Here is a 206,764-nt window from a genome sequence, read left to right as displayed (position 1 = left end):
CCGGCTGACCGTCCTCGGCCGCGAGCGGCCGGCGGTCCGCGCGCTCAGCCGGACGCCCCGCGCTGCCGCAGCACCGACCCCTGGCGGCCCTTGACCACCTCGAGCTGGGCGTGGACGCGGCGCTTGAGGTCGGCGACGTGGCTGACGATGCCCACTCTGCGGTCCCGTTCGCGCAGGGAGTCCAGGACGTCGAGGACCTCGTCGAGGGTCTGGTCGTCGAGGCTTCCGAAGCCCTCGTCGATGAAGAGGGTGTCGAGCCGGACGCCGCCCGCCTCGTCGGTGACCACGTCGGCGAGGCCGAGGGCCAGGGCGAGGGAGGCGAAGAAGGTCTCGCCGCCGGAGAGGGTGGCGGTGTCCCGCTCCCGTCCCGTCCAGGCGTCGACCACGTGCAGCCCGAGGCCGCTGCGGCCGCGGCCGGAGCGGTCGTCGGAGTGGACCAGCGTGTAGCGGCCGGAGGACATCCGCAGCAGCCGGGCGGTGGCCGCCGCCGCGACCTGTTCGAGGCGGGCGGCGAGCACGTAGGACTCCAGGCGCATCCTGCGCTCGTTGTCCGCGGAGGTGCCCGCGGCGAGGCCGGCCATCCGGGCGACCTTGTCGTGCCGGCCGCGCAGGGGGGCCAGGGCGCGGGCGGCGCGGGCGGCCTCCTCGGAGAGCCGGTCGAGGTCGGCGCAGCGCCGCTCGGCGGCGTCGTGGGCGGAGGCGGCCTCGCGGGCCCGCCGGGCGGCCGCGGCGAGCGCGGCCTCGGCGGCGCCGGCGTCGGCGGGCGGCAGCTGGGCCGCCGCTGCGGTGTCCTCCTCCTCGAGCACGGCGCGGACCGCGGCGTGCTCGTGCTGCCAGGCGTCGAGGCGGTGCTGCAGGGCGCGGTGGTCGGCGGCGTCGAGCAGCGCGTCGGCGGCGGCCTGCGGGGTGTCGAACCCGGCCCGGTAGGCGGCGTCGGACAGCCGGGCGTCGGCGTCCTTGAGCCGGCGGGCCGCGTCCTCGGCGGCGCGGGCGGCGTCGGCGGCCTCGTCGAGGAGGGTGACGGCCCGCTCGAGCTGGAGGGCGCGGGCGGTGACGCTGGCGGCGGTGCCGCGCGCCTCGGCGAGCTCCCGCTCGAGGGTGACGCGTTCCTGGTCGAGGCGTTCGCGGTGCCCGACGCGGGCGGCGGCGCGGACGGCGGCCTCCTGCCGGGCCGCGGTACGGCGGGCGTGTTCCTGCTCGGCGCGGCGCAGCTCCTCGCGGGCGGGGTGCAGGTCGCCCGCATCGAGGTGTTCCCGGCGGTGCCGCTCGGTCAGCTCGGCGAGCTCGCGGGCCAGTTCGTCGGCGGGGTCCTCGCCGGCTTCGGCGACGGCGGCGGCCAGCGCCTCGCGGAGACGCGCGTGGCGCCGCTGCGCGTCGTCGGCCGCCTCCTGGAGGCGGCGGTGCCCGGCGCGGGCGGCCTCCTCGGTGGCCCGGTCGACATGGCCGACGTCCTTGCCGGCCGGTGCCGGGTGGTCCGGGGAGCCGCAGACGGCGCAGGGCTCGCCGTCGCGCAGGGCGGCGGCGAGTTCGGCGGCGATGCCGTCCAGCCGCTGTTCGCGCAGCGTGTTCCAGTGTTCGTGGGCTGCCGCGGCGCTCAGCCGGGCGGCCGCCGCGTCCTGCCCGGCGGTCGCGGTCCCGGCGGCCAGCCGGTCCCGCTCGCGGGCGGCGTCGAGCCGCCGCCGGGCGGGTTCCTGCCGGGCGGCGAGCTGCTCGGCGCGGGTGGCCGCCGCCTGGGCCGCCTCGAGGCGGTCCTGGAGGGCGGTGCGCGTCTCCTCCCAGCCGGCCAGCCATTCCTCGGCCTCCTGGAGCGCCTCCTCGTCCGCCCGCTCCTGCCGGTCCAGCCGGTCCCGCTCGGCGGCCAGGGCGCGCAGGCGGGTCTCGGCACGGCGCGCGGACTCCAGGCCGCCCAGTTCCTCGGCGGCCCGGCGGGCGGCGGCGGCCAGTCCGGCCGCGCCGTCGCCGGCGAGCCGGGCGGGGAGCAGGCCGCGGGCGCGCTGCTCGGCGGCGGCCGCCCGCCGGTGCTCGGCCTCGGCGGAGCGCCGCAGGTCCAGGGTGGGTGCCACCGCCTCCGCCTTGCGGGAGCGCTCCATCACGCGCTGGGCCTCGTGGTGGGCGGCGGAGGCCTCCTCGAGGCGTGCGGCGCGTTCCTCGGCGTCACCGAACCGCTTCTGCAGGCGCGCCAGTTCGCGCGCTTCGACGGTGTCGCGTTCGGCCCGCGCCCGGGCCGTCTCGGCGGCGTCCAGCGCGCAGCGCGTGACGGCGAGCTGTTCGCGGGCGGTGCTGCGGGCGACCGCGGCCGCGGTGAGCACGGCCTCGGCGAGGCCGGGGTCGCCCGGCGCGAGGCCGGGCAGTTCCATGGCCTCGCCGGCGGCCTGCCGCATGCGGTGGGCGCGGTTGAGGAGGTCGGTGTCGGCGTCCTTGACCTGCGCCTCGGTGGCGCGGCGGCGCTCGGCGAGGCGCTTCTCGACCTCGCCGAACCGCTCGGTGGCGAAGAGCCGGCCGAGCAGCTTGCCGCGGGCCTCGGCGTCGGCGCGCAGGAACCGGGCGAAGTCGCCCTGCGGGAGCAGCACGACCTGGCAGAACTGTTCCCGGCTCATGCCGAGGAGCTGGGTGATCTCCTCGCCGATCTCCTGGTGGGAGCGGCTGCCGGTGCTCTTCCAGGCGCCGGCGGCGGGGTCGTACTCGCGCAGCAGGCTCTGTGCCTTCTCGGGGGTCGTTCCGGTGCCGCGCTTCTTGGGGCGGAGCCGGGCGGGCTGCCGGGTGACCTCCAGGCGGCGGCCGGCGACGGTCAGCTCCAGGGTGACCTTGGTGCTGACGGCGGGGTCGGCGTGGTCGCTGCGCAGGGCGGAGCCCTGGCCGCCGCTGTGTCCGCTCTCCCTGGCGCCGGGCACCTTGCCGTAGAGCGCGTAGCAGACGGCGTCCAGCACGGAGGTCTTGCCCGCGCCGGTGGGACCGTGCAGGAGGAACAGGCCGGCTCCGGCCAGCTCGTCGAAGTCGACGCTCTGGGTGGAGCCGAACGGGCCGAAGGCCGTCATCTCGAGCCGGTGCAGCCTCATCGGGCGGCCTCCTTGGCGAAGGCGTCGGCGCGCACGGCGTCGAAGGCCTCGCGGAGCACGGCGCGCTCCTCCTCGTCGGGCGCGGCGCCCCGGACATGGGCCACGAAGTCCTCCGCGACCTGCTGGTCGTCGCGTCCGGCGAGACGGCGCGCGTAGGAGACGCCTGCCTCGCCGGGGGCCCGCTCGGGGTCGAAGGTGAGGCTGAGGGTGTGCGGGAACCGTTCGCAGAGCCGGGCCATGGGGTCGGCCGGCCGCACCGGGTCGGTGAGGGTGGCCTCGACCCAGGCGTCCTCGTGCCGGGTGAGGTGCGGGTCGGCGAGGAGCTGTTCCAGCGGGCCGCGTATCCGGGCCAGCGCGCGGGGCACCGGGCAGTCGATCCGCTCGGCGGCCACGCCGCCCCGGGCGTCGAGCTCCACCAGCCACATGGTCTTGCGGTGGTCGGCCTCGGAGAAGGAGTAGGGCAGCGGGGAGCCGCTGTAGCGGACGCGCTCGGTGATCGTCTGGCAGCCGTGCAGGTGTCCGAGGGCGACGTAGTCGACGCCGTCGAAGACGGCGGCGGGTACCGAGGCGACGCCGCCGACGGTGATGTCGCGCTCACTGTCGCTGACCCGGCCGCCGGTGACGAAGGCGTGGGCGAGCACCACCGAGCGGGTGCCGGCGGGACGCGTCGCGAGGTCGGCCCGCACCCGGTCCATGGCGGCGCCGAGCACCGCCTCGTGGGCCGCCTTGTCGACCCCGAACTCGTCCTTGACCAGGGCGGGTTCGAGGTAGGGCAGGCCGTAGAAGGCGACCTCGCCGAAGGCGTCGGCGAGCACCACCGGGGTGCCGGCCGAGGCGGCGTCGGTGCGCAGGTGGATCCCGGCCCGGCCGATCAGCCCGGCGCCGACGCCGAGCCGGCGGGCCGAGTCGTGGTTGCCGGAGATCATGACCGTCGGCACGCCGAGGCCGGCGAGCCGGTGCAGGACGTCGTCGAACAGCTCCACGGCGGCCAGCGGCGGAACCGCCCGGTCGTACACGTCGCCCGACACCACCACCGCGTCGACCCGGTGCTCGCGCACGGCGACGAGCAGGTGGTCGACGAACGCGGCCTGGGCCCCGAGCATGTTCACCCGGTGGAACGACCGGCCCAGGTGCCAGTCCGACGTGTGCAGCAGCCTCATGCCCACCGACCTTAACGGTGGCCACCGACAGCGACGCCGTGGGCCGAATTTTGTCCGGAATGCCCCGCCTTGCTGGCGGAGGCGGCTTTGCGTGCCGCCCCCGCCCGCGCGCGGGGAACCCCGACGGCCCGTCAGGGCTGGAGCGGCATGCTCCAGCAGTTGGAGACCGCGGACCTGCCCTCCAGCCGGTCCTTCAGCCAGTCGATGGCCGCGCCCTGGTCGGTGAGGAGCGGCACCATGTGGTTGGTGACGATCTTGTCGCCGAGGTTCGGCAGCGCGATCGCCTCGTAGGTGACGTTCGCGCCCTTGCGGCACCAGTCGACCGCCATCTGCCGCGACTGCCGGTGCGGCACGATGTCGTCCTGGACCCCGGTGGCCACCCGCACCGGCCCGGAGGGCTTGAGGTTGCCGATGCGCTGGTCGTCCAGCACCTCCTGGATGCGCGGCTCGCTCTCCACGATCTGCGAGAGGGACTTCCCGTCCGTCGTCCAGGAGCTGCTGCGCCGGAACCCGTAGGCGAGGAGCGAGTCGCCGATGCACATGCCCGACAGGTCCTCCAGTGCGGCCCGGCCCTTGTCGCTGAGGTGGGCGTCGGCGATGGGCCGCAGGCCGGGGTCGGCCTGGAGGAATCCGTTGAGCGACCAGCCCAGGGCCCCGGTGAGGGCGCTGCCGTCGATGCCCTTGATCGTCTCGGTCAGGTCGGCGGGCGGCGCGCCGGAGTACGTCCCGGCCAGCTGGACGTCGGGGGCGTAGGACGCCGCCAGCTCGGCCGCGGCCGCGGTGGCGCCGCCGCCCTGGCTGTAGCCGTAGAGGCCGACCCGCGACTCGGGCCGCAGCGACGTCCCCGGCAGCGAGCGGGCGGCCCGGACCGCGTCCAGCACGGCGTGTCCGCCGTCGACACGGTTGACGTAGGTGTGCAGCCTGTCGGTGGTGCCCAGGCCGACGTAGTCGGTGACCACCACGGCGACGCCCGAGGCGAGCAGCCGGTAGATCGACAGGTCCTCGTAGCCGACCGAGACCGAGTCGCCCTCCAGCAGGATGGGGTGCTCCAGCCCCTTGGAGGCGGCGCACTCGTCGCCCTGCCCCATGGTGCCCGGCGCCACGGCCACCAGCGGGCGGGCGCCGCCGCCGCGCCACGCGGCGGAGGGCTCGATGTAGGCGCCGGTGACCGCCACGGGCTCGCCGTTGGAGTCGGTGGACCGGTACATCAGCCGGGTGGCCTTGCCGGGGAAGGGGCCGCCGAGACTCGGCAGGCTGATGGCGAGCGGCAGCGGCTCGGTGCGGACCAGGGCGCCGTTCTGCGCGGGGAGGCTCGCGGGCGGCGTGTAGAAGCCGGCGGCCGTCGCGGCCGGGGCGGCCGGGGCGGCGGGCGCGGCCTGGGCGACCGCGGTCTGCGCGCCGACGCAGGCCAGGGCGACCAGCGCGGCGGACAGCAGCAGGCGGGTGGAGCTTCGGCTGGAGCTGCGGGTCGGGGAGGCGGTTCGCGGCCGGTCGGTGGCCCTTGATCTCTCCACGCGGCTCACTCCTGTCATCGTCGGAGGGCGGGCAGGACTGCGCGTCGCCGTGTTACCGGCGGTTACCTACTGGAGAGTAAGGGGGTGCCACATGTGGTGACAAGACATGTGCGTGGACCCTATGAACGCCACGCCCACGGGGCCGGAACGGCCCTTCGAGGCGAGCGTGGGTGCGTGCGCGAGTGCGGGCGTGGGTGCAGGCGCGGCTACGCGTCCCCGTACGCCTCTCCCCCGAGCGCGAAGCCCGCCGAGCCGGCCGTGCTGTCCGCGAGCCATGCCCGGAACGCCGGCACGTCCGCGTCGGGGAGGCCGATCTCGATCTCCACCTGCTCGCCGTACCGCACGTCGCGCACCTCGCGCCCGGTGGACCGCAGGTCGTTCTGCACCTTCCCGGCCCGCTGGTGGTCCACGGTCACCGTGGCCACCCGGAACCGCCGCCGGGTGCGGGTCCCCAGGACGTCCAGGGCCTCCCCGACCGCTCCTCCGTAGGCACGGATGAGCCCGCCGGCCCCCAGCTTCACGCCGCCGTAGTACCGGGTCACCACGGCCACCACGTACCGCATGTCACGCCGCATCAGCATCTGCAGCATCGGCACGCCCGCGGTGCCGCCCGGTTCGCCGTCGTCGCCGGCCTTCTGCACGGAGGCGTCGGCGCCGATCACATAGGCGTAGCAGTTGTGCGTGGCGTCCGCGTGTTCCTTGCGGACGGCGGCGAGGAAGGCCTGGGCCTCCTCCTCGGTGGCCGCCGGGGCGAGGCTGCACAGGAAGCGGGAGCGGTTGACCTCGGTCTCGTGCACGCCCGCGCGGGCCACTGTGCGGTACTCGTCCTGCATCCGCCCAGCCTATGCGGTCGCCCGCGGGCCGCCGACGGCGCGTGCGCGGCGAAGGGCCACGGCAGGGGTCGTCGCCGACCACCGCCGTGGCCCTTCGGGCCCGCCCGGTCTACGCGCCGTTCTCCTGCCGCGGGGCGCCGTCGAAGGCGGGGAGCAGGGACGCCTGGTGCTCGATCGTCTCCTCCCCGCTTCCCTGCCCGGCGTCGGGGTTCGCCGGGGCCACCTGGTCCGGTTCCGGCAGGGCGGGCTCCCCGGTGCCGTCCTGCGTTCCGGGCTCCGTCTGCTCCGTCTGCTCGGCCGGCCACTCGGGGACGTCCTGGCCGGCCGGCGACCCGGACGGCACGGACTCCTCCGCGGCCGCGTCCGGTGCCGGCGCGGACGCCGGGCCGGCGCCCTCCTCCGGGGCTGCGGGGTCGGGAGTGACGCCCGGCTCCAGCTCCGCCGCGAACTGCGAGCCCATCGGGTCCGCGGTCGCGGTGTCCGCGCCCATGGGGTCGGCACCCATGGGGTCCGCGCCCATGAGGTTGGCGCCCATGGGGTCGGCACCCGCGAAGTCCCCGTCCGGAGACCCGACGGCCGTGGGGTCCGCGCCCATGGGGTCGGTCACCCCCGGGTCGGTCACCCCCGGGTCGGTCACCCCCGGGTCGGTGACCGCGGAGCCGGAGTCACCGGCGGCCGGGCCGGGGGCCGTGTGGTCGGCGCCCTCGGGGCCGGCGGCGGGCTCCGGCGTCCCGGGGCCGGCAGCCTGCCCGGGGTCAGCGGCGTCCTCGCCGGGGAGCGGGCCCGGTTCCGGCGAGCCGGGCGGCGCGAGCACGCCGGGCGTGCCGCTCGTACACCGGTCGTGCTCGCACCGCTCCGTGCCCCCGGAAGGCCCGGCGGCCTGGGCGAGGGGCGCCGCGACGGCGGCGACCAGGGCGGCGCTCACCACGGACAGGGCCACGCGGACACGTCGGCGTCGTACGGATCGGGTCATCTTCGTCCTCCTGGGAAGTCGGCCCCGTCCGCGGGCGCCGGGGACGTCCGCGAAGGCCTGGGCATCCGCGGACGCCGGCGGTCACCGCGTTCCACGCGCACCGCGACGGCGCCGCCCCGGACGGGGGCAGTGACCTCCACCCCAGCACGGCCCCGCCCGGCCCGCCTCGCCCATGCGCCGGGGCAGGGCCCTCCGGGGGACCCACGCACCCCGCACGGCTCAGCGCGACTGCGCCGACCGGACGGACGGTGCGGGCCCCCCGCCCGGCGGGTCAGGCCGAGACGTCTGCGGCCGGCACGTCGGCGGCCCGGACCCCGGCGACCGGTGACGCCTCCGTCGCGTCCCGCGCGATCCGGCGGCGCCGTACGGGCATCCTGAAGAGCGGGTTGGCGACGCCCCAGGCCGCGCCCTTGCAGACCAGCTCCTTGTAGAGCGCGGCGAACCGGCCGGTCAGGGCGGCGTTCACGGACCGGTCGTCCGCGGTGACGTACTGGATGAGCCCTTCCTTGCGCCCCAGCGAGACGCACTGGTTGAAGTAGCGCATCGGCGTCCTCGGGAGCTTCCCGCCGGTGAGGCGCGCCGCGAGGGAGTCGGCGGCCTGCCAGGCGGTGGGAACCCCGCTGGCGCAGGACATCCGCAGCGGCTTGTCGCCCGGGCCCATGACCAGGGCCGCGTCACCGACGGCGTAGACGTCGGGGTGGGACACGGAGCGCATCGTCGCGTCGACCACGATCTGGCCCGTCGCGCCGGTCTCGAGGCCGGTGGCCCCCGCGAGCGGATGCACGGCGAAGCCCGCCGTCCACACGGTCACCGCGGCCGGGACCTCCCGGCCGTCGGCCGTCGTGACCCGGTCGGCCGCGACGCCGGTGACGTCGGCGTGCTCGTGCACGGCGATGCCGAGCCCGTCGACGACCTTCCGCAGATGCCCGCGCCCCTTCACCGACAGCCAGTCGCCCAGTTCGCCGCGGACGGCGAGGGAGACGGAGAGGTGCGGGTGGGACTCGGCGATCTCGGTGGCGGCCTCCAGACCGGTGAGGCCGCCTCCGACGACCACCACGGACCGCCCGGCCTCCAGCCCGGCCAGCCGCTCGCGGAGCCGGAGGGCGCCGGCGCGGCTCGCGACCTCGTGGGCGTGCTCCGCGACGCCGGGGACGCCGTGGTCGTCCCATCCGCTGCCGAGGGCGTACACGAGCGTGTCGTACTCCAGTTCCTCGCCGCCGCCGTCGGCCGCGGCGCCCTTGACCTTGACGGTCCTGCGGCCGACGTCGATCCCGGTGACCTCCGCCGTCCTCAGCCGGACCCCGGTGCCCTGGAACATCTCGCTCAAGGGCCGGTGCCGGAGGTTCTGACCGGCGGCGAGCTGGTGCAGCCGGACCCGCTCGACGAAGTCGGGCGCGGCGTTGACGAGGGTGATCCGTACATCCGCCGGGTCCAGCCTCCTGGCGAGGCGGCCGGCCGCGACGGCTCCGCTGTAGCCGCCGCCGAGGACGATGACGCGGTGCTGCATTTTCCTGCTCCTGTCTGTGCGGTCGGTCGCCCGTCGCGCGGGCTGTCACGCCTCTTGAACCGGACAGCCCGCCGTTTCCTGACAGGAAGCGAATGTGACCTGAGTCACATCTGACCCCGGGAGGTCAGAACGCGTGGAACAGGGGCTCCCCGCGCTCGTCCGACGCCCACCGCTCGGTGGCCCGCCGGAGCTTGTCCGGGTTGACCTGGCTGCGGAAGCCGGCGATGCCCTCGGGGGTGAGCTCGAGGCACACGACGCCGACGACCCTCCCGTCCACGACCGCCACCACGGCGGGCTCCCCGTTGGCCGTCGTGGCGTAGACACCGGGCGAGCCGCCGACCAGGTCGCGCTTGGCCTTGGCGGGCCGGAAGAGGCCCCACATGAACTTGGCGACCGCGAGCGCGCCCTCGAACGCCTTGGCCCGGGCCGGGACCTTGCCCCCGCCGTCGCCGATCGCGACGGCGTCGTCGGTGAGCAGGCGCAGCAGCCCGTCGTACCTGCCGCTGGTGGCGGCGGCCAGGAACTCCTCGGCGATCCGCCGGGCGGCGCCCGCGTCGACCTCGGTCCGGGCCTTGCCCTGTGCCAGGTGCCGCTTGGCGCGGTGGTAGATCTGCTGGCTGGCGGCCTCGCCGATGTCGAGGACGTCGGCGATCTCCCGGTGCGCGTGCCCGAACGCCTCCCTGAGCACGTACACCGCGCGCTCGTTGGGCGACAGCCGCTCCATCAGGGTCAGCACCGCGTACGACACCGACTCCCGCTGCTCCGCCGTCTCGGCCGGGCCGAGCATCGGGTCCCCCTCGAGCAGGGGCTCGGGGAGCCACTGGCCCACGTAGGTCTCACGACGCGCCCGGGCGGAGGTCAGCTGGTTGAGGCACAGCCGGGTGAGCACCTTGGTCAGCCACGCCTCGGGGACCTCGATGCGTTCCGGATCGGCGGCGTGCCAGCGCAGGTACGTCTCCTGGACGGCGTCCTCGGCGTCGCTCGCGGACCCGAGCAGCCGGTAGGCGATCGCCCCCAGCCGGGGCCGGGCGACCTCGAACCTGTCCACGTCCTCGGCGGTCAGCGGCATGCCCCGATGCTATCCGCCGTCCCCCCGCACCGCCCCCCGCCCGGGGGCCCGTGCTTTCCACGGACGCGCGGCCGCTGACCCCGAGCTGCCGCTGCCACCCGACGGACCGGCCGACCCGCCTTCCCCGGCCTGCCCACGCCGCAGGCGGGTCGGGACCACAGCGCGACGCGACCGACGGCCGGACCACCCCGCGACGCGACGCGACCGTCGGCCGGACGGGCGCCGCGGCGCCGACATGCCCCGCGGCGCGGCAGCGCACCGGCACCGGCACCGGCACCGGCACCCGAGCAAGTCCCGCAGCAGGGCAGGACCGCCCCCGCCGGTCCCGCAGCACAGCCGGACCGCCGGCCCCGACAAGCACCGCCGCACAACAGAACCAGCACCCGACAAGCCCCGCGGCGCGGACCGTCCCAGGTGGCAGGGTGAGGGCGGGGGGCCTCTACTGATCGCAAGGCACGGACGGCACGGACTACCCGGAGGGACGGTGCCATGACCCCCGCCTTCGACCCGACCCGCGTCGCCCACCTCACCGGCCGCTTCGCCCCGGTGACCGCGGAGGTCGACGCGACGGATCTCGAGGTCACCGGCGAACTCCCCCACGACCTGGACGGCGTCTACCTGCGCAACGGCCCCAATCCCCGGTTCACCCCCATCGGCAGCTACCTGTACCCGCTGGACGGCGACGGCATGGTCCACGGGGTGTGGCTGTCGGAGGGCCGCGCCCGTTACCGCAACCGCTTCGTCCGCACGCCGGCCATGATCGCCGAGGAGAAGGCCGGGCACGCCCTGTGGGGCGGGCTCGAGTCGATGATCCTCCCCGGCCCCGACGAGGTGGGGAAGTCGCTGGCGAACACCTTCAAGCCCCTGCCCGACATCAACGTCGTCCGGCATGCCGGCCGCCTGCTCGCCCTCGCCGAGTCCGACCGCCCGTTCCGCCTCGGCGCGGAGCTCGACACGCTGGGCGAGGAGACCTTCGACGGGCGGCTGCCCGCCGGCATCACCGCCCACCCCCGGATCGATCCGGTCACCGGCGAGATGGCCGTCTTCTGCTACGCCCTCGAACCGCCCTTCCTCACCTGGTCGGTCATCGGACCGGACGGCGCCGTACGGCGGGGCCCGACTCCCGTGGAGGGCGTCGACGAGCCGCAGATGATCCACGACATGGCCCTCACCGACCGCTTCCTGGTCCTGACCCTGGCGCCCGCGTACTTCGACATCGCCGCCGCGATGAACGGCGGTTCCTTCCTGGCCTGGCGTCCCGAACGGGGCACCCGCGTCGCCCTGGTCCCGCGGGACGGCGGCCCCGTGCGCTGGGCCGCCGACGAGGCGTACTGGCTGTGGCACACGGTCAACGCCTACGACGACCCGGCCGACGGCCGGGTCGTCCTCGACTACGTGCAGTGGCCCGCCCTCTCCCTCGGTCCCGGGCCCGGCTCCCCCGACCAGCACCGGGCCGGGGACGTGGACCGGCACGGCCTGACCCGTGCCGTCGTCGATCCCGCGGCCGGCACCATGACGCGCACCCGGCTCGACGACGCACGCGTGGAGCTGCCCCGGATCGACGACCGCCGCGTGGGCCGCCCGCACCGGTGGCTGGCCGTCGCGGCGGACAGCGGCCGCATCCGGGGCCTGCTGCCCGGCGAGTACGACGCGCTGCGCTGGTACGCCACCGGGAACGGCGGAGTCACCGGCGGCTGGACGTGGGACGCCGGCGACCTCTCCGTCGGCGAACCCGTCTTCGCTCCGGTGCCCGGCACGCGCGACGGCTCCCGCGGCCACTGGCTGACGTTCGCCACCGACCGCACGGACAACAGCAGTTGGCTGCTGGTACTGCCCGCGGAGGACCCGTCCGCCGGGCCGGTCGCCCGCGTGCGCATCCCCGTCCGGGTGCCCCTGGGCCTGCACGGCTGCTGGCTGCCCACCGAGGAGTGACGGCCGCGCCGAGGGGCCCGGGAGCACCTCGGCGCGGCCGCGGGGCGGGCCCGGGCGGAACGGGCCCGCCGGTCAGGGCGTGCGCACGGGCTCCACCCGGTCCTTCGGCGGGGCGGCCGCCGCCTGCCGGGTCCGGGGCCCGAAGACCGCCAGGACGATCGCGCCGAGCAGCCACGCCCCGGCGATGAGGTAGAAGACGCTTCGGTACCCGCTGCCCTGGTAGACGGCGGCGACGATCAGCGGCCCGGCCGCGTTGGACAGCCGGCCGAGGCCGTAGGAGACGCCGGTTCCCAGCGAGCGCCCGCGGGTGTCGAAGAGCTCCGGGGAGTAGGCGTAGGCGAGCGCCGTGTACCCGCGTTCGAACATGTTGACGAGGAAGCCGAAGACGATGATCAGGACCGGGTTGAAGGTGAGTCCGTACAGCAGCCCGCACAGGGCGATGACGGTGCCGAACGCCGCGAGGGACCACTTGCGTTCGAACCGGTCGGTGACCAGGGAGGCCAGGTACGAACCCAGCGGCGCGCCGACCGTGGTGAGGGCCACGTAGAAGACGGACTTCTCGACGCTGAACCCCTCGTTGGCCAGCAGCGTGGGCGCCCAGCTGGAGAAGCCGAAGAAGCCGATGGTCTGCGTCACCCACAGCACGGTGAGCAGCAGCGTCGGGTACAGGTACTTCTTCTGGAGCAGCAGGCGCAGCGGCGCACGGGTCACCGGGGGCTCCTCCACGGGCGGCAGCGGCTCGGGGAGCGGGCCCTTCTCGGCGGCGACGCTCTCCTCGATCTCCCGGAGGATCCGGTCCGCCTCGGCGTGGTCGCCCCGGCTCTCGTGCCAGCGCGGGGACTCCTTCAGCCGCTTGCCGAAGAGGACGAGCAGGATGCCGAGCGAGCCCCAGAGGTAGACCAGGCGCCACGACCAGTCGTTGAGCGGCACGACGGCACTGGCGATGAGGTTGGTGGCCGGGGTGCCGCAGATGCCGATGACGATGGCGTACGCCTGGAACTTGCCGCGCACGGCGGCCGGGTACATCTCGTTGACGTAGATCACCGCGACGACGGTCATCGCCGCGAGGCCCGCCGAGGTCAGCACGCGGAAGACGCCCAGGGACACGATGTCCCAGGCGAACACCGAGACGAACGAGAAGAAGCCGAACCACAGGGTGGTCACCATCAGGGTCCGCCTGCGGCCCCACCGGTCGGCCATGGCCCCGGCGCCGATCGAGCCGAGGAACATGCCGACGAACGACAGGGAGGTGACGTAGGCGACCTGGTCGATGGTCACGCCCCACAGGCCGATCAGCTTGGGCGCGGTCGTCGCGAAGGTGTTGATGTCCGCGAACTCGAAGAAGTAGGCGAAGGAGATGGCCAGGAGGGTGACCTTGTGGAACCGGCCGACGGGCAGCCTGTTGATCCGGTTCAGCGCGTTGGCGTGCGGTACCGCCTGCGGGTGTGTCATGGGAGGTGCCTTCTCGGGGGTGTCTGCGAGGGGTGGGGGCGGGCGAGGCGGGTCCGGCGGGCGGGGCGGGCCCCGGCGGCGGACGGTCAGGGGGTCTCGCCGGGCCAGTACAGGCGCATCGGGTTGTCGACGAGCAGCCGGCGCCGCTGGTCGGCGGTGACCGCGAAGAGCGGGATGTGGTCGACGAGGAGTCCGTCGTCGGGCATGTGGCCGGTGAGGTTGGGGTGCGGCCAGTCGGTGCCCCACAGCACGCGGTCGCAGAACTCCTCGACCACGCGGCGGGCGAAGGGGACGACGTCGGTGTAGGCGTGCCGTTCGCCGTCCACGGCCCAGGGCCCGCTCGCGCTCAGGCGCTCGGGGCAGGTGACCTTCACCCACACGTCGTTGGCCTCGACGAAGCGCAGGAACCGGCGGAATTCGGGCCCGTCGACGGGGCGGGTCACGTCGGGCCGGCCCATGTGGTCGATCACCAGCGGGGCGGGCAGGGCGGCGAAGAAGTCCTCGAGGTCCGGCAGGTCCGCGCTCTCGAAGTAGAGGACGATGTGCCAGCCGAGCGGGGCGATCTTCTTCGCGATCACGGCGAGGTCGTCCCGCGGCGAGGCGTCGACCAGGCGGCGTACGAAGTTGAACCGCACGCCGCGCACACCGGCCGCGTCCAGTTCCCGCAGTTCCCGCTCGGTGATGTCCGGGCGCACCGTGGCCACGCCGCGGGCCCGGCCGCCGGACGCCCGGACGGCGTCGACCATGGCGGAGTTGTCGGCGCCGTGACAGGTGGCCTGCACGACGACGCTGCGGGCGAAGCCCAGGCGGTCGTGGAGGGCGGACAGTTGCCGCCTGCCGGCGTCGCAGGGGGTGTACTTGCGCTCCGGAGCGAAGGGGAAGTCGGCCTGCGGGCCGAAGACGTGGCAGTGCGCGTCCACGGCGCCCGGGGGCGGCCGGAAGGCGGGCACGGACGGGTTCGGGCACCAGTCGAGCCAGCCCGGGGTCTTGGCGGCGAGGGGGTGCGGGTCGCTCATGGTTCTCCTGGTCCTGCGCGTCTTCATGGACGGCTGGAGCCTGGCCCGGCCCTGGGGCCCGAAGCAGGTGTCGCGACAGGGATCTAACCTCGCCTTAACATTCCGGCTGCCTCTCTGACGTGCGGCGATGTGCCGTACGCCACAGGTCGGCGGCGCCTTCGTGGTCTACATTCGGGGCCCCGGGTCACGTCCGGTTCCGGGGCGCCGAGGGCGACGAGGGAGGTGTGGGCACGGATGCGGATACTGCTGGCCGAGGACGACGACGGCGTGGCCGCGGCTCTCGTGGAGGTGCTGTACGACCACGGCCACGACACGCGGCGGGTCCGTCTCGGCAGGGACGTCCTGACCTACCACCGCAGCGCCGATCTGCTGATCCTCGATCTCGGACTGCCCGACGTCGACGGCCTGGAGGTGCTGCGCGGGCTGCGCGCGGTGAGCGACCTGGCGGTGGTGGTCCTGACCGCCCGCGGGGACGAGCGGTCCGTGGTGCGCGGGCTGCGTCTGGGGGCCGACGACTACCTGGTCAAGCCGGTGCGTCTCGCCGAACTGCTCGCCCGTATCGAGGCGGTGACCCGGCGGGCCGCGGCGCGCACGGCGGCGGCTCCCGCGGGCCCGCGCACGGTGTGCGCCGGTGACGTCGAGGTCGACCTCGAGGCCCGTCGGGTCCGGGTGGCGGGGGTGGCGGTCGAGCTGACCGCCAAGGAGTTCGACGTCCTGGCGGTGCTGGCGGGGCGGGCGGGCACGGCGGTCAGCCGTGAGCAGGTCCTGGACGAGGTGTGGGGCGACGCCCACCGCGCGGTCTCCCGCTCCCTGGACGTGCACCTCGCCCAGGTGCGCGCCAAGCTCGGACGGCCCGGACTGGTCACCACCATCCGGGGCTTCGGCTTCCGTTTCGGGAACTGAGGCGGGCGCGTGCGCTCCCGGGTCCAGACCGTGCTGCTGCTCTTCGTGGTCCTCACGGTGGCCGCGTTCGCCGTTCCGCTGCTGCTGTTCACCGCCTCCGACCGCACCCAGCAGCTGATCCTCGCCCGCGGTGCGGACCTCGACCGTTTCGGGTCGCTGATGGACCAGGCGGCCACGACCGGCGACTTCTCGGTCGTCGCCGCGGAGGCGCGCCGGCACACGCAGCTGTACGGGGAGCCCATCGTCATCACCGACGTCGGCCGTGCCCCGGTCGTCCAGACCGGCGGGATGCGGGCCTCGGACCCGGCGGTCGCCGGGCTGGTCGACGCGGCCCTGCGCAACCAGACGACGCACCCCACCCACGCGCTGCACCCCTGGTCGCACGGACACCGGATGTTCGCCGAGCCGGCGGGCACCGGGACCAGGGTCACGGGTGCGGTCGTGCTGCGGGCGTCGGTGGGCGCCGCGGCGCACGACGTCGGCACCCGCTGGGCCGCCGTGCTGGCCGGGACGGCGCTGGTCGCCCTCGCCTGCACCGTCCTGGCCCGCGCCGCCACCCGCTGGGTGGTGCGGCCGCTGCGCCGGCTGGACCACGCCGTCGGCAGGCTCGCCGCGGGGCTGCCGCCGGGGCCGGCCAGGGCCCAGGGCCCGCCCGAACTGCGCCAGCTGGCCGTCGGTTTCCACCGGATGGCGCGGAGCGTGACGACCGCCCTGGATCAGCAGCGGCGGCTCGTCGCGGACACCTCCCACCAGATGCGCAATCCGATGGCCGCCCTGCGGTTGCGGGTGGACGCCCTGCACACCCATCTGCCGCCGGCCGCCGACCGTACGTACACCGGCGTCACCACGGAACTCGACCGCCTGGAGACGCTGCTCGACGACATGCTGGCGCTGGCCGCCGCGGAGCACCGGGCCGGAGAGCTGACCGCGGGCACCGGCGAGGAGGCCCGCTGCGACGCGGAGGAGGTCGCCCTGACCCAGCACCGGCTGTGGGAGCCGGTCGCCCGGCGCGCCGGCGCGCGGCTCACCACCGGGGCCGGGACGGGGCCGGCCACCGCCCCGGTGGTGGCCGCCTGCTCGGACCACGAGCTGGCCCAGATAACCGGCATCCTGCTGGACAACGCCATCAAGTACGCGGGCCAGGGCGCCGTGATCACCCTCCGCTGCGCCGCCGAGGGGCCGTTCGCGGTGGTCGCCGTACGCGACGACGGTCCGGGGCTGAGCACCGGCGAACTGGCCCTGGCGAGTACGAGGTTCTGGCGCTCGTCCCGCCACGCCGGCACGTCGGGCACCGGCCTGGGCCTGGCCATCGCGCGGCAGCTCCTGTCGGGCAGGGAGGGCCGGCTGGAGCTGCGCCAGGTCCGGCCGCGGGGGCTGGAGGCCCGGGCGCTGGTGCCGCTGTCGTCGGGCGCGACGGAACGGGGGGCCGGGTGACGTCCCGTTCCGTCGACCGCCGCACGCTGCTGCGCGCCGGTGCCGGAGCCGCCGCCCTGGCCGCGGGCGGGCTCGCCGGCGACACTCCGCGGCGGCGCCCGGGCCCCAGTGGCCTCCTGCGCATCGCGACCGGTGAACCCACGGCGTTCTACGCGGCGTTCGGCCGGCTCCTCGCCGCCGAGATCACCCGGGAGTGTCCGCGTCTGCGCTGCCGTATCCGCACCACCGCGGGCGGCATCACCAACATCGGCCTGCTGCGCGACGGCGAGGTGGACCTCGCGCTCGTCATGACGGACACGGCGCTGGCCGCACGGGGCTCCGCCCTGTTCCCCGAGCCGGTGCCGCTGCGCGCGATCGGCAGGGTCTACGAGACGTACCTGCAGTTCGCGGTGCGCGCCGACTCCCCCGTGCGCGCGGTGTCCGACCTGGCCGGGCACCCGGTCTCGCTCGGAGCCGTCGGCTCGGGAGCGGCCGACCTGGGCGAACGGCTGCTGCGCGCCGCGGGTCTGGCGCCCGGCTCCGACGTGCCGGTACGGCATCTGCGGCTGGCGGAGGCGGCCGCCGCCATGCGGGAGGAGAGCGTCGACGGTCTGCTGGTGGCGGGCGGTGTGCCGCTGCCCGCGCTGTCGGCCCTGGACGCCGACCCCGGTCTGCGGTTCCTTCCGCTGGCGGGTCTGCTGCCGGGCCTCGGCCCGCACGCGGGCACCGCGGACGGCGGTGACGGCGGTGACGGCACCGCGACGACCGGTGCGGGCGGCGACCGCGCCGGTTCGGCGGTGACCGGGTCCCAGCTGACCGACATGGGGCTGGAGCAGGTGCTCTTCCCCCCGAGGGCCTACCGGGCGGCCGGCGGGGTCGCCACCGTCGGGGTGTCCAACCTGCTGGTGTGCCGCCCGGATCTCGACCCGGCCGTCGCCGGCCTGCTCACCCGCCTGTTGGTCCTCCGCGCAGCCTCGCTGGTCCCCGACCGGGCCGTCGGCGCCCAGTTCCTCGACATCCGCAGCCTGATCAGCACCGGCGCGACCCCGCTGCACCCCGGGGCCGTCACGGCGTACCGCGCGTTGCACGGGTGAGGAGGCGGGCTCCGCGCGCCCCGCCACCCCGCCCGAACGGCCACCCGCGTGCCCACCCGTACACCCACGCACCCGCACACCCGCCCGCCCGCCCGAAACATTCGGAAAGTTTCGCTCTTGTCCCGGAAGTGGCCGAATGATTCCAGTCGATGACGGCGGGGGTGGGTCTCCCGGCACCGGTTTCCCCCGATCCGTCCCACCGGGACGCCCGGTACGCCGGTGGCCAGGAGGGGCAGAACGGCCAATCTGAGACGGGTGCCGCCGGAGCGTTGTCACGCCCTCGCGCCGTTCCTAACCTGGGAGCGCTCCCGGCCCTCCCGTCCGCACCGGCGGTCGCGCGCCCGCCGCGCCGGGAGGCTCCGCCTGACCGAGGACAGCCCCACCCCGTCAGGCCGGCAGCACCGTCCCCCCACACGGCGCGGCCCCGGGCGGCTCCGGCCCGGCCGCGCCCCTCCCCCTGGAGGTCCCATGCGCTTACCCCTGCAACGGCCTTGGGCCTGGGCCCTGGCCTCGCTCGCGGCGACCGCGAGCCTGGTGTTCACCACCCTGGATCCGCGGGCCGACGCCGCGACCGCCACCCTCCCGGCCGCCGCCGCCCAGGCCGTGGCCGCCTCCACCGTCGAGGACGAGGGGGCCGACTGCCCCGTCGGGAGCACCCCGTCCGGCTCGGGTTCCCTGCTCCCCGACCCGTTCAAGCGGATCGACGGCACCCGCATCACCAGCAAGGCCGACTGGCGCTGCCGCCGGGCGGAGATCAGGGAGCTGGCCGAGCGCACCGTCTACGGCCAGAAGCCCGCGAAGCCGACCGTGACCGGCACGGTGTCCAGCGGCAACATCACGGTGAACGTCTCCGACCAGGGCCGCAGCGCCAGTTTCTCGGCGAAGGTGGAACTGCCGAGCGGCACCGGCCCGTTCCCGGCCGTGATCGTCATCGGCGGCCTGGGCGCGGACACCGCGACCATCAAGGCGGCCGGCGCCGCCGTCATCAGCTACGACCCCCTCGCCGTCGGCCGCGAGGGCACCGCCCGCACCAACAAGCAGGGCGCCTTCTACACCCTTTACGGCAACACGAGTTCCACCGGCCTGCTGATGGCCTGGTCCTGGGGCGTCAGCCGGATCATCGACGTCGTCCAGCAGTCGGGCGGCACCGTCCTGCGGGGTGACTCGCTGGGCGTCACCGGCTGCTCCCGTTACGGCAAGGGCGCGTTCGTGGCCGGTGCGTTCGACCAGCGGATCGCGCTGACCATGCCGGTCGAGTCGGGCACCGGCGGCGCGCCGATCCTCCGCGGGGTCAACGGCGAGAGCGGGGCCCAGCCCTTGAGCAGCGCCTACGGCGAACAGCCGTGGCTCGGCGACGCGTTCAGCTCCTACACCTCCTCGCCCAACAACCTGCCGGTGGACACCCACCAGATGATCGGCATGATCGCGCCGCGCGGCCTGTTCGTCATGGAGAACCCGCACGTCGACTGGCTGGCCGCCAAGTCCGGCAGCGTGGCCGCGCTCGGCGGCGCGGAGGTCTACAAGGCGCTCGGCGCGCAGAGCGCGATCTCGTACTGGTCCGACGTGCAGGACGGCACCCACTGCGCCTCGCGTTCGGAGTGGCGCACGCCGATGCAGCAGAGCATCAACGCCTTCCTGAAGAACTCGGGCAGCGGGCCCGGCGTCTTCCGCGTCGCCTCCGCCAAGGCGGGCAGCCTGTCGGGGTGGCGGGACTGGACGACCCCCGCCCTCGCCGACGGCGGGACCTCCGGTGGCACGACCAGCGGCACCACCTCGGGCACGTCGGCGGGCACCACAACCGGCACCACGTCCGGCACGTCGGCGGGCACCACCTCCGGCACGTCGGCGGGCACCACGTCCGGCACCACCTCCGGCACGTCGGCGGGCACCACGACCGGCACCACCTCCGGCACGTCGGCGGGCAGCACGACCGGCACGACCAGCGGCACCACCTCGGGCACGACGTCCGGCTCCACCGGGGGCACCCCGGGCGCCGGCTGCTCCGCGACGCACCGCACGGTCAACTCCTGGCCCGGCGGCCACCAGGGCGAGGTGACGGTCCGCAACGAGGGCACGAGCTCCGTCAGCGGCTGGTCCGTCGGCATGACCCTGGCCTCCGGCCAGACCGTCACCAGCCTCTGGAACGGCGTGCACACCGGCACCAGCGGCTCCGTCACGGTCCGCAACAACCAGTGGAACGGCACCCTGGCCGCCGGTGCCACCGTCACCTTCGGCTACACGGCCAACGGCGGCTCCACCGCTCCGGCCAACCTCACCTGCACCGCGTCCTGACCACCGGACCCCTGGTCCCCCACCGCACCGCTCTCCGGCACGCCCATGCCGGAGGGCGGTGCGGCCAGCATTCTGAACGTGTTCAATAATGGGGTCGGTGAGCGCGCGTCCCTCCGGGGCGCGACATCCACCCGGGACGCACGCCCGTCGCGCCCCGCCACTGAACCGACCTCGCGGGACGGAACGCCGATGAGACGGACCAGCACTCCACGCCGCCCGGGATGGGGCACCCTGGCGGCGACGGGCTACGTCGGCGCCGCCGCCGTGGCCGCCGTCGCCCACGGCGCCGCCGGGGCGCCCGACGACTGGGGCGCGTACCTGACCCTGGCGACCTTCCCGGGCTCCACCGTGGTCACCGTCGCCGCCCTGTGCCTGGCCGGCGGAGCAGGGGAGACCTGGGACTCCTCGGACCCCTCGGACCCCGAATTCGGCCCGTTCTCCTTCCTGGTCCCCTACGCGGCGGGCGCCTCGGCGAACGTGCTGCTGCTGTGGGGCGCCCTCACCTTCGGACGGCACTTCGTCCGCGAGGCGCGGCGCAGCCGCGGGAGCTGACGCCGCGCACCCCGCCCGTCAGGCGGCGACGGCCTCGCCCACCTCCTCCTCCGCGTCCCGCTCCTCGGCCGTGGGCAGCGCTGCGGGGGCGGCGGCCCGCCGCGCCCGCCGCTCGGTCCGGTCCGCCGCGGCGAGCACGAGGAGGCCGACGCCCAGCCAGGCGACGAGCGAGGCGAGGCGGCCGCCGAAGCCCGCGCCGGAGTGGAAGTACAGGAGGTCGCGGACGCCCTCGACGAAGCCCGCGCCGTTCCAGAAGGCGTGCAGTGCCCCGAAGAAGCCGTGCTGCAGTTCGGGGCGGAAGATGCCGCCCGAGGAGGTGAAGTTGAGCATCACGAAGAGCGTCATCATCGCCAGCGTGGTCCACCGCTTGAGGAACGTGTGCAGGCCGACGCCGATCGCGACGATGCCCGCCGAGTAGAGCCAGGCCATGGCCCACACGGCGGTGAGGCCGTGGTCGACGACGTGGAACACGGGGCCCGCCAGGACGGCGCCGATGACGCTGACCACCAGCGAGGTCACCAGGCCGATGGCGGCCCGGGTCCACAGCCTGAGGGCGGCGCCGGCGGCGCCGATGGCGGCGACACTGGCGTAGGAGCCGATGCTGATCGTGACCAGCACGAAGAAGAGTCCCTGTCCGGTGGGATCCCCGTCGGCGGTCGGCGCCACGTCCGTCACCGTCAGGACGGCGTCCCGCCCGGCCGCGACGGTCCGGAAGACACCCTCGGCGACAGTGGCCGTGGTGTCGGAGTTGCCCTTGGCGACGAGCAGCTTCGGGTGGTCCGCGGACGGCACGTACGCGGCCGCCAGGTCGCGGTCCATCAGGCGGTCCACGGCGGCGTCACGGGTGGCGACGGTCGTGACGTCGAGGGCGTCACCGGCCTCGTCCTTCAGGGTCTGGGCCAGCACCTGCACCCGCGCACCCGTCCCGACGACAGCCACCTTCATCCCGTTCGGCTCGGGCGCGTGGAAGGCGCTCAGGTAGGCGAGCCCCATCCCCAGACACATCAGCAGCGGGGTCAGCAGGTGGAGGGCGACGTGGCCGAGGACCCGGCCCGTACGGGGAGCCGCGTGCGCGGGAGCCCCGTCCGGAACGGCGGCGGCCGGGGAAGCGGTCATGGCGAGCGGTCCCTTCGATGGTCGGCGGAATTAATTGGTAAATGCAACTACTTTCATTGCATAGTACACCTATTTTCGGAGGATCCCCTGACCCGCATCCCTGGACCCGCCCCGGACGCTCGCCGGCGAGCGTTCACTCCCTTGCACGCCAGACAGCCAGCTGAACACCAACCCTTGTCAGCCCCCGGAGGGATCCCTATCGTCACGAGGAGAAAGCGCTTTCTCAACCCCTGTTGTCATGATCACGACAGACATCACGACGGGCAGTCCGTTCCGGCACCTGAACCTGGAAAGAGAGAACGAGGATGGGACGAGCAGTCGGCTTACGACTCTTCAAGACCTTGGCCATCGGGGCGGTGGCGGCAGCGACCGCAGGCGTCCTGTCGCTGCCCCTGGCAGCGACGCCCACGGCGTCGGCGGCCGCCACGGGCGCCACCGGCTTCGCCACCCAGAACGGCGGGACGACCGGAGGCGCCGGCGGACAGACCGTCCGGGCCACGACGGGCACCGCGATCCACACGGCCCTGTGCAACCGGGCCAGCAGCAGCACCCCGATCGTCATCCAGGTCGAGGGGACGATCAACCACGCCAACACCGCCAAGGTGTCGGGGAACAGCTGCAGCACCGCCGACGGGGTGATCGAGCTCAAGCAGATCAGCAACGTCACGATCGTGGGCGTCGGCGGCGGCGCCGTCTTCGACCAACTGGGCATCCACATCCGGGAGTCCAGCAACATCATCATCCAGAACGTGACCGTCCGGAACGTGAAGAAGTCGGGCTCGCCCACCTCCAACGGCGGTGACGCCATCGGCATGGAGAGCGACGTCCGCAACGTCTGGGTCGACCACACCACACTGGAGGCCTCCGGCGGCGAGTCGGAGGGCTACGACGGCCTGTTCGACATGAAGGACAACACCCAGTACGTGACGCTCTCCTACAGCATCCTGCGCAACTCGGGCCGCGGCGGCCTCATCGGGTCCAGCGAGAGCGACGTGTCGAACGGGTTCGTCACCTTCCACCACAACCTGTACCAGAACATCGACTCCCGGACGCCGCTGCTGCGGGGCGGCGTGGCCCACATCTACAACAACCACTACGTGGGCCTGAACGAGTCCGGCATCAACTCCCGTGCCGGCGCCCGCGCCAAGGTCGACAACAACTACTTCGAGGACTCCAAGGACGTCCTGGGCACCTTCTACACGGACGCGGCCGGCTACTGGCAGGTCAGCGGCAACATCTTCGACAACGTGACGTGGTCGAGCCGCAGCGGCGACAACAACCCCGCGGGGCCGAACCCGACGTCGAACACCACGGTCAGCATCCCGTACGGCTTCAGCCCCGACGCGGCGAGCTGCGTGCCCGGCGTGGTGAGCCAGACGGCGGGCGCCAACAAGGGCCTGCGCGTCTCGGACGGCAACTGCACGCCGCAGACCCCCGGCCCGACGCCCACGACGCCGGCCCCCACCACGCCCGCCCCCACGACGACGCCGTCCCAGCCCACCGGGACCAACCTCAGCCTCGGCGCCGGCGCCGACGGATCCAGCAAGGCCGACGGCACCAGCTACGGCAACGTGCGGGACGGCAGCCTGACGACCTACTGGTCGCCGGCCGGCACCACCGGCTCGGTCTCGGTCAAGTGGGGCTCGGCCACGACAGTCGCCAAGGTCGGCATCCGTGAGGCGGCGGGGGCGGTGGGCGCCGTCCGGTCCTGGAGGCTCCTCAACCACGACACCGGAGCCGTGCTCGCCACCGGCACCACCGCGGGCGTCGTCGACATCCCGCGCACCTCGCTGAGCAAGATCACCTTCGAGATCACCAGCGCCCAGGGCACCCCCCGGATCGCCGAGTTCGAGACCTACTCCGGCTAGTTCCGGCGTCCGCCCCGGCCGGTCCGCGGACCCGCTCCGGCCCGGGAGCGCCGGGACCTCCACAGGACCTCGGCCGGTGGCGGACGGTGTGCCGGCCGTGCCCCTCGCGGGGCGCGGCCGGCACATCGCGTATTCCGGGCGGGCGTTGGCCCCGGCGGGCGTCACCCGCCACCGTGACCGGACCGCAGGAACGCCAGGTGCCCGTGGACCGCGGCCGTCGGTCTGCGCTCGCCGTCGGTGGCGAGCAGGTCGAGCAGGTCGAGCAGGTCGAGCAACGCTCCCCGCAGCACGGCCGGTGTGAGCGTCCGCCGGACGGCGCCGGACGCAGCCGGCCCACGGGGAGCTCCACACGCGGCAGTTCGGCCGGAACTCCGCCCTTGAGAACCCCGCCGTCGAGACCCGGGTCGCCACGGTCGTCGCCGCACACGCCGCGAAGCACTCCCCCGCCGTGGACGCCCCCGCCGTGGACGCCGCCTGGATCGCCGAGGTCGACGGTGAGCGCGCGGGGTGAGCGCACGGGCTCGTGCCCCCGTGCCAGCGCGCGCAGCCGCCGTTGAGGCGCCCGCCGGTATCGGCCGCACCTCCGGCGGTGGCCGCCCGTGCACGCCTCCCCCCGTACAGCACCATGCCCGCCGAAACCAAATCCGTGACCGGGGCCGGTGACGGCCGGACGTACGGCGGTCCCGGCTGCGGCGGCTTTCGCGGCGGGAGGGTGACCGACTCGGACAGCACCGCCCGGACCTGCGGCTTCCGCCACGGGTACGGCGGCGACGGCCACGGGCGCGGCACGTCCTGCCGTCCTCGGCGGCCGGGTGCGGACGGGCGGCTCGAGGGGAACGCGGCGGAGACTCGAGAGGAACGCAATCGAGATTCCAGCGCGGCAGGTGAGGGTGTGGAGTGTTTCCCGTGCGATCCCACAGCTTCCCTTGCCTACATCGATGAGATGAGAGGTCGCTATGCATGTGATCGACCTGCCGCGCGCCGCATCGGGCCACGCGGCACCCCTCACCCATGTCGCCTTACGGGACGACGCCCGTCTCCTCGCCAGTTGCTCCTACGACGGGACCGTCATCGTCTGGGACGTCTCCGACCCCGCCCGTCCCACTCCCACGGCCACCCTGAAGCACCGGCGCCTGGTCAACGCCTCGGCGTGGAACCCCGCCGTCCCCCAGCTCCTCGCCACCGCCTCGGCCGACAAGACCGTCTCGGTCTGGCGCCTGTCCGAGGAGGGACCCGCGTCCCTCGTCAACGTCATGGCCCGGCACACCGACGACATCAACTCCGTCGCCTGGATGCCCGACGGGGAGCGCATCATCTGCGTCTCCGAGGACGGCCGCGCCACCCTGTGGGACGCCGTCGCCGGCCGCTTCATGAGCGAGGTCGGGTCCCACGAGGCGCACTGCATGATGGTGTCGGTGAGCTCGCAGGGCCTGGTCGCCACCGTGGGCGAGGACGGTCTCGTCGCCGTCACCGACCCGGACTTCGGCACCGCGCCCTCCTCTCGGAAGTACGAGTCCTCCATCGAGGGCTGTGCCTGGTCGGGGGACGGCGAGGTCCTGGCCGTGACCCGCGACGACGGTGCCGTCGACCTGCTCACCAAGAAGCTCGACCACCTGCGCACCGTCGAGGTGTCCACCTCGGCCGCCCGGTGCGTGGCCTGGTCGCAGGACGACGAGCGGTTCGTCGTCGGCGCCTACGACGGGGCCCTGCACTTCTTCGACGCCGAGGGCGAGCGCCTCCAGCGGGTGGACGACGCCCGCATCTGGCCGCGCTCGGTCTCCGCCGCCGGCGGGCTGCTGGCCGCCGGCAGCTTCTGGAACAGCCCTCACCTCCTCGACTTCGCCTCCACCGCCGAGATCGCCGGTCCGCTGGCGGCCACCCACGGGCCCAACGCCATGGCCGCCGACGGCGACGAGCTGTACATCGGCTGCGACTCCGGCACCGTGGTCGTCGTGTCGTCGGCCGGCGTCCCGCCGGAGCCGCGCGTCCGCCTCCTCGACCTCACCGACGGGCCGATCCTCTCCCTCGTCGTCCGCGACGGCGTCGTCCACGCGGGCACCTACTCCGGCCAGGTGATCCGGTACGACGGCGCCGCCGTGACCGTGAGCGAAGGGCTCGGCGCCCCTCTTCCGTCGCTCTGCTTCGACGACGGCTCCCTGCTCGCGGGCACGTACAACGGTGAGCTGATCGCTCTGGATCCCGTCACCCTGGCGGTGCGGGCGCGGTCGCAGGCACACGGCGGGTCGGTGAAGTCCCTGACCGCGCTGCCCGGTCCCGGGTTCCTCTCCGCCGCGACCGACCGGACCGTCGCGGTCGGCACCTTCGCCTCCCGCAGCACCCTGTGGGAGCACGGCAACCTGGTCAACGCGGTGGCCGTGCTGGACGAGGCGGTGGCCGCGAGCGCGTCCCGTGACCACACGGTCAAGGTCGGCAGACTGGCGCGCACGACGGGCGGGGAGGTGCAGGTACAGACCCTGCAGACCCTCCTGGGCCCCGACGAGTCGGTCAAGTGCGTGGCCGTCCTGGGGACCGCCGACGCGCCCTTCGTCCTGGCGGGTTCCTACGACTTCGGGCTGTACGTCTGGCCGGTCCGCTGGACCGACGGCGCCGCCGCCCTCAGCACCGGGCACCTCCTCGACGTCTTCGGGCAGGGCCTCTCCTGCATGGTGCAGCTCGACGGCTCCACGGTCGCGGTCGCCGGCTGGGACGGCCGGATCAGCATCGTCGCGTGTTCCGCCGACGGCGGACTCCCGCGGATCCGCTCCTCGTGGAGCCTTCAGGACCTGGTGCGCGGCGCCCGCGGTGCCGCCGAGACGGAAGGGCGGGACAAGTGATGGGGTACGCGAAGGCGGTACCGGCCGGCACGGAGGCCACCGCGACGGTCAGGGCACGGGTGCGGGTGACGATGGCCCGGGTGGGCGGCAGGTCGACGGAACTGGTCACCTTCTCCGGCCTTCCGGACGACGGCGAGCACGTGGCGTGCGTCCTGCCCGCCCTGCCCGGCGCCGCTCCCCTGGTCCGGCTGCACAGCGAGTGCCTCACCGGTGACCTCTTCGGGTCGGAGCGCTGCGACTGCGGCCCTCAGCTCGACGAGGCGCTGACCCACATGGAGAAGGAGGGGGGCACGGTCCTCTACCTGCGGCAGGAGGGGCGGGGCATCGGCCTGTACAACAAGCTCGACGCCTACGTGCTGCAGGACCAGGGGCTGGACACCTTCGAGGCCAACCGGTTCCTGGGGCGCGGCACCGACGAGCGGGACTACGGCGTCGCGGCGGCGATGCTGCACGCGCTCGGCCAGACCCGGATCCGCCTGCTGACCAACAACCCCGACAAGGCGTCCCAGCTGCGCGAACACGGCATCGATGTCGTCGAGGTCCTGCCGACCGGGGTGTACCTGACCGACGAGAACGCCCGGTACCTGTCCGCCAAGGCGCGGATCGGCGGCCACACGCTCGACAGCGTGGCGGAGACGTTGTCATGAGGCTCAGCGAGGTGGCGGACTCCCCCCACTTCAAGGAACAGGACGCGCTGGCGGCCCTCCCCCGGTTCCATCCGTCACCGGAGCAGGCCGAGGCCCTCCTGGCGACGGCCTGTCCCGCGCGGTTGGCCGCCCAGGTCGAGGACCCCGCCCTGCCCCTCCCGGTGCGGCTGGCGGCCGGCGCGATCCTGGCGGTCACCGGGGATCCCCGGCTGACCGGGCCGTCGCCCGCGACGCGCCTCGTCCCGGGCGGCGAGACCTCCGTGGGGCTGGCCCCCGACGAGGTCGACGGCGTGGTGGAGCGGTGGCGGCACGTCGGCGTGGTCGGCTCCTGGATCGAGAAGGAGACTCCGCGGCACACCGTGGTGCTGCGGGACTTCTGGATGGCCGCCTACCCGGTCACCAACGGCGAGTACCGGAGCTTCCTGGCCGACACGGGCCACCCGGCGCGTCCGACGACGTGGTACCTCGGCGCCTATCCCTGGGAACGCTCGAACCACCCGGTCGCCGGCGTCCGGGCCGAGGACGCCGACCTGTACGCGCGATGGCTCTCCGAACGGACCGGGCACCCCTGGCGGCTGCCCACCGAGGCCGAATGGGAGCGTGCCGCCAAGGGCGACGACGGCAGGGAGTACCCCTGGGGGCAGCTCTTCGACGGCGATGCCTGCAACACCCGGGAGGCGGGCCTCCACACCACCAGCCCGGTGGGGGCCTTCCCGGCCGGCGTCTCGCCGTACGGGGTCCACGACATGGGCGGCAACGTCGAGGAGTTCGTGGCCGACGACTACGCCCCGTACCCCGCGGGGCCGTTCGTCGAGGACCACCTGGTCGAGACCATGGACCGCTACCGCGTCGCCCGCGGCGGCAGCTTCTCGAGATACGGGGACCTGACACGCACCCGGCGCCGTCACGGGGCCTTCCCCGGCCCCCTCTACCCGGTCGGCTTCCGTGTGGCCACCGGTCAGCGGCCGTCCTGAGCGCGGCGTCCGCGCCGTCCGGGCGTTGTCGCGGTCCACGCGGTCCACGTGGTCCACGCCGTCCACGCCCGGACAGCTCCCACCTAAGCCAGAGTTGAGGAGATCGGATGAGCATTCCCGGCATCACCGACGTCGGCGACCCCGAGGAACCGGCGGGAGCCTGCCGTGCTGCGTGAGATAAGCCTCGGCGGACGGCCGGACGGCGCCACGGTGCGCGGCGCGCTGCGCGACGGCTTCTTCCTGGTGCGCAACTCCGTCCCGGAGAGCCTGCTCGACGAGTGCTACGGCTTGCTCGAGGAGTTCTTCTCGCTGCCCCTGGAGGCGAAGCTGGGCGCCCGGGTGACGGGCACCAACGGGCAGTCGGGGTACACGCCGCCGCTCGTGGAGACGGCCGAGAAGTCCGACCGCACCCCCGACTGGAAGGAACTCTTCCACTGGGGCGCGCCCCTGCCCGCGGGCCACCCGCTGCGCACCCGCTTCCCCGCCCGCTACCCGGACCCCCGCATGCCCGACGAGCTGGTTCCGGGCATCGGCCGGGCGCTGACCGAACTCCACACCCGCATGCGGGAGTTCCAGGTCCGGGTGGTCGGTGTCCTCGGCGAGGCCCTGAACGTCCACCCGGGCTACTTCGAGGAGATGCTCGAGGACGGGCCGGTGGTCAACCGCGCCGCCTGGTACCCGCCGATGCGCGACGCGCCCTCGCGGGCGCACACCTGGGCCGTGGAGCACAAGGATTTCGACCTCGTCACGGCGCTGCCCCGGGCGACCTCCCCCGGCCTGCAGGTCCTCGGGCGGGACGGCGAGTGGTTGCCGGTGCACGCCCCGGAGGGCTACGCGATCGTCAACGTCGGCATGGTCCTGGAGCGGCTCACCGACGGTCTGGCACGCGCCGCGGTGCACCGGGTGGTGGCCGATCCCCAGCAGACGGGGCCCCGGCTGTCCATCGTCCAGTTCTGTCATCCGACCCCCTGGACGGTGCTGACGCCGCTGCGGCCGCCCGGCTCGCCGGACGCACCCCGGCGCTTCCCCACACTGACCGCCGACGCGCTCTTCGAGCGCACCATGTACCGCATCAACCGGCTCGACACACGGACCGGCCCCGGTGCGGGAGAGGACGGGTGACGTCGTGCCCGCCGTGTGCGAGCCCCCGCTCGGGGCGGGGAGCGCGGGGTGTCGCCGTACGGGCTGGAAGGGCCTCGCGGTGGGCCAGGGGGCCCGGGATCAGAGGGCCCGCGGTGGGCCGGCGGGCCCTCGGTGGGCCGGCGGGCCGAACAGTTTCCGCTCCGTACCGGGAAGGACCGATGACCGATGACCACGCACACTCCGACCGACGTCCCCGTCGCCCCGCTCAGGCTCGCCGTCCTCCAGGCGGAGGCGACCCCGGCCGACGTGGCCGGCAACTCCCGGCTGGCGGCCCGCATGGTCACCGAGGCGGCCTGGCTGGGCGCGCGCGTGGCCGTCCTGCCGGAGCTCCACCTCTGCGGGTACGACCTCCCGACCCTGATGGCCGACGCGTCGCGCTGTGAGGTGGCGGCCGACGCGACCGGCACCGTCACCGACGGGCGTCTGGACGCCCTGGCCGAGGCGGCCGTGCGGACGGGGACGCTGGTACTGGCCGGTGCGGCGGTCCGGCGTGCCGACGGCCGGCTCGCCAACGGCCTGCTGGAGTTCACCCCGTCCGGCTCGGTCCGCCTCGGCTACGCGAAGCAGCACCTCTGGCACGCGGACGAGGCCAGGATCTTCACCGCCGGCACGGGCGGGGACGGTTTCTGGGAGGTCGACGGCTGGCGGCTCGGCGGAGCCGTCTGCTACGACATGTCCTTCGCCGCGCATGCCGGAGCCGCCGCCCTCTCCGGTGCGCACGTCTACGTGTGCGCCAGCGCGTTCGTCGTCGGAGCCGAGCGCCGAGCCGCTGTGTACATGCCTGCCCGCGCGCTGGAGAACACCTTCTACAGCGTCTTCGCCAACGCGATCGGCGGCCCCGCCGACCGCCGGGCGGGAGGGGCGAGCGCCGTGTACGCCCCGGACGGCGCCTTGGTCGGCGTCGCGCGGACGGACCGCGCCCAGGTTCTGGTCGGCGAACTGGAACCCGGCCGGATCACGTCCGTGCGCACGCTGTTGCGCATGCTCGCGGAGCGCGCGGAAGCCGCGCGCTCCGCGAGCAGGAGGGCGGTGCCGGCCGTGTCGGGCGGTCGTCCGTGACCCGCCCGGAACCCGGCGCCCGCCGCCCGGTCAGCCGGCGGCGAGCAGCTCGAGCGTGTCGATCACCCGGTTCGAGAAGCCCCACTCGTTGTCGTACCAGGCGACCACCTTGACGTGGCGGCCGTCGACGCGGGTGAGCTCCGAGTCGAAGATCGACGAGGCCGGGTTGCCCGTGATGTCGGAGGACACCAGCGGGTCGTCCGAGTACTCCAGGACGCCGGCGAGCGGCCCCTCGGCGGCGGCACGGTACGCGGCCAGGATCTCGTCCCGCGTCACGTCACGGGCGACGGTCGTGTTGAGCTCGACGATCGAGCCCACCGGCACCGGTACGCGGATCGAGTCGCCGGACAGCTTGCCGTCGAGGTTCGGCAGCACCAGGCCGATCGCCTTGGCCGCGCCGGTCGTGGTCGGCACGATGTTGACGCCGGCGGCGCGGGCCCGGCGGGGGTCGCGGTGCGGGCCGTCCTGCAGGTTCTGCTCCTGCGTGTAGGCGTGCACCGTCGTCATGAACCCGTGCTCGATGCCGGCGAGTTCGTCGAGGACCGCGGCCAGCGGCGCGAGCGCGTTGGTGGTGCAGGAGGCGTTCGAGACGATGGTGTGCACCGCCGGGTCGTAGGCGTCGGTGTTCACCCCGAACGCCAGCGTGACGTCCGCGCCGTCGGCGGGCGCGCTGACGAGCACCTTCTTCGCACCCGCGTCGAGGTGGGCGCCGGCGGCCTTGGCCGAGGTGAAGCGGCCGGTGGCCTCCAGGACGATGTCGACGCCGAGTTCCGCCCACGGCAGCTGCGCCGGCTCGCGCTCGGCCAGCACCTTGATCCGGCGGCCGTCGACCACGAGGACGTCACCGTCGACGGTCACCGGGCGGCCGAGCCGTCCGGAGGTGCTGTCGTAGGCGAGCAGCCGGGCGAGCGCGGTGGGCTCCGTCAGGTCGTTGACGGCGACGATCTCGAGGGTGGTGTCACGCTCGAGCAGCGCGCGCAGCACGTTGCGTCCGATGCGGCCGAATCCGTTGATGGCGATGCGAGTCATGGGTGATGTCCTTCCTTTCGCCATCAGTCTCGCCAGCCGCCCGGGCCGCTGACAGTGGCGAGATCGCCACAGTTCGAAAGGATCGTGCCACCGGTCGCCCGCCCGGCCGGTCGCCCCGTCGCCCGCCCCGTCGCCCGCCCGGTCACGCGCCCGGTCACTCGCCCGGTCACTCGCCCAGGGTGAAGGTGCGCCGGTACTCGCTCGGCGTGGTGCCGAGGATGCGCTGGAAGTGAAGACGCAGGTTGGCGCCGGTGCCCAGGCCGACGTCGGCGGCGATCTGTTCGACGCTGCGCTGCGACCGCTCGAGCAGTTCGCGGGCCAGGTCGATCCGGGCGCGCATCACCCACTGCATCGGCGTGTAGCCGGTCTCCTCGACGAAACGCCGGGAGAAGGTACGCGGCGAGACCTCGGCCTGCCGCGCCAGGACGTCGAGTGTGAGGGGTTCGCCCAGCCGGTGCAGCGCCCACTCCCGGGTGGCGCCGAAGCGCTCCCCCGTGGGCTCGGGCACGCTGCGCGGCACGTACTGGCCCTGTCCGCCGCTGCGGTAGGGGGCAGCGACCAGGCGGCGGGCCGCGTGGTTGGACGCGGCCACCCCGAGGTCGCCGCGCAGGATGTGCAGGCACAGGTCGATGCCGGAGGCGGCGCCGGCCGAGGTGAGCACGCTGCCCTCGTCGACGAACAGCACGTTCTCGTCGACCTGGACCAGCGGGTGCCTGGCCTGCAGCGCCCGCGCGTAGTGCCAGTGGGTCGTGGCACGCCTGCCGTCGAGCAGGCCCGTGGCGGCGAGGGCGAAGGCGCCGGTGGAGATGGCGGCCAGCCGCGCGCCCCGGGCGTGGGCGGCGATCAGCGCGTCGACGACGGCCCGAGGCGGGTCGTCGCGGTCCGGGAACCGATAGCCGGGGACGAAGACGATGTCGGCCCACCCGAGCGCCTCCAGCCCGTGGGCGACGTCGTACGACAGGCCGTCGCCGCCGGTCACGGGACCGGGCGCCGCCCCGCACACGCGCACCTCGTAGGGCATGCTCGCGCGGGTCGTGAAGACCTGCGCGGGGATGCCGACGTCGAGCGGCTTGGCGCCCTCGAGCACGAGCACGGCGACACGGTGGAGTCGGGAGGCTGGCATGCGACGAGGCTACGTGCGACCTGCTCCCGCCCCGCCGGGCCCTCCCCCGACGCGCTCACCGGGTCGTCAGGAACCTCTCGACCGATGTGGCCAGTGCGACGGGCGTCTCGTCGATCGCGTAGTGGCCCGCGTTGGACAGCACCTCCAGCTCGCAGCGCGGATACCACTGCCGGAAGGTGGCCTCCATGACGTCCGCGCCCAGCGCGGGGTCGTGCTCGCCGACGATCACCTTCACCTCGACCGGGTTGCCCTTGATCTCGGCGTGGAAGTCGGTCCTCGCCCACGCCTGGAGGAAGCCCGCGACGGCGGCGGGCGTGGAGTGACGCCGCGAATGGGCGACGACGGCGTCCAGCCAGACCCCGCTCAGCCGGTTGCCGGTGGTCATGTCGACGATGACCCGCCGGTTGGCGGGCTCGTCGGCCGCTCCGGAGAAGAGCGCCCAGGCCTGGTCGTCGAAGGGGACACCGCCGGCCGGCACCGGGGAGATGCCGACCATGGCGCGCACCCGGTGCGGCGCGTCGGCCAGCACCCGCTGCATGACCGCGCCGCCCATCGAATGCCCGACGAGCGAGAACCGCTCCAGGCCGAGGCGGTCGGCCAGCGCGAGGACGTCCGCCGCGGCTTCCTTCAGCGTGTGGTCACCGGTCTCGTGCAGACGGGACCCGTAGCCGCGGTAGTCGGGGAACACGTACCGGAACTCGGCGCCGTTCAGATGCGGACGGACCGTCCGCCAGGCCGCCGCCGAACCGAACCAGCCGTGCAGCGCGATGACCGCGTGCGGTCCCTCGCCGTATTCCTCGTGTGTCACGCCGCGTGTCCTTCCCCTGAACGATGACCGGTGACCGATGGCCGGTGACCGGTGACCGGTGACCGACTGAGCCGATACGGCCCCATTGTCCGGTCCTGGCCCCCCGAAGAGAAGAGCCTCGCCCGGGCGGTGGGCCGGAAGGTCCGTCGGTTCCTACTGGTACACCTTGCCCTCCTGGGGAGAGCCCTCGTACTTCGCCTGGGCCTTCGCCAGCGCGTCGGTCGCGGAAAGCCCTTCCTTCTGCATCAGTTCCTGCTGCAGGCGTGCCTTGAGTGTGCCGCTGCCTTCGACCGCCGCGGACACGGACCACGGTGTCCGGCAGGCATAGATCAGCAGCGACTTGTACCTGCTGAACGCCGGCGCGTTCTCGATGATGACGGGCAGTGGCGGCGTCTCGGCCTTCCTCGCTTCGGCGAACTCCTCGGCGACCTTGCCGGACCACTGGAAATCCAGCATGACCGCCACGTCGCAGTGGTCGACCAGCCCGGTCACGCGGTCGATCTCCAGCGAGAGTTCGGTGGCGTGGTGGGGCTGGACGTACTCACCCGGTGCGCTCGTGGTGGGTTCCCACCCGGCGTTCGCGAGGGCCTCGGGCAGTGACGCGAAGACTTGGGCATTGGCCCCGATCCGGTTCAGGCTCTGCTCCCCCTGAACGGCGAAGCCGTACTGCCGTGGCGTACCGACGGTGATGGGGTGCTTGTCCTCGTAACCGTGCGAGAACCACGCCAGCATGTCGGGGCGCTTGGGAGCGGAGGCGCTCCTGAGCATCGCGACGGTTCCCCGGCCCAGGCCCTCGATGTCGAAGGTCCGTGTCTCCAGCCTGGGCATGTCGGGCTGCCGCTCGCGCCAGACGCGGTCGGCCTCGGAAACCGTGCCCCCGGCCCGCTCCTGGTACTGCTCCATGGACTCCGGAGCGTCGCTCTGCTGCGCCGGCGACGCGACGGCGCCGATCTCCGCGTCCATCGCGGCCCTGGTCACGTTGTTGTCGAGCAGTTGCTGCAGGGCCTGCTTCTCCGGCAGTTTCGTCAACCGCGCGGGCGCGTTCCCATTGAGACCGAGGAGCTTCTGCCACACCCAGTTCTTCTGCGCAGGGGTCAGTTGAGGGCCTTCCCCGGCCCACGCCTGGAAGAAGGATCGCGAGGTCTTCGACACCCGCTGCACGACGTTGGCGTGGGCCGGGGCCGACACCGGTGAGGGGCTGTGCTCCGGAGCCACCGAACGCTGCACGCCCTTCGTCTGCCGTCCCAGTTCGGAGGCCGTGTTCTCGGCGTCGCGTTCCAGGGCGTCGGTAGGGTGGCTCACCCCCGTGGGCACGCCTCCGGCCCGCTGCTGGCGGACGTGCTGCAACTCGTGTCGCACCGTGTGGTCGTCCATGTCGGCCGCGGTGCGGAAGACGATCCGGTTGGTCTTCGTGGTGTAGGCCTTGGCCCCGAGGGCGTCGGCCGATCCGCGGTCGACGTGGACACGGACGTCGCTGAAGTCCTCGCCGCCGAAATCGCCTTCCATCTTGCGCTGGAGGTCCGCCCGCAGCGGGCTGCCCGAGGTCCGTGTCACGGCGTCCGCCTGGGCCATCGCGTCGGGCTCCACCGCCCCGTCCTCGACGAGGCGCTGAGTGGCGTTGGCGTGGCCGCAGTGCGCGTCGTGCTGGTGGCGTTCCTGTTCCATCAGACGGACGACCGCGGCGTTGCCGATCGTCCGCTGGAGGGAGCGCGCGGCCTCGGGAGACATCCCGCCGGTACGCCCGGCGGCGGCAGGCCCCGGGCCGAGGAGAGCCGGGGCCTGGCCGGCCTGCCGAGGAAGCGCCCGCTTGTCGTTGCCCTGCTCGGCGAGGCGCTGCTCTCTGTCGGCACGCATGGCCGCTTCCTCTCGTTCAGGCACACACGGATCAACGACCCATGCTGCCGCGCCGCCCGGCCGGGGAGAAGGGGAAAGAGGGCAGGGCCGGAGGAACGAGGACTGCCCGAACGTACGCACCGCTCACCGCAGCCCGGGGGCCGTGACCGCGGGGTTCGCCGGGTGCGCCAGGTGCGCCGGGGTGGGCCGTCCCGCGCGGGTCAGCGCTGGGCAGCCGGCTGCCGCAGGCCGTTCTCCAGCAGCGCGAACGCGTGCCGCGCGTCCGCCACCGCCCCCTCGAAACGCGCGTCGGCCGGCTCCCCGCCGGCCAGACGCCGGGCGTTGTCCTGCGCCAGCGCCCACTGGACCGCGACGATCTGGACGGCGGCCAGGCGTGCCGTGAGCTCCGGCGTGTCCGCCGTTTCCTCCAAGGCCAGGGCGAGTTCGCGTTCGGCGCCCGCTTTGAAGCCCTCCATCCGCGCCACCAGCGAGGGCGCGTCGTAGATCATCCGGGTGAGCCGCAGCACCTGCGGGTGGTCGTTCAGCCCGCTGATCGGGTCGCGCTCACGCAGTCCGCGCAGGAAGTGCTCGCGCACGGCGGCCAGCGGATCCGTGCCGGGCTCGCGGGCCCGCACCACGCGTGCCGCCTCGGTCTCGTGGTCGGCGAGCCGGTGCACCACGAGGTCTTCCTTGGTCGGGAAGTACGCGAACAGCGTGCGCTTGGACACCTCCGCCGCCTCGGCGACCTGTGCGACCGAGACGCGCTGGAAGCCGTGCTCGAGGAAGAGCGCGATCGCCGCGTCGGAGATCGTCGCGCGGGTCCGTCGTTTCTTGCGTTCCCGCAGCCCTGCCTTGGCGTCCTCCATGTTTCCCACGCTAGCAGTCCGCTCCCCCCAGGCTATTTTTGCACTCGGTATACTTTTGCCCTCGGGCGAGTGAATGTGAGGGGCTGGACATGGACGACGCCGGGACCGCGGGGACCGTCGAGACCGATGTGGTCGTGGTGGGCGCCGGGCCCACCGGGCTGATGCTGGCGTGCGAGTTGACGCTGGCAGGCGTCAGGACGCTGGTGCTGGAGAAATCACCCCACCGGATCGAGCAGGTCAAGGGCGGGGGGATCCAGCCGCGCTCGGCCGAGCTGCTGGAGTCGCGCGGCCTGCTCGAACCACTGCTGACGTCCTCCGCCTCGAGTGTGCCGACGGGCGGGCACTTCGCCGGCCTCCCGGTGCCCCTGGACTGTTCTCCCTGGCGGACCAGGCACCCGTTTCCCCTCTCCTGCCCGCAGTGGAGGGTCGAGGAGGTGCTCGAGGAGCGGGCCGTCGCCGGGGGCGCGCGGGTTCTCCGCGGCTCCGCGGTCCGCGCGGTCGAGCAGGACGGCGGCGAGCGGGAGGGCGGTGAGCGGCAGGGCGGCGTGCGGGACGGCGGCGTCACCGTCGTGTCGGCGGACGGGCTGCGGGTGCGGGCGCGCTACATGGTGGCCTGCGACGGCGCGCACAGCACGGTACGCAAGCTGCTGGGCCTGCCGTTCCCCGGCAGGCCGGGCACCCGGCGGGCGGTGCTCGCCGACATCCGCCTGGCCACCGCCTCGGATTCGGTGCCGCGGGAGCTGGGGCACATGAGCACGCTGACCCGCCGGGCGGGAGGCTACTGGGCCATGCTGGTGCCGCTCGGCGAAGGCCGGTACCGGCTCACCTACGGCCGCACGGACACGACGGACCGGACCGGCTCGGACGACGCCGACCTCGGCGGTGCCGGCGACGGCGACGCGCCGGTCACCCGGGAGGAGATCGGTACGGCGCTGCGGGCGGTGTACGGCGACGGGACCACCCTCGGCGAGGTCCACAACCCGTCCCGGTTCACGGACGCCACCCGGCAGCTGGAGCACTACCGGGCCGGCCGCGTCCTCTTCGCCGGCGACGCCGCGCACATCCACCCTCCGCTGGGCGGCCAAGGCCTCAACCTCGGCCTCCAGGACGCGTTCAACCTCGGCTGGAAACTGGCCGCCGAGGTCCAGGGCCGGGCACCGCACGGCCTGCTGGACAGCTACCACCACGAACGCCACCCCGTGGCGGCCGGGGTCCTGCACCACACGTCGGCACAGCGCCTCCTCGCGGATCCGGACCCGAGCGGGGACGTGGCGGCGCTGCGGGACATCGTCGTCGACCTGCTGCGCCTGCCCGACGCCAACCGCCACATCGCCGGTCTGGTGTCCGGCCTCTCCCTGCGCTACCCGCTGCCGGGCGACCACCCGCTCACCGGCCACCGGGTACCGGACGCCGGCCTCGTCACCGGCACGGGACCCACCCGCCTGTCCTCACTCCTCGGCTCCGGTCACGCCGTCCTGCTCGACCTGGCCGGCACCCTGCCGGACGGCCTCCGCCTCCCGCCCCGTGTCGACCTCGTCCGCGCCACCTGCCCGGACGGCCTCGGCGCGGCCGTCCTGCTCGTCCGGCCCGACGGCTACGTCTCCTGGGCCTCGGACCGTGCGCCCGTCGCCGGGGACACCCTGCTCTCCGCGATCGGCAGGCTGGCGCGGACCGGCTGAACCGGGACCGCCGGACGCCCCACCGCGTGGCGGAGGGGGTCGGCGCCGGTTCGGAGAGCCGGCCCCTCTCCCACCCACCCTCACGGGTACGTCAATGGGGCCCGGTGGGCCGCCTCTCCGCTCAAGGAGGCGTCCCACCGGGCCCCGGTCGCGTGCCACGCCGTCCCCACGTGCGGCACGCTCAGGCCGTCCGCCTCATCCCGCGGGCGGCCGGCCTGGGTCTTCGTCAAGTCCGAGCGAGGGCAGTACGGCGGATTCCACGAACCGCACCATGTGGCCGGCGTCGGCATAGCGGGCGGAGAGCACCGGCCTGATGCGCATCACGCCGAACAGCATGTCCGGCACGAACGGCAGCGCCGGATGGTCCGCGGGAACCTCGCCCCGGTCGACCCCCCTGCGCAGGATCGCGCGCAGAGCGGCCACCTCGGGGTCGACCAAGGCCTCGCGCAGTGCGTCGCGGAGGTCACTGTCCGCCGTGATGGCATGCCCCAGGGCCTGGGACAGCCGGGTGTCCCCGTGCGACACCTCCCCCAGGCTGGCGGCCACCTGCCGGAGGTCCCCGGCGAGCGATCCGGTGTCGATCGCGGCGAACCCTCCTCGGCGGCTGGCGCGCAGCGCGGCGGCCACGAACTGGGTCTTCGTCTTCCACTGCCGGTAGAGCGTCGACTTGCTGCACCGGGTGGCGGCCGCCACACCGTCCATGGTGACGGCCTCGTAGCCGTGCTCACGGATCAGCTCCAGCACGGCGTCGAAGAACTCCCGCTCACGCTCCGGGGTGATCTTGGAACGCCGCGAGGAGGCTTCCGGCCGGACTCCGTCCTCGGCACGCAACGCCATGCCCACTTCCTTCCTCCGCCGCTGCACCGCGGCTTCGGGGCTTGCCCACCCCTACCGATACTCGATCGTATCGATACTTGCCAGTACCGGAACTCTACCGTATCGACACGGGAACGTGTCGATAAAGCTCCGCGGCCGCCTCTGGGCGCAGGTGGGGTGAGGTGGGCGTCGGCCCGCGAGGTGCCCGGCGCCGGACCGGCCGGCCGGGCGGCCGGGCGGCCGCAGGGCCTTCCCCGGACGGGTGAGGGCGGCGGCGGGCGCGCTCGGTCGCGTCGTGGGCGCGGAGGCACGGGCACGCGGGAGGAACCGGGCGACGCGGCGGCGCCGCCCTGGCGTCACGTCGTCCGTGACGTGGACGGCGGTGCGGGTCTCAGCGGGCCCCGGCCGGGTTGGCGTCCTCCCCGAGGTAGGTGCCGTATCCCTCGACGACCAGCGGGCCGTCGAAGATCAGCACCTCGTTGACCAGACCGCCCTTCTGGTTGCGGTAGTTGATGACCAGGCAGTCCACGCCCAGGTAGCTGCCGACCACCTCGAACCGCAGGTCGGGGATGCGGCGCAGTCCCTCGGCCCAGTAGTCGCGCAGGGCCTCCTTGCCGCGGATGACCCCGTCGCCGCCGAGGAGTTGCGCGGCCACCGGCGACCGGAACGTCACGTGGTCGCTGAAGTGCGCCAGCAGGGCGTCCAGGTCGTGGGCGTTCCACGCCGTCACCCAGGAGTCGACCCACGTCCGCGCGCTGCCATGATCCATGGGCGCATTGTGCCATCGCCGAGGCGACGACCATCCCGCGATCAGAAACACCGCGGAACACGAAGGTGAGCCCAAGACCACGCGGCGCCCCGGCAGGCCCGGGGCCCGGAAACCCAGCAGCCCGGCAGCCGGAAGGCCCGGCAGCGGGCCCGGGAGGCCGGGAGGCCGGGTCCCCGGGCAGGGGGTGGGCCGTCCCGGCCGGCCGGGGCCGGTCAGGGGCAGGTGCTGCGTACCGTCCTGCCCACCCGGTGCGCCTCGTCGAGGATCAGCTTGCCGTACGGTTCCCAGACCCCCCGCAGGCGGCTGGTGACCACCACCAGGTCGACCGACTGCTCCGGCAGACAGGTACGCACCCCGAGCCCGTGCCGGACGCGGTGCGACGAGCCCCCGGCGGCCGCGCCGGCCACCACGCGTTCGTCGAAGTCGAGGAGGACGGCGTCGTCCGGCAAGGACGGCGGCAGCGACCCGCCGCAGCCGAAGACGGCGACACGCGATCCGGCCGGCACGTCCTGGATCAGGGTCTCGATCTCCTGGCGGACGCTCAGACCGCCCGCCTCCCGCGTCCAGTCGAGCAGTGACGCGTACCGGCCGTGCAGGGTCGCGGAGTTGTCCTGCACCAGCCAGTCCCCGGTGGCGAACCAGGCCCAGTTCAGCTCCACCGCCGGCTCCGGGAACTTCCTCAGCAGATGCAGGGCGTTGTGGACGACGCTCTCCGCGTTGCCCGCCGGATCGCGTTCGTGGGGTGTCTCGATGGCCCACGCCTCGCGGCCCACCCGGAACCCGGCTCCGGCCTTGTACAGCCGCAGGCCGAGGTCCAGGTCCTCCACGCCCCAGCCCTCGAAGGTCTCGTCGAACCCGCCGACCCGCCAGAAGTCCTCGGTGGTGACGGACAGGTTCACCGTCCAGGACATGATCCAGGGCATCGGGAGCGCGTCCGCGTCGAAGTCCACCGACGCGAACTCCGGGTGACGGCAGTCCTGGAAGGAGGGGTCCTCGCCGTAACGCCGGTGCACGTCCTCCGGGGAGAGCTCCGCCACGGCCTCCGCGAGACCCGGCGTGGGGTCGAACGGCCGGTAGCCGTACGTGTAGCCGATCACGACCTTCGGCCCGGCCTCGCCGTCCCGCCCGGTGTGGTGCGCGAGGTGCCCCTGGAGGAAGCCGGGGCCGGCGAGCGTCCCGGTGTCCAGGAAGACCAGGACCGGCGCTCCGGCCAGGCGCGCACCGGCGTTGCGCGCCGCGGCGGCGCGCGCGCCCCGGTCCTCCTGGAAGAAGTACCGCAACGTCAGCCGGGACGCGAAGGACCGCACCAGCTCGGCGGTCGCGTCGCTCGAACCGTCGTCGGCGACGATCACCTCGAACTCGTCGGCCGGCAGGCTCTGCCCGGCGAGCGACTCCAGGGTCGCCCGGAGTTCCTCGGCGCGGTTGTACGTGGGTATGACCACCGACGCCCGAGGGCTCGTCGAACTCATGTCTCTCCATCTTCCGGTAGGGGTTCACGCCGACGGGTCACCGCGGCGGACGGGTCCGTCACAGGCGCCCGTCGGCGACGGCCTTGGTCACCCAGGGGATCACCTCGTCGAGCATGTCCTCCAGGCTCGTCGTCGCCTCGAAGCCGAGAACCTCACGGGCCTTCGTGACGTCGGGGACGCGCCGTTGCACGTCGTGCGGGAAGGACTGCTCGCTGACGTGCCGGAAGGGCACGCCGGGCCCCTTGATCCTGTCCCAGATCAGCCGGGCCAGCTCCATGACCGTCGTCGACCGCTCGGTGGACAGGTTGAAGTCCTCGTCGAGCGCGCCGGGGTGCTCGAGCGTGTCGACGATGCCGCGGGCGAGGTCGCCCCCGTACGTGTAGTGGCGGACCTGGTTGCCGTCGCCGTGGATGTGCAGGGGGTCCTGCCCCTTGACGATCTTCTGCACCAGGTCGGGCACGACGTGGGACATGGCCAGGGTGACGTTGCCCGACAGGATCTCGGCCTGTCCCGCCGCCCGGCCCTCCCCCACGCCGACGCAGTTGAACGGCCGGACGATCGTGTACGGCAGCCCGTACTGGTCCCGGGCGGCCCTCGCGTAGTACTCGACGGCCAGCTTCTGGAAGCCGTAGCTCGACGCCGGGGGCGGTACGCGCCGCTCGTCGCCCTCCGTCGAGGGCCACCGGTCCGTCGACTCGTACACCATCGAGGACGACACGTACGTCATCTTGCGGAGGGTGCCGGCCCGGTGCGCCTCGATGGCCGCGTCGCAGGAGGCCGCCATGATCCGCTCGTTGGTGGCCAGCAGGTCGTAGGCGTAGGTGTGGAAGTAGGAGATGCCGCCGATCATCGCGGCGCCCGCGATGAAGTGGTCGCAGTCGGCGAGGAGCGACCGCACCAGCTCCACGTCCCGCGCGTCACCCTCGACCAGGCGGTACCGGGGGTGGGTGTCGTGGGCGTGGCTCACCGGCCCGTACTTGGAGTAGTCGTCCAGGCCGACCACCTCGTGGCCGCGTCCGAGCAGTTCCTGCACGACGTAGCCGCCGATGAAGCCTGCCGACCCGGTGACGAGTACCTTCACCATTTCGCGTCCGCCCCTTGAGGGTGTCGAGCGCCGGTCACCGGCGCGTCCGATGCCGGGGCCGCGGTCGTGGCGGCCCTCGGAGCCGTCATACGAGCGTCCCGCGGCCGTTGATGCCCCAGATGTCGACGACGGGTGTCCCGGTCGGCAGGTCGCGGTACTCCGGATGCGGCGCGCCGATCACCAGCAGGTCGGCGCGCTCGAGCACTTCGTCCAGCGGCAGGAACCGGTCGTCGACGACGTAGGGGTCGCTGCACAAGGTCTCGCGCGCCTTGAGCGCGAGGATCTTGCGGAGTTTGAACGACAGGCTCGCCCGCGTGTCGTCGCTGCCGGCCTTGAAGGCCATGCCGAGGATGCCGACGGTGAGCCGGGAGAGGTCGTAGCGGGCCTCGAGGCGGGCCGCCAGGTAGAGCGGCAGTCCCTCGTTGACCAGCATCGCCGAATGGCCGAGCGCGAAGTTGTTCCGGCTGAACGCCGCGAGCTGCATCGTGTCCTTGAAGAGGCACGGTCCCGCCGCGAAGCCCGGGCCCGGCAGGTCGGCCGCGCGCGGATAGTCGTGGGTGATCGCCCCGCGGATGCGGTCGAAGTCGAGGCCGGCGTCGTTCGCCATCATCCAGAACTGGTTGGCCGCGGCGAATTTGATGTAGCGCCAGGTGTTGGTGAACAGCTTCGCCAGTTCCGCCTCCTCCGGGGCCAGCCGCACGGTCTGGTCGGTGAGGTGGCGGAAGAACGCCTCCGACCGCCGGTAGGCGCGTTCGGTGCGGGCCGCGACGAGCTGCGGTAAGGAGAACAGTTCGGTCATGGCCCGGCCCTCGGCGATGCGCTCCGGGCAGAAGGCCACGTCGATGTCGAGGCCGTGTCCGGCGAGGGTCTTCTCGGTGAGCGCGGTCACGCCCGGGTGGACGGTGCTGCGCAGGACCAGCAGTTGTCCGTCGCGGAGGTGGTCGGCGCACGCCTCGACGGCCCGCGGGACCGCGCCGACGTCCGGGTTGAGGTGCTCGTCCACCGGGGTGCCGACGATCACGACGACCGTCTCGGCCTCGGCGATGCGGGACGGGTCGGTCACGGCCACCAGGCGTCCGTCACGGACCGCGGCGGCGAGCGGCTCGGCCGCGCCCGGCTCGTCGAAGGGCAGCACGCCGCTGTTGACCGTGGCGACGGCCGCCTCGTTGATGTCGTACAGGACGACCGGTAACCCCCGTGCGGCGAGGGCGATCCCCAGCGGCAGTCCGACCCTTCCGCAGCCACCGATGATCACGGTGGGGAGGAGATCCCCGTCCGCCCGGCCCAACGCGCTCAACGGCCCACCCCGATTGCCTCGTACCACACACGTCAGCCGTGGAAGATCAGGAAAGTATTCGTACGCTAGCACGACTCATCTGTACGCTGGGAGCGCTCCCGTCACATGTGTCCGGTTCCTTCCCGCCCCCGCATGCGAGAGGTGTGTTCATTGCTCAGGCAAGAGGTGTCGCTCGACGGCAAGGACGTCCCGTACCTGTACGGCGTCGACGTCACGGAGGAACTGGTCGGCGCGCTGGCCGACCTGGCCGCGACCGCGGATCTCGTGCTCCTGGTGACGGACCGTGCGGTCGCCGTCCACGCGGAGCCCGTCGCCCGCGGTCTGGCGGAGGCCGTGCGGGTGGCCCTGTTCACCGTGGACGCCGGTGAACAGCGCAAGACGCTGTCACTCGTCGAGGACATCGTCGAGTTCGCCGTCCGTCAGGGCGCCAGCCGCAGCACGGTGGTCGTCGCCATGGGCGGAGGCATGGTCGGCAACGTCGCCGGACTCGCGGCGGGGCTGCTCTTCAGGGGCGTCCGGCTGGTGCACCTGCCGACCACGCCGATCGCCGCGTTCGACTCGGTGCTGTCGGTCAAGCAGGCGGTCAACCTGAGCGGCGGCAAGAACCTCTGCGGCACCTACCACGTGCCCTCGCTCATCGCCTGCGACCTGCGCTGGCTCACCTCGGTGCCCCGCGGCCTCATGCTCACCGGTCTGGCCGAGATGGCGAAGAACGTGCTGGCGGTGGTACCGGACCGACGGCACGCGCTGGAGCAGGCCCTCGGCCGGCTGGCCGACGAACCGGCCGCCGCGTTGCTCGAACTGCTGGACATCGGCCGCGACGCCAAGGCGCCCTATCTGCGCTCCGATCCACGGGAGCGCCGCGAGGCGTTGGTGTTCGAGTACGGACACACGATGGGGCACGCGCTGGAGTTCGTCTCCCGGGGCGGGATCGGCCACGGCGAGGCGATCGCCTGGGGCATGCTGGTCGCCGCCGAGGTCAGTCACGACCTCGGGCACCTCGGCCACGACGGCCTCGCCCTGCACCGTCAGGTGGTGGGACGGCTGCGGCTGCCCCCGGCCGCCGCCGGGCCCGGCGGGCTCGACCGGGAGCGGATACGCGCGGTGCTGGCCCGGGACAACAAGCGCGGCTACCTGCCCTGCGCGCCCGACGAGGTTCCCATGGTGCTGCTGGAGTCGGCGGGACGCGTCGTCACCGGTGACCGCGGATTACCCCTGGTCCCGGTTCCCGTGGACCTCGTGATGTCCGCGCTCGGCACGGTCGTCGGGGCCGCGCCCGGGCCCACGCTCGTGGAGGCCGGGCCCGCCCGGGAGAGGCTGGGTGCCGTATGACCGGGGTGGCGCTCTTCGACGACTTCACCGACACCGTCCTGGGCCACCACCCGGACTACGTCGTCGGCCTGGCCAACGCCGCGGCGACGGTCGCCGCGCCGGGGCCGGTCCGCATGTACTGCCCGCCCGCGTACCTGACCCACCACCGGCTGGACCCGGCGGTCACCCACCGGGCCACGACCGGCGCCTCGCCCGGATCGGGCGCGGTGAAGCTGCCCTACTCCCGGGCCGTCGACCCGGGCAGGCTCGCCGAAGCCTGCCGGGACGCGCACGACCACGGGGCCACGGTCTTCCTCAACTGCTATTTCGACGAGAACTACCCGGCCTGGCCCGCCCCCGGGACCGGGCTGAGGTTCGCTCACTCCCTGCACCGGCCCGGCTATTTCGCCGCCGACGCCATGCGGCGCCTGGGCGAGGGCGGGCGGCTGGCGGATCTGGTGCGCGGGCAGGCCCCCGACGCCCTGTTCGTGGTGAACACCGCCGTCGGCGAGCGACAGGCGCGGCAGTTCGTCGACGCGCGCAACCTGCTGCGGGCCGGCTGGCCGACCGCCACCCGCGCCGAGGTCGCCGCCGCCTTCGCCCGCGGCGCGGCGCCGGCCGACGAGGAGCCCTACGTCCTGTCCATCGGCAGCGCGCGGTCCGACAAGGGCGTCCGCGTGCTGCTGTCGGCGCTGGCCGGCGGTCCCCTGCTCCGCATCCTCGGCCAGCAGTACGACGGCGTGGAGAAGCAACTGAGCGCCGAGTACCCGCACACCCGTGTCGACTGGGAGAGCGGCTGGATCTCCAGGGAACGGCTGGGTGAGGTGATCGGCCGGGCCTCCGTGATCGTCTTCCCCTACCAGCAGGAGTTCGCCGGCTACGGCGGGGCGTCCGGAGCGCTCGCGCAGGCGATCAGCGCCGGCAAGCCGGTGATCGTCTCCGAGGTGCTGGCCGAGCAGGTGCCCGACTCGCCGGCCTGCCGGGTCGTTCCCGCGGCCGACGAGCGCGCGCTGCGACGCGCGGTCGACGACGCGCTGCGCCACCTGCCCGAGCTGCGGGAGGCCGCCGCCGGTCTGCGTGCGTACGTCGAGGAGAACCACACCTACGAGGGACACGTCGAACGCGTCCTGGACCGGTGCGGCTGATGCCGGGCATCGCTCCGCAGGCGCGCCCGCACGCGCGGGTGGCCGCTCTCGTCGCGCTGGTCGTCGCCACCTTCTGCTTCGTGGCGACGGAGAACCTGCCGGGGGGCCTGCTGTCGTCGATGGCCGGAGACCTGGACACCTCCCTGTCGGCGGTGGGTCTGCTCGTCACCGGGTACGGCCTGACCGTCGCGGTGGTGTCGGTGCCCCTGGTCAGGGCGACCCGCGACGTCCCACGACGCCGTCTGCTCTCCTGGGTGCTGGCCGTGTTCGTTGCCGCGAGCTGCGTCACGGCGTTCGCTCCCGGCTACCCGTCCCTGCTGGCCGGCCGGGTGGTCACCGCGTTGGCCCACGCGGTCTTCTGGTCGGTGGTGGTCGTCACGGCGGTGGGTCTGTTCCCGCCGCGGCTGCGGGGCCGGATCGTCACGGTGGTGTTCACCGGGAGTTCGGTCGCGACGGTGATGGGGGTGCCCGCCGGCACCTGGATCGGCCAGCAGTGGGGGTGGCGGGCGCCGTTCCTGATGCTCACCGGCCTGGGCCTGGCCGCGCTGGTCACCATGGTCGTCTTCCTGCCGAACACCCGCGCCGACGAGGAGCACGTCTCCGCCACGGCACCGGACGGACGGCGGTTCGCCGTGCTGCTGGCCGCCACCGCGCTGTCGGTCACCGGCCTGTCCGCCGCCACCACGTACACCGTGCCCTTCCTCGGCGAGGTCGGCGGTTTCCCGGACTCGGCGATGGGCCCGCTGCTGTTCGTGCGGGGCGCGGCGGGCGTGGTGGTCATGGCCGTCGGCGGGATGGTGCTGGACCGCTGGCCACGGGGCGCGGTGATCGTTTCCACCGGGCTGCTCGCGTGCGCGCTGTTCGGGCTCCACGGTCTCGGCGCCTTCCGGCTCGTCACCATCGGCCTGCTCGCCCTGTTCGGTGCCGCCATGTTCCTGATGATCAGCGCGACGGCGAACCGGATCCTGTACGTGGCGCCCGGCCGCACGGAGGACGCCACCGCCGCCCACAGCGCGGTCTTCAACGCCAGCGTCGCGGCGGGCGCACTGGTCGGGGCGCTGCTGCTGCCTTCCTGGGGGGTGCGCAGCACCGCCCTGGTGGCCGCCGTCCTGGTGGCCGCCGCAGCCGTCTGCCTCGCCCTCGAGCCGAGGATCGCCGGCCGTGGGCGGGGCCCTTCCAAGCAGCCGGGGCACGACCGGCCGGTGGCCGCCGGCGGTTCCTGAGCCGGGGCCCGCGCCGGGGGCTTTGGGCGGCCGGTGGGAGCCCACCCGGCCGCCCGCCCCTCGCTATCCGACGGGCGAGGCGCCGCGCACGGGTTCACCGGGGACGGCGGCCTCCGCCGCGCTCCAGCGGGACCAGAAGCGGGCGAGGCACAGCAGCGACAGGCTCGACGTCAGGCCGAGGAACACGAGCACCGCGGTGCCTCCCCAGGCCCGTTGCACCACGGGGATCAGCAGCGGGGCGATCAGGATCGGCGCGCCGCCCATGAGGTTGAACAGGCCCTCCGCCCTGCCGATGACCTCGGGCGGCAGGTACTTGACGTTGATCAGGGCGGTGACGGCGGTCAGGGCGGAGCGCATGGTGAAGAAGACCACCATGCAGATCACGAAGAGGGTGGTCGACGGCAGCGACATGGCGAACAGGGCCAGGGTCATGGCCGTGGCGGAGGCGGCCAGGACCATGCGGGGCCGGGTGCGGGCCCGGGCGGCGATGTAGACGCTCCCCGCCAGCGCGCCGAGGTTGGCGACGGCCTGGGCGGTGCTGACGCCGCTGGCGGGCATGTGCCACTCGTCGCGCAGGTACCAGACCATGAAGGAGAGCACGCCGATGCCGCTGGCGAAGTGCAGCGGCAGTGCCATCGCCTCCGCGTAGAGGACCCGCTTCTCGGCCTTCACCACCCGCCAGCCGTCGAGGATGTCACGGCCCAGGCCGGAGACGAGCCGTCCTCCGGCCCGGGCCGGGGGCCGTTCCTTCGCGGGCGGGTGGACGCCGAGCAGCCAGACGACGACCGGGGCGAGGAAGGTGGCGGCGTTGAACCAGAGCAGCCCGAGGTAACCGACGAGGCCGAGGCCCACCGCGACGAGGAGCGGGCCGGCGATGTTGGAGGTGACGAACAGGCTGCTGAGCACCGCCCGGGACCGGGCGGCGTTGCGCGGGAACATGCCGGGGACGCCGGTGATCCATCCTGTCCGGTACATCTCGCCCCCGAGCTGCACCAGGGCGGCCATGCAGAAGAGGACCGGGGTGGAGGGGTGTCCGGCCAGCACGCTCAGGTTGAGCGCCACCGCGCCGGCGAGCTGGACCACCAGGCCGGGGACGACGAAGACGCGGGGGCCCCAGCGGTCCACGACCGCGCCCAGCCAGGGGCTGAGCAGCAGCATGGCCGGGGCCAGGGCCGCGAGGAGGGACATCGTCACCAGGGACCCGGTGAGGTCGTAGACGAACAGCGGGAGACAGACCTTGTAGGCGGCTTCTCCCAGGTTGTTGACGAAGTTCCCGGTGGCGAAGACGAGGAAGCGTCGGTCGTGCCAGGGGGCGAGTTCCTCGTCGGGCGCGGTCTGCTGGGGCATCGTCGGCTCTTTCACTCGGCCGCGGACGGCCGGCTCCGCAGCGTGTAGCGGGCCGGGCGGCGGGGCAGCCAGTGGTCCTCGAGCTTGGCGAACGTACCGTCCTCGGGTGACTTGTCCAGGCGGTAGAGGGACAGCAGGCCGGTGCGGCAGCCGAGGAGGAGGTGCGGTCGTCCGCTGTCGTCGCGCACGACGGTGAGGGCCTTGGGGTAGTCGGGGAGGTCTTCCATGAAGCCGACGAACTCGTCGTTCTCATAGGTGTAGGCGGCGACCTGCATGCCGTAGGAGCTCACGCAGACCAGGCCGTCGGCGACGGTCGCGTTCTCGGCGGTGTTGGACAGCAGGTCCTTCCAGGTGCGGGTGACGCCGTGACCGACGGCGATCTCCTTGAGTCCTCCGTCGCCGACGACGTAGAGGAAGTCGCCCTGCGCCCACATGCGCTTGGGGTACTCACCCTGGTCGAGGCGCCACGTCGGCCGGTCGTGGCCGGCCCCGAAGACGGCGATGACGCCGTTGCGGGTGGCCAGTACCCGGCTCCCGTCCGGCAGGTAGGCGCACGCCCACACCGGCAGCCCGTCCACGGAGAGGGAGGCGAGGGTCTCTCCGGTCGCGGTGTCGAGCTCCAGGGCGCCGGCGTTGCTCGCGACGAGGGCGCGGGCGTGGTCCGGCGAGGCGGTGACGGTGTGCAGCAGCCCTTCCGGGAGGGAGCGGCTCCACAGGACCTCTCCGCCACGGCGGGCGCGGAAGACCTGGCGGTCGCGGCTGACGCCGATCCAGCCGCCGTCCACCGGCGTGAGGCGCCGTGTGAAGCCGTGGCCGGTCTCGTGGTCCTCCAGGATGTGCAGGGTCGGTCCGCTGGGGACCTGACGGACCTCCGCGACCGCGACGCCGGAGTCGGTGGCGCAGTACAGCACGGACGGGTCCTCGGCCGAGGGCTGGATGTCCCAGACCGCCTGCCGCCTGAAGCCCAGCCCCTGGACGAAGGAGCCGTCGGGGGCGAGGCGCACGATCTCCCCGTCCTGGCACAGGACGTAGACGTCGCCGGCCGGGCTCACGGTGATGTCGGCGAGCTGGTGGGAGAAGCCCGTCACCACGCGCTCGACGCGGAGTTCCCGGTCGGTGTTGTCGAACACGTACAGCTCGCCGTCGAATCCGCCGGAGTAGGCCCGCGTGAAGTCGGGAGAGAAGGCGACGAATTCCACGTCGTCGCGGGCGAAGAGCAGTTCGCTCTCCTTGACGCCCTCCGGGCTCACCGTCACCACGCCGTTGGCGATGTCCGCGGTCTCGCCCTCGCCGAAGTCCTGGGTGCACCAGAAACGATCGTGCCGGGCGTCGTAGCGGACCCGGTGGATATTCCCGTCGTCGAGCTTCACATGAGCAGGGAATTCCAGGTCCGAGAAACTCCCGAGCCGGAGATTCCCCTTCTTGTCCGATATCGCGTGCAGGGCCGGATGCTCGGTGCACGCCCATTCCATGGGACTGGAGCCGCATATGTTGGGACGGATTTCCAGGACGTCGAAGGTGTCCAGGTCGAGGACCAGCATCTGGTGGTGGTAGCCGGCGGTCACGAAGACGCGGCCTTCCCACACCCCGATGCCCCGCGAGCTGACCGGGGAGGGCTCCTCACCCTCGATCAGGGTCGACGTGTCGCAGACGGTGGCGGGGTCGAGGCGGTTGACGAGGTCGAGGGTCTCGAGCGACCAGCGCAGCACCGCGCCCATGCGGTCCTTGCCGATGATCCAGCCGTCGGCGACCGTGAGGCCGTAGAGCGGCCGGCCCTGCCGGAGACGGGGGGAGGAGCGGACGAGCCGCAGCTCCTCGTCGAGGACGTGGACCCGGCCGAAGGAGTCCGACACGACAAGGCCCGTGCCCTCCACGTGGAGAATTCTCATGACGCGGTCTGTCAGTTCCACAGCAACCGTCCCCTTGTTCGTCGCTTGCAGAAGAGTAGGAGAGTAGGAGAAGCCGGCCGGCCGGAATGGTAATCCCGGCCGGCCGGACTCGGAGCCCGCATCGATCGCGGGTCGGACGACCATCTGGTCACTTCGCGGCGACGATGTTACGACGGACCGGCTTCTTCATGGGAGAGCACCCCCTTTCCGAATTTCGAATCCATGCGGCGGTTCGATTGAACAAGGATCCGTCGAATTGCAGCAAGAGAACCTTGCGTGACCTGGATCACACGGCCGTCGTGTTTCACGCCGGACGGTCGCGGGCAACCCCGGCCATTCGCCTCGCGATAAACGAGATGGCTCGAATCCGCCTGTTCCCCGTGGGGCCCAAGGGATTGGATGGGCGATCCGCATCGGCTACCGCACGCGCGGGCCGACCCGACGCAGGCAAGGTGGCACGTGTCCCGCGAAATCCCCGGCCAACTGTGGAAGAAGGCCACGAGCACCGTAGGTCTCGTGGCCGTGCGCCACGAGGACGGCGTGAACGTGATGTCCGCGGAGTGGTCCTACTTCGTGAACAAGGATCCCCTGTACGCCGCCGTGGTGCTGAGTCCACGCGCGCGGACCCGCGAACTCCTGCCCGTGAGCGGCGAGTTCAGCCTCACGTTGTGCTCCGAGGAGCAGGCGGAACTCGCCGACTTCGCCGGCAGCTTCTCCATCGGGGACATCGACAAGGCCGGAGCCGAACTCCTCGGTTTCGGCGCGCCGGAGGCCACCGGCACCCCGTGGGTCGACGGCGGCCTGGTGGCCCTCGAGTGCGTCCTGCGTGACACCGTCCCCTTCCCCGTGCACACGATGTTCGTGGGCGAGGTCGTGGCCGTGCACCTTCCCGACACGGACCGCAGGCCGCTGGTCAAGCACGGCGCGATGCACTCCCTCGGCGAGCCCGTGCGGCGTACCGCCGTGGTGGCCACCGCCCAGATACTCGCGGACCGCACCCTGCGGGTGGCCGCGACGGGCCCCTCGGCCCAGGGCGCCGACGTCTGGCGGGTGTTCCTGCTGAACGGCGACGGGACCAAGGTGGAACTGGGAGAGCACCCGTCCCACGAGTACGGGGACTTCCTGGTGGACCTCCCGCTGCCCGAGGCCCTCCTCTCCACGGCCGACGCACGGATCATGGTGGAGCGCGAGGGGGCACGTCCGGGCTACGCCCGCGTCCTCGGCGCCTGACGTCGCCATGGGGTGACACCCCCCTGTGGACCTCGGGCCGCGCGCTGCGGCTCCGCACGGCCGCGGCCCGCGGTCCAGGCCCTCCACGCCCTGGCCCTCGAGGCCCTCGACGGCCCCGCCGGCCTGCCGGAATTCCACGGTGGCCGCGCCGGACGCGTGCACCGCCCGATGCGCGGGCCGAGGCATCGGCAGCGCCTCCTCGGTGAGGCCCGTCGGCGCCGCGTGACGGCGACAACCCCGCGCGGGACCGGCCGCCCCCCGCAGGCCCTGGTGCCGGCTCAACGGCCACCGGCCTCCCCGTACCCGGTCATGCCCCGCCGCCCCGGCGTCTCCGTCCCGAGCGGCGCGCTGCCTCGCGGCGTGCGCGCTCCCTGGCCGTGCAGCGCGAATGCCCTGCGGGCGGCCGTGACCGGCGATCCTCCCGGTGTCCGGGGCGGGCACGAGCAGCTTTTCGGCCACCGGCGCACCGGCATCGAGTGCCGTCGCGGCCCAGACATCACGGCCCTTCGGAGGAGGAACCGTGCCCTCGACCGGGGCTCGGAACACCGCCCCACCTGGGCCGATCCCCCGGAACCCACCACGGTGGCGATCACATCGGGCTCGTCGGCGGCAGGCACGGCCCGGCGAACGCCGACGGGGCGGCCCTGAGTTCCTCTGCGCGGTGGAACGCCGTTCGCTCCACCGGTATTTGAGTTTCCGTGGATTCCCACTCCCTCGAAATTCCAGCGAAATTGCTGAATTTCACGGATCCCGCACCGGGGAAGTCCGCCCTGAGCGCCGTCGCCCGGGTCCGCGGCTTCGTCAGCAGCCCTGCTGGGGCTCGGGCGCCGCGCAGCAGCCGGAGTCACCCGACGGTGCGGAGAGGTCTTCGAAGACTCCCGCGCCGCCGCAGACCCCTGTCTCGGGCAAAACGAGTTCGACACGGTCGGCGGCCTCGGCGTCTCCGGCGAGTGCGGCGACGACGGACCTGGCCTGCTCGTAGCCGGTGAGGGCGAGAAAGGTGGGCGCGCGGCCGTAGGACTTGGCGCCCACGAGGTAGAAGCCCTTCTCGGGATGGGAGAGTTCACGGTGGCCGTGCGGATAGACGGTGCCGCAGGAGTGCTGGTTGGGGTCGATCAGCGGTGCCAGCTCGAGGGGAGCCTGGAGTCGCTCGTCGAGTCGGAGGCGGACCTCGGAGAGGAAGGACAGGTCGGGGCGGAGGCCGGTGAGGACGACCACCTCGTCGACCGGGTCGAGTCGGCGGCCGTCGTCGGCGATCAGGACGATCCGGCCGTCGGCGTCGCGTTCCATCGCTCCGGTACGGAAGCCGGTCACGGCGTCGGCGTGCCCCTGGTCCACCGCGGCCTTGGCCGCGAGGCCGAGCGCGCCGCGGGCCGGGAGCTGGTCGGCGGTTCCGCCGCCGAACGTGGAGCCGGAGATCCCCCGGCGCAGGATCCACGCCGCGTGCGTGCCGGCGCCGTCGGCCGCCCGGGCGAGCTCCGCGAGTTCCGCGAGGGCCGTGAACGCCGAGGCGCCGGAGCCGATCACCGCCGTGCGCCGACCGGCGTGGCGAGCGCGGACGGCCGGGTCGCGCAGGTCGGGCACACGGTAGGTGACGCGATCGGCGACGGCGTGTTCCCCGAGTGCCCGCAGACCGTTGCCGCCCGCCGGACCCGGAAGCGACCAGCTGCCCGAGGCATCGATGACGGCCCGGGCCAGGACCCGCTCCTCCCGGCCGTCCGGGTACGCGACCTCCACCGTGAACGGCTGCGCTTCACGGTCGGTGTCGACCACGCGGTCCCGCCCCATCCGGGACACGCCCGTGACCCGGGCGCCCCACCGGACCCGGTCGCCGAGGGCGTCCGCGAGCGGCTGGAGGTACTCCGCCACCCAGTCTGCACCGGTCGGATACGCCCCGGGATCCGGCCGCACCCAGCCGGTCGGAGCGAGCAGCTTCTCCGCGACCGGATCCACCAGCTCGCTCCAGGTCGAGAACAGGCGCACATGCGCCCATTCCCGCACCGCCGCGCCCGCCGCGGGTCCGGCCTCGAACACCACCGCGGCCATGCCACGATCCGCCAGCTGCGCGGCGGCGGCCAGCCCGACGGGCCCTGCTCCGATGACGACGACGGGATACTGCTGCTCACTCATGACCGTAAACTCCTGTAAACGAAGAGGCAATTGACAGGCAAAGCAGCCAATGACCCCTGATGGCCTCCGCGGCGCACAGGGCCCTTGCACCACCCACCATGCCAGATTGATTCGACAGACGTCAACATAGACGATTGTCGAACAATTATCGGACGGGTGCCGTTCGGGCCGAACCCTGGCCAAGCTGTTTCGAAATATGCCAACATAGACATGTGTCGAATCTCGAAATGCCCTCACCCGCCGGCCCCCCTGTCGAGGCCGGGACGCTGTGCTGCCCACCGCTCACCGAGCGCCCGCTGAGCGCACAGGAGGCGGAGACAGCCGCTCGCGTGTTCAAGGCACTCGGCGACCCGGTGCGGCTGCGCCTGTTCTCGGCGGTCGCCTCGCACCCGGGGGGCGAAGCCTGCGTGTGCGACATCTCCGACGTCGGCGTCTCCCAGCCGACCGTCTCGCACCACCTGAAGCGCCTCAAGGAGGCCGGGCTCCTCGCTTCGGAGCGGCGCGGCACCTGGGTCTACTACCGCCTCGAGCCCGGCGTACTGGCAGAGATCGGCCGCCTCCTCGCTTCAGGCGGCGCCGCCTGAGACGGGGCCCATTGCGCTACTGGTTCGACACCTGCCAATATCGAATCATGTCGAACTCATCAGCGACGTCCACAGTCGCCAGTCAGCCCAGGCAGTCCGCTGTTCCTTGCTGTCCGCCGATCGCGGCGGCCTGCCCTTCGGAACTCGACGCCGAGCGGCTGGCCGCCGTGTTCAAGGCGCTGTCCGATCCGGTTCGGCTCCGGCTGCTCTCACTGATCGCCTCCCACCCGGCGGGGGAGGCCTGCGTGTGCGACGTCTCGGACGTGGGCGTCTCCCAGCCGACCGTCTCCCACCACCTGAAGAAGCTGCGTGAGGCGGGGCTTCTGACCGCCGAGCGGCGCAGCACCTGGATCTACCACCGGATCGACCGCGACGTGTTCCAGGCGCTGTCGACCCTGCTGCGGGTGCCGTCGCGGCTCTGAGGGCGCTCCACCCGTCGGCGTGGCTGCGCGCGGCCCCCGCGGCCACGGCCTCCGAGGGGCGGCAAGGAGCCGACGGCACACGGCGGGCGGACCGCGCGGAGGTCGATCGCGCGGTCCGCCCGCCCTTCAGGCCGGAGCGATTCTGTGCACCGTCGTCCCGGCGAGGCCGACGCCGCGGAAGGGGCGCGGATCGGTCTCCTGGCCGGTGTACAGGTGCAGCCGCAAGGGGCCGGTCACGGCCGCCTCCTCGCTCTCGGCCGGCTCGTAGGACAGCAGCAGCGCCGGGTCCGACAGGGCGCCGAAGCCCACCACCCGGTCGGCCTGGTGGGAACCGCTGCCCGGCTCGATCCGCTGCCCGGGCAGGGCCGCGAAGCCGAGTCTGGACTTGAAGCTGAACAGTCCCGCGTTGCCCAGGTGGCCGTAGAGATTGATGTCCCGCCCGAGGGTGGCCCACCGTCGTCCCCGCAGGCGGGCCTCACGCAGCGTCTCCCAGTACAGGACCCTGGAGAGACTGTCGCCGCGCTGCCCCGGGGTCACGGCCGAGAAGCGGGCCCGGGTCTCGTCGCGGTCGGGCAGGTCCTGGTTGAGGCAGACGCCCACCAGTTCGTCGCGCGAGCGGACGGTGACGGCCCGGAAGGTACCGGCCTGGGCCAGGATGTGGGCCCGCTGCTCCTCCGCGACCGCCCAGCCGTGCCGCATGCCGGAGATCTGCCGCCGGTACAGGGCGAGGAACTCGTCCAGCAACTCGGGCGTCAGCGCCTCGGTGCCGACCCGCAGTCCCGCCTGCCCGGCCTTGCGGTAGGCGGCCCGGACGTCGTAGCGGTCCTTGCCGGACAGGCCCGCCAGGTACTTCTCCTCGGAGTCGAGCGCCTCGGACCGCCACATGACCACCTGCGGCTTGGGCTGGAACCCGGCCCGCCGCAGAGCGGGCCAGGACTCGGCGGGCGGGTCCTGGACCCGCACGACGTCCGCGCCGGCCGCGTGGTCGCGCCACAGGCCGCTGAGCGCGAGGTCCAGGCCGACGAGGGCCACGGGCAGGCCCCTGATGTCGACGATCACGCGGCGACCGCCGGGGAGCGCGGCTCGGCGGGCAGCCCCTCGACGTCCAGGCCGGGTACGGACGCCGCGTCCCGGGGCGCCGACGGCCGGAACCGTCGCAGCCGGAGGCTGTTTGTCACCACGAAGATGCTGGAGAGCGCCATGGCGGCACCCGCGATCATCGGGTTCAGGACCCCGGAGGCGGCCAGCGGAATGCCCGCCAGGTTGTAGACGAACGCCCAGAACAGGTTGCCCTTGATGGTGCCCAGGGTCCGCCGGGACAGCCGCACGGCGTCGGCCGCGTCCCGCAGGTCTCCGCGGACCAGCGTGATGTCGCTCGCCTCGATGGCTGCGTCGGTGCCTCCCCCGATGGCGATGCCCAGATCGGCCTGGGCCAGGGCCGCGGCGTCGTTGATGCCGTCGCCGACCATGGCCACGTTGCGGCCTTCCTCCTGGAGCCGCCGCACCACCGCCGCCTTGTCCTCGGGGAGGACCTCGGCCTCGACCTCGCCGATGCCCATCTCGTCGGCGATGCGGCGGGCCGCGCCCTCGGTGTCTCCGGTGAGGAGAAGGGGTGTGAGGCCGAGGCGGCGCATCTCGTCGACGGCCTGACGGCTGGTCGGCTTGGCCTCGTCGGCGACGAGGAGCAGACCGCGCACCGTGCCCTCCCAGCCGACGGCCACCACGGTCCGGCCGCCCGCCTGGGCCTCGAGCCGTTCCCGCAGACCGTCGGAGAGGGCCATGCGTTCCTCGACCCAGCGGAGGCGGCCCACCATCACCTCGCGGTCGAGGACCCGTCCGACGACGCCGAAGCCCGCGCTGGCCCGGAAGTCCGTGACCGGTGGCAGCTCCTGACCGAGCTCGGCGGCCGCGTCGGTCACCGCGGCGGCGATCGGGTGCTCGGACGCACGCTCCAAGGCACCTGCCATGAGCAGCAGTTCGGCCCGGTCGGCGCCGTCCGCGCACTCCGTCCCGACCAGGCGCATCCTGCCGGTGGTCACCGTGCCGGTCTTGTCCAGCACCACGGTGTCGATCCGGCGCGTGGACTCCAGGACCTGCGGGCCCCGGATGACGATGCCGAGCTGCGCCCCGCGACCCGTGCCGACCAGGAGGGCGGTGGGCGTGGCGAGCCCCAGGGAGCACGGGCAGGCCACCACCAGCACGGAGACCGCCGCGGTGAGCGCCACCGCCGCGTCTCCCCCGTTGCCGATCCAGAAGCCGGCGACGGCGAAGGCGACGGCGACCACCACGGGCACGAAGACGGCGGCGATCCGGTCGGCGAGCCGCTGGACGGGAGCCTTGCCCGCCTGCGCCTCGGAGACCAGCCGGCTGATGTGGGCGAGCTGGGTGTCGGCACCGACCCGCTCGGCGCGGACCACCAGCCGTCCGCTGGTGTTGACGGTCGCCCCGACGACGGTGTCCCCGACGGACACTTCCTGGGGCACGCTCTCTCCGGTCAGCATCGACGCGTCGACGGCGGAGCTGCCCTCGACGACGCTGCCGTCGGTGGCGATCTTCTCGCCGGGCCGGACCACGAACAGGTCGCCGACGCGCAGTTCGCCGATGGGGATGCCGATCTCCTGGCCCGCCCGGAGGGCGGTGACGTCCTTGGCACCGAGTTCGAGCAGGGCGCGCACGGCGCTTCCGGCCCGGCGCTTGGCCCGGTGCTCGGCGTAGCGGCCGACCAGGACGAACAGGGTGAGGGAGGTGGCGACCTCGAGGTAGATGTGGTGCAGTCCCTGTCCCGGCGTCGGGACCATCAGGAAGGGCATCCGCATGCCGGTGACACCGGCGTACCCGAAGAAGAGGGCGTACAGCGACCAGCCGAACGAGGCGAGCACGCCGATGGAGACCAGGGTGTCCATGGTGCCCGCGGCCTGGCGGACGTTCTTCCAGGCTGCGGCGTGGAACGGCCAGGCTCCCCAGACCGCCACCGGCGCGGCCAGGGTGAGGGAGAGCCACTGCCAGTGGTCGAACTGCAGCGGCGTGATCATCGCCATGGCGATGACCGGCACGGTGAGGGCGAGGCAGATCAGGATGCGCTGGCGCATGGAGGCGAGTTCGCGCTCCTCGGCGTCCTCCTGCGGTTCCGCGCCGTCGTCCACGACCGACTCCTGGGGCGGAGCCGGCAGGGCGGCCGTGTAACCCATCTTCACCACGGTGTCGATGAGTTCGTCGACCGTGTGCCGGTCGTCGTGGCTGACATGGGCGCGTTCGAGGGCGAAGTTGACCTCCGCGGTCACGCCTTCGAGGCGGTTGAGCTTGCGCTCGATCCGGGCCGAACAGGCCCCGCAGGTCATACCGCCGATGTCGAGCGTGACCACGGCTGGTGCCGTCGTGGCTGTGCCGGCCATGACTGCTGTCTCCTTTGCGGACGGTGAGGGTTACAGGGGCGGCAGCGCGCTGCCGACCAGCCAGGCCGCACCGAAGCAGACGGCGAGGCCCACGGCGTACAGGGCGAGCTTGAGGGCCGGGTTCACTCGGCGGTCCCGGCGAACTCGTAGCCGGTGCGCTCCACGGCGGCCCGCACGGCGTCCGGGGTGAACTCGCCGGCGGAGGTGACGGTCACCCGGCCGCTCTTGTGGTCGACCACGACCGACGCGCCGTCGCCGAGGTCGGTCTCGATCGCCGTGCGGATGCGCTTGGCGCAGCCCCCGCAGGTCATGCCGCGGACCTCGAAGACGGTGGCGGTGGTGCTCATGATGTTCTCCAAATCGTCGGCCGGCCCGACGGGCCGTGCTGGCGTGGGTGGTGGGAAGGAAGTGGGCGGTGGGAAGAAAGAAGACGGGGTGGGCGGTGGGAAGAAACGGGGGATGGGGGCTCAGGCGTCGACGGCCTTCAGGTAGGAGCCGATCCGGTCCAGCGCGAGGGCGATGTCCTCGGCGGCGACGGCGTAGGAGAGGCGCACGTGGTGGGGTGCCGCGAAGTCGTTGCCGGGCATCACCGCGACGCCGGCGTGCTCCAGCAGGTTCCCGGCCACCGTGCCCGCGTCGTCGCCGGGCCCGGTGCACAGCCCCCGGACGTCCACGAAGGCGAAGAAGCCTCCCTGCGGCGGCGCCGTCAGGCGCAGTGGGGGGAGGCCTCGCACGCCGTCCCGCATGATCGCTCGACGCCGGTTCAACTCCGCGGCCCGACGGTCGAGTTCGGTGTCCGTGTCGCCTTCCAGGGCAGCGAGCGCCGCGTACTGGGAGATGGACGACGGCGCGGAACTGGTGTGCCCCTGTACGGCGGAGAGAGCTGCGGCGACCGGCGGCGGGGCGGCGGCGAAGCCGATCCGCCATCCGGTCATCGCGTAGGTCTTGGAGAAGCCGCCGACCGTGACGGTGCGTTCGGCGATCTCCGGTCCCAGCGAGGCGAAGCTGGTGAACTCCGCGCCCTCGTGGACCAGGTCGCCGTAGATCTCGTCGCTCACCACGACCAGTCCGTGCTCCAGGGCCACGTGGGCGAGGGCGGCGAGCTCACCGCGGTCCAGGACCACGCCGGTGGGGTTGGAGGGGTTGTTGAGCAGGAGGACCTTCGTCCGGGGCGTGACGGCCTCGCGCAGGGCCTCGGGCGTGAGGCGGAAGCCGGTGGCGGAGGTGTCCACCTCGACCGGTACGGCGCCGGCGAGCCGGATCATGTGGGGGAAGCTCACCCAGTACGGGGCGGGCAGGATCACCTCGTCGCCCGGTTCGCAGAGCACGGTGAAGATCTGGGCCAGGGCCTGCTTGGCACCGTTGGTGGTGACGATCTGCGCGGGCTCGTGGGGGCTGTTCCAGCGGGTGGTGAGACGCCGGGCCACGGCCTCCCGCAGGTGTCCGACGCCCGCCACCGGGGTGTAGCGGGTGCGGCCTTCGGCGATGGCCCGCCGCGCGCCCTCGGACGCCTGCTCGGGGGTGGGGAAGTCCAGTTCACCGCCGGTGAGGTTGACGATGTCGGCGCCCTCGGCGAGCAGCGCCTTGACGTGGGCGTCCAGCGCCGCGGTACTGGACGCGGGCAGGGAGCCGGCACGACTGCTGATCACGCCTACTCCCCCGCCGTCAGGTGGAACGCGGTGGAGGACGCCTCCCCGGAGCCGGGCCTCACCTGGACGGTGATCTTCCAGTCGCCGGGCATGCCCAGGACGAGCTTGGCCTGGTAGCCCTCGCCCTCGGGCCGCGCGGTCTGGTCGCCGCCCTTCATCTTCATGTTGGGCATCTCCGGGTTGATCTCGACCTTCGCGCCCTCCACCGGCTGGCCCGCGGCGTCCTTGACGGTGATGTCGGCCGTGCCGGCCGCGCCACCGCCCTTGACCGGGCAAGGAGCCACCGCGAGCGTCACTTCGAGCCCCGCGTCGGACTTGGTGGCCCGGCAGTTCTTGTCGAGGTCGGACGTGGCCGCGGGCGCGGCGGCTCCGGTGTCCGTCGAGGGGCCGCAGGCGGCGAGCAGCGCCGCGGCCAGCACGACGGCGCCCGGGGAGGCGGCCCGGCGCATCGGCCCGCGTGGGGTGCGGGCGCCCGCCGGCGTTGCCGTGAGATCCGTTCCGGCAGGCTGACGGGTGTCCGTGCGCCGGGTCATGTGTCCTCCTTCGGACGGTTGGGGGTGGCGGTCAGCCGCAGCAGGACTTCTTGGCGGGCGCGGACGCCTGGTCGGCGGGGGCCGCGGCGGCCGGCTTGGGGCCGCAGCAGGAGGTCTGCTTCGGCTTGTCCCCGGCGTCGGCGGTGTCGGCGGCGGGCTTGGGGCCGCAGCACGAGGAGGCCTTCTTGGGCGCCTCGGCCTTCGCCGGGGCGTCGGCCTTCGCGGAGGCGTCGGCCTTCTCGGCCGCCGGCTTGGGGCCGCAGCATGACGTGGCCTTCTTGGGCTCCTCGGCGGCAGCGGCGGGCGACTGCTGGGCGGCGTCCCAGAACAGGGAGCCAAGGCTGGCGTCAGACACGGGTGTTGTCCTTTCCTTCGGTGTTCTGCCGGGTTCGGCCCTCCTGGGCCTGGCACAGTTCGGTGAGCCGCCCGCCCGCGGTGAGAAGCTCCACGGGGCGACCGGATTCGACGATGCGTCCGTCCTCCAGGACGAACACCTGGTCGAGGTCTTCGACGAGTGCGAGCCAGTGGGCGACGACGATCGCCGTACGGCCTTCCAGCAGGCGGCGGATGGCCGCGAAGACGACGCGCTGGCGGTCGGGGTCGACGCTGGAGACGGCCTCGTCGAGGACGATGACGCGCGGGTCGGCGAGCATGGCCCGGGCCAGGGCGATCAGCTGCCGCTCGCCCACCGACAGACGCGACCCCCGCTCACCGACCCGGGTGGCGTATCCGTCGCGCAGTCCGGCGATGACCTCGTCGGCCCCGACGGCCCGGGCCGCCTCGACGACCTGTCCCTCGGTGGCCTCGGGGCGGCCGAAGAGGATGTTCTCGGTGACGGTGCCGTCGAAGAGCTGCGCCTCCTGGGTGACCAGGAGCACCTGGGAGCGGACGGAGGCGCTGCTGATGCCCGCCAGGTCGTGCCCGTCGACGCGTACGGCGCCGCTGGTGGGCGTGTAGAGACGCACCAGGAGCTGCATGAGCGTGCTCTTGCCTGCGCCGCTGGTGCCCACGATGCCGATGTGCTCGCCCGGCCGCGCGCGCAGCGTGACACCGTGCAGCACTTCGGGGCCGTCGCCGTAGGCGAACCGGACGTCGTCGACCTCCACGTCGCCCTCGACCGGGGGCAGCGTGCCGGTTCCGCTCTGCTCCTCCTCCAGTTCGAGCACCTCGAGGATCCGCTGCGCGGTGGCGGCGATGTCGGAGGTCTGGCCGAGCTGGTGGGCGAGGTCGCGGACCGGGTTGAGCATGCGCTTGACGAACAGGGCGAACGCGGCGAGCGTTCCGGCGGCCAGGGCGGTGCCGGAGGCCATGCCCATCGAGGCCATCATGGTGTCGGTGCCCATGAGCATCCAGGTCATGGGCATCATGCCGGCGGCCATGTCGAAGAAGAAGCCGGAGCCGAGCTGGTGGCCGTTGATGATCTGGAGGCCGCCGAAGAAGATCAGCAGTGCCAGGGCCAGGAAGACGCCGAAGCCGAGCTGCGAGGTGAGCCACAGGCGCTTGAAGGAGAGCCGGTTGTGGACGGTGCTGTAGTCCTCGGAGCGCCGGCGCAGGTCGGCGAGGACCGCCTCCTCCTGGCCGAACGAGCGGATGTCCGCCAGGCCGTCGATGCGCTGGTTGAGGTAGCCCACGACCTGGTCCCAGCCCTCGCGCTGGGCGCGGGTGTCGGGCCGCAGGCGCTTGGTGAAGGTCACCGCGATCCAGACCATCAGCGGAATGGTGATCAGCGTGGGCAGCGCCACGGTGGGGCTGAGGGCGAGCAGGAAGACGGCGAAGGCGACGAACCAGATGACGCTGTTGGCCACCTCCATCAGGGACTTGGTGAGGAAGCCCCGGAAGCGGTTGGCCTCGAACAGCACCCGGGTGACCCATTCGCCGCTGGCCTGGGAGACGTGGCGGGACAGCTGCACGTTGTGCAGCCGCTTCACGAGGTCGTCGCGGATGGTGACCGAGAGGCGTTCGTTGATGCGGATCATCGCCGAGTTGTAGACGATGCGGATGACGTTCTCGGCGATCGTCAGCACGATCAGGTTGACGGCGGTCGACTCGACCGCGCTCATGTCGCCGATGACGATCTGCCCGATGCCGGCCATCACCGTGTACATCACGGCGATGGTGACGATCGAGTTGAGGACGGCCATCACGGTGGCGACGGTGAGCCAGGTCCAGTGCGGGCGGAGGTACGGCAGGAAGCGGCGGACCGCGCGGGCGAGGGTGCGCCGCGCCTCCTTGCCCTCGAGCGGAACCTCGGCCGGGGCGGCGGTCATGAGTCCTTTCCTCCTTCGAGGCCGGCCGCGCCGGTGAGCGTGGCCACCGCGTCCGGGGCCGTCGCACGGGGTGCGAGGCTGATGGTCCGGTCGGCGTAGCTGGTGACGGCGGTCTGCTGGGAGGCGATGACCAGGGTGCGTCCGTTGCGCACCCGCAGGACGGTCTCCAGGAGCGCTGCCTCGGTCTCGGCGTCGAGATTGGCCGTCGGGTTGTCCAGCAGCAGGACGTCCGGGTCGACGAGCAGGGCGCGGGCCAGGCCGATGCGCTGACGCTCGCCTGCGGAGAGGTCCAGGGTGCTGGCGCCGAAGCGGCGGTCGAGCGGGATGTGGGAGAGACCGGCGGCGGTGGCCGCCTGGGCGACCTCGTCACGGGTGGCCTCGGGGCGTGCGAACCGGATGTTGTCCTCGAGGGTGCCTTCGAAGACCCACTGCCGCTGCGGCAGGCACACGATGTGCCGGCGCAGGGCGTCCGGCGCGTAGGTCCGGGCGTCGACGCCGTCGTAGGTCACGCTGCCTCCGTCGGGGTCGCGCAGCCGGGCCAGGACGTGCAGCAGGGTGGACTTGCCGCTGCCGGTGGGCCCGGTCAGCGCGACCACCTCGCCGGCCTCGATGTGCAGCCCCACCTTGTCCAGGACGCGGCGTCCGGCGATGTCGACGTCGATGCCGGTGGCGTCGAGGGAGCCGAGGGCGGGCAGGTCGGTGGCGCCGTCGCGCCCGGTGATGACGGAGCGGGCGTCCATCACGCGCAGCAGGCGCTGGGCGGTGACGACGCTGCGGAAGGCTCCGTTGGTGTGCATGGCGAGCATGTGGATGCTCATCTGGAACATCATCACCAGGGCGACGACGGCGACCAGGTCGCCGACGGTGCTGGTGCCGTTCAGGACAGCCTGTCCGCCCGCCCACAGCGCGATCGGCGTGGGCAGCCCGCCGACGACGTTGAGGATCGCCTCCCACCGGCTGTAGGTGCGCTTCATCCTGCCGTCGCGCGCCGAGTGGTCCTGATTGACCTTGTTCAGCCGGTCGGAGGCCTCGGCCTCGCGGCCGTAGGACTTGACCACGTTGATGTTGGCGAGCGACTCGCCGACACCGGCCAGCAGCTTGGTGAACTGGCTCTTCAGCTCCACGAAGGCCCGCTGGAGGCGCAGTTGCACGGTGAAGTTGCCGATCACCACGAAGACCATCGGGATGACGGCGAGCAGCGTGGTCCTGGGGTCGATGACGAGCGCGGTCACCAGCATGGTGAGGGTGACCAGCAGTTGGTTGAGCAGTTCCAGGAGACCGCCGTTGGTGAGGCCGCGGACGGAGACGGCGTCGGAGACCAGGCGGGTGAGGGCGCGCCCTCCGGATGCCTCCGCGATGTCCGCGGGGCCGAGGTTCATGAGCTTGCGGAAGAGGTCCTCCCGCAGGTCGTTGACGGCCTTGCTGGCCACCGTGAACCGCATGCGCTTGCCGATGTGCAGCAGGGCGGTGGTCGCCACGCCGGCGCCGAGGACGCCCAGCGAGGTCATCAGCAGGGTGCTGGACTCACCGCCCAGGACGCCGATGTCGATGGCGTACCGCGTCAGGAGCGGGACGGCGATGTTGCCCAGGAGGCCGAGGAACATGATCACCGTGGCGATGACCATCTCGCGGCGGTAGCGCAGCGGGTAGCCATAGATGAACCGCAGCGCGCGTAGCGAGTCGTTCAACGTCGAGCCCCCTCAATGTCGTGTCGGTGGTGGTTTCGACGGGCCGCATCCCCGGGGGATGCGGCCCGCCCTTGTTCCGGTCGAACTAGTCGCAGCAGGCGCAGGCGCACCCGCACTCGGTGCCGTCCTCCGCGACGTCCTCGTTCCCGCTGGTCTCACAGCAGCCGGAACCGATCATGTCGTCGGCCATGGTTCCTCCCTCCTAGGCTAATTCGATACTTTCAAAAATATCGAATCATGGGGTGTGGTGGGGCGTCAAGACAGTGCGGAGCAGGGAGATTCGTTTCAGCAGCAGCTGGTGTGCGCGCGTTCCACGGCGGCGTCCGCGACGGGCTCGGAGACGAGGCGGACGGCGAGCTGCTCCATGACCCGCGCGTAGTCGCGCTCCAGCTGCTCCAGGCTCTCGCCGGCCAGCACGATGCGGCCGAAGGCCCCTCCGCGGGGGTGCCCGACCGGCAGTACCGCCTCGCCGGGTTCGACGTCGAACTCGACGAACGGCGGCACCGGGGACTCCAGGCCGGCCAGTTCGCGGACGTCCTTGCGCACGTAGTCGATGCGGCCCGCGGCGTCGAAGACGACGCTGCGGTACAGCCCGGCCGCGTTGCGGGCCCGGCCCGCCTCGACCCGGCGTCCGAGGGCCGCCTCGGCCGCCACCAGGCTGGGTTCGTGGCCGGTGGTGGTGCGGATCATCTCGACGGCCTGGCCGCCGGGCACCCGGGGGTTGATCTCCCCCGCACGCCAGCCGTCGGCGGTGAGGGTGAACTGCAGGGCGGCGACCCAGTCGTCCAGCCCCACGGCGGCCAGGGCCCGGGCGGTGAGGGCGTCGAGTTCGGCCCGGCGCGCGTCGTCCAGCCGGCTCGGGAAGAAGCCGCCCACCTTGACGAAGGTCGGTGGGGGGCCTACCTCGCCCTCGACCACCCACAGCACCTCGGTCTCCCCGCCGACCCGGGCGGCGAAGACGCCGAACTCCGGGCCGGTGACGTACTCCTCCAGCAGGGCGCTGTCCCGTCCGCCGGCCACGATGTCGGCGACGGCCTGCTCCACCTCTTCACGGGTCTCGCAGTACTTCAGACCTGCGGCGCTGGAGGCGTCACGCGGCTTGACGACGACGGGCAGACCCAGTTCCCCGGCCGCGGCGCCGCCCTCCGCGGCGTCCCGGACCACCCTGTTGCGCGGTACCGGCACGCCGGCCTCCGCCAGCAACCGGTGGGTGGCCGCCTTGTCGATGCAGTCGCGGGCCGCCTGCTCACCGACGCCGTGCTCCAGCTTCAGCTCCGCCCGCAGCCGTCCGGCCAGCGGCACCAGGCGCTCCACCCCGGTGACCACGGCGTCGAAGGGCTGCTGCGCGTGCGCCTCGGCGACCTGGGCGATCACCGAGTCCCAGTCGTCGAAGTCCACCTCCAGGGGGTAGTCGGCGAGCATCAGCTGCTCCAACGTCATGTTCTCCTCGGCGAGGACGACGTCGTAGTCGGTCTGCTCCTGCAGTTGCCGCACGGTACGGCCGCCGCTCAGCACGAGAACGCGAAGGGACACGGTCCATCACCTACTGGATGTCTGGCTCGACACGGAGTCGGAGCGATTCGAAGAGGGAGCGGTACCGGCTGCCCAGTTCCGCGGGGTCGTCGCCGTACAGCACGACGCGGCCGTAGCTGCCGCCCTCGGGGTCGTCGACGGCACGGACGCTGTCGCCGGGATCGACGTCGAGCATCACGGAGGACGGGTCCGGGCCCGGTGCGTCGTACCGGACCCTGCCGGGCCGGTCGAAGGTCACGCACCGGTACAGCACGTGGGTGGCGGTGGGCGTGGTCCGGGTGACCGGCCGGCCGAGGGCGATCTCCACCGCGGCGCGGGTCAGGTCGATCCCGCCGACCCGCTCGGTGGCCGCGCACAACTGCCCGCCGGGCGGTCGCGCCACCGCGTTGACCAGGACGGGGCCTTCGTCGTCGATCCTCACCTGGAGATGGCTCACACCGTTGTCGAGGCCGAGCGCGGCCAGGGTCCGCACCACGAACGCGGCCACCTCGGCCTCCACGGCGGCGGCGAGGCCGCTGGGATGGTCGTAGCCGGTCTCCACCTGGCGCGGGCCCGGGCCTACGTGCTGGGCCAGCACCGCGACGACCTCGGTGCGGCCGTCGACGGTGATGCTCTGGACCGCGAACTCCGGTCCTTCCACGAACCGTTCGACCAGCAAGGGGGTGGCGCCGAGGAGCGCGACCGCGCGGTCCACCTCGCCCGCGTCCCGGCACAGGAGGCTGCCCCGGCCGAAGGATCCGGTGACCTTCTTGACCACCACCGGCAGGCCGAGCCGCCTGGCGGCCGCCGGCGCGTCGGCCGGATCGGCGGCCGGCAGATGCTCCGGTACCCGCACTCCGGCGGCGGCCAGCACCATCCGCATCCGGATCTTGTCGTGCAGCGCGAGCGCCGCGCCCACACCCGTCCCGCGGACCCCGAGCCTGGCCGCGAGGTACGCCGCCAACGGCAGGTGCGCGTCGTAGACGCTGAGAACGGCGTCCAGCGGCCGGGACCGGTGCTCTCGGCGCAGCGCGCCCTCGACGGCCGCCCAGTCGTCGAGGTCCACGTCGACGGGCACGTCCACCCTGCAGGCGAGGTCCAGCGGTGTCGGGTCGTCGAGCAGGACGGAACGCACGCCGAGGCCGTCCATGACGTCGACGACCCTGCGCCCGGAGATGCAGGCCACGCTCTGCCGCGTGTCGGCAGTCGTCACGGCAGTCATCAGCAGCACCGCCTGGCGATGTCGAGTTGGTCGTCGGGCCCCTGACACCGCTGCTCCAGGCGTCGGAGCGCCGCGTGCAGGGACGCCCTGTCCGCGCGGCCGGAGGTGTCGAGGGCCAGGTGGAGCGGCACCGGGTGCGCGCCCAGCTTGCGCTTCTCCGGGCCGTTGGACCGGCCGAGGTCGACCGTGGCGACGTCCGTGGCGACGGCGGTCCCGATCAGGCGGGCGGCCATCGCCCGGTAGGGCACGAACGAGGGCAGCGCCCCGGTGTCCAGCCCCGCCAGCCACATCGACCAGGTCGCGCCGAACTTCCAGCCGGCGAAGACGCCCACGATCCGTCCGTCGGCGTCCGCCGAGGTCACCGTCTGCTCGAAGGGCGCCAGCCGCTCCTTGACCGCGCCGAGGAAATCGGCGGGCAGGACGTCGGTGGGGGTGCCCCGGTCGGTCAGCAGCGAGTGCACCAGCCGGACCGTGGTGGCCGTGTCCGCCGGGGTGTCCCGGACGGTGAACCCCCGTGCGGATACCCGGCGTTCCTTCGCGTACTTCCGGCGCAGCCGACCGGTGGCGAAGGACCAGTAGTCCTCCGCCGTGGGCACGTCGGTCGCGCAGCGGTAGGAGGTGGTGATGTGCGCGGTGGCGTATCCCCGGCCCATGAGCAGGCCGCAGGTGCGGCCCGCCGGGACGTTGGCGACGCCCCAGGTGCGCGCCCCGGCCGCCCGGGCGGCCGGTTCCAGCGCGGTCAGCAGCGCGTCGACCGCGTCCCGGTGACCCGGCAGGGCCAGCGGACCCCCGTCCAGGGCGGCGAGGCTGTGGGCCAGCAGGACGGGGCCGTCCGTGGTGTGGTCGGCCAGTTCCATCAGGTAGGAGAGGCGGGGGCAGTCGTGCACCAGGTAGGCGGGGCACACGGCGACCGGTTCGTCCCCCTGGTAGGCGATCAGGTGACGGGGTTCGAAGCCGCCCGGTGGGGCGTCCTCGAAGGCGGCGAGCCACTGCCAGGTGTGGAAGACGCTGCCGCCGGCCCGGGCGACCACGTCGTTCCAGGGGGCCGCGTCGGCGTCGTGGATCGTCGGCAGCGTCTCGATCCGGTACTGCCCGCAGGAGATCGTCGCGGACTCGATGACGGTCATCACGTCGCCCCTCAGCAGCAGGACTTGAATTCGCGGCTGTCCGACGCGGCGGGCGCCAGACCGTCCCCGAGCACGACCTGGAGGTCCAGGGCCTCACGGACGTGCCGCTCCGCGTCGTCCAGTTCCTCGGGCGTGGTGCCGTAGACGACGATGCGGCCGTAGACGCCGCCGTGCGGGTCGTCCTTCGGACGCACGGTCTCCCCCGGTGCGACCTCGACCTCCACGACAGGGGCGTTGGGCCCCGCCCCGGGGGTGAACTCGTCGTACAGGACGGTGCCCGCGGCGTCGAAGACGACGCTGGAGTAACGGGCGAAGGGCACGGTCGGCCCGGGGGCGGCCTCGGGCAGGCCGAGCGCCTGCCGGGTGACGGCCTCGGTCATGTCGACGCCGCTGACCGCGGTCGTCATCTCGACGAGACGGCCCCCCGGACGACGGGCGTTGACCTCGATGATCCGGAAGCCGTCGGGGCCGCGACGGACCTGGGTGTGGCTGATCCAGTCGCGGACGCCCAGCGCGGCGAGCGAGGCGCCGAGCAGCCGCTCCAGTTCGGCGTGCTCGTCCGCGTCCAGCCCGCTCGGGTGCTCGTAGCCGAGCTCGACGAAGACCGGCGGCGCGGTCATGCGCTGCCGGAAGACGCTGAGCAGGCTGGTGTCGTCACCACGCGTGAGGGTCTGGACCGCGTACTCGGGGCCGTCGACGTACTCCTCGACCAGGGCTCCCGGCAGACTGCCGGGAGGTGCGGCGAGCAGGGCGCCGACGGCCTCACGGGTCTCCTTCTCGTTCAGGCAGCACCGCACCCCGAAGGCACCGGCGCCGTCCCTCGGCTTGACGACGACCGGGAAGCCGATCGAGGTCGCCGCCTGCACCGCCTCCTCGACGTCCGCCACCAGGACGAACCGCGGAACGGGCAGACCGGCGCCGGTCAGGACCGTGCGGGTGCGCCATTTGTCCCGGCAGTTCGCGGCGGCTTCCTCATCGAGCCCGCGCGGCGTGGCGGTGAGCCGCCGGCTCAGGTGCGCCATCAGCGGAAGCCTCGGCTCGGTGTGGGTGAGCACCGCGGCCGGGGCCTCGCCGCCGAGCTCGTCGCGGATCGCCTCGGCCACCGCCTCCTGGTCGTTCAGGTCGACGTCCGCATGGGCGTCGACCCAGGACATGCAGTGCCAGGGAATCCGTTCGTCCAACAGGAGTACGCGGTGGCCGAGTTCACGCACGACGGAGAACTCCCGTTCGCTGCGGCCTCCGAGCATGACGACGACTCCGGCGCCGGCCGTGGATGGATCAGTCACTGCGGTCCTTCGGGGTGTGGGCGGCAAGACGGGCGGGGAAGGGAGGGCTCAGCAGCAGGTGTTGGCCTTCTTGGCGGCCGCCGCGACGGCCTGCACGGCGGGACGCTGGAGGGCGTCGAGCTTCATCGCCTCGACGATGCCGGCGATCTGGCCGATCTCCTCGTTCTTCAGACCCAGCTTCTTGGCGGCGGCCAGGAAGGAGCGCACGGTCTCCTCACGGTCCTGCATGAGTGCCGCGCAGAGGGCGACGGCGGCACGGACCTTGGGCTCCAGGGCGTCGTGGTCGAAGACGGCCCCGAAGAACTCCTGGTAGCTCTTGGAGAAGGCCGCGTGGTGCTCACCGACGGTGGGGGCGAGCTGGATGAGCTGGGTGGAGACGGACTGCTGGGCCGTGGCCATGGGGGTACTCCTGTCGGGAGGTGGTGGAAGGAAACGGTGAGGCGGTGGACGCGGTGACGGACGCGGTTCAGTCCCGGTCGTCGAGCCGGCCCAGGGTGGCCAGCAGCAGGCGGCCGGCCTTGCCCAGCGCCTCCGGGTCGATGCGCTCCGGGGCGTCGAGGGGCGAGTGGTAGTGCGCGGCGCCCAGGCCGATGCCCGCGGAGGGGAAGCCGGCCGACGCGTAGCGCCGGTTGTCCGACGACACCTGACCGGAGAAGAGGGGCAGGCGCTGGCTCCGTCCGGCCGAGTCGAGCGCCTCCACCAGGTGGGCGGGCAGCGGTTCGCCCGGCCCCAGTTCGACGGCGACCTGGCCGTTGTACTTGCCGGCCATGTCGAGGTTGAGGACGTCCGGCCTCACTCCCTGCTCGGCCAGCGTGCGGGCGTGGTGGGCGGAGCCGACCGTCCCGATCTCCTCGGCGTCCACCAGGGCCAGCAGTACGGGCCTGCGCCCCGGCCCCGCGGCCTGGAGCACGCGGGCCGCCTCGCACAGGACGGCGACGCCGCTGGCGTTGTCCCCGGCGCAGGGGAAGTGCAGCTGGGGATCGGATCCGACCCCGTCGTAATGGGCCGACACGAGGAGGGGCCGGGCGTCCGGATCGCGTCCGGGCAGGGTGGCGAGGATGTTGGCTCCCGTCGCGGGCTCGCGCACCAGCGGAACGTGCGCGGTGACGACGGACCCGGTCACGGACTCCAGAAGATCCGGCCGCAGTGCCACCACCGGCAGCCGCACCGGCGGCGGGCCCTGGACCCGCTTGGTGAGGTGACCGGAGGCGTCGGCCTCCTGTGCCGTGAGGATGCCGGCCGCGCCGAGTTCGGCGAACCGTTCGGCGAGTGCGGCGAAGCCTTCGCCCCGGGTGGAGCCCCGCACCACCGCCCAGTCCCCGGGCCCCGGCTCCTCGGCCACCGTGCCGGTGACCGGCCGGGGCATCGGGGCCGACCGGGGATGCTCCGCGAACTGGGCGCGGTGGGTGAGCTCCCGGACCGTCCCGTCGCCCTCCGCCCTGAACGTGGGCTGCGCGGTGAGACGCATCGTCCGCGCGATGGGGAAATGGTCCAGCCGCGGTTCCAGGCCGTGGGAGCGCAACAACGACACCAGGAACTCGGTGGCCCGGCGGTGCCCCGGCGTGCCGGGCGCGCGGCCGGACATCACGGGTGCGCACAGGGCCCGGAGCGTGGTCAGGGCGCGTTCGGCGTCGAAGTCGTCCTCGAGCCGCCTCGCCTCCGCGGTCTCCGGGCCCTGTGCGTTCGCGTTCATCCCGGGTTCCCTCAGCCCTTGCCGGACTCGCCGCAGCAGCCGCGGGGGGCGGCCGGTACGGAGGGGACCTCGATGACGGACTCCCCGCAGCAGCCGCCGCTCTGACCGCCGGGAACCACGCCGGTGGCGTCGGCGGGCTCACCGCAGCAGCCTCCGGCGGAGCTCACCGCGGCGGTGGGAGCCGTGACGAAGCCGCCCACGGGCTCCTGCTCGGACGCCTCAGAAGAACTGCTGGACATGGGGAACGTCCTTTCCGGGCCGCGGAACGCGCCCTGATTCGACTGCGACTTACTTAAACAAGTATCGAATCAGAGTGATCGCCGTGTCAATGGCGCGTCGGCCTCCGCGCCGGGTCAGTCGCCGGCCGGCACCGCCTGACGGGCCGTCTCCTGCGCGCGCACCGCGACCGCCGCCAGGAACGCCCGGATGAGCGGGTGCAACGAGTCCGGCGCGGAGGCCAGTTCCGGCTGGAAGAGGCTGCCGATGAAGAACGGATGGTCCGGCAGCTCGACGGCACGCGGAGCCCGCTCCGCGTCCCAGCCGCTGATGCGGAGCGGCCCGGACAGGATCTGCTGCTCGTAGGCCGGGTTGAGCCCGTACTTGCAGTGGTACGTCTCCACCGTCGACTCCCGCCCGGGATAGACGGAGGCGAGACGGCTGCCGGGTTCGAAGTGCAGCGGCGCGGTCTCGCCGACCAGCGAACACGCCAGCGGGACGATCAGCGGGGTCGACGCCTCGGCGTCGTACTGGACGTCCTCGGCGTCCCGCAGGCCGAGGACGTTGCGGCTGTACTCGATCAACGCGTGCTGGAACCCGCCGCAGGTGCCGAGGTAGGGGATGTTCCGGGTGCGGGCGGTGTGGATCGCCAGCAGGACGTTGGCCTGGCTGACGTAGGGGGATCCGGGCACGACCCATATGCCGTCGTACGCGCCGACGGCCTCGGTCACATCGGCGCTGGGCAGCCAGTCCACGTCCACACCGAAGTGCGGGACGATGGCGTCCAGTCTGGCGTGTGCGGGAACGCGATCGCTCCGGTCGCCGATGAGCGCGAGCTTCGGGCGAGGGGTCATGGGTGGGAGCCTCCGGTCCTGATGGGGTGGTGGATGAACCGTCCGTACGGGGGCGGGTGGCGCGCACGCGGGTCGGCCGCGTGCGCGCCCGGGGCGGCGCTGTTCCTCGGCCGGGCGGGTGCCCGGGTGTTTTCGTCACTCGGCCTCGGCCGGGTGGGCGCCCGGCCGGCCACGCAGCCCCGGGCGGGCGGGCGCCCGCACATCTCGGCCACGCAGCCCCGGGCGGGTGCCCGGGTGTTCCGGTCGCTCAGCGCCGGCCGGCGCCGGTCACCACAGCGCCCGGCCGGTCATCGCCGGCGCCGGTCCGACGCCCAGCAGCGTCAGCACGCTGGGGGCGATGTCCGCCAGTCCGGCCGGGCCGTCCGGGGCCGTGGCCGTCCGGCCCGGCGCGGGTACCAGCACCGCGGGCACCGGGTTGGTGGTGTGGCCGCCGTAAGGCCTCGGAGCGCCGCCGTCGCCGTCGGTGAGCATCTTCTCGGCGTTGCCGTGATCGCCCACCAGCAGCACCCACCGGCCGGTCGCGGCCGCCTCGCGGCAGATGGCCTCCACCGCACGGTCGGTGTGCTCCGCCGCGCGCCGGGTGGCCTCGAAGTGGCCGGTGTGCCCGACCACGTCGATGTTGGCGAGGTTGGCGACGACCAGGCCGACGTCCTTTCGCCGTGCCGCGGCCCGGATCTCCTCGGTGACCCGGTCGATGTTCATGGCGGGAGCCTTCCGGTGGTCCGGCGCGGTGTCGCCGGTGATCCGGACGTGCTCCTCGACGGGTACCCGGGTCGCGTCCCGGCCGTTGAGGTAGTAGGTGACGTGCTCGAACTTCTCGGCCTCCGCGATGCGCACCGAGCGGATCCCGTGCTCGGCGAGGCGGGCGGCCAGACCGCCGCCCGCGTCCGCCCGCCCCACCAGGGCGGTGATGTCGGCCTCGGTGTCGTACTGGGCCAGGCTGAGGAACTCCACCCCTCGCCCGGACAGGTCCCGGTGGAGGTGGTCGGCGAGTTGCTGGATGCGGTCGCTGCGGAAGTTGGTGAAGAGGACGAGGTCCCCGTCCTCGATGGGTCCCGTCGGCCGGCCGTCGGGTCCGGTGACGACGCACGGCGGCACCCATTCGTCCCCCCGCGAGGTCAGTTCCAGCGCGTCCTGGGGGTCGTCGATCGGCTCGCCCTTGCCTTCGGAGATGGCTCCGGCCGCCTTGCCGGTGAGAGTGAGATCGCCGCTCTTGTCCAGCGCGTAGCCGCGGCCGACGACGCTGGCGACGGCACCGATGCCCGCCTCGCCGATGTAGCTCCGCACCAGGCCGAGGTAGGCCGCTGCCGTGTGGTCGGCCACGTCACGGCCGTCGGTGACGGCGTGGACGTGCACCTTCGGCACGCCGGCCCGGGCGGCGACGGCCAGCAGTTCGCGCAGGTGCCGCACGTTGGCGTGGATCATGCCGTCGGAGCAGAGTCCGACGAGGTGGAGTGACCGGCCGGTCGACGTGAGCCGGGCCAGCGCGGCTTGCAGGGTGTCGTCCGCCGCCAGCTCACCGGTGGTGATCCGCTCCTCCACCAGCACGCTGTCGTAGGGGACGGGCCGCCCGGCGCCGATGACGATGTGCCCGATCTCGGAGTTGCCCACCGTGCCGGGGAGCAGCCCCACGGCCGTGCCGGAGGCCTCGGCGAGCACCGAGGCGCCGGTGGCCACCAGCTCGTCCAGGAACGGAGTGGCCGCGGCGGTGAGGGCGTTGGCCTCGCCCGGTGCGGCGTGTCCCCAGCCGTCGAGCACCAGCAGGATTCCGGGGAGCCCGCTCACAGCGTGCTCGCCCCGTCCTCGTGGAGGCTGTCGAGCGTCTGCCAGAAGGTCGGGAACGACTTGGCGACGCAGCCGGGATCCTTGATGACGACACCCTCGGTGCGCAGGCCGGCGACGGCGAAGCACATGGCGATGCGGTGGTCGTCGTAGGTGTCGACGACGGCGCCGTGCGGGGTGCCGCCGGTGATGGTCAGCGCGTCCGGGTGCTCCTCGACGGTGATGCCCATCCTGCGCAGTTCGGTGGTGACGGCCGCGATGCGGTCGCACTCCTTGATCCGCAGGCTGGCGATGTTGCTGATGTGCGTGGTGCCCTCGGCGTACGCCGCGACGACCGCGAGGGTGGGCACGACGTCGGGCATCATCTCCATGTCGATGTCGATACCGCGCAACTCCCCGCCCGTGAGGGTGATCGAGTCGTCCGTGACCTGGGAGACGCAGCCCATGCGGGTGAGCGCCTCGACCAGCGCCACATCACCCTGCCGGGAGTGCCTGCCGATGCCGGGTACGGTGACGGTCCCGCCCAGCACCGCGGCCGCGGCCAGGAAGTAGGACATCCCCGAGGCGTCGGGCTCGACGGTGACGGTACCGCCGCGCAGCTTCTGTCCGGCCGCCACGGTGAACCGGGTGTAGCCGTCGCGCTCCACCTGGACACCCATCTCGGCCAGGGCCGCGACGGTCATGTCGACGTAGGGCTTCGAGGTGAGGTCGTCGACGACGTGCACCGTGGTGTCCTGCTCGGCACGGGTGGCGTTGACGAGCAGGCTCGAGGTGAACTGGGAGCTGACCGCACCGCTGATCCGGGTCGTGCCGCCGCGGAAGCTGGGACCGGTGACGCGGATGGGCGGGCTGCCGTTGCCCCGCACCGCCTCCGCCGTGACACCGACTCCGGGCAGCGCATCGAGCAACGACCCCATGGGCCTCTCCTGCATGCGCGGCGTACCGGTGAGGACGGTGGTCCCCTCGGCATGACCTGCCATCGCGATCAGGAACCGGATCGGCGTGCCGGCCGCACCGACGTACACCTCCTCGGCGGGGGCCGTCATCGGCCGACCGGTCGGGGTGACGGTGATCCGCTCGGCGGCGGCGTCGACGTCCACCTCGACGTGACCGAACGCCCGGAGCGCGCCGGCGAGGTACTTGGTGTCGTCGCAGACGAGCGCGCCCTCGATGACGGTCGGCTCACCGGACAGCGCGGCGAGGGCCAGGTACCGGTTGGAGTAGCTCTTCGAACCGAGCACCTGCACCGTCCTGTTGAAGGTCCTCAGCGGTCGGATCGTGACGGTCTCGGCACTCAGTCGCGGGTCGTTCTGATCGGAGCTCACGCCGCCTCCTCGAATCGTGGCGCCAGGGCGCCGGTGGTGACCGGTGAAGAGCCTGCGAGTCGGCACGGGGACTGAGGAAGACCTCACGAAGGCAGCAAGTTGCCCGGCAACATGCTGTCGCGGTCCGGCTTCCAACGGTCCGGCTTCAAGGCGTCCGGTTTGCGGCCCTCCAAATGATCATCCGCGGTGCTAAGTTGAAACTCATCGATACAGTGGGCACTGGAGGGGCGCATGCTGGAGTCGTTGGGTCTCGACGAACTGGCGCACACCATCTACCGCTTCGCCCTGACGCGTTCCGGCTGCGGCATCGAGGACCTGCTGTCCGGGATCGACGCGCCGGAGAAGGACGTCCGGCGCGGTGCGGACCGGCTCGTCCAGCTCTCGCTGCTGCGACCCCTGTCGGGCAAGCTGATACCGACCCGGCCACCGATCGCCCTGCGCACGCTGCTGCAGCGGCAGCAGGCCGAAGTCATGCGGCAGCAGCAGGAGTTCGCCAGCGTCAAGGCGGCCGTGGACCGCCTCAGCGAGGAGTACGAGGACGCCCAGACGGTGGGCACGCCCGCGGGATGGGAGGTCCTTGACACCGAGGCGGCCGTGCATGCCCGGATGGAGCGACTGGCCGGCCTGGCCACCGTCGAGTGCGCGGCGATGCTCCCCGCCGAGGTGAACGGCGCCGAGGCGGTCCAGGCGCGGCGCCCGCTCGACCAGCACCTGCTGGAACGGGGCGTCTCCGTGTGGAACATCTACCAGGAGAGCATCTACAACGACCGCACCGGCGTGGCCCACGCGCGGTGGCTCTCCGCCAACGGCGCGCGGATAGGGACGGTGCCCACACTGCCCCTGTGGGTCGTGCTCTACGACCGCCGGAGCGCGCTCCTGCCCGTGGATCCGAAGGATCCGGCCGCCGGCGCGGTCCAGGTCACGGGCGCGGGCTTCCTGGCGGGGCTGGCGGCCCTGTTCGAGCAGATGTGCCAGAGCATGAAACCGCTGGACGCGTCGTGCGGGCCCGCCGCGGACCAGCCGACCCCGATGGAGCGCGAGCTGTTGCGGCTGATGGGCCAAGGCCTGACCGACGAGGCGGTGTGCCGCAAGCTCGGGGTGGGACTGCGCACCGCGCGCCGCATGATCGCCGAGCTGATGGACCGCCTGGGCGCCCGCAGCCGGTTCGAGGCGGGGGCCAACGCCGTGGACCGGGGCTGGCTCCAGCCGTGCGCGTGTGGCGGGGACCGCCCGGTCGGCGTCGATCCGCCGAGGCGGATGGCGCGGCGGCTGGACGGGACGACCGTGGGAATGTCGGCCTGACGCTCCGCTTGCCCCTGCCGGCCGCGGCCGTGGGCCGTGGGCCGTTCAGGCTGCTCGCAGTTCCGTCCCCTGCTCCACGGCGAGCAGGCCGGAGAGCAGACCCAGGCTGTCCTTGCGCACCCGGTAGTGCACCCAGGTCCCACGCCGCTCGGAGGTCACCAGGCCTGCTTCGCGGAGCGTCTTGAGGTGGTAGGAGATCGTCGGCGCCGACAGGTCGAACGGGCCGGTCAGGTCGCAGACGCAGACCCCCGCCCCGCCGTCGTCCGGAGCGGACGCGATCATGGAAAGCAGACGCAGCCTGATCGGGTCGCCGAGGGCCTTGAACATCTTCGCCGTGTCCGCCGCCTGCTCCGCGTCGAGCGGGGCGGCCACGACGGGCGGGCAGCAGGAATCGGCTCGCTGGGTGCTCTGCGACTGCGACATGCCCGAATTTTACCGTGCCGGTCGCCGGAGCGAACGACGGTGCCCGCAAGCCGCCCCCGGCCGAAGGGCCGGTGGTGGCCCGGTCCGCCGGGCCACCACCGTCCGGGTCACCACGTTGACCCGGACGGACCGGCCTCAGGCAGGGGCCTTGGTCACCTTGCAGGCGAAGCACTTGTACGCCTGCTGGCCGGAGAGGTTGTCGTAGTACCGGTCGTCCACCAGCGTGTTCACCGCTTCGTACCGGTCCCCGCCGAGCTCCTGGGCGAGCTCCTGTGCCGGGCCGAAGGTGTTCGGGACGAAGATGGTGTCCCTGCGGATGCCGGGCCAGTACAGGGCGGTGGCCGTCACCTTGCCCCGAGGGCTCTCCACGACCACCTCGTCGCGGTCCTCGATGCCGAGCTTCCGCGCGGTGTCCGGGTGTATCTGGAGGAACCTGATGCCGTTCAGCCGTGCGCCGGTCGGCGTCCAGTGGGTGACGGTGGCGAAGTGCGCCACGCTCGGGCGTCCCGTCATGCCCATCAGCGGGTAGTCGCGGTGCACGGTCCCGTCACCCTCGACGCCGAGCTTGACCGGACGGGTCACCGCCTGCGGGTTGATCGGGCTGGTGACGAAGCGGTCCTCGTAGGAGAGGGTGGGGTGGCCACCGGTCACCTCGGGATGCGTGTAGAAGACCGGAAGGGCCGAGTGGCCTGCGACGGCCAGGCGCCGGTCGAGCTCCGGGGTGTGGATCTCCACCTTGCCGCTGGGTGTCAGGAAGCGCCTGCCCTCGGCCGCGCCGAGCGCCTCGGCCGCCTCGTACCAGGAGGGGTGGTCCTGGTACAGGGCGCTCACGCCGGGGTGCTCGGGAGCGGGACAGGGCCACCGGAGCGGTTCGTCCCGTTCACGCATCCGCGCCTCGGTCATGCCGCCCATGCCGGGCGTGTGCGCGACGAACTCGGCCCACAGGGTGGAGTAGTCCTTCCACGCCTCGGGGAAGGCGCCGGTCCAGTAGGACGGAGGCTCCTTGCCGTCGTGGCGCGCCATGGCGTGGGCGAGGTCGATCCAGATCTCCCAGTCGGGCCGGGAGTCACCGCAGCGCTCGACCGCGGCCTCCTGCCAGCGGATCGCCCGGTCGTCACGCCTCATGTAGACGCCGTCGTACTCCAGTGGCGAGCTGACCGGCAGGACCACGTCGGCGTAGTACGCGGCCTCCTCCATGAACAGGCCGGTGTAGACGTAGAACTCGAGCTTGCGGTAGGCCTCCTTGACCTTCTCGGTGTTGGCCGAGGAGACCAGCGGGTTGCCCTGGGTGATGACCGCCTTGAGCGGGTAGGGCGTGCCGGTGAGGATCGCGTCCGCGAAGTGGTCGGGCCCCACCGGCAGCGCCTGGCTCAGCGCGGGTGTCCGCACGGTGAGTTCGGGCAGGCGCAGGTCTCCCGGCCAGGTGTTGTGCATGAAGTTGCAGCCTGCGCCCAGCTTCCCGATGTTGCCGGTGACGGCGGCCAGGAAGGTCAGGACCCGGTAGGTGTCGAAGGCGCCGAGTTGGTGGGAGATGCCCGCGTTGCAGAAGATGGCGGCGGTCCCGGCTCCCGCGTACTCGCGGGCGAGCCTGCGGATGGTGTCCGCGGGGACACCCGTGATCCGGGCGGCCCATTCCGGGGTGTATCCCGACTCGCGCAGGTGGGTGCGCAGTTCGTCGAAGCCGAGCACCCACCGCTTGACGAACTCCCGGTCGTGCAGGTCACGGTCGAGGACGTGGTGGAGCATGCCGAGCACCAGGGCGAGGTCGGTGTGCGGCTTCGGGGCGATCCACTCGTCCGCGACCGCGCCCGTCGCGGTCTTCCTGGGGTCGACGACGACCAGCTTGGCACCGGTGCGGGTGCGGCCCCGCAACAGGTAGTCGAAGGTCACGGGGTGGGTCTCGGCCTGGTTGGTGCCCAGGAGGAGGAAGTAGCCGGCGGACCCGAGGTCGTCCTTGCCGGTGGCCCCGTCGGTGCCGTAGCCGTTGGTGAAGTTGCCCAGACCGAAGGTCGCCGCGAGGGCGTTGCCGCCCGCGTCGTTGCACACCGGCCCGACATCCGTGTTGTTCGGGCTGCCCAGCAGGGCGAAGAGCCGGGCGACCAGCGAACCCGTGCCGCGCGGAAGACGTCCGCTGGTGCGGTTGGCGATGGCCGCCGCCTCCCCCTTGTCCCGCAGTCGCAGCAGACGCCGCGCGACGAGGTCGAGCGCCTCCTCCCAGCTCGCCTCCCGGAACGTGGAGTCCTTGGAGCCCTTACGGCCACCGGTGCGGATGAGCGGGCGGGTCAGTCGCCGCGGGTTGTGCACGAGCTCGGCCATCATGGGAGCCTTGACGCACAGGTTCCCGTTCTGCACGGGGTCGCCGGCTCCGCTGCCGACGCTGACGACCCGTCCGTTGCGCACCCCGACGGTGAGGGAGCAGTTGGAGTTGCAGAACTGACAGGCGCTCCTCACCGTCCGGTCCGGCTGGAGGGCCGCCGAACCCTCGTCGAAGTTCAGCAAGCCGCCGCCTTCACCCTCGGTGCCCGCGCCGCCGCCAGGCGGGCCCGCGGCGGCCGACCCGTCGCGCGCGACGGCGGCCGGGGTGCCCACCATCATGGCCGCGCTGGTGAGCGCCGCGCCCTGGACCAAGTTCCGCCTGGTGATCGAGTTCCTGCTCAGTGGCACGTCCGACTCCCCTGGGGTGTGTGAGGCAACGCGAGCCTATGGTGGCGATCACCCACTGTCTAGAGATTCATCTAATCAGAGGGTTACAGTGACATGACGTCCCCGGGCCCGTCCGACGGGTCCTCTTCGCCATGTCCCTGAGTGCCCTGACACCGTCCGGAGGAGGGTCGAGGTGGGCTGTCCCTGCACGCCGTCCGTCGCTTCCTCCCGGACGCCCCCGGCCTCTTCGGCCCTCCACGCCGGGCGTCGGGGCGGTGGCGCCCCGCACGAAGTCCCGCGTCTCCTCCGTGGCCTCCTGCTCACCTGGGTCGGCGTGACGCTATCCGCCGGCGGGCACGCCCTGGCCACCGGGACGACTCCGTCGCCGGGCGTGCTGCTGCCGTGTGCCGGCGTGGCGGTGGCGCTGGTCGCCCCGCTCTCCGCGCGCCGCCGCTCGGTCGCGACCGGAGCCGGGGCCCTGACGGCGCTTCAGGTCGTCCTGCACGTGTCCTTCGCGCTGCTCTCGCCGTCTGCCGTCGTCCACCACGCGATGACGGGCACCGCGCACGGCGACCTGTCATGCCTCCAGCCGCCGACCGCGCTGCTGCCCACCGTCCCCATGCTGTGCGGACACCTTCTCGCCGCCGTGGCGATGGCATGGCTGCTGAACAGCGGCGAGGCCGCGGCCGAACGCATTCTGGGCTCGTACCGGAGCGGGGCCGTCCGGGTGATCGCCGCCGTGCTGAGCGCCCTCCTCAGCAGCCCTTGCCTGGGGGTGTGCGGGCTGCCGGCCCCGGCCGCCGCCTCCCACCGGCCGCGCCGACCGGACCGGGCACCTCCGCACGGACGGTGGACCCTCGCGTACGAGGTGACCAGGAGAGGACCGCCGGGCTGAACCACCACCTCGCCGCACGCGTCGCCCTGTCGTTCCCGGGCGTCCGGCGAGGGCGGCCCACGCCCGTCCTTCACCTCTTCACCCACGGCTTGCGGCTTCGGCCGCGAGAGGCCCTGGGCTTCCACCTCTGGAGTTCTGTCATGCGCACAGCTATCCGATGCGGCATTCTCTCCCTCCCGGCCCTCGCGGCCCTCGCCCTCGCGGCCCCGGCCCAGGCCCATGTCTCGGTGCAGCCGGAGGGCGCGGCGGCCAAGGGCGGGTACGCCACCGTCAACGTGAAGGTGCCCAACGAACGCGACAACGCCTCCACCGTCAAGGTCGAGCTCTCCCTGCCCACAGACCACCCCCTGTCCTCCGTGATGCCGCAGCCCGTCCAGGGCTGGGACATCGAGGTCACCCGGAGCAAGCTGGACAAGCCGCTGACCGTGCACGGCCGCAGCATCGACGAGGCCGTCGCCAAGGTGACCTGGACCGCTACCGGCAAGGGCATCGAGCCCGGCTTCTTCCAGAAGTTCCCGCTGTCGCTCGGGCAACTGCCCGAGGACGCGGACACCCTGGTCCTCAAGTCCGTGCAGACCTACAGCAACAAGGAGGTCGTGCGCTGGATCGAGGAGCCGGCGGAAGGCCAGGAGGAGCCCGAGCACCCGGCTCCGGTGCTCCGGCTGACCGCGGCGGCCGAGGACACCCACGGCTCCTCCGCGGCCTCCGCCGCCCCGGACGAGGCGGTCGCCGCGGAAGAGGCAGCCGGTGACGGGGAGGCGACGGCCTCCGCACAGGCCGCTTCGCCCTCCGACGGCACCGCGCGCTGGCTCGGCGCGGGAGGTCTGGTGCTCGGCGTCGCGGGCCTGCTGACGGCCGTGGTCTCGGGCCGCCGCCGCACCGGCGCCTGACCCGGCGGCAGGTGTTCGATGACGGTCACCGTCTCCCGCGTCCGCGGCCTGTTCACCGTACTGCTCGCCTGGCTGGCTCTGCTGGCCGGCGGCGCGACGCCGGCCGTGGCACACGCCGTGCTGACCACCAGCACACCGGCGCAGGGGGAGGTGACCGTCGAACCCCCCTCCCGGGTGAGCCTGGTGTTCACCGAGGAGGTCTCCCTCACCCCGGACGCGTTCCGCGTGCTGGATCCGTCCGGCCACCGGGTGGACGACGCCCGGCCCTCCCCGGAGGGCGACGCCTCGTACTCGGTCGGGCTGCGTGACGCGCTCCCCCGGGGCACCTACACGGTGGCCTACCAGGTGGTGTCGGCCGACAGCCACCCGGTGGCCGGGGCGTTCACCTTCTCCGTGGGCGAGCCGTCGGCGACCACGGCCTCCGCGGCCACCGGCGTCCGCGACCCGGACACCGGGCTGGTCGGCCGCGCGTACGCGGTCGCCCGGTTCGGCGCCTATCTGGGCATGCTGCTCCTGACCGGTGCCGTGACCCTGCTCCTGCTCACCCGGGGGCAGGGCCCGCCGTTGGCCTTCTTCCGCCGGTGCGCGGCGACGGGCTGGGCACTGGCCACCGGGGCCACCGCTCTCCACCTGCTTCTCAGAGGGGCCTACACCGGTTCGGGCAGGGTCTCCGACATCGCCGACCCCGGTCTCCTGGCGGACGCACTCGCCACCAAGGCCGGCGCCCTGCCCGCGCTGCGTCTCGTCCTGCTCGTCGGCTGCGCGACGCCCTGGCTGGTCCGCCGCGCGACAGCCCCGCGCGCTGTCCGCCGGGCGGTGCCGACCGGTGCGTCCCTGGCCGGGGTGGCCCTGGCCGGGGTGGCCCTCGCCTGGACCTGGGCGGGTGCCGAACACGCCTCGACGGGCCCGCAGCCCTGGCTCGCCATGCCGGCCGACGTCGTGCACATGCTGGCCGCAGGGGTGTGGGTGGGCGGACTGCTGGTCCTGGCCGCCGGGCTGCTGCGACCGGGCGGGGTCCCGGCCTCCACCGTGGTGCGGTTCTCGTCGGCCGCCTTCGCCTCGGTGTGTCTGCTGGTGGTCACCGGGCTCTACCAGAGCTGGCGGCAGGTGGGCTCGCCGACCGCGCTGCTCGAGACCCGTTACGGGCGGCTGCTGCTGCTCAAGGTGGCCGGGGTGGCGCTGCTCCTGGCGGTCGGCGCACTGTCGAGACGCTGGACCGGACGGCTCGCGGCGGCTCCGGAGGGAACCTCGCAGGACCCGTCGGGCGCAGCGTCGGGCAAGGGGGCGCTGCGGGCACTGCGCCGGTCCGTGCTGGTGGAGGCCGCGCTGGGGCTGGGGATCGTCGTGGTCACCACCGCGCTCACCGCCACCGGACCGGCGCGGTCCGGGCTTCCCCCCACCACGGCGGCGAGTGCGCCGATGTCCATGACACTGGCGTTCGACACCGGCGGACCGGGCGGAGCGGGCGACGTCGGCGTCGTGGTGGATCCCGGGGCGGCCGGACCCAACGCCCTGCACCTGTCGGTGACAGGACCGGACGGCGACATGCTGGACGTTCCGGAACTGAAAGCGGCCTTCACCTCACCGTCGGCGGACATCGGTCCGCTGGTGGTGCCCCTCCGCCGCGTCTCGGAAGGGCACTGGACCGTCGCGGACTTCCATCTGCCCGCGGCGGGGGCGTGGGAGATGACCCTGACGGTGCGGACCTCGGACTTCGACCAGACGACCGTGCGCCGGTCACTCAGCATCCGGTGACCTCCGCGGGGAGTGGTACGACCCACCCTCATCTGAGATCATCCACCCATGCTGACATCAGTTGACGCGGAGGTACTTCGCCTCCTGGGCGACCCGCTGCGGCTGAAAATCGTGACGCTGCTGGCGAACGAATCGCTGTGTACGAGCCACTTGGTCGAGGAGACCGGGGCCCGGCAGACCAACCTCTCCAACCACCTCAAGGTGCTGCGGGAGGCGGGCATCGTCGAGGCCGAGCCCTGTGGGCGCTGGACCTTCTACCGCCTCCGCGCCGAGGCGCTCGCCTCGTTGGCCGACGAGTTGGGCAGGCTGGCCGAACTGGCGCGGACGGTGGGGGCGGAGCGCAGGCGCAGCTGCTGACCCGAACGTGCGGGTGGGGCCACTGTCCAGGACAGCGGCCCCACCCTTGCTCGCGGCGTCCCTTCAGGAGGCCGCGGCCACCGCCAACGGCTCGACGGCGGCCGGCGGCCGCAGCAGTACGGTGCGGTCGCAAAGGCGCTCGACCTGCGCGGGGTCGTGGGAGACCAGAAGCACCGTGCGGCGCCCGCGCAAGGCGGCGACCGACTCCTCCACCGTGTCCCGGCTGCGCTCGTCCAGGGCACTGGTGGGCTCGTCGAGCAGGAGCGCGGCCGGCTCGAGGGCCAACGCCCGCCCCAGACAGAGGCGTTGCCGCTGTCCCGCGGAGAGGGTCTGGGCCGACTCACCCAGCCGGTCCTTGACCTCCTGCCACAACCCCGCTTCCAGCAGCGCCTGTTCGGCGCGCTCAAGCATCACCTCGCGCGAGGCGCGCAGCAGATGACGAAGTCCGAAGAGGGCGTTGTCGAGAATGCTGCCGCCGAACACCACAGGTGTCTGGGGAACCAGGACGACCTTCGTCCGCAGGTCGGCGTCGCCCTTGCCGGGTGCGATCGGGCGGCCCTGCACCTCCAGTTCGCCGTCCCGAGTGAGTCCCGCGGGCAACAGGTCCACCAGGGCCCGCAGCACGGTCGACTTGCCCGCGCCGGACGGGCCGCACAGGCCGGTGGTCGATCCGTGTTCCAGACTGAACGTCACCGGGCCCACCAGTGTCTTGGCCCGGTCCCGTACGCGGAGGTCCCGCGCGCTGATCACGTGGTCCATCGCTCTCCTTCGAAGCGGTTGCGCAGCGCCACGGCCGCGCTCAGCAGCACTGCGGTGATGAGGACCAGGACCATGGCGCTCCCCCAGGCCTGCGCCACCGCCTGGGGATCACCGGAGTCCTGGGACAGGGTGAAGATGTGGGTGGGCAACGCCTGCACCGGAGCTTCGACGACGCCGTCGGGCAGAGCCGGGGCCCCGAAGAAGACGGTGGCGGTGAAGAGCAGCGGCGCCGTCTCCCCCGCCGCCCGGGCGAGCCCGAGCAGCAGACCGGTGAGCGTGGCCGGCCAGGTGTAGGGGACGACCACGGAGCGGACGTACTGGGCCCGGGACAGCCCGAGCGCCAGCGCCGCCTCGGTCGTCTCGGGCGGCATGCTCCGTACGCGGCCGCAGGTCGGCAGCGCCACCATGGGCACCACGACCGGTACCAGCACCAGTGCCCCCGCCAGCCACGACCTGCCCCAGCCCATCAGCGTGCAGAAGATGACGAAGCCGGCCAGTCCGAGCAGGATGGTCGGTGTCCCTCCCACCACCACGGTGAGCGTCTGCAGCACCTTCGCTGTCCGGGCCTTGGCGTACAGGCCCAGCAGGATCCCGGCCCCGAATCCCAGCGGCAGCGAGATCAGCCCCGTGGTGACGACCAGCAGCAGCGTGCCGAGGATCTGGTCGCTCACCCCGCCCCCGGCCGCGCCGGTGGCCGGGGTGACCCAGAACGACGGGGTGAAGGCACTGCTCCCCCGCACCGCCAGGATGCCGAGCATGCCCACCAGCAGGGCGCCGGGCAGCAGCAGCGCGGCGATGCGCAGCCCGCCGACGGCCCGGTCTAGCGGCACACGCATTCTCCCGGCCTGGGGGTGACGGCTGCGCCCTCCGGTCGCCTTCCTGCCGCCTCCGCGGTTTCCCCACACGGTCGCCAGGGCGACCAGGGCGAGAAGGACCAGCCCCAGGGCACACACGGCGGCGAACCAGGGCCCGGAGGTGCCCGCCAGAACAGGCTCCGGACCGGCCAGTTTGGTGGTCAGGGTCTGTCCCGGGCGCACCAGCGAATCCAGCAGTTCGCCGAAGGACCCCGGGAGGCGTCCGTCCGCCCGTCCTACCACGAGGAACACGGCGATCGCCTCGCCGAGCGCCCGGGCGAGACCGAGCAGCACGGCCGCCCGCATCCCCGATCTGGCCAGCGGAAGAACGGCCGACCGGACGACCTCGCGACGGGTGAGCCCCATCGCGTAGGCGGCCTCCCGGTACCGGCCGGGCACGGCGGCGAGGGCGTCCACGCTCACCGCCACCATTGTGGGCATGATCATGACAGCCAGAACGAGACCGGCGGCCAGCAGGCTGTCACCACCCGGAACGCCGGCCGCACCGGCGATCAGAGGGCGCACGACCATGATGCCGATGAGGCCGTAGACGATCGAGGGAACCGCGGCGAGCAGTTCCACGCTGGTACGCAGGATCCCCGCGACGCGCGGCGGCAGGTACTCGGAAACCGCGACCGCGGCGGCCCAGCTGACCGGTACCGCAAGAACCAGCGCTATCAGGCAGACGACCGCCGATCCGTAGATCATGGCGAGCCCGCCGAAGACACCCCCTGACGGATTCCACATGGATTCCGTCAGGAGCTCACCCCACGCGACCTCGCCGCCCGCGACGCCCGATCCGAGGTAGCCCAGCAGTGCCAGCAGTACGGCCCCCAGCGAGACCGCGCCGGCCAGCATCCAGGGCCACACCCACCGGGACGGCCGCGGACGCTTCAGCACGTCGGGGGCGGCCGGAGGCCGTACCCGCGTCATGAGAGCCACCGGTTACAGGCCGATCTGCTCGAGCGTCAGGTACCCGTGCGGAGCCAGCAGCGCCTGCCCCTCGTCGGACAGCAGGTAGTCGATGAACTTCTTGGTGTCGCCCTTCGGCTTCCCGTCGGTGATGACGTACAGGGGCCTGGACATCGGGTAGGTGCCGTTGGCCACGTTCTCCGCCGAGGGGGCGATGCCCTCCAGGGTCACCACCGCGAGTTTGTCCCGGCCGTCGACGAACCCGGTCGACAGCGGCCCGACCGCGCCCGGGGTGGACTCCAGCTTGTTGCGCGTCTCCAGGTTGCCGCCGACGATGGCGAAGTTGGGCGAGTTGGGCGGCGCCGGGGGCTTCCCGTCTCCGTAGACGAACTTGTCCAGGACCTCGCGGGTGCCCCGGCCGGGCTCCTTGTCGTAGACGAAGACCTCCATGTCGGGGCCGCCGACCTTCGACCAGTTGGTGATCTCGCCTTCGAAGAGGCCTCTCACCTCGTCCTTGCTGAGGTCGGTCACGCCCGCGTCGGCGACCTCCTTGGTGACGATCACCCCCACGGCGTCGGAACCTATCTGGGTCTCGACGAAGTCGGTCTTCGGGCTGGCCGCGCGGTCCTCGTCCGACACCGGCTTGGAGCTGAGGGCCACCTCGATCTGCCCCGCGGCCAGCTGGGAGATGCCACCGGCCGAGCCGCCCTGGGTGGCGACGGTGATGTCCAGGCCTTCGGCCTTGAGCGCCTCGGCAGCGTCCGCGGCCACCGGGGCGACCGTGGTGGACCCACTCGCCTGAAGCGTCTTCTTCCCGCCGCCGGTATCGGCGCAGCCGGTCGTCAGGCTCGCGAGCAACAGCGCGCCCGCAGCCAGGGCGAGGGAGCGACTTCCACGGCGGGGCAGCAGCGTGTGCGTGGTGGGGGACATACGAGGGCCTCTTCCACTCAACTGATTTGAGCGGAATCTAATCAGAGGCCCTGGAGATCTCGAACCCTCACCTACTGTGACGCTATTCACTTTGAATTCTCTTGAAATTCACCTCCAATCCTGCTTGACGCAACGTCAACTTCACTTGTGGAGCGGCGAGTTCGGCCGTGTACGGCACAGAATCCCACCGGGTGGGCGATTCAGCCGTTTCGCGCCCGCCGACGCGACACCGGCCCGAGGTGGGACGGGGCGGCCGAAGCGCGGCCGAAGCCGCCGCGCAGCGCGAGGGCGACGTGGACCAGACCGATGAGCACCGGCACCTCGATCAGCGGCCCCACCACCCCTGAGAGCGCCTGCCCCGAGGTGACGCCGAAGGTGGCGACGGCGACCGCGATGGCCAGCTCGAAGTTGTTGCCGGCGGCCGTGAACGCCAGGGTCGTCGTGCGCTCGTACGACAGACCGACGGCCTTGCCCAGCAGAAAGGCCCCGAAGAACATCAGGCCGAAGTACACCAGCAACGGCAGCGCGATCCGCGCGACGTCGAGCGGCCGGGAGGTGACGGCCTCGCCCTGCAGGGCGAAAAGGATCACGATGGTGAACAGCAATCCGTACAGGGCCCACGGCCCGAGCCTCGGGAGGAACACCCGCTCGTAGCCGGTACGGCCCATCCGCCGTTCACCGAGGCGGCGGGTGAGGTATCCGGCCAGCAGCGGAATCCCGAGGAAGACGAGGACGTTGAGCGCGACGTGCCACACGGGCACGTCCAGACCCTGACCGCCCCCGAGACCCAGCCACCGCGGCAGGACGTCGAGGTAGAACCACCCGAGGAGCCCGAACGCCACGACCTGGAAGACGGAGTTCAACGCCACGAGGACGGCCGCGGCCTCACGGTCGCCGCACGCCAGGTCGTTCCAGATGACCACCATGGCGATGCAGCGGGCCAGGCCGACGACGATCAGGCCGGTCCGGTACTCCGGGAGATCGGGCAGGAAGACCCAGGCCGCGGCGAACATCACGGCCGGACCGACGAGCCAGTTGACGACCAGCGAGGAGACCATGAGGCGCCGGTCGCCGGTCACCGCGCCCAGACTGTCGTAGCGCACCTTGGCCAGGACCGGATACATCATGACCAGCAGGCCGAGCGCGATGGGGAGCGAGATGCCACCGATCTCCACGGACGCGAGGGCCGTGCCCAGCCCCGGGACCAGCCTGCCCAGCGCCAGTCCGAGGGCCATGGCCAGCACGATCCACAACGCGAGCCAGCGGTCCAGGTTCGACAGCTTGCGGGCGACCGAGGCCCCTCCGGAAGGCGGCGCGACCACGCCCGGTCCGGCCGTCACGGACAGGCCCTCTTGTTCTCCGCGGCACCCCGGGCGGCCTCGGCGAGTGCTCCGAACTCCTCCGCCAGCCCTGCCAGCGCCTCGTGGTTCAAGCTGAAGTAGGTGTAGCGGCCGCAGGGCTCGGTGGTCACCAGGCCCGCTTCACGCAGCACCTTCATGTGGTTCGAGAGGTTGGTCTGCCGGGCTCCGGTCTCTTCGACCAGATGTGTGGTGCACAGCGTCTCGTGCGCGAGAAGCCGCACGATCTCCCAGCGGAGCGGATCGCCCAGCACACGCAACACATCAGATCCGACTGAAGTCAGCATGCACTGATATTGTCACATCATCGTCGACTGACGCCAGTCGAGACTGAAGTATGGGTGGCCGTCATACCGCCCTGCGATCCGGAAGAACGAGCACCATGGCCCACTCCACGGGCGCCAAGCCCTCCGTCCTTTTCGTTTGCGTCCACAACTCCGGCCGGTCGCAGATGGCCGCCGCCTGGCTCAGCCACCTGGCCGACGGACGGATCGAGGTCCGGTCCGCCGGGTCCGTCCCGGCCGATGCAGTCAATCCCACCGCCGTCGAGGCGATGCGCGAGGTGGGAATCGACATTTCGGCCGAGACGCCCAAGGTCCTCGACATCGACGCGGTCCGGGCATCCGATGTCTGCGTCACCATGGGGTGCGGCGACGCCTGCCCGGTCTTCCCCGGCAAGCGCTACCTGGACTGGCCTCTGGACGACCCCTCCGGCCGGGGCATGGAGGAGGTCCGCGCCATCCGGGACCAGATCAAGGACCTGGTCGAAGACCTGATCGCCCAGGTGTCGCCCGGGGAACGGCGGAGGGCGTGAGGTGACTTCCACGCCCTCGCCTGCCGCGGACGGAAGGCACGTCCCCTGCCGGAAGGCGGCGGTGACGCCGGTCAGTCCACCAGGTCCGGGGCGGTGCGGTCCGGGGCGGTGCGGTCCTGGTGAGGGACCGGGCAGCCGCGCAGGCCCGGGGTGGGGAAGGTACCGAGGTCCTCGAGGCGGTAGCCGGAGGGGTAACCCGGGTAGCTCTTGATCTCCGGATTCTGGCGGGCGTGGTGCGGGCGCCGGCGGGGTGGGAGCAGCCGGACGACCCGGGCGCGCAGGCGGAGCAGTCCGTGGACGAGGGCGCGGACGGCGGGGTGCGGGCGGGGGTAGCGGAAGGCGCGGCGCAGCGGCTCGTCGAGGAGGGACACGGTTCCGGCGCGCAGCAGCGGGGCGAGGGGGCGCGGGTACCAGGAGGCCATCAGGGCGAGGGTGGCGTCGGAAACCTGGCGGGAGCGCTCGTCCCAGGCGAAGTGGGCGGCCTCGTAGGTGTCCAGGAAGTGTTCGAACTCCTCGAAGGTGCTGGGGATGTCCTTGATGCCCATGTGCTTGCCGAGCGTGCGGTAGTAGTGGGCGGTGGCGCGGCGCTCGTGGTCGGTGAGGGGGCGCCAGCCGAAGGAGTCCAGCCAGCGGGCCGGTGTCACCACGAAGGTGCACAGCACGTACCGCATGTCGTCGTCGGAGATGTCGTAGCTGCGGTGCATGCGGTTGACCCGGCGGATCGCGGTACGGCCTTCCTCGCTGTCGAAGCCGTGTTCCACGACGGCGTCCAGCAGGAGGGAGGTGTCGTCGTACCGCTTCTGGGAGCGGTCGGTCATCTCCGCCGTCTCGGCCAGCAGTCGTCCGATGGAGGGGACGGCGTAGGTGCGGTAGAGGGCGAGTTCCAGTGCGCGGGTGTGGTCCCAGGGGAACTCGTAGGTGGCGACGAGGCGGTAGATGGTGAGGAAGTCCCGCTCGGGATCCAGTCGCTGGATCTCCTTGAGCCGGTCGTAGCGCTTGCCGCCCACCTCGGTCACCCCTCCGTCGCCGTGGCCCGACTGCCAACTCTATGCGGTTGCAGGGGGGATGTGGTTCTCTTCGTCGCTGCGGGTGGGCCGTCGCGGGACGCAGAACGGTTGGGCCCGCCCCGTCGGGGACGTCGGACGCGCGTGGCACGCTGCGGCTCATGGACGAGGAACTGACCGACACGCAGACGCCCCGGCGTCGGGTGACGGATCCGGAGGAGGCTCTCGCGCTGCTGGAGCGTGCTGTGCCCGGATTGACCGGCCTGCGTCGGCCGGCGCGTGCGGTGATCGACTGGACCATGTTCGAGGAGGGCCTGGGCACCCGGCTGCCCTCCGATTTCAAGCACCTCGCGGAGTGGTACCCGACCTTCGACATCGGCGGCTTCCTTCTGGTCGCGCTCCCTGAACCGGGCGGGGAGCGCCAGGCTCTCCAGGACACCCGTGACGCCCTTGAAGTGCTTGCCGATGCCTGGCTGGAACCCGGTCTCGGTCTGCCGGCCCACCCGGCGCCCGGTGGGCTGCTGCCCTGGGGCGAGTCGTGCGACAGCGACAAGTTCATGTGGAGCACGACGGGGCCGACCCCGCAGGACTGGGTCGTCACGGTTGCCACGCGCGGCGGGGCGTGGTGGCACTTCGGTGGCGGCGCGGTCCAGTTCCTCGCGGAGTACTGCACCGGGGGCCTGGAGCCTTGGGGATTGCCGCCGATCAACCTGGAAGTCTCCCCGAGCTGACCCTGTCCCAGGGGATCACCGGCCGGTGAGGCCCCGGCGCGGTTCCGCGTGAGGCGCCGCGGGCGCTCGGGAGGAACGCCGTACGCGCCTCGCCGCGGCGGCGGCCCGTACCAGCGCATCCCCGATCGGTCGATCCTCTGTACGCACATCGGCGTACAGGTGTACGGTCTCGACCCGATGGACTTTGGGAGCGCTCCCATCACGTTGTACCCACTCCCCCCACATACGAGGAGAAGCACCGTGAAACGCTTATTGGCGCTACTGGCCACCTGTGCGACGGGCCTGAGCCTCGCCGCGCTGAGCACCCCTCAGGCCGCGGCCGCCACCGGCTGCAAGGTCGACTACACGATCACCAGCCAGTGGCAGGGCGGCTTCCAGGCCGGCGTGAAGGTGACCAACCTGGGTGATTCCGTCACCGGCTGGAAGCTCACCTTCGACTGGCCGGACGCGGGGCAGAAGGTCGTCCAGGGGTGGGGCGCCACCTTGTCGCAGTCCGGCTCCACGGTCACCGCCTCCGCGGCCGACTGGAACCGCACGCTGGCCACCGGCGCGGCGGCAGACGTGGGCTTCGTCGGCTCGTCCACCGGCGCCAACCCCAAGCCCACGGCCTTCAAGCTCAACGGCGTCGCCTGCACGGGTTCCGTCGAAGGGCCCACGCCGACGAACCCGCCGACCACTCCGCCGCCGACCGACCCGCCGACCAACCCGCCCGCGACCGGTACTCCCGTGGGCATCAACGGGCAGCTCCGCGTGTGCGGCGTGAACCTCTGCAACCAGTACAACCGCCCCATCCAGCTGCGGGGCATGAGCACGCATGGCCTGCAGTGGTTCAGCAAGTGCTACAACACCGCGTCGCTGGACGCGCTGGCGAAGGACTGGAAGTCCGACCTGCTGCGTACCGCCATGTACGTCCAGGAGGACGGCTACGAGACCGACCCGGCGGGCTTCACCAGCAAGGTGAACAACCTCGTCGACATGGCCGAGGCCCGCGGCATGTACGCGATGATCGACTTCCACACGCTGACGCCGGGCGACCCGACCCACAACCTCGCCCGCGCCAAGACGTTCTTCGCGTCCGTCGCGGCCCGCAACGCCGACAAGAAGAACGTGATCTACGAGATCACCAACGAGCCGAACGGCGTGAGCTGGGCGACCATCAAGAGCTACGCCGAGCAGGTCATCCCGGTGATCCGGGCCGCCGACCCGGACGCCGTCGTCATCGTCGGCACCCGGGGCTGGTCCTCGCTCGGCGTCTCGGAGAGCTCCAACGAGAGCGAGATCGTCAACAACCCGGTGAACGCGACCAACATCATGTACGCGTTCCACTTCTACGCCGCCAGCCACACGGACAGCTACCGCACCGTGGTGAACCGGGCGGCCACGCAGCTCCCGCTGTTCGTCACGGAGTTCGGCACGGTGAGCTACACCGGTGGCGGAGCGGTCGACCGGGCGAGCACCACGGCCTGGCTGGACCTGCTCGACCGGCACAAGATCGGTTACGCGAACTGGACCTACTCCGACGCCGATGAGGGCAGCGCGGCGTTCAAGCCGGGTACCTGCAACGGCACCGACTACAGCAGCAGCAGCGTGCTGACCGAGTCCGGTGCCCTGCTCAAGAGCCGGATCAGCACCCCGGACTCCTTCCCCACCAGCTGACCGCCGACGGGGCTCCGGCCGGGCCGGAGCCCCGTTCCGACGACCGGGGAGGGAACGGGGCGTCTCGGCCGGTGACGCAGGCCGGCGGTACCTGCCGAGGCGCGCGACCCGACCCCCTTCCCGGCTCTCCGGCCGGGACGTCGGCGTCGGCGTCGGCGAGGAGCGAGTGAGGTCCGGGGGCTGATCTCCGGACGGACGGACGAGCCGTCCGTCCGGAGATCAGGCCCCGGGCCGCCTCGGTCCGTCCCGCAGGGCGACGTGTACGCGGCGGGGGTGGGTGAGCGCCGCCCGGACAACTCGTTCGAGCATTCCGCGGTCCACGTCGACCGGCAACAGGGACCGGTGGCGGTCACCCACCGCGGATTCCCAGTGATGGGCCAGCACCAGCCGTCCGCCGCGTACGGCGGACGCGAGTCCCGCCGCGTGCCGGGCCGGGTCGACGGCCACGCGCAGGACGCGCGGTTCGGAGCCGGAACACCCGCCGGGGCCGACGGCGGGCGACACGTCGTGCTCCGTGACGGTGATACCGACGTAGCCGTTGCCGGAGCTGTGGACGAAGAGGGTCAGTGCCTTCTCCAGAACCGTTCCCGGCCTGCGGTCGCCCCGGACGACGGCCGCGGCCCCCGGCAAGCCGTCCAGATCGACGTACAGGAACGGCAGCTGCTCCTGCCCGTCACCGCCCGGCATGGTCTCCAGCGTCAAGGCGAGCAGCGGTGCGGCGTCGTGGAACGGGGGGTCGGGCACGGTCGAGCGGGGGCCGTCCGCCGAGGTGACCGTCACGTCGAGGCCCTCGGAGGGCAGCCGGGGCCTTTCCCCCGAACCGGCGACCACCGGGGTCAGGAGACGGGATCGACGGTGGGTGCCGTCACGGCCGCGACCCGCCCGTCGGGGTCCAGGACGTCGCTGCTGCGCAACCGGTTCTCGATGTGCTCCAGCACCACTCGCTCGACGTCGCAGACGGCGATCCCGTCGACGACCGTGTGCACGTTGTCCCGGTTGCTCGCGATGGGGGCGCCCGAACAAGCACCGAAGTACTTGCAGTTCAGGCAGTTCGCGGCCATCCGGGTCTCGGCGGCGGTCGCCGAGGCGTCGAAACGCGGCCCCGAGAGCAGTTCCTGGAGCGGGGTCGTGAAGATGTTGCCCAGCGAAGCCTCGGGATCCTCGTACGGATCGCCGTAGGCGTAGACGTCCCCGGGCGTGTTCACGACCATCACCGAGAGCCACTCACGCTGGTTGAAGTAGACACGCGGCGCGTCGGGGTTGAGGTGGCGCAGCACGATCTGGAAGTGGCTGTCGAGCGGGGAGACCTGCACGGGAGTGTCGCTCTCCAGCCAGAGGTCGGCCATCTCGTTGAGGGCTCCGACGATCTCCGGGACGGTGATGTCGTACGCCGCGTGCTGGTTCTCGTAGGCGCCGTCGAAGAGCGGGAGAACCCTGAAGCCGATTCCCGCCTTTTCGTAGAACGAGAAGGTGTCCTTCACCCGCCCAAGGTTCCTCCTGGTCAGCACGGTGATACAGCCGAAGGGAACGCCCTCGGCGCGCAGCCTCTCCATGTTGGCGACGACATTCTTCTGCTGGTCCCTGCCGGCGATGTTGACACGGAGACCGCTGAAGAGGTCCACGGAGACACCGACGTGATCGAAGCCGTCCCGGAGAAGCCGGATCCGCTCGTCGTCGAGGACGGTGAGATTGGTCTGGATGAAATTGCTCACCTGCAGCGACTCGCCGAAAATCTCACGCTGGTCGTCCAGGCTCCGCCAGTAGTAATCCGGTTCGATCATCAATGGTTCGCCACCGTGCCAGACGATGTGCAGGTGCGTACGCACCCCGTCCTCCTGGTCCTTCCTCACGTAGTAGTCGCGCATGTGCACGTACATGGAGCGCAATTGGTCCAGGCTCATCCGTTCACGCTGTCCGAGCTCGGCGAACTCGTAGCAGTAGGTGCACCTCAGGTTGCAGAACTTGGATATCTTGATGACGAACTGGACCTGCCTGGACGTTTCCTGTGCCACTCGTGTGTCTCCTCGCGCGCTTCGGAATCGTGGAACCGTGGATCACCGGATGCGGCCCGGACGTACGGTCCGCATCCGGTCCGGAGCCGGTGGGGGTGTGCGCGGGTCACCGGCCGGTGACGTCAGGACAGGTCGTCGAGGATCCGGCTCAGCGGAGCGGCGTCGGCCGTCTGCTCGGACGACGCCGGCGTGAAGCCCTGGAGATACGGCTGGTAGCGCTGCGAGTAGGGGTTGATCACCTCGTTGTAGACCCTGTTGTAGATCTCGTTGAACTGCCCGAACAGGCCGTCGGCGGACACCGCCTCCCGGTCCGCCTCCGCCGCCTGGGCGGCCAGCGCGGCACGTGCCGAGTCGGAGACGGTGACCGTCTGCGCGGGCTCGGCGGCCTGGGCCGCCCCTCCCGCGAACACGGGCATGCTCAGCCCGGCGGCAATACTCGCCAAATAGGCGAGATAGCGCTTGGAATCGCCTGCTCTCATAACTCCTCCTTTTCCGGGGACGCGCCCTTCGGATACGAGGAGTCGGGCCGGCACAGGCATTGCAACGACAAGGTGCGGGCACGACTTCGCATCACGGCGGAACACGTACCTCATGGCCGAAAACCGGAGCGTCGACGCCGGAGGTCAATGAACACCCTCGTACGCCTGACGCTGCCGGTATTGAAACGCAACGCCCCCTGCCGGTCAACAGGAGGCGAACCATCCCGTTACGGATTCCCCACACTCCGGCGCCCCGGGGCGGATATCCACGTAAGAATTCAGTCGTTCCCGGAAAACCGTTTCCGCTCTCTTTTTCCGGGCAATCCCAGGTGAACCCTGCCCGAGAAGCATCACACCGACTCGAGCGGGATACGCAGGTGGCGAGAAGGCGCTGCCGGGCCATTGAGCTTCTTCCGCTCGGCCGCGGAGCCGGATGGATGACCAACGAGGGCCCCGAGCAGCGTGACGGAGACGTCGGACATCTCGGTCAGCAGCTCGGGGGCCTCGCTCGTCGCGCTTCCGGCCGATCACCCGATCGGTGGCCAACTCGCGGAGTCCACACGAACGGGGGCGGAACCACCGCTCCTCCCCGCACCCCTCAACCAAGGGACCTGAGTGCAATCGCCGGTCAGCGGTCCATCACCATGTCGGCGCAGGGCTTGATCAAGTTCCCTGAGTGTCGGGGTTGTTGGTGATGCCCAGGAGTGGGAGGGCTCGTTCGGGCTGGTCACGGATTGCCCGGGTGGTCTTGGCGATGTTGTCGGCTCCGAGAATCTTGAGCACGCCGATGGCGAGGTTGCGGAGGGTGGCCATGGCGCGGGGTGCGGTGCCGGTGTGGACGGTGGAGGCGTCCTCGGCGAAGGTCACGTCTTCGACATGGTGCAGGGCTTCCACCGCCCAGTGGCCTTGGATCGCGGCGGCGAGTTCGGCCGGGGTGGTCTGGTGGGCGTCGAGGTCGGTGACGGCGTAGACGGTCTCGCGGCTCTCGCGTCGGCCGGTCTGTTTGCGGCGTCGGTGGACACGGAGGGCGAGGCGGGCGTGGAGGAAGGCGATGCCTGATCAAGCCCTGGTGGTGTCCCGGCATCCCTGCCCGGGTGCCGCTACGTGAGGCATTCTCACCGTCCGGGCGCACATTTTCCCCCACCGCCCACCCGCGCTACCGTCTGCATTCATGCGTACCACAAGAATTTTCACAGGGATCATCGCGGCAGCCCTGGCCTGCGCCGGCTGCTCCGCCTCGGGCGACTCCTCCGACGATGCCGGCCAGAACGCGAAGCCCCTGCCCCACGCCATCGACGGCCCTCAGCCCGACGTGTTCCCCCAAGGCGGCGACGAGCTTCGCGTGAAGCCCGCCCCGAAGGCCGGCGACTCCGTCGAGGAGAAGATCCAACACGCGCTCCGCGAGAACGTCCTCTCCATAGCCCACACCCCGGGCGAGACCAGCGCGAAGTGCCCCGACGGCATCACCATGAAGGCCTCCGTCACCAGCTCCTGCACCGTCACCTACGAAGGGGCCGAGATCCCCTACGAGGTGAAGATCAGCGACAGCTACCGGGAGGGCAGCATGGTGTTCTCCTACGAGAAGACGCCCAAGTCCGCCCTGCTGGTCGCGAAAGAGATCTACAACTTGATGTGGGAGCACTACGGCAAGGACAGCGGCCGCAGTGACGCGAGCAAGCTCGCGTGCGACGAGCTGCCCGCCGCGAAGGCGGTCAAGTTCGGCGCCGACACCGGCTACGCCTGCCAGTACTGGGGCGAGCACGGCACCGCCGACGGCGAGCCCGGATACGTCACCGTGGACATCATCATGGGCGACACGCCGGGCGCGATCGCCCTCCAGGAAGTCCGCTAACCGTGGGGCGGGCCCGGACCAACCCCCACGATGTACCGGACCTGCCGTGTTTACCCTGGTCAGGGCTTGGTCAAGTTCTCGGGTCGGGTGGTTGGTCAGGTGGTGACCTGTTGGGGTGCATAGCAGAGCAGGCACGGGCCTGGTGATCATTGGGGTGTCTACGCTCAACGATCACGAGGTGGCCCGTGCCTGCCGCTGCATCCTCTCCCATCCCCCGCGGTCCTGGAGAAGCTGGGCTCCCTGGATGCCAGTCACGTCGCTGACCTGCGATCTTTCCTGGAGTCGGTGCCCGACCCGCGAGAGCGGCGGGGCCGCTGGTACTCGCAGACCGCGATCCTTCTCGTCTGCGCCTGTGCGACCGTCTCGGGAGCGAGGAGCGTCGACGAGATCGCCGAATGGGCCCAGCGTGCCTCGGGCGCCGTGCTGGCAGCCGTCGGCATCCGCCGCCATCCGCTCACGTGGCGTCGTGCCCCTTCGCGGACCACCATCGGCCGGGTGCCGGCAGCCGTCGACGGTGACGCCCTCGACCAAGCGGTCGGCGCTTTTCTCGCCGGCCGGCACGACGACGCCCAGGCCGGGGCCGGGCAGCGCCGCGTGATCGCTGTCGACGGCAAGGAGCTGAAGGGCTCGGCCCGTCTGTCCGTCGGCCGCAGGCACCTGCTTGCAGCGGTCACCCACCACCAGGCCGTGACCCTCGCCCAGACGGAGGTCGACGCGAAAACGAACGAGACCGCGCATTTCCAGCCCCTGCTCGAGCCATTGGACCTGGACGGAGCCCTGGTCACCTTCGACGCGCTGCACTCGGTGAAGGCGAACGTCACCTGGCTGGTCGAGGTCAAGAAAGCCCACTACATCGCGGTGATCAAGGCCAATCAAGCGACGGCACACCGTCAACTCGCCGACCTGCCCTGGCAGGACGTCCCCTCCAGCACACCGCCTCCTCCATCGGCCACGGCCGACAAGAGTCCCGCTCGATCAAGACGTGCGGCATCGCCGACGAACTCGGCGGCATCGCCTTCCCCCACGCCCGCCTCGCCCTCCGTGTCCACCGACGCCGCAAACAGACCGGCCGACGCGAGAGCCGCGAGACCGTCTACGCCGTCACCGACCTCGACGCCCACCAGACCACCCCGGCCGAACTCGCCGCCGCGATCCAAGGCCACTGGGCGGTGGAAGCCCTGCACCATGTCGAAGACGTGACCTTCGCCGAGGACGCCTCCACCGTCCACACCGGCACCGCACCCCGCGCCATGGCCACCCTCCGCAACCTCGCCATCGGCGTGCTCAAGATTCTCGGAGCCGACAACATCGCCAAGACCACCCGGGCAATCCGCGACCAGCCCGAACGAGCCCTCCCACTCCTGGGCACCACCAACAACCCCGACAGTCAGGGAACTTGACCAAGCCCTGATGTCGGTGCCGATGGACGCATCCTTCCACGCGGCACGGTCCCCGGGGCGCTGCTCCATTCGGCGCAGCGGAGGAGCGTGCCGCCCGCTCCGCTCCTAGCATCGGAGAAACGGGAAGCGATCGCCGACGTCTGCGCAGCACCACCTCCAGGAGACGTGTAGCCGTGGATTCCTCAGGAGCAGCGGAGTCGCTCGCGCGCTCGGCCGACGGCGTGGTCCTGGGCATGTTCGAAGCCCTGGCCGGTGGCCCGCTGGTGGGCCTGCACGTTCTGGAACCCGATCTCCGCCGAGGACACTTCCGGCCTGGGCGTTCCGTTGCTGCCGAGTTGGAGGCCACGCGGCGCCGCTGGCTCGGCCGTGGGTTGTCCGACCCCCAGGTGCTCAGCCTGTTGCGCGGCGTCGCCACCGGCGGGGAAGCCGTCCACGACGTAGGGTTCCGTCTCCCCGCCGGAGAGGACGGCAGCCGGTCCGTGCCCCTCGAGCTGACCGTCGTGCCCTTGCGCGATGCCGACGGCTCCCTGGCCGGTCTCGCCCTGGCAGTCGTGGACCGCACCGCCGACGAGCAGGCGGAACGGCGCGCTCTGCTCGACCGGGCGAAATCCGGACTCGGCGATTCACTCAGCGTCTTCCAGACCGCTCAGACACTGACCGAGGTAGCGGTTCCGACCCTGGCGGACGCCGTGACAGTCGACGTCCTCGACTCCGTGCTGCACGGAGAGGCACCCGCTCCCGGGCCCATTACCGAGCCCGCCACCGTCTGGAGGGCCGGGTTCGCCTACTCGGGACTGCCGATGCCACACCCGCCCCATGAAGTCGGCAGTGTGCGGCTGATGAGGCGCGGCACTCCCCTGGCACTCGCTCTTGCCGACCTCGAGCCTCGCGTCCTGCCCTTCCTCCGCGCTGACGTCGCCTGGCTGTCGAGGAACCCCAATCATGCGGAGGCCGTCCGGGAGTCCGGGGTGCATTCCCTCCTCGTCGTGCCGTTGGCCGCCCGAGGCGTGGTGCTGGGGCTGGCGGTCTTCTGCCGGGCGAGCACTCCCCAACCGTTCTCCGCCGAGGACGCCGAACTCGCCGTCGAACTGGCCTCCCACGCGGCGCTCTGCCTCGACAACGCCCGTCTGTACACGCGCGAGCACACGGTGGCCAGAATCGCCGAGCACGAACTGCTGCCGCAGCGGCTGCCCTCCTCCGTGGCGGTCGAAGCAGTCCACACGCACCTGCCCGGTGCGAGCGGTGCCACCTGGTACGACGTCATCCGCCTGTCCGGCGCCCGCGTGGCGTTGGTCGCCGGCGAGGTCCGCGGCGAGGGACTCCGTGCGGCGACCACCATGGGGCAACTGCGCACGGCAGTGCACGCCTTCTCCGCCCTCGACCTCGATCCGTCGGAACTGCTCAGCAGGCTCGACAGGTTGGCCACCCGCCTCGCTTTCGAGCAGGCGGGGCGTCCCGCACCGTCCGAGCCCGTGGAGCGGTCGGCGGACAGTACGTTGGCGGCCTCCTGCCTCTACGTGGTGTACGACGCCGTGAACGGGAGCTGCGAGGCCGCCGCCGCGGCTCACGCCCCGCCCGTGCTGGCTTCGCCCGACACCCCTCCCCGCGTGCTGGATCTGGTGCCGGGCGCCGAGCTGGGCCGGGGGTCCGGATCGTATTCCACGGCCCGGCACGAGCTGCCCCCGGGAAGCGTGCTGGCACTGTACAGCCGAGGGCTGATGGGCGACCGTGAGGAGGGAGACGTGGTGCTCGCCCACCTCCTGTCGGAGCAACGCGCGCTCCCCTTGCGTACGGCGTGCGACAACATCGTGAGCGATCTCCTGCCGCAGGAGCTGACCGACGACGCCCTGCTGCTGCTCGCCCGTACCCGCCTGCTGGAACCAGGGCTGCACATCTCCACCTGGGTCTTCCCGGACGATCCCCGCAGCGCGAAGGACGCCCGCCGTGCCGCGTTGGAGCAGCTGACCCGGTGGGGGCTCGACGACGTGGCACCGACCGTCGAGCTCATCGTCACCGAACTGGTCACCAACGCGGTCCGGTACGCCGAGGGGGAGATCACTCTGCGGCTCCTACGCACGGAGACGCTGATCTGTGAGGTCTCGGACTCCAACAGCGCCGCGCCGCACCTGCGGATCGCCGAGGACACGGACGAGGGCGGCCGGGGACTGTATCTGGTGGGCGTGCTGGGCCGGAGCTGGGGGGTGCGGCAGACGGAGCGGGGAAAGACCCTCTGGGTCGACCTCGCTCTGACCGAGGCCGGGCGGCCGTCGTGGACGTGAGACGCTTCCGGGCGCGGTCTCAGCCGGGCCCCGGCCGCGCGACCCTGATCGGCCGTCCCTCCCCGCCACACCGGGTGAGGAGGCCAGCGTCGACGAGATGGTCGACGTGCGCCGCGGTCTCCATCAGCGCCGCTACTCTCATCCGTCCCACCTGGTCCCAGGGGCGGGACCAGGACAGGCGTGCGGTCACCTCCCAAAGGGTCGGACGGAAGGACTCCTCCACGACGAAGAGGATTTCCTCCAGGCGCCGGGAGTGGTGGGCGCGCAACTCGTCGGTGCGCCGGGCCAGTCCGCGGAACCGGTACTCATGGGCGGGCAGCGCCTCGTGGTCGTCCCAGGCGGCGAGACGCTTCAAGGAGGCGAGGAACTCGGCCAGGGGCGCCTGACCGGGGCGCCGACCGTGCAGACCGATGTTCGGGGTGATGCGGGGCAGCACGTGGTCGCCGGTGAGGATCACGCCGGCCGAGCTTTCCGCCAGACAGATGTGTCCCGGGGTGTGGCCCGGAGTCCACACCGTGACGACGTCGCGTCCACGGAGCGGGAGGTGGTCGCCGTCCTCCAGCAGGATGTCGGGGGCGGCCAGGTCGACGCGGGGCGCCGCAGACTGCCCGTCCGGCAGGCCGGTCAGGTCCCGCACGTCGTTCGCGGACGCTCCGGCCTCACGCAGCCGGGCGCCGATCGGGTCCGTCGGCGACTGCGCCCCGCCAACCTCTCCTTGCGGGACCGTGTGGTGCGGAAGACTGTCGCGTTCGGCAGGGTGCATGGCCACCCAGGCGTCGGAGGCCGCCTTGAGACGGCCGGTCATGCCGTGGTGATCGGCGTGCACATGAGTCGCCACGACGCCGGTCACATCTGCGGGACTCGCTCCGGCCTCGGTGAGGCCTCGGCACAGGGCGTCCCAACCTTCCGCACTGTCCCAGCCAGGGTCGACGACCACCAGTCCGGATTCACCCGGGATCAGGTAACTGAGCGTGTACCGCAGGGGGTTGCGCGGAATCGGGACGGGTACCGACCAGATGTCGCCGGCCAGCTGCTCGACCGGTGGAAGCAGCCGTTCCGCCCAGGCGGCCTTCTGCCGGCCGCCCGTGACCTCGAAGGGGACACCCGGGTCCGGCCGGTTGTCCACGTCTGCTCCGCGCAAGGCTCCCCGCTCTCCGTTGTCGACCGGGCCACGGCACACGGCCGCGGCCCGGATCGGTCTGCCCTGGTCTCGTCCGACGGCCCGGGCCGTTCGTGCCCGAGGGGGCGTTCAGCCCTTGCGGGCCTTGATCTCCTCGGTGAGCTGCGGGACGACCTGGAAGAGGTCGCCGACGACGCCGTAGTCGGCGAGCTCGAAGATCGGGGCCTCGGCGTCCTTGTTGACGGCCACGATGGTCTTCGAGGTCTGCATGCCGGCGCGGTGCTGGATGGCGCCGGAGATGCCGTTGGCGATGTACAGCTGCGGGGAGACCGACTTGCCGGTCTGGCCGACCTGGTTGGTGTGCGGGTACCAGCCGGCGTCGACGGCGGCACGGGACGCGCCCACCGCGGCGCCGAGCTCGTCGGCGAGCGCCTCGATGATGCCGAAGTTCTCGGCGCCGTTCACACCGCGGCCGCCGGAGACCACGATGGCGGCCTCGGTCAGCTCGGGGCGGCCGGTCGACTGCCGCGGCGTACGGGAGACGACCTTGGTGCCGGTGGCCAGGGCGGAGAAGGTCACCGAAAGCTCCTCGACCGAACCGGCGGCCGGGGCGGCCTCGACCGGGGCCGAGTTGGGCTTCACGGTGATGACCGGGGTGCCCTTGGCGACCACGGACCTGGTGGTGAAGGAAGCGGCGAACACCGACTGGGTCGCGACCGGGCCGTCGGCGCCGGCCTCGACGTCGACGGCGTCGGTGATGATGCCGGAATCGATGCGCAGCGCCAGGCGGGCCGCGATCTCCTTGGCGTCGGCGGAGGTCGGCAGCAGCACGGCGGCCGGGGACACCTGCTCGTAGGCGGCCTGGAGGGCGTCGACCTTCGGGACGACCAGGTAGTCGGCGAGCTCGGCGGCCTCGTTGGTGAGGACCTTCACCGCGCCGTGCTCGGCGAGGGTGGCGGCGGTGGCCGCGGCACCGGCGCCGAGGGCGACGGCGACCGGCTCGCCGATGCGGCGGGCCAGCGTCAGGACCTCGAGGGTGGGCTTGCGGACGGCGCCGTCGACGTGGTCGACGTAGACGAGAACTTCAGCCATGGGAATGCACTCCTGCGGATTTGCGAAGTCTGAGGGGCGGTCAGCTGGGGCGGATCAGATGAACTTCTGGCCCGCGAGGAAGGCGGCGAGCTGCTTGCCGCCCTCGCCCTCGTCCTTGACGATCGTGCCGGCGGTGCGGGCCGGACGCGCGTCGGCGGACTCGACCTTGGTGTACGCGCCCTCCAGGCCGACCTCCTCGGCCTCGATGTCGAGGTCGGACAGGTCCCAGGACTCGACCGGCTTCTTCTTCGCGGCCATGATGCCCTTGAAGGACGGGTAGCGCGCCTCGCCCGACTGGTCGGTGACGGAGACGACGGCCGGGAGGGAGGCCTCGAGCTGCTCGGAGGCGGCGTCGCCGTCACGGCGGCCGGTGACCTTGCCGTCCTCGACCGCGATCTCGGACAGCAGGGTGACCTGCGGGACGCCCAGGCGCTCGGCGACCAGCGCGGGCACGATGCCCATGGTGCCGTCGGTGGAGGCCATGCCGGAGATGACCACGTCGTAGCCGGCCTTCTCGATCGCCTTGGCGAGCACCAGGGAGGTACCGATGGCGTCGGTGCCGTGCAGGTCGTCGTCCTCGACGTGAACGGCCTTGTCCGCGCCCATGGACAGCGCCTTGCGCAGCGCGTCCTTGGCGTCCTCGGGGCCGACCGTGAGCACGGTGACCTCGGCGTCGTCCCCTCCCTGCCGGCGGCCTTCGGCGATCTGCAGCGCCTGCTCGACGGCGTACTCGTCCAGCTCCGACAGCAGACCGTCGACATCGTCGCGGTCGACGGTCAGGTCGTCTGCGAAGTGCCGGTCGCCGGTGGCGTCAGGCACGTACTTCACCAGGGCGACGATCTTGAAACTCATGCGTGATCTTCCTGTACGTCAAGGGGATCGAGGGCGAACGCCCTGGATTGAGCGATGCGGCGAGGCACCTGCTCCGGCCCGCGGAATATGTGAACGGCCACCGTCCGCAATGGGACTGTAAATCGGACAGGAGGCGTTCAGCAATAAGGGCTCCGTCACACCCACACGCCGGTTCACGCCGGGGCCGACGCAGCTGTCGGCCGCGATCAGCGCGGCCGACCCTTCCCGACGAGCACCGATGCGAGGACGAAGTCGACGAAGCGTTCGGCGTACTCCCCCGCGGCGTCGACCAGTCCCGCCCGCCGCTCGGGCGGCGTGGCGAGGCAGTGGTTCATGGCGCCGCCGCACAACGCGTCCAGCAGGAAGGTCACCGAGGTGCCCTCGGGCAGCTCCCCGCGGCGGATGCCGCGCCGGACGACGGCACGCGCGGCCAAGATCTGGGCCTGGAGGTCCTCCTGGTGACGCTCCGCCAGCTCGGGGATCGTTCTGGCCTCCAGACTGAGGCGCAGGACCGCCATCCCGTGGTCACCGGCGTACCTTTCCACCAACTGCCGCACGAGAGCGACCAGATCGCCTCGGACGGCGCCGGTGTCCACGTCGGCCACCGTGGCGAGGCGCATCCGGAGGGCCTGGGCCAGCAGCTCCTCCTTGCTGCTCCATCGCAGGTAGACGGACGCCTTGCCGACACCCGCGCGACGGGCCACCGCCTCGATGCTGAAGGACTTCCAGCCGTTCTCGCCGAAGAGCCCTACGGCGGCGTCCGCGACACGCCGGTCCACGTCGCTGTCACGTGGACGTCCGGCGGTGGGTCGGGGCTCAGTCATGACCCAATGATCCTTCACCTGGTCACGAAAGCGGCCTCGGCCAGGCGCGTCCGCGTCGATGCTCGACCGTCGTGTTGAAGCGGCGCAGATAGGTCAGATAGGCGGCGACATCCTCGTCCGACCAGTCCTCGAGCATCGCGTCGAAGCGTTCGCGCAGTACGAGCTGCTGCTCGCGCAGCTGACGCTCGCCGAGTTCGGTGATCCGGAATTTGCGCGCCATGCCGCCACCGGGGTCGGCGATACGCTCGACCAGGCCCGACTTCATGGCCGCCGTCGTCTGGCGGTGGACCGTGGAGACGTCCAGTTCGAAGGCGTCGCTCAGCTCCCCCACCGACATCGGCCCTTGCGCCTCGAGACGACTGAGCAGCACGTAAGCGCTGCGCTCCAGCGGCCGGGGCTGCCGGGACGCCATGTCGTGCAAGGTGTACCGGATCAGCAGCATGTGCTCGTAAACGAGCTCGTCGGTCGCCCTCGCCATACCTTCCTCGCATCCTCGGATCCCATCCTCGCATGCCGCACGCCCGCGAGATCGGATTGGTAGATGCAATGCGTTTGTACTATACAAATCTGGGTCCGGGCTTGGCCACGGACGTCTCCGCACCCCTTCGTCCACTCGTTCTCCGAGGAGAGACCCCCTTTGAACAGCACTCCCGGTGCCCCGCGCACGAACGTGGTGGTAGCCACGCTCGCACTCGTGGGCACGGTCGCGGCGATGATGCAGACGCTGATCACGCCGCTGCTCGCCGACCTGCCGCGCATTTTCCACGCCGATCCGTCCGACACCGCGTGGGCCGTCACGGTCACCCTGCTGGTCGCCGCGATTTTCACCCCGGTCGCGGGCCGCCTGGGGGACATGATCGGCAAACGCCGCATGATCCTCGTCTGCATCGCCCCTCTGGTGATCGGGTCGATCGTCTGCGCGCTGGCCACCTCGGTCTGGCCGATGATCATCGGACGTGGCCTGCAGGGCATGGCTCTGGGCATCGTCGCGCTCTGCGTCTCCCTGCTGCGCGACATCGTGCCCCCGGAAAGGCTCAGCACCTCCGTCGCCCTGATCAGCGCCTCACTGGGTATCGGCAGCGGCCTGGGCATGCCGGTGGCGGCCGCGATCGCCCAGTTCACCAGCTGGCGCGTGATGTTCTGGGCGATCGCCGTGTTCGGCCTGCTTCTCGCGCTGGTCATCCTCAAGGCCGTACCCAGAGACACCCCCGGGGCCGGCGGGCAGCGTTTCGACCTGCTCGGCACCGTGGCGCTCGGCGCCGGCCTGCTCTGCTTCCTGCTGGCCGTGTCGAAGGGAGCGACCTGGGGCTGGTCCGCCGCCTCGACCCTGGCCTGCTTCTCGATCGCGGTGATCGCGCTCCTGGCCTGGGGCTGGTGGGAACTGCGGACCTCCGAGCCCTTGGTGGACCTCCGTACGACGGTGCACCGTCAGGTACTTCTCACCAACGCCGCGTCCGTCTTCACCGGCATCGGCATGTGCGCGACGATGCTGCTCACTCCGCAGATCCTGATGCTGCCCACCGGGACCGGGTACGGCCTCGGCCAGTCCATGCTCGCCGCAGGTCTGTGGATGCTTCCCGGCGGCCTGATCCAGGTCTTCCTCTCCCCGGTCGGCGGCAGGCTCATCGATTCCCGCGGGGCCAGGTTCACGCTGATGGTGGGGGCGGCGATCATCGCGGTCGGGTACCTCGCGGCGCTGCTCCTGATGGGCACGGCTCCGGGCCTGATGGCGGCGCACATGATCATCAAGGCCGGCGTGGGCATCGCCTACGGCGCCATGCCCTCCCTCATCATGGGCGTCGTCCCCCGCAGCCAGACCTCCGCGGCCAACAGCTTCAACTCGCTGATGCGCTCGCTGGGCGCGTCGGTGGGCGCCGCCGTGATCGGCGTCGTCCTCGCGCAGATGACCATGTCTTCCGTCGGTGCCGGCCACACCCTCGTCTCGGAGGAAGGCTTCCGCTGGGGCCTGTCGATCGGCTGCGCCGTCGGCGTGATCGCCGCGGTGTTCGCCGCCGCCCTCCCCCGGACCCCCCGGGCGGGGCACACCCGAGCGACGGCCGCGCCGAGCCCGGCTCCCGTATCAGTCGAGGGCTGACCGGCCGGCCTGCGTTCGGCTCGGCACGCGGGCGACACACAGCGTGTCGAGCCGAACCTCGCCCGGGACCACGACCGAGCGAGACCGCAGACCCGGCAGACCTGGCAGACCTGGCAGACCGCCACCGGTCGCCACGGGGCGGCGTTCACCAGAACGCGCCTCAGCCGACCGCGCCCTCGTCGGCGATGACACGTCGCAGCGCCGGCAACAGCGCGTCCAGGTCCTGCGTGCTACGGAAGGCGACGACGGTGGTTCCGGTTCCCGCAGGTACCGGCGCGCCGGGGTGCGGAAAGAGCGCGACCACCTCACGCATGGCCTCGTCGACCTCGCCCACGGGGTCCGCGCACTCGCCCCGCAGCCATCGCCGCAGGACGTGGTTGTGCGCCGAGACGACCGAGGCGGCCATGAGCTCCGCCCTCAGCGAAGCGGTTCTCTCCCCGCTCCCCATCCAGTGGGCGATGAACTCGCGGAAGAGGCGCTGGTAGCGGGCCACACTCGCGATCTCGCGATCACGCAGGGCCGCGACCCTGCTGGTCAGCTTGTAGCGGCGGCGCGCCAGTTCGCCCTCCTCCAAGTAGTGGTGGAGGACCAGTCGCACCGCGTCCGAGACCGCGACCAGGGCGGTGGCCTCGCTGGACGTCGCCAGGCGGTCCCGGATGGCCTCCAGCAGTTGATCGTGGTCCGGGAAGATGACGTCTTCCTTGGACCGGTAGTGCCGGAAGAACGTCGTCCGCCCCAGTCCGGCCCGTTCGGCAATGTCGTCGACGGTCGTCTGCTCGTAACCACGCTCGTCGAAGAGCGCGAACGCGGCGTCTGCGAGTCGGGTCCGCGCGGTCGGCTTACTCATGATCGCCCATCCTTACCCGTCCCGGCCTCCGGAGGCCACTTGCCCATCGACATGGTACTGAGTACCGTCTCGATGGGATTGAGTACCAGAGGAGGTTCGGCGTGAGTTCGGTTGCGCGTAGTGAGTCCGGCCTGCCGATACAGGCGGTCTACGACGGATGGGCGCTGGCGGGCTTCGACCCCGAGGTCAAGCTCGGCGCCCCGGGGCGGTATCCGTTCACCCGGGGCGTGTACCCGTCGATGTACACCGGCCGGCCGTGGACCATGCGCCAGTACGCCGGCTTCGGGACGGCGAAGGAGTCGAACGAGCGCTACCACGAGCTGGTGGGTGCCGGCACCGGCGGACTGAGCGTGGCGTTCGACCTGCCGACGCAGATGGGCTACGACTCCGACGAGGCGGTCGCCCGGGGCGAGGTGGGCAAGGTCGGTGTGGCGATCGACTCGGTCGACGACATGCGGACGCTGTTCCAGGGCCTGCCGCTGGACAAGGTGTCCACGTCGATGACGATCAACGCTCCCGCGTCGACCCTGCTGCTGATGTACCAACTGGTGGCGGCCGAGCAGGGCGTCGCCGGGAGCCGGTTGACCGGCACGATCCAGAACGACGTACTCAAGGAGTACATCGCCCGCGGCACGTACATCTACCCGCCGCAGCAGTCCCTGCGACTGATCAGCGACATCTTCGCCTACTGCCACAAGGAGATGCCGCGCTGGAACACCATCTCCATCTCCGGCTACCACATGGCCGAGGCCGGGGCGACACCCGCGCAGGAGATCGCGTTCACCCTGGCCAACGCCAAGGAGTACGTCCGCACCGCGATCGCCGCGGGTCTCGACGTCGACGACTTCGCCCCGCGCCTGTCGTTCTTCTTCGTCGCGCGCACCACCCTCCTGGAGGAGATCGCGAAGTTCCGTGCCGCCCGGCGCATCTGGGCACGGATCATGCGCGAGGAGTTCCACGCCAGGAACCCGAAGTCGCAGATGCTGCGCTTCCACACCCAGACCGCCGGCGTCCAGCTGACGGCGCAGCAGCCCGAGGTGAATCTCGTCAGGGTCGCGCTGCAGGGCCTGGGCGCGGTCCTCGGCGGAACCCAGTCCCTGCACACCAACTCCTACGACGAGGCCATCGCCCTCCCCACGCAGAAGGCCGCGCGGCTCGCCCTGCGCACCCAGCAGGTCATCGCGTACGAGACCGACGTGACCAGGACGGTCGACCCCTTCGCGGGGTCCTATGTCATGGAATCGATGACCGATGCCCTGGAGGAGGCGGCACTGGAGCTGATCCGGGCCGTCGAGGACCGGGGCGGCGCGGTCGCGGCGATCGAGCAGGGCTTCCAGAAGTCCGAGATCGAGCGCTCCGCCTACCGGGTCGCGCTGGAGATCGACAACGGTGAGCGGACCGTGGTCGGAGTGAACAAGTACACCCTCGACGAGGAGGAGCCGTACGAGCCGCTGCGCGTCGACCCGCAGATCGAGATCGACCAGTGCGAACGTCTCGCCGCACTGCGTGAGGAGCGCGACAACGGAGCCGTCCGACGTGCGCTCGACGAACTGCGGGCGACCGCCCAGGGGTCCGGCAACGTCATGGTCCCGATGCGTGAGGCCCTGCGGCTGCGGGCGACCGGAGGCGAGGTCTCCCACGCCCTGCGTGACGTCTGGGGCACCTACGTCCCCCTCGATGCCTTCTGACCTGGGAGATCACGGGGCCGGGACGTGCACCGGCGACCGAGGTGACCTTCCGTGACTCGTGACGAACACCTGCCGCACCCCTGTGCGGCGCCGATGGACAAGAACAGGAACGTGTGATGAGGGACGAGCCCTTCCAGGCCGACGAGATCGATATCCACACCACCGCGGGAAAGATCGCGGATCTGCTGCGCCGACATGACGAGGCCACGCACGCCGGCTCGGAGCGTGCGGTGGAGAAGCAGCACGCCAAGGGCAAGCTGACCGCCCGCGAGCGGATCGACCTGCTGCTCGACGAGGGCTCCTTCGTGGAACTGGACGCCCTGGCTCGGCACCGGTCGACCAACTTCGGGCTGGAGTCGAACCGCCCCTACGGCGACGGCGTGGTCACCGGTTACGGCACCGTCGACGGCCGGCCGGTCGCGGTGTTCTCCCAGGACTTCACCGTCTTCGGCGGCGCCCTCGGCGAGGTCTACGGGCAGAAGATCGTCAAGGTGATGGACTTCGCGCTGAAGACCGGCTGCCCGGTCGTCGGCATCAACGACTCCGGCGGCGCCCGTATCCAGGAGGGCGTGAGCGCGCTCGGCATGTACGGCGAGATCTTCCGCCGTAACACCCACGCGTCCGGCGTGATCCCTCAGATCTCGCTGATCGTGGGACCCTGCGCGGGCGGTGCGGTGTACTCCCCCGCCATCACCGACTTCACCGTGATGGTGGACAAGACCTCGCACATGTTCATCACCGGCCCGGACGTCATCAAGACGGTGACCGGCGAGGACGTCGGCTTCGAGGAGCTGGGCGGCGCGCACACCCACAACTCCCGGTCGGGCGTGGCCCATCACCTGGCCGGCGAGGAGAAGGACGCGGTCGAGTACGTCAAGTCCCTGCTGTCCTACCTGCCGTCGAACAACCTCTCCGAGGCGCCTGTCTTCCCGGAGGAGGCGCACCTCGCGACGACCGACGAGGATCTGGAGCTCGACACGATCGTTCCGGACTCGGCGAACCAGCCTTACGACATGCGCGGGGTCGTCGAGCGCGTTCTCGACGACGAGGAGTTCCTGGAGACGCAGGCTCTGTTCGCGCCGAACATCCTCACCGGCTTCGGCCGCGTGGAGGGCTTTCCGGTCGGCGTCGTCGCCAATCAGCCGATGCAGTTCGCGGGCTGCCTGGACATCGACGCCTCCGAGAAGGCCGCACGGTTCGTCCGCACCTGCGACGCCTTCAACATACCGGTGCTGACCTTCGTGGACGTGCCCGGCTTCCTGCCGGGCGTGGACCAGGAGTACGGCGGCATCATCCGCCGCGGCGCCAAGCTGATCTACGCCTACGCGGAGGCCACCGTCCCGCTGATCACGGTGATCACCCGGAAGGCGTTCGGCGGGGCGTACGACGTGATGGGCTCCAAGCACCTGGGCGCCGACCTCAACCTGGCGTGGCCGACCGCGCAGATCGCGGTGATGGGCGCGCAGGGCGCGGTCAACATCCTGCACCGACGCACCCTCGCGGAGGCCGCGGACGTCGAAGGCACCCGCGCGAAGCTGATCGCCGAGTACGAGGACACCCTGCTCAACCCGTACGTGGCCGCGGAACGCGGCTACGTCGATGCGGTGATCGCGCCGTCCGACACCCGCGCGACGGTGGTGAAGGGACTGCGGCAGCTGCGCACCAAGCGCGAGTCGTTGCCGCCGAAGAAGCACGGCAACATCCCCCTGTAGAGGAACGGACATCGTCGTCATGGCACCGATCCGTGTGCTGCACGGGCAGCCCACCCCCGAGGAAGTCGCCGTCGTCGTCGCCCTGCTGACTTCCCTCGCCGCGGCCTCACTTCAGGCCCGCACCGCCCCTCCCCCGTACGGGTGGAACTGCTGGAACGAGCCGAAGCACCACGTCCGGCGCCCGGGACCCACCACCTGGCGCACCTCCGCCCTGCCCCTCTGATCCGATCTGAGCCACCCCACTGGAGCCACCATTGCATCCGCAGTACCCCCGGACCGCACCTGCCGCACCACGTGGCCGCGTGGTCGTCGCGAAGCCCGGGCTCGACGGTCACGACCGTGGAGCCAAGGTCATCGCACGAGCCCTGCGCGACGCCGGCTACGAAGTCGTCTACACCGGTCTGCACCAGACACCGGAGCAGATCGTGTCCAGCGTCATTGCCGAGGACGTCCCGCTGCTCGGCATGTCCATCCTGTCCGGCGCCCATCTGACCATCACCCGACGCGTGATGGACCTGCTGCGTGAACAGGACGCCGGGAACACCTTCGTGCTGGTGGGAGGCATCATCCCCGAGGCCGACGTCGCCGCACTCAAGGCGCTGGGCGTGGCTGCCGTCTTCACGCCGGGCGCCGACCTGGGCGGCATCGTCCGGACCGTCGACCGCCTGCTCACTTCCGCCGACACCGTTCTGGAGCCGACATGCTGACCAAGGTGCTCATCGCCAACCGTGGCGAAATCGCAGTCCGCGTCGCCCGGGCATGCCGGGATGCCGGTATCGCGAGCGTGGCCGTGTATGCAGACCCCGACCGGGACGCTCTGCACGTGCGTGCCGCGGACGAAGCGTTCGCCCTCGGCGGTGACACCCCGGCGACCAGCTACCTGGACATCGCCAAGGTGCTGCAGGCCGCCGCGGACTCGGGCGCCGACGCGATCCACCCCGGTTACGGGTTCCTGTCCGAGAACGCGGAGTTCGCCCAGGCGGTGATCGACGCCGGTCTGAACTGGATCGGCCCGCCGCCGCAGGCCATCCGCGATCTCGGCGACAAGGTGGCCGCCCGTCACATCGCGCAGCGCGCGGGCGCCCCGCTGGTGGCCGGCACGCCGGACCCGGTGTCCGGGGCCGACGAGGTGGTGGCGTTCGCCAAGGAGCACGGCCTGCCCATCGCCATCAAGGCGGCGTTCGGCGGCGGCGGCCGCGGCCTGAAGGTCGCCCGCACCCTCGAAGAGGTGCCGGAGCTCTACGACTCCGCCGTCCGTGAGGCCGTCGCGGCCTTCGGCCGGGGCGAGTGCTTCGTGGAGCGCTACCTGGACAAGCCGCGTCACGTCGAGACCCAGTGCCTCGCCGACAAGCACGGCAACGTGGTCGTGGTCTCCACCCGTGACTGCTCCCTGCAGCGCCGCCACCAGAAGCTGGTCGAGGAGGCCCCGGCGCCGTTCCTCTCCGAGGCGCAGGTCGAGGAGTTGTACGCCGCGTCCAAGGCCATCCTCAAGGAGGCCGGTTACGTCGGCGCGGGCACCGTGGAGTTCCTGGTCGGCGCGGACGGCACGATCTCCTTCCTGGAGGTCAACACCCGCCTCCAGGTCGAGCACCCGGTGACCGAGGAGGTCGCGGGCATCGACCTGGTGCGCGAGATGTTCCGCATCGCCGACGGCGAGGAGCTCGGCTACGGCGACCCGGAACTGCGCGGCCACTCCTTCGAGTTCCGCATCAACGGCGAGGACCCGGGCCGGGGCTTCCTGCCCGCCCCGGGCACCGTCACCGTCTTCGAGGGGCCGTCCGGCCCGGGCGTCCGCCTGGACGCCGGCGTGGAGTCGGGCAGCGTCATCGGCCCCGCCTGGGACTCCCTGCTGGCCAAGCTGATCGTCACCGGCCGCACCCGCAAGGAGGCCCTGCAGCGGGCCGCGCGCGCCCTGGACGAGTTCAAGGTCGAGGGCATGGCCACCGCCATCCCCTTCCACCGCGCGGTGGTCCGCGATGCGGCGTTCGCCCCCGAGCTCACCGGCTCGAAGGACCCGTTCACCATCTACACCCGGTGGATCGAGAGCGAGTTCGTCAACGAGATCCCGCCGTTCGCGGCCCCGGCCGACGCCGAGGGCGACGAGGACGGCGACCGCCAGACGGTCGTGGTCGAGGTCGGCGGCAAGCGCCTGGAGGTCTCGCTGCCCTCCTCCCTCGGCATGTCCCTGGCCCGCACCGGCCTCGCCGCCGGCGCCAAGCCCAAGCGCCGCGCCGCGAAGAAGTCCGGGCCGGCCGCCTCCGGCGACACCCTCGCCTCGCCCATGCAGGGCACGATCGTCAAGGTCGCGGTCGAGGAGGGCCAGGAGGTCAAGGAGGGCGACCTGATCGTCGTCCTGGAGGCCATGAAGATGGAACAGCCCCTCAACGCACACCGCTCCGGCACCGTGAAGGGCCTGACCGCCGAGATCGGCGCCTCCATCAGCTCCGGCGCCCCCATCTGCGAAATCAAGGACTGACCCCCAGAATTCCAGGGTCCTGCCCACCCGCCGCCCGCGCCCCCACCGGCGCGGGCGGCGTCGTTTCCCGGGCCCCATTCCCTGGCAGACGCATCCGACGCACCGCCCCTGACGGGTACGACTGACCCGGCCCGACTGCGGGCGCTGGGCCGCCCAGGGGCGGCACGGGCGGGCGAAGGGCCCGCACCTCCTCGGCGAGGGGCTCCCACCGTGCGCATGCCGACGGCACCGAACGCACCCCCGCAGCAGCGTCGGGCAAGGTTGAGCCCTGGAGGGCAGCACCCTCCTGTTCCCCCGACCCGCCCCCTTCCCAGAGGGGGGCTGAGGTTCCTCGGAGCGAGGCGTCTCGCCCAGTACGTGGGCCCCTTCGCCCACCCGTTCCGCCCAGCGGCACGACCGACCGCCCGCAGAGCGGGACAGGAACACAACCAGCACCGTCCGTCAGGGGGCCACAGGGTTGCCCTCAGGCGGGGCAGCCACGACGAGTGGCTCAACTGCGCCCAGGGGGAAGCGGATTGGTCGCCCTGCCCTGGCTCCGGGTACGCCGGTGGCCCGGACCGCGAGGGGGTCCGGGCCACCGAGGGGGTGTCACAGACCGAGGTCCTTGGCGATGACGGACTTCTGGACCTCGTTGGTGCCGCCGTAGATACGGGAGATGCGGGTGGACGCGTACAGACGGGCGATCGGGTACTCCAACATGTAGCCGTAACCCCCGTGCAGCTGGAGGCACTTGTCGATGACCCGGCCGGCCACCTCGGTGCAGAAGACCTTGACCTTGGCCGCGTCCGCGGAGGACACCTCGCCCGTGTCGTACAGCTGCAACGACTTGTCGACCAGAGCCTGCGCGGCCTCGGCCTCGGCGGCGCACTCGGCCAGGACGAACTTGGTGTTCTGGAAGGACGCCACCGGCTTGCCGAACACCAGCCGCTCCTTGGTGTAGTCCCGGGCGAACTCGATCGCCGCCCAGGCGGAGGCCACCGCGCCGATGCCGATGACCAGGCGCTCCTTGACCAGGTTGTCGGTGAGGTAGAAGAAGGCCTTGCCCTCCTCGCCCAGGAGGTCCTCGACAGGCACCTTGACGTCGGTGAAGGAGAGTTCGGCGGTGTCCGTGGCCTTCTGGCCGATCTTCTCGAGCTTCCGCCCGACGGCGAAGCCCTCGGCGTGGGCGTCGACATTGAGGATGGTCAGCCCGAGGCGGCGGTTGTCCTCGGGGGCCGGGGAGGTCCGGCAGACCACCAGCACCCGGTCGGCCTGGGCGCCGCCGGTGATGAAGGTCTTCGCGCCGTTCAGCACGTAGTGCGTGCCGTCCGCCGACAGCTCGGCGCGGGTGACCATGCCGGCCAGGTCGGAGCCGGTACCGGGCTCGGTCATCGCGATGGCGTACATCGTCTCGCCGCTCATGTGCTGGGGCAGCCAGCGGTGCTTCTGCTCCTCGGTGGCGTACTTGAGGAGGTATCCCAGGCAGAGCGCGGCGTGGACCCCGCCACCGCCGAAGGTGACCGCCGCGCGGTTCTGCTCCTCCAGCAGGATCGCGTCGTAGCGGATGTCGGTGATGCCGGCGCCGCCGTACTCCTCCGGCACCTCCATGCCGAAGATGCCCAGCTCGCCGAGCTTCAGGTAGAAGTCCTTGGGCACGTAGCCCTGGCGCTCCCACTGCTCGTAGTGGGGCGTGACCTCCTTGGCGATGAAGTCGCGGAGGGTGGCGCGGAAGGCCTCGTGGTCTTCGCTGAAGACAGTGCGTCGCATGACGAATGCGTCCCTTCTGAGGATGGATCGGAGGAGGAGAGGGAGTGTCGGGAGAACTGGCCGGGAGCCATTACCCGACGGTGTTGGCGGCGCGGAGCGCGGCAATGCTTCCGGCGTCGTAGCCCGCCGCGGCGAGCACCGCGTCCGTGTCGGCGCCGACGACCCGCGCCGGCCGTGGCACGGCGTTGGGAGTGGCGGAGAAACGCGGCGCGGGCGACGGCTGGATCGCGCCCTCCTCGCCGACGAGGAAGGTGCCGCGGGCCGCGTTGTGGGGGTGGGAGGGGGCCTCGGTCATCGACAGCACAGGGGCGAAGCACGCCTCCTTGTCCTCGAACGCCTTGGACCACTCGTCCCGGGTACGGCCCGCCACCACCTGGGCGATCCTGGCCTTCATCACCGGCCACTTGTCCCGGTCGTCCTGGACCGTGAAGTCCGGGTCTCCGGCGAGGCCGAGGACCCGCAGCAAGGTGGCGTAGAACCGCGGCTCCGCGGAGCCGAAGGCGATGTGCTCGCCGTCGGCGCAGCGGTAGACGGCGTAGTAAGGAGCGGCGCCGTCCAGGATGTTGGTGCCGCGCTCGGTGGTCCACCGCCCCGCGGCGAGGAAGCCGAGGGTGTGGGCCAGGAGCAGGGCGGAGCCGTCGGTCATGGCGGCGTCCACCACCTGCCCCGTGCCGGTGGCCCGGGCGTGGAGAGCCGCGGCCAGCACGCCGACGGCCAGCAGCATGCCGCCACCGCCGAAGTCGCCGACCAGGTTGAGCGGCACGACGGGATCGCCGCCCTTCGGGCCGATGGCGTGGAGTGCGCCGGTCAGCGCGATGTAGTTGATGTCGTGACCGGGCTCCTGGGCGAGCGGCCCGTCCTGACCCCAGCCGGTCATCCGGCCGTACACCAGGGCCGGCTTGACCGCTCGCAGGGCGTCGGGTCCCAGGCCCAGACGTTCGGTGACCCCGGGCCGGAAGCCCTCCAGCAGGACGTCGGCCCCGGCGGCCAGGTCCTTGATCAGCCGGACGCCCGCGGGCTGTTTGAGGTCGACGGTGATCGAGCGGCGGTTGCGGTGCAGGATGCCCCGGGAGGGGGCGCTGCCTGCCTCCTCCGGCCGGTCGATCCGGACGACCTCGGCACCGAGGTCACCGAGCAGCATCGCGCAGAACGGCCCGGGGCCGATGCCACCCAGCTCGATCACCCGGAAGCCGGCCAGCGGGCCTGCCGACGGCGCGGGGGTGGAGGCGGAAGTCATGTCCGCCGGGCCTCCGTCCCCTCGGGCGGAGTGGCAGCGGCAGACCGGCCCTTGTCGCGGACGACGGCGGAGCGGACGGCGTCGATGGCCTGCTGAGCCTCGGGGGTGGACATGACCACGGCCATGTGGGAGGAGATCAGGTCCAGGCTGGTCCGCATGTCGAGGCGGTCGCTGGAGCGCACCGCCCGCTTGATCATGCCCACGGGCAGGGACGGCCTGGCGGCGATCTTCGCCGCGAAGGCGTAGGTCTCCCCGAGCAGGTCGGCGTCGTCGACGACGCGATTGACCATGCCGATGCGCAGGGCTTCCTCGGCGTCGACGAACTCGCCGCCGAGGAGGAGCTCCAGGGCCTTGGACTGGCCGACCAGGCGGGGCAGGAAGTACGCGCCGCCGTCACCGGGCACCAGCCCGAGGCGGATGTAGCCCTCGCTCATGCGGGCGGAGCGGGCGGCGAAACGGATGTCGCACATCAGGGCCATGTCCAGACCGGCGCCGACCGCGACGCCGTTGATCGCGGCGATCACCGGCTTGTCCAGGTCCTCCAGCGCCCGGGCGACCTTGTGGATCCGCAGGTGCAGCGTGTTCTTCTGCTCCAGCGGGCCGCTCGCCCCGGTGTCGCCGACGGTGTCCATGTCGCCGCCGGCGCAGAAGCCCTCTCCCGCACCGGTCAGGACGACGACCTTGACCTCCGGATCTGCGCCCGCCGTGCGAAGGGCCCTCTCCCAGGCGTCGATCATCGTCAGGGTGAAGGCGTTGCGCTGGTCGGGGCGGTTGAGGAGGAGCGTGGCGATGCCGTCCTCGACCGTGTACACGAGCTCTTCGGTGCTCACGAGCGCTTGCCCTTCCGTGCGGTGGTTTCGACGGGAGCGCCGTCGGTGATCAGGTGCCATGGGTCGCGGCCGGCCACCAGCAGCGCCAGCACGTCGGACCAGTGGTTCTCGTCGCCGTACTCATCGCGCCAGGACCACAGGCGCAGGGTGGAGCGGCGCAGGTCGTGCTCGTGGGTGGTGCCGATGGCGCCGTGGACCTGGTGGGCCAGGTCGGTGACGACCCCGGCCGCGCGGCAGACGTTGACCCGGTCGGCTGCGATCGCGAGGGCGGCGTCGGCGGATCCGGTGTGCGTCAGCGTCACGGCGGAGCGTGTGCCGAGATCGAGAATCGCGGTCTCCGACGCCATGGTGGCCAGGTACTGCTGCACGGCCTGGAACTTTCCGATCGCGCGGCCGAACTGCTTGCGCTCTCCCGCGTAGCGCAGGCTGTGTTCCACGGCCCGCCGGGCCGCGCCGCTCATCTGGACGCTGCGGCCCAGCGCGGCGCGGGACAGAGCCGACGGCTGGCCGGCCGGGAGTTCACGGACCCGGTCGGCGGACACCGTGACCCTGTCGAAGGCGAGGTCGTCGCGGGGCTCGCCGGCCAGGTTGCGGTGCTCGGTGAGGCGGACGCCGTCCGCGGAGGGGTCGATCAGGGCGATCCGCCCTCCGGCCACGACCGCGACTGCCGCCGCGCCGCGGGCCCAGGGGACGCGCCGCACGACGCCGTCGAGGATCCAGCCGTCGCCCTCGGCCGCGAGGGTGGTCCGGCCGTCGAGTGGGAGGGCGGCGGTCAGCGGGCCTGCCGGGACGTGGAGTCCGACGGAGGCGAGGAGCGGACCGGCGAGCCACAGGGTCTCGGCGAGGGGAATCTCGGCGGCGTGGTAGCCGGCCGCGCGCAGGATGACGGCGGCCTGCTCCAGGTCACCCCCGCTGCCGCCGAGTTCCTCGGGTATGCCGACTCGGGTCAGTCCGGCCTCCTCCAGTTCCTCCCACAGGCCGGGGCGGTCCTGGTAGGAGGCGAAGATTTCGTGCGCCGTGGCCTCGAGCAGCTTCAGGTCGTCGTTCATGGTCACCGGACTCCCAGGGCACGCGCGATCACACCGCGCAGGATTTCGTTGGTCCCACCCCGGAGGGTGTTCGTCGGGGAGGCCGTGATCGCTTCCCCCAGCAGTCGCGCGAACGGATCGTCGGAGGTCAGGTCGGGTTCGACGGAGGTGGCCCGGGCCGCCTCGATCACCTCGCGTTCCCACCGGGTGCCGAGGTCCTTGACCATGGCGGCGGCCACCTCGGGGGCACGGCCCTTGGTGAGCTGCACGGCGACGGCGACGGATGCCTGGCGCAGCGACCAGAGGCGGGCGACCAGGCGGCCGACGGCACGAGGATCGGCGTCGTCGCGTGCGGCGTACAGGCGCAGCAGGACGGCGTTGGAGAGCATCCGCTCCGGTCCGGAACGCTCCCAGGCCAGTTCGCCGGTGACCTGGGCCCAGCCGTTGCCGATCTCGCCCAGCACGTCGGCGTCCGGGACGAACGCACTGGTGAAGACGAGCTCGTTGAAGTGGTGGCCGCCGTTGAGCGAACGGATGGGGCGGATCTCGACGCCGTCCCCGGGCAGTTCCACGATCATCTGGGAGAGGCCCTCGTGGCGGGAGTCACCGGCCGGTCCGGTGCGCACCAACGCCAGGACGGCGTGGGCATGGTGCGCTCCACTGGTCCAGATCTTGGTGCCGTCGATGAGCCAGCCGCCCTCGGTTCGGGTGGCCTTGGTGCGCACCGAGGCCAGGTCGGACCCGGAGTCCGGCTCCGACAGGCCGATGGCGAACAGGCACTCGCCCCGCACGATGGCCGGCAGGAAGCGCTCCTGCTGCTCCTTCGTGCCGTGGGTGATCAGCGCGGGCGCGATCTGCCGGTCCGAACCCCAGTGTGCGCTGATCGGCGCGCCCGCGGCGAGGAGTTCCTCGGCGACGACGAACCGCTCCAGGGGCGAACGGCCCGGACCGCCGTACTGCTTGGGGACGGTCATGCCCACCCAGCCGCGCTCGGCGAGCTTGCGGCTGAAGACCGGGTCCCCGCCGAACACCCAGCTGTCGCTCATCGGGGTGAAACCGCCCGACGCCCGCTCGGCGTCCAAAAACTCCCGCACCTCCTCCCGTAGGCGCTCGGCCTCCGCCGGCAGGACGCCGGGTTCCAGGTCAAACAGAGAACTCATCGTGTTTCCTCATCGACGGTGCCGCCCCGGGCTCTCCTTCACGGAGTCGCCGGGGGCCGGCCGCACCCGCCCGTGCGGTGCCGCAGGCGGCCTTGCCGGGTCGTGGGTGCTGCGAGTGCGGGGCCGTGGTCCGGCCCCGCTCTGCCGCTCGTTGTCAGGTCAGCCCGCTCCCCCGGCGCCTCCGGGTCCGCCGGAGGAACGGCTGCCGTTCGTGGCGGCGGACGGTCGTCCGGCACCGGGGGGCACGGCGTCCTGGGCCAGCGCGACGAAGGCCAGCGCGGCGGACGTCAGCGGCCCACGGCGGTGGAAGAGGTGGCAGGGGTTGGGCAGGTTGAAGGCCAGCGGGCGGACCTGCGCGCCATGGCGCTTGGCCGCCGCGGCCACCGGAGCGGGCAGCAGAGCCATCCCTGCTCCGGCCAGAACGAGCGGAACGATGGTGTCGCGGTGCGCGGTTTCCACGACAACGGTGGGCGGGGGCAGCCGCTCGGCTGCCACAACCGAGGCGAACCATACGCCAAGCTGCGAGCGGTGGGGAAGCTGAGCCACCCACGGGTGCCTCACCACGTCGGCGACGCGCAGCGGCCGGTCGGGCAGGCCCTCGGTGTGCGGTGGGAAGACGGCGAACAGTTCCTGGAGCCCCAGCGGCACGGCTTCGTGCTTGGCGTACGGCGCGGGGTGGTCGCTCACCAGCAGCTCGGCGTCGGCCCGGCGCAGCGCTTCGAAGCCGTCCGGACCGTAGGCGGCCTCGTGCAGGGCGACGAGCACTCCGGGGTGCCGGGTGCGGAACCGGGTGACCAGGGGAACCACCGGGTCCAGTCCGAGGCCGGGAACCACCGCGATGTCCAGTCGGCCGGTGGCCAGATCGTCGACCTCGTGCACCGCCGCCCGGGCCGACTCGAAGGAGCGCAGGATGCGCCGTGCGGGCCCGACCAGTGCCCGGCCCGCCGGGGTGAGGGTGAGCCGGGGCTCGCGGTGGAAGAGCCGGGTGCCCAGGTCGCGCTCCAGGTCCTTGATCGTCTGTGAGACGGCGGGCTGGCTCACCCGGAGCTTCCGGGCCGCTCCGGAGATCCCTCCGTGCTCGACGACGGCGAGGAAGTGGGTCAGGTGACGGCGGTCCATAACCTCTACTTAACACCCCCCGAAGAAGAATGGCGATTTACTTCTGACTTCGGCCGACCTACCGTGTCGATGGGCGGGCCTGCGCGGGCCGACACCTTCTTCACCACCCGCCGACGGCGTGGTGGCTGCACTGAGCAAGGAGATCCACTGATGGGAACCCTCGACGGTCGCGTCGCGATCATCACCGGCGGTGGCCGCGGCGTTGGCCGTGAGCACGCACTGCTCTTCGCCCGGGAAGGCGCCAAGGTCGTCGTCAACGACCTGGGCGGCGCGCCGAACGGCGACGGCGCCGACATCAGCGCCGCGCAGGCCGTGGTGGACGAGATCACGGCCCTCGGCGGCGAGGCCGTGGCCAACACCGACAGCGTCACCGACTGGGCCGGCGCCGAGCGCCTGGTGCGGACGGCCGTGGACACCTTCGGCGACCTCCACGTGGTCGTCAACAACGCCGGCATCCTGCGCGACCGCGTCCTGGTCAACATGAGCGAGGAGGAGTTCGACCTCGTCGTCGCCGTCCATCTCAAGGGCACCTTCGCCGTCACCCGGCACGCCGCCGCCTACTGGCGCGAGCAGGCCAAGGCCGGCGTCGAGGTGGACCGGGCCATCGTCAACACGACCTCCGGGTCCGGCCTCCACGGCAACCCGGGCCAGGTCAACTACGCCTCCGCCAAGGCCGGTATCGCCGCCATGACGGTGATCTCCGCCAAGGAGCTCGAGCGCTACCACGTCCGCGCCAACTGCATCGCGCCGGTGGCCCGCACCCGCCTCACCGAGGCCACTCCGGGCCTGGGCGACATCATGCGCTCCACCCAGGGCAGCGCCTTCGACGAGTGGGACCCGGCCAACATCTCGCCTCTGGTCGCCATGCTCGCCACCGGCGACTGCAGGTTCTCCGGCCAGGTGTTCCGCACCATGGGCGGCCAGGTCGGCCTCTACCAGGGCTGGACCGTGGTAGACGAGGTCGCCGCCGACCATCGGTGGGGGATCGACGAGCTGGCGGAGGCCACCACCCACATGCCCGCCACGCCGCAGACCAAGGTCACCGGCAAGCACGCCGAGGCCATGGGCAAGAAGTGACGGCCGACGGCGCCGGCACGTCCGGCGCCGTCACGTCGGACCGTACGGCGAGGTCGACGAAACCTGGACACAAAAACTAATACTCATTAACTTGTCAGTCGTTCCCGAAGACCGGGAACCGCTCGGCTCCGATCACCTGACGCGACAGCGTCACCGGTCGCAGCGGTGCCGCAACCCGAGGCCGCCCCGCCCGCACACGCGACGGCGGGCCGGCCTCTCCTTCACCAGGAGCCACCCTCATGTCAGAGGTCCGGATCAAGGACAAGATCTTCATCGGCGGCGCCTTCGTCGACCCGGCGACCGACCACACCCTCGACGTGGTGTCGCCGGTGACCGAAGAGGTCGTCGCCCGGGTGCCCGAGGCCCGGCCCGAGGACATCGACCGCGCGGTGGCCGCCGCACGCAGGGCCTTCGACGAGGGTCCGTGGCCGCGCATGGCTCTGCCCGAGCGGATCGCGGTGCTGCGCCGCTTCCGGGAGTGCTACGCCGCCCGGATGCAGGAGGTCGGCGCCCAGCTGTCCCGCGAGGTGGGCTCTCCGATCACCTGGTCGGTGCGCGCCCAGGCCGGCGCCCCGCTCGGTGCGCTGGACTACTACCTGACCATGGCCCCCGACTTCGCCTGGGAGCGCGAGGAGCAGGGCATCGTGGGTCCGGTCGTGGTACGCCACGAGCCGGTCGGCGTGGTCGCCGCGATCGTGGCGTGGAACGCCCCGTACTTCATCGGCATGAACAAACTGGCCCCCGCGCTGGTGGCGGGCTGCACCGCCATCCTGAAGGTGTCGCCGGAGAACGCGCTCTCCTCGTACATCCTCGCGGAGGCCGCCGCCGAGGCGGAACTGCCGGAGGGCGTGCTGTCGGTGCTGGTCGCCGACCGCGGCCCGTCGGCCCACCTGTCGCGACACCCCGGAATCGACAAGATCGGCTTCACCGGATCGGTCGCGGGCGGCCAGGCCGTCATGGCGGCCGCCGCGGCCAACCTGACCCGCGTCACCCTGGAGCTGGGCGGGAAGTCCGCAGCGATCGTCATGGAGGACGCCGACCTCGACGAGGTCCTCCCGGCGCTGGCCCCCCATCTGATCCCCAACAACGGTCAGGTGTGCGTCTCGATGACCCGGGTGCTGGTGCAGCGTTCCCGCTACGACGAGGTCGTCGAGAAGCTGGCCACGCTGTTCCGGGGCTGGAGGGTCGGCGACCCGCTCGACCCCGAGACGGTCGTCGGCCCCCTGGTCTCACGGCGTCAGCGCGACCGGGTCGAGAGCTACATCGCCAGGGGCATCTCCGAGGGCGCCCGCCTGGTCACCGGCGGCGGCCGCCCGACGGGGCTGGACAGGGGCTGGTACGTCGAGCCGACCCTCTTCGCAGACGTCGACAACTCCATGACCATCGCCCGTGAGGAGATCTTCGGCCCGGTCGTCGTGGTCATCCCCTTCGAGGACGACGACGACGCCGTGCGGATCGCCAACGACTCCGACTACGGGCTGTCCGGCAGCGTCTGGGGCGCCGACCACGCGCGCGCCCGCGGCATCGCCGACCGGATGCGCACCGGCAACGTCGGCATCAACGGCCACGGAGCCTCCTTCAACATCCCGTTCGGCGGCTACAAGAAGTCCGGCATCGGCCGTGAGCTGGGCCCCGAGGGGCTGAAGGCGTTCCTGGAGATCAAGGCCATCCTCAACGGCGCCAGGCACTGAAGCGCGCACCGCCCGCCGTATCCCCACCCCCGACCACAGCGATTTCCCAGCAGATTTCAGGAGTACCCCCATGCGTGCCGCAGTACTGCGCGAGTTCGGCGCCCCGCTCGACGTCGTCGACCACCTGGAGACCGTCGCCACCGGCGCCGGCCAGGTCAAGGTGCGCATCCGCGCCACCGGACTGTGCCATTCCGACCTCAGCGCGATGAACGGCCTGCTCGGCCTCCCCGCGCCGTTCGTGCCCGGCCATGAAGGTGCCGGCGAGATCGTGGAGGTCGGTGAGGGCGTCACCTCGGTGGCTCCCGGCGACCGGGTCATCGTCAACTTCATGCCTCCCTGCGGCGCCTGCCCGGACTGCGCCAACGGCGAGGGCAACATGTGCATGTCCATCGCGATGGGCGCCTCGGCCACTCCGAACTTCACCGAGGACGGCGAGCCGGTGTTCGGCCTGCTGGGGTGCGGCACCTTCGCCGAGGAAGTGGTGCTGCCCCACCAGAGCGTGGTCAAGGTCGCCGAGGACGTCCCGTTCGACATCGCCGCGCTGATCGGCTGCGGCGTCACCACCGGCGTCGGCGCCGTCCTGAACACCGCCCGGGTCGAGAAGGGATCCACGGTGGCGGTGGTGGGCTGCGGCGGTGTCGGCATCGCCGCCGTCATGGGCGCGAGGCTGGCCGGCGCGGAGCAGATCGTGGCGATCGACCCGAGCGCCGCCAAGCGCGCGCTGGTCGGCTCGTACGGCGCCACGGCGGCGGTCTCGCCCGAGGAGGCCAAGGACACGATGGCCGAGCTGACCGGCGGCCGAGGTTTCGACCACACCTTCGAGGTGGTCGGCCGTTCCGCCACCGCTCAGGCCGCCTACGACCTGGTCCGCCGGGGCGGCACCATGACCGTGGTCGGCATCGGCGGTGCGCAGGAGGTCCTCCCGCTCTCCCTGCGCGCCTTCGCCGGCCAGGGCAAGCGGGTGCTGGCCTCCACGTACGGCGGCACCGACGTTCCGCGCTTCATGTCCCGGCTGGTCGACCTCTGGCGGGACGGTCGGCTCGACCTCGGCTCGATGATCACCGGCCGCTCGTTCCTGGACGACATCAACAAGGGCTTCGACCTCATGAAGACCGGTGACGCGGTGCGCACCGTCGTCGAGTTCTGACCCCACGACGCGTCGACCCGTCCGTCCTCGCCTCCCCCTCCCATCCCCAGGAGCACCTGCAGTGACCGATGCGCCCCCTGCCCCGTCGGCCGACCCGGCGGACGAGGTTCTGACCGAGTTCCGCGCGGACGGCATCCTCGTCATCACCATCAACCGGCCGAAGGCGTTCAACGCCCTGAACCGGCGGGTCGCCGAGGCCGTCGACGAGGCACTCCGTGAGCTGGACCGGCGCGACGACATGCGCATCGGCGTGCTGACCGGCGCGGGCGGCACCTTCTGCTCCGGCATGGACCTCAAGGCATTCCTGCGGGGCGAGACCCCCTTGATCGAGGGCCGGGGGCTGGCGGGTCTGACCGAAACCCCGCCCCGCAAGCCGCTGATCGCGGCCGTCGAGGGCTACGCGCTGGCCGGCGGCTGCGAACTGGCCCTCGCCTGCGACCTGGTGGTCGCCGCCGAGGACGCCACCTTCGGCATCCCGGAGGTCAGGCGCGGCCTGGTCGCGGCCGCAGGTGGTCTGACCCGGCTGCCCAAACTGATCCCGCACCGTGTGGCGATGGAACTGGCGCTCACCGGGAACTCCCTGGACGCCGCCCGGGCGCACACCTTCGGCCTGGTCAACCGCCTCACCGGGCACGGCGGCGCGCTGGAGGGCGCCTTGGCTCTGGCCTCGGAGATCGCCGCCAACGGCCCGCTCGCCGTCCTGGCGGGCAAGCGCGTCATCACCGAGTGCGAGGACTGGCCGGCCGACCGGCGGTGGGACCGGATGCGCGAGATCACCGACCCGGTCTTCGCCTCCGACGACGCCCGGGAAGGCCCCCGTGCCTTCGCCGAGAAGCGCCCGCCGCAATGGACCGGCCGATGACCGCCGCAACGCCCGCCCCCGGCCCCCTGGCGGGAGTGAGGATCATCGAGCTGGGCGGCATCGGCCCCGGTCCGTTCTGCGGGATGCTGCTGGCGGACCTCGGCGCGGAGGTCGTCCGCGTCGACCGTCCGGCCCGCGCCGGGCAGCCCAACGACATGCCGGTGCTCCACCGAAACCGCCGCTCCGTCACCGTGGACCTGAAGCACCCTGACGGCGCCGAAGTGGTGCGCGTCCTGGCCGCGAGGGCCGACGCCGTCTTCGAGGGCTTCCGCCCCGGCGTCGCCGAACGCCTGGGCCTGGGACCGGACGATCTGACGGCCCACAACCCCCGCCTGGTCTACGGGCGGATGACCGGCTGGGGTCAGCACGGCCCCCTCGCCGACCGGGCCGGCCACGACATCAACTACATCTCGCTGACCGGCGCGCTCCACGCGGTGGGCCCGTCCGAGGCTCCCGTGGTCCCGCTCAACCTGGTCGGCGACTTCGGCGGCGGCGGCATGCTGCTCGCCCTGGGCATCCTCTCCGCCGTGATCAGTGCCCGGACGACCGGCCGTGGCCAGGTCGTCGACGCCGCCATGACCGACGGCTCGGCCGCCCTGCTGGCGATGACGTTCGGCTACCTGGCACGGGGCGAGTGGCAGGACCGAAGGGCCTCCAACATGCTCGACGGCGGCGCCCCCTACTACGGCGTCTACGGCACCGCGGACGGCAAGCACATGTCGGTGGGTCCGATCGAGCCCCAGTTCTACGCCGAGATGCTGGACGTCCTCGGCCTGACCGGCGACCCGGACTTCGCCGGACAGAACGACCGGGCCAGGTGGCCGGTGATGAGGGACAGGCTCACCGCGCTGTTCGCCACCCGTACCCGGGACGAGTGGGCCGAGGAGTTCGAGGGCCGCGACGCCTGCGTCGCTCCCGTCCTCTCGCTGCTGGAAGCCCCGCTCCATCCCCACAACACCGCCCGGGGCACCTACCTCGACAGCGCCCACGGCGTTCCGGAGCCGGCCCCCGCGCCGCGGTTCTCCGGCACCCCGGCCGCCGCACCGGCCCCCGCCCCGGTGATCGGCGCACACACCGGCCAGGTCCTGGCCGAGGCCGGACTGCCCGAGGACCGCATCGCACGCCTGCGGGCGCTCGGCGCCGTGCGCTGACCGGCCGGACCCAGCGCCCGGGACCCACCGGGCGCACCGCCCCGCAAACCGCCCCACAAGGAGAAGATTTCCCATGCAGACCAACGGAGTTTCCGCCGTCGTCACCGGCGGCGCCTCGGGCCTGGGCCGGGCCACCGCCGAGCGGCTGATCGCCGGCGGCGCCGCGGTCGTCCTGCTCGACCTGCCCCGCTCCGGCGGCGAGGCCGTCGCCGAGGAGATCGGCGCCACCTTCGTCCCCGGGGACGTCACACGCGAGGAGGACGCCGCCGCGGCCGTCGCCGCGGCCGCCGGCATCGCACCGCTGCGCGTCGCCGTCAACTGCGCCGGCGTCGGACCGGCCCGCCGCACGGTGTCCAAGGAGGGGCCGCACCCGCTGGAGCTGTTCCGGACCGTCGTCGAGGTCAACCTGATCGGCAGCTTCAACGTCCTGCGACTGGCCGCCGCCGAGATGGCCCGGAACGAGGAGACGGGTGGCGAGCGCGGCGTGATCGTCAACACCTCGTCGGTGGCCGCCTACGACGGCCAGATCGGCCAGGCCGCCTACAGCGCCTCCAAGGGCGCCATCGTCGGCATGACCCTGCCGATCGCCCGCGACCTGGCGAACCTGAAGATCCGCGTGGTCACCATCGCGCCCGGCACCTTCGAGACACCGCTGCTGGCCGGTCTTCCCGAGGACGTCCGGGCCGCGCTCGGCGCGCAGGTCCCGCACCCGGCCCGCCTCGGAAACCCCGACGAGTTCGCCGCGCTGGCCGAGCACGTCGTCCACAACGCCATGCTCAACGGCGAGGTCATCCGCCTCGACGGCGCCATCCGCATGGCCCCCCGTTGAGCGGCTCCGCCGACGCGGCTTCCACCAGACACGGCGCACCGCCCGCACGGCGCGCGCCCCGGCAAGGAGAGATGTTCCATGCGTGACGCAGTCGTCGTCGACGCCATCCGTACGCCCATCGGCAGGGGGAAGCCCGGTGGCGCCCTGTCCGACGTGCACCCCGCGGACCTGTCCGCGCACGTCCTGCGCTCGCTGCAGGAGCGCACCGGCCTCGACCCGGCACTGGTCGACGACGTCATCTGGGGCTGTGTCTCCCAGGTCGGCGAGCAGACCGCCGCGATCGGCCGCTACGCCGTTCTCGGCGCCGGCTGGCCCGAGCACGTCCCGGGTCTGACGATCGACCGGCAGTGCGGCTCCTCCCAGCAGGCCGTCCACTTCGCCGCCGCCGGTGTCATCTCCGGGCAGTACGACATCGCCGTCGCGGGCGGCGTGGAGTCCATGTCCCGCGTCCCCATGGGTTCGCCCTCCGGTGACGAACGTCTGGGCCGGCCCTACGGTCCGCTCGCCCTCGCCCGGTACGGCGGCGTCGAGTTCGACCAGGGCGTCGGCGCCGAGATGATCGCCGAGGAGTGGGGCCTGACACGCGAGGAGCTGGACCAGCACGCCCTGGACTCCCATGCCCGCGCCGCCCGGGCCGTCGACGAGGGCCGTTTCACGGGCCAGATCGCCCCGGTCACCCTGCCCGACGGCACCGTGGTCGACACCGACGAGGGCGTCCGCCGCGGCGGCACCCTGGAGGCCCTGGGCAAGCTCAGGACCCCGTTCAAGACCGACGGCGTGATCTCCGCGGGCAACGCCTCACAGATCTCCGACGGATCCGCCGCGCTGCTCGTCACCACCAGCGAGATCGCCGCCCGTCACGGCTGGGTCCCGCTGGCCCGCGTCCACACCGCCGTGGTCACCGGCACCGACCCCGTCACCATGCTCAAGGGGCCCGTCCCGGCCACCGAGAAGGCCCTCAGGCGCGCCGGTCTCACCATCGACGACATCGGCGCCTACGAGATCAACGAGGCGTTCGCCTGCGTCTCGCTGGGCTGGCAGCGTCAGGTCGGCGCCGACTACGAGCGCATGAACCCCAACGGCGGTGCCATCGCCCTGGGCCACCCCCTCGGCGGCTCCGGTGCCCGGTTGATGACCACACTGGTCCACCACATGAAGGACAACGGCATCCGGTACGGCCTGCAGGCGATGTGCGAGGGCGGCGGCATGGCCAACGCCACGGTCCTCGAGCTGCTCTGACCTCCGGAACGCGCGTGGCCGCCGGTCCGGGGCACGACCACCCCGGTGCTCCGGTCCGGTGGCCGCGGGGTGCCCTGCCGGGCGCCCGGTCCCACGTCAGGCCCGTCGCGCAGGGCCGTAAGGTGGCCGGGTGAGCATCAAGAACGCGGCGCCGACCAGGAGACCCGCCGACCGCAAGGCGCAGATCCTGGCCGCGGCGACCGAGTGCTTCCACCGCTCGGGCTATCACACGACCGCCATGGAGGACATCGCCGGCGCGGTCGGGATCACCGCCGGGGCCCTCTACCGGCACTTCCGCGGCAAGCAGGAGCTGCTCAGCCGCGTACTGCTGGACGGTGTGGACGCCTTGGCGGCGCAGCTGGCCGAGGCCGGTGACCTGGAGACCATGACCCGCACCGTGGTCGGCTTCGCCCTGGACCACCGCTCGTTGCCGATGCTGCTGGAGCGGGAGACCCGCAATCTCGCCGAGCAGGACCGCACCGTCGTGCTGGAGCGCACCCGCGCCCACGCGGACGCCCTGGCCGAAGCCCTCCGTGAGCGCCGCCCCGAGGTCGACGAGAAGTCCGCCCTGCTGGTCGCCTGGTGCACGCTGGCCCTGATGACCAGCCCTTCCCACCACGACGTGTCCCTGCCCCGGCCCCGGTACGAGGCGTTGCTGCGCGCGCAGGCGTCCGCGCTGTACCGGTCCGCGGTGGTTCCCTGCCCCGAGCGGCTCACCCCGGCCCCCCGGCCGACGGGGATCGGGATCGCTCCCGTCAGCCGCCGCGAGGCACTGCTGACCGCGGCCATCCCCCTGTTCAAGCAGCGTGGTTTCCAGCAGGTCGGCATGGAGGAGATCGGCTCCGCGGCCGGCATCACCGGGCCGAGCATCTACAACCACTTCGCGGGCAAGACGGAGATCCTGGACACCGCGCTGCGCCGGGAGGCGGAGGTGGTGCAGTTCGTCCTCGCCCGCGCGCTGGCCGAGAGCCCCACCCACCGTGACGCACTGCGCTCGGTGCTGGTCTCCTACGCCAGGCTGTCCGGGATGCGCACGAGCGCCACCCCGCTGCTGATCGCCGAGATCGCGTTCCTTCCGCCGGAGCAGCGGGATCGTCTGCTCCGCGTCCGGAACGGCTTCGTCCTCGAGTGCGTGGCGCTGCTCCGCGGTATGCGGCCCGAGCTGTCGGAGGGCCAGGCTGCGGTGGCGATGCGCGGCGCGCTGGTCCTGGTCAACATCGCCTCCAGGAAGCCGTTCCTGCTGGAGGACGGCGTCCCGGCCGAGGTACTGGCCGACCTGGCCATGGACGCGCTGGACTTCGACCCCGCGCCGGCGAGGCGCGGGCGAGGATGAGGACGAGGCGGCCGGCCGGCCTCAGTCCGTCACGATCATGATCGTGCAGGAGGCACAGGCGAGCAGTCTCTCCGTCGGGTCGGTCATCCGGGCCTCCAGCACGATGTTGCGGCGCCCTCGGTGCAGCACCCGCGCCTCGCAGCGCAGCGCCCCGGTCTCGATCGCCGCGGGGCGCAGGTACTTCACGGTCAGGTCGGTGGTGGCCATTCGGGTGCCCGCGGAGACGGTGGAGTAGGAGGCGGAGGCGCACGCGCTGTCCAGCGCGGTGGCGTACATCCCGCCGTGCAGCACGCCTTGGCCGTTGAGGAGGTCGGCACGGGCGTGCATCTCCACGACGGCACGGCCGTGGTCCACCTCCACCAGGCGGATGCCGAGCAGTCGGTCGACGGGCTGCTCGACCCGCTCGGGGGCAGCGACGTATTCCCGGAGCACGTCCAGCCCGGTGGGTGCGCCGGGTGCGGCACCGGCGGGTGACGTGCCGGACGCTGGGGCGGTCGGACGGGTGGGGGCGTCGGCGGCGGAGGCGATCGGGACGACCTGCACGAGGGTTCCTCTCGAGGCATCGGGACGGGTACGGGGGCGGGGCGACGCGGTGGGCCGTGCGGCGGTACCCGCCCCGTGGGACGACCGCGGCACGTTCCCCCGTCGGCACCGGCGGGGACGCGCCTGCTCTCAGGGCCCGGGACAGCTGGGCCGACCGGTCACCCGGCCCAGCCCACCGCGCCGGAGGCGCCCAGCACATCGATCTCCGCGTCGGTCAGACCGGCGTCGGCGAGCACGTCGCGGGTGCCGTCACCGGTCACCGTGGGACGCTTCGGCAGCGAGGTCGGGGTGCCGCTGAACCGCGGCGCCGGCATCGGCTGGATCTGCCCGTCCTCGACGGTGAAGGTGTGGCGGGCCACGTTGTGGCGGTGGCGGGCGGCCTCGGACAGGGTGAGCACCGGGGTGACGCACGCCTGGGTGGACTCGAACAGCTTGGCCCAGTCGTCGCGTGTGCGAGTGGCGAAGATCTGCTCCAGCCGGGCGTGCTGGGCCGGCCACAGGGCGCGGTCCAGCTGACCGGCGAAGGCCGCTTCCCCGGTGAGGCCGAGGACGTCCAGCATCTCGGCGTAGAACTGGGGCTCGACGCAGCCGACCGCCACGTGGCCGCCGTCGGCGCAGCGGTAGGTGCGGTAGAAGGGGGCGCCGCCGTCGAGCATGTTGGACGCGCGCTCCTCGGTCCAGCTGCCGTGCCCGAGGAGGCCGAAGGTCATGGCCAGCAGCAATGACGTGCCGTCGGTCATGGCCGCGTCGACGACCTGCCCCTCGCCGGTGGTCCTGGCGCTGATCAGCGCGCAGGCGATGCCGTAGGCCAGCAGCATGCCGCCACCGCCGAAGTCGGAGACCAGGTTGAGCGGCGGGACGGGGTCGCCGTCCTTGGGTCCGATGGCGTGGAGGCCACCGGTCAGCGAGAGGTAGTTGATGTCGTGGCCGGGGGCCTGTGCCCAGGGGCCTTCCTGGCCCCAGCCGGTCATCCGGCCGTAGACCAGTCTGGGGTTGCGGGCCAGCAGCTCCTGCGGGCCGAGGCCTAGGCGCTCCGCGACACCGGGGCGGAACCCCTCGATGAGGGCGTCGCAGCCGTCGGCGATCCTGCGGACGGCCTCGACGCCTTCGGGGTTCTTGAGGTTCACGGCGATGGACCTGCGTCCGCGGTGCAGGGCCGGGTGACGCTCGGGCTGTCCTGCGGCGCGCTCCACGCGGATGACCTCGGCGCCCATGTCGGCCAGCATCATGCCGGTGAAGGGGCCAGGACCGATGCCGCCGAGTTCCAGAACGCGAATGCCGGCGAGTGGGCCGGCCGCCCGGGAGGTGTTCATCGTGATGTCTCCGTTCCGGAGTGGGTGCCGACGGACACTGCGGGCGTCCGCGGCGGCGAGGAGCGCCTGTGCCGGGGTCGGCCGGCACAGGCGCTCCGGCCTGATCTGTCGGGGAGCTTGATCTGTCGAGGAGGGGGACCTAGGCGGCGACGTCGCCTTCGACGACCGCTTGGCCCTTGAGGGTGACGGTGCCGTCCTCGAGGGTCATGGTCAGGTCGAGGTGGGTCAGCCCGTCCTCGACCTTGGCCACGGTGGCGGTGGCGGTCGGCCTGCCGTGCACCGGGGTGATGGAGCTGAACCGGACGCTGAAGGAGCGGATCCTCTCCTGGGGGAAGTTGGCCGTCAGCAGCCGCCCCAGATAGGCCATGTTGAGCATGCCGTGGGCGAAGACGTCGTCCATGCCCGCGGACCTGGCCACGTCGATGTCGATGTGCATCGGGTTGTGGTCGCCGGAGGCGCCCGCGTACAGGGCGAGGGTGGTGCGGGTGATCCTGGGGAGTTCGAGCTTCATCACTTGCCGGCCTTCGGGTCACGGACTGCCAGGGACTTGCGGACCTCCGCGACGGGCTCGCCGTCGCGGAGCACCTCGATGAGCAGGACGAGGAACTCCAGCGCGCCACCCTTCTTGCTGACGATGTCCTCGACGACGCCCTCGAAGGTCAGCGAGTCGCCGGCGTGGACCGGCCGGTGGTAGATGAAGCTCTGCTCGGCGTGGAGGACGTGGCGGACGTCGATGTCCGCGAACGCCGCCATGTCGAAGCCGTCGCTGCGCCGGCTGTCCGCGCAGAACAGGTAGGTCGGCGGCATCAGCAGGTCGCGGTGGCCGGCGGCCCTCGCGGCCTCCGGGTCGGTGTACACCGGGTCGGTCTCGCCGATGGCCTTGGCGAAGAAGCGCAGCTGCCCGCGCTCGATGTCGACCGTGTGGCTCGGGATCCGCTTCCCGATCAGGTCCTTGTCGATGGCCATGGATTCTCAGTTCACCTTCTCGTAGAGGGTCACGACGCAGGCGCCACCGAGACCCAGGTTGTGCTGGAGGGCGTGGCGGACGTCGCCTTCGACCTGGCGGGCCTCGGCCTGGCCGCGCAGTTGCCAGACCAGCTCCGCGCACTGCGCCAGCCCGGTCGCGCCCAGAGGGTGCCCCTTGGACATCAGGCCGCCGGACGGGTTGACCACGACGCGGCCGCCGTAGGTGTTGTCGCCGTCGAGGATGAACTTCTCGGCGGTGCCCTCGGGGGTGAGGCCGAGCGACTCGTAGCTGATCAGTTCATTACTGGTGAAGCAGTCGTGCAGCTCGACGACCTTGATGTCCTCGGGGCCGACGCCGGCGGTCTCGTACACCCGCTCGGCGGCGGTCCTCGCCATGTCCCAGCCGACCACCTTGATCATGTCGGTGTCCTCGTCGAAGACCCCGGCGAAGTCGGTGGTCAACTCCTGGGCGGCGATCCGGACGTCGGTCCGCAGACCGTGACGGCGGGCGAAGTCCTCACTGACGATGACCGCGGCGGCGGCCCCGCAGGTCGGCGGGCAGCACATCAGCTTCGTCAGAGGACCGAACTGGTGGGCCGAGGCCAGCACCTCTTCCTCGGTGATCGGGCTGCGGAAGACGGCGTAGGGGTTGTTCGCCGCGTGCCTGCGGGACTTCACCGCGATCTTGGCGAACAGGTCGTTGGAGACGCCGTACCTGTCGAGGTAGGCCTGGCCGGCGCCGCCGAAGAGCTGGGCGGCGCCTGGGGCGCCGTCCTGCCAGCTCTGGAGGCCGGCCATCGCGTCCAGGCTGCGCTTCATCGACGGGGGGCGGTCCTGGAGCTTGTTGTTGCCCAGCGCGCCCGCCTGCATCTGCTCGAAGCCGACGGCGAGCACGCAGTCGACCACGCCCGAGGCGACGGCCTGCCGGGCGAGCCATAGGGCGGAGGAACCGCTGGCGCAGTTGTTGTTGACGTTGACGACGGGGATGCCGGTGAGGCCGACCCCGTAGATGGCGGCCTGGCCGCTGGTGGAGTCACCGAAGACGTAGCCGGCGTACGCCTGCTGGACGAGTTCGTAGCCGATGCCCGCGTCGGCCAGGGCGGCGCGCACCGCGCGCTCGCCCATGACGTCGTAGGTGTCGCTCCGGCCAGGTTTCATGAACGGGATCATCCCGACCCCGGCCACATACACGTTGCCGCTCACTTGCGATCTCTCCTTGGTTGGCCATGAGGGTCCGACTCCCGTGGGGCCCTCCGGGCTTCCGTGCCGGGGGCGGGACGCGTCGAGAAAGCGCGCCGCGAGGTCACCGGAAGCGAAAAGTCATCGGGCCGACGGAACCGGGGGATGGACCGACTGCCCGCACACATCCCCAAACGAAGGCCGCAGTCACTATTTGACATTTACTTTCACTCCGCGCCGCCTGGCAAGTCAAGAGCACTTCCACCCCACCTCACCCGGAGGCCGCCCTTGACTGCGTGACGTGCGGCACATGCAAAGAAGCAGCCTCAGCAAGGAGGGTGCACAGGCTGGACACCGTCGGCGTCAATGCTGTGAAGGCGACCGGAAACCCTTGACACGGTCAGCGCGACGATGATGCAGTCCCCTTGTTCTACCGAATGCACATTTACTTGACGGCCGCTGGGGCGATCCTCGCGACCCTCCTCGCGCGTCGACCCCGGTCGTAGGCCCAGGGCGCCCTGCCGACGGCCGGCCATCCGATGGTGAACGGCGGCAACGGTGCCCGTGGCCCCGGACGAGCGGCGCGGCGCACCCCGCCACCGCCGGAGACGCCACCGGGGGACATCCCTCGCCAAACCGAGCCGTCACACTTCTCACGCACCGAAGGGACGTTCGCCTGATGGACACGTTCGGATTCTGGGCCCAGGCCGAGGCGAGCCCTGATCGCATCGCCGTGATCAGCGCCGAGACCGGCGCGACCGTCACCTACGGGGAACTCGCCGCGCGCGCCAACCGGCTCGGCCGGGGCCTGCGGAACCGGGGGCTGAAGGTGGGCGAGACCGTCGCCGCGCTGCTGCCCAACGTCCCCGAACTTCTCGCCGTGCAACTGGCGGCCTTCCAGGTCGGCCTGCACTTCGTACCGGTCAACCGTCACCTGACCGCCGGGGAGTGCGCGTACATCCTCGGCGACTGCGAGGCCCGCCTGCTCGTCACCGAGGCGGGGATCGCCGACGTGGCGCGCGAGGCCGCGGACGAGGCCGGGATCGCGCCGGACGCCCGGTTCTGCGTGGGCGCCGTCCCCGGGTTCACGGCACTGGAAGAACTGGAGGAAGGATCCGCCGAACGGCCGGACGAACGCACCGCCGGCGCCGTCATGGTCTACAGCTCCGGCACCACCGGTCACCCCAAGGGCATCCGCCGCCCTCTGGCCGGGGTCGACCCCGACCTGGCCGTCGGAGCCGCGCGCGCCAACGTCACGCTGCTCGGCATGGACAAGGGCGGAGTGACGTTGACGCTGGGGCCGCTGTACCACGCCGCGCCGAACTCCATGAGCGTCTCCGCCCTCCACGCCGGTCACCGACTGGTGCTGGGTCAGGGCTTCGACCCGCATCGGGCCCTGGATCTCGTCCAGCGGTACCGGATCACCCACTCGTTCATGGTGCCGACCATGTTCCAGCGCCTGCTCAAGCTGTCCGAGCGCGAACGGGCCGGATACGACGTCTCCTCGCTGGAGCTGATCATCCACTCCGCCGCCCCGTGCCCGCAGGCCGTCAAGCGCGCGATGATCGACTGGATGGGCCCGGTGATCATGGAGTTCTACGGCGCCAGCGAGAACAGCCTGGTCACGCGGGCCTTCTCCGACGAGTGGCTGGCCCGCCCCGGCACGGTCGGCAGGGCACGCGCCGGTGTGGAGCTGCGCATCCAGGACGACTCGGGCCGTGTGATGCCGGCGGGGGCCCCGGGACTGATCGCGACCCGCGGCGGCTCGGCGTTCTCGTACAACCGCTCCGCCGACGGAGCCCTCGTCCCGCACGGGGACTGGTTCGTCTCCGGTGACATCGGCTACCTCGACGAGGACGGCTGGCTCTTCCTCTGCGACCGGCGCACCGACCTGATCATCTCGGGCGGGGTGAACATCTACCCGGCCGAGATCGAAGGGGCCCTGCTGGAGCACCCGGCGGTCGCCGACGCCGTGGTGATCGGGACGCCCGACGAGGAATGGGGTCAGCGGGTGACCGCGTTGGTGGAGCCCGTCGCCGGCCGGGAGCCGGGTCCGGAGCTGGCGGAGGAGCTCATCGCGCACTGCCGGGAGCGGCTCGCCAAGTACAAGTGCCCGCGGGCCGTCGAGTTCCGCGAGCACCTGCCCCGTACCGCCTCCGGCAAGTTGAGCCGCCTGCGGATGCGTGAGGAATACCTCGCCGGAACGACCGGAGCCGGAGTCTGACGTCCGGGCCGTGCCTCACGGCCCGGGAACGCGAAACGGCTCCGCCGGGGCCCTCGCACGCCCGTAACGGGACGGCGTCGCCGACTCCCGGCCGCGTCGAGGACCGTACACCCGGCCCCGTCCGCACCGGCTCACCGATCGCGTGCCGGTGTTCCACCCGGTACGTCGGCGCGCCACCACACCACCAACCTCATCTTCTGCTTCGAGAACGAGGAGACGGCATCATGCCTTCCACACTGATCGGCCCTCTGACATGAGCGGGCGCGGAATCCTCGCCTACGGCGCCTACCTGCCCCACTGGCGACTGCGGCGTTCCGCGATCGGCGCCGCTCTGGGCAACGGCGGAGGCAAGGGCACCCGCGCTGTCGCCTCCTACGACGAGGACACCACCTCCCTCGGTGTCGAGGCGGCCCGTGCCGCTCTGGCGGGACGTGCACTCGCCCCGCGTTCGGTCTTCTTCGCGACCACAGAGCCCGCGTACCGGGACAAGACCAACGCCACCGCGATCAGTGCCGCGCTGGGCCTGGGCCACGACGTGCTCGCCGCCGACATGACCGGCGCCGTCCGCTCGGGCACAGCCGCGCTGCTGGCCGGCCTGCGCGGTGACGGGCCGGACCTGGTGGTCTGCTCCGACATCCGCACCGGGCTTCCCGGTTCGGGCGACGAGCGTGACGGCGGCGACGCGGGAGCCGCCTTCGTCGTCGGAGCGGCGCGCCCGGGCGACACAGCCGCCCCCCTGCTCGCCGAGTACCTGGGCGGCGGCTCCGCGAGCGACGAGTTCCTCGACCGGTGGCGGCTGCCGGAAGAGCTGTCTTCCCGGGTCTGGGAGGAGCGCTTCGGTGAGAACGCCTACCTGCCGATGGGCGAGCGGGCCCTCACCGCCGCGCTGAAGGCGACCGGGCTGACCACTGCCGACCTCGACCACGTCGTCGTCACCGGCACCCATGCCCGAGCGGTCCGTTCCTTCCCCAGGACCGCGGGGATCGGCCGGGAGAAGATGGCGGACACCCTGGACGCCACCGTCGGCAACACCGGGGCCGCTCACCCGGGTCTGCTGCTCGCCTCGGTGCTGGACGATGCCGAGGCCGACCGCGTCATCGCCTTGGTGGTGCTGGCCGACGGCGCCGACGTCCTGCTGTTCCGCACCACCGGCGCGCTCGCCGCCCACCGGCCGGCCCGGGGCGTCGCAGCGCGGATCGCCTCCGGCCACGCGGACGTGCCGTACGCCTCGTTCCTCACCTGGCGCGGCCACCTGGACCGGGAGTCCCCGCGCCGTCCCGAACCGGACCGGGCCACTGCCCCGCCGTCCCACCGCCTGGGAGACTGGAAGTTCGCGTTCACCGGCAGCGTGTGCGCCTGCGGTACCCGCCACCTGCCGCCGCAACGGGTCTGCGTCTCCTGCGAGGCACACGACCGGATGACGGACGAACGTCTCGCCGACGTCCGCGGCACCGTCGCCACGTACACCGTGGACCACCTGGCCTTCTCCATGGCTCCGCCGGTCGTCCTGGCCGTGATCGACTTCGACGGCGGCGGCCGCTTCACCTGTGAGCTCACCGACGCCGACCCGGCGACGCTGGAGGTGGGCACCCGCGTCGAGATGACCTTCCGCCGCCTCTACACCTCCGGCGGCATCCACAACTACTTCTGGAAGGCCCGTCCGGTCTCCGCAACCGCTGAGGGGGAGCAGGCATGAGCTCGCACGGCATCAAGGACAAGGTCGCCATCGTCGGTATGGGGTGCACCCCCTTCGGCGAGCACTGGGACCTCTCGGTCGCGGACATGCTGGTCGACTCCGCGACCCAGGCTCTGGAATCGGCCGGCCTCGACAAGCCGGCGGTGGACGCCTACTGGCTGGGCACCGCAGCCTCCGGCTGGGGTGGCATGACGCTGTCCACCGCGCTGAAGACCGACTACCGCCCGGTGAGCCGGGTGGAGAACTTCTGCGCGACGGGCTCCGAGGCGTTCCGCAACGCCTGCTACGCCGTGGCTTCCGGCGCGTACGACGTGGCGATGGCGATCGGCGTGGAGAAGCTGAAGGACTCCGGCTACTCCGGCCTGGTCAAGACCATGCCCGCCCACGACGGCACGATGGGGCAACTGACCGCACCCGCGCGGTTCTCCCTGCTCGCCCCCGCGTACTGCGCGAAGTACGGCGTCAGCCTGGACGACTTCAAGGAGGTCATGACCCGGGTCGCGTGGAAGAACCATTACAACGGCGCCCGCAACCCCCGTGCCGCCTTCCAGAAGGAGGTCCCCAGGGAGACCATCGCCAGGTCCCTCAAGGTCGCCGGCGAACTGGGCGTCTTCGACTGCTCCGGCGTCTCCGACGGTTCGGCGGCGGCGATCGTGGTGCGCGCCGAGGACGCCCACAAGTACACCGACAAGCCCCTGTACGTGAAGGCGCTGTCGATGGTGGCCGGACCCGGCAACGGGCCGATCGACCCGGACTACGACTACACCACCTTCGAGGAGGCGGTGCGCTCGGCGAAGGACGCCTACGCCCAGGCAGGTGTCACCGACCCGCGCGCGGAGCTGTCCATGGCCGAGGTCCACGACTGCTTCACCCCCACCGAGGTGGTGCTGATGGAGGACCTGGGCTTCTCCGGGCGGGGCAAGGGCTGGCAGGACTGCCGTGACGGCGTCTTCGACCTCACCGGCGAACTGCCGGTCAACCCGGACGGCGGGCTGAAGAGCTTCGGCCACCCGATCGGAGCGTCCGGTCTGCGGATGCTCTTCGAGTGCTGGCTCCAGTTGCGCGGCGAGGCCCCGGCCGAACGTCAGATCAAGATCAAGGACAAGGGCTACGGCATGACCCAGAACCTGGGCGGCGGCCCGGGCGACTGCGTCTCGTTCGTCTCCGTCGTCGGCTCCGAGCTGGGCTGACCGCCCTTTCCTTCCTCCCACGGTCCGGCGCACTCGCGCCGGGCCTTCCCCTCCCCCGTGGCCCCGGCAACGTACCGCCGCCGGGGCCACGACCGCGCCACCGAAAGGGACCACCGTGCGCCGCACCCTCTACAACCAGGACCACGAGGCATTCCGTCAGACCCTGCGGGAGTTCATCGCCAACGAGGTCACCCCGTACTACGCGGACTGGGAGCAGACCGGCCACCCTCCGCGCGACTTCTACCTCAAGCTCGGCGAGTTGGGCGTCTTCGGCATCGAGGCACCCGAAGAATACGGCGGCGCGGGCGAGACCAGCGTCAAGTACGAGGCGATCGTCGCCGAGGAGACCGCCCGCGCGGCCGTCACCTTCGGCGGCTCCTACGTGCACCCCAGTCTCTGCCTGGGCTATCTGCTGCGCTACGGCACCGAGCGGCAGAAGCGCGAGTGGCTGCCGTCCTTCATCTCCGGCGAGCAGATGTACGCGATCGCCATGACCGAGCCCGGCACGGGATCCGACCTGGCCGGCATGCAGACCACCGCCCGGCTGTCGCCGGACGGCACCCACTGGATCCTCAACGGCTCCAAGACCTTCATCACCGGCGGCGTACTCGCCGACCGGGTGCTGGTGGTCTGCCGCACCTCCCCCGCCCCCGCGGACAACCGCCGGGTGGGCCTGTCCATCCTGAACGTCGACGCCCGCAGTGAGGGTTTCGCGGTCGGGCGCAAGCTGGAGAAGCTCGGCCTGCGCGCCCAGGACACCGGGGAACTGTCGTTCACCGACGTCAAGGTGCCCGTCGAAAACCTCCTCGGAGAAGAGGGCCAAGGCTTCTTCTACCTGGGCGAGAACCTGGTCCGCGAGCGGCTCACCATCGCGCTGACCGCCACCGCCACCGCGGCGGCGGCGATCGGGTTCGCCAAGGACTACACCAAGCAGCGAACGGTGTTCGGCAAGCCGGTGGCCTCGTTCCAGAACACCAAGTTCGTGCTCGCCGAGTGCGCCACCGAGGTGGAGGCGCTGCAGGCGATGGCCGACCGGGCCGTCGAACTGCACGACGCCGGTGAGCTGACGGTCGCCGACGCGGCCAAGGTCAAGCTCTTCGCCACCGAGGTGGCCGGCCGCGTCATCGACAAGTGCCTCCAGCTGCACGGAGGTTACGGCTACATGCTGGAGTACCCGATCGCCCGCCTGTACGCCGACACCCGGGTGGCCCGGATCTACGGCGGCACCAGTGAGGTCATGAAGTCCGTCATCGCCAAGGACCTCGGTCTGTAGCCCTCCCCACGGCGAGGACCCCGACATCCGCCGTCCTGGACCGGGCCGGCGTTCCAGGCTGACCGCCGCGGCCCTGGAAGTGCCGGCTCAGTCGGCCGCCGCTTCCGGGGCTGCGGCGTGCTGCAGGGGGCGAGGAGCGGGCAGGTGGGAGGAGCGGTCCGCGAAGACCTCGATCCTCTCGCGGGTACCCCACCCGGTGCGGGCGCAGGTGGCCAGGCCGTACCACCGCATGAAGCGCAGAACGGTGCCCCTCCACACGACGGCCAGGGGGGTGCAGGCGAAGACGAGGAGCCGTGTGCGCAGGGGTTCGTCGTCGCGGCGGATCGCCAAGTAGGGAAGGCTGGTGAGGTAGCCGTAGAGCAGCGGTCCGAGCAGCAGGGGCCAGAGCGGGCCGCCGGGGCCGGTGACCTGGAAGAGAACGATCCAGGCGAGGACGGCGACGGTGGAAAGGGTGAGGAACCAACTGAGGGCCTGGTGGATGAAGGCGTAGCTGGTGGCGGGCAGGTAGCGGACGCGCCAGAAGGAGCGGATCCAGGAGCCGCGCATCCAACGGACCTGCTGCCGTAGGTGGTGGCTGAGCCGCTCGGGCATGGTGGCGCGGGCGAAGGCGGTGGGTTGCTGGACGGTCCTGCCTCGGAGGCCGGCCAACAGGGTCAGCATGGAGTCGTCGGACAACACGACGGGGCGTCCCATGAAGGTCTCGCCCACGTAGGAAACGGCGTGGTCCCGGAGCACGGAGGCACGGTAGGCGGCGCAGGCACCGGTGTTGACCATGACGGAGCCCAGCACGGACTGCGCGGAGCGTTCGGTGAGCTGCCAGCTGACGGCGTGCAGATCGAAGAGCCGGGTCAGCCAGTTCCTGTGCGCGTTGGCGGACAGGACGACGGCGGCGACCGACTGCACCCGCGGGTCGCCGAAGGGCTGCAGGATCTCCTGGAGCGCGCGCGGGTCGAGTTCGGTGTCGGAGTCGATCGTCAGGAGGTACTGGGCGTCAGGAGCGGCACCGACGGCCGTGACCTGGGCGTGGCGCTTGCCCCGGTTCTCGGTGCGTCGCCAGACCACACGGACTCCGACGCCGGCGGCCGCCGCGGAGAACCAGTCCCGTTCGGCGGTGTAGTCGACGGTGCTGCCGTCGTCGGTGACGCTCACTGTGTCCGGCAGTCGGCTCTGGTCCAACAGGGACTGCAGTGAGCGCCGCAGCAGGGCCGGGTCCTCGTTGTAGAGGGGAATCAGGACGGCGACGTGAGCCGCATCCAGAAGGCGTTGCTGGTCGGGAGAGGCCCGATAAGGGCGCTCGGTGTAGGCGAGGACGGTCTGCCAGAGGACCCACGCACAGGTCAGCGTGTAGAGGAACACGAACGGAGGGCGTCCGCCGTCACTCAGGACCACGAAGGCATCCACGCGCCGCAGCAGGAAGTAGCCCAGCAGCAGAGCGGCAAGGGTCGTGATCACCAGGACGCGGCGGCGCAGCGCTGTGGCGGGGGTGATGCGGGTCACGGCAGGGCCCCTTCACGAGGTGCACGGCAGGCGGGTGAGTGAGGGCACATCGGTGGGGTCGGGACTCTCACTCGCCCGCGGGGCGTCCGCGCCGCCAGGTGCACCGCAGCAGGACGACTCCGGTGAGGACCAGAGCGGCGGCAGCGGCGAGTACCCACAGGCCGTCGACCGTCATCCCGAAGACCGCCACGGTGCCGATCCCCAGACCGGTCCTCGCCAGTTGTCCCTCCGACATGACATACGCTCCTTCGCTTTCGCGCTGCGCGCACCTGTCCGGTGCGGGGCCACTTGGGCGTCATCAGGACCGGTCGGGCCGACCGTCCCGTACCAAAAGTTCCCCGCCCGGGCCGCGACTGGCCGTCCTGGCAGGTGAGTTCACCCCATCGGGAGGGGACCGGGGTCCAGGTGGGCTACCCCGCCCATGGTCCGGCTCCCGGCGCAGAACGCGGTTCAGAGGTATTCGACGACGGGGCCCGGCGGTGCGACGCCTCGGGCGTCCAGGAGGTAGGCGGCCTCGCCGACGATCTTCTCCAGATCGAATTCCGGGTGCGGGGTGAGGACGACCACGGCGTCGTAGTCGCCGGCGGGGCTCATCTCGCTCATGACTCCCGGTTCCGTCCCGGCGACATGTGGGTCGACCACGTCGACGGTGGCGCCCTTGGCCCGCAGGATGTCGACGACGGCCCGGGCGGGACTCTGGCGCACGTCGGCGGTGCCGGCCTTGTACGACAGGCCGAGTGCGGCGATCGCACATCCGTTCAAGGGCTTCCCCCGGGCGTTCAGCCCGTCCTGGAGCCGTTGCGCCACATAGCCGGGCTGCTCCTCGTTGATGTCCTGGGCGAGTTCGACGAAACGGAACGACTGGCCGAGACTCGTCCTGACGTGATGGCTGAGGTAGACAGGGTCAACGGGCAGGCAGTGACCCCCGACGCCGGGGCCGGGGGTGAACGTCATGAAGCCGAACGGCTTGGTACCAGCGAGCCGCAACGCGTCCCAGACGTCGATGCCGAGAGTGTGCGCCAACCGCGCCATCTCGTTGACCAGGGCGATGTTGACGTGCCGGAAGGTGTTCTCCAGGATCTTGGCCAGTTCCGCGCTCTCCAGAGAGGCCGCTTCGTGCACCGTCGCGGTGACGGTTCGGTAGAAGGCCCCCACTCGCTCGGTGCACGCCGGCGTCAGACCGGCAACCACCTTGGGCGTGTTGGCGAACGTCCACCGCGTATTGCCCGGGTCGATGCGCTCGGGGCTGAAGCCGACGTGGAAGTCCTCCCCGGCCACCAGGCCCGACGCACCTTCCAGGATCGGGACGAGGACGTCCCGGGTCGTGCCCGGGTGGGTGGTGGATTCCAGGACCACGGTCTGGTTCCGTCCGCGGCGCAGTCCACGGCCGGTCACGGCACCCGCATCGCGGACGTGGCTGAGGTCGGGCGTCCGGTCCTTGAGCGGGGTCGGCACGGCGATGACGGCGATGTCCCAGTCCGGGAGGAGCGCGCCGGACTCGGCAACCGGCAGGTAACGTCCACTGCCGAGCGCTGCCTTCAGCCGCCCGGACGGGACGTCCTCCACATAGGAGTCCGCCTCGCGCAGTCGCAGGCAGCGCCGCGGGTCGGGTTCGAAAGCGACCACATGGTGCCCGGCGTCCACCGCCGCCATCGCCAAGGGCAGACCCACGTAACCCTGACCTGCCACCAGAACCCGCGTCGATTGCTCCACAGCGCTCCGTCCTGCCGTGATCGGGGAAAGCCGGAGGACCACCCCTGGGGCAGTCGTCCCCCACGTCGGAAACACGCACAAAAATAGACAAGGGCGCGGACAACCGGTTGTGCGCCACGCGGCACAACGAGGAGTACCCGTGCGAGCCGCCGCGAGGAGAGGGACACACCGCTGGAGCGGTCGCCGCCGTGCCCGCGAGCACGGCGAAGCCGTCGGAGCGTTCCGCGGCCTGCCCGCGGCATGCGGCCCGCGACGGGGGCGGGCCTACCGCTCCTTCCGGCGTCCCTTAACTTGGGGACTTGTATTCAATCGCCGGGCACCGGTCCATCACCATGTCGAGGCCCGCCTCCCGCACCCGGTCGTAGGCCGCCTCGTCGACGACCCCGAGCTGGAACCACACCGCCTTGGCGCCGATCGCGACCGCCTCGTCGGCGACCTCGCCGGCCAGGTCGGAGCGCACGAACACGTCGACCACGTCGACGTCGAAGGGGATCGCGTCCAGCGAGGGATAGCCCTGCTCCCCGTGCACCGTCTCCGCCTTCGGGTGCACCGGCACCACGCGCTTGCCGATGCGCTGCAGCACCTGGGCCACGCCGTAGGCGGCGCGGTCGGTGTTGTTGGAGAGGCCCACGACGGCCCAGGTGTCGCCCAGGTCGGTCAGGATCCTGCGGGCCGTGGCGGTGACCTCAGCCGTGTCCGGGGCGTCGCTCATGGTTCCTCCTCGTCGTCGGACGTCGTACCTGGCGAACGGCCCGGGACGCGGCGGCATTCCCTCCGCATACGCTGGTGCTCGAACAAAGGAGCGCTGCACCGCCATGAAGTACCGCCTGCGAGCGATCACCCGTGAGGAGCACCTGGCCTTCGTCGCCCGGCGGACGTCGGTGAGCCACCTGCAGATTCCCTCCTGGGGCGAGGTGAAGAGCGACTGGCGTCCGGCCTCGCTCGGCTGGTTCGACGGCGACGGCCGGCTGGTCGGGGCCGGGCTGGTGCTGCTGCGGCCGCTGCCGAAGGTCCGGCGGTACCTCGCCTATCTGCCCGAGGGCCCGGTCCTCGACTGGTCGGCGGCGGACCTCGGGGAGTGGCTGCGGCCGATGACCGCGTACCTGAGCGACCTCGGCGCCTTCACCGTGCGGATGGGCCCGCCGGTCGTCGTGCGCCGCTGGGACGCCGCCGCGGTGCGGGCCGCGGTCGCCGACCCGGAGACCCGGTGGCTGCGGGACGTGCCGCCCTCCGAGGAGAACCCGGCGGCGCGGGAGCTCGCCGAGCGGCTCCAGGGGCTGGGCTGGCGCCCGGTCACCGCCGAGGGGGAGGACAGCGCGGCCGTCAACCAGCCCCGGTACGTGTTCCAGGTGCCGTTTTGCGGCCGGCCGCTCCGGGACGTCCAGCAGGGCTTCAGTCCGGAGTGGCGGCGCAGCGCGAAGAAGACGTGGCGGGCCGGGGTGGAGGTGGTGCGGGGCGGTTACGAGGACCTGGGCGCCTTCCACCGGCTCTACGCGGAGACCGCCGAGCGCGACGGCTTCATCCCGCGCCCGCTCTCCTACTTCCAGCGGATGTGGATCGCCCTGCGCAACGAGCACCCCGACCGGATGCGGCTCTACCGTGCCCGCCACGAGGGCGTGGACCAGGCCGCCGCCCTGATGCTCGCCGTCGGCGACCATGTATGGCACGCCTATGGGGCCTCGCCACACAACCGTACGGACGTGTTCCCCGACCATGCGCTGCAGTGGCGGATGATGGCGGACGCCCATGAGATGGGGGCGAGCGTCTACGACCTGCGCGGTATCACGGATGCCGTGGCGGGTGACGAACTGCATCTGGCGCAGCTGCGCCACCGCCTCGGCACGGGCGGGCAGGCGGTCGAGTACCTCGGGGAGTGGGACTTCCCGATCAGCAAGGTTCTCCACAAGGCACTCGACCTCTACATCGCCCACCGCGGCGGCTGACGCGGCGTACGCCTCACGTCAGTTGAAGGTGTCCGGGTCGGGGCCGGTGCGCAGCCCCCGGTCGAGGGAGGCGAGGGAGGCCATCTCCTCGTCGGTGAGGGCGAAGTCGAAGACGTCGATGTTCTCCGCGATCCGCGACGGGGTGACCGACTTGGGGATCACGATGTTGCCGAGCTGCAGGTGCCAGCGCAGCACGATCTGCGAGGGCGACTTGCCGTGGCGCTCGGCGAGTGTGGTGATCGCCTCGTCGTCCAGCACCACTCCCCTGGCCAGCGGGCTCCACGCCTCGGTGGCGATGCCCAGTTCGGCGTGCAGCTCGCGCAGTTCGGTCTGCTGGAACGCCGGGTGCAGCTCGATCTGGTTGACGGCCGGGACCAGCGAGCTGTGGTCGAGGAGCCGGCGCAGGTGCGCGGGCTGGAAGTTGGAGACGCCCGCGGCGCGGATGCGGCCGTCGGCGGTCAGCCGCTCGATGGCGCGCCAGGTGTCGAGGTAACGGTCCTGGGCCGGGACGGGCCAGTGGATCAGGTAGAGGTCGACGTGGTCGAGGCCGAGCCGGGCCAGGCTTTCGTCGAAGGCACGCAGGGTGGCGTCGTAGCCCTGGTCGGTGTTCCAGACCTTGGTGGTGACGAACAGTTCCTCGCGGGCGATACCGGACCCGGCGATCGCCTTGCCGACGCCGGCCTCGTTGCCGTAGGCCGCGGCGGTGTCGATGGAACGGTAGCCGGCCCGGAGGGCGGCGGTGACCGTCGTCGTGTCCTCCTCGGGGACCTGGTAGACGCCGAAGCCCAGCTGGGGGATCGAGACGCCGTTGTTGAGGGTGAGGGCGGGAAGGGAGGTCATGGTGCTTCCTGTGGTGAGTACGTGTACGGGTGGGAACGGACGGGACCGGGGGAACGAGGGGGTCACAACCGTGCCGGCTCGAGCTTGTCCGATGAGCCCGTGCCGCCGCCAGGGAGGTCGGTGCCGGTGTCCGGGCCGGAACCGGCGACGACCCGCCCGGCGGTGTCGCCGTGGCCGCGCCGGTCGAGGCGGGCGGCGAGCAGGGACAGCAGGAGGGCGACCGCGGCCAGGACGGCGCCGACCCAGTTCGGGGCGGTCCAGCCGAGGCCGCCGGCGATCACCAGGCCACCCAGCCACGCGGCCAGCGCGTTGCCCAGGTTGAAGGCGCCGATGTTGGCGGCGGAAGCCAGGGTGGGCGCGGCGGACGCCTGGTCCAGCACCCACTTCTGCAGCGGCGGCACGGTGGCGAAGCCGAGGGCGCCAATCAGCGTCAGGGTGACGGCGGCGAGCACCTTGTGGTGCGCGGTGAAGGTGAAGAGCAGCAGCGTCACGGAGAGCGCGGCGAGGGCGGTGAACAGCATCGGCATCAGCGCGCGGTCGGCGAGCTTCCCGCCGGCCAGGTTGCCGAGGAACATGCCGACGCCGAACAGGACCAGCAGCCAGGTGACGGAGGCCTCCGCGTAGCCGGTGACCTCGGTCATCATCGGCGTGATGTAGGTGACGGCGGCGAAGACGCCCCCGTAGCCGAGCACGGTCATCGCCATCGCCAGCCACACCTGCACGTTGCGGAAGGCGGCGAACTCGGCCCGGACGTCGGCGGCCGGCGGGCGCCCGCTCCCGGGCACCAGCCTGGCGACGCCGAGCAGCCCGATCACACCGAGCGCGGCGACCGCGCCGAAGGTGATCCGCCAGCCGGCGGCGTGACCGAGGTAGGTGCCGCCCGGGACGCCGACGACGTTGGCCACGGTCAGGCCCATGAACATCAGCGAGATCGCCGAGGCCCGCCTGTGCGGGGCGACCAGGTCGGCGGCCACCACGGAGCCGATCCCGAAGAAGGCGCCGTGCGCCAGCGAGGCGACGATCCGGCCCGCCAGCATCAGGGCGAAGGTCGGGGCGACCGCCGAGAGCGCGTTGCCGACGACGAAGAGCGCCATCAGGAACATCAGCATCTTCTTGCGGGAGACCTTGGTGCCGAGCACGGTCAGCAGCGGGGCTCCGGCGACGACGCCGAGCGCGTAGCCCGTCACCAGCCAGCCGGCGGTGGGGATGGAGACGCCGAAGTCGTCCGCCACCTGGGGCAGCACGCCCATGATGACGAACTCGGTGGTGCCGATCCCGAAGGCCCCGATGGCCAGGGCCAGGAGCGCGAGAGGCATGGGGAGATCTCCCAGTCGTTGTGGGGGGCGGTAACAGGCGAGAACAATAATTGCACACGCTTGATAATTGCAAGCGCGGGCTAATCCTGGCCCGAGGCAACCGTCGTATGGAAGGATTGAGTCGCCCCGCGGAAAGGTCCGCCCGGAAGCCGAGTAGGAGGTCAGCGTGACCGCGACCGACCCCTCGCTCACCGCCCTCGCCGACGGCTGGTGCGCGCTCTCCCTCCTGCACGGCAGGATCGAGTCCCACCTCGAGCGCGCCCTGCAGCGGCACGGTCTGAGCGCGCGGGAGTACTCCCTGCTGGACGTGCTCAGCCGGCAGCACGACGGGGAGGGCGGCCACCTCCAGATGAAGCAGGTGGCGGACGCCGTGGTGCTGAGCCAGAGCGCGACCACGCGCCTGGTGACCCGGCTGGAGGACCGCGGCCTGCTGGCGCGCTACCTCTGCCCCACCGACCGGCGCGGCATCTACACGAACGTCTCCGAGGCCGGTCTCACCCTGCTCGCCGAGGCCCGGCCCACCCATGACGCGGCGCTGCGCGAGGCGCTGGACGAGGCGGCCGGCGATCCCCGGCTGGAGCCTCTGGTGCGGGTGGTGGAGACCGCGCGCACCACCGTCTGACGGGTCACCTCCCGTCGGTCGGACGCACGCTCGCACGCACGCACGCACGCAAAGGTTCAGATCGCGCCCAGGAGGAACGGGAGCAGGTCCTCGTACGCCGGGGCCGTGCGGGGCGTGAACCGCCGGACCTCGCCGCGGAACGAGCGGACCTCGAGCCAGCTCTCCACGCTTGCCCCGGGGAGCGCCGAGAGCAGACTCCGCAGGTCCTCGGCCTTGCAGACCAGGAACTTCTTCCTCGCCGGGGCGTGGAAGGAGGGCTGGACGTCGAACCGGAGGTCGACCACCGGCCGAGGTTCGCGGTCCCACTCCGCCCGGCGCACCGCCCCGTGGCCGTGGATGCGGGCGTCGGCCAGCACCTCGGTGTCGGCGTCGCCGATCTCGCAGTCGAAGACGGGGCAGGCGCTCGCGACGCGGTCCGCGATGCCCGGGAAGGCGTGGTGCGACCGGCCGAGGGCCGGCGAGCAGAGCAGCGCGTGCGTGAACCGCCCCACCGGGGCGGTCAGCCGGAGCTTGTGGTGCGAGCCGCCGTCGAACGGCAGGTCGCGGCGGGTGTCGAGGAAGCCGAGGAACGCCCCGACCGCCTCGGGGTCGTGCGAGGCGGCCCGCACGTTGAAGCTGATCGCACCGCGCCCGCCGTCGCGGAGGACCAGGTACTCGTGGAAGCCGGCGGTCGGATCGAGCGCCGGACGGCGACGGCGGTGGATCCCGTCGAAGCCCGCCACGGGCAGGAAGGCGTCGCCGCCCGGCAGGACGTCGAGCACGGGCCGGAGTTCCGGGCGGGCCGCCCCGGACCCGCCCCCCGCCCCGCCCGGAGTCCTGCCGCATGCCTCGTCCGGAGTCCCGCCCCACGCCCCGTCCGGGGTCCCGGCCCCGGCTCCCTTCCGGGCCCCGGCCTCGGAACCGACTCCACGACCGGCCCCGGGCCGGGCCTCGGCCGGCCCACCGGCCACTCCGTCGGTCGACGGGTCGATCGACCCGTCGACCGACCCCTCGGCCGGCCCACCGCCCCCGGCCTCCACCTCGGCGAAGCCTTTGCGCAAGTACTCCCGCGCCTTGCGCGCGGCATGGCGTCCGGCGTCCGCCACGTCGTCACGGGTGACCGTCATCGCCCGGCCGCTGCCGCCGACGGCGCCCCACCGCAGGAGACAGCGGATGCCCTCCTGCCGGACCTCCCGGTACTCGGTCCGGCCGTCGGCGGTCCGCTCGAACCGCCGCCACTGCCCCACCACGTTCTCCGTCTCCATCCGGACAGTGTGCAGGCGGGCGGGGTGACGGCCTGCCCGGGGTGCACCGGCGTGAACCGGGGTGCACCGGCTTGCACCTTTACGCGCCCACCGCGGTCACCGCCGGCTCGACGGGCACCGTCTTCTCCCGCGGCCGCTCGGCGTCCCGCACCAGCCGGTGTCCGGTGGCCAGGACCGGCACGGCCAGCAGGAAGGCGACGGCACCGACGTAGAACGGCATCGACAGATCGGTCGCCTCGGCGATCCTGCCCGCCACGTACGGCGCCAGACCACCACCGATGAACCGCACGAACCCGTAGGCGGAGGAGGCCACCGGCCGCTCGACCGGCGAGACCAGCATGACGGCCTGGGTGGTGAGGGTGTTGTTGATCCCGATGAACGCCCCGCTGGCGATCACCGCGACGATCACCACGACCGGGGTGTCGACGCCGACGGCGACGACCGCCATCAGCGCGCCCAGGCAGACCAGGTTGGCGTAGAGCACCGGCGCGGTGCCGAACCTGGCCTGCAGCCGCGGGGCGACCAGCACGCTGAAGGCGGCCACCAGCAGGCCCCAGCCGGTGAAGACCAGGCCGAGGTCGAAGGCCTCCAGCTCCATCGGGTACGGGGCGTAGCCCAGCATGGTGAAGAAGCCCCAGTTGTAGAGCAGGGCCATCAGTCCCATGGTCAGCAGCCCGCGGTGCCGCAGTGCCTTCAGCGGCGCGATCGGCGAGGTGGGGCGTTCGGGCCGTGGCGTCGACGGGACGAGGACGACGGTCGCGATCAGCGCGAGGGCCATGAGGACGGCGACGCCGAAGAACGGGCCCCGCCAGCTGATGTCGCCGAGGACACCGCCGAGCAGCGGCCCCACGGCTATACCGAGGCCCAGGGCGGTCTCGTAGAGGATGATCGCGCCGCCGAAGCCGCCGCTCGCCGAGGCCACGATCACGGCCAGCGAGGTGGCGATGAACATGGCGTTGCCCAGGCCCCAGCCGGCCCGGAAGCCGACGATGCCGTTGATGGAGTCGGTCGCGCCGGCGAGCGCCGCGAAGACCACGATGACGGCCAGCCCGACCACCAGGGTGCGCTTGGCGCCGATCCTGCTGGAGATCCAGCCGACGAACAGCATGGCGACGGCGGTGACGATCAGATAGCTGCTGAACAGCAGCGAGACCTGGCTCGCGGAGGCGTGGAGGTTCTCCGCGAGGGCGGGCAGGATCGGGTCGACCAGGCCGATGCCCATGAAGGAGATGACGCAGGCGAACGCGACGGCCCACACCGCTCTGGGCTGTCGGAACGGGCTCCCGGTCTCCCCTGACGGCGCGCTCATGATGCGGTGTCCTTTCCGGTTCTGCGGGCCACGCGACCGACTGCCGCGAGGGCGGGACCCGAACAGTTAGGTGCAACATACATCTAACGAGGTGGAGGGGGGCCTCCCTCAAAGGGAGTTGGCGGACCCCTGACCCGCTTTTTACTTCCCGCCGGTACGGCGCGGCCAAAGCGGCCGGACCGGCCCGAGCGGCCCCTGGCCGATGCAGCCCTAACCGATCTCCACCACCCGAGCCCAGTCCGGCGGGAGGTCGGGGACGTAATCGGGGTTGTCCTCCGAGTACGACGGCGCGCGGGGAAAGAGGCCCACCACCGTGCGGCAGGGCGGACGGTGGTCGGGCCACGGGGTCTGACCGTCGGTCAGCGCGACGACGACGTCCGGGCGCGGCCGTGCCTCCAGTGCCGTCGCGAACCCCTCGCGCAGGTCCGTGCCGCCTCCGCCTAGCAGCGTGATGCCCTCACCCCGGCACAGCGGGCCCACCTTCGTGGCCGCCGCGTCGCAGCTGACCACGGACACCAGGTCCCGCCGGCCGCCCACCGCGCGCGAGATGGCGGTCACCTCCAGCAGCGCGCTGCCGAGTTCCGCGTCGCTCACCGAGCCGGAGGTGTCGACGACCACCGTCACCCGCGGCGGGCGGCGGCGCAGGCTCGGCAGGACGACCCCGGGCAGCCCGGCGGAGCGGCGCGAGGGGCGTCCGTAGGTGTAGTCCTGCCCGGCCGCCGGAGCCGGTGACCGCCGAACGGATCGCCGCGCCCAGCAGCGCCCGCCACGGCTGCGGCGGGTGGAAGACCTCCTCCGCCCACCGCCGCCATCCCGCGGGGGCGTCTCCGGGCAGGCCGGTGATGCCCTGCGCGACCCGGAAGCGCACGGCGTCGCGTTCCTGGGCGGTCAGGCCGTGCGCCCCCTCGGGTCCGAGCTCCCACGGGCGGGCCATCCCGTCCGCGCCACTGCCGCAGTCCAGCCAGGTGAGGTGGAGGGTGTACCGCTTGAGCCGGAACCGGTCCAGGTAGTCCTCCATCACGCCGCCCTCCGGCATGCCCAGCAGCCGCGGGGTGACGGCCCCGGTGGGCGTGAGCAGGCCGTCGCCGAAGGCGTCGTCGTTGATCTCGCAGTCGGCGGCGATGTTCATCCGCAGCCGGTCCCCGGGGCCGGTCAGGCCGCGTGCCCGGGCCACCCGGTCGCCGCGCCCGTGGTGGTCGCGGAGCAGGTGGGAGACCTCGTGCACCCAGACGGACGCCAGTTCCTCGACGGGCAGGCGGTCCACGAACGCCGGGGAGGCGTAGCAGCGCCAGTGGCGGTCGACCCCCATGGTGGGGACCTCCCACGACTCCACCACGTGCAGCGCGTGGAGCGCCGCGGCCAGGTAGGGCCGGGCCCGGGCGGCCTGGAGCCGGGCCGCGTACAGCTTGTCGAGGTCCAGCGTCCCACGCTCGGCCGGCGCCGGCGCCGGCCGTGGAGCCGCCGCGGGCCGCGCCGTGCCCGAGGCGGGCCCCCGCCTGCGCCCGGCCAGGTCACTCGGCTTCGCGGTGGCGCCGGGGAGAGCCGCCGCCGCCTCCCCCTGCGCGCCGCGCGCCGCGACGGCCGGGTGCGGCGTGTCGCTCGGGGTCGGCGTGTCGCTCGGTCTCACCGCGTCACCTTCGCCTTCGCGCCACCGGCCACCCGTGCCGCCGCCCGGTCGGCGCGGCGGGAGATACCCACCACCCCCGCCAGCCGCTCGATCGCCTGCGGCACGTCCCACTCGTCGCGCCGCAGCGACGCCAGCGTGCTCGCCGGGACCACCACCAGGTCGGGGGCGCCGCTCTCCATGGCCCGTACCAGCAGCGTCCAGGCGGCGTCCCAGCGCTCCCTGGTCGGCCGGTTGCGCACCACGGCCACCACGCCGTCCAGCACCGCCTGCCTGAGGTCGCCCCTCTGCGGCAGCTCGGCCCCCTCGGGATCGGCGAGCACGTCCTCCGGGTCCGGCAGGTCCATCCGGTCCATGCTCGCCAGCAGCTCCAGCCCGGGTCCGTCCCCCACCGTTCCCCTGACCAGCAGCGACAGCACGTCCCGGTCGGCCCCGGCGGCGGTGGCGAAGGCGATCAGCCGCAGCGTCATCTCCCAGGTGCGGGGCGAGGGCCAGGCCCCGCCGCGGCGGGCCTCGTTGGCCGGCAGTTGGTGGACCAGTCCGGGCCGGCCGGTCAGCAGCCCGCACACCGCGCGCCGGGCGAGTCCGACCGCGCCGGGCAGCTCGGCGGCGTCGAGCCGGGGCAGGGTGGCGCGGGGCCACACTCCGCCGAGGCCGCGGACCACCACCTCGGGGTCGTGCACCCACTGGAGGTGCACGAACCGGTTGGCCAGGGGCGCGCTGAGTTCCCATCCGTCGGCGGCGGAGGCGCGCGGGTTGGCCGCGGCGACGATGCGGATGCCGGGCGGCAGCCGCAGGGCGCCGACGCGTCGTTCCAGCACGAGCCGGAGCAGGGCCGCCTGCACGGCGGGCGGCGCGGTGGACAGCTCGTCCAAAAAGAGCAGCCCGTGGCCCTGCCGCACCAGGCGGACCGCCCAGTCCGGCGGGGCCATCGGCACGCCCTGGGCCGCGGGATCGTCCCCTACGACGGGCAGGCCGGAGAAGTCGGACGGTTCGTGGACGCTGGCGATGACGGTGGTCAGCGGCAGTTCGAGGGCGGTCGCGAGCTGGGTGAGGGCCGCGGTCTTGCCGATCCCCGGTTCGCCCCACAGCAGCACCGGGAGGTCGGCGGCGACCGCCAGGGTGAGCGCCTCCAGCTGCAGGTCACGGCGCGGTTCGGTGGCGGTGTCCCCGAGCAGGGCGAGCAGCGCGGAGGCGACGTCGAGCGGGGCGCCGGAGGCAGCGGCAGAGGGGGCGGAGGGCAGGGTCGTCGTGATCATGATGAACTCCTTCGAGGCGTGGCGGGACATGACGGAACGTCACGGCGGTGGCGGACGGCGGATGACGGATGACGGATGACGGACGGCGGACGGCGGACGGCGGACGCCGGGGACACGGAGGGGCGCGGGCGGCGCTCAGCGGCGGGCGGGGTCCAGCGCGCGCCGCCGCACGGCGCGGCGGTAGGAATCGGTGAGCGGAGCACCCAGGACGTGCCGGGGGACGCCGTGCAGCCGCTCGGCCAGTCCCGCCCGGAACATGCCGTGGACGGCCCGCTGCTCGACGGCGGCATCGAGTTCGTCGAGCAACTCCCCTGCGCGCAACACGGCTTGGGGACCGAGCAGCGCCGTGACGACGTCCAGCGCCCCGTCGACGTCCCCGTGGGCGAGGCGTTCCCGCACGCCCGGCAGGCACTCCGGGCTGCGGTGGGCCTCGTCGACGGCCCGCAGGCAGGGCATCGGCGGTCCGCCCAGGGCGGCCAGCAGTTCCTCGCGACGCAGTTCCGCGGGGTCGTGGTCCAGCGGCACCAGGACGCCGTCGACCGGGGCGATCCGGTGGAGCGCGCCGCGGCACTCCACCACCCCGGGCTCCCCCGCCCGGCGCGCCGGGGCGGCGGACGGTGCAGGCGCCGGGTGGTGTCCGGGCACCAGCGCGAGGGCGACCAGCGGATGCAGTTCGTGCGGCCCGATCAGGCCGGCGGCCAGCAGGTCGAGGTCCGGGGGGATCCAGGTCGCCGCGTCCGGCAGCACCGGCAGGGCGGTGGTGGAGCCGCGCGGGTGCCGGGCGCCGGTGATCCGCCAGGCGCCGCCGCCGTCGCGTGCCACGTCCAGCACCAGCCGGGCGCGGCCCCCGAGCCGGACCAGGACGCTTCCGGCCGCACGGTGTTCCTCGGCCAGCAGGACACCGGCCTCGTCCGCCCAGCGGCCGACGGCGTACCGGCGTTCCGGCGGGAGCAGCCGCACCGGCTCGGGCCAGGGGGCCCGCCCTGCGCGTTCCCCGCCGGCCGCGGCCCCGGCCCCGGACCGGGCACGCAGCTCACCGGCCCGGTCCGCGTCCCAGAGGTGACGGTGCAGGTCCAGGCGGTGGCGGCGGCTCGGCACGGGATGCGGGTGACGGTGGGAGGCGGCGTCCCGGGCGGACGGGTCCCACAGGGCGAGGGAGATCCGTTGCCCTGCGTCCGCCCACGCGGGGGCGGTGCGGACCACCAGCCGGATCGGGCTCCGGCCGTCGGCGCCCGCCCCGTCGTACCGGGCGAGCGGCACGGTCAGGCCGGGGCGCAGCAGTCCGTCCGGGGCGATCCTCGGCAGGTGCCAGCGCAGCAGATCGGGTGCGAGGCGGCGCAGGTCGGTCCGCAGCAGGGCCGCGAACTCCTGGCCGTACCGGCGGGAGACGGTCCGCGGGTCGAGGTCCACGTCGACCCGCGCGGCGGCGCAGGCGCCGGCCCAGTCGCCGGCCCGGCGCCGGGCGGTCGCGGTCCCGATCATGGAGGGCGGCACGGCGTAGGCCCGCACGCGCCGCCAGAGGGTGAGTCGTCCGTTCGCGTTGTGGGTGGGCATCAGCACTCACCTTGCGCGGACGGGACCCCCCATCTGTGAAGGGTGTGAGTCGTCATCGCCGGGAACCATACCGCCCGGCCGACGGCTCGTCAGGTGTTTTTCACCGCCGCTCGCGGCAGCTCCCCAGGGGTCGATAAATATGTCAATAATGGACAAAGAGCGACATGAACACTGGCACTAAACTTGAATCATTCGTCTTTCTGTACCTATCGCCTCAAGGGATGTAGGGTTCGACGTCATGACCGCAAACCCCGCCTCGCCCGCCGAGGAACTGCGCGGTGCCGGCCTGCGGGTGACGGCAGCTCGCGTCGCGCTGCTCGAAACCGTCAGGGCCGGTGATCACCTCGGTGTCGAGGCGATCGCCTCCGGCGTACGCGAGCGGGTGGGCCACGTCTCCACCCAGGCCGTCTACGAGGCGCTGCACGCGCTGACGGCCGCCGGTCTGGTCCGCCGCATCGAACCGGCCGGCAGCCCGGCCCGGTACGAGGGCCGCGTCGGGGACAACCATCACCACGTCGTCTGCCGCTCCTGCGGCACCGTCGCCGACGTGGACTGCGCGGTCGGTCAGGCGCCCTGCCTGACCGCCTCCCAGAACCACGGCTTCGTCATCGAAGAGGCCGAGGTGACGTACTGGGGCCTGTGCCCCGCCTGTTCCACAGCTCGCAGCACCTGAGCCGTGATCGCCTGATCCAGAAGGACGGACATGACTGAGAACCACGACGCCATCGTCACCGAGCCGAAGGCGGAGACGGGCGGCTGCCCCGTCGCGCACGGCGCGCGCGCCCCGCACCCGACCGCGGGCGGCGGCAACCGCCAGTGGTGGCCGGAGCGGCTCAACCTCAAGATCCTCGCCAAGAACCCCGCGGTCGCCAACCCGCTGGGTGAGGACTTCGATTACGCCGAGGCGTTCAAGAACCTCGACCTCGCCGCCGTCAAGCAGGACATCGCCGCGCTCCTCACCGAGTCGCAGGACTGGTGGCCGGCGGACTACGGCCACTACGGCCCGTTCATGATCCGCATGGCGTGGCACAGCGCCGGCACCTACCGCATCACCGACGGCCGCGGTGGCGCGGGCGCCGGTCAGCAGCGCTTCGCGCCGCTGAACAGCTGGCCGGACAACGTCAACCTGGACAAGGCCCGCCGTCTGCTGTGGCCGGTCAAGAAGAAGTACGGCAAGGCCATCTCCTGGGCCGACCTGATGGTCCTCGCGGGCAACGTCTCCCTGGAGTCGATGGGCTTCGAGACGTTCGGCTTCGCCGGCGGCCGCGCGGACGTGTGGGAGCCCGACGAGGACGTGTACTGGGGCCCGGAGACCACCTGGCTCGCCGACGAGCGCTACTCCGGCGACCGTGACCTCGAGGAGCCCCTCGCCGCGGTCCAGATGGGTCTGATCTACGTCAACCCCGAGGGCCCCAACGGCAACGGCGACCCGCTCGCCGCCGCCCGCGACATCCGCGAGACGTTCCGCCGCATGGCGATGAACGACGAGGAGACCGTCGCCCTGATCGCCGGTGGCCACACCTTCGGCAAGGCGCACGGCAACGGCCCGGCGGACGCGGTCGGCGACGACCCGGAGGCGGCCGGCCTCGAGGAGCAGGGCCTGGGCTGGCGCAACAGCCACGGCACCGGCAAGGGCGCGGACACCGTGACCTCCGGTCTCGAGGGCGCCTGGACCTACGAGCCCACCAAGTGGGACAACGAGTACTTCAAGATCCTGTTCGGCTACGAGTGGGAGCAGTTCCACAGCCCCGCCGGCGCCCTGCAGTGGCGTCCGAAGCACGGCGCGGGCAAGGTCGTCCCCGACGCCCACCTCGAGGGCGTCCGGCACCAGCCGATCATGTTCACCACCGACCTCGCGCTGCGCCTGGACCCGGTCTACGAGGAGATCTCGCGCCGCTTCCTGGAGGACGAGCGCGCCTTCGCCGACGCGTTCGCCCGCGCCTGGTTCAAGCTCACCCACCGTGACATGGGCCCGGCCGTGCGGTACCTCGGCCCCGAGGTCCCGTCCGAGGTCCTGATCTGGCAGGACCCGCTGCCGGAGCGCACCTCCGAGCTCGTCGACGAGGCCGACGTCAAGGCCCTCAAGGCCAAGATCGCCGAGTCGGGTCTGACGGTCTCGCAGCTGGTGTCCACCGCGTGGGCCTCCGCGTCCTCCTTCCGCGGCAGCGACAAGCGCGGCGGCGCCAACGGCGCCCGCATCCGCCTCCAGCCGCAGGCCGACTGGGAGGTCAACGAGCCGGCGAAGCTCAAGACCGTGCTGAGCACGCTCGAGGGCGTCCAGGAGTCCTTCAACGCCTCCCTCTCCGGCGGCAAGCAGGTCTCCCTGGCCGACGTCATCGTCCTGGCCGGCGCCGTCGGCGTCGAGCTGGCCGCCAAGGAGGCCGGCTTCGAGATCGAGGTCCCGTTCACCGCGGGCCGTGTCGACGCCACCCAGGAGCAGACGGACGTCGAGTCCTTCGTCGCCCTCGAGCCCAAGGCGGACGGCTTCCGCAACTACCTCGGCAAGGCCAACCGCCTGCCCGCCGAGCACCTGCTGGTCGACCGCGCCAACCTGCTGGGCCTGAGCGCCCCCGAGATGACCGTCCTGGTCGGCGGTCTGCGCGTCCTCGGCGCCAACTACCAGGGCGCGGAGCTCGGTGTCCTCACCGACGCCCCGGGCAAGCTCACCAACGACTTCTTCGTCAACCTGCTCGACCTGGGCACGACGTGGAAGCCGGTGGACGGCGAGAACAACCTGTACGAGGCCTTCGACGAGGCCACCGGTGCGAAGAAGTGGACCGGCACCCGTGCCGACCTCGTCTTCGGTTCCAACTCCGAGCTGCGCGCCCTCGCCGAGGTCTACGCGAGCGACGACGCCAAGGAGAAGTTCGTCCAGGACTTCGTCCAGGCGTGGAACAAGGTCATGAACGCCGACCGCTTCGACCTGGTCTGATCGGCTGCCCGATCGGCTCCCCGATCGGCTCCCTGATCGATCCGGCGTGAAGGAACGCCCCCGTCCGGCCCTGGGCCGGGCGGGGGCGTTCCCGCGGTCCGGTTCCCGCGTCCCGCGGTCCGGTTGCCGCACTGCCTGTCCGCCTGCGGTCAGGCGTCCGCGCCCGCCGGGCGGGACGCCGCCTCGAGCGCCCGGCGCCGCCGCTCGGCCTCGCGCGCCAGCACACCTCCCAGGGCGACCCGCGCCCGTACCGGCAGCGGCGCGACCAGGACCCGCACCACCCGGGCGAATCTCCGCAGCCGCCGCTCCCGCCGCGGGGACCAGGACAGGCCGAAACGTTCCCGCAGCACCGGTGGAAGCGCCCCGGCGGTGATGAACAAGGCGGCGCGGCCGGCCGCACGGCCCAGCGGCCGCCAGAGGGCGTCGGGGATCCACCGGACGGGTCTGGCGGGGGCGGCCAGCGCGTCGAGCACGTCCCGCACGGACCGGTTCGCCTCCAGCCGCTCGGCGACCATGGAGTCGTAGTAGGCGACGAACGCCTCCCAGTCCGGCGGCAGGTGGTGCTCCTTGAGCCCCCACACCCGGCCGACGTTCCTCATCTCCCCGTAGTACTCGGCGAGTGCGCGCTCGTCCATCTCCCGTCCGAAGATCCGCATCGCGTCCACCGGCGCCTTGACCAGGGTGGCGTGCACCCAGTGGTACGCCTCGGGGTGCAGTGCGTGGTACCGGCGCCCGGACGGGTCGACGCCCTTCATGTCGGCGTGCACGCCGATCAGCCGCCGCGCCTCCGCGGTCGCCGCCTCCTGGCCGCCGTAGATCACCGTGCTGAGCGACAGCAGGGTGCGGCCCAGCCGGGGCCAGGGCTCGGCGCGGAAGTTGCTGTGGTCGGCCACCCCCGCCCCGACCACCGGGTGGGCCACCTGGAGCAGCAGCAGTTCCGGCGCCAGCAGCAGGGCGCGCACGTCGCCGAAGACCCGCCACACCGGGCCTCCCGGCAGCGGCGCCCTCACCTGCGAGGCGGTGACGGGGGGCGGTATCAGGGTCATGACGTCTCCTACGGCGGTGCGGAAGCCTCGAGCAGTCCGGACGGCGTCCGGAGAACGCCGCGACGGCGGCACGGGTGGAGACCCGTGCCGCCGTCGCGGCGGTTGCGGAGCGGTGCGGCTCAGGCGGCGGCGCGGGTGCGCTCGGCGACCTGGGCGAGGACCTCGGTCAGTCCGGCGACGGCCTCGGTGTCGTCGGCCGGGTGCAGCTCGGCGAAGCGGACGACCGAACCGGCGATGGCCAGCTTGGGCTCCTCGACCACCGCGGCGCCGGCGATGCCGAGCGCCTTGCGGGCCTCGTCCTGGGCCCAGACGCCACCGTACTGGCCGTAGGCGGTGCCGATGACGGCGGCCGGACGGCCGGACAGGACGCCCGCGCCGAACGGACGGGACAGCCAGTCGATGGCGTTCTTCAGCACGGCCGGCATGGTGCCGTTGTACTCCGGGGTGAAGAACAGGAGCGCGTCGGCCGCGCCGGCGGCCTCACGCAGGCGGGCGGCGGCCTCGGGCAGCGAGCCCTCGGCGTCGATGTCCTCGTTGTAGAACGGGACGTCGGCCAGACCCTCGAAGAGCTCCACCTCCACGCCCTCGGGGGCGTGCTTGGCGGCGGCCTCGGCGAGCTGGCGGTTGTGCGAGCCGGCACGGAGGCTACCGACAAGAGCGAGGACGCGGACGGACATGAGCACTCCCTGGATGAGCGGAACGTGGACGAGGCGGCGAGACGTCCTCACCGCCGGGCCGGACGCGGATGCTCCGCACCAACCCTCGTTCAAAGTTGTACCACCTATCCGGACCACGGTCCACTTCGGCTGTGTTGCGGTACTGTGAAGCTCATGGACACCGCCGCACCGCCGCCCACCGGGGAGCCGCTCCAGGTCGCCGACGCCGCGACCGGGTTGCCGGTGGACGCCTCGAGCGGCCCGTGCGGCCTGCGCGCGGACGCCGCGCGGAACCGGGCCCGGCTGCTGGACGCAGCCACCCGGCTGCTCGGCGAGCACGGCGTGGCGCACCTCACCATGGAGGCGGTCGCCCAGGCGGCCGGCGTCGGCAAGGGCACCGTCTTCCGCCGCTTCGGCGACCGCACGGGCCTGCTGATCGCCCTGCTCGACCACCGCGAGCGGCAGTTCCAGACCTCGTTCCTCTCCGGTCCGCCGCCGGTGGGCCCGGGCGCCCCCGCGCTGGAGCGGCTGCACGCCTTCGGCCCGGCCGTGCTGCGTCACGAGGCCTGCCACCAGGACCTGTTCCTGGCCCTGCAGACGGACCCGCTGCGCCATCTCAGCAGCCCGCCCCACCAACTGCGCCACACCCATCTCACGCATCTGCTGCGCGAGCACGGCGCCGGGGGCGACGTGGAGCTGCTCGCCCACACCCTGCTCGCCTTCCTCGGCACCTCGCTGACCCATCACCTGACGGTCGGCTGCGGCATGACGCTGACCCGCGTCGAGGACGCCTGGCACCACCTGGTCACCCGCCTGACCGCCTGAGGCTCAGGCCCTCCCCGGCGGCGTCCCCCCGTCCAGGCCGTTCGGGAGCTCCAGGCCGTTCAGGAGCTCCAGGCGGTTCAGGAGCTCCAGGCGGTTCAGGAGCGGTCCGCCCCCGAGCGGCGGCGCTCGCGCAGCCGCACGACGATCCAGGCCACCAGCGCCACGACCGCGGCGCCCAGCACCACCTTGGACAGCACGCCCACGTACCCCTGGACCAGCTCCCAGCGGTCGCCCAGCAGATACCCGGCCATCACCAGCACCGAGTTCCAGATCAGGCTGCCCAGCGTGGTCAGCCCGAGGAACACCGGCAGCGGCATCCGCTCCAGCCCGGCCGGCACGGAGATCAGGCTGCGGAAGACCGGCACCATGCGGCCGAAGAACACCGCCTTGGTGCCGTGCCGGGCGAACCACTCCTCGGTCCGCTCGAGGTCGGACGTCTTCACCAGCGGCAGCTTGGCCCAGATCGCGTACAGCCGACGGCGTCCGAGGAGGATGCCGATCCAGTAGAGGGCCACCGCCCCGACCACCGATCCCAGCGTGGTCCAGAACAGCGCGGAGGCCAGGCTGAGCACGCCCTGCCCGGCGGCGAAGCCGGTGAGCGGCAGGATCACCTCGCTGGGCAGCGGCGGGAAGAGGTTCTCCAGCGCGATGGCCAGCCCGGCTCCCGGACCGCCCAGGTTCTCGACCAGGTCGACGGCCCAGCCGGCGATGCCGCCCGGCTTGTCCTGCTGAGCGGCGGCCAAGGACGAAAGGTGCATGGAGTCTCCGGAGCCGCGCGGGCCGTGAAGGGAACAGGGCGTTCCCTCCACCCTAGGAAACGCCGGACGGGAACGACGGCGCGGACGGCCGCGTCCTCGGTGGCGTTCCCCACAACTGCTGCCCGCGCATCCGCCGCACACACGGGCGCGGTCCGCGCAGGTCGTGGACCCGGGCCGGGACGACGCGGGCCGGACGGCTCCGCCGTAGCGGCGCGGCCCGGGCCGGGGCCGGGGCCGCCACGGCCGTGGCGGCGCCCGGCGGTCAGCCGGCCGCCGGGACGCCCAGCCCCTCGACCACCTCGGCCCCGGGCAGCCGGGCGAACGCCTCGCCGGGCACCAGCAGCTTGCCCCGCCGCCGCCCGCTGCCCACCAGCACGTAGGGCAGCTCCACGACGGCCGGGTCCACCAGCAGCGGCCACCCGGACGGCAGCCCGACCGGGGTGATCCCGCCGTACTCCATGCCGGTGAGCCCGGTCGCCGTCTCCATCGGCGCGAACGACGCCTTGCGGGCGCCCAGCCGGCGGCGCACCACACCGTTGACGTCGGCGCGGGTGGTGGAGAGCACCAGGCAGGCCGCGTAGCTGGTCTCCGCGCCGCGCCTGCCCGCCACCACGACGCAGTTGGCCGACGTGTCCAGCAGGTCGCGCCCGTAGTGCTCGACGAAGACGGCGGTGTCCGCCAGGTCCGGGTCGGTGTCCACGTAGACGACGCTCTCCGCCGCAACGCCGCCGGCCCACGCCCGGACGGCGTCGGCGACCGGGGCGACCAGGTCGTCCAGGCACTCGGGGGCGGGGCGGGCGTGCTCGAAGGTTCCGACGGGTGCGCGCATGGCGGCACAGTAACCGATCACCCCGCACCCACTCACCGGCGAGCCGCCCGAGGCGCCCGAGGCGCCCGAGGCGCCCGGGTGCGGCACGCGGGGCGCGCCGGGGTCACTCCCCCGCCGGCTCCCTGGTCCGCCCCGTGCGCGCCGGGGCCCGCTCGCCGCCGTCGCCGGCGGCCGCGGCGGCACCGACACCGGTACCGGCAGAGGCACCGGCCACCGCCTCCGTGCGCCCCGCGGCCTGTTCCTCTCCCAGCGCGGCGAGGCGCGCCACCGTCTCCTCGTCCAGCGCGGCCAGCGCCAGCAGCTGTTCGGGGGTGCAGTCGGCGGGGATGGGCGACGGCGCGGGGGTGCGCAGCGGCGGCTGCCAGCCCTGGTCGGGGGTCCAGCGCCGGACCACCTTGGCGGGCGCGCCGACGACCACCGAGTGGTCGGGCACCACGCCCCGCACGACCGACCCCGCGCCGACCACCACGTTGCGCCCGATCCGCGCGCCGGGAAGGATCACCGCCCCGGTCCCGATCCAGCAGCCCGGGCCGATATCCACCGCCTCCGCGCGCGGCCACTGCTTGCCGATCGGCTGGTGCGGGTCGTCGTACGAGTGGTTGGTGGAGGTGACGTAGACGTACGGCCCGAAGTAGCAGTCGTCGCCGATCGACACGGCGGTGTCGGCGATCACGTGGCTGCCGCGGCCGAGGACCACCCCGTTCCCGATGCGCAGAATCGTCTCTGCACCGAGGTCCAGATCGGGCATCAGGCCGGCGGTGAGAGTGACCTGCTCGGCGATGATGCAGTAGGAGCCGATCTCGATCCAGGGCTCGCCGAAGACGGTGCCGAGCGGGAAGGCCAGCTTGCTGTGCGGACCGATGGAACGGAACCGCAGCCGGCCCGGCTGCTCGGCGGAGACCGATCCGGCGCGCTGGGCCCACGCCCAGACGGCGTGGACGCCGCGCTGCACCAGTCGGCGCCGCCACGCGGTGAGGGAGTTCTGGCTCTTGGGCACCCGCTCACGGTAACCAGGCCCTGCCACGGCGGTCGTGCCGGGGACCTGTGATCTTCACCCCAGCCGCGGTGGCATAGCGTGCCGGGGAACAGCCACCACGAGGAGGGGCAATGGCGCACGAGGCACTGGTCGCGGGCATCGGCGGCAAGGAACCGGTCCTGGAGGAGGACGCCTACGCGGCGCCCACCTCCGTCCTGCTGGGCGAGGTGACGCTGCGCCGGGGCGCGAGCGTCTGGTACGGCGCGGTGCTGCGGTCGGAGGCGGGCCCGATCGTCGTCGGCGAGGACAGCAACGTCCAGGACAACTGCACGCTCCACGTCGACCCGGGTTTCCCGGTCACCATCGGCCGGGGCGTCTCCATCGGCCACAACGCGGTGGTGCACGGCGCGACCGTGGAGGACGACTGCCTGATCGGCATGGGGGCCACCGTGCTCAACGGCGCGGTGATCGGCGCCGGTTCGCTGGTGGCCGCGCAGGCGCTGGTGCCGCAGGGGATGCGGGTGCCGCCGGGCTCCCTGGTCGCCGGGGTGCCCGCCAAGGTGCGGCGGGAGCTCACCGAGGAGGAGCGTGAGGGGCTCAAGCTGAACGCGGCCCACTACACCGAACTGGCGAAGACCCACCGCGCAGCCCACGCGGGCGACTGAGCCGCCGCGGGTTCGGGCCCCCGGGCCCGGACCCGGACCCGGGACTCGGCGCCGCGGGCTCGCGGCCTCAGCGCTCGGTGGCCGGCTCGGGCTCCCGCCCGGCCTCCGCCGGCGGCGTCGTGTCCTCCCCGGCCGGCTCCACCGCGTCCGTCCCGGGGTGGGAGGCCGTCATCCGGGCGGCCCGGCGCTTCATCAGCACCATGGAGGTGATGCCGACGGCCACCGCGAGCACCAGCCCCACCCAGGAGAACCGCTTCAGCCATGCCTCGGCGACGATGCCGACGTAGTAGATGACCGCGGTGGTGCCGCCGGCCCAGACGATGCCGCCGGTGACGTTGGCGATCAGGAACTTCCAGTACGGCATCCGCAGCACGCCCGCCAGGGGGCCGGCGAAGATCCGCAGCAGGGCGACGAACCGGCCGAAGAAGACGGCCCACATCCCCCACTTGTCGAAGGACTTCTCCGCGGCGGCCACATGCCCCTCGCTGAAGTGCTTCGGGAACTTCGCCGCCAGCCAGGCCAGCAGCGGCCGGCCGCCCTTGCGTCCGATCGCGTAGCCGATCGAGTCGCCGACGATCGCGCCGGCGCTCGCGCAGATGCCGAGGATCAGCGGATCGATGCCGGCGTGCTGGGAGGACAGCAGGGCCGAGGAGACCAGCACGATCTCGCCGGGCAGCGGGATACCCAGACTCTCCAGTCCGATGACGATGCCCACCAACGCGTAGACCGCGCCCGCCGGCACCGTCTCGAGCCACTCCTGGACGTGCACCTGTGCCTTCTTCCTGCGTTCGTCGCCGGTCGTCCGGTCACCACCGACCGGTGCGCGTGTTCGCCGTGTTCGCCTCAACGGCGCGGGGGGCGTCGGCACCCGTGCCCGCACCCGCGCCCGCTGCCGGGAAGCCTACCGTCCACCGGCCGTAACCCGGCCGCCCCGTCGGGGGCGGATCCGGTCGGCACGGCCGCCACCGGCCCCGCTCCGGTACCTCACGGACGACGAACGGTGACCAAAGCGTGTCCGCGCGCCACTAGGGTTACGAGCCATGTGGCCAGGACAGCAGCCGCCCGGTGGCGAGCAGAACCCCAACCCCCCGCAGCAGCCGGTGAACCCCTACCAGCAGCCGGGGTACCAGCAGCAGCCCAACCCGTACCAGCAGCCCGGCTACCAGCAGCAGCCGCAGCAAGGTCCGTACACCCCGCAGGGACAGTGGGGCCCCGCCGTGCCCGCGGGCCCGGCGCAGTCCCCCGGCGGCGGGCCGGTGGACCCGTCGCGGCGGACCAAGCTGGTCGCGATCGTCGCGGCCTCGGCCGTGGTGCTGACCGCCGCGGTGACCGGTTTCCTGGTGCTCGGCGACGACGACGGGAAGGCCGTGGCCGGCGGTGACGCCAAGCCGTCCGCGTCCGCCTCGAAGTCCGCCTCCCCGAAGGAGAGCGCCGCCGGGGGCGAGAACCCCCGCGGCGGCGAGGAGCTGAAGCCGACCGTCCCGGGCTGGAAGGTCGTGGTGAACCCCAAGTGGGGCACCGCCTTCGACGTCCCGGCGGACTGGGAGGTGGAGAGCCCGGACACCTTCATCGGGTTCGAGGAGGACGGCGGGGAGATCGGCAAGCCGCTGATCGTCATGTCGGCGCCGGCGTACTACAAGTCGAAGTGGTGCGTCTCGGACGACGACAAGGACGGCCGCGAGGACGAGACCGCCCTGGCGGCGGTCGGCACCAAGGGCGCCAACGGGGCGAAGGACACCGACGAGGTGGCGCTCAACCACTCCCCCATCTGGGTCTTCGGCGGTTACACGCAGCCCGACAAGAAGAGCATCAAGGCCGACGAGAAGGCGGAGCCCTACACCACCGCCTCCGGCGTCGAGGGCAGCATCGCCTGGGCCCGTTCGGAGAACACCCCGGCCAAGGGCAAGTGCGCCACCGACGGCAAGGCCGTGACCTTCGGCTTCAAGAACTCCAACGGCGACTTCGTCGCCTGGAGCCTCTACGGGGCCTCCGGCGTCGACGACGAGCTGTCGGAGGACACCATCATGAAGATCCTCGACACGGTCCGGCTTGAGGGCACTCCCACCGGCTGACGCCCGGCGACCGGAAACGGGTTTGGCAGCGGCGCCGGTCGGCGGCGATAGTGCGGGGGTGACCACCCCTCCCGCCCTGTCGCCGCGCACCGGCGGCCGCCGCAACTACACCCTGCTCACCGCAGCCGCCTGCGTCACCAACCTGGGCGGCGCGGGCGCCACCATCGCCTCGGCCTTCGCCGTGCTCGAGTCCGGCGGCACGGGCGGCGACGTGGGCCTGGTGGTCGCCTCCCGCACGCTGCCGCTGGTGCTGTTCCTGCTCATCGGCGGCGCGATCGCCGACCGGCTTCCCCGGCACCGGGTGATGGTGGCGGCGAACACCGTCAACTGCCTCTCCCAGGCCGCCTTCGCCGCCCTGGTCCTCGCCGGGGAGGCGCGGCTGTGGCAGATGATGCTGCTGGCCGGTCTCGGCGGCGCCGCGCAGGCGTTCTTCGGCCCCGCCTCGGAGGGCATGCTGCTCTCCTCCGTCGCTCCCGGCGAGGCCGCCCGGGCCTTCGCCGTCTACCGCATGGCGATGCACGGCGCCTCGCTCGGCGGCGCGGCCCTCGGCGGTGCGATGGTCGCCGCGATGGGGCCCGGCTGGGTGCTGGCCGTGGACGCCGCCGCCTTCGCGGTCGCCGCCTCGCTGCGCGCGCTGCTCGACGTCCGCGGCATCGCGCCGCGTGAGCCCGGCGGAGGCATGCTCTCCGACCTCCGCGAGGGATGGCGGGAGTTCGCCTCACGGCCCTGGCTGTGGGGCATCGTCGTCCAGTTCTCGGTCGCCAACGCCGTGGTCGGCGCGGCCGAGGCGGTGTACGGGCCGCTGGTCGCCCGGGACAGTCTGGGCGGCGCGGGCCCCTGGGGTCTGGCCCTGGCCGCGTTCGGCGCGGGCACGATGGTGGGCGGTCTCCTGATGACCCGCTGGAAACCGCGCCGCCTGCTCCTGGCCGGCACCCTGTGCGTCTTTCCGCTCGCCCTGCCCAGCGCTGCCCTCGCGGTCCCGGTGCCGACCGGCGTGCTGTGGTCGGTGATGTTCGTGACGGGCGTGACCGTCGAGGTCTTCGGCGTCTCCTGGATGACGGCGCTGCACCAGGAGATACCGGAGGACAAGCTGTCCCGGGTCTCCGCCTACGACTGGTTCGGCTCGATCGCCATGGTGCCGCTGGCCACGGCGCTGGCCGGACCGGCAGAGACCGCGTTCGGCCGCACCAGCGCGCTGTGGGGCTGCGCGGGCCTCGTCGTCCTGGTGACCGCCGCGGTCCTCCTCGTCCCCGACGTCCGCAACCTCACCCGCCGCGTCACGCCGCCCGTCGGCCCGGGCGTCGCCCTCGCCGGAAAACCCTCCCCGGCATCCGCCGAGCAACCCGCTGGGGCGTCCGCCCCCGGGGCCCCGGCGGCCCCCCGCGCCGCCGCCCCCACAGCGTCCGACGTGGCCTGACCGCCGGCCCACGCACCCGTGCCGCCCCGTGACGGGGCCGCGGGGTACCCACCCCGCGCCCCGCGTCGCCAGGTGCGCCCGCGCCCCGCGTCGCCGGGTGCGCACCCCGTGCCCCTCCGCGGGCGGCACGGGGCGTCAGGGGCTCAGCCGATGCCGAAGGCCCCCTCCGGCGGCTCCGGCGACGGCACCGCGTCCGCGTCGGCGACGGGACGTGCTCGGCCGGTGAAGTCCCGCAGGGCCTCGCCGTGCACCACCCGCGCCGGGAACGCGTCCGACGCCGTCCGCCGGGCCACCGCGGCGACGTCCAGCGCGCCCCGCGAGCCGACCAGCAGCGCGTTGCCGAACCGCCGTCCCCGCAGCATCCCCGGCTCGGCGATCAGCGCCGTCTCCCCGAAGACCTCCGCGACCGTGGCGATCTGGGACCGCAGGAACGCGAACGGCGCGCCGTCCGCGAGGTTGGCGACGTACACGCCCTCCCCCCGCAGGACCCGCCCCGCCTCCCGCACGAACCCCAGGGAGGCCAGGTGCGCCGGCACCCTGGAGCCGCCGAACACGTCCGCCACCACCAGGTCCGCGCTCTCCGGCGGGGCCGACTCCAACCACACACGTGCGTCCCCCACATGTGGCCGCACCCCACTGTCCTCCGGCAGCGGCAGGTGCTCCAGCACCAGTTCCAGCAGCCCGCTGTCGTACTCGACCACCTGCTGACGCGACCCCGGCCGGGTCCCCGCCACATATCTCGGCAACGTGAGCGCCCCGCCCCCCAGATGCACCGCGTCCAGCGCCTTCCCCGGCTCCCCCAGGGTGTCCACCAGGTGTCCGATCCGGCGGGTGTACTCGAACTCCAGATGCGCCGGTTCGTCGAGGTCGACGTAGGACTGCGGCGCCCCGTCGACGGTCAGCAGCCAGGCCCGCTCGCGGTCCACGTCCGGCATCAGTTTGGCGGTGCCGTGGTCGACGGCGCGGGTCACGGGTACGGGCTCGTTCACCCGGCCATTGTGCCGGTATGACGGTATGTCGTACGCCACGGCAGGAGGCGATCACCCCACATCCTCGGTTACTGTCGCCGAATGCTCGATGCCACCACCCGCTCCGGGGGCACCGTTTCGGCTCCGTCCCCCGCCGAGGCAGCTGGATTAGTGATCGCCCCGCCCGTCCTCCCGCCCCTTCCGCATCCCCCGGCCCACGCGGCCTCCGTGGCCGCGCCCCCCGCACCGCTCCCCCGTGCTCCGATGGCCCGCTGCGCCCGCCTCCTCCTCTCGCCGTGGGCCCGGCTCGGCCTGCTGCTGGCGCTCCTCGCCGCCGCCGCCTCCGTGGTCCTGATGTTCGAGCCGCAGCGGCTGGTCTCCGAGGGCTGGCCGCCCCAGTTCGGCGGCGGCCTCGCCGCGGCCGTCTTCGGCGTGGCCTACGGCCTGTGCACGGTGGCCTTCGTGCCGCGCCCGGTGCTCAACCTGGCGGCCGGCGCGCTCTTCGGGGCCTGGCTGGGCCTGGCCGCGGCGCTCGGCGGCACGGTGCTTGGCGCAGGTCTCGCCTTCGGCCTGGGCCGCCTGCTCGGCCAGGACGCGCTGCGGCCGCTGCTGCGCGCCCGCTGGCTCCGGTCCGCCGACAGCCAGCTGAGCCGGCACGGGTTCCGCTCGATGATGGTGCTGAGACTTTTCCCGGGCGTCCCGTTCTCGGCCGCCAACTACTGCGCCTCCGTCTCCCGGATGCGCGCCTCCTCGTTCCTGTCGGCCACCGCGCTGGGCTCGGTCCCCAACACCGCCGCGTACGCGGTCGCCGGGTCCCAGGCCTCCAGCCCCACCTCGCCCGCCTTCCTGATCGCGGTGGCGGTCATCGCCCTCCCGGCCATGGGCGGCACGCTCGTCGCCTGGCGCAAACGGCACCACCTGCGCGGCCGCTGACCGGTCGACGGCACGACGCGTCGCGTTCACCCGCAGATCACCGGACGGACGGCCCGGGGCCGCTACAGTGCCCGAGCCGTCGTGGCCGTCGTCCTCCCGTCCTCCCCGATCAGCGCTGGGACTGCCTTTACCCATGTCTTGGTTCGAATCACTCGTCCTCGGGCTCGTCCAGGGGCTGACCGAGTTCCTCCCCATCTCCTCCAGTGCCCATCTGCGGCTGACCGCCGCGTTCTCCGGCTGGAGGGACCCGGGGGCCGCGTTCACCGCGATCACCCAGATCGGAACCGAGATCGCGGTCCTGATCTACTTCCGCAAGGACATCGGCCGCATCGTCTCCGCCTGGTTCCGCTCGTTGCGGGACCGGGAGATGCGGCGGGACCACGACGCGAAGATGGGCTGGCTGGTGATCGTGGGCTCGATCCCGATCGGCGTGCTCGGCGTGACGCTGAAGGACCACATCGAGGGCCCGTTCCGTGATCTGCGGGTCACCGCCACCATGCTGATCGTGGTCGGCGTCGCGATCGGCGTCGCCGACCGCCTGGCCGAACGCGCCGAGACGGGCGGGCGCCACCGCGTCCGGCAGCCGAAGGACCTCTCGCACCTCGGGTTCCGCGACGGCCTGATCTTCGGCGTCTGCCAGGCCATGGCCCTGATCCCCGGGGTCTCCCGGTCCGGCGCCACCATCAGCGGGGGCCTCTTCATGGGCTACCGCCGGGAGGCCGCCGCCCGGTATTCCTTCCTGCTGGCCATTCCGGCCGTGCTCGCCTCCGGCCTCTTCGAACTCGGCGACGCCATGAAGGGGTCCCACATCTCCTGGGGGCCGACCGTCTTCGCCACCGTGGTCGCGTTCCTCTGCGGCTACGCGGTGATCGCCTGGTTCATGCGCTTCATCTCGACCAAGTCCTTCATGCCGTTCGTCTGGTACCGGATCGCCCTTGGCCTGGTGATTCTCGGCCTGATCGGGGCCGGTGTGCTCAGCCCGCACGCGGCCGAACTGTAGCCGGGCGGTAGCGGAGTGTCATACCTTGCCCCTAGGGTGGGCGCCATGCTCCTCAATTCCGAGGTCCCCGCGCGCTCCGCCGCCGAGCTGAACGACATGATCCGCGCCCTGTGGCTCCGTTCCAGCGGCGCGCCGACCGCCCAGGACCGCGCCCGGTACGAACAGCTGGTCGTCGAGTGGGCCCGCGCCGTGCGCGCCGAGGCACTGCAGCCGGTCTAGGTCCGCCGCACCGGCTCAGGGCAGCAGGTGCGCGAAGGCCTCCGCGTCGAGCGGGTACACCCGCTCCGGCGGCAGCAGCGCCGCCGCCCCCGCCATGTCACCCGCCCTGACGTGCGCGTGGATCGCGTGCGCCTTCGGCGTCACGTCCTCGACGGACACGATCCACTCGTCCGCGTACCGGGCCGCCGCCTCACCCGCCAGCCCCAGCTGCAGCGACCGGTGGGGCAGCGGCCGCAGCCTCAGGTCCCGCTCCGGGTCCCACTGCACCCGGGCCGGCGCCCGCCGCAGCCTCCGGCTCCAGGACGCCCGGTCCTCGTGCGTGCCGCGCACGTAGTGCGAGAGACAGGCGTTGCGCAGGGCCCATTCGAACCCCTCCCGGCGGATCTCCACGGCCAGCACCGTCTCCTGGCCTTCCTTGGCGGCCCAGCCGCAGCGGTACATCATCCACAGGAAGGACGGCTTGATCCAGGTCATCCGGTCCCGCTTCCACTCCTGCGGGAACCGCCCGTCACGCGCGGCGGGCAGCCCGATGGCGGGCCGATAGGCCTGGTAGACGGTGACGGTGTCCTCCGTGTGGACCGCCCTGACCTGGTGGCGGGGGCCGGGCTCGGGGGTGTCGTGCTCGCTCATCGCGCCAGCCTCGCCGACGCGCCCCGGCGTGCGCCACACGTTTACCTCCCGCGCGCTTGCCTCCCGCGCCGACGTCCCGCGCGTCCGACCCGCGCGTTTCCGTCCCGCACGACCCGTCTCGCCGCGCGGATCGCGGGCACTTGGTGGACATGACGGCCGGGCGTTGGATCACTTCCTCCTGGCGGCGGCCGGTGGCGGCCGCCGTGGCGGGGGCGTTGCCGGTGCTCGCCTTCCCCGAGCCCGGCTGGTGGTGGATCGCCCCCGTCGCACTGGTGCCCTGGCTCCTGCTGGTCCGCCGCGCGCCGACCGGCCGGCGGGCCGCACTGGACGGCTGGTGCGGCGGCTTCGGGCTGATGCTCGCCGCGCACCACTGGCTGCTGCCGAGCCTGCACGTCTTCACGCCGGTCCCGGCGGTGCTCCTCGGGGCACTGTGGGCGCCGTGGGGCGTGCTGGCCCGGCGGCTGCTGGCCGGCACGCCCTCGGCCCGCCGTGCCGCCGCCGCGCCGGCCGCCCTGCCGTCGGCCTGGCTGATGATCGAACTGGTCCGCTCCTGGCAGGGCCTCGGCGGCCCCTGGGCCATGCTGGGCGCGAGCCAGTGGCAGACGGCTCCCGCCCTGAAGCTGGCCTCAGTGGGCGGCGTCTGGCTGCTGAGCTTCCTGCTCGTCTGCGTCAACACGGCCGTGACGCTGCTGGTCGCGGTCCGTACCGCCCGCGTTCCGGCGGTGGCCGCGCTGGCCGCCGTGGTGCTGGGCACCGTGTCGGCCTGGGCGTGGGCGCCGCGGCCCGCCCCGGGCGACACGGCCAGGGTCGCGCTGGTGCAGCCGGGCGTGGTCTCCGGCGCGGACGCACCCGAGCGGCGCTTCGCCCTCCAGGAGCGCCTGACCCGCTCCCTGACCGGGCGCGGGGTAAACCTGGTGGTCTGGGGCGAGAGCAGCGTGGGCGCGGACCTCGGCGCCCGGCCGGACCTGACCCGCAGGCTGGCCGAGCTCTCCCGCGGGACCGGCGCGCCGCTGCTGGTGAACGTGGACGCCCGCCGCTCGGACCGTCCCGGGATATACAAGAGCGCGGTGCTGGTCGGGCCGGACGGGCCCACCGGGGACCGCTACGACAAGATGCGGCTGGTCCCGTTCGGCGAGTACGTGCCGCTGAGGTCGCTGCTCGGCTGGGCCACCTCGGTGGGGCGGGCGGCCGACGAGGACCGCCGCCGGGGCTCGGACCCGGTGGTCATGGACGCCGCTCCCGGGCTGACGCTGGGGCCGCTGGTCTGCTTCGAGTCGGCCTTCCCCGACATGAGCAGGCATCTCGCGGCCGAGGGCGCGGGGCTGCTGGTCGTCCAGTCCGCCACCTCCACCTTCCAGGAGAGCTGGGCCCCGGAGCAGCACGCCTCGCTGGCCGCGCTGCGCGCCGCCGAGACGGGCGTGCCGGTGGCGCACGCCACCCTGACCGGGGTCTCCGCCGTGTACGACGGTTCCGGGCACCAGGTGGGCCCCCGGCTCGGCACCTCGGATCGCGGGGTCTCGGTCCACACGCTCCCCCTGGCCGGGCCCGGAGCCACGCTGTACACCACCTGGGGTGCCTGGCCCCTGCCGTGCGCCGCCGCCGTGCTGCTGGTCCTGGCCGCCGGCCGCGTGATGTCCCGCCGCCGCTGACGGCCCGCCGCCCGTCCCGCCCGCCGCCCGGCGCGCGGCAACCCCGGCGGCCCGGCGTCACCCGTACGAAGGGACCGCCCGCCTGTCGGCTGTTCTCCGTCGGCCCGCACCCTCCAGAGTGACGAGGGTGAAGCGAACGACGACCACCGCACTGCTTCTCGTCACCCTCTCCGGTGTCGCCCTCTCCGGCTGCGTGACGGTTCCCCCCGCGACCGCGCCCCCCGGCGCCTCCACCGCGCCGTCCGCCCGCTCCGCGCCCGGCCCGGACGGCAAGGGCGAGCCGCTGCGCGTGAAGTCCGGCGGCCCGGGCGGCGCCGAGTCCGGCTCCGGCGGCGACGCGGACGAGGACGGCGAGAACGGCGGCAAGGGGAAGGCCGGCAAGAAGGGGAAGGCCGGCAAGGGCGGCAAGAAGGGCAAGGAGGCCGACGACGCCCCGAAGGCCCGGGACGACGAGGACACGGGCCGTGGCGGGTCCGGTTCCGGCGGCTCCGGCGACACGCGGGACAAGGACGACCGCCCCGCTCCGCCGCGGGGCGGCGACCGCGGCCGCGAGGCCGCCGACCGGCCGGACAGGCCCCGCGGGGTCAGGGGCGGCTCGGTCGACGCCTGCGGCATCGGCACCGAGTACGGCGGCTGGCGTCAGGGCAGCGCCGAGGAGGCGATGTGCCGGAACATGCAGAACCGCGCCACCAAGTGAGCGGCGGGGCCGGGTGGCACCGGCGAGACCGGGCCGTGAACCTCCCGAGGCAGTGGCCCCTCCGAAGGCGATGAGCTCAACGGATGCCGCGAGCCCTCCGGACGCCGTAAGCCCTCCGGACGCCGCGAGCCCTCCGGACGCCGTAAGCCCTCCGGACGCCGTGAGCCCTCCGAAGGCGATGAGCTCCACGGACGCCGTGAACTCTCGGGAGGCCGTGAGCCCTCCGAGAGGCGGAAGCCGTCCGGGGCCCGAGCGGGCCCCGCCGGGCGCCCCTCACGGCTCCAGACCGGCCTCCAGTGACCGGATCGCCTCGCGTACCCGGGTCCCGTGACCGTCGTACGGCAGTCCCTCGGCCGCCGACCTGGCCCGGCCGAGGTGGCTGCGGGCCGCTTCCGGGCAGCCCAGTTTGGCGTAGTCGGCGGCGATGTTGAGGTGCAGCGAGGGGTACAGCGACCGCACCGACTCCATCAGCTCCTCGGCGGCTGACAGCGCCCGCAGGTCCCAGGCCAGTTCGTCCGCGGGGTCGTCCTGCGTGTCGGCCAGGTAGTGGGCGAGGGCGCAGCGGTGGAAGGCGTCGCCGTCGGCGCCGATCTCCTCCCACAGACCGAGGAAACGTCCCCGCGCCTCCTCGCGGTCACCGCCGTGGTGCAGCAGCACGGCCTGGCCGATCCGGGTCCTCACCGCGAGTCCGTTCGCGTCCGGTTCCTGAAGCTCCATCGCGTCCTCCGTCGCCCGCCGCTCCCGGCATGACCCGCGGGTCCGCCGCACGGCGGGCCCGCGGTCGACGCTAGGGCCACCGGGCCCGCACCGCCCGGCGACGCGGTCCGGTCGGCCGCACACTCCCCTTCGGCGGACGGCCGGACGGGTCGGAACCCGGGTCTCAGCCGAGGTCCGGGATCCGCCAGTCGATCGGCTCGTGGCCCTGGGCCGCGATCGCGGCGTCGATCTGGGTGAACGGCCGCGAGCCGAAGAACTTCTTGGCCGACAGCGGCGAGGGGTGCGCGCCCTTGACCACCGCGTGCCGGGTCTCGTCGATCAGCGGCAGCTTCTTCTGGGCGTAGGCGCCCCACAGCACGAAGACGGCCGGGTCGGGCCGGTCGACGACCGCGCGGATGACGGCGTCGGTGAACTTCTCCCAGCCCTTGCCCTTGTGCGAGTTGGGCTCGCTCTCGCGGACCGTGAGCACCGCGTTGAGCAGCAGCACACCCTGCTCCGCCCAGGGCATCAGGTAGCCGTTGTCCGGGATCGGGTGGCCGAGTTCGGCCTGCATCTCCTTGTAGATGTTCCGCAGCGACGGGGGCGTCCGCACGCCCGGCCGGACGGAGAAGCACAGGCCGTGGCCCTGGCCGGGGCCGTGGTAGGGGTCCTGGCCGAGGACGAGGACCTTGACCTTGTCGTAGGGCGTCGCCTCGAGGGCCGCGAAGACCTCCTCGCGGGGCGGGTAGACGGGGCCGTTCGCCCGCTCCTCCTCGACGAACCCGGTCAGCTCCTTGAAGTAGGGCTGCTCCAGTTCGCCGCCCAGAACCCCGCGCCAGGACTCGGGCAGCATGGCGATGTCGGTCACGTCAACGTCCTCCGGTGTGCGGTCACTTCCAGGTCTGGAACCTACAGGCGACCACCGACAACGCCACCGGCGGGCCGGGGCGCGCGGGGGCGTGAGGGCCGCCGACGCGGCGCGGGCCCGGCGCCGGCGGTTTCCCGCCGGCCACCGGGCCCGCGCCCGTCACCGGTGCCGGTCAGGCGACACCGGCGTTCAGGAAGAGACCGCCCTCGATCACCAGGTTCTGCCCGGTGATCCAGCCGGAGGCCTCCGAGGTGAGGAACGCGGCCGCGCCCCCGATGTCCTCCGGCACGCCGAGGCGGCCGAGCGGGTAGCCGGCCGCCACCTCGGCCTCGCGGTTCTCGTACAGCGCCTCGGCGAACTTGGTCTTGATCACTCCGGGCGAGATCGAGTTGACCCGGACCCGCGGCGAGAACTCGTGCGCCAGCTGCAGGGTCAGGTTGATCATCGCGGCCTTGCTGATGCCGTAGGGGCCGATGAACGGCGAGGCCTGGACACCGGCGACCGAGGCGATGTTGACGATGGTGCCGCCGTTCTCCCGCTGCCAGGCCGCCCAGGTCTTCTGGGCGAAGCCGAGCGCGGAGATCACGTTGGTCTCGAAGACCTTGCGCGCGACGTTCAGGTCGACGTCGGCGATCGGCCCGAAGACCGGGTTCGTACCGGCGTTGTTGACCAGGTGGTCGATCCGGCCGAACGCCTCCATGGTGGCGGCGACGACCGCTTCCTGGTGCTCCAGGTCGTGGGCCTTGCCGGCGACGCCGATGGCCCGGTCGGCGCCCAGGCGCTCGACGGCCTCCTTCAGCGCCTCCTCGTTGCGTCCGGTGATGCAGACGCGGTCACCGCGGGCGACGAACGCCTCGGCGATGCCGAAGCCGATGCCCCGGCTGGCGCCGGTGATGACGGCGACCTGGCCGGAGAGCTCGGGCTTGTCGGTCATGTGGGATTACCTCCGTGTCCCGGTACCGCGCGGTCCGGTGTCAGTTGAGGGGGCCGCCGGCCACGTACAGGACCTGGCCGGAGACGAAGCCGGCCTCCTCGCCCGTGAAGAAGGCGACGGCGTTGGCGATGTCCTCGGGAACGCCGACCCGCTGGACCGGGATCATCGCGGCGGCGCCCTTCTTGAAGTCCTCGAAGTCCACGCCCACGCGGTCGGAGGTGGCCTTGGTCATCTCGGTGGCGATGAAGCCGGGGGCGACGGCGTTGGCGGTGATGCCGAACTTGCCGAGTTCCTTGGCGAGCGTCTTGGTGAAGCCCTGCAGACCGGCCTTGGCGGCGGAGTAGTTGGCCTGGCCGCGGTTGCCCAGCGCCGACGACGAGGACAGGTTGACGATGCGGCCGAACTTGGCGTCCACCATGTACTTCTGGCAGGCGCGGGCCATCAGGAAGGCGCCCTTGAGGTGGACGTTCATGACGGTGTCCCAGTCCAGGGCGCTCATCTTGAACAGCAGGTTGTCGCGGAGCACGCCCGCGTTGTTGACCAGGACGGTCGGCGCGCCGAGCTCCTCGGCGATCCGGGCGACGGCGGCCTCCACCTGCGCCTCGTCGGAGACGTCGCAGCCGACGCCGATCGCCTTGCCGCCGGCCGCGGTGATCTGCTCGACGACGTCCTTGCAGTTGGCCTCGTCCAGGTCGATGACCGCGACGGCGCGGCCCTCGGCGGCCAGCCGGACGGCGGTGGCGGCGCCGATGCCGCGCGCGCCACCGGTGACTACCGCGACTCGCTGCTCAGTGGTGGACATGGGTGGTTCTCCTCGCCCTCGGAAAGCCTGGTACGCCTTCGGTGATCCTGCGGTGCGGCCTCGGCCCGAACGACTCGCCCGGCGGATGAGCGACCGCTTAGTACCCTCGACAGGACGTGACGCTAGAAGCCCGGGCACCCGCTGTCAACGGGCCACCGCGCGATGTGATCCACCTGACCGGTCCGGGGGACCGTGAGGGGCGCCTATCGGACGAGGAGGTCCAGCAGCCGGTCGGCCTCGGCCGCCGGATCGGCCGTCAGACCGGTGTGCACCGGGCCGGGCTGGAGCACCGTGGACCGGGGCGCGACCAGCCACCGGAACCTCTTGCCGGCGTCGTCCCCGGCGGCCTGGCCGGCCGCGTCGCCGCCCGCGCAGACGGCCTCCACCGCGCGCAGCGCGGCCCGCACGGCGGCCACGTCGGCCCGCGGGTCCAGGGCGAGCAGCCGCGCCTCGTCCAGATGGGTCCGCGCCGCGACGAACCGCTCGCCGCGGCAGTAGAGCAGCACGCCGGCATTGACGCATTCGCCCCGCTCGACCCGCGGCACGGCCCGCAGCAGCGCGTACTCGTAGACCTGCCGGTCGCGGGCGCGCCGGTCGACGACGTTGCGGGTGAACACCTGGCGGTCGGCGTCGTGCCGTTCGACGTGCCGGCTCACTTCAGTCCTTCGATGCGTCGGTGGATGCCGGCGGCGCGCGCCAGCAGTGGGCGGGCGTAGGCGCGACGGAGTTCGTCGGGCGAGCCGAACCCGGGCTCGTCGGCCAGCCAGGCGTCGGGGATCTCGGCGGTGACCTCGGCGAGGAGTTCGCCGGTCACCAGCGGCGCCAGGGCCGCGGCGGCCGCGGCGACGTCCGGGGAGAACCCGGCGAGGACGTGGTCGGCGGCGTTGTACGGCCGTGCCGCGGAGGCCTCGGCGGCGGGCCAGTTGTGGTGCCAGATCATGGTGGCGCCGTTGTCGATCAGCCAGAGCCCGCCCCGGTGCATGAGCAGGTTGGGGTTGCGCCAGGACCGGTCCACGTTGTTGACGAGGGCGTCGAACCAGACGATCCGCCCGGCCTCCTCGGGGGTGACGTGGAACGCCAGCGGGTCGAAGCCGACGGCGCCGCCGAGGAACTCCATGCCGAGGTTGAGTCCGCCGCTGCCACGCAGCAGGTCCTGCACCTCACGGTCGGGTTCGCCGAGCCCGAGCGCGGGATCGAGGTCCACGGCGACCAGGCGGGGCATCCGCAGGCCGAGCCGCCGGGCCAGTTCCCCGCACACCACCTCGGCGGTGAGCGTCTTGGGGCCCTGACCGGCGCCGCGGAACTTGAGCACGTAGAGGCCGAGGTCGTCCGCCTCGACGAGCCCGGGCATGGACCCGCCCTCACGCAAGGGCGTGACGAAGCGGGAGGCTGCGACTTCGCTGAGCATCCGCCCAGGCTATACGGTGCCGCCCCTCATGATCGGCGGGGTTCCGGGCCTGCCTGGGCCGTGGCCGGCGGGCCCGCGTCGCCGCCCGGCGGCACGTGGTCGCCGCCCAGCGGCACGTGCCAGACCAGGCGGGTGCCGCCGCCGTCGGGGGTGCTCAGGTCCATGGTCCCGCCGAGTTGTCCGGCGCGTTCGCCCATGTTGCGCACCCCGCTGCGGCGGCCTCCGGAGGGCATGCCGACGCCGTCGTCGGTGACGGTGAGCCGCACGGCCCGCCGGTCGGTCTCCAGCGAGACGTCGGCCCGGCTCGCGTGTGCGTGCCGTGCGACGTTGGTCAGCGCCTCGGAGAGCACGGCCACCACGTGGTCGGCGATCCTCGGGGACACGTCGGTGTCGACCAGGCCCTGCATCCGCACGGCGGGCGCGAACCCGAGCACCGGGGCGGCCCGGCCGGCCACCCGCACCACCCGCGCCCGCAGTCCGGACGGGGTCCCGTCGGCGTGGGAGCGGAGGCCGAAGACGGTGGACCGGATGATCTTGATGGTCTCGTCCAGGTCGTCGACCGCGCGCACCACCCGGTCCGCGGCCCGCGGGTGCTCGATGAACCGGCCGGCGCTCTGGAGGGTCATCCCGGTGGCGAACAGCCGCTGGATGGCGAGGTCGTGCAGGTCGCGGGCGATCCGGTCGCGGTCCTGGAGCACGGCCACCCGCTCGGCGTCGTGGCGGCGGTCGGCCAGTTCCATGGCGATGGCGGCCTGGGCGGCGAACGCCTGGAGCGGCTCCGTCTCCTGCTCGGTGTAGACGGGCTCCCCGGCCTCGCGCATCAGCATCACCACGCCCCGCACCTCGGTGTCGCCCGTGCCGATGGGCAGGGCGACCGCGGGACCGAGCCCGGTGACCCGGGCGGCGGAGGTGGCGAGCCGCTCGTCGTGGGCGACGTCGTCGCTGGTGACCGGCGCGGCCGAGGAGAAGGCGGTGCCGAGCAGGCCGCTGCCGGGTCTCGTCTCGGCGCCGTGGAACCTCTCGCCGTCGGCGCCGGTGGCCAGCTCGACCCGGAGGGTCTCGCCCCCGTCGACCGGGACGGCGACCAGGGCGCGGGCCGCCCCGGTGATCTCGCGGGCGCGGTCGGCGACCAGCCGGAGCACCTCGGTGCGGCCGGTGCCGGACATCAGGCTGTGGGTGACCTCCGCGTTGGCGCGCAGCCACCGCTCGCGCAGCCGCGACTCCTCGTAGAGGCGGGCGTTGTCGATCGCCACCCCCGCCGCGACGGCCAGCGTGGACAGCACCGCCTCGTCGTCCTCGTCGAACTGGGCGCCGCCCCGCTTCTCGGTCAGGTAGAGGTTGCCGAAGACCTGGTCGCGCACCCGGATCGGGACGCCCAGGAAGCTGTCCATCGGCGGGTGGTTCGGGGGCAGGCCGAAGGAGGAGGCGTGCTCGGAGAGCCGGGTGAGCCGCAGCGGCCGCGGACGCCGGATCAGTTCGCCGAGGATGCCGTGTCCCTCGGGGTGGGCGCCGATCTCCGAGATCCCGTTCTCGTCCACCCCGACGGTGTGGAAGGCGGAGAGGCGCCGGCCGTCCGGGCCGATCACGCCGAGCGCCGCGTACCGGGCGTCGACCAGGGACGCGGCCGCCTCCACGATGCCGCGGAGCGCCTGTTGGAGGTCAAGTTCCCTGCCGACCGCGAGAACCGCGTCCAGGAGGCTGTGCACCCGGTCCCGGGTGCCCCGGGCGAGGTCGAGCCGTGCCTGGACCTCCTGCAGCAGCTCGTCGAGCTGGAGCTGGGGCAGCCGCATCCGCGGCTGCTCGTGCGATGCGTCGGTGCTGCCCACCGTCGGCCTTTCAGTGCTGGTCGCGGCCCTGCCGGTCCTGTACCTGGCTGGCGATGACGGCCGCCTGGATACGGCGCTCGACGCCGAGCTTGGCCAGCAGCCGCGAGATGTGGTTCTTGACGGTCTTCTCGGCGAGGTAGAGCCGCTGCCCGATCTGCCGGTTGGTCAGGCCCTCGCCCACCAGCGCGAGGATCTCCCGCTCCCGTTCGGTCAGCCCGGGCAGCGGCTCGGGCTCCGGTTCCGGGGCCGCCCCGGCCCTGAGCCGGGCCATCAGCTTGGCGGTGGCGCTGGGGTCCAGCAGCGACTTGCCCTGGGCGACCATCCGCACGGCGGAGATCAGGTCGGATCCCTGGATCTGCTTGAGCACGTACCCGGAGGCCCCGGCCATGATGGAGTCCAGCAGGGCCTCCTCGTCGTCGAACGAGGTGAGCATCAGGCAGGCCAGGTCCGGCATCCGCGACCGCAGCTCCCGGCAGACGGACACCCCGTCGCCGTCCGGCAGGCGCACGTCGAGCACGGCGACCTGCGGGCGCAGCGCCGGCACGCGCACCATGGCCTGCTCGACGGTTCCGGCCTCGCCCACCACGGTGATGTCCGGCTCGTCGTCCAGCAGGTCGCGTACGCCCCGCCGCACCACTTCGTGATCGTCCAGCAGGAAGACCCTGACCGGGCCCTCGGTTCCGGTCCGCCCGGTGTCCGACATCGTTCTCCTTCTCGCAGGTCCGCCGCGCCGTCGTACGGCGCCGCCCGACTGGGCCGGCCCCCGCCGGAGAGCATCTCCGGCCCGGGCCGGGGGCCGACAGGGCCGGACGGCCCTCGGGCCCCCGGCCGGTCGGCCCCGGATTACAGGGTCGCCCATCGGCCGGTCGCCCCGGCGGCCGGGTCCGCCTCAGGATCCGAGGCCGGCCGTGTGCGGAGCGTGCCCGCCGATCACCTCCCGGCCGGTGACCAGTTCGGGAAGGATCCGGATGAAGACCTCCTGCCGCGCGGGCACCGGTACCCAGGAGCGGGGTCCGCGCTCCAGCAGGCGCCGGTGCTCCCGCGGGTCGGTCACCACCTCGGCGGCCCCGGTGACGACGACGCTCCAGCCCGCTCCCGCCACCCGGTCGACCTCGTCCGCCTCGAACGCGACGACGGTCCCGTCGACGGCCCGGGCCAGTTCGGAGGCGGCCGAGGTGCGCAGCACCACCGCGCCGTCGTGGTCCAGGCGGAAGTTCACCGGCAGCACGGCGGGCAGTGCCTGCCGGGTGTGCACGATCCGGCCGATGGCGGCGGTCGCCAGCAGGCGCAGGCTCTCCCGGCGGTCGAGTTCGCGGAATCCGTCGTTGCGGTACATGGCCGTTCCGTCTTTCGCCCGGTGCGGAAATGCAGAGGATGTGCGTCGATTCTCGGGGTTCGCCCCCTTCTCGTGCGAGGGTCCTCCGGCCGTCTCCGGCGCGGCCACCCGTCCCGGCCGCGGTGGGCCGTTGGGCCCCGTGCCCGCTCCGCCGCCGCGGGCCCGGAGCGGGCACGGCCGGTCGTGGTCAGTCGTGAGCGACGACCGCGACGGGCACGGTGGCGTGGTGCATCACCGCGTGGGCGACCGGCCCGATGTGGATGCCGAGCGTGCCGCGCCGGACGCGCCGTCCGACGACGACGAGGGAGGCCGCCGCCGCCGCGTCCAGCAGATGGTCGGCGGCCCCGCCGGTGCGCGAGACCTCGGTCACCCGGACCTCGGGGTGCTTCTCCCGCCACGGCGCCAGCGTCTCGGTCAGCAGCCCGGCCATCTCCCGGGCGTACTGGTCGTACAGGTCGACCGTGGCGGCCACGGCGTGGACCGTGTACGGCGGCAGCGTCCAGCTCTGCACCACGCGCAGGGGGGCGTGACGGCGGGCCGCCTCCTCGAAGGCGAAGGCGATGACGGCGTCGCTAGGCCGCTCGGTGTCGATGCCGAGGACGACGGGCCGGAAGGCGGCGTCCGTCGCGTTCCCGGCCGTGGGCAGGTGCTCGTCGGCTGCCGTCTCCCCCGCCCGCACCAGGACCACCGGCGTGCGGCCGGCGGCGACCACGGCCTGTCCCACCGAGCCGACCAGGAACCCGCCCAGCCTGCCCAGGCCGCGCGAGCCCAGCACCAGCAGTTCGGCGTCGGCGGCCGCCTCCGGAAGCACCTCGGCCGGCCGTCCGGCGATCAGCTCCTCGGACAGGTCCAGGCCGGGGTGGCGCCCGGCGATCTCCTCGGCCACCGAGCGCAGGACCTTGCCGCTCCAGTGCTCCAGGGTCGCGAGGTCGGTGGCGGTGGCGGCGGCCAGGCGGTCGGGCAGCGGCTCCCACACCTGGACGAGCTTCAGCGGCAGCCCGCGCAGCCGCGCCTCGCGGGCGGCCCAGCCGGCGGCGGCACGGCTCGCCGGGGAACCGTCGATCGCGGCGATGATGGTGCGGGTCATGGTGGCCTCCTGGATCGGCGTCTGCCGTCAGCCTGCCGGGGGACGGGGCCGTCGCGCGTGGGCCTCAGGACCTCCGGGCAGGGCCGACCGGCCCCATCCGGCCGAGGCCGGTCGGCGGACCGGCGGCGGGTGGCCCGGGCGCGCCGGACGGACGGCCCGTCTCCGGATGCACGGTCCGTCTCCGGATGCACGGCCCGTGTCCGGATGCACGGCCGGGGCGGCGGGCCCGGGCGCCGGACCGCCCGCGGGGGCCGGCCCCTTGTCCCCCGCCGGGGCCCGGGTGAGAGTGTGCTGGCCGGCGGCGCGCCGGCGACGAGACCGGGAAAGGCAGCACATGGCAGCGGAGCAGCGGCGTGGCCGGAAGATCATGATGACGGCGGAGGAACTGGACGCGTTCCTCTCCACCGGGCGCACCTGCCGTGTCGCCACCGTCTCACCGGACGGCGCCCCGCACGTGAGCGCCCTGTGGTTCGTCTGGGACGGCTTCTCTCTCTGGCTCTACTCCCTCACCCGCAGCCGTCGTTGGGCCGACCTGCGCAAGGACCCGCGGGTGGCCGTGGTGGTCGACTCCGGTGAGGAGTACGGGCAGTTGCGCGGCGCGGAGCTGTCCGGCACCGCCGAGTTCGTCGGCGAGGTCCCCCGCACCGGCGAGCCGTGCCCCGAACTGGACGTCGTGGAAACCCTGTTCGCCCGCAAGTACTTCGGCCTGGAGGAGCTGCCTCACGACCACCGGCACGCCTGGATCCGCCTCACACCGCAGGCCGTGGCCTCCTGGGACTTCCGCAAGATCCCCCGGAGCTGACCCGCCGCGCGGCGGGCGGGCGGGCGGCGGGCGGCGGGCGCCCTCACCCCTCGCCGCGCCCACCGCTCGCGCGCAGGGCCGCGACCACCGCGCGGATCGCCGGCCGCCGGTCCGCGTCCTGCCGCCACACCGCGTAGACGTGGCGCGACACCCGCGGCCGCAACGGCACGGTCACCACGCCGTCGGGGACCGGCTCCCGGCCCAGCGCGGGCACCACGCACACGCCCAGGCCGGCCGCCACCAGGGCGAGCTGGGTGTGCGTCTCGGGGGCCCGGTGGGCGAGGTCCGGCTCGACGCCCCTGGCCCGCAGGGTGGCCAGCAGCCACTCGTGGCAGAACTCCCCCGCGCCCCAGGTGATCCACTCCTCCCCGGCCAGCTCGGCGAGATCGATCTCCGCCTCCCCGGCGAGCCGGTGCCCGGCCGGGAGCGCCGCCTCGGCGGGGTCGTCGAGGAGCGGGGCCGTCCGCAGCCCATCCGGAACCGCCAGCGGCCGGTCGTGCCAGTCGAGCACCACGGCGAGGTCGTGGTCGCCGCGTGCCACGCCCACCACCGCCGCCCCCGGGTCGACCTCCCAGGACCGCACCCGCAGCGCGGGGTGCTCCGCGCGCAGCGCCGCGAGCGCCCGGGGCAGCAGGCCCCGGGCGGCGGTCGGGAACGCCGCGACCCGCAGCTCGCCCGCCACGGATCCGCGCCGCGCCTCCAGGTCCGCCCGCGCCCGTTCCGCCTGCACCAGGATGCGTGCCGCGTGCTGGGCCAGCAGCAGGCCCGCGTCGGTGAGCCGCACCCCGCGGCCGTGCTTGGCGATCAGCCGTTCCCCGGCCTCCCGCTCCAGCTTGGCCAGTTGCTGCGAGACCGCCGAGGTGGTCACGTGCAGCGCCTCGGCGGCACCGCCCACGGACCCGTGCCGCGCCAGCGCGTCCAGGACCCGCAGGCGTTCGAGGTTCATCATGACGGCGATGCTACGAGGGCCCCGGCCGCGCCCCACGGGCCTTCGTCAGACGAGCCTGCGCGCCGGGCCGCCCTCCAGTGCCCGGGCCACCGTCCGCGCCAGTGCCGCCATGTCGCCCTCGGTGAGCGTCGAGACCGTCACCCGGACCGCCGGTCCGCTCTCCATCCGGAACCGCGCCCCCGGCGCGACCGCCCACCCGGCCTGGAGCAGCGCCGCGACCGCCCCGGTCTCGTCGGGCACCGGGATCCACACGTTGACCCCGCTGCGCCCGTGCGCCGGGACGCCGTGCCGCCGCAGTTCAGCGATCAGTGCCCGGCGCCGGCGACCGTAGGACCCGGCGACGGCGGCCCGGTCGACGGCCCCGCCGGTCCACAGTTCCACCACCGCCCGCTGCGTCACCCGGCTCACCCAGCCCGGCCCCAGCCGCTGGCGGCCGCGGACCCGGTCGACGGTGACCGCGTCCCCGGTCAGCACCGCGAGCCGCAGGTCGGGCCCGTACGCCTTGGCCGCCGAGCGGACGAACGCCCAGGAACGGGTGGCCCCGGCCAGCGGATGCAGCGGCAGGTCGACCATGCCGTACCCGTGGTCGTCCTCGATCAGCAGGGTCCCGGGGTGCAGGCCCAGCACCTCGCGCAGCGCCCCGGCCCGCGCGGCGCTCACCGCGGCCCCCGTGGGGTTCTGCGCCCGGTCGGTCACCACCAGCGCCCGGGCGCCGGCCTCCAGCGCCCGCGCCACGGCGTCCGGCAGCGGGCCCTCGTCGTCCACGCCGACGGGCACGACCCGCAGCCCGAGCGCCGGGACGAGGTCGAACACGCTGCCCCATCCCGGGTCCTCCACGGCGACCGCGTCACCGGGCCGGAGGTGGGCCCCCAGCACCCGTTCCATGGCGTCGAGCGCCCCGGAGGTGACGGCGAGGGGGCCGTCGGGCACTCCGTCGGCGTCGAGGTCCGCGCGGGCGATCCGCACCAGGTCCGGGTCGAGGGGGTGGTGCCCGTAGAGCACCGGCGCCGCGTCCGTCCGCGCGGCGGCCGCGGCGAAGGCGGGCGCCAGCGGGGGCAGCAGCGCCGTGTCGGGGTTGCCCTTGGAGACGTCGCGCACCCCGGCCGGCACCTGGACCCGGATCTCGTCACGTCCCGTGGTGGCGGGCCTCGGCCGCACCCTGCTGCCCTTGCGTCCCGCCGTCTCGATCACCCCGCGCTCGCGCAGGATCCGGTAGGCGGATGCGACGGTGTTCGGATTCACCCCCAGTTCCTCCGCCAACTCCCGCATGGGAGGCAGCTGTTGCCCCGGTTCGAGCATCCCGGCGCTCACCGCGCCCTCCACGTCGGCGGCAATCTCTGTGGCGCGACGTCCCGTGATCCGATAATCTCCTAGCACAAACATTATTATGCACTAATACAATGGAGAACGCCATGCAGGGGGCCCAGTACACGGCTACCGAGCGCACCGTCCCGACCCGTTCGGCGCAGCGCGCCTCGTACGACAAGGACGTCGTGCACTCGATCCTCGACGAAGGGTGGGTCTGCCACCTGGGCTTCGTCCGCGACGGCGCCCCGATCGTGCTGCCGACCATCTACGCGCGGGTCGGCGAGCGCCTCTACCTCCACGGCTCCACCGGCTCGCGTCCGATGCGGATGGCGGGCGCCGAGGAGCCGGGCATGCAGGTCTGTGTGACCGTCACCCACGTCGACGGCGTGGTGCTGGCCCGCTCGGCCTTCCACCACTCGGTCAACTACCGCTCGGTCGTGGTGCTGGGCACGGCGTACCAGGTCACCGACCCCGAGGAGCGGAGCGCGGCGCTGGACGCCCTGGTCGACCACGTGGTCCCGGGCCGGTCGCGGGAGTGCCGCCCGGCCGACCGCAAGGAACTGGCCGCCACGGCGGTGGTGCGGCTGGATCTGACCGAGGTCTCCGCCAAGATCCGCACCGGCGGCGTCAACGACGAGCCCGAGGACCTGGCGCTCCCCCACTGGGCCGGCGTCCTCCCCCTGCGCAAGGGCTACGAGGCCCCGCTCCCGGACGCCCACCTCGCTCCCGGCACGGAGGTCCCGCCGCACATCGCGGCCGTCCTCGGATGACGGCGGCGCGGCCGTGACGGGCGCGGCGCCGGCGCACACCGCGGGGGCCGCGCCCGCCACGGCCGCCGCGCGGGACTCCCCGCCGCGGCGACGGCGCCCGGCCCGCGTCAGACCTCGTTGCGCTCCCCGGCCCGCGCCACGGGGTCGACGGCGTGGGCGACCGTCGCGCCGCCTCCGGCCACCGGCTCCGGAGCGGCCGCGGCCGGTGTCGAGGACTGGGCGACCAGCGCCCCCACGAGCACCAGCACACCGCCCGCGAGCTGCACCGCCCCCAGGTGCTCCCCGAGCAGCAGCCAGGCCGCCGCCGCTGCCACCACGGCCTCGGCGCAGGCGACCACGCCCGCGACGGCCGGCGACAGCCTCCGCACCGACACCACACCGGTGACGTACGCCAGGACGGTCGCGACCAGCACGATCCACGCCAGCAGCACCCAGGCCCGCACCGGGGTGCCGTCCATGCCGACGGTCCCCGCCAGCACGGCCCAGTCCATGCCCCACGGCCGCGCCACCACGGTCATCGCCAGGCAGCCGACCAGCAGGCCGAAGGCGATCACGCCCAGCGGGTCGGGCGCCTCCCGGCCGCCGTCGGAGCCGTGATCGGCCAGCACGAAGTAGGCGACCTGGCAGCAGGCCGCGGCGAGGGCCAGCAGCACCCCCAGGGGGTCGAAGGCCAGCCCCGACCAGAACTCGACCACGCACGCCAGCCCGGTCACCGCGAGCACCACGCCCAGCGCCGCCGCGCGGGTGACCGGCCGGCGCTGCACGAACCGCACCCAGCCCAGCACCAGGGCGGGCGCCAGGTACTCGACCAGCAGGGCGACGCCGACCGGGATCCGGGAGATGGCCGCGAAGTAGGCGGCCTGGACGCCCGCCACCGCGAACAGGCCGAACCCGAGGAGCACCAGCGGCCTGCGCCGCACCAGTCCACGGTGGCGCCACGCCACCGGGAGCAGCACCAGCGCCGCTCCGGTGATCCGCAGCCAGACCACCTCCAGCGGGTCGAGCCCCGCTTCGATCAGCGGCTTGGCCGCCACACCCGATCCACCGAACGCCACCGCGGAGAGGACTGCGAGAGCGAGTCCCGCACCCTTCCCGGAACGCTCCACGCCTGTCCCTGAGTCACGCACGCAGTCATGATGACAGCACCCGACAGGACCGTCATCCCGGGTAGCTGCTGTCTCATTCCCCGGACCCGCGCACTCCCGGCCGGCCGCGGTCCACCGGCCCGCGATTGGCCTTGTCCCGGGCCGGACACGGCCCGCTAACGTCCTGTCATGCGTATCCGACTCGTCGACGCCTTCACCGACCGCCCGTTCAGCGGCAACCCCGCGGGCGTCCTGCTCCTGGACGCCTTCCCCGACGACGCCTGGCTGCAGAACGTGGCCCTGGAGATGAACCAGGCGGAGACCGCCTTCGCCCACCCGCTGCCCGGCGGCGGCGAGGCGGACTGGGCCCTGCGCTGGTTCACCCCGGCCGCCGAGGTGAACCTCTGCGGCCACGCAACCCTCGCCACCGCCCACGTCCTGAGCACCACCGGCGCCCACCGGGGCCCGGTCCGCTTCGCCACCCGCAGCGGGGTGCTCGTGGCCACGCCGGCCGGGGACGGCTCGATCACCCTGGACTTCCCCACCGCCCCGCTGACCGCCGTGGAGGCCCCGCCGGGGCTCGCCGAGGCCCTGGGCACCGAGCCGCTCACCGTCCTGGACACCGGGCCGAACGTGGGAGACCTGCTGGTGGAGGTCGCCGACGAGGAGACCGTGCGCGGCCTGTCGCCCGATCTCAAGGCGCTGGCCACCTGCTCGGAGCGCGGCGTCATCGCCACCGCGCGCCCCACCGACCCCGCCGCCGGTCACGACTTCGTCTCCCGCTGCTTCTTCCCCCGGGTGGGCATCGACGAGGACCCGGTGACCGGCAGCGCCCACACGGCGCTGGCCCCGTTCTGGTCCGCGCGCCTGGGCGGCACCGCCCTCACCGGCCTGCAGGCGTCGCCGCGTTCGGGCCTGGTCCGCACCGAGCTCCGCGGCGAACGCACCCTGCTGACCGGCCGGGCGGTCACCGTCGTCGAGGGTGACCTGCTGGCGCTGCCGGAGTGAGCGGCCGGAGGTGACCGGGGATCAGGGCGCGGTGGGCAGCCAGTCGACCCGTCCGGCGAGCAGCGCGTAGCCCACGAACGCGCCGACGTCGAGCAGGGTGTGGGCCGCCACCAGCGGCCCCACCCGGCCCCACCGCCGGTACAGCAGCACGAACACGACGCCCATCACCAGGTTGCCGACGAATCCGCCGATGCCCTGGTAGAGGTGGTAGGTGCCGCGCAGCACCGAACTGGCGGCGAGTGCGGCGCCGGGGCTCCAGCCGAGCCCGCCCAGCCGGTGCAGCAGGTAGCCGAGGACGATGACCTCCTCGACCACCGCGTTCTGCGCGGCGGAGAGGATCAGCACCGGGAACTTCCACCACACGTCCGGCAGCGCCTCGGGCACCACGGTGAGGTTGAACCCGAGACCGCGGGCCGCGAGGTAGAAGGCGATGCCGGTGCTGCCGATCACCGCGGCGACGGCGGCGCCCCGGCCGAGGTCCGACCAGGGCCGGGTCCGGTCGAACCCGAGCGTCCGCAGGCCCCCGCCCTCACGCGTGAGGAAGTGCGCGACCAGCAGCACGGGGACGAGTGCGGAGGCGATCCCGAAGAGCTGCCAGGCGAGGTCCAGCCAGGGCCGCCCCGGAGCGGCCGAGGCGTTCAGGGTGGCCGCCTGGTCCTTGAGGCCGCCGGGCCGCGTCAACGACCCCGTGAAACTGATGACCGCCGCCACGGCGCTGGCGCCCAGCGACAGGGCGAGCACCAGCAGCGTCTCGTCCCGCAGCGTCCGCCGCGACACCACCTCGGACCCCAACCCCGTCACCCACGCCTCCGTCGGACCGCACCACCGGCCCCACAGCTTGCCAGAGCGGGCCCCGGGCGGGCACTCCCGGGCCCGGTCCCCCGGTGGGGACGGCGGCCCCTATCGCCTCCCGGACGCGGGCAGGCCGGCGGGCCAGGTGTGCACGGGGTCCCCCCGCCACTGGAGCTCCGCGTACCGCCGCGTGGTAGCGGCCAGTGCCTCCTGCCGCGACATGCCCCGCTCCAGCGCGGTGTGGAACGCCGCCGCCTGCCAGGACGCCCCGTTCACCCGCCTGCGGCACCGCTCCTCGATCACCCCGAGGTACAGCTCGCGGTCGGCCGGCTCGATGCCCCACGCCTCGAGCCCGGCGTGGGCCAGCGGCAGCAGTTCGTCGAGCACCAGCGTCACCGCCTCGACCTGCTGCGTGCCGCCCAGCCGCCCGCGGCGCGGCCACTCCAGCCGCGCGTCGATCCCGTACCGGCACGCGGTCTCGAAGTTGGCGGCCGCCGCCTCGAACGGCAGCCGCGTCCACACCGGCCGCGCCTCCTCCGCCAGCGCCCGCACCAGTCCGTAGTAGAACGCGGCGTTGGCCACCACGTCGATCACCGTCGGTCCGGCCGGCAGCACCCGGTTCTCCACCCGCAGGTGCGCGGTGCCGTCGGCGACGTCGTACACCGGGCGGTTCCACCGGTACACGGTGCCGTTGTGCAGCACCATCTCGGCGAGCTTGGGCGTGCCCCCGGCGTCGAGCACCTCCATCGGGTCCTCGTCGTCCATGATCGGCAGCAGCGCCGGGAAGTACGTCAGGTTCTCCTCGAACAGGTCGACCGCCGAGGACACCCACCGCTCGCCGAACCACGTCCGCGGCCGGACGCCCTGCGCCTGAAGCTCCGGCGGCCGGGTGTCCGTGGACTGCTGGAACAGCGGCGGCCGCGACTCCCGCCACAGCTCCTTGCCGAACAGGAAGGGGGAGTTGGCACCCACCGCGATCTGCGCCGCCGAGACGGCCTGCGCCGCGTTCCACACGTCCGGGAACCGCTCGGGCGTGACCTGCAGGTGCAGCTGCACGGAGGTGCAGGCCGCCTCCGGCGTGATCGACCGCGCGGTGGTGGTGAGCCGCTCGACGCCGTCGATCTCCAGCGTGAAGTCCTCGCCGCGCGCGGAGACGATCTGGTCGTTCAGCAGCGTGTAGCGGTCGACGTCGGAAATGTTGGCGGAGATCAGATCGTCCCGCTCGAGCGTCGGCAGGATGCCGATCATCACGATCCCGGCGTCGACCTCCCCGGCCTTTCGGTGGGCATATGCCAATGACGTCCGCAGCTCCTCCGCGAGCTGGTCGAATACCTGCCCGCCGAGCCGGTGCGGTTCGATGTTGACCTCGAGGTTGAACATCGCCAGCTCGGTCTGGAAATCACGGCTCGCGATCCGTTCCAGCACTTCCGCATTCATCATTCGCGGCATGCCGTCGGAGCCCGCGAGATTCAGCTCGATCTCCAGACCCATGAGATTCTTCGGCCGGTCGAACTGCCTCTCCTTCAGCAACCGCTCAAGACCCGCCAGGCACCGCTGGAGCTTGTCCCGGTAGCGCTGGCGGTCGGACAGGTCGAACGACCCTGCCTCGACCTTCTCCCCCATCGCCGCGTCCTCCTCGGATGGGTCGGCCGCCTCTGCGGCCGGTGTCCGTCTGTCTGTCGCCCGGGTCCCTCGCCCGGTCCGCAACTGATGATGCCCGCCCTGGACGATCGATAACGTCCCCGCGAGGACCCGCCGACCGTTAGGCTGACCTCCAGCGCCATTCGGCACATTCGCACGGCATGACCAAGGGCGCGGATTGACGGACCTCGAGGGGTATCCAAAACGGCGGTCGAATCCGGCCGACCCCGTCTCGGACATATCCCGAGGTCACCCACCCGGAGCACCCGGGAAATCGGGAGATAACGCGTCGAAATTACGGCGGGAAGAAACCTTGCCGTTCACATGGAAAACAGCTAGCGGAAACACTCCGTGAACACGGGTCGTATAAACTGCGCAAACGAGGCGGAGAAGCGCGTGCGCCCACAGCCGTGCGCCCCGTCACCCTGGTGACATCGGGCCGGACCCGGTCCGAGCGACGCGACCGGCCCGGCAACGGCTCTCCGACCCCCTCGAGCTGACAGCAGACAGCGCCCACCCTCACCCGCGCGCCACCGCGCCTGTCGAAAGAGAGGCGACCCACCATGCCGCTGCATGTCCCGCCGGCACCTCCCGCCGCCCTGCGCACCGTCCTGGCGGCCCTCGGCACCCCCGCCGCGGTCCGTCACGCGCACACACCGTCCCTGCGCAGCGCCCAGGGACCCCTCAACCCCGAACTGCCGCTTCCGGTCCACGTCCTGGACCGCATCACCGCTGAAGGGGTGCCCGTCACCCGGCTCGCCGGCTGGCGTTTCCTGATCCGTGCCGGCGACCACGCGGTGGCCGCCGCCGAAACCGCGCAGACCGCGGAGGGCTGGGCGTTCTCGCACTTCTTCGAGGGCCCGTACGTCACCTCGACCGAACGCGCCCTGCGTCAGGCCGAGGAGGCGCCGCAGCCCTACCAGCCGCGCCTGCTCTCGGTGCCGGGCCTGTACATGCTGACCCTCTGGCTGCACGCGGACGTCGCCGCGGACGCCTCGGCGGGCCTGCCGGATCCGATGGACCTGCTGATCCCGCTGGCGCCGGCCCCGCCGGGCATCGCCAGCCACCGCCCGCACCGCGTCGAGGAGCTGCTGCCGCTGCTCACCCGACGGGTCGGTCCGGCCACCCCGCCGCCGACCGCCCTGAGCCCGGCCGCCTGACCGGCTCGGGCCGCGTTCCACCGCGCCCCCACGGCCCGTCGCCGTGGGGGCGCGGCGCGCTCCTGGCCCGAAAGGACCAGGGCGAACCACCCGGAAGATCAGGGCACTTGGGGCGAACCGCTCGCAAGGGTGACGCGTCCTGAACCGTTGAGGGGGCGTACCGCGAAAACCCTGCGGAACGGCTCCCGTGAGCGCAAAACTTGTCCGCACGACGTCACCACGGGGGGAGCGGCCATGTACAGCCGCGACACGAAAGCCGAAGCGTCCATCACAGAACGAGAGAACCCGACCATGTGCCAGCACCAGCCGCCGTGCCCGACAGCCGACTCCGCCGACAGGGAATCCGCCCGCCTCGTGGCGCACCACCCCGAGCAGGGCTGGAGCCTCCTGTGCAACGGGGTCGTGCTGTTCGAGGACACCGGGGAGATCCTCCCCGACGGCCGCGTCATCGCCCCGCACCGGTTCACCACCGCCGTCTGAGAGAACGCCACAGGGGCCGGCCACAGCGCCCGAGCGCTGTCACCGGCCCCGATCACCGCGCGCGGCGCGGCGGGCGGCCGACGCCGGTCAGTCGTCGTACGCGTCCAGCGGCGGGCAGGAGCAGACCAGGTTCCGGTCGCCGAAGGCCTGGTCGATACGCCGCACCGGCGGCCAGTACTTGTCCGTCACCGAAACGCCGCCCGGGAACACCGCCGTCTCCCGCGGGTAGGCGTGCGTCCACTCGCCGGCCAGCGCGCCGGCCGTGTGCGGCGCGTTGCCCAGCGGGTTGTCGTCGGCCGGCCACTCGCCGGACCCGACCTTCTCGATCTCCGCGCGTATGGCGATCATCGCCTCGACGAACCGGTCCAGCTCCACCAGGTCCTCGGACTCGGTCGGCTCGATCATCAGGGTGCCGGCGACGGGGAACGACATCGTCGGGGCGTGGAACCCGTAGTCGATGAGGCGCTTGGCCACGTCGTCGACGCTGACGCCGGTGGCCTTGGTCAGCGGACGCAGGTCGATGATGCACTCGTGCGCCACCAGCCCGCCGGGGCCCGTGTACAGCACCGGGTAGTGCGGCTCCAGCCGCTTGGCGACGTAGTTGGCCGCCAGGACCGCCACCTGGGTGGCGCGCTTGAGGCCCTCGCCACCCATCAGGCGGACGTACGCCCAGGAGATCGGCAGGATGCCCGCGGAACCGAACGGGGCCGCCGAGATCGGGCCGACGCCCGTCTCCGGACCGGCGGCCGGCTGGAGCGGGTGGTTGGGCAGGTAGGGCGCCAGGTGCGAGCGCACGGCCACCGGGCCGACGCCCGGACCGCCGCCGCCGTGCGGGATGCAGAAGGTCTTGTGCAGGTTGAGGTGCGAGACGTCGCCGCCGAAGTGACCCGGCTTGGCCAGCCCCACCAGCGCGTTCAGGTTGGCCCCGTCGACGTAGACCTGGCCGCCGGCCTCGTGGACCTGTGCGCAGATGTCGGCGACGTGCTCCTCGAAGACGCCGTGCGTCGACGGGTAGGTGATCATCAGCACCGACAGCTCGTCGCGGTGCTTCTCGATCTTCGCCCGCAGGTCCTCGACGTCGATCTCGCCGTCGTCGGCGGTCTTCACGACGACGACCTTCATGCCCGCCATGACCGCGCTGGCCGCGTTGGTGCCGTGCGCGGAGGACGGGATCAGGCAGACGGTGCGGTCCAGGTCGCCGTTGGCCCGGTGGTAGCCGCGGACCGCGAGGAGTCCGGCCAGCTCGCCCTGGGAGCCGGCGTTGGGCTGCAGCGAGACCTTGTCGTAGCCGGTGACCTCGGCGAGGCGGTCCTCCAGCTCGTGGATGAGCGACAGGTAGCCCTCGGCCTGCTCGGCCGGCGCGAAGGGGTGCAGCGCGCCGAACTCGGGCCAGGTGACCGGCTCCATCTCGGTGGTCGCGTTGAGCTTCATGGTGCAGGAGCCCAGCGGGATCATGCCGCGGTCCAGCGCGTAGTCGCGGTCGGAGAGCCGGCGCAGGTAGCGCAGCATGGCCGTCTCGGAGCGGTGCTGGTGGAACACCGGGTGGGTCAGGTAGGCGTCGGTGCGCAGCAGGTCCGCGGGCAGGCCGTCGGCGGCCGTGCCGTCCAGCGCCTCGACGTCGCCCTCGACGCCGAAGGCGGCCCAGACCTTCTCCAGCTGCTTGCGGCCGGTGGTCTCGTCGCAGGCGGCCGAGACGTGGTCGGCGTCGACCAGGCGGAGGTTGACGCCGAGCGCGCGGGCCGCGGCGACGACCTCGGCGGCACGCCCCTCGACCCGCGCGGTGACGGTGTCGAACCAGGCGCCGTTGACGATCTCCACCCCGCCGGCCCTCAGGCCCGCGGCGAGGATGTCGGCGTACCGGTGGGTGCGCTCGGCGATGCCCTTGAGCCCGTCGGGGCCGTGGTAGACGGCGTACATGCCGGCCATCACGGCGAGCAGGACCTGCGCGGTGCAGATGTTGCTGGTGGCCTTCTCCCGGCGGATGTGCTGCTCACGGGTCTGCAGCGCCAGGCGGTAGGCCTTGTTGCCGTCCGCGTCCTGCGAGACGCCGACCAGGCGGCCGGGCAGGTTGCGGGCGAACTGCTCGCGCACCGCCATGTATCCGGCGTGCGGACCGCCGAAGCCCATCGGGACGCCGAACCGCTGGGTGGTACCGACCGCGATGTCCGCGCCGAGCTCACCGGGGGAGGTCAGCAGGGTCAGCGCCAGGAGGTCGGCCGCGACGGTGACGACCGCGCCCAGCTCATGGGCCTGGTCGATCACCGGCTTGATGTCGCGCACGGCCCCGGAGGCGCCCGGGTACTGGAGCAGCACGCCGTTGATGTCACGCTCGGCGATCGCGGCGGGGATGCCCTGCGAGAGGTCGGCGACGACGACCTCGACGCCGGTCGGCTCGGCGCGGGTCTCGATGACGGCGATGGTCTGCGGCAGCGCGTCCGCGTCGACCAGGAACAGCCCGTTCTTCTTCTTGCCGACGCGCCGGGAGAGCGCCATCGCCTCGGCGGCCGCGGTGCCCTCGTCGAGCAGCGAGGCGCCGGAGGTCGGGAGACCGGTCAGGTCGGCGACGACCGTCTGGAAGTTCAGCAGCGCCTCGAGCCGCCCCTGCGAGATCTCCGGCTGGTACGGCGTGTACGCCGTGTACCAGGCCGGGTTCTCCATCACGTTGCGGAGGATCACCGGAGGCGTGAAGGTGCCGTAGTAGCCGAGGCCGATCATCGGGTCGAGGACCTGGTTGCGGTCGGCCAGCTCGCGCAGCTCGGCGAGCACCTCGGCCTCGGTGCGCGCGCCCGGGAGGTCGAGGGCGTCGGCGTTCTTGATCACGTCGGGGACCGCGGCGGCGGTCAGCTCGTCGAGCGAGCCGTAGCCGACCTGCGCGAGCATCTTCGCCCGGGCGCCCTCGTCGGGTCCGATGTGGCGCTGCTCGAAGGGGATGCCCTGCTCCAGTGCGGAGAGCGGGGTGCGAGGGGCGGTCATAGGCGGAGGCCTCCTGGTCTTGCGCGACCTTAAGGGGCACCACGGCGGTGGGGTGCCCGTCGGCCTCCCCCTCTGTCATCACGACCTGAGAGCTTCACCGGCCGCCCGAGGACGCCCGGCTTTCACCGTCGGTGAGAGCGGCGGACGTCCGGGGTCACCGGCGCCGCTCTGCTTTCCAGAGTGACCTCGTCCGCGCGGTACAGGGGCCTGAGAGATTCCGGGGAGGAGTTGCTCCTTCGGCGCCTCCGAACGTTCTCGGAGGACTCTCCCGCGCGGGGTCAGCAGCCACTGACCAGCCTACCAGCGAGGCCCTCGGCAAGGCCGTCGAGTGGCCGCCGCCCGGAAAGTGCACTTTGGTGGTGCCGACGGCTGTGCTGCGACCCGTGCCGCGACCAGAAGGAGGGAACGTGCAGACCGACATCGATCCCCGGAACCTGATCGGCCGCAAGGCGTACGACTGCGACGGCAACCGCATCGGCACCGTCGACGAGGTCTACCTCGACGACGCCACCGGTTCCCCCGAATGGGCGGCCGTGCGGACCGGACTCTTCGGCCGCGACGTGTTCGTCCCGTTGGAGACCAGCGAGCTGGTCGACGGCTCCCTCCGCGTCCCCTACGGCCGCGCCCACATCAAGGACGCCCCCGGCTACGGCGTCGGCCGCCACCTCTCCCCCGAACAGGAACTCTCCCTCTACCGCCACTACGGCTTCGACGTCGAACCCCCGGCTCCGCTCCCCGACCGCGGCTTCGGCCGCCTGGCGGACCCGGAGGAGATCTGACCCCGCGACGGGGCGCCCCGGACGATGTCCGGGGCGCGTCCGGGAAGGGTGCGGACCCCGGGCACGACGCAACGTCCCCGGCGGCCGGCGAAGCCCGCCCGTGGGTGGCGTCCTCCCGAAGCACGCGCCGACGGAACGCCCGCAGACAGCCTCACGGCCGCGCTCGGCACCCCTTGCCCCGGGCCACGAGCGGGCCGCCACACGCGACCCCCACCGGCCTCGGGCACCACCCGCGACCAGAGCCCCAGCCGCCGGCCGTCACGCCCCCGGCCGCCGCCCGGCCCCGTGGGGACCGGTAGCGGTCGGACGCGGAGCGCCCGGGGATCGGGACCGTCGGGCTGGTGGCCGGCCGGGAGCGCGCGACCACCAGCGAGACCGACGCCGCGGCGCACAGCACCAGCTCACCGGTGCGCGCCTCCCTCGGACGCCCGTCCGGGGCTGGGCGCTGGGCACGGCGCTGCTGCCGGCCGCGGTCCTCGTGGTGCTGGTCGTGGGGACCAGCACACACGTCCGCAGGCAGCCTCACGTCCGCGGACGGCACCCGGGCCCCGGCCACGACCGGGCCGCCGCACGTGCTCCCCTCGGACACGGAACCGCCGGCACGGCCCCGGCGGCCGCCGACCGATCACGCCGCCGGCCGCCGGGGCCCACTCCCCCTCGGCCCGGGGCCCACGGGCCTCACCGGTCCGACGGACACGGGGCCGGCGGGGCCCACGGGGCCGGCGGACGTCACGGGCGCCGCGGACGTGACCAGCGGCAAGGGTTCCGCCGGCTCCAGTTCGGGGTCGTCGACGGAGAACGTCCGCACCCGCCCCGGGGCCGGCGACTCCGGCGTCTCGAACCGCACCGTGACCCGCCCGACCCCGCTTCCCTGCACCCACCCGTGCCCGAACACCGCGTGCCGCACGTCGTGTCCGGCGGTCCACCTCCGCACCGGTCGCTCCACCGACGGCTCCCGCCCCGGTATCGACCGGTCGGCGACGTCGTCCTCCTCGCCCGGCTCCTCCTCCCCCGCGTGCGCGGCCTGGGCGAACAGGTCCTCCTGGGTGAAGTCGGCCAGCCCGGACACGCCGACCCCGAGCAGCCGCACGCCACCCGTCGTGTCGACCACCTCCAGCAGCCGCGCCGCCGCCTCCCGGACCACCGCCGGATCGTCCGTCGGACCGCGCAGCGTCTCGGACCGCGTCAGCGTGGAGAAGTCGTACCGGCGCACCTTCAGGTGGATGGTCCGTCCCGCGTGCCCGCCGGCCCGCAGTCTGCGCACGCACCGGTCGGCCAGCCGCCGCACCTCCAGCCTGATCCGCACCCGGTCGTGGATGTCGACGTCGTAGGTGTCCTCCACCGACACCGACTTGGTCTCCCGCTCCGCCACCACGGGGCGTTCGTCGCGGGCCAGCGCCATCGCGTAGAGCGCCTGTCCGTGGGCCCTGCCCACCAGCCGCACCAGTTCGTCCTCACCGGCCTCGGCCAGCTCCCCGACGGTGGCGATCCCGGCGCGGCGCAGGTGGTCGCCGGTCGCGGGCCCCACACCCGGCAGGGTCCGCACCGGCATCGGCGCCAGCAGCTCCCGCTCGGTCCCCGGGTCGATCAGCACCAGGCCGTCCGGTTTGGCCTCCTCGGAGGCGATCTTCGCCAGCATCTTGGACGCCGCCAGGCCGACCGACCCGGTGAGCCCGGTGGCGGCGCGGATGTCCGCGCGCAGCCGCTCGCCGACGCGCCGCGCGGCGTCCGGGTCCCGGGCCACCCCGCCGGCCTCCAGGTCGACGAAGGCCTCGTCCAGGCTGAGCGGCTCCACCAGCGGCGACAGGGCGCGCAGCAGCGCCATCACCTGGTCGCTGACGGAGCGGTAGAGCGAGAAGCGCGGCGCCAGGTACGCGGCGTGCGGGGCCAGCCGCCGCGCCTGCCCCATGGGCATCGCGGACCGCACACCGAAGACGCGTGCCTCGTACGAGGCGGTGGCCACGACACCGCGCGGGCCCAGTCCGCCGACCACCACCGCCTTGCCGCGCAGGCTCGGCTTGGACGCCTGTTCCGCCGCGGCGAAGAAGGCGTCCATGTCGAGATGGAGAATCGTCGGCGCGGACCTCACACCACCGATGGTGCCGCACACCACCGACACTCCGGCCCGCGGCCGGGCCTCAGACCGCCCGGTTGCTCCGCCTGCGGGCCAGTTCGTCCGCCGGGTTGTGCCCGATCAGCGTCTCGCCGGTGTCCACGCGCTCGCCGTGCAGCTGGGAGAGCGCCTTCTCCACGTCACGCCACACCACTCCGACGGCGATGCCGAAGATGCCCTGCCCCCCTTGGAGCAGGGCATGCACCTCGTCCGGCGAGGAGCACTCGTAGACCGTGGCCCCGTCGCACATCAGGGTCATCCCCTCCAGGTCGCGGAACCCCTGCTCGCGCAGGTGCTGGACCGTGGTGCGGATGTTCTGCAGCGAGACCCCGGTGTCGAGGAAGCGCTTGACGATCTTCAGGACGACGACGTCCCGGAAGCTGTAGAGCCGCTGGGTCCCCGATCCGTGGGCGGGCCGCACGCTCGGCTCGACCAGTCCCGTACGCGCCCAGTAGTCCAGCTGGCGGTAGGTGATCCCGGCCGCGGCACAGGCCGTGGGCCCGCGGTAGCCGACCTGTTCGGACGTCGTCTGCGCCCCGCCGTGGCCACCCGCACCGGTCGCCGAGCGCTGCGGCGCGTAACCGGCCGTGTTGCCGTGGGGCCGATACGAACCGCTGTCGCCCGGGACACGTCCCGGTGCACCGGCCGTATCGTCGCCGCTCATTCTCACGCCGACCTCCGTCCTAGACCTGCCTTCCAGACGGTAGGCAGTCGTCAGGGGTGCGTCAACGATCGCCACACTCGGCACGCCGAGTGATAATCACCCTGCGAGTGGTTTTTCGTGCCCCGTCGCGGGGAAAGGCTAGCCGAATGCGCCCGGCGCGGACGGCAGGACGGCTGCAGTGACACCGGCAATTGCCGACGCGCCGGCCGCGAACGGCCGGCGCGTCATCGGACTGCCTGGGAACCGGACCCTACGGCGGGTCACTGATTGCTGGTGCCGAAGTCCTCGGGAGAGATCTGGTCGAGGAACTCGCGGAACTTCTCCACCTCGTCCTCCTGCTCGTCCGGAATCGCGATCCCCGCGTCGTCGAGCACCCCGTCACTGCCGTAGATCGGCGTGCCGGTGCGCAGGGCGAGGGCTATGGCGTCGGACGGGCGGGCGCTGACCTCCACGCCGCTGGCGAAGACCAGCTCGGCGAAGAAGACGCCCTCACGCAGGTCGGTGATCCGCACCTCGCTGAGCTCCTGGCCCACCGCCTCCAGCACGTCCTTGAACAGGTCGTGCGTCAGCGGCCGTGCGGGCACCATGCCCTGCTGGGCGAATGCGATGGCCGTCGCCTCTCCCGGACCGATCCAGATGGGAAGGTAGCGGTCGCCTCCCACTTCGCGCAGGAGCACGATCGGCTGGTTGGAGGGCATTTCGACCCGGACACCTACGACATCGAGCTCGTTCACACAGCAACCCTAGGCCGTGCTCGCACGGTTTGGGTAGTCGGGCAGGGCATGGGTGGATTCCGGGAGGTCAGGACAGGCGCACGCCGAGGGCGGTCTGCAGCAGCGCGGAGTGCAGGCGCGTGGTCAGTCCCGCCAGCTCCCGTGTCCGGACCCGCGCGTGCTCCCTGGTGTCCGGATTGGGGTGCCGCTTCAGCGGGGCGACGACCTGGTCCACCAGACCGGCGTCGCGGTCCGCCGCGGTCTTCATGGCCCGCAGGTGGCGCGGCTCGATCCCGAAGCGGGCCATCTCACCGAGCAGGGTGGCCACCGTGACCGCGGCCGCGTCGTATCCGCCCTCGGGCAGCGGCTCGATCAGCCCGAACGCCTCCCAGGCCTCCAGCTGCTCCTCGCCGCTGCCGGCCGCCGCCAGGAGTTCGTCACGCCCAACACGGACCGCTGTGGCGCCGTCCGCCTCGGACTCCGGCACCAGGTCCTGCGCCGGGTCGTCCGCTCCGGCCGGACCGGAGAACCCGTCCTCGGACTCTCCCGTGGGCCCCGGCTCGCCGCCCACTGCGTCCTGGCCCGGCCGGACGCCCTCCAGGACGTCCAGCCGCTCCCGGATGACCTTCAGCGGCAGATAGCCGTCCCGCTGCATCCTCAGCACCCGGGCCAGCCGCTCGACGTCCCCGGCACTGAACTTCCGGTACCCCGACGGGGTGCGCCGGGGCTCGACCAGCCCCTCCGACTCCAGGAACCGGATCTTGGAGATGGTTACCTCGGGGAACTCGTCGCGCAGCAGGCTCAGCACCGTGCCGATGCTCATCAGCCGGCTGTCCGCGGTGGCGGCGCCGGTTCCGGCGCCGCCACTCGGTGGTTCAAGCATGGACCTTCCCTGGGGTTGCCCCCGGACGAGTCCGGAGGGTCAGACGCCCCGCTGGCTCGCGTAGAAGACCAGGCGGTACTTGCCGATCTGGACCTCGTCACCGTTGGCCAGAGCGACCTGTTCGATGCGCTCACGGTTCACGTACGTGCCGTTGAGGCTGCCCACGTCCGCCACCGTGAAGATGCCGTTCGCGTCGCGGCGGAACTCCACATGGCTGCGGGAGACCGTCACGTCGTCCAGGAAGATGTCGCTCTGCGGATGACGACCCGCCGTCGTCAGCTCGGCGTCCAGCAGGAAACGGCTGCCGGAGTTGGGGCCGCGCCGCACCACCAGGAGGGCCGAACCGGCAGGCAGCGCCTCGACCGCGGCCTGCGCCTCGGGCGACAGGGCCGGGACCTGCGTCTGACCGGTGGCCTCCGGGTCGTACGACTCGATGCCGGAGATGGAGATCGTCGAGGTCGTCTCGGAGGGACGCTCCGGGACACCGGCCCGGAGCGGAGCTCCGCAGTGCGAGCAGAAGCGGCTGTTCTCCGCATTGCGGTTGCCGCACCGCGTACACACCAGGGCCGACATGGACGGATCCTTCTGCTGCGGCTGCCCCGCCGCTGAGGTCGACGGGTCCCCGAAACCTATGCGGCCCGCCTGGGCAGGGTCAACGGCCGACGCGCCGTGACCACCGGAATTGCCACCCTCCGGACCAGCGACCTGGTCCCGGTAGAGCGGACGGTTCTGGGCGTCGGAACCATCGCGATGGCGGGCCGTCTCGCTGCCGCCCTCTCGCGCACTCTTGCCGAACAACTTCGCAAACAACTTCACGGGCGATTCCCCTTGACCGAAACAGACCCGCCCGTGGGGCAGGACGAACCCTGACTGCACCGACCGGCCGACCCGGACATCTTCACAACGTCCGTCTCCGCCATACAGTTTCCACCACACACCACTTCTATGGCGCGCCGACCCCCCGCAATCCGGCACTCCGTCGGAAGGGCGCCTGACAAGCCCCGCCTCACCGGGCCGACGACCGAGCGTAGTCAGGCCGCTTCGCCCCTCGCAAGGCGTCCACGACGATCTTCGTACCACGCTCCACGACGACGGTGGCCTGCTCCTTCTCCAGAGTCTGCACCACCCCTCCCGGGATGTTCAGCGCGGGCTCCAGATCCTGCGGCTTGCCGATGACCTTGAAACGATACGGAGCGGCGATCTTGTTCCCGTCCACCGACACTCCGGCGTCTCCGTCCGTCCGCTCCGTCAGATAGGTGCCGGCGACCACGCGGATCCCGTTGAGCTGGATGGCCTCCGCGCCCGCCGCCCGCAGTTCCTGGACGGCGTCGAGCAGCTGGTCGGCGCCGACCGCGTCCTGCGAGTCCTGGACCGTCACGGTGATCCCCGGGCCCTCGGCCGCGACCGTACCGGCCAGCACGCCGAGCTGCCGCTCCTTGGCCAGCGTCTGACGGCGGGCCTCCTCGGCCTGGTCGGAGCTGTTCTCCAGCTCCGACCGCTGGCTCTCCAGGCTCTGCTGCTCCTCCTCGAGCCGCGCCGTGCGGTCGTCGAGCTCGTCGAGGATGCGCACCAGGTCCTCCTGCCGGGCGCCCCGGAGCGCGGTGTCGCCCTCGCTGTGCGAGGCGACCTGCACGGCCAGCCCGAACCCGAGCCCGAAGAGCAGCAGGGCGACGATCAGCTGGGCTCGGCTCACCCTGGGCGGCCAGAGGCTCTGTGCGAGCCTCTGACGCCCTGTCAGCGCCGTCGGAGCCTTCTCCTCCGTCTCGCCCGCCGGAGCGGCCGAGGCGGGCCTCTCCTCCGGCAGCTCCTTGCGCAGCCGGTTGTCCGGCCTTCCTGGGCCGTCCTGCGGTCCCGGGTTCCCCTGGTGCCTCTCCTCGTTCATCGCCTCACGCCCTGAAGACGTGCCGGCGGATGGCCGCGGCGTTGGAGAAGATCCGGATGCCCAGGACGACGACCACGCCGGTGGACAGCTGGGCGCCGACTCCGAGCTCGTCGCCGAGGAAGACGATCAGCGCGGCGACGACGACGTTCGACAGGAACGACACCACGAAGACCTTGTCGTCGAAGATGCCGTCCAGCATGGCCCGCAGTCCGCCGAACACGGCGTCGAGCGCCGCGACCACGGCGATCGGAAGGTACGGCTCCACAGCCACCGGGACCTCGGGCCGGACCAGCAGGCCCACCACGACTCCCACGACCAGGCCCAGTACGGCGATCACGATGTGCCCTTCCCGCTGTCCGGCTGTTCAGCCTCAGCTGGTTCCGATGTCTGTGCCGGCTCGGCCGTGCGCAGGATCACGCTGGGGGCGGCGGGCAGCCGCAGGTCCTGCTCGACCGAGATGGCCGTGCGGATGCCGTAGTTCTCCTGCAGCGCGTAGAGGTAGAGCCCGTCCGCGCTGTCCTGGAACCGGGTGCTGAGCCGCTTCCCGTCCCCCACCGCGAGCACCGTGTACGGCGGTGCCAGCGGCTTGTTGTCGACCAGTATCGCGTCACCCGCCGCCCGGATGGCGGACAGGGCGGTCAGGCGCCGGCCGTTGACGGAGACGGCCTCGGCACCCGACTCCCACAGGCCGTTGACGACCCGCTGGAGGTCCCGGTCGCGCACCCGGCCGGTGTCGGAGAACCCGCTCGAGCCGCGCTGCTCGCCGTCGGCCCCCGTGCCCGAGCCCTCCGCGTCGTCGACGACCAGCTTGACCCCCGGCCCGTGCACGGCCACGGCGCCGGACAGGACCTGCAGCGTCTCCAGCTCGTCGCCGCCGCCCCCGTGCTCGCGCAGCGCCTCACGCTGGCGCTCCCCGACCTCGGCCCGGAGCTGGTCGACACTGCCCTCGAGCTCGTCGGCGCGCTCGGTCTGCCGCTCGATCCTGTCGATCAGTTCCTCGCGCTCCCGGGCGACCACCGGGGCGTCCTCGCGGGCCTGCGCCGCACCGAGGGTGACCACCAGGGCGGCCAGGACGAGCCCGCCGGCCAGACCCAGCTTCGCCTTGAGCGTCTTCGGCATGCCGCCGTCCTCACCGCGCTTGCGCGCGGCCGCCTCGGCGTAGCCGTCGTCGAGGCTGTGGTCCATGACGTTGGTGAGCAGCGACATGGAGGCGTCCGGGCGCGGAGGGCGATCGGGAGTGCTCCGAACGGGGGGCTGCTGCGGCATGCCGCACATCGTCGCATGCCACGACCCTGTACCACGAACGGCCCCATCGGCGTGCCGGGCGGACCCCGCCGCGGGGTCCGCCCGGCCTGTCCGGCAGGGGCGGGGCTCAGTGCCCGGCGCCCTCCACCACGGTGCTCCACTCGTCGAGGAGCGCCTGCGCCGAGGCGTCGTCGGGGCCTTCCGCCCACAGGTGGGTGACCGCCTCGGCGGGGTCGGGCAGCACCAGCACCCAGCGTCCGTCGGCCTCCACGACGCGCACGCCGTCGGTGGTGTCGACGAACCGGTCCCCGGCGGCCTCCACCACCCGGCGCATCACCAGGCCCTTCACCGCCCACGGAGTGGCCAGGTCCCGCTTGAGCACATGGGCGCGCGGAATCCGCGCGTCGATCTGGCTCAGGGTGAGCTGGGTCCGGGCCACCAGGCCGATCAGGCGCACGAAGGCGGCCGTGCCGTCGAAGACGCCGCTGAACTCGGGGACGATGAAGCCGCCCAGGCCGTCGCCGCCGAAGATGGTCGACTCCTCGCGCCCCACCCGGGTGAGGTCGTCGGGAGAGGTGGTCGTCCACTCGACCTGCGTGCCGTGGTACGCCGCGACCTGCTCGGCGATGCGGGTAGTGGTCACCGGGAGCGCCACCCGGCCGCTGCGGCGCTCGGCCGCGACCAGGTCCAGCATCACGAGCAGCGCCCGGTCGTCCTCGACGATGCGGCCCCGCTCGTCGACGAGCGACAGCCGCTCACCGACCGGGTCGAAGCGCACGCCGAAGGCGGCGCCCGACGAGGCGACGATCTCGCCGAGCCGCACGAGCCCGGCCCGCCGCATCTCCAGGGTCTCCGTCGGCCGGGCTTCGTCCAGACCCGGGTTGATGGTCAGCGAGTCGACCCCGAGCTTGCCGAGCAGGCTGGGCAGCACCAGTCCCGCACTGCCGTTGGACGCGTCCACCACGACCTTCAGTCCGGCGTCCGCGATGCCGCTGGTGTCGACGTTGCGCAGCAGCGAGCCCGTGTAGGAGTCGAAGGTGCTGGACGGGAAGTGCAGGTCGCCGATCTCGCCGGGGAAGGCGCGCCGGTACTCCTGCCGTGCGAAGACCCGGTCCAGCTTCCGCTGCCCGGCCTGCGACAGGTCGGCGCCCTGGCTGTCGAAGAACATGATGTCCACGGAGTCCGGCACGCCGGGCGTGGTCCGGATCATGATGCCGCCCGCGCTTCCGCGCGCGGTCTGCTGCCGGGCCACCGGCAGCGGCACGTTCTCCAGGTCGCGCACGTCGATCGCGCTGGCCTGCAGTGCCGAGATGACGGCCCTCTTCAAGGCCCGGGCGCCTCGCGAGTGGTCGCGCGCGGTGGTGACCGTGGCGCCCTTCTTCAAGGTCGTCGCGTACGCGCCGGCCAGCCGCACGGCGAGTTCCGGCGTGATCTCGACGTTGAGGATGCCGGAGACGCCTCGCGCGCCGAAGAGATGCGCCTGGCCTCTGGACTCCCAGATCACCGAGGTGTTGACGAAGGCGCCCGCCTCGATGGTCTTGAACGGGTAGACCCGCACATTGCCCTGCACGATCGATTCTTCACCGATCAGGCACTCGTCACCGATGACGGCGCCGTCCTCGATACGAGCGGCCCGCATGATGTCGGTGTTCTTGCCGACCACACAGCCGCGCAGATTGCTGTGCGGCCCGACGTACACGTTGTCGTGGACGACGGCCTTGTGCAGAAAGGCGCCGCTCTTGACGACCACGTTGGAACCGATCACGGTGTGCTCGCGCAGTTCCGCGCCGGCCTCCACCTTGGCGTAGTCGCCGATGTAGGCGGGCCCGCGCAGGACGGCGTCGGGGTGCACCTCGGCACCCTCGGCGACCCACACCCCGGGCGAGATCTCGAAGCCGTCGATGTCGACGTGGACCTTGCCCTCGAGGACGTCGGCCTGTGCCTTCACATAGCTCTCGTGGGTGCCCACGTCCTCCCAGTAGCCCTCGGCGACATAGCCGTAGATCGGCCGGCCTTCCTTCATGAGCTGCGGGAAGACGTCACCCGACCAGTCCACGGGGACGTCGGGCTGGACGTACTTGAAGACCTCGGGCTCCATCACGTAGATGCCCGTGTTGACGGTGTCGGAGAAGACCTGGCCCCAGGTCGGCTTCTCCAGGAAGCGCTCGACCTTGCCCTCGTCGTCGACGATCGTGATACCGAACTCCAGCGGATTCGGCACACGCGTCAGGCAGACGGTGACGAGGGCGCCCTTCTCCTTGTGGAAATTGATCAGCTCGGTCAGATCGAAGTCGGTCAGGGCGTCACCGGAGATCACGAGGAAGGCGTCGTCCTTGAGTGCCTCCTCGGCGTTCTTGACGCTTCCCGCGGTGCCGAGCGGCTTCTCCTCGTTGGCATAGGTGAGCTCCATACCGAGCTCTTCGCCGTCACCGAAGTAGTTCTTGACCAAAGAGGCCAAGAACTGGACGGTGACCACGGTTTCGTTGAGCCCATGCCTTTTCAGCAGCCTCAGGACGTGCTCCATGATCGGCCGGTTGGCAACCGGCAGGAGCGGCTTGGGCATGCTCGAGGTCATGGGGCGAAGGCGGGTGCCTTCGCCTCCGGCCATCACGACGGCCTTCATGTCGGAAGCGTCCTCCTCTGACAGGCGACGGTGAGACCGACAGCCTCCGCACGAATCGTCCCGTATGTTCCGGACACGGGCCATCCGGCCCCGAAGGGCCACTCATCGGCGAGTCAGTCGGCAGTGGCCATGGTGTCCGCGCGAACAAGGCGTCGGACCTGAACCACGTAGAGGACTCCTGCCCACCAGTAGAGGGTTGTACCCCACCCAGCGAACGCCCAACCGAAAATCGCCGCCAATGAGGCCAGCCAGCCGCTGCCGTCGCTCAGCAGAAGTAGCGGGAAGGCGTACATCAGGTTGAACGTCGCCGCCTTGCCGAGGAAGTTCACCTGCGGCGGCGGATAACCGTGCCGGCGGAGGATCGCCACCATCACCAGGAGAACGGCTTCACGCGCCAGCAGCACGATCGTCAGCCAGAGCGGAAGGATTTCCCGCCACGTCAGACCGAGCAGGGTGGAGAGGATGTACAGCCTGTCCGCCGCCGGATCCAGTAGCCGGCCGAGGCTGCTGATCTGGTTCCAGCGTCGCGCGAGCTTTCCGTCCAGATAGTCGGTGACACCGCTCAGCGCCAGGACCAGCAGGGCCCAGCCGTCACTCTTGGGGCCGCCGAACTCGGGCCGCAGAATGAGCCACAGGAACAGGGGCACGCCGAGAAGCCTCGCCATGCTGAGGATATTGGGGATGGTGAGTACCCGGTCCGTCTGGACGCGGGTCTCCTGGACCTCCACCCGGGGGCCTCCTGTGGGATACGTGTCAATGGTGCGATCGAACCTTACCGCCAGGGCCGACGCCCGGATGCGGAGGGGTCCGCCCCGAAGGCCGGAGCTCCCCATGAAACAGAAAGCCCCCGCACCATAGGTGCGGGGGCTTTCCCAAAATTTGTTCGGCGGCGT

At 72.5% G+C, this 206,764-nt stretch carries 183 protein-coding genes, 2 pseudogenes and 2 riboswitches; of the genes and pseudogenes, 69 read left to right on the top strand and 116 right to left on the bottom strand.

What is annotated here, in order from left to right; genetic code table 11:
- Positions 1-44: 44 nt before the first annotated feature.
- The 7 genes from GBN72_RS14415 to sigJ form a co-directional block, all read right to left on the bottom strand.
- A complete protein-coding gene (locus tag GBN72_RS14415) occupies positions 45-3,056 on the bottom strand; it encodes an AAA family ATPase (protein ID WP_151772198.1) in 3,012 nt (1,003 codons plus the stop codon).
- Positions 3,053-4,216: an exonuclease SbcCD subunit D gene (locus GBN72_RS14410; protein ID WP_151772197.1), complete on the bottom strand. Its 1,164-nt coding sequence runs from the start codon at positions 4,214-4,216 to the stop codon at positions 3,053-3,055. Before GBN72_RS14410 ends, GBN72_RS14415 begins: the two co-directional genes overlap by 4 nt.
- Before the next feature lie 131 nt (positions 4,217-4,347).
- Entirely contained in the window at positions 4,348-5,748 is a 1,401-nt protein-coding gene (locus tag GBN72_RS14405) for a lipase family protein (RefSeq protein ID WP_151772196.1), read from the bottom strand.
- Between the two features lie 188 nt (positions 5,749-5,936).
- Positions 5,937-6,563: a YigZ family protein gene (locus tag GBN72_RS14400; protein ID WP_151772195.1), complete on the bottom strand. Its 627-nt coding sequence runs from the start codon at positions 6,561-6,563 to the stop codon at positions 5,937-5,939.
- Positions 6,564-6,672: 109 nt separating this feature from the next.
- Positions 6,673-7,536: a hypothetical protein gene (locus GBN72_RS14395; RefSeq protein WP_151772194.1), complete on the bottom strand. Its 864-nt coding sequence runs from the start codon at positions 7,534-7,536 to the stop codon at positions 6,673-6,675.
- Between the two features lie 271 nt (positions 7,537-7,807).
- The gene (locus tag GBN72_RS14390; protein WP_151772193.1) at positions 7,808-9,043 is read right to left on the bottom strand and encodes an NAD(P)/FAD-dependent oxidoreductase; all 1,236 of its coding nucleotides are present in this window, start codon (positions 9,041-9,043) and stop codon (positions 7,808-7,810) included.
- 124 nt (positions 9,044-9,167) lie between these two features.
- Positions 9,168-10,112: an RNA polymerase sigma factor SigJ gene (gene sigJ / locus GBN72_RS14385; protein WP_151772192.1), complete on the bottom strand. Its 945-nt coding sequence runs from the start codon at positions 10,110-10,112 to the stop codon at positions 9,168-9,170.
- Between the two features lie 489 nt (positions 10,113-10,601).
- Between sigJ and GBN72_RS14380 the strand changes: the two genes are divergently transcribed.
- Positions 10,602-12,044 carry a carotenoid oxygenase family protein gene (locus GBN72_RS14380; protein ID WP_151772191.1) on the top strand — a complete coding sequence of 481 codons (1,443 nt, stop codon included), beginning with the start codon at positions 10,602-10,604 and terminating at the stop codon, positions 12,042-12,044.
- A 72-nt stretch (positions 12,045-12,116) separates the two neighbouring features.
- Here the strand turns inward: GBN72_RS14380 and GBN72_RS14375 are convergent, their stop codons facing one another.
- Positions 12,117-13,496, bottom strand: a complete 1,380-nt coding sequence (locus tag GBN72_RS14375; protein WP_151772190.1) for an MFS transporter — start codon at positions 13,494-13,496, stop codon at positions 12,117-12,119.
- A gap of 86 nt (positions 13,497-13,582) precedes the next feature.
- The gene (locus GBN72_RS14370; protein ID WP_151772189.1) at positions 13,583-14,512 is read right to left on the bottom strand and encodes an amidohydrolase family protein; all 930 of its coding nucleotides are present in this window, start codon (positions 14,510-14,512) and stop codon (positions 13,583-13,585) included.
- 234 nt (positions 14,513-14,746) lie between these two features.
- Here GBN72_RS14370 and GBN72_RS14365 point away from each other — a divergent pair, with 234 nt between their 5' ends.
- From GBN72_RS14365 to GBN72_RS14345, 5 genes are all read left to right on the top strand, one after another.
- Positions 14,747-15,415 carry a response regulator transcription factor gene (locus GBN72_RS14365; RefSeq protein ID WP_151772188.1) on the top strand — a complete coding sequence of 223 codons (669 nt, stop codon included), beginning with the start codon at positions 14,747-14,749 and terminating at the stop codon, positions 15,413-15,415.
- A gap of 9 nt (positions 15,416-15,424) precedes the next feature.
- The gene (locus tag GBN72_RS14360) at positions 15,425-16,849 is read left to right on the top strand and encodes a sensor histidine kinase (RefSeq protein WP_151772187.1); all 1,425 of its coding nucleotides are present in this window, start codon (positions 15,425-15,427) and stop codon (positions 16,847-16,849) included.
- A complete protein-coding gene (locus GBN72_RS14355; RefSeq protein ID WP_151772186.1) occupies positions 16,846-17,922 on the top strand; it encodes a TAXI family TRAP transporter solute-binding subunit in 1,077 nt (358 codons plus the stop codon). Before GBN72_RS14360 ends, GBN72_RS14355 begins: the two co-directional genes overlap by 4 nt.
- A 468-nt stretch (positions 17,923-18,390) precedes the next feature.
- The gene (locus GBN72_RS14350) at positions 18,391-20,214 is read left to right on the top strand and encodes a glucuronyl esterase domain-containing protein (protein WP_151772185.1); all 1,824 of its coding nucleotides are present in this window, start codon (positions 18,391-18,393) and stop codon (positions 20,212-20,214) included.
- Between the two features lie 189 nt (positions 20,215-20,403).
- Positions 20,404-20,766 (top strand): hypothetical protein, encoded by a 363-nt coding sequence (locus GBN72_RS14345; protein ID WP_151772184.1) that lies wholly within the window; start codon positions 20,404-20,406, stop codon positions 20,764-20,766.
- 18 nt (positions 20,767-20,784) lie between these two features.
- On the opposite strand, the gene GBN72_RS14340 is transcribed toward GBN72_RS14345, so the two are convergent.
- The gene (locus GBN72_RS14340) at positions 20,785-21,882 is read right to left on the bottom strand and encodes an ABC-2 transporter permease (protein ID WP_151772183.1); all 1,098 of its coding nucleotides are present in this window, start codon (positions 21,880-21,882) and stop codon (positions 20,785-20,787) included.
- 305 nt (positions 21,883-22,187) lie between these two features.
- Here GBN72_RS14340 and GBN72_RS14335 point away from each other — a divergent pair, with 305 nt between their 5' ends.
- On the top strand, positions 22,188-23,750 hold the full coding sequence (locus GBN72_RS14335; RefSeq protein ID WP_151772182.1) for a pectate lyase family protein: 1,563 nt from the start codon (positions 22,188-22,190) through the stop codon (positions 23,748-23,750).
- Positions 23,751-23,911: 161 nt separating this feature from the next.
- Here GBN72_RS14335 and GBN72_RS35875 read toward each other — a convergent pair whose 3' ends face one another.
- On the bottom strand, positions 23,912-24,040 hold the full coding sequence (locus tag GBN72_RS35875; RefSeq protein ID WP_281371736.1) for a hypothetical protein: 129 nt from the start codon (positions 24,038-24,040) through the stop codon (positions 23,912-23,914).
- A 666-nt stretch (positions 24,041-24,706) separates the two neighbouring features.
- Here GBN72_RS35875 and GBN72_RS14325 point away from each other — a divergent pair.
- From GBN72_RS14325 to GBN72_RS14305, 5 genes are all read left to right on the top strand, one after another.
- Complete coding sequence (locus GBN72_RS14325; protein ID WP_151772180.1) at positions 24,707-26,584, top strand: WD40 repeat domain-containing protein; 1,878 nt, start codon at positions 24,707-24,709, stop codon at positions 26,582-26,584.
- Complete coding sequence (locus GBN72_RS14320) at positions 26,584-27,231, top strand: GTP cyclohydrolase II (RefSeq protein ID WP_151772179.1); 648 nt, start codon at positions 26,584-26,586, stop codon at positions 27,229-27,231. Before GBN72_RS14325 ends, GBN72_RS14320 begins: the two co-directional genes overlap by 1 nt.
- On the top strand, positions 27,228-28,205 hold the full coding sequence (locus GBN72_RS14315) for a formylglycine-generating enzyme family protein (protein WP_151772178.1): 978 nt from the start codon (positions 27,228-27,230) through the stop codon (positions 28,203-28,205). Before GBN72_RS14320 ends, GBN72_RS14315 begins: the two co-directional genes overlap by 4 nt.
- Before the next feature lie 165 nt (positions 28,206-28,370).
- Complete coding sequence (locus GBN72_RS14310; RefSeq protein WP_151772177.1) at positions 28,371-29,327, top strand: isopenicillin N synthase family dioxygenase; 957 nt, start codon at positions 28,371-28,373, stop codon at positions 29,325-29,327.
- 186 nt (positions 29,328-29,513) lie between these two features.
- Positions 29,514-30,407: a carbon-nitrogen hydrolase family protein gene (locus GBN72_RS14305; RefSeq protein ID WP_151772176.1), complete on the top strand. Its 894-nt coding sequence runs from the start codon at positions 29,514-29,516 to the stop codon at positions 30,405-30,407.
- A 30-nt stretch (positions 30,408-30,437) separates the two neighbouring features.
- Here GBN72_RS14305 and gap read toward each other — a convergent pair whose 3' ends face one another.
- From gap to GBN72_RS14280, 5 genes are all read right to left on the bottom strand, one after another.
- On the bottom strand, positions 30,438-31,436 hold the full coding sequence (gene gap / locus GBN72_RS14300; RefSeq protein ID WP_151772175.1) for a type I glyceraldehyde-3-phosphate dehydrogenase: 999 nt from the start codon (positions 31,434-31,436) through the stop codon (positions 30,438-30,440).
- Between the two features lie 166 nt (positions 31,437-31,602).
- Positions 31,603-32,559, bottom strand: a complete 957-nt coding sequence (locus GBN72_RS14295; RefSeq protein ID WP_151772174.1) for a GlxA family transcriptional regulator — start codon at positions 32,557-32,559, stop codon at positions 31,603-31,605.
- A 55-nt stretch (positions 32,560-32,614) separates the two neighbouring features.
- A complete protein-coding gene (locus GBN72_RS14290) occupies positions 32,615-33,367 on the bottom strand; it encodes an alpha/beta fold hydrolase (protein ID WP_151772173.1) in 753 nt (250 codons plus the stop codon).
- A gap of 153 nt (positions 33,368-33,520) precedes the next feature.
- On the bottom strand, positions 33,521-35,221 hold the full coding sequence (locus GBN72_RS14285) for an eCIS core domain-containing protein (protein WP_151772172.1): 1,701 nt from the start codon (positions 35,219-35,221) through the stop codon (positions 33,521-33,523).
- A 200-nt stretch (positions 35,222-35,421) separates the two neighbouring features.
- Entirely contained in the window at positions 35,422-36,066 is a 645-nt protein-coding gene (locus GBN72_RS14280) for a TetR/AcrR family transcriptional regulator (protein ID WP_151772171.1), read from the bottom strand.
- An 89-nt stretch (positions 36,067-36,155) separates the two neighbouring features.
- Here GBN72_RS14280 and GBN72_RS14275 point away from each other — a divergent pair, with 89 nt between their 5' ends.
- Positions 36,156-37,745 (top strand): FAD-dependent monooxygenase, encoded by a 1,590-nt coding sequence (locus GBN72_RS14275; protein WP_151772170.1) that lies wholly within the window; start codon positions 36,156-36,158, stop codon positions 37,743-37,745.
- A 195-nt stretch (positions 37,746-37,940) separates the two neighbouring features.
- Here GBN72_RS14275 and GBN72_RS14270 read toward each other — a convergent pair whose 3' ends face one another.
- From GBN72_RS14270 to GBN72_RS14250, 5 genes are all read right to left on the bottom strand, one after another.
- On the bottom strand, positions 37,941-38,582 hold the full coding sequence (locus GBN72_RS14270; protein ID WP_151772169.1) for a TetR/AcrR family transcriptional regulator: 642 nt from the start codon (positions 38,580-38,582) through the stop codon (positions 37,941-37,943).
- Between the two features lie 370 nt (positions 38,583-38,952).
- Positions 38,953-39,330 carry a nuclear transport factor 2 family protein gene (locus GBN72_RS14265; RefSeq protein ID WP_151772168.1) on the bottom strand — a complete coding sequence of 126 codons (378 nt, stop codon included), beginning with the start codon at positions 39,328-39,330 and terminating at the stop codon, positions 38,953-38,955.
- Between the two features lie 212 nt (positions 39,331-39,542).
- Entirely contained in the window at positions 39,543-40,799 is a 1,257-nt protein-coding gene (locus GBN72_RS14260) for a glycosyltransferase (protein WP_151772167.1), read from the bottom strand.
- A 58-nt stretch (positions 40,800-40,857) separates the two neighbouring features.
- Positions 40,858-41,883 carry an NAD-dependent epimerase/dehydratase family protein gene (locus GBN72_RS14255; RefSeq protein ID WP_151772166.1) on the bottom strand — a complete coding sequence of 342 codons (1,026 nt, stop codon included), beginning with the start codon at positions 41,881-41,883 and terminating at the stop codon, positions 40,858-40,860.
- An 85-nt stretch (positions 41,884-41,968) separates the two neighbouring features.
- Positions 41,969-43,180, bottom strand: a complete 1,212-nt coding sequence (locus tag GBN72_RS14250) for a nucleotide sugar dehydrogenase (protein ID WP_218042052.1) — start codon at positions 43,178-43,180, stop codon at positions 41,969-41,971.
- Between the two features lie 150 nt (positions 43,181-43,330).
- On the opposite strand from GBN72_RS14250, the gene GBN72_RS14245 reads away from it, so the two are divergent.
- From GBN72_RS14245 to GBN72_RS14235, 3 genes are read left to right on the top strand one after another with little or no spacing between them, the layout of a single operon-like run.
- The gene (locus GBN72_RS14245; protein WP_164540628.1) at positions 43,331-44,512 is read left to right on the top strand and encodes a 3-dehydroquinate synthase family protein; all 1,182 of its coding nucleotides are present in this window, start codon (positions 43,331-43,333) and stop codon (positions 44,510-44,512) included.
- On the top strand, positions 44,509-45,636 hold the full coding sequence (locus GBN72_RS14240) for a glycosyltransferase (RefSeq protein ID WP_151772164.1): 1,128 nt from the start codon (positions 44,509-44,511) through the stop codon (positions 45,634-45,636). The genes GBN72_RS14245 and GBN72_RS14240 overlap by 4 nt, the downstream gene beginning before the upstream one ends.
- Positions 45,636-46,859 carry an MFS transporter gene (locus tag GBN72_RS14235; RefSeq protein WP_151772163.1) on the top strand — a complete coding sequence of 408 codons (1,224 nt, stop codon included), beginning with the start codon at positions 45,636-45,638 and terminating at the stop codon, positions 46,857-46,859. Before GBN72_RS14240 ends, GBN72_RS14235 begins: the two co-directional genes overlap by 1 nt.
- A gap of 63 nt (positions 46,860-46,922) precedes the next feature.
- On the opposite strand, the gene GBN72_RS14230 is transcribed toward GBN72_RS14235, so the two are convergent.
- Both GBN72_RS14230 and GBN72_RS14225 read right to left on the bottom strand, forming a co-directional pair.
- A complete protein-coding gene (locus GBN72_RS14230; RefSeq protein WP_151772162.1) occupies positions 46,923-48,206 on the bottom strand; it encodes an MFS transporter in 1,284 nt (427 codons plus the stop codon).
- An 11-nt stretch (positions 48,207-48,217) separates the two neighbouring features.
- Positions 48,218-50,095 (bottom strand): WD40 repeat domain-containing protein, encoded by a 1,878-nt coding sequence (locus GBN72_RS14225; RefSeq protein WP_151772161.1) that lies wholly within the window; start codon positions 50,093-50,095, stop codon positions 48,218-48,220.
- Between the two features lie 459 nt (positions 50,096-50,554).
- Here GBN72_RS14225 and GBN72_RS14220 point away from each other — a divergent pair, with 459 nt between their 5' ends.
- Positions 50,555-51,325 carry a flavin reductase family protein gene (locus GBN72_RS14220; RefSeq protein ID WP_151772160.1) on the top strand — a complete coding sequence of 257 codons (771 nt, stop codon included), beginning with the start codon at positions 50,555-50,557 and terminating at the stop codon, positions 51,323-51,325.
- A gap of 801 nt (positions 51,326-52,126) precedes the next feature.
- On the opposite strand, the gene GBN72_RS14215 is transcribed toward GBN72_RS14220, so the two are convergent.
- Positions 52,127-53,455, bottom strand: a complete 1,329-nt coding sequence (locus GBN72_RS14215) for an NAD(P)-binding domain-containing protein (RefSeq protein WP_151772159.1) — start codon at positions 53,453-53,455, stop codon at positions 52,127-52,129.
- A 227-nt stretch (positions 53,456-53,682) separates the two neighbouring features.
- Between GBN72_RS14215 and GBN72_RS14210 the strand changes: the two genes are divergently transcribed.
- The gene (locus GBN72_RS14210; RefSeq protein ID WP_151772639.1) at positions 53,683-54,039 is read left to right on the top strand and encodes an ArsR/SmtB family transcription factor; all 357 of its coding nucleotides are present in this window, start codon (positions 53,683-53,685) and stop codon (positions 54,037-54,039) included.
- A gap of 47 nt (positions 54,040-54,086) precedes the next feature.
- Positions 54,087-54,461, top strand: a complete 375-nt coding sequence (locus tag GBN72_RS14205) for an ArsR/SmtB family transcription factor (RefSeq protein ID WP_151772158.1) — start codon at positions 54,087-54,089, stop codon at positions 54,459-54,461.
- A 126-nt stretch (positions 54,462-54,587) separates the two neighbouring features.
- Here the strand turns inward: GBN72_RS14205 and GBN72_RS14200 are convergent, their stop codons facing one another.
- The 18 genes from GBN72_RS14200 to aroA form a co-directional block, all read right to left on the bottom strand.
- Positions 54,588-55,520, bottom strand: a complete 933-nt coding sequence (locus GBN72_RS14200) for a GNAT family N-acetyltransferase (protein ID WP_151772157.1) — start codon at positions 55,518-55,520, stop codon at positions 54,588-54,590.
- Positions 55,517-57,853 carry a heavy metal translocating P-type ATPase gene (locus GBN72_RS14195; protein ID WP_151772156.1) on the bottom strand — a complete coding sequence of 779 codons (2,337 nt, stop codon included), beginning with the start codon at positions 57,851-57,853 and terminating at the stop codon, positions 55,517-55,519. Before GBN72_RS14195 ends, GBN72_RS14200 begins: the two co-directional genes overlap by 4 nt.
- Before the next feature lie 122 nt (positions 57,854-57,975).
- On the bottom strand, positions 57,976-58,200 hold the full coding sequence (locus GBN72_RS14190; protein WP_151772155.1) for a heavy-metal-associated domain-containing protein: 225 nt from the start codon (positions 58,198-58,200) through the stop codon (positions 57,976-57,978).
- A gap of 120 nt (positions 58,201-58,320) precedes the next feature.
- On the bottom strand, positions 58,321-59,502 hold the full coding sequence (locus GBN72_RS14185; RefSeq protein WP_151772154.1) for a pyridoxal phosphate-dependent aminotransferase: 1,182 nt from the start codon (positions 59,500-59,502) through the stop codon (positions 58,321-58,323).
- 2 nt (positions 59,503-59,504) lie between these two features.
- Entirely contained in the window at positions 59,505-60,035 is a 531-nt protein-coding gene (locus GBN72_RS14180) for a FixH family protein (RefSeq protein ID WP_151772153.1), read from the bottom strand.
- A gap of 31 nt (positions 60,036-60,066) precedes the next feature.
- Complete coding sequence (locus GBN72_RS14175; RefSeq protein WP_151772152.1) at positions 60,067-60,390, bottom strand: hypothetical protein; 324 nt, start codon at positions 60,388-60,390, stop codon at positions 60,067-60,069.
- The gene (locus GBN72_RS14170) at positions 60,383-62,302 is read right to left on the bottom strand and encodes an ABC transporter ATP-binding protein (protein ID WP_151772151.1); all 1,920 of its coding nucleotides are present in this window, start codon (positions 62,300-62,302) and stop codon (positions 60,383-60,385) included. The genes GBN72_RS14175 and GBN72_RS14170 overlap by 8 nt, the downstream gene beginning before the upstream one ends.
- Complete coding sequence (locus GBN72_RS14165; protein WP_151772150.1) at positions 62,299-63,990, bottom strand: ABC transporter ATP-binding protein; 1,692 nt, start codon at positions 63,988-63,990, stop codon at positions 62,299-62,301. The genes GBN72_RS14170 and GBN72_RS14165 overlap by 4 nt, the downstream gene beginning before the upstream one ends.
- 285 nt (positions 63,991-64,275) lie before the next feature.
- Entirely contained in the window at positions 64,276-65,523 is a 1,248-nt protein-coding gene (locus tag GBN72_RS14160; protein WP_246212490.1) for an ATP-grasp domain-containing protein, read from the bottom strand.
- Positions 65,524-65,533: 10 nt separating this feature from the next.
- A complete protein-coding gene (locus tag GBN72_RS14155) occupies positions 65,534-66,715 on the bottom strand; it encodes an ATP-grasp domain-containing protein (protein ID WP_439959766.1) in 1,182 nt (393 codons plus the stop codon).
- Positions 66,716-66,723: 8 nt separating this feature from the next.
- Entirely contained in the window at positions 66,724-67,851 is a 1,128-nt protein-coding gene (locus tag GBN72_RS14150; protein ID WP_151772148.1) for a GNAT family N-acetyltransferase, read from the bottom strand.
- Positions 67,852-67,862: 11 nt separating this feature from the next.
- Positions 67,863-69,137 (bottom strand): ATP-grasp domain-containing protein, encoded by a 1,275-nt coding sequence (locus GBN72_RS14145; protein WP_151772147.1) that lies wholly within the window; start codon positions 69,135-69,137, stop codon positions 67,863-67,865.
- 48 nt (positions 69,138-69,185) lie between these two features.
- On the bottom strand, positions 69,186-69,536 hold the full coding sequence (locus GBN72_RS14140; protein ID WP_151772146.1) for a carboxymuconolactone decarboxylase family protein: 351 nt from the start codon (positions 69,534-69,536) through the stop codon (positions 69,186-69,188).
- Positions 69,537-69,603: 67 nt separating this feature from the next.
- Positions 69,604-70,830 carry a M28 family metallopeptidase gene (locus GBN72_RS14135; RefSeq protein ID WP_151772145.1) on the bottom strand — a complete coding sequence of 409 codons (1,227 nt, stop codon included), beginning with the start codon at positions 70,828-70,830 and terminating at the stop codon, positions 69,604-69,606.
- Positions 70,831-70,841: 11 nt separating this feature from the next.
- A complete protein-coding gene (locus tag GBN72_RS14130) occupies positions 70,842-71,069 on the bottom strand; it encodes a hypothetical protein (protein WP_151772144.1) in 228 nt (75 codons plus the stop codon).
- A gap of 114 nt (positions 71,070-71,183) precedes the next feature.
- On the bottom strand, positions 71,184-71,900 hold the full coding sequence (locus GBN72_RS14125; protein ID WP_151772143.1) for a CTP synthase C-terminal region-related (seleno)protein: 717 nt from the start codon (positions 71,898-71,900) through the stop codon (positions 71,184-71,186).
- A gap of 267 nt (positions 71,901-72,167) precedes the next feature.
- Positions 72,168-73,685 (bottom strand): 2,3-bisphosphoglycerate-independent phosphoglycerate mutase, encoded by a 1,518-nt coding sequence (gene gpmI / locus GBN72_RS14120; protein ID WP_151772142.1) that lies wholly within the window; start codon positions 73,683-73,685, stop codon positions 72,168-72,170.
- The gene (gene aroA, locus GBN72_RS14115; RefSeq protein ID WP_151772141.1) at positions 73,682-75,007 is read right to left on the bottom strand and encodes a 3-phosphoshikimate 1-carboxyvinyltransferase; all 1,326 of its coding nucleotides are present in this window, start codon (positions 75,005-75,007) and stop codon (positions 73,682-73,684) included. The genes gpmI and aroA overlap by 4 nt, the downstream gene beginning before the upstream one ends.
- A gap of 231 nt (positions 75,008-75,238) precedes the next feature.
- On the opposite strand from aroA, the gene GBN72_RS14110 reads away from it, so the two are divergent.
- Positions 75,239-76,309 carry a helix-turn-helix transcriptional regulator gene (locus GBN72_RS14110; RefSeq protein ID WP_151772140.1) on the top strand — a complete coding sequence of 357 codons (1,071 nt, stop codon included), beginning with the start codon at positions 75,239-75,241 and terminating at the stop codon, positions 76,307-76,309.
- Between the two features lie 45 nt (positions 76,310-76,354).
- Here the strand turns inward: GBN72_RS14110 and GBN72_RS14105 are convergent, their stop codons facing one another.
- Positions 76,355-76,732, bottom strand: coding sequence for an ArsR/SmtB family transcription factor (locus tag GBN72_RS14105; protein ID WP_151772139.1), 378 nt, complete (start codon positions 76,730-76,732; stop codon positions 76,355-76,357).
- 135 nt (positions 76,733-76,867) lie between these two features.
- On the bottom strand, positions 76,868-79,396 hold the full coding sequence (locus tag GBN72_RS14100; protein ID WP_164540626.1) for a molybdopterin-containing oxidoreductase family protein: 2,529 nt from the start codon (positions 79,394-79,396) through the stop codon (positions 76,868-76,870).
- Between the two features lie 313 nt (positions 79,397-79,709).
- On the opposite strand from GBN72_RS14100, the gene GBN72_RS14095 reads away from it, so the two are divergent.
- The 4 genes from GBN72_RS14095 (at position 79,710) to GBN72_RS14080 (ending at position 83,272) form a co-directional block, all read left to right on the top strand.
- Positions 79,710-80,270, top strand: a complete 561-nt coding sequence (locus GBN72_RS14095) for a hypothetical protein (RefSeq protein ID WP_151772138.1) — start codon at positions 79,710-79,712, stop codon at positions 80,268-80,270.
- 140 nt (positions 80,271-80,410) lie between these two features.
- Positions 80,411-81,160, top strand: coding sequence for a YcnI family copper-binding membrane protein (locus GBN72_RS14090; protein ID WP_151772137.1), 750 nt, complete (start codon positions 80,411-80,413; stop codon positions 81,158-81,160).
- Positions 81,161-81,178: 18 nt separating this feature from the next.
- Positions 81,179-82,915, top strand: coding sequence for a copper resistance CopC/CopD family protein (locus tag GBN72_RS14085; RefSeq protein WP_151772136.1), 1,737 nt, complete (start codon positions 81,179-81,181; stop codon positions 82,913-82,915).
- Positions 82,916-82,963: 48 nt separating this feature from the next.
- Complete coding sequence (locus GBN72_RS14080; protein ID WP_151772135.1) at positions 82,964-83,272, top strand: ArsR/SmtB family transcription factor; 309 nt, start codon at positions 82,964-82,966, stop codon at positions 83,270-83,272.
- 63 nt (positions 83,273-83,335) lie between these two features.
- Here GBN72_RS14080 and GBN72_RS14075 read toward each other — a convergent pair whose 3' ends face one another.
- The 5 genes from GBN72_RS14075 to GBN72_RS14055 form a co-directional block, all read right to left on the bottom strand.
- Complete coding sequence (locus GBN72_RS14075; RefSeq protein WP_151772134.1) at positions 83,336-84,031, bottom strand: ATP-binding cassette domain-containing protein; 696 nt, start codon at positions 84,029-84,031, stop codon at positions 83,336-83,338.
- The gene (gene pstC, locus GBN72_RS14070) at positions 84,019-85,818 is read right to left on the bottom strand and encodes a phosphate ABC transporter permease subunit PstC (RefSeq protein WP_151772636.1); all 1,800 of its coding nucleotides are present in this window, start codon (positions 85,816-85,818) and stop codon (positions 84,019-84,021) included. The genes GBN72_RS14075 and pstC overlap by 13 nt, the downstream gene beginning before the upstream one ends.
- 12 nt (positions 85,819-85,830) lie before the next feature.
- A complete protein-coding gene (locus GBN72_RS14065) occupies positions 85,831-86,727 on the bottom strand; it encodes a phosphate ABC transporter substrate-binding protein (protein WP_151772133.1) in 897 nt (298 codons plus the stop codon).
- 200 nt (positions 86,728-86,927) lie between these two features.
- Positions 86,928-88,067, bottom strand: coding sequence for an ACR3 family arsenite efflux transporter (arsB, locus tag GBN72_RS14060; protein WP_151772132.1), 1,140 nt, complete (start codon positions 88,065-88,067; stop codon positions 86,928-86,930).
- On the bottom strand, positions 88,064-88,372 hold the full coding sequence (locus tag GBN72_RS14055; protein WP_151772131.1) for an ArsR/SmtB family transcription factor: 309 nt from the start codon (positions 88,370-88,372) through the stop codon (positions 88,064-88,066). Before GBN72_RS14055 ends, arsB begins: the two co-directional genes overlap by 4 nt.
- 95 nt (positions 88,373-88,467) lie before the next feature.
- Here GBN72_RS14055 and GBN72_RS14050 point away from each other — a divergent pair, with 95 nt between their 5' ends.
- Positions 88,468-88,899, top strand: a complete 432-nt coding sequence (locus GBN72_RS14050; RefSeq protein WP_151772130.1) for an arsenate reductase ArsC — start codon at positions 88,468-88,470, stop codon at positions 88,897-88,899.
- Positions 88,900-88,970: 71 nt separating this feature from the next.
- On the opposite strand, the gene GBN72_RS14045 is transcribed toward GBN72_RS14050, so the two are convergent.
- Complete coding sequence (locus GBN72_RS14045; RefSeq protein WP_246212487.1) at positions 88,971-89,915, bottom strand: oxygenase MpaB family protein; 945 nt, start codon at positions 89,913-89,915, stop codon at positions 88,971-88,973.
- Positions 89,916-90,064: 149 nt separating this feature from the next.
- Between GBN72_RS14045 and GBN72_RS14040 the strand changes: the two genes are divergently transcribed.
- On the top strand, positions 90,065-90,634 hold the full coding sequence (locus GBN72_RS14040; RefSeq protein ID WP_151772129.1) for an SMI1/KNR4 family protein: 570 nt from the start codon (positions 90,065-90,067) through the stop codon (positions 90,632-90,634).
- Between the two features lie 240 nt (positions 90,635-90,874).
- Complete coding sequence (locus GBN72_RS14035) at positions 90,875-92,290, top strand: cellulase family glycosylhydrolase (protein ID WP_164540624.1); 1,416 nt, start codon at positions 90,875-90,877, stop codon at positions 92,288-92,290.
- Between the two features lie 219 nt (positions 92,291-92,509).
- Here the strand turns inward: GBN72_RS14035 and GBN72_RS14030 are convergent, their stop codons facing one another.
- From GBN72_RS14030 to GBN72_RS35260, 4 genes are all read right to left on the bottom strand, one after another.
- Positions 92,510-93,121, bottom strand: a complete 612-nt coding sequence (locus GBN72_RS14030) for a hypothetical protein (RefSeq protein ID WP_151772128.1) — start codon at positions 93,119-93,121, stop codon at positions 92,510-92,512.
- A 5-nt stretch (positions 93,122-93,126) separates the two neighbouring features.
- Positions 93,127-94,302: a radical SAM protein gene (locus GBN72_RS14025; protein WP_151772127.1), complete on the bottom strand. Its 1,176-nt coding sequence runs from the start codon at positions 94,300-94,302 to the stop codon at positions 93,127-93,129.
- A gap of 122 nt (positions 94,303-94,424) precedes the next feature.
- Complete coding sequence (locus GBN72_RS14020) at positions 94,425-94,781, bottom strand: hypothetical protein (protein WP_151772126.1); 357 nt, start codon at positions 94,779-94,781, stop codon at positions 94,425-94,427.
- A gap of 663 nt (positions 94,782-95,444) precedes the next feature.
- Positions 95,445-95,648, bottom strand: coding sequence for a hypothetical protein (locus tag GBN72_RS35260; protein ID WP_246212485.1), 204 nt, complete (start codon positions 95,646-95,648; stop codon positions 95,445-95,447).
- A 9-nt stretch (positions 95,649-95,657) separates the two neighbouring features.
- Here GBN72_RS35260 and GBN72_RS35255 point away from each other — a divergent pair, with 9 nt between their 5' ends.
- The 5 genes from GBN72_RS35255 to GBN72_RS14000 all read left to right on the top strand — a co-directional run bounded on the left by GBN72_RS35255 (position 95,658) and on the right by GBN72_RS14000 (position 100,312).
- Positions 95,658-95,840 carry a hypothetical protein gene (locus tag GBN72_RS35255; RefSeq protein WP_246212483.1) on the top strand — a complete coding sequence of 61 codons (183 nt, stop codon included), beginning with the start codon at positions 95,658-95,660 and terminating at the stop codon, positions 95,838-95,840.
- A gap of 112 nt (positions 95,841-95,952) precedes the next feature.
- Positions 95,953-96,633 (top strand): hypothetical protein, encoded by a 681-nt coding sequence (locus GBN72_RS14010; protein ID WP_151772125.1) that lies wholly within the window; start codon positions 95,953-95,955, stop codon positions 96,631-96,633.
- Between the two features lie 285 nt (positions 96,634-96,918).
- Positions 96,919-97,833 (top strand): ISAs1 family transposase, encoded by a 915-nt coding sequence (locus GBN72_RS14005; RefSeq protein WP_246212482.1) that lies wholly within the window; start codon positions 96,919-96,921, stop codon positions 97,831-97,833.
- Positions 97,830-98,033 carry a hypothetical protein gene (locus GBN72_RS35250; protein WP_246212481.1) on the top strand — a complete coding sequence of 68 codons (204 nt, stop codon included), beginning with the start codon at positions 97,830-97,832 and terminating at the stop codon, positions 98,031-98,033. The genes GBN72_RS14005 and GBN72_RS35250 overlap by 4 nt, the downstream gene beginning before the upstream one ends.
- 173 nt (positions 98,034-98,206) lie before the next feature.
- The gene (locus tag GBN72_RS14000; RefSeq protein ID WP_151772124.1) at positions 98,207-100,312 is read left to right on the top strand and encodes a SpoIIE family protein phosphatase; all 2,106 of its coding nucleotides are present in this window, start codon (positions 98,207-98,209) and stop codon (positions 100,310-100,312) included.
- A 19-nt stretch (positions 100,313-100,331) separates the two neighbouring features.
- Here GBN72_RS14000 and GBN72_RS13995 read toward each other — a convergent pair whose 3' ends face one another.
- The 5 genes from GBN72_RS13995 to GBN72_RS13975 all read right to left on the bottom strand — a co-directional run bounded on the left by GBN72_RS13995 (position 100,332) and on the right by GBN72_RS13975 (position 104,678).
- A complete protein-coding gene (locus GBN72_RS13995; protein ID WP_218042051.1) occupies positions 100,332-101,453 on the bottom strand; it encodes an MBL fold metallo-hydrolase in 1,122 nt (373 codons plus the stop codon).
- Positions 101,454-101,561: 108 nt separating this feature from the next.
- Positions 101,562-102,524, bottom strand: coding sequence for an electron transfer flavoprotein subunit alpha/FixB family protein (locus tag GBN72_RS13990; protein WP_151772123.1), 963 nt, complete (start codon positions 102,522-102,524; stop codon positions 101,562-101,564).
- Between the two features lie 54 nt (positions 102,525-102,578).
- Positions 102,579-103,376: an electron transfer flavoprotein subunit beta/FixA family protein gene (locus GBN72_RS13985; protein WP_151772122.1), complete on the bottom strand. Its 798-nt coding sequence runs from the start codon at positions 103,374-103,376 to the stop codon at positions 102,579-102,581.
- Positions 103,377-103,582: 206 nt separating this feature from the next.
- Entirely contained in the window at positions 103,583-104,200 is a 618-nt protein-coding gene (locus GBN72_RS13980) for a TetR/AcrR family transcriptional regulator (protein WP_151772121.1), read from the bottom strand.
- 22 nt (positions 104,201-104,222) lie between these two features.
- Positions 104,223-104,678, bottom strand: coding sequence for a MarR family winged helix-turn-helix transcriptional regulator (locus tag GBN72_RS13975; RefSeq protein WP_151772120.1), 456 nt, complete (start codon positions 104,676-104,678; stop codon positions 104,223-104,225).
- 159 nt (positions 104,679-104,837) lie between these two features.
- Between GBN72_RS13975 and GBN72_RS13970 the strand changes: the two genes are divergently transcribed.
- Positions 104,838-106,295 (top strand): MFS transporter, encoded by a 1,458-nt coding sequence (locus GBN72_RS13970; protein ID WP_246212480.1) that lies wholly within the window; start codon positions 104,838-104,840, stop codon positions 106,293-106,295.
- A gap of 160 nt (positions 106,296-106,455) precedes the next feature.
- Here GBN72_RS13970 and GBN72_RS13965 read toward each other — a convergent pair whose 3' ends face one another.
- On the bottom strand, positions 106,456-107,142 hold the full coding sequence (locus GBN72_RS13965) for a TetR/AcrR family transcriptional regulator (protein WP_151772118.1): 687 nt from the start codon (positions 107,140-107,142) through the stop codon (positions 106,456-106,458).
- A gap of 101 nt (positions 107,143-107,243) precedes the next feature.
- Between GBN72_RS13965 and GBN72_RS13960 the strand changes: the two genes are divergently transcribed.
- The 5 genes from GBN72_RS13960 to GBN72_RS13940 all read left to right on the top strand — a co-directional run bounded on the left by GBN72_RS13960 (position 107,244) and on the right by GBN72_RS13940 (position 113,018).
- On the top strand, positions 107,244-108,830 hold the full coding sequence (locus tag GBN72_RS13960) for an acyl-CoA mutase large subunit family protein (RefSeq protein WP_151772117.1): 1,587 nt from the start codon (positions 107,244-107,246) through the stop codon (positions 108,828-108,830).
- A gap of 116 nt (positions 108,831-108,946) precedes the next feature.
- Positions 108,947-110,542, top strand: a complete 1,596-nt coding sequence (locus GBN72_RS13955) for an acyl-CoA carboxylase subunit beta (protein ID WP_151772116.1) — start codon at positions 108,947-108,949, stop codon at positions 110,540-110,542.
- A 19-nt stretch (positions 110,543-110,561) separates the two neighbouring features.
- Positions 110,562-110,765 (top strand): acyl-CoA carboxylase subunit epsilon, encoded by a 204-nt coding sequence (locus GBN72_RS13950; RefSeq protein ID WP_151772115.1) that lies wholly within the window; start codon positions 110,562-110,564, stop codon positions 110,763-110,765.
- 79 nt (positions 110,766-110,844) lie between these two features.
- Entirely contained in the window at positions 110,845-111,249 is a 405-nt protein-coding gene (locus GBN72_RS13945) for a cobalamin B12-binding domain-containing protein (RefSeq protein WP_151772114.1), read from the top strand.
- Positions 111,246-113,018: an acetyl/propionyl/methylcrotonyl-CoA carboxylase subunit alpha gene (locus GBN72_RS13940; RefSeq protein ID WP_151772632.1), complete on the top strand. Its 1,773-nt coding sequence runs from the start codon at positions 111,246-111,248 to the stop codon at positions 113,016-113,018. The genes GBN72_RS13945 and GBN72_RS13940 overlap by 4 nt, the downstream gene beginning before the upstream one ends.
- 588 nt (positions 113,019-113,606) lie before the next feature.
- Here GBN72_RS13940 and GBN72_RS13935 read toward each other — a convergent pair.
- The 6 genes from GBN72_RS13935 to GBN72_RS13910 form a co-directional block, all read right to left on the bottom strand.
- Entirely contained in the window at positions 113,607-114,764 is a 1,158-nt protein-coding gene (locus GBN72_RS13935) for an acyl-CoA dehydrogenase family protein (RefSeq protein WP_151772113.1), read from the bottom strand.
- Between the two features lie 70 nt (positions 114,765-114,834).
- Positions 114,835-116,001, bottom strand: a complete 1,167-nt coding sequence (locus tag GBN72_RS13930) for a CaiB/BaiF CoA transferase family protein (RefSeq protein ID WP_151772112.1) — start codon at positions 115,999-116,001, stop codon at positions 114,835-114,837.
- Positions 115,998-116,831 (bottom strand): enoyl-CoA hydratase/isomerase family protein, encoded by an 834-nt coding sequence (locus tag GBN72_RS13925; RefSeq protein WP_151772111.1) that lies wholly within the window; start codon positions 116,829-116,831, stop codon positions 115,998-116,000. The genes GBN72_RS13930 and GBN72_RS13925 overlap by 4 nt, the downstream gene beginning before the upstream one ends.
- A complete protein-coding gene (locus GBN72_RS13920; protein ID WP_151772110.1) occupies positions 116,828-117,880 on the bottom strand; it encodes an acyl-CoA dehydrogenase family protein in 1,053 nt (350 codons plus the stop codon). The genes GBN72_RS13925 and GBN72_RS13920 overlap by 4 nt, the downstream gene beginning before the upstream one ends.
- Before the next feature lie 2 nt (positions 117,881-117,882).
- The gene (locus tag GBN72_RS13915) at positions 117,883-119,019 is read right to left on the bottom strand and encodes an acyl-CoA dehydrogenase family protein (protein WP_151772109.1); all 1,137 of its coding nucleotides are present in this window, start codon (positions 119,017-119,019) and stop codon (positions 117,883-117,885) included.
- A 159-nt stretch (positions 119,020-119,178) separates the two neighbouring features.
- Positions 119,179-120,138 carry a LysR family transcriptional regulator gene (locus tag GBN72_RS13910; RefSeq protein ID WP_151772108.1) on the bottom strand — a complete coding sequence of 320 codons (960 nt, stop codon included), beginning with the start codon at positions 120,136-120,138 and terminating at the stop codon, positions 119,179-119,181.
- 150 nt (positions 120,139-120,288) lie between these two features.
- On the opposite strand from GBN72_RS13910, the gene GBN72_RS13905 reads away from it, so the two are divergent.
- From GBN72_RS13905 to GBN72_RS13870, 8 genes are all read left to right on the top strand, one after another.
- The gene (locus GBN72_RS13905; protein ID WP_151772107.1) at positions 120,289-121,215 is read left to right on the top strand and encodes an SDR family oxidoreductase; all 927 of its coding nucleotides are present in this window, start codon (positions 120,289-120,291) and stop codon (positions 121,213-121,215) included.
- 239 nt (positions 121,216-121,454) lie between these two features.
- The gene (locus GBN72_RS13900; protein ID WP_151772106.1) at positions 121,455-122,906 is read left to right on the top strand and encodes an aldehyde dehydrogenase; all 1,452 of its coding nucleotides are present in this window, start codon (positions 121,455-121,457) and stop codon (positions 122,904-122,906) included.
- A 70-nt stretch (positions 122,907-122,976) separates the two neighbouring features.
- Positions 122,977-124,053 (top strand): alcohol dehydrogenase catalytic domain-containing protein, encoded by a 1,077-nt coding sequence (locus GBN72_RS13895; protein ID WP_151772105.1) that lies wholly within the window; start codon positions 122,977-122,979, stop codon positions 124,051-124,053.
- A 61-nt stretch (positions 124,054-124,114) separates the two neighbouring features.
- The gene (locus tag GBN72_RS13890; protein WP_151772104.1) at positions 124,115-124,915 is read left to right on the top strand and encodes a crotonase/enoyl-CoA hydratase family protein; all 801 of its coding nucleotides are present in this window, start codon (positions 124,115-124,117) and stop codon (positions 124,913-124,915) included.
- On the top strand, positions 124,912-126,066 hold the full coding sequence (locus GBN72_RS13885) for a CaiB/BaiF CoA transferase family protein (RefSeq protein WP_151772103.1): 1,155 nt from the start codon (positions 124,912-124,914) through the stop codon (positions 126,064-126,066). The genes GBN72_RS13890 and GBN72_RS13885 overlap by 4 nt, the downstream gene beginning before the upstream one ends.
- Positions 126,067-126,139: 73 nt before the next feature.
- Positions 126,140-126,895 (top strand): 3-hydroxyacyl-CoA dehydrogenase, encoded by a 756-nt coding sequence (locus tag GBN72_RS13880; RefSeq protein ID WP_151772102.1) that lies wholly within the window; start codon positions 126,140-126,142, stop codon positions 126,893-126,895.
- A 78-nt stretch (positions 126,896-126,973) separates the two neighbouring features.
- A complete protein-coding gene (locus GBN72_RS13875; protein WP_151772101.1) occupies positions 126,974-128,134 on the top strand; it encodes a thiolase family protein in 1,161 nt (386 codons plus the stop codon).
- A 130-nt stretch (positions 128,135-128,264) separates the two neighbouring features.
- Entirely contained in the window at positions 128,265-129,467 is a 1,203-nt protein-coding gene (locus GBN72_RS13870) for a TetR/AcrR family transcriptional regulator (RefSeq protein WP_151772100.1), read from the top strand.
- Positions 129,468-129,488: 21 nt separating this feature from the next.
- Here GBN72_RS13870 and GBN72_RS13865 read toward each other — a convergent pair whose 3' ends face one another.
- From GBN72_RS13865 to GBN72_RS13845, 5 genes are all read right to left on the bottom strand, one after another.
- A complete protein-coding gene (locus GBN72_RS13865; RefSeq protein ID WP_151772099.1) occupies positions 129,489-130,010 on the bottom strand; it encodes a PaaI family thioesterase in 522 nt (173 codons plus the stop codon).
- 158 nt (positions 130,011-130,168) lie between these two features.
- Positions 130,169-131,323, bottom strand: a complete 1,155-nt coding sequence (locus GBN72_RS13860; RefSeq protein WP_151772098.1) for a CaiB/BaiF CoA transferase family protein — start codon at positions 131,321-131,323, stop codon at positions 130,169-130,171.
- 139 nt (positions 131,324-131,462) lie between these two features.
- The gene (locus tag GBN72_RS13855) at positions 131,463-131,834 is read right to left on the bottom strand and encodes a MaoC/PaaZ C-terminal domain-containing protein (RefSeq protein ID WP_151772097.1); all 372 of its coding nucleotides are present in this window, start codon (positions 131,832-131,834) and stop codon (positions 131,463-131,465) included.
- The gene (locus GBN72_RS13850; protein ID WP_151772096.1) at positions 131,834-132,289 is read right to left on the bottom strand and encodes a MaoC family dehydratase N-terminal domain-containing protein; all 456 of its coding nucleotides are present in this window, start codon (positions 132,287-132,289) and stop codon (positions 131,834-131,836) included. The genes GBN72_RS13855 and GBN72_RS13850 overlap by 1 nt, the downstream gene beginning before the upstream one ends.
- Positions 132,290-132,295: 6 nt before the next feature.
- The gene (locus GBN72_RS13845) at positions 132,296-133,492 is read right to left on the bottom strand and encodes a lipid-transfer protein (protein ID WP_151772095.1); all 1,197 of its coding nucleotides are present in this window, start codon (positions 133,490-133,492) and stop codon (positions 132,296-132,298) included.
- A 655-nt stretch (positions 133,493-134,147) separates the two neighbouring features.
- On the opposite strand from GBN72_RS13845, the gene GBN72_RS13840 reads away from it, so the two are divergent.
- From GBN72_RS13840 to GBN72_RS13825, 4 genes are all read left to right on the top strand, one after another.
- The gene (locus tag GBN72_RS13840; RefSeq protein ID WP_151772094.1) at positions 134,148-135,692 is read left to right on the top strand and encodes an AMP-binding protein; all 1,545 of its coding nucleotides are present in this window, start codon (positions 134,148-134,150) and stop codon (positions 135,690-135,692) included.
- Positions 135,693-135,945: 253 nt separating this feature from the next.
- Positions 135,946-137,388, top strand: coding sequence for an OB-fold domain-containing protein (locus GBN72_RS13835; protein ID WP_151772093.1), 1,443 nt, complete (start codon positions 135,946-135,948; stop codon positions 137,386-137,388).
- Complete coding sequence (locus GBN72_RS13830; RefSeq protein ID WP_151772092.1) at positions 137,385-138,578, top strand: acetyl-CoA acetyltransferase; 1,194 nt, start codon at positions 137,385-137,387, stop codon at positions 138,576-138,578. The genes GBN72_RS13835 and GBN72_RS13830 overlap by 4 nt, the downstream gene beginning before the upstream one ends.
- A 115-nt stretch (positions 138,579-138,693) precedes the next feature.
- A complete protein-coding gene (locus GBN72_RS13825; RefSeq protein ID WP_151772091.1) occupies positions 138,694-139,851 on the top strand; it encodes an acyl-CoA dehydrogenase family protein in 1,158 nt (385 codons plus the stop codon).
- A gap of 87 nt (positions 139,852-139,938) precedes the next feature.
- On the opposite strand, the gene GBN72_RS13820 is transcribed toward GBN72_RS13825, so the two are convergent.
- The 4 genes from GBN72_RS13820 to GBN72_RS13810 all read right to left on the bottom strand — a co-directional run bounded on the left by GBN72_RS13820 (position 139,939) and on the right by GBN72_RS13810 (position 143,773).
- Positions 139,939-141,348 (bottom strand): glycosyltransferase, encoded by a 1,410-nt coding sequence (locus GBN72_RS13820; RefSeq protein WP_151772090.1) that lies wholly within the window; start codon positions 141,346-141,348, stop codon positions 139,939-139,941.
- Positions 141,349-141,415: 67 nt separating this feature from the next.
- On the bottom strand, positions 141,416-141,583 hold the full coding sequence (locus tag GBN72_RS34100; protein WP_164540622.1) for a hypothetical protein: 168 nt from the start codon (positions 141,581-141,583) through the stop codon (positions 141,416-141,418).
- Positions 141,584-141,798: 215 nt separating this feature from the next.
- Positions 141,799-143,061 (bottom strand): nucleotide sugar dehydrogenase, encoded by a 1,263-nt coding sequence (locus GBN72_RS13815; RefSeq protein ID WP_246212479.1) that lies wholly within the window; start codon positions 143,059-143,061, stop codon positions 141,799-141,801.
- A gap of 286 nt (positions 143,062-143,347) precedes the next feature.
- Positions 143,348-143,773: a CoA-binding protein gene (locus tag GBN72_RS13810; protein ID WP_151772089.1), complete on the bottom strand. Its 426-nt coding sequence runs from the start codon at positions 143,771-143,773 to the stop codon at positions 143,348-143,350.
- Between the two features lie 103 nt (positions 143,774-143,876).
- Between GBN72_RS13810 and GBN72_RS13805 the strand changes: the two genes are divergently transcribed.
- Positions 143,877-145,004, top strand: coding sequence for a lipid II:glycine glycyltransferase FemX (locus GBN72_RS13805; protein ID WP_151772088.1), 1,128 nt, complete (start codon positions 143,877-143,879; stop codon positions 145,002-145,004).
- A gap of 18 nt (positions 145,005-145,022) precedes the next feature.
- Here the strand turns inward: GBN72_RS13805 and GBN72_RS13800 are convergent, their stop codons facing one another.
- Entirely contained in the window at positions 145,023-145,844 is an 822-nt protein-coding gene (locus GBN72_RS13800; protein WP_151772087.1) for an aldo/keto reductase, read from the bottom strand.
- 62 nt (positions 145,845-145,906) lie between these two features.
- Entirely contained in the window at positions 145,907-147,160 is a 1,254-nt protein-coding gene (locus GBN72_RS13795) for an MFS transporter (protein ID WP_151772086.1), read from the bottom strand.
- Positions 147,161-147,326: 166 nt separating this feature from the next.
- Here GBN72_RS13795 and GBN72_RS13790 point away from each other — a divergent pair, with 166 nt between their 5' ends.
- Entirely contained in the window at positions 147,327-147,782 is a 456-nt protein-coding gene (locus tag GBN72_RS13790) for a MarR family winged helix-turn-helix transcriptional regulator (protein ID WP_151772085.1), read from the top strand.
- 56 nt (positions 147,783-147,838) lie between these two features.
- Here the strand turns inward: GBN72_RS13790 and GBN72_RS35245 are convergent, their stop codons facing one another.
- The 5 genes and pseudogenes from GBN72_RS35245 to GBN72_RS13765 all read right to left on the bottom strand — a co-directional run bounded on the left by GBN72_RS35245 (position 147,839) and on the right by GBN72_RS13765 (position 154,772).
- Positions 147,839-149,026, bottom strand: a complete 1,188-nt coding sequence (locus GBN72_RS35245) for a WGR domain-containing protein (protein WP_246212478.1) — start codon at positions 149,024-149,026, stop codon at positions 147,839-147,841.
- A gap of 82 nt (positions 149,027-149,108) precedes the next feature.
- Positions 149,109-150,335: pseudogene (locus GBN72_RS13780) on the bottom strand (MFS transporter); the annotation flags it as partial.
- 210 nt (positions 150,336-150,545) lie between these two features.
- Positions 150,546-151,755 (bottom strand): annotated as a pseudogene (locus tag GBN72_RS13775) (vWA domain-containing protein).
- 203 nt (positions 151,756-151,958) lie between these two features.
- The gene (locus GBN72_RS13770) at positions 151,959-153,218 is read right to left on the bottom strand and encodes an AAA family ATPase (protein ID WP_151772083.1); all 1,260 of its coding nucleotides are present in this window, start codon (positions 153,216-153,218) and stop codon (positions 151,959-151,961) included.
- A 135-nt stretch (positions 153,219-153,353) separates the two neighbouring features.
- On the bottom strand, positions 153,354-154,772 hold the full coding sequence (locus tag GBN72_RS13765; RefSeq protein WP_174887136.1) for a hypothetical protein: 1,419 nt from the start codon (positions 154,770-154,772) through the stop codon (positions 153,354-153,356).
- Between the two features lie 238 nt (positions 154,773-155,010).
- On the opposite strand from GBN72_RS13765, the gene GBN72_RS13760 reads away from it, so the two are divergent.
- Together GBN72_RS13760 and katG are read left to right on the top strand one after the other, a co-directional pair.
- Positions 155,011-155,445, top strand: coding sequence for a Fur family transcriptional regulator (locus GBN72_RS13760; RefSeq protein ID WP_151772082.1), 435 nt, complete (start codon positions 155,011-155,013; stop codon positions 155,443-155,445).
- A 30-nt stretch (positions 155,446-155,475) separates the two neighbouring features.
- Complete coding sequence (katG, locus tag GBN72_RS13755) at positions 155,476-157,704, top strand: catalase/peroxidase HPI (RefSeq protein WP_151772081.1); 2,229 nt, start codon at positions 155,476-155,478, stop codon at positions 157,702-157,704.
- Between the two features lie 149 nt (positions 157,705-157,853).
- Here the strand turns inward: katG and GBN72_RS13750 are convergent, their stop codons facing one another.
- Entirely contained in the window at positions 157,854-158,750 is an 897-nt protein-coding gene (locus GBN72_RS13750; protein ID WP_151772080.1) for an oxygenase MpaB family protein, read from the bottom strand.
- A gap of 119 nt (positions 158,751-158,869) precedes the next feature.
- Positions 158,870-159,427, bottom strand: a complete 558-nt coding sequence (locus tag GBN72_RS13745) for an NAD(P)H-dependent oxidoreductase (protein ID WP_151772079.1) — start codon at positions 159,425-159,427, stop codon at positions 158,870-158,872.
- Between the two features lie 153 nt (positions 159,428-159,580).
- Here GBN72_RS13745 and GBN72_RS13740 point away from each other — a divergent pair, with 153 nt between their 5' ends.
- Entirely contained in the window at positions 159,581-160,231 is a 651-nt protein-coding gene (locus GBN72_RS13740; protein WP_151772078.1) for a TetR/AcrR family transcriptional regulator, read from the top strand.
- A 95-nt stretch (positions 160,232-160,326) separates the two neighbouring features.
- Here the strand turns inward: GBN72_RS13740 and GBN72_RS13735 are convergent, their stop codons facing one another.
- From GBN72_RS13735 to GBN72_RS13725, 3 genes are all read right to left on the bottom strand, one after another.
- Entirely contained in the window at positions 160,327-160,989 is a 663-nt protein-coding gene (locus tag GBN72_RS13735; protein ID WP_151772077.1) for a DedA family protein, read from the bottom strand.
- Positions 160,990-161,251: 262 nt separating this feature from the next.
- Positions 161,252-161,818 carry a YbaK/EbsC family protein gene (locus tag GBN72_RS13730; RefSeq protein WP_151772076.1) on the bottom strand — a complete coding sequence of 189 codons (567 nt, stop codon included), beginning with the start codon at positions 161,816-161,818 and terminating at the stop codon, positions 161,252-161,254.
- 103 nt (positions 161,819-161,921) lie between these two features.
- Positions 161,922-162,815 carry an acyltransferase gene (locus GBN72_RS13725; protein WP_151772075.1) on the bottom strand — a complete coding sequence of 298 codons (894 nt, stop codon included), beginning with the start codon at positions 162,813-162,815 and terminating at the stop codon, positions 161,922-161,924.
- A 110-nt stretch (positions 162,816-162,925) separates the two neighbouring features.
- Between GBN72_RS13725 and GBN72_RS13720 the strand changes: the two genes are divergently transcribed.
- Positions 162,926-163,459, top strand: coding sequence for a gamma carbonic anhydrase family protein (locus tag GBN72_RS13720; protein ID WP_151772074.1), 534 nt, complete (start codon positions 162,926-162,928; stop codon positions 163,457-163,459).
- A gap of 67 nt (positions 163,460-163,526) precedes the next feature.
- On the opposite strand, the gene GBN72_RS13715 is transcribed toward GBN72_RS13720, so the two are convergent.
- Positions 163,527-164,228, bottom strand: coding sequence for a DedA family protein (locus GBN72_RS13715; RefSeq protein ID WP_151772073.1), 702 nt, complete (start codon positions 164,226-164,228; stop codon positions 163,527-163,529).
- A 271-nt stretch (positions 164,229-164,499) separates the two neighbouring features.
- On the opposite strand from GBN72_RS13715, the gene GBN72_RS13710 reads away from it, so the two are divergent.
- A complete protein-coding gene (locus GBN72_RS13710; RefSeq protein WP_151772072.1) occupies positions 164,500-165,531 on the top strand; it encodes a DUF8017 domain-containing protein in 1,032 nt (343 codons plus the stop codon).
- A gap of 58 nt (positions 165,532-165,589) precedes the next feature.
- A complete protein-coding gene (locus GBN72_RS13705) occupies positions 165,590-166,948 on the top strand; it encodes an MFS transporter (RefSeq protein WP_151772071.1) in 1,359 nt (452 codons plus the stop codon).
- A gap of 143 nt (positions 166,949-167,091) precedes the next feature.
- Here the strand turns inward: GBN72_RS13705 and GBN72_RS13700 are convergent, their stop codons facing one another.
- Positions 167,092-167,937, bottom strand: coding sequence for a spermidine synthase (locus GBN72_RS13700; RefSeq protein ID WP_151772070.1), 846 nt, complete (start codon positions 167,935-167,937; stop codon positions 167,092-167,094).
- A gap of 81 nt (positions 167,938-168,018) precedes the next feature.
- On the opposite strand from GBN72_RS13700, the gene GBN72_RS13695 reads away from it, so the two are divergent.
- The 3 genes from GBN72_RS13695 (at position 168,019) to GBN72_RS34095 (ending at position 170,068) form a co-directional block, all read left to right on the top strand.
- The gene (locus GBN72_RS13695) at positions 168,019-168,849 is read left to right on the top strand and encodes a TVP38/TMEM64 family protein (RefSeq protein ID WP_151772069.1); all 831 of its coding nucleotides are present in this window, start codon (positions 168,019-168,021) and stop codon (positions 168,847-168,849) included.
- Between the two features lie 133 nt (positions 168,850-168,982).
- On the top strand, positions 168,983-169,849 hold the full coding sequence (locus GBN72_RS13690; protein WP_151772068.1) for an undecaprenyl-diphosphate phosphatase: 867 nt from the start codon (positions 168,983-168,985) through the stop codon (positions 169,847-169,849).
- Between the two features lie 45 nt (positions 169,850-169,894).
- Positions 169,895-170,068 (top strand): hypothetical protein, encoded by a 174-nt coding sequence (locus tag GBN72_RS34095; RefSeq protein WP_164540620.1) that lies wholly within the window; start codon positions 169,895-169,897, stop codon positions 170,066-170,068.
- 15 nt (positions 170,069-170,083) lie between these two features.
- On the opposite strand, the gene GBN72_RS13685 is transcribed toward GBN72_RS34095, so the two are convergent.
- Positions 170,084-170,698: a DUF4291 domain-containing protein gene (locus GBN72_RS13685; protein WP_151772067.1), complete on the bottom strand. Its 615-nt coding sequence runs from the start codon at positions 170,696-170,698 to the stop codon at positions 170,084-170,086.
- Positions 170,699-170,847: 149 nt separating this feature from the next.
- Between GBN72_RS13685 and lnt the strand changes: the two genes are divergently transcribed.
- Positions 170,848-172,347, top strand: coding sequence for an apolipoprotein N-acyltransferase (lnt, locus tag GBN72_RS13680; RefSeq protein WP_151772066.1), 1,500 nt, complete (start codon positions 170,848-170,850; stop codon positions 172,345-172,347).
- 127 nt (positions 172,348-172,474) lie between these two features.
- A complete protein-coding gene (locus GBN72_RS13675; RefSeq protein ID WP_151772065.1) occupies positions 172,475-173,044 on the top strand; it encodes a hypothetical protein in 570 nt (189 codons plus the stop codon).
- A 273-nt stretch (positions 173,045-173,317) separates the two neighbouring features.
- Here GBN72_RS13675 and GBN72_RS13670 read toward each other — a convergent pair whose 3' ends face one another.
- From GBN72_RS13670 to GBN72_RS13625, 10 genes are all read right to left on the bottom strand, one after another.
- Positions 173,318-173,761 carry a hypothetical protein gene (locus GBN72_RS13670; RefSeq protein WP_151772064.1) on the bottom strand — a complete coding sequence of 148 codons (444 nt, stop codon included), beginning with the start codon at positions 173,759-173,761 and terminating at the stop codon, positions 173,318-173,320.
- Between the two features lie 163 nt (positions 173,762-173,924).
- Entirely contained in the window at positions 173,925-174,593 is a 669-nt protein-coding gene (locus GBN72_RS13665; RefSeq protein WP_151772630.1) for a uracil-DNA glycosylase, read from the bottom strand.
- A gap of 187 nt (positions 174,594-174,780) precedes the next feature.
- Positions 174,781-175,542 (bottom strand): SDR family oxidoreductase, encoded by a 762-nt coding sequence (locus GBN72_RS13660; protein WP_151772063.1) that lies wholly within the window; start codon positions 175,540-175,542, stop codon positions 174,781-174,783.
- A gap of 40 nt (positions 175,543-175,582) precedes the next feature.
- Positions 175,583-176,344, bottom strand: coding sequence for a 3-oxoacyl-ACP reductase FabG (fabG, locus tag GBN72_RS13655; RefSeq protein ID WP_151772062.1), 762 nt, complete (start codon positions 176,342-176,344; stop codon positions 175,583-175,585).
- 203 nt (positions 176,345-176,547) lie between these two features.
- Positions 176,548-176,961: a DUF3037 domain-containing protein gene (locus GBN72_RS13650; RefSeq protein ID WP_151772629.1), complete on the bottom strand. Its 414-nt coding sequence runs from the start codon at positions 176,959-176,961 to the stop codon at positions 176,548-176,550.
- A 35-nt stretch (positions 176,962-176,996) separates the two neighbouring features.
- Complete coding sequence (locus GBN72_RS13645) at positions 176,997-177,752, bottom strand: HipA family kinase (protein ID WP_151772061.1); 756 nt, start codon at positions 177,750-177,752, stop codon at positions 176,997-176,999.
- A gap of 26 nt (positions 177,753-177,778) precedes the next feature.
- Entirely contained in the window at positions 177,779-179,542 is a 1,764-nt protein-coding gene (locus tag GBN72_RS13640) for a sensor histidine kinase (RefSeq protein WP_151772628.1), read from the bottom strand.
- A gap of 46 nt (positions 179,543-179,588) precedes the next feature.
- Positions 179,589-180,281 (bottom strand): response regulator, encoded by a 693-nt coding sequence (locus GBN72_RS13635; protein WP_151772060.1) that lies wholly within the window; start codon positions 180,279-180,281, stop codon positions 179,589-179,591.
- Between the two features lie 186 nt (positions 180,282-180,467).
- Positions 180,468-180,914 carry a pyridoxamine 5'-phosphate oxidase family protein gene (locus tag GBN72_RS13630; protein ID WP_151772059.1) on the bottom strand — a complete coding sequence of 149 codons (447 nt, stop codon included), beginning with the start codon at positions 180,912-180,914 and terminating at the stop codon, positions 180,468-180,470.
- A gap of 187 nt (positions 180,915-181,101) precedes the next feature.
- Positions 181,102-182,001 carry a universal stress protein gene (locus GBN72_RS13625; protein ID WP_151772058.1) on the bottom strand — a complete coding sequence of 300 codons (900 nt, stop codon included), beginning with the start codon at positions 181,999-182,001 and terminating at the stop codon, positions 181,102-181,104.
- Between the two features lie 334 nt (positions 182,002-182,335).
- Between GBN72_RS13625 and GBN72_RS13620 the strand changes: the two genes are divergently transcribed.
- Positions 182,336-182,803: a pyridoxamine 5'-phosphate oxidase family protein gene (locus tag GBN72_RS13620; protein ID WP_151772057.1), complete on the top strand. Its 468-nt coding sequence runs from the start codon at positions 182,336-182,338 to the stop codon at positions 182,801-182,803.
- 43 nt (positions 182,804-182,846) lie between these two features.
- Here the strand turns inward: GBN72_RS13620 and GBN72_RS13615 are convergent, their stop codons facing one another.
- Together GBN72_RS13615 and GBN72_RS13610 are read right to left on the bottom strand one after the other, a co-directional pair.
- Positions 182,847-183,752: a LysR family transcriptional regulator gene (locus GBN72_RS13615; protein WP_151772056.1), complete on the bottom strand. Its 906-nt coding sequence runs from the start codon at positions 183,750-183,752 to the stop codon at positions 182,847-182,849.
- A 45-nt stretch (positions 183,753-183,797) separates the two neighbouring features.
- Complete coding sequence (locus GBN72_RS13610) at positions 183,798-185,129, bottom strand: aminotransferase class I/II-fold pyridoxal phosphate-dependent enzyme (protein WP_151772055.1); 1,332 nt, start codon at positions 185,127-185,129, stop codon at positions 183,798-183,800.
- A 23-nt stretch (positions 185,130-185,152) separates the two neighbouring features.
- On the opposite strand from GBN72_RS13610, the gene GBN72_RS13605 reads away from it, so the two are divergent.
- Positions 185,153-185,830 carry a pyridoxamine 5'-phosphate oxidase family protein gene (locus GBN72_RS13605; RefSeq protein ID WP_151772054.1) on the top strand — a complete coding sequence of 226 codons (678 nt, stop codon included), beginning with the start codon at positions 185,153-185,155 and terminating at the stop codon, positions 185,828-185,830.
- Between the two features lie 107 nt (positions 185,831-185,937).
- On the opposite strand, the gene GBN72_RS13600 is transcribed toward GBN72_RS13605, so the two are convergent.
- Entirely contained in the window at positions 185,938-186,957 is a 1,020-nt protein-coding gene (locus tag GBN72_RS13600; protein WP_246212477.1) for an EamA family transporter, read from the bottom strand.
- A 147-nt stretch (positions 186,958-187,104) separates the two neighbouring features.
- Here GBN72_RS13600 and GBN72_RS13595 point away from each other — a divergent pair, with 147 nt between their 5' ends.
- Positions 187,105-187,923 carry a PhzF family phenazine biosynthesis protein gene (locus GBN72_RS13595; protein ID WP_151772053.1) on the top strand — a complete coding sequence of 273 codons (819 nt, stop codon included), beginning with the start codon at positions 187,105-187,107 and terminating at the stop codon, positions 187,921-187,923.
- A 21-nt stretch (positions 187,924-187,944) separates the two neighbouring features.
- On the opposite strand, the gene GBN72_RS13590 is transcribed toward GBN72_RS13595, so the two are convergent.
- Positions 187,945-188,724, bottom strand: a complete 780-nt coding sequence (locus GBN72_RS13590; RefSeq protein ID WP_151772052.1) for a CPBP family intramembrane glutamic endopeptidase — start codon at positions 188,722-188,724, stop codon at positions 187,945-187,947.
- A 99-nt stretch (positions 188,725-188,823) separates the two neighbouring features.
- Positions 188,824-190,338: a glutamate-cysteine ligase family protein gene (locus tag GBN72_RS13585; protein ID WP_151772051.1), complete on the bottom strand. Its 1,515-nt coding sequence runs from the start codon at positions 190,336-190,338 to the stop codon at positions 188,824-188,826.
- Positions 190,339-190,919: 581 nt separating this feature from the next.
- Between GBN72_RS13585 and GBN72_RS13580 the strand changes: the two genes are divergently transcribed.
- Positions 190,920-191,516 carry a hypothetical protein gene (locus GBN72_RS13580; protein WP_151772050.1) on the top strand — a complete coding sequence of 199 codons (597 nt, stop codon included), beginning with the start codon at positions 190,920-190,922 and terminating at the stop codon, positions 191,514-191,516.
- Between the two features lie 291 nt (positions 191,517-191,807).
- Entirely contained in the window at positions 191,808-191,996 is a 189-nt protein-coding gene (locus tag GBN72_RS13575) for a DUF5999 family protein (protein WP_151772049.1), read from the top strand.
- A gap of 87 nt (positions 191,997-192,083) precedes the next feature.
- Here the strand turns inward: GBN72_RS13575 and gcvP are convergent, their stop codons facing one another.
- Positions 192,084-194,969 (bottom strand): aminomethyl-transferring glycine dehydrogenase, encoded by a 2,886-nt coding sequence (gene gcvP / locus GBN72_RS13570; protein WP_151772048.1) that lies wholly within the window; start codon positions 194,967-194,969, stop codon positions 192,084-192,086.
- 62 nt (positions 194,970-195,031) lie between these two features.
- A riboswitch (glycine riboswitch) is annotated at positions 195,032-195,154 on the bottom strand.
- A riboswitch (glycine riboswitch) is annotated at positions 195,155-195,250 on the bottom strand.
- Between the two features lie 126 nt (positions 195,251-195,376).
- Here gcvP and GBN72_RS13565 point away from each other — a divergent pair.
- Positions 195,377-195,748 (top strand): PRC-barrel domain-containing protein, encoded by a 372-nt coding sequence (locus GBN72_RS13565; RefSeq protein ID WP_151772047.1) that lies wholly within the window; start codon positions 195,377-195,379, stop codon positions 195,746-195,748.
- Between the two features lie 625 nt (positions 195,749-196,373).
- On the opposite strand, the gene GBN72_RS13555 is transcribed toward GBN72_RS13565, so the two are convergent.
- From GBN72_RS13555 to clsA, 10 genes are all read right to left on the bottom strand, one after another.
- Positions 196,374-197,837, bottom strand: a complete 1,464-nt coding sequence (locus GBN72_RS13555; RefSeq protein WP_151772045.1) for a DNA polymerase IV — start codon at positions 197,835-197,837, stop codon at positions 196,374-196,376.
- 49 nt (positions 197,838-197,886) lie between these two features.
- Positions 197,887-198,531 (bottom strand): MerR family transcriptional regulator, encoded by a 645-nt coding sequence (locus GBN72_RS13550; protein ID WP_151772044.1) that lies wholly within the window; start codon positions 198,529-198,531, stop codon positions 197,887-197,889.
- Positions 198,532-198,785: 254 nt separating this feature from the next.
- Positions 198,786-199,259 carry a bifunctional nuclease family protein gene (locus GBN72_RS13545; RefSeq protein ID WP_151772043.1) on the bottom strand — a complete coding sequence of 158 codons (474 nt, stop codon included), beginning with the start codon at positions 199,257-199,259 and terminating at the stop codon, positions 198,786-198,788.
- Positions 199,260-199,326: 67 nt separating this feature from the next.
- The gene (gene ftsR / locus GBN72_RS13540) at positions 199,327-200,121 is read right to left on the bottom strand and encodes a transcriptional regulator FtsR (RefSeq protein ID WP_151772042.1); all 795 of its coding nucleotides are present in this window, start codon (positions 200,119-200,121) and stop codon (positions 199,327-199,329) included.
- 39 nt (positions 200,122-200,160) lie between these two features.
- Positions 200,161-201,045, bottom strand: coding sequence for a zinc-ribbon and FHA domain-containing protein (locus GBN72_RS13535; protein WP_180220491.1), 885 nt, complete (start codon positions 201,043-201,045; stop codon positions 200,161-200,163).
- A gap of 82 nt (positions 201,046-201,127) precedes the next feature.
- Positions 201,128-202,003, bottom strand: a complete 876-nt coding sequence (locus tag GBN72_RS13530) for a DUF881 domain-containing protein (RefSeq protein WP_151772040.1) — start codon at positions 202,001-202,003, stop codon at positions 201,128-201,130.
- A gap of 4 nt (positions 202,004-202,007) precedes the next feature.
- A complete protein-coding gene (locus tag GBN72_RS13525; RefSeq protein ID WP_108956887.1) occupies positions 202,008-202,340 on the bottom strand; it encodes a small basic family protein in 333 nt (110 codons plus the stop codon).
- Positions 202,337-203,278, bottom strand: coding sequence for a DUF881 domain-containing protein (locus GBN72_RS13520; protein WP_151772039.1), 942 nt, complete (start codon positions 203,276-203,278; stop codon positions 202,337-202,339). The genes GBN72_RS13525 and GBN72_RS13520 overlap by 4 nt, the downstream gene beginning before the upstream one ends.
- 97 nt (positions 203,279-203,375) lie before the next feature.
- Positions 203,376-205,871 carry a mannose-1-phosphate guanyltransferase gene (locus tag GBN72_RS13515; protein WP_151772038.1) on the bottom strand — a complete coding sequence of 832 codons (2,496 nt, stop codon included), beginning with the start codon at positions 205,869-205,871 and terminating at the stop codon, positions 203,376-203,378.
- Between the two features lie 113 nt (positions 205,872-205,984).
- Entirely contained in the window at positions 205,985-206,599 is a 615-nt protein-coding gene (gene clsA / locus GBN72_RS13510; protein ID WP_151772037.1) for a cardiolipin synthase ClsA, read from the bottom strand.
- Positions 206,600-206,764 lie beyond the last annotated feature (165 nt).

The organism is Streptomyces abyssomicinicus, from assembly GCF_008974245.1.
Lineage (GTDB): Bacteria > Actinomycetota > Actinomycetes > Streptomycetales > Streptomycetaceae > Streptomyces > Streptomyces abyssomicinicus.
The sequence above is the reverse complement of the archived record's forward strand: the minus strand, read 5'-3'. Positions and strand labels throughout refer to the sequence as shown.

Bases quoted from the DNA above. Each gene is read 5' to 3' on its own strand.
- GBN72_RS14020 (WP_151772126.1), bottom strand. From the start codon at position 94,781: ATGAGAGCAGGCGATTCCAAGCGCTATCTCGCCTATTTGGCGAGTATT.
- GBN72_RS13950 (WP_151772115.1), top strand. From the start codon at position 110,562: ATGGCACCGATCCGTGTGCTGCACGGGCAGCCCACCCCCGAGGAAGTC.
- GBN72_RS14110 (WP_151772140.1), top strand. From the start codon at position 75,239: ATGCTGGAGTCGTTGGGTCTCGACGAACTGGCGCACACCATCTACCGC.
- GBN72_RS14130 (WP_151772144.1), bottom strand. From the start codon at position 71,069: ATGTCCAGCAGTTCTTCTGAGGCGTCCGAGCAGGAGCCCGTGGGCGGC.
- GBN72_RS14345 (WP_151772184.1), top strand. From the start codon at position 20,404: ATGAGACGGACCAGCACTCCACGCCGCCCGGGATGGGGCACCCTGGCG.
- GBN72_RS13665 (WP_151772630.1), bottom strand. From the start codon at position 174,593: ATGCTGCCCGAGTCCTGGCGCGGGGTTCTGGGCGGCGAACTGGAGCAG.
- GBN72_RS14210 (WP_151772639.1), top strand. From the start codon at position 53,683: ATGCCCTCACCCGCCGGCCCCCCTGTCGAGGCCGGGACGCTGTGCTGC.
- GBN72_RS14180 (WP_151772153.1), bottom strand. From the start codon at position 60,035: ATGACCCGGCGCACGGACACCCGTCAGCCTGCCGGAACGGATCTCACG.
- GBN72_RS13900 (WP_151772106.1), top strand. From the start codon at position 121,455: ATGTCAGAGGTCCGGATCAAGGACAAGATCTTCATCGGCGGCGCCTTC.
- gap (WP_151772175.1), bottom strand. From the start codon at position 31,436: ATGACTCGCATCGCCATCAACGGATTCGGCCGCATCGGACGCAACGTG.
- GBN72_RS35255 (WP_246212483.1), top strand. From the start codon at position 95,658: ATGGTGCAGGGCTTCCACCGCCCAGTGGCCTTGGATCGCGGCGGCGAG.
- GBN72_RS14125 (WP_151772143.1), bottom strand. From the start codon at position 71,900: ATGACCCCTCGCCCGAAGCTCGCGCTCATCGGCGACCGGAGCGATCGC.
- GBN72_RS13930 (WP_151772112.1), bottom strand. From the start codon at position 116,001: ATGACTTCCGCCTCCACCCCCGCGCCGTCGGCAGGCCCGCTGGCCGGC.
- GBN72_RS13615 (WP_151772056.1), bottom strand. From the start codon at position 183,752: ATGATGAACCTCGAACGCCTGCGGGTCCTGGACGCGCTGGCGCGGCAC.
- GBN72_RS14225 (WP_151772161.1), bottom strand. From the start codon at position 50,095: ATGAGAATTCTCCACGTGGAGGGCACGGGCCTTGTCGTGTCGGACTCC.
- GBN72_RS14275 (WP_151772170.1), top strand. From the start codon at position 36,156: ATGGACGACGCCGGGACCGCGGGGACCGTCGAGACCGATGTGGTCGTG.
- GBN72_RS13595 (WP_151772053.1), top strand. From the start codon at position 187,105: ATGCGTATCCGACTCGTCGACGCCTTCACCGACCGCCCGTTCAGCGGC.
- GBN72_RS13520 (WP_151772039.1), bottom strand. From the start codon at position 203,278: ATGTGCGGCATGCCGCAGCAGCCCCCCGTTCGGAGCACTCCCGATCGC.
- GBN72_RS13800 (WP_151772087.1), bottom strand. From the start codon at position 145,844: ATGACCTCCCTTCCCGCCCTCACCCTCAACAACGGCGTCTCGATCCCC.
- GBN72_RS13720 (WP_151772074.1), top strand. From the start codon at position 162,926: ATGGCGCACGAGGCACTGGTCGCGGGCATCGGCGGCAAGGAACCGGTC.
- GBN72_RS13735 (WP_151772077.1), bottom strand. From the start codon at position 160,989: ATGCACCTTTCGTCCTTGGCCGCCGCTCAGCAGGACAAGCCGGGCGGC.
- GBN72_RS14010 (WP_151772125.1), top strand. From the start codon at position 95,953: ATGCGTACCACAAGAATTTTCACAGGGATCATCGCGGCAGCCCTGGCC.
- GBN72_RS13730 (WP_151772076.1), bottom strand. From the start codon at position 161,818: ATGCGCGCACCCGTCGGAACCTTCGAGCACGCCCGCCCCGCCCCCGAG.
- GBN72_RS14375 (WP_151772190.1), bottom strand. From the start codon at position 13,496: ATGACACACCCGCAGGCGGTACCGCACGCCAACGCGCTGAACCGGATC.
- GBN72_RS14040 (WP_151772129.1), top strand. From the start codon at position 90,065: ATGGACGAGGAACTGACCGACACGCAGACGCCCCGGCGTCGGGTGACG.
- GBN72_RS35245 (WP_246212478.1), bottom strand. From the start codon at position 149,026: ATGGAGACGGAGAACGTGGTGGGGCAGTGGCGGCGGTTCGAGCGGACC.
- GBN72_RS14335 (WP_151772182.1), top strand. From the start codon at position 22,188: ATGGGACGAGCAGTCGGCTTACGACTCTTCAAGACCTTGGCCATCGGG.
- GBN72_RS13630 (WP_151772059.1), bottom strand. From the start codon at position 180,914: ATGTACCGCAACGACGGATTCCGCGAACTCGACCGCCGGGAGAGCCTG.
- GBN72_RS14415 (WP_151772198.1), bottom strand. From the start codon at position 3,056: ATGAGGCTGCACCGGCTCGAGATGACGGCCTTCGGCCCGTTCGGCTCC.
- GBN72_RS14075 (WP_151772134.1), bottom strand. From the start codon at position 84,031: ATGGACCACGTGATCAGCGCGCGGGACCTCCGCGTACGGGACCGGGCC.
- GBN72_RS14080 (WP_151772135.1), top strand. From the start codon at position 82,964: ATGCTGACATCAGTTGACGCGGAGGTACTTCGCCTCCTGGGCGACCCG.
- GBN72_RS13585 (WP_151772051.1), bottom strand. From the start codon at position 190,338: ATGGGGGAGAAGGTCGAGGCAGGGTCGTTCGACCTGTCCGACCGCCAG.
- GBN72_RS13660 (WP_151772063.1), bottom strand. From the start codon at position 175,542: ATGACCGACAAGCCCGAGCTCTCCGGCCAGGTCGCCGTCATCACCGGC.
- GBN72_RS13745 (WP_151772079.1), bottom strand. From the start codon at position 159,427: ATGTCCGTCCGCGTCCTCGCTCTTGTCGGTAGCCTCCGTGCCGGCTCG.
- GBN72_RS13965 (WP_151772118.1), bottom strand. From the start codon at position 107,142: ATGAGTAAGCCGACCGCGCGGACCCGACTCGCAGACGCCGCGTTCGCG.
- GBN72_RS14235 (WP_151772163.1), top strand. From the start codon at position 45,636: ATGCCGGGCATCGCTCCGCAGGCGCGCCCGCACGCGCGGGTGGCCGCT.
- GBN72_RS13765 (WP_174887136.1), bottom strand. From the start codon at position 154,772: ATGCCCACCCACAACGCGAACGGACGACTCACCCTCTGGCGGCGCGTG.
- GBN72_RS13915 (WP_151772109.1), bottom strand. From the start codon at position 119,019: ATGAGTTCTCTGTTTGACCTGGAACCCGGCGTCCTGCCGGCGGAGGCC.
- GBN72_RS13805 (WP_151772088.1), top strand. From the start codon at position 143,877: ATGAAGTACCGCCTGCGAGCGATCACCCGTGAGGAGCACCTGGCCTTC.
- GBN72_RS13955 (WP_151772116.1), top strand. From the start codon at position 108,947: ATGAGGGACGAGCCCTTCCAGGCCGACGAGATCGATATCCACACCACC.
- GBN72_RS14400 (WP_151772195.1), bottom strand. From the start codon at position 6,563: ATGCAGGACGAGTACCGCACAGTGGCCCGCGCGGGCGTGCACGAGACC.
- GBN72_RS14205 (WP_151772158.1), top strand. From the start codon at position 54,087: ATGTCGAACTCATCAGCGACGTCCACAGTCGCCAGTCAGCCCAGGCAG.
- GBN72_RS13905 (WP_151772107.1), top strand. From the start codon at position 120,289: ATGGGAACCCTCGACGGTCGCGTCGCGATCATCACCGGCGGTGGCCGC.
- GBN72_RS14305 (WP_151772176.1), top strand. From the start codon at position 29,514: ATGACCACGCACACTCCGACCGACGTCCCCGTCGCCCCGCTCAGGCTC.
- GBN72_RS13690 (WP_151772068.1), top strand. From the start codon at position 168,983: ATGTCTTGGTTCGAATCACTCGTCCTCGGGCTCGTCCAGGGGCTGACC.
- GBN72_RS13695 (WP_151772069.1), top strand. From the start codon at position 168,019: ATGCTCGATGCCACCACCCGCTCCGGGGGCACCGTTTCGGCTCCGTCC.
- GBN72_RS13980 (WP_151772121.1), bottom strand. From the start codon at position 104,200: ATGACTGAGCCCCGACCCACCGCCGGACGTCCACGTGACAGCGACGTG.
- pstC (WP_151772636.1), bottom strand. From the start codon at position 85,818: ATGACGCGGGTACGGCCTCCGGCCGCCCCCGACGTGCTGAAGCGTCCG.
- GBN72_RS13875 (WP_151772101.1), top strand. From the start codon at position 126,974: ATGCGTGACGCAGTCGTCGTCGACGCCATCCGTACGCCCATCGGCAGG.
- gcvP (WP_151772048.1), bottom strand. From the start codon at position 194,969: ATGACCGCCCCTCGCACCCCGCTCTCCGCACTGGAGCAGGGCATCCCC.
- GBN72_RS14410 (WP_151772197.1), bottom strand. From the start codon at position 4,216: ATGAGGCTGCTGCACACGTCGGACTGGCACCTGGGCCGGTCGTTCCAC.
- GBN72_RS13640 (WP_151772628.1), bottom strand. From the start codon at position 179,542: ATGCGGCTGCCCCAGCTCCAGCTCGACGAGCTGCTGCAGGAGGTCCAG.
- GBN72_RS13885 (WP_151772103.1), top strand. From the start codon at position 124,912: ATGACCGCCGCAACGCCCGCCCCCGGCCCCCTGGCGGGAGTGAGGATC.
- GBN72_RS14150 (WP_151772148.1), bottom strand. From the start codon at position 67,851: ATGACCGTCATCGAGTCCGCGACGATCTCCTGCGGGCAGTACCGGATC.
- GBN72_RS13740 (WP_151772078.1), top strand. From the start codon at position 159,581: ATGGACACCGCCGCACCGCCGCCCACCGGGGAGCCGCTCCAGGTCGCC.
- GBN72_RS14055 (WP_151772131.1), bottom strand. From the start codon at position 88,372: ATGCTGACTTCAGTCGGATCTGATGTGTTGCGTGTGCTGGGCGATCCG.
- GBN72_RS14340 (WP_151772183.1), bottom strand. From the start codon at position 21,882: ATGACCGCTTCCCCGGCCGCCGCCGTTCCGGACGGGGCTCCCGCGCAC.
- GBN72_RS14230 (WP_151772162.1), bottom strand. From the start codon at position 48,206: ATGCCCCAGCAGACCGCGCCCGACGAGGAACTCGCCCCCTGGCACGAC.
- GBN72_RS14190 (WP_151772155.1), bottom strand. From the start codon at position 58,200: ATGAGCACCACCGCCACCGTCTTCGAGGTCCGCGGCATGACCTGCGGG.
- GBN72_RS13605 (WP_151772054.1), top strand. From the start codon at position 185,153: ATGGAGAACGCCATGCAGGGGGCCCAGTACACGGCTACCGAGCGCACC.
- GBN72_RS14380 (WP_151772191.1), top strand. From the start codon at position 10,602: ATGACCCCCGCCTTCGACCCGACCCGCGTCGCCCACCTCACCGGCCGC.
- GBN72_RS13855 (WP_151772097.1), bottom strand. From the start codon at position 131,834: ATGAAGCTCGAACTCCCCAGGATCACCCGCACCACCCTCGCCCTGTAC.
- GBN72_RS34100 (WP_164540622.1), bottom strand. From the start codon at position 141,583: ATGTCGGAGGGACAACTGGCGAGGACCGGTCTGGGGATCGGCACCGTG.
- GBN72_RS13750 (WP_151772080.1), bottom strand. From the start codon at position 158,750: ATGACCCTGATACCGCCCCCCGTCACCGCCTCGCAGGTGAGGGCGCCG.
- GBN72_RS13710 (WP_151772072.1), top strand. From the start codon at position 164,500: ATGTGGCCAGGACAGCAGCCGCCCGGTGGCGAGCAGAACCCCAACCCC.
- GBN72_RS14270 (WP_151772169.1), bottom strand. From the start codon at position 38,582: ATGGCGTTGCGTGCCGAGGACGGAGTCCGGCCGGAAGCCTCCTCGCGG.
- GBN72_RS13645 (WP_151772061.1), bottom strand. From the start codon at position 177,752: ATGCTCAGCGAAGTCGCAGCCTCCCGCTTCGTCACGCCCTTGCGTGAG.
- GBN72_RS13850 (WP_151772096.1), bottom strand. From the start codon at position 132,289: ATGGCCATCGACAAGGACCTGATCGGGAAGCGGATCCCGAGCCACACG.
- GBN72_RS13830 (WP_151772092.1), top strand. From the start codon at position 137,385: ATGAGCTCGCACGGCATCAAGGACAAGGTCGCCATCGTCGGTATGGGG.
- GBN72_RS13580 (WP_151772050.1), top strand. From the start codon at position 190,920: ATGCCGCTGCATGTCCCGCCGGCACCTCCCGCCGCCCTGCGCACCGTC.
- GBN72_RS13685 (WP_151772067.1), bottom strand. From the start codon at position 170,698: ATGAGCGAGCACGACACCCCCGAGCCCGGCCCCCGCCACCAGGTCAGG.
- GBN72_RS14320 (WP_151772179.1), top strand. From the start codon at position 26,584: ATGGGGTACGCGAAGGCGGTACCGGCCGGCACGGAGGCCACCGCGACG.
- GBN72_RS13670 (WP_151772064.1), bottom strand. From the start codon at position 173,761: ATGGAGCTTCAGGAACCGGACGCGAACGGACTCGCGGTGAGGACCCGG.
- GBN72_RS14260 (WP_151772167.1), bottom strand. From the start codon at position 40,799: ATGAGTTCGACGAGCCCTCGGGCGTCGGTGGTCATACCCACGTACAAC.
- GBN72_RS14065 (WP_151772133.1), bottom strand. From the start codon at position 86,727: ATGTCCCCCACCACGCACACGCTGCTGCCCCGCCGTGGAAGTCGCTCC.
- GBN72_RS14265 (WP_151772168.1), bottom strand. From the start codon at position 39,330: ATGGATCATGGCAGCGCGCGGACGTGGGTCGACTCCTGGGTGACGGCG.
- GBN72_RS14085 (WP_151772136.1), top strand. From the start codon at position 81,179: ATGACGGTCACCGTCTCCCGCGTCCGCGGCCTGTTCACCGTACTGCTC.
- GBN72_RS13860 (WP_151772098.1), bottom strand. From the start codon at position 131,323: ATGAACACCTCCCGGGCGGCCGGCCCACTCGCCGGCATTCGCGTTCTG.
- sigJ (WP_151772192.1), bottom strand. From the start codon at position 10,112: ATGCCGCTGACCGCCGAGGACGTGGACAGGTTCGAGGTCGCCCGGCCC.
- GBN72_RS14370 (WP_151772189.1), bottom strand. From the start codon at position 14,512: ATGAGCGACCCGCACCCCCTCGCCGCCAAGACCCCGGGCTGGCTCGAC.
- GBN72_RS13760 (WP_151772082.1), top strand. From the start codon at position 155,011: ATGACCGCAAACCCCGCCTCGCCCGCCGAGGAACTGCGCGGTGCCGGC.
- GBN72_RS14315 (WP_151772178.1), top strand. From the start codon at position 27,228: ATGAGGCTCAGCGAGGTGGCGGACTCCCCCCACTTCAAGGAACAGGAC.
- GBN72_RS14255 (WP_151772166.1), bottom strand. From the start codon at position 41,883: ATGGTGAAGGTACTCGTCACCGGGTCGGCAGGCTTCATCGGCGGCTAC.
- GBN72_RS13770 (WP_151772083.1), bottom strand. From the start codon at position 153,218: ATGATCACGACGACCCTGCCCTCCGCCCCCTCTGCCGCTGCCTCCGGC.
- GBN72_RS13985 (WP_151772122.1), bottom strand. From the start codon at position 103,376: ATGAGTTTCAAGATCGTCGCCCTGGTGAAGTACGTGCCTGACGCCACC.
- GBN72_RS13835 (WP_151772093.1), top strand. From the start codon at position 135,946: ATGAGCGGGCGCGGAATCCTCGCCTACGGCGCCTACCTGCCCCACTGG.
- GBN72_RS14405 (WP_151772196.1), bottom strand. From the start codon at position 5,748: ATGACAGGAGTGAGCCGCGTGGAGAGATCAAGGGCCACCGACCGGCCG.
- ftsR (WP_151772042.1), bottom strand. From the start codon at position 200,121: ATGCTTGAACCACCGAGTGGCGGCGCCGGAACCGGCGCCGCCACCGCG.
- GBN72_RS14050 (WP_151772130.1), top strand. From the start codon at position 88,468: ATGGCCCACTCCACGGGCGCCAAGCCCTCCGTCCTTTTCGTTTGCGTC.
- GBN72_RS14365 (WP_151772188.1), top strand. From the start codon at position 14,747: ATGCGGATACTGCTGGCCGAGGACGACGACGGCGTGGCCGCGGCTCTC.
- GBN72_RS14350 (WP_151772185.1), top strand. From the start codon at position 18,391: ATGCGCTTACCCCTGCAACGGCCTTGGGCCTGGGCCCTGGCCTCGCTC.
- GBN72_RS13840 (WP_151772094.1), top strand. From the start codon at position 134,148: ATGGACACGTTCGGATTCTGGGCCCAGGCCGAGGCGAGCCCTGATCGC.
- GBN72_RS14215 (WP_151772159.1), bottom strand. From the start codon at position 53,455: ATGAGTGAGCAGCAGTATCCCGTCGTCGTCATCGGAGCAGGGCCCGTC.
- GBN72_RS14285 (WP_151772172.1), bottom strand. From the start codon at position 35,221: ATGCGTGCCGACAGAGAGCAGCGCCTCGCCGAGCAGGGCAACGACAAG.
- GBN72_RS14135 (WP_151772145.1), bottom strand. From the start codon at position 70,830: ATGAACGCGAACGCACAGGGCCCGGAGACCGCGGAGGCGAGGCGGCTC.
- GBN72_RS14325 (WP_151772180.1), top strand. From the start codon at position 24,707: ATGCATGTGATCGACCTGCCGCGCGCCGCATCGGGCCACGCGGCACCC.
- GBN72_RS14390 (WP_151772193.1), bottom strand. From the start codon at position 9,043: ATGCAGCACCGCGTCATCGTCCTCGGCGGCGGCTACAGCGGAGCCGTC.
- GBN72_RS13895 (WP_151772105.1), top strand. From the start codon at position 122,977: ATGCGTGCCGCAGTACTGCGCGAGTTCGGCGCCCCGCTCGACGTCGTC.
- GBN72_RS13795 (WP_151772086.1), bottom strand. From the start codon at position 147,160: ATGCCTCTCGCGCTCCTGGCCCTGGCCATCGGGGCCTTCGGGATCGGC.
- GBN72_RS14170 (WP_151772151.1), bottom strand. From the start codon at position 62,302: ATGACCGCCGCCCCGGCCGAGGTTCCGCTCGAGGGCAAGGAGGCGCGG.
- GBN72_RS14105 (WP_151772139.1), bottom strand. From the start codon at position 76,732: ATGTCGCAGTCGCAGAGCACCCAGCGAGCCGATTCCTGCTGCCCGCCC.
- fabG (WP_151772062.1), bottom strand. From the start codon at position 176,344: ATGTCCACCACTGAGCAGCGAGTCGCGGTAGTCACCGGTGGCGCGCGC.
- GBN72_RS13515 (WP_151772038.1), bottom strand. From the start codon at position 205,871: ATGAAGGCCGTCGTGATGGCCGGAGGCGAAGGCACCCGCCTTCGCCCC.
- lnt (WP_151772066.1), top strand. From the start codon at position 170,848: ATGACGGCCGGGCGTTGGATCACTTCCTCCTGGCGGCGGCCGGTGGCG.
- GBN72_RS13975 (WP_151772120.1), bottom strand. From the start codon at position 104,678: ATGGCGAGGGCGACCGACGAGCTCGTTTACGAGCACATGCTGCTGATC.
- GBN72_RS14140 (WP_151772146.1), bottom strand. From the start codon at position 69,536: ATGGCCACGGCCCAGCAGTCCGTCTCCACCCAGCTCATCCAGCTCGCC.
- GBN72_RS14395 (WP_151772194.1), bottom strand. From the start codon at position 7,536: ATGACCCGATCCGTACGACGCCGACGTGTCCGCGTGGCCCTGTCCGTG.
- GBN72_RS13625 (WP_151772058.1), bottom strand. From the start codon at position 182,001: ATGACCCGCACCATCATCGCCGCGATCGACGGTTCCCCGGCGAGCCGT.
- GBN72_RS13880 (WP_151772102.1), top strand. From the start codon at position 126,140: ATGCAGACCAACGGAGTTTCCGCCGTCGTCACCGGCGGCGCCTCGGGC.
- GBN72_RS14195 (WP_151772156.1), bottom strand. From the start codon at position 57,853: ATGGCCGGCACAGCCACGACGGCACCAGCCGTGGTCACGCTCGACATC.
- GBN72_RS13530 (WP_151772040.1), bottom strand. From the start codon at position 202,003: ATGAACGAGGAGAGGCACCAGGGGAACCCGGGACCGCAGGACGGCCCA.
- GBN72_RS13920 (WP_151772110.1), bottom strand. From the start codon at position 117,880: ATGAACGACGACCTGAAGCTGCTCGAGGCCACGGCGCACGAAATCTTC.
- GBN72_RS14280 (WP_151772171.1), bottom strand. From the start codon at position 36,066: ATGGAGGACGCCAAGGCAGGGCTGCGGGAACGCAAGAAACGACGGACC.
- GBN72_RS14295 (WP_151772174.1), bottom strand. From the start codon at position 32,559: ATGCCAGCCTCCCGACTCCACCGTGTCGCCGTGCTCGTGCTCGAGGGC.
- GBN72_RS13910 (WP_151772108.1), bottom strand. From the start codon at position 120,138: ATGGACCGCCGTCACCTGACCCACTTCCTCGCCGTCGTCGAGCACGGA.
- GBN72_RS14240 (WP_151772164.1), top strand. From the start codon at position 44,509: ATGACCGGGGTGGCGCTCTTCGACGACTTCACCGACACCGTCCTGGGC.
- katG (WP_151772081.1), top strand. From the start codon at position 155,476: ATGACTGAGAACCACGACGCCATCGTCACCGAGCCGAAGGCGGAGACG.
- GBN72_RS13620 (WP_151772057.1), top strand. From the start codon at position 182,336: ATGGCAGCGGAGCAGCGGCGTGGCCGGAAGATCATGATGACGGCGGAG.
- GBN72_RS13635 (WP_151772060.1), bottom strand. From the start codon at position 180,281: ATGTCGGACACCGGGCGGACCGGAACCGAGGGCCCGGTCAGGGTCTTC.
- GBN72_RS34095 (WP_164540620.1), top strand. From the start codon at position 169,895: ATGCTCCTCAATTCCGAGGTCCCCGCGCGCTCCGCCGCCGAGCTGAAC.
- GBN72_RS13935 (WP_151772113.1), bottom strand. From the start codon at position 114,764: ATGCGACGCACTGTCTTCAGCGAAGACCACGAGGCCTTCCGCGCCACC.
- GBN72_RS14090 (WP_151772137.1), top strand. From the start codon at position 80,411: ATGCGCACAGCTATCCGATGCGGCATTCTCTCCCTCCCGGCCCTCGCG.
- GBN72_RS13990 (WP_151772123.1), bottom strand. From the start codon at position 102,524: ATGGCTGAAGTTCTCGTCTACGTCGACCACGTCGACGGCGCCGTCCGC.
- GBN72_RS13575 (WP_151772049.1), top strand. From the start codon at position 191,808: ATGTGCCAGCACCAGCCGCCGTGCCCGACAGCCGACTCCGCCGACAGG.
- GBN72_RS13810 (WP_151772089.1), bottom strand. From the start codon at position 143,773: ATGAGCGACGCCCCGGACACGGCTGAGGTCACCGCCACGGCCCGCAGG.